We start from the raw sequence: 230,686 nt of genomic DNA on the forward strand, positions 1-230,686 counted from the left end.
GCCCAACGCAATTGAAAGCGAAATAATTCATCTAAAAAAACTTGTCGTAATTCTTCCATTGTATCTGCTTTTTCATATAACGCTTTTGGTTGTGGAGGAAAAGCTGGAACTTGAAACTTCATTTCCTTTTTCTTAAAAAAAGGGAAAACTCGTTTCTTTTTTTCTGGCAACCATTCTTCGAAATTTTCTTGTTCCTCTTTTTCTATTTGCCCATATTGGTGCTTTCTCCATTGCTCTTTTAAAGCTTCCCACCGGCGCGTTTTTAAGCGAATAAATTGACCTGGATACTGCAAAATATCATGTTCATATCTTGACACATAATCTTCTAGTTTAATAAGTTGCGCCAAATCATACACCTACCATTTCAATAATCTAAATTAATCATTGCTACCGTTGTATATTTCGGATGATTGTTGGGTTCTATTTTGTATACATGAACCCGTTTAACCATAAAAGTGATTGGTACATCAAGGTCTTGTTCTATTTTTAGATCGTGCGAGCGAAAAGACTGATTCCATTTTTTCGCAATCGTAATATGTGGCGTATAAGGACGAGTTTCTTTTTGCCCTAACGTTTGTTCTACTATTTTTTGTATCTCATCATAAAGCTGAACAATCGCCTTTTCTTTTTGTACGGTTACATACAAAACACGTGGCCTTTCTTTTTTTCCAAACGTATCAATTTCTGTTAAAGTTGCGGAGAACGAACGATTTTGTAAGTTATGAAGCCTTTCTATAAGAATGCCTAATACTTCTTTCTGGACCGCTCCTAAAAAAGAAAGGGTAATATGAAAATCATCTTTATACGTCCAGGTTTTATATATATTTTTTGGTACACATCCATTTGAAAAAGTATGTAATACCTCTTTAACTGATAAAGGAATTTCAATCCCAATAAAATAATGGGGTATTTGTTTCATGACACGTTACTCCTTTTAAAAGAACTTACTATTATTATCATCGTCATTATTCCTAAAAAAGTTAATAAAGCAAAAACGAAATACATTGTAAACATCGAAAAATATTCTAAAACAAATCCTCCTAGTAACGTACAAAAGAAAGCACCTAGGCCTGTGCTAATAGCGTAATAAACAGAAATGGCGGTAGATTGAATTTGTTTTGGCGTCTCTTTTCGAATAAAATATAAGGCACTCGGAATAGTCAAACCAGTTGCTACACCTTGCATAATAGTAGATATGTATACAATCAATAAAGGTGGCTCTATGATGTACAACATCCATCTACTCATCGCCACGATACTTGCAATCATAAATAATGGAATCGCTCCTACTTTATGCATCCATAACTCACTGTATTTCATAAATGGCGCTTCACTACTAGCTGCAAGAAAAAAAGCAGCTCCTACCCCTGTTAATGTCCCTCCTAGCAAATGAATATACATACCAAAGTAAAAATCATTCGCATAAATTGGGCCAAACACTAAAAAGCATGCAAGAAAAAAAAGAACAATTTTCTTATTGGAAAATAAATGTTTTATTTCTTTTAAAATATTCGACTGTACGGTAACCTTTTCTTCTTTCACCAATGCTACTAACACAATGGAAACAAACAGCATCGAGCAAAAACTATAAAAAATAAACGTGGAGGACAACATATCTGCTAATATTCCTGTCACTAACACACCGAACGCAAAACCTATCGCACCGTATAAACGAATAGAGCCATAATTATACGATAGTATCTCCATGTGCGTTAACGTTAAACTATCTGCAATTGGAATAATGGCCCCTTGAAATAAAGATAACCCAATGGTAAGACAAAAAATGAGCCAAAATTGTTCAGTCACGATATACCCTAAACTAAACAATCCCGTCATTGCCATCGTCAACATTAAAATAAATTTTGGTCGTTGAAAATAATCTGTCACCATTCCCCAAAAAGGTTGAGTTAACATCATTACAATTGGTCCTGTTGCCATTATAATTCCAATTTGTGAACCTGTTAAATGAACTTCTTTTTGTAAATATACACTAAGCAACGGAAACAAACTCCCAAACCCAAAAAATAAAACAAAAAAGAAGCTTTTTAATATCAAAATAAGTTGTTTTTTCTCCACCTGTCTACTCCTTCGTAAAAAAATACCGCTCTATTGAGAGCGGCTTATTTTGCTAATTCATATATTGCTTCGGCATAAATCGCAATTGCTTGAAGGAGATCATCGATATAGACATATTCATCCTTTTGATGGGCAACTTCATTTCGGCCTGGAAATAACGGACCAAATGCTACTCCCGCTTGTAATGCCCGAGCGTACGTCCCGCCCCCAATGGACAATAATGTTCCTTCCTGTCCCGTATGTTTTTCATACACACGTTTTAACGTTTGAATAAGCGGATGATCTTCTTTTACATAATGCGGCTTAGAATCTTCTTTTATGGTATAGGAAAAATGTTTTTTATCCGCTACTTTTTGTAACGTTTCGTGAATCGTATTACTTGTAGTGGTTACTGGATAACGTATGTTCATCCCAATCATCCCACCATCTTCATGACGAAACCGTAACACTCCGACATTGACCGTTAAGTCCCCAGATATTTCATCTTTCGTTTGGATATGTAGTTTTTCCCCGCGACTATCTTGAAAAAAGTACCTATCGATAAACGATAAAAAGTCATGCGCATGATGATCAAACAAAAAATCCTGTAAAAAATGGGCCAAATATAATCCAGCATTCACCCCATGATTTGGCTCCATGGCATGTGCTGATTTTCCCTTTACGAATAACGTAACTGTATCTTCCTCTAATTCTGCATGCCCACTGATTGGGTATTCTTTTAAAAAGGAGGAAAATGATTCAAATAATACAGCAACATGTTTTCCTGAAATCACGGCTGTCGCTTCATCAGGCACCATATTAAAGCGAGCTCCAGCAGAAAAGGATTGAAGTGTGTAGTCCTTTTGTTCTCTATCTGTTATTTGTTGTATCCAAACAACGTCGCTGATTCCTTTTTCTGCATGAATAATTGGAAAGTCCGCATCTGGTGCAAATCCCATTACTGGCATTTTTTCGTGTTTAAAATAATGGTCGACACAACGCCAGTTACTTTCTTCGTCACCCCCAATAATCATTCGTACTCGTTTGGACAAGGGGAGGTTAGAATCTTTCACTAATTTTAAGGCATAATATGCTGCCATTGTCGGACCTTTATCATCAATCGCACCACGAGCATATACTTTTCCGTTTATTACGGTAGGTGAAAATGGCGGATTCGTCCATCCTTCTCCTGGTGGAACAACATCAACATGACAGAGAATGCCAATAATATCTTCTCCTTCTCCATATTCAATATGAGAAGCATAACCATCTACATCTTTCGTTGTCATCCCATCTGATTCTGCTTTTTGCAACAAATAATCCATTGCTTGTTTTACATCTTTTCCAAATGGAGAACCAACTTGTTTTGTTTGTTCATCTAGCACACTTGGAATCGCCAAAAACTGTATCATATCATCTAAAAAAGGTCGTTTTATTTTTTCTACTTCTGCTTTCCAATCCATATAATCACTCCTTCTATTGTTATTATAATATAATGAAACCTTCTTAACATCTTGTAAAATTGTTAAGACAATTTAAAGATTTCAATAAATTCAAAGAATCTTTGGTGTTTTAAGACAAAATATTGTAAAATAGGAGTAACAAGAGAAAGGGGGAATCTCCTATGGACTTATCAGCCGCTATGCAACTTAATTTGCAATCGCTTCAACACACGGTCCAACTAAGTATGCTTAATAGAAGTATGGCTAATCAATCAACAGCTGCAACGATGATGTTGCAAGACTTATCACAAAATCAACCAACAAACGTAGCACCTCATCCAACTCTTGGTAACTCATTAGACATTCGAATTTAATCCGTCCAATTCTTCGTACTAATTTAATTTCTTTATTCACACTATTAATCCAAGTTAAGCATTGTATCGTTTTGAAGTGAAGCAGAGAGTAAAAATGATTATTAAGGAGTGGCTCTTTTGAAATCATCTACAAATCGGATGCTCACCAGAGTAAAATCGATTTACTTTTACATCTCGGAACATGGTACGGTTTCAACGAAAGAATTAGTTGATGAATTTGGAATTACACAACGAACAATCCAACGTGATTTAAATGTTTTAGTATATAATGATTTAGTCGAAAGTCCAAGCCGTGGCAAATGGATAATCACAGAGAAAAAAATTAAAAAAACATCGTAAAAGAAAGTCTAGGTACATTACCTAGACTTTTTTAACTGGCTTACTTCAATTTCCGTTAGCTCACGATATTCTCCTAATTTTAATCCTTCTTCTAACGTTAATGGCCCCATAGAAAGTCTTTTTAAATACGTCACTTTCATACCGATTGCTTCAAACATTCGCTTTACTTGATGAAATTTCCCTTCCGTAATGATTAATTCAATTTCTGAACACGCATCAGATTGCAAAATCGTTAACATTGCAGGTAATGTTTCATAACCATCTTCTAGTACAACTCCATTTTTAAACATCTCAATATGTTTTTCTGCTACTTGTCCTTGTATATGAGCATAATATGTTTTAGGTACTTTATATTTTGGAGACGTTAACTGATGGGTTAATTCGCCGTCATTCGTTAATAATAAAAGGCCTTCTGTATTTTTATCTAATCTTCCAACGGGATGAACGTCATAAATCTTGTCTTTCTCACGTAATAAATCAATGACTGTCGGATCGCGAAGGTCTTCAGTTGCGGATACATACCCTTGTGGTTTGTGAAGAAGAAAATAAACAAATCGTTTATAACATATTTTTTCATTTCCTAGTCGAATATCGTCAACTTCAGGGTTAACTTGCGCTTTCCCATCTTTTTGAACCATCCCATTCACAGTGACAATTCCTTTTTTGAGAAACTGTTTTACTTCTTTTCTTGAGCCAACTCCTTGATTAGAAAGTAACTTATCTATTCTCATTTATGAACAACCTCATTTCTTTTACAACTTATTACACTATTGCTATAATGCAAATAGGAGGCGGTATGACATGAAGAAAAAAGTCGGTCTTCTTGCAACGGCAAGAAAAAAACTTGAGCATCCAGCTCCTGTTATAAAATTTTACACAAGCCCTTTATTCGTCAAAACTTTAGAATATGCCCAAAAAAACTATGATTATTTTTACTTTTATAATGCCCCCAATGGTTTTTTACTTCCTAACCAAGTAATTGATCCAAAAGATATTTCTATTAAAACGTATTCTGCTAAGGAAAAACAAGAATGGGGAAAAAAGATTATTCATACATTACTAGAACATGAATCCCCCGAACAAACCATTATTTATTTACACGGTGGAAAAGTATTTCGAAAATATTTAGAACCTATTTTAGAACAATGCGGATATGAATATGTTGTTCCATTAGAAGGGTTAGGAATCGGGCAACAATTAATTTGGTATGAGAAACAATTACATTCATAGGCTCTTATCTATGACACATCCGCATAGCTTTTCATACGCTAGATAGTGAAATGTACCATGGATGCTTTTTCATACTATCTAAATAAAAACTAGTGTGAACAAAAAAAGCAACCATTATTACCCTATGCGGAGGAGATACTATGAATTTTTTTGACCTAAATGAACCGTTTTATAACGAAGAAGAAGCTCGGCAATATCCACCTATGTATCAACAACCACCAATGCAACCACCATATGGCTATCCGCCAACAACAGGACAGATGTATTCACATCAACAAATCGAGCGTGAACTTCAACGTCAAGGACGGCAAATTCAACAATTAAATGCCAGGGTCACTCGTTTAGAAAGAATGTTCACTCGTCAAACAGAAGATTTTGCGTAAAGTTTGCTACATGATTCTTCTTTTATTGTAACAAAACTATACGAATAAATTGATAAAAAATACCCAATGAATGAACATACGCCGTATCGTCATAATGAGATACGGCGTATGTTATGATGAATGACGTTTCGAAAAACGTTTAAACAGATTCGTTATTCGAGCAAAGATAGCAATTTTTTCCCCAAGTATTTTTTCTGCTAAGTGAGAACGATACACCAAATATACATACACCATCATGCCTACAGCGGCACCAAATAACGCTTTAAATGTTAAATGATCATATGTAGAACTAAAGGTACGATTAAATATCGATATCATTCCAATCACAACAGAGACCATGATTGCGGTAAATAATAATACTAAAAATGAACGCTTCAGTACTAGTCTTTTCGGGAAGTAAGCAAAACGTTGTAGGATGAATACATTCAATCCAATCGCAAAGGAATAACCGATAGCTGTTGCAAAAATAGAGCCTGTTGCTCCGAATAGTTTTAAAAATGGCACATTCAAGATTAGTTTGAACAACAACCCACCTGATAAACTAGCCATGACATATTTTTGTTTGTTAATGCCTTGAAGAAGTGCTGTTGAAACACTATAAAGGGCGAGTAAAATGGCAACAGGAGCATAATATTTCAACATTTCTCCGCCAATCACAACATCTGCTTTTCCAAATAATAAGCCATAAATTTCAGTAGATAAAGAAAAAATACCAAATGCCATTGGAACAGTTAAAAAGATAGTAATTTGTAATGATTGTGAAATGAGTTTTTGCAATTCCATTTGTTTTTTTCCAACAAATGCTTCTGTAATAACGGGAATAAGTGATAAAGACAACGCAGTTGCAAAAGAAACTGGAATCATCACAATCTTTTGGGAATACGTATTTAATGCTCCAAATGCAACTTCTGCATCTTGTAACGAATAGCCAACGTTCATTAACGTTCGGTTAAATGTAAACTGATCAATCAATTGGTAAAGTGGCATGGAAATCCCAACAAAAACAAATGGAATCGCATATGTAATTAATTCTTTATACATCGCTTTTAAAGAAATATCAGAAGAAACCGTTTGTTTTTTTATTTTTTGCTGCACCGTCGGACGATGTGATACGTAATATCCAATTAAAATAAACATACTAGCAATGGCGCCAAGAAAAGCAGCAAATGTAGCAAACCCTACTGCTGATTCAATCGTTCCATGCCATACATAAATAATTAAATAACTTCCTAGTAAAATGGAAACAATTCGAACAATCTGTTCAACGACTGTAGAAATAGCTGTCGGTTTCATCGTTTGAAACCCTTGGAAGTACCCGCGAATTAAACTCATTGGTGGAATAATGACTAACGCAACACTCACCATTTGCATCACAAACACAACATCGTCTATCGAACTTCCTGTTTTATCCCCTGAACCAATAACGTATGGTGCGATATATTTGGCGCCAAATAATAAGGAAAAACACGCGATGAAACCAGTGATTGTCATTACTACTAAACCAGAACGAAATAGCTTTTGACTCGTTTTAAAGTCCCCTAATTCATTATATTTCGCCACAAATTTTGACACACCGAGCGGAATTCCAATCGTGGAAAGACTGATTAAAATCATATACGGAATGTAAGCATATGAATATAATGCAGCGCCTTGTGCCCCGACTAAATAATTAAATGGTATAATATAAATCATTCCTAAAAATTTAGATAGGAACGTCGCTACTGTCATAATGACAGTACCTTTTATAAATTTTGAAGACATGTTGCTCCTCCTATACTCTTCAACTGAAGAGTTACAAAACTCTTTCTACTTATTATGACGTTTTCATATATGATTTCGTTTATCAAAGTTATCTACTTCTTGCCAACAATATTAGAATATTGAAGGAAGATTTATTAAATACGTAAATTCTATTTTAATCCTTTTTGAGATAAAAACCAAACATAAAATTCGTGTACAGACGAAAGAAAGCGAGGATATTAAATGTACGATTGTATCATCATTGGTGGTGGTCCTTCTGGGTTAATGGCTGCCATTAGTTGTGCTGAACAAAAAAATCGAGTATTGCTTATTGATAAAGGAAATAAATTAGGAAGAAAGTTAGCGATATCGGGTGGTGGGCGTTGTAATGTAACGAATCGAATGCCTGTTGAGGAGTTAATTAAAATGATTCCTGGAAATGGGCGCTTTTTATTTAGTGCCTTTTCTATTTTTAATAATGAAGATATTATTCGCTTTTTTGAATCGCTCGGGGTGAAGTTAAAAGAAGAAGATAACGGACGAATGTTCCCTGTTAGCAACGATGCGCAATCTGTTGTACAAGCATTGCTTAACAAGCTCCAAAAACTAGGAGTAGAAATAAAAACAAATGCACCCGTAGAAACGATTGAATACGATAAAACAACGGTCAAAGGCGTGTCTTTAAAAGATGGGACATTTTTAAAAACGAAAAATATCATTATAGCGGCAGGAGGGAAATCTGTTCCGTATACCGGTTCAGAAGGCGATGCATACCCTTGGGCGGAAAAAGCTGGTCATACGATTACAGAACTTTTCCCAACGGAAGTGCCGATTGTCTCGAACGAAACTTTTATTCAAAACAAAACATTACAAGGACTTTCTCTTCGCGATGTTTCTTTATCCGTCTTAAATAAAAAAGGAAAAACAATCATCCATCATCGAGGGGATATGATTTTCACTCACTTTGGTATATCTGGTCCAATCAGTTTACGTTGTAGCCAATTTGTCGTAAAAGAATTACGAAAAACCAACACCGTAACAACGGAAATTGATTTGCTTCCAGATCAAACAGAAGAATTAATACGCCAACATATTGGACAACTTAGCGAAAAAGAACCGAAAAAAGCAATTAAAAAGGCGTTAAAAGGCTGGCTACCTGAACGAATGTTATTGTTTTTATTAGAAAAAGCAGAGATAGATGCTCAGTTACCAATGAATCAATGTTCCAAACAACAAGTACAGCATCTTATACAACTAGCGAAACACTTTTCTTTTTCCGTACATGGCACACTTTCTATTGAAAAAGCATTTGTAACAGGTGGCGGTGTATCGACAAAAGAAATTAATCCTAAAACAATGGAGTCTAAAATAAAAAAAGGGTTATATTTTTGTGGAGAGGTACTAGATATTCACGGATACACCGGTGGATATAATATTACTGCAGCGCTTGTTACTGGAAGAGTAGCTGGAATGAGTGCAGGGGTAAAGAATATAATAGATTAAGCTGAATTCATGTCACCTTAGTTCAAAAGTGGATTCGTCATTTCACAAACAATTTTCATCATTAGTGTTTTCACCCTTCCCTACTGATGATTAGATACACTTATCTATCTTTTATTATAAAGTATGGGGGCTCAGTCGAGGTAAGAGAAAAGAAAAATAAGGAAGGCGGTGAAAAAGAGATGCTTTTTCACCTCTGGAATCAGATGACTAGCCTCCCACATTGTCCAAAAATTTGACATAGGTCCTGTTTCTAAACTCTTTGTTCTCTTATCTGATGTGAATCATGATCATTAGTTTCTAAAAAGTATGAAAAACCAACGTTATAATCTAATAAACAAAATCCCAAAACTTCATTTTCATTCTTATAAAAACACTTTTGGATTGAATTAAATTCGCTAATGTTTCATCCATAAAATTTTTCATTTGTTCATGTTGTTCTTTTGAGAGTTTGTTCGTACTAAAACGCGCTTGTTGATTTATTTTTATTACTTGATTAAACTTTTCGGCATACTCCTTAGAATACATTTGTTCAATATCTTCTATATACCTATAAATCGAACCGCCTTTTCTAGATAATCCTGCATAATGTAATAAAGAAAGCGTATAATCAAATATTTTTGGAATGGAAACTTTATAATTATCATCTTCAAAACTGTTTTTCAAACGTCTTAATTCCATTCTTCTTTTCACAATATATAGGATAAAAGCCAAGAAAAGTAGTACTAAAATGATTGAACTGCCCATAATAACTTTTTTCCATGCTGGCATTTTTTCTTTTGGTTGTTGATTAGAAGTAGCATTAGGATATTGTGTATCATCCGTTATTTGTTGTTTCCCCTGCGTACCATTTTTTTGTTGTTCATCTCGAAAATCCCCTTGAGAACCATCTTTTTGTCCACGTGCATATTCACTTTCTCCATCCGTTTCACCTTGTGATTGTCCTGGATAATTTGATAAATCTGTTTGCTCCATTACCTGGTAATAAGGTGGAGTAACTTCAATTGGGATCCATCCAATGTTGTCAATATATATTTCAGTCCATGCATGAGCGTTAGTTCCATTGATCGTAATTGGTTCAAATTTTTCCTTATTTTTAATGTCTTTTGGGGTAATGAGATAACCTTCTACATACCGAGAAGGAATACCTAAATAACGAAACATTAGCGTGGCAGTCGTTGCATAATGTGTAGCGTATCCTTCCCTACTTTCTTGTAAAAAATATTGAAAGAAATCTTTTTCTTTTGGAACAGATTCTATATCCACTTTATACTTTATATGTTGATTTAAAAATGTCTTTACTATATCTATCGCTTTTTCATATGGAAGATGTTTGTTATCTTCATTCGGCACAACATCGAAATATTGTTCTAACAGCAATCTTGTATCTTTAGGAATCTCGGTATACTTTTCATAGATAAATTCATTATAGTAACTTTCATTTTTTAAATATCTTTTGACTTCCTCCCTATCTTTATTTTTATATAATTGGCTAGCTAGAGCGGGATATCTTTTTACTAAATTATCATTTGATTGATAGTGATAGAGGCGATGACCAAAAAAATTAGTTGACTTTAATTGACTATCATCAAAAGATTTTATGTGTTCAAATTCATCTGTTTTTGAATTTAATTCATACGGTGCATAAATATATTGACTATTTGCATCAAGATTATGAATTGTTATTTTACTTGTTTTTAAATCATTAGAACCATTTAATTGATTCACAATACTTAACTGCTGTAAACCATAAAATTCAGACTTATGAAGCCAATAAAAAAGTCCATAAGAATCGTAATATGCAGCTGGATCTAAGTCTACCCAACGATCGCTAGTATATTTTGAACCAACAAATCCCCTTAAATAAAGAGAAGTAGGTTTTTCCATCACAACTTCTAACGCCTCTTTATCTGTTAACTTTAATTTTCCTAGTTTTTTAAAATCACCTTGTGTAAACGTATTTGTTTTATCTTTTTCATACCGAAAATCATAAATCTCATCTGATAAATACTGTTTAAATGAAACTATTTTTTTGTTTTTAGAATAATTAGAAGCTGGTTCAACTACATTTAAAAATAAAAAAGTAAGAAAAAACAAAAAAAACAAAATAACAGATGTAAATATTACAATATAATTTTTACTTTTTCCAATCAGCACATTTTCCTTTTGATAATAAACAAAAGAATAATTAACCATTAAAATACTACAAAAAAATATAGCTACATTATAGTAAATGGCTGGTGTGATTCCTGTAGACACTTGGAAAGTAAAGAAAGTGATAACAAAAAGCCATAATAATAAATTATTCTTACTTTTCACCATTAGAAAGCAAAATAGGGAAATAATAATTGAAAATACCGCCCAAAAGCTCGAGGTAGCTAGTGTATATAATTCTGGCTTAATCGTTACATCTAAAAGAGGAAAAAAATTACCTGTATGTGTACCAATCACCTTTATCATTTGATTAGTAGTAAGATTCAAGCCATTTATAATATAGGAATGAAAAACAACAACCAAAAAAATAATTAGTAAAAGAAATGAGAAAAAAACTTTTAACATTAATGTAGACTGTTCATAAAAAAAATGAAAAAAAAGCAAAAAAAGCAAACCTAAAATAACTGTAAAGATGGATACACTTTTTAATTCAAACATAGATAATAGACCTAAACTAATCGTTGTATAAGCAATTCCAGAAACAAAAAAATCACGTATTAGTTGCGACCATTTCCTTTGAATACTTGTTTCATCATGTTGAAAAGAAATTTCAATCTGCTCACTTTCAGCTGTTTGTTTCACTTCTATCCCCCCTCTCTCACTACCCAAGTCGGTGCAAACCTTCCTCTGAATATTCTGGTGATATAATAATCTGCTCGACTAGTCTGGAATGATATTTTTTTATTTGTTCATCTAGACATTGTAAAATCGTTATTTGAGATGTATGGTCTAAATATTTCTTCCATTGCATCTCTTGTTCTGGTGTAATATAAATTAAATGAGAATAAAGCATATTCCACTCCCTTTTTAAGTATAAGGAAAGACCACTTTCTGTATGTGCTCCTTTTTCTATTTGTAATAAATCATGTACTACATAAGAAAGATCATCGATTGAAGTTATTTCTTTTATTATCCATTCCCGCATTTTATTATCATACCAGCCGATGAAGTGGGTATAACTTGACTCTATTAAGGATTTTGAAACAGAAATAAACGCTTCCATCATACTATCTAATACTTTAGGTGAAAATTTTTTTTCTTTCATTAAAGTGGAAGTCTCTAGCAATAATAAAATAGATTGATCCGTTGTTTCACTCATTTCCTTTACGATAATCTCATCAAATTTACTCGTTAATTTCCAATGAATATGCTTAATCTCATCGCCTGGTTTATATTCTTTTATACTAAAAATATCGCTACTATCTTGCCCTTTCTGTGCTAAAGTCGATACATCAACATTACTTTTTCTCATTGTATGTTCAAAAAAACTAAAATTTTCGTCAAATTGATTCGGTAAAACGAGCATTTCGAATGAGGTATTCGGTTGGATACTAGTTTTAAAAATTCCCAAATAATCATAACAAATCACATTTTGTATACGAATGTTTAGTTTTCCACAGTATTTACTATTGAGGTTCCAATGGATCTTTTCTTTATTTTTTCCATTCACTGAAAAATAAAGTTCTTGATGCTTTTCTTCTCCTGTCCATACATTTTCCACAAACAATAAACATTTCATTTTAGCAATTGGTAAAACAGTTGTATTTATTGTTTCTAAAGAACACAAAGAATTAGTGTTTTTTTCTGTAACTTTGGGCCCTCGTATAGAAAACATTACTCCTTTTTTTATTCTCCTTATACTTATTCCTAAAAAAAGAAGTAAAAAAATCGTCGCTACTAAAAAATAAAGTGAAAAATAGGAATCAGAGATAATATAAAATAAAATAACAAATAATCCTACCAACACTCCTTTAATTTTTGAACGTAACATCTCTTATCCCCCCCCTCAACCATTTTTTTCATAAGATAACTAGTTCTTTATTTTTGTGCTATCTGGTGTTTTTATCCCTTCTAAAAGTTCTTTTAAGATTTTTGAAACATGATGATTCGCTACTTTCGATTTTTGCTCTAAAATAATCCGATGACTAACCGCATCAATAAATATTTCAATCACATCTTCTGGAATAACATAATCTCTTCCATTAACAAAAGCATGAGCCTTCGCTAATCTATTAATCGATAAAGCTCCACGCGGACTAATCCCTTGTAATATTAATTCATGATTTCTTGTAGCTTCTGTTAAATGTGTAATATATTCTAAAATTTCATCAGCAACAAACACTTGATTTACTGCATTTTGCATATTGATAAGTTCTTCTTTTGTTAAAACTGGTACAACGCTATCAAGTGGTTGTTTATCCTGACGATCCCGTAATATTTCCACCTGACTTTGAAAATCTGGATAACCCATTTGTAATTTCATCATAAAACGGTCAAGCTGTGATTGTGGTAAAAACTGAGTTCCGTATGAACCGAATGGATTTTGTGTTGCAATCACGATAAATGGCTTAGGTAACTCATATGTTATCCCATCAACCGTCACTTTACTTTCTTCCATTGCTTCTAATAATGCTGCTTGTGTACGACTTGTTGTTCGATTTATTTCATCAGCTAAAAGTAAATGACACATCACAGCCCCTTCTTTATAAACAAATGTTTCTTTTTGTTTATCATACATCGTAAAACCAATCACATCCGAGGCAACAACATCTGGTGTAAATTGAATTCTCTTAAAATCAAGTCCCAGTGCTTTACTAAATGTAAGTGCTAATGTAGTTTTTCCGACCCCTGGTATATCCTCGAGTAAAATATGACCTTTGGCTAAAATGGACATCCATACTTTTTTGATAACGTCATCTTTACCAACCATAACTTTTTCTATTTCTTCTATAACTGCTTGTGATTTTTTTCTCATCTTTATTTCCTCCATTTACATGTAAAATAACTTTACTTACAGACCATACTTCATTTTAATTCGCTCTAGTTTTTCACCAAAAGGCTTAATCGTTAGCAATAAAAAAATAATGTTAGACAACGCATAAATAATCATAAAAGGAAAAGAGGCAAGAATCGCTGCTACATAACGAGTAGCATTAAAAGTTCTATCCACTGCGAGTACGGTCCAAATATCCATCATTAACGAAAAAATAACACCTGCGAAAATCCCATACATAACTAACATCCATTTGGTTTTTTTCAATTTTGTTTGAACAGCTGGTAATCCGGCGATAAAACCAATCATTCCCCATGAAAACATTTGAAATGGGGTCCATGGTCCTTGTCCAAAATAGATATTTGAAATAATGGCGGATAATGCACCTACTAAAAATCCCGCTTCTGCTCCAAAATAAATGGCCGTAATAACTACAATCGCTGTCACAGGTTTAAAACCTGGGAGTGCAGTAAAAATAAAACGACCTATAACCGAAATAGCTACCATAATTGATAAAATGACAAGGTACCTTGTTTGACTATCTTTTTTTTCAAATGACAAAAATACTAGAATAAAAGCTAAAAATGCCATCATAATAGAAATCAAATTGTAATTTCTATCTTTAAAAACAACAATACCTGCCATTATAATAAGGGGAATAACTAAGAAAACAAAAAATATTCTCCACTTCTTATTACTCATCTTTTTTCTCTCCGTTTAACTTGCAAAGTTCTATGACGTGATCACAAGTAATGGCATCTTTATACATATGCCTAGAAAGACGATTCGCCGCTGTCGTATAAAAATTATTGTTTGAAAAAAATTCAATAGGTGGATCCATTGATATCACTTCTCCATCAAAAAACAACCCACAACGATTAGAAACTACCGCTGCAAATTCAACATCATGAGTGACTATAATGATTGTGACCCCTTGTTCTTTTAATACAAATAAAATATTTTGTAAATTTTTCTTAGAAAAAGCATCCATCCCCTTGGTCGGTTCATCTAACAAAAGTATTTTTGGTTTTAGTAATAAAACTTTACCTAAAGCAACTTTTTGTTGTTCTCCACCACTTAAATCATATGGATGTTTTTCGAGTAAGTGATTAATCGATAACATTTCCGCTGTTTCTTGAATACTTTTATTCATTTCTTTTTTTGTATATCCCATTACTTTGCTAATTTCTTCATAATCTTCTTTAACCGTTGATTTTAAAAATAGACTTTGTGGATCTTGCGGTAATAGTGCTAAATTATGCTTGTACAATTCTTTCCCTTTGTAACCTTTGATTTTTTTTCCTTTGATCAAGATATTTCCCTTATAGGCACGATTTTGGCCGGCCATTAAAGTTAATAATGTCGTTTTTCCTGAACCGTTCCCCCCTAGAATACTTACAACCTCTCCTTTTTCCACTTCAAGATTAGCTCCCATTATGACATCAGGTAAATCTCTTTCATAACGAAACCACACATTTTTAAATTGTAAAACTTTCTCATTCGAACTTTTCTGCTGATTAGAAAAAGGTTTATGTAACGTTTCGATATCCATTTTAAAATGTTTTTTTAAAAATTCACGACCATCTCGGATTGTTAATGGACTTTTACCTTCTAGTTGTAATGCATTAAAAATGCGCATCGCACTAGGAAGCGCTTTTAACATTTTGTGAGTTTCATTTATTTGTTTTAACCTTGTTCCTATATATTTTGGCTTTTCATTAGCAATGATAGCCCCATTTTCTATCACAATCACTCTATCTGATAATGAAAGCACTTCTTCTAAACGATGCTCAACTAAAATAATCGTAAGACCTAAGTCGCGATTTAATTTTTGTAATGTCGCGATAAAATCTGATGCTGCAATAGGATCTAACTGAGAAGTCGGTTCATCTAAAATTAATACTTGTGGTTGCATAACCATAATAGATGCCAAATTTAAAAGTTGCTTTTGCCCTCCAGATAACTCCGTTGTTTTTTTCCTAAACCATGAATGAATACCAAAAAAATTTGCTATTTCCCCTACCCTTCTTCTTATTACAGATGTGGGCACACCTATATTTTCTAATCCGAACGCTAATTCATGCCATACCTTATCTGTTACAATTTGATTTTCTGGATTTTGCATCACATAGCCAATTTCACTTGCTGATGTTCTCTCGTCTAGTTCTTCTATCTTTTTTCCTTTATAATAAATTTCACCTGTTTTGTTTCCGTGCGGTGTTAATTCTCTTTTTAATAATTTTAAAAGCGTTGTTTTTCCAGATCCTGATTCACCACAAATAACGACAAATTCTCCTTCTTGTATAGAAAAAGTTACATTTGTTATACTAGGTACTTTTTGTTGTGGATATGAAAAATTTAAATCTTCGACCTTAATAATTTCCACTTTATGTTCTCCTTTACTTCGATACCAAAAGGAATCACCATTAAAATAAAAGCAATCATATATTGCACAAAATCTTTTGTTGAAAAATGAAGGGAAGAGATTACTGGATAATAATTAAATTCAAATTGTTGTTGATAAAATCCAATGATTAGACTTAAAATGAGAAGACTAATAATCACTATCATCCATACATCCCTTTTATACCATTGAAACAACGAGAAATTTGTTCTTCCTTTTAACCCGTATCCCCTTGCTTTCATGGAATCTGCTTGATTGATAGCATTTTCAAATGACCAAGTTAAAATACTACTAAAAACTCGAAAACTACTGAATACTCGATCTGTTATGCTATTACTTGTATATAGACCTAATGTTTTTTGTACTTGATGTACTTTTTTTATTTGCCTTTTAAACATTGGAATAAATCGCAAAGACATCGAAATCACTAATGATAACTTTGGAATTGCTTTACCAAATAAATAAATAAATTTATCTGACGTCATTAATTCACTGTACGATTTACTCCAAAAAATAATAGATGTTAACATCGTTGCAATGAAAATACCATAAATAATTGCTTCTAATGTGACTGGGTTATCATTTAAAAAAAATAAAATGGTTTCTCCATTATGACTAAATATCGGATTAGTAATAGAAATCAAAATAAACACTAAACTATAAAAACCTATATCTTTTAAAATTACCTTTAATGGGTGCATCATTATGAAGAAAATAATACTTCCAAACAATGAAAAGACTAAAAGAATAGGATTCATTGTAAACATCGTCACAAAAATAACAGAAACATAATACAAAAATAAAATACTCGGATGAAACGTTGAAAAACTTTTCACTTCAATCACCTTTATTTTTCATAGAAAATTCATATCCTAAATCTCTTCCTAAATCACACGTATAATTAAATTCAATTACATCCCCATCTTTTAATTTATACTTACTCACCCCATAATCTGGATATTCCTCATTAACAGCATACATCCAACCACTTAGTGGACCGCAAGAAAATTCATATAAATGATTAATCCCTTGAATATAGACACTGCCATACGCATTCTGGTCTGCACCTTGAAATTCCATATGAATTTTATTGTGTCGTACCGTTCTTTGTAAAATATCAAAAACAGTATCACCTGGTCGTAACACGTATTCTGTTTGTTTTAAAATAACACCATCTTTTGGAACATATTTTTCTGACCTTAGTTCTTTAGATAATTGATCCCAGTTATCTAGAATAGTGTCACAATGAATGCTGATTGTTACTGTTTCTGAATCCTCTGTTATGTCATCAATATGAGTTAAATAATATTCATCAACTGATTGAATTTTTGTACCAGAAGCTAGTACTGCTATTAATAAAATGACAAAAGCTAGGGATAATAAATCTTTACGCACTGTTCTTCCTCCTAGTCACAATCTCTTTCATCTACTAATAGCATTTTTTGTTTCATTTTTTCTTTTTTACGTTTCCTTGCTCTTAAAATAATCGTAGTAATGATAACAAAAATAAGCATTATAATGACAATCGTAATAATTCTAGCTCGAATTAAATTATCAATTTGTGTTTTTGATTTTTTTATATCCTCATGCCCTAGTACTTTCTTTTGATCATAAGGACTTAATTGTTCAAAACGGGAAACAATATTTTCTACATTTTCTTTATCTTTAATGGAAAGTTCGCTAAAAGGATATAACTGATCTAAAATATCACGATTTAACAATTCAATCTCCGCTTTTATTCTTTCAATTTTTTCTTTTTTCATATTCAGTTCATCTAATGCATAAATATACTCATCTTTGTTTTTTGCAGTCTCTAATTTTTTTATTAACTTCACAACTTCTACATAATGTTCCGTCGTTACTTTATCTGGTATTTGCTTCACTTCATTTGCATCTTCTTCCGAGAAAACTAATTCCTCTATGATTACTTTTTGCTTATCAAAAATTGGTGTAATCGAGCCATTTCCATGTTTTGTTACTCCTATATTTTTGGCGATAGATTCGGAATTATTTTCAATCCCTAATTTTCCCATTGATTCTGCTAGTTTATAGTAATGAAAAACATAAGAACGTTCAGAAATAGGAATGTTTAAATATTTTTGAAACAATTCTTCTACCACTTCTTTATCTTTTTCTGTAATTGAATCAGGTAAAGATTCAATCGATTGTTCGAGTGACATAATTTCTTTTTTTAAATCTTGGTCCATTTCTTCTCTAAAATCGTATAACGTACGATAATTTCCATAATATCGTTTCAATGAAATGAGAGCATAAAGAACTTGTTCACTCGCCATCGAATTTGACTCATCTGGTAAAGATGTTGGATTATCCACATCATATTTTTCTGAATGAATAAAACCACCATCATTTTGATGATATTTTAAAATTCCATTAATTAAAGTATTCTCATTTTTAATAAAGCGTTCATCGTGTGCAGGGTCTATTCCAAGGCTTGTTAAAGCAACCAATACTTGCGCTGTGCTTTCCACATTTTTTGCTCCCCAACTCTCATAATCACCATCTTCTAATTGTAATTTTGATAGCACTGCCAATGATTCATCTATCACTTGTCTAACTTTTTTTGTTACCGTTTTCCCACTTACTTTTTGTTTATACGTATATATTTGCTCACTATTATAATAAGGAGCTAATGCCTGAATAGCCATTGCTGTTATGTCTGGGTCAGCTGTTTCAGCTTGAAATGAAAAGCCTCCATCATGCAATTGCAATTCCAATATTTTTTGAATAATATCATCGCGTGTATTGTAAGCATCTTTCGGTACTTCATATCGCATACTATCAAGCGTAATTAGTCCAAAAATCCAACCATTAATTCCTTGCTTACCTAAAGAATTTGTTTTTCCACGGTTATATGTTCCGTCCGCAATTAAATCAATCGAGTGACCTGATTCATCTCTCCCGATTTGAGTTGGATCCCCACCCATTGCTAAAATCGCTAATGATATCCTGTGCCATTCTGTAGACTTTGTTTTACTTAATTTATCTTTTGTTTTATAACGTTGACTAACGTTATCCCCGATAACCGCTAAATACGCTTCATAGTCATCGGGATAACCAATTCTACCAATGCCAATCGGATACCAATCCCCCGTTGTATCCCCAGCATTTTCTAAAAAACTGCTATTTAACAAAGGGTCTTTTTCTAAAGTACCTATGCTATCCTTTTTCCAGTTAATAATCATTCCGATATGGTCTACATAAACATCACTGTCTTGATTTGTCACTTTTTCTTTTTCTGATGTTTTAGCATAAATATTAGAGGATATTGTTGTCATAAAAAAAGAAACTATTAATAGAATGGAAATCAAAGTATAGATCTTTTTCAACTTTTTGTTTAACATCTTAACTTCCCCTTTAATTCAGTTTGATAATCACCATTCCTTTGCATAATCTGACCCAGGCATACCCCCACCAATATCAGCTCCATATGCTAATGTAAATCTAATTCTCACAACATCCCCGTCTTTAAAATAATAATCAGCAAAACCAACATTTGGGTAATTCCCATTCACGCTATACATCCATCCAGAACCATTTGAAAAATCAAATTCTCCAAGTGAATCTGTTAGATAATCCTCTGGTTCAAATCGATCCATATCTCTTTGTAATAATTCTGCTAAATCTGCTGGAATTATCGGATTTGTTACGATACCTGGTTTATAAATAGCCGACAAATAAAATGAGTTCTCATGTTTACCAGTATGTGTGTACTCAATACCGTATTCTTTAAATAATCTATCTAATACGTGAGAGGCTCTCTCACCTTGATATATTTCTACTTGAACTGGTGGAATAAGATAACCAAGACCGATTGTAGTTGCTTCTAGACTGATTGTTACTGTCCCTACACTACCGAATTCCTCCGCAACTTGACCAATAACAACAAGTTCATAAACTCCTTTATTACCTTCTTCATCAATTCCAGTAATAACAATGCTATTGTGTCCATTTTGGATATTTAGTTTAAAACTAATTTGACTAGAATCCTTCCAGCCAAATTGAACAGGATTTCCATTATTTGAAACAGAAATGATTCCATTTCCAGTTGTAAGAGATTTTCCTTTATAATCAAATGCTTTTACATGGAATGTTCGCTGAGAGTTTTTTATTACTTCTCCTTCTTTTATGTCAAATACAGTTATTGTAGGAGCATGTGCATTCTTATCTTTTTCCTTCTCTTGTTGCTCACCACTTTGAGGAACAACATAAGTAATTACATAGTTTTGAATTAAAGCTTCATCTTTGTATGTAGCTGTTAATTTGATATTATTTTCGCCTTCTTGAAGTGTTGTAGAATACTGTCCATCACTCTGTTCATCTAATGATTTCTCATTCACGCTTACAGATAAAGTAACAGCCTTTTCACCATTTTTAGCCACCGCATTAAAAGAAAATGCCTGGACATCTACTTGCTGATCTTTTAAATCCGTATCAATGATTAAATTATTTTTTTCTTTTTGATAAGTAATGAGATACGTTTTTTTTATTTTTTTATCTTTATGCGAAGCAGATATAGTAATTTTATTTTCGCCTTCTTTTAACTGAACAAAATACTGATGTTTACTGTCTTCTTTGATTTTTTTATTTTTTAAAAGAACATTGACTGGGAGTTCTTTCCCATCTTTTTCTGCCCAAGCAGTAAAGGTTAGTTCTGGCTTTTCAACTATATCCTTATCTTTCAAATCAGTTTGAATAACAATTTTTTCAACCTTTAAATAGACAGTATATGTCTTTGAAACAGTAAATATTTTACCTTTTTTATCTTGGTACGTTACTTTAACTGTAATAGTATTTTCGTCTTCATCAAGAATGACACTACCATCAAATTTTTGTTGTAGTGTTTTATTTAAATAAACATCTACCGACTTAACTTTATACTCATGTTTTTTTTGTTTAATTCTAAAAGAATATTCTTTTTTAGTGACGGTTTCTTTATTTTTTATTGTCGTTGTAAAAAAATCGTTTTGTTCTTTTTCTTTTTTCACAACATCTTCTGGATCAATAATTTCTACATACGGTGATTCTTTATTAATGAGCTCACTTTCACCATTTCCAGTTTGCCCCTGAGAATTCTCTTTTTCTTCGCTAGATTCGCCGTAACTAGCGTTGTTTTCTTCTTTTTCTTGGTTCGGTTTTATTTCTTCTTTCTCTTCCTGTTGTTTTTCTTCATCATTTTTCTTTTCTTCTTTCAATTGCTCTTTTTTTTCTGTTCTTTCTCCTTTTTCATTACTTGTACCATTGACTAAATGTTTATAACTACTTTCTAATGGAACTTGAGAACTATTTTGCGCGAATTCTTCCATTGGATTTTCTGGATTTAACATTTTTTGTTGTGTAAAAGCGTATCCAACATATGTTACAAAAAAGCTTAAAATCGCTAAAATAGTAAGTACTTTGAAAGATTTTTCGCGATTAAAGACTGTATGTTGAAGCATTTTTAAAAAAATCTTCATCACTGCTAAGCTCCTTCCCTATCTGTTTCCTGTATCCAACGAAATGAAATCAAAATCAATATTTAACATGTGTATAGTGCAAAATACAACATGCTTTATTTAATACAGAAAGAAAATGTATTACAATCATATTTCCTTATTCAAATACTCGTTTCATTTCTTCTTTTTTTCCTTCTTTTATTAATTTTCCTTGAAAAATAATTCGATTTTTTGTTGGAGTAGGAACATCACAAGTAATTAATGTTAATCCATTGTAATCATTTGATAAAATGGTTGTGTCTTTTTCATTAATAACAAAGTTTTTTTCAATCTGATACACATAAACTTTTTTTTGATCTTTGATATAAACTTTTTCTCCCTCTTTTAATTTCATAAGTGGTTGAAATAATAATCCTTCTTTTTTCATGTGATGACCTGTTAAAATAACATTTCCTTTATTAAATCCATAAAATTCATCATTTAACAGACCTGCCCCTTTTAATAAATTTGTATTTGTTGTTTCACGAAAAATAGGTAACTTTAATCCAACTGAAGGTATAGCAATTAATCCAATTCCTTCATTATTAACTTCTGTTAACCATGCCTTTAAAACGTCTCTCTCACTTACAAAATTAATTTCTCCAATATTTTTTGCTTGTTTTAAGCTCGTCGTCATATCATTCTGAATTTTTAAATTTTCATATGATTGTTGAGACATATCACTAATAAGATAATTCTTTACGGATGGACTGATAAGGAATAAAAATCCAACGATGATAAACAATAAAGGCAATATTTTATATTTCATGTTAATTACCGTCTCCTATTTATTCAAAGCAATAATTTTTTAATATAATATTTTTTCCTTATAAAATAGGACCTCCACTATTAATAAAACTAATTAGCAATGGAAGCCCTATTCAATACATTTTGAATTACTAAATTGCTTTACTTATGTTTAATTTAAAGTTTTAATTTTAACTTTTTTCTTATTAACAATAAAAATCCAATTAAGATGAAAGATATACCTACTATGAAAGAAACCACACTTTGATTTTCTCCAGTTTTAGGAATTTCAACATTATTATTTTTCACGCTATTCTTTTCAGATACTTTTTCTAATGTTTCTTGTTGTAATGTATCGGAAGTTGGATTACCATTTTCTAATTTATCTATTGACTCTTTTGATGATTCTTCTATTGGTTTATTTGACACACCTTGTGTTGATTCTTGTGTTTGATTTTGCATTTGTTCATTTGTTTGTTCTTGTGTTGGCTCATTATTTTCTGTTTTAGGGCTAGAAGACTCTTCTTTTTTATTAACGTTAGCTAATAGTATTTGTGTTGTACCATCTACTTGTTCGGCATCTATATCATAACTTTTATATAATGCTGTTTTTAATTCATAAGTTCCTTCAGGTATTGTATTGTTTAACTTCATTTCTATATTAATTTCTACATTTTCTTGAATAGATGCTTTTACTACAGTTTTTTCTTTCTCTATTTTATTTAGTGTGTCATTAGGTGAATTAATCACTTGTACATCATTTGTTTTCATTTCTTCATTATTTTCTGTTTTTACCTGATATGTTGCTTTAAATTGATCAATAATTTCTTTTTGATTTACTGCAATGTATTGACCACTCTTGCCATCAACCAGCTTAGCATTTAATTCTTTCCCCTCACTATCTGTAGCTCTAATAGACTCTATTTCAAAATTGTTAGGTAACTCTATACGAATCTCTGGATTAGTGAAAGACGAATAGTCTTTTTCTGAACTTAGTTGATAGATATAATTAAATTTTAAAATCCCTTCTTGTTGACTATCTGAAGGCACCGTTTCATTATCATTAGAATATTGTTCTAGTTCTTTTAATTTTGCTTCCAGTTGACTTAACTTTTCTGCATTTGCTACTAATTTTTGTTGTGATTCTGTTAACTGGTTGTATGCTACTCTCACTTCTTCTACCAATGCTTTGTCTTTTAATGTAAGATTAGATACTTCCGGTAAATCTGCAATTTTTTCTTCTGCTTTTTTTGCTACTGCTTCTTGTTCTAATTCTTTTATTCTTGCTTCTAGTTGGCTTAACTTTTCTTCATTTGCTACTAATTTTTGTTGTGATTCTGTTAACTGGTTGTATGCTACTCTCACTTCTTCTACCAATGCTTTGTCTTCCAATGTAAGATTAGATACTTCCGGTAAATCTGCAATTTTTTCTTCTACTTCTTTTAATGCTTTATCTACTACTTCTTGTTCTAATTCTTTTATTCTTGCTTCTAGTTGGCTTAACTTTTCTTCATTTGCTACTAATTTTTGTTGTGATTCTGTTAACTGGTTGTATGCTACTCTCACTTCTTCTACCAATGCTTTATTGCCTAATGTAAGATTAGATACTTCCGGTAAATCTGCAATTTTTTCTTCTGCTTTTTTTGCTGCTGCTTTATCTACTGCTTCTTGTTCTAATTCTTTTATTCTTGCTTCTAGTTGGCTTAGCTTTTCTTCATTTGCTACTAATTTTTGTTGTGATTCTGTTAACTGGTTGTATGCTACTCTCACTTCTTCTACCAATGCTTTATTGCCTAATGTAAGATTAGATACTTCCGGTAAATCTGCAATTTTCTCTTCTGCTTTTTTTGCTGCTGCTTTATCTACTGCTTCTTGTTCTAATTCTTTTATTCTTGCTTCTAGTTGGCTTAGCTTTTCTTCATTTGCTACTAATTTTTGTTGTGATTCTGTTAACTGGTTGTATGCTACTCTCACTTCTTCTACCAATGCTTTGTCTTTTAATGTAAGATTAGATACTTCCGGTAAATCTGCAATTTTTTCTTCTGCTTTTTTTGCTGCTGCTTTATCTACTGCTTCTTGTTCTAATTCTTTTATTCTTGCTTCTAGTTGGCTTAACTTTTCTTCATTTGCTACTAATTTTTGTTGTGATTCTGTTAACTGGTTGTATGCTACTCTCACTTCTTCTACCAATGCTTTATTGCCTAATGTAAGATTAGATACTTCCGGTAAATCTGCAATTTTTTCTTCTGCTTTTTTTGCTGCTGCTTTATCTACTGCTTCTTGTTCTAATTCTTTTATTCTTGCTTCTAGTTGGCTTAGCTTTTCTTCATTTGCTACTAATTTTTGTTGTGATTCTGTTAACTGGTTGTATGCTACTCTCACTTCTTCTACCAATGCTTTGTCTTTTAATGTAAGATTAGATACTTCCGGTAAATCTGCAATTTTTTCTTCTGCTTTTTTTGCTGCTGCTTTATCTACTGCTTCTTGTTCTAATTCTTTTATTCTTGCTTCTAGTTGGCTTAACTTTTCTTCATTTGCTACTAATTTTTGTTGTGATTCTGTTAACTGGTTGTATGCTACTCTCACTTCTTCTACCAATGCTTTATTGCCTAATGTAAGATTAGATACTTCCGGTAAATCTGCAATTTTTTCTTCTGCTTTTTTTGCTGCTGCTTTATCTACTGCTTCTTGTTCTAATTCTTTTATTCTTGCTTCTAGTTGGCTTAGCTTTTCTTCATTTGCTACTAATTTTTGTTGTGATTCTGTTAACTGGTTGTATGCTACTCTCACTTCTTCTACCAATGCTTTATCTTTTAATGTAAGATTAGATACTTCCGGTAAATCTGCAATTTTTTCTTCTGCTTTTTTTGCTGCTGCTTTATCTACTGCTTCTTGTTCTAATTCTTTTATTCTTGCTTCTAGTTGGCTTAGCTTTTCTGCATTTGCTACTAATTTTTGTTGTGATTCTGTTAACTGGTTGTATGCTACTCTCACTTCTTCTACCAATGCTTTGTCTTTTAATGTAAGATTAGATACTTCCGGTAAATCTGCAATTTTCTCTTCTGCTTTTTTTGCTACAACAATATTTTCTTCCTGATCTATTTTTTCAAGTGCCTCATCTATTTCGACTTGACTCGCATCTACAGTTTTAAGAACATTAATGGCATGATTATAAACTTTTTTTAAGTTATCATTTTTTAAATATTCATCTTTTTTATCACTGCTGTTAATTTGAGCTATTTTTTTAGTCAATGCATCTTTATTTACTTTGTCAAAAAAATTCGAACCCCAACCACCACCTATATCACTACCTAAGGCAATCGTATATTGGACACGCATTACATCTCCATCTTTAAGATAATAATCAGCAAATCCAACATTAGGAAAAATATTATTAACTGAATACATCCATCCTGACAATGAATTGAAATCAAATTCCCCTAGACCCCATTCAGGATCATAATTCCCTTCATCATAATTTCCTTCTAACTTTTCCTTTAATATATCTGGTATATTAGGTTCGGTTTTATACACAACATTTGTATCATCTAGCAAAGTAGCAAAATAAAAACTATTATCCAATTGTCCTGTTTTTCTGTAATCAAATCCATTTTTTTTAAGTATTTCATCTAATTCATGAGAAGCTCTCCTACCTTTAATAATATCCACTTCTACTGGTTCAATTATGTACCCTAACCCAATAGTAAAGGCATCTAAGCTAAAAATGAATGTTCCAATAACATCTCCATCTTTAGCTTCTTCCCGAGTTAACTTATATTTGTTCGTATACGTTTTACCCTGATTTTCTACAACAATTTCAACATTGTTTATTCCAATATTTAAATTTAATGTATAACTTGTCTTTTCTGTGTCATCCCAGTTAATATTAATTTTTTTACCATTATTTGTTACCTTAACATTGGAAGCACTTATCTTATTCCCATTACTATCATACGCCCATAAATCAAACGTTAATCGATCTGCTTTTGTAATATAATTATCTTCTAAATTGGTTCTAATTGAAGGATCTGAGCTAATATTTGTTGATTGAACATCATTAAATACATCTTCAGCATTTACCCTAAATGTTGTCATAGGTGAAAACATCAATAATGCTACCAACATTATGACAATATTTTTTTTTATTTTAGCAAACATTCTTTCATTCCTTTCATATTAAAAATTAGGAAGCGAATAAGCATTGATATTATTCGCTTCTATTATTCAATAAAAACTATCCTCTAATTTGATCTCTTTTTCTAATAAAGAACGTTAGTCCAAATACTAATAAGAGAATGCCTGCTACACGAATCGCTCCATTTTGGGATTCACCAGTTTTAGGAAGTTTTTTCTTATCTTGTTTATTTTTATCTTTCACTTGATTTGGATTTTTTCTATTTGTAGATTGTGCACTATTAATTTCAATATTTTTCTTTTTTATATTTTCTTGATTAGCTTTAGGTATTTCTTTTAGTGAATCTGATTTCTTCGTGCTTACTCGTTCATCATTTGTTGATTTTCCATTGTCATTTTTTTGCGTATTTTTTTCTAACTCATTTATTTTACTTTCTAAAGTTATTAGTTTATTTTTATTGGAAACTAATTTCTTTTGTTCTTCTGTCAAATTTTCGTATGCTTCTCTCGCTTTTTCTATTTGTACTTTTTGTTCTAGTTTTAGAGCAAACTCTTCTGGTAAATTCTTTATTATATCCTCAACTACGTTAGCTACTGATTTATCTATCTCTTGCTTCTCCAATTCTTTTAGTTTGTTTTCTAATTGAATTAATTTTTCTTGATTAGTGAGTGATTTCTTTTGTTCTTCTGTTAAATTATTAAATGCTTCTCTCGCTTTTTCTATTTGTACTTTTTGTTCTAATGTTAGAGCAAACTCTTCTGGTAAGTTCATTATCATTTCTTCTACTGATTTAGCGACCAATTGTTGTTCTAGTTGAATAAGTTGCTCTATATTCTTCACCAATTTTTGTTGTGAGTCGGATAAATTATTGTAATTTGTTCTTACTCTTGTTATTTCATTTTTAGCACCCATTGTTAAGTCATTTACATCAGGGAGCCCTTCAATCATATGGATTATATTTTGAGCAGCAGCTTCATCTTCTGATTTTTGTTCTAGTTCATTCATTTTTATATTGATTTCTTCAAACTTTGTCACTTTTTCTTTTGAAAGCAACTTTTGTTGTAGTTTGGTTAATGCATAATACATTTTCCTTAAATTTTCTACTTCTACTTTATGTTCTATTGTTAAAAGATTGATTTCAGGTATATTGTCAATCAATGTTCCTATTTTTTGTACTTTTTCTTGATCATCTTGCAATTGTAATGAAGCAATCCTTACTTCTAGTAATTGTAAATTTTCATAATTTAATACGTGTTTTTTCTGCGATTCCGTTAATAGGTCATATGCTACTCTTACCTTGTTTACTAACGTTTTATCTTGTAATGTTACACTTGACTCTTCTGGTAAATCGCGAATCATTTTTTCTACATCTTTTGCTACTGATTCATCAATAACCTGTTGTTCTAATTCTTTCACTTTGTTTTCTAATTGAATTAATGTTTCTATATTCGATACTAACTTTTGTTCTAGTTCTGTTAATTTCTCAAAAGCTTCTCTCGCTTCCTCTATTACTATTTTGTCTTGTAACATTACGATTGACTCTTCTGGTAAATCGGAAATCATCTTTTCTACCTTAGCTGAATTTTCACTATTTTTTTCTTGAATCAAAGCTATCATTCTTTTTTCGCGTTCAATTAAGTCTTCAATATTTTTTACCATTTTTTGCTGTTCTACCTGCAGTGCGTCATATGCTACTCTAGTTTTATTCACTTCTTCTTGATTGTCGATTGTTAACCTATCGACTTGTGGTAATGCATCAATCATTTTTTCAACTTTTAATGCCATTTCTTTATCATTTTCAACTGTATCAATCCATTTAGCATAAAAAGTTTTATTACCATAACTCCCACTTGGAATCATTTTTATTGGATTACCTTCAAAATTTGAATTATCATACCATCCTTTAAAAATGTAACCTTCATTTTTCATTTGTTCAGCTGTTGGTAATAAAATATCATTATCTTCGATTGTGTATGAAGTAGGTATCTTATCACCTATTACGTCCGCACCATTAGCTTCTAGGATGATTGTATATTGTATATTTTCATATTGTGCGTATAAAGCTATATTTTGTTCTGGCATTGATAATTTTTCAGAAGGATTATATACTGTCCCACTTCCATCCTTTTTAGTGTTCCAATTTTTGAACTTCTTACCTTTCACATCATTTCCACTAGTTATTTGTAATACTTGATAAGGAGCATAATATTCTTGTTTAACGTCTTCTTCAGAAATTCCTACAAACTCAACAGTAAATGTTTTAACTAGCATATTTAAATGTTCACCATTTATCATATCTGTCATATCATATAAGGTATTTTTTCCTTTTTTAAACCGATCGTATGCGATTAACCCATAAAGTGCTTGGTCAGTTGCCATGGCATTAACACCTGTCCCAGAACCACCACCACCATCATAGCCAGTTGTTACATGTTTAAAGCCGCCAACTTCTTGAGATGATCCACTACCATTAGCCCAAAATGTAATAAGAGCATCAATCATATTATTTGTCCAAACGCCATCTTGAATAGCTCCATTTTTTATAAAACTTACATTTTTACCAATAGAATTTAACTCTACTTTTTCTGAAAGAGGATCAATTCCTAAAGTAGTTAATGCAACTATCACTTGTACCGTACTTTCAGCATTAACGTTTCCAAAAGCGGCATAAGCACCATTTTCAGTTTGAATAAGCGATAAAACATAAATTGCTCTTTCAACAGCTTTAGCAAAATCCTCATAGGAAGTTGTTGCACCTGATTGCAAATATCTCTCTTTATCTAAATAAAAAGGTGCCAGTGCTTGTAGGGCCATTGCAGTAATGTCAGGATCAGGATTTTTTCCGAATAATGCCCATCCGCCTAACATACCACTTTTTTGCGTAATTTCTTTTTGTAAAATATAATCAATCATTTTTCCATATGTATTTACATCAGGGTTTTTAATATCTTTATAAAATTCATAGTTACCAGTATTCATCGCAATAATTTCCCAAATCGGACCATTTATTCCTTGACGATAAGAAAATTTGTGTGATTTTGACAATTTTTCTATAAAATCATACCCTGCTACATCAGTAATATCATAACCTAATGCTGAAAGAGCCAATATTAAACGAGACCATTCTGTTGATTTACTCCGATCTAGGTTTCCATTCTTTTCATTAACATATTGTTCTATACGTATAAGATAATCATCAAAATAATTTTCCGGAATATAATTAATATAATCATAACCAGCATACTTTCCACGTAATAAATCCATTACTGACCACTCACCAGCAATTGTTCCCATACTAGGCTCAGGTACAGTTTCTAAAATATATCTAGAAGAGGCATTAATATAAAACCCAACATCCGGTTGCTTGTCCTCCCAAAAACGGATTCCTAAATTTTTGTAACTTGTTTTTGGATCATACGCTTCTGCAAAAACAGTTTTTGGAATCATTGCTACCAATAGTGCCATAACTGAGATGGCAGATAACAAACGCACAAATAAGCTTTTTTTAATTTTCAATTTATTTCCCCTTTCTTTATTGAAAATAAAATATTACACAATCCTAAAATATAAATGGATGTTATGAATGACTTTTAATAAGACAATTTTGACTGAATATTCAAAAAATAATAACTATTTTTTGAATATTGATTGAGTATGGTTCCCTTTTTTGAAACAAAACCGCTTTTATTTCATTATGGAATAATCCTCTCCTTTTACTTATATATACTTCTTGTTGACTTTGAATAAGTAGATAAAATAAAAAAGCCTTAATTTCCTTTTCGGAAATTAAGGCAAAATCCACAAATTTATACTTGCACAAATAAAAAATATTCGTGTATAAACAAATTAGGATTACTATGCTTTACCTTTCCTCGGAAGGTCTCATAAAAGATTGTGGCATGTCTCCTGACTTATAGGTCATCGCATTTCTTTTCCCTTCCCAGTTTCCCAGTGGTTTGAAAAGAATACTACCTACTTACAGTGGCCGGACCGTTTAGGATTTACACCTAATTCCATTTTAATATTTAACAAAATTGTTAAATAACCAAAATCTGCTACTATTCATTTCTCAATGTAAGTAAAATTGTATCAAATTAATCATTATTTATCAATACAATATTATATTTCCTCTAATATTTATAAATTACCTAGTAACACCATACTATAAATTACTAAGTATATAAACCTCACCTATTAATTTTTTGACTTGGTAGATGAATGCATATACTTAATTTGCAACAATATTTACTAATTTTCCTGGAACAGCAATCACCTTACGGACTGTTTTTCCTTCGATAAATTCTTGTACTCGTTCATCCGATAGCGCTATTTTTTCTAGTTCTTCTTTTCCAGTATCCTTTGCAACTACTTTTTTCGTACGAACCTTCCCGTTTACTTGAATCACAATTTCGACTTCATCTGTCGTTAATTTGCTTTCGTCATATGTTGGCCAAGATGCATACGTAATCGATTCGGTATGTCCAAGTTTTTCCCATAATTCTTCCCCAATATGTGGTGCTACTGGTGAAAGCATTTGAACAAATCCCTCCATAATATCTTTTGGAAGCACTTCCTGTTTGTATGCATCGTTGATTAACACCATTAATTGTGAAATACCAACATTAAAACGTAAATGTTCATAGTCTTCGGTTACTTTTTTCACCGTTTGATGGTAAAGGCGTTCAAATTCCTCTGAGCCTTGCGTATCTTTTATTGCAGGATTTAATGTACCATCATCTTGTGCAAATAAACGCCATACGCGATCTAAGAAACGACGTGCACCATCTAACCCATTTGTACTCCAAGGAACCGACGCATCTAATGGACCCATAAACATTTCGTATAAACGAAGCGTGTCTGCACCATGCGATTCCACTACTGTATCTGGATTTACTACGTTGCCCCGTGACTTACTCATTTTTTCATTATTTTCTCCAAGAATCATTCCTTGGTTATATAAGCGTTGATATGGTTCTTTCGTTGGGACAACTCCTAAATCATATAAGAATTTGTGCCAGAAACGTGCATATAATAAGTGAAGAACCGCATGTTCTGCACCACCCATATACATATCAATTGGTAACCATTGTTTTAATTTTTCAGGGTCTGCTAATTGCTCTGAATTATGTGGGTCAATGTAGCGTAAGTGATACCAACAACTTCCCGCCCATTGTGGCATTGTATTTGTTTCACGACGACCTTTACGTCCGTTTTCATCGACTACATTTACCCAATCTTCTAAGTTTGCAAGTGGTGATTCCCCAGTTCCTGATGGTTTCACTTGATCTGTTTCTGGTAATAAAAGTGGTAATTCTTCTTCTTTTACTGATTCCGTTGTTCCATCTTCCCAATGGATAACTGGGATTGGTTCTCCCCAATAACGTTGACGACTAAACAACCAATCGCGTAAACGATACGTTACTTTCTTTTCGCCTTTTTTATTTTCTTCTAGCCATTGAATCATCGTTTTAATTGCTTTTTCTTTATCAAAGCCATCTAAAAAGTCAGAATTAATGTGTTTCCCTTCGCCAGTATAGGCTTCTTTTGAAATATCGCCACCTTGTACTACTTCGCGAATTTTCAATCCAAATTTTTGAGCGAATTCATAGTCACGATCGTCGTGTGCAGGTACTGCCATAATCGCACCGCTACCATAACTCATTAACACATAATCAGCAATCCAAATCGGCACTTTTTCCCCGTTTACAGGATTGACAGCATAACTACCAGTAAACACACCTGTTTTATCTTTTGCAAGGTCGGTACGTTCTAAATCACTTTTATGTTTTACTTGATCTAAATAAGTTTGTACTGCTTCTTTTTGTTCTGGTGTTGTAATTTTTTCTACTAATGGATGTTCAGGCGCTAATACAGAATACGTTACACCAAACAATGTATCTGGACGTGTCGTAAAGACTGTATATGTTTCGTCTGTTCCATCAATAGTAAAGATTACTTCTGCCCCTTCTGAACGACCAATCCAGTTTCGTTGCATTTCTTTAATATTTTCTGGCCAATCTAGTTCTTCTAAATCTTCTAATAGACGATCTGCATATTTTGTAATACGTAACACCCATTGACGCATCGGACGGCGTTCTACTGGATGATTTCCGCGTTCACTTTTCCCGTCAATTACTTCTTCATTCGCAAGAACAGTTCCTAATGCAGGACACCAGTTCACTGGCACCTCATCTACGTATGCTAATCCTTTTTCATATAACTTTAAGAAAATCCATTGTGTCCATTTATAATATTTAGGATCCGTAGTATTAATTTCACGGTCCCAGTCATAGGAGAAACCTAATGATTGAATTTGTTTACGGAATACTTTGATATTTTTTTCTGTAAATTCTGCAGGATCATTTCCTGTATCAATCGCGTATTGCTCAGCAGGAAGACCAAACGCATCCCATCCCATCGGATGAAGCACGTTATATCCTTGCATCCGTTTCATACGAGCCAAAATATCCGTTGCTGTATATCCTTCTGGATGTCCAACGTGTAAACCAGCTCCTGACGGATACGGGAACATATCTAATGCGTAGTAATTTGGTTTATTTTCATCTTCCGTCGTTTTAAACGTTTTGTTGTGTAGCCAATAATTTTGCCATTTCTTTTCAACTTCTTGATGATTAAAGCTCATCTACGTCACCTCTTTTATTTATATATAGTGAAAAAACACAAAAAAGCCCCTCATCCCGAAAAGGGACGAGAGACTTTGTTTCCCGTGGTACCACCCTAATTAGCATAAAAAAATCATGCTCACTTCCATCCTTAACGCGGAAAAACGGAGAACACTACTTGTTTTCGCATTCTCGTCTCTAAGGTGAGTTCATAAAGCCTAAATTATTAGCTTCCACCGACCGCTAACTCTCTGTAAATTAAGAATCTTTATTACTAATCCTTATCTTTGACATTTCTATAAACCTAATGCCTATTGTATGTACTAAATTTTGCCCTGTCAAGCTTAGTAGACGGTTCTTTTTTATTCGTGATAAAATAAAAAGTACTTGGTCGTCATTTAGATACTTTACTATTGGAAAATTTGTAAAGAAAGGAATGACGAAAGAAAGGAACTTATCATGCAGACACAAATGTACGGAGATAAACGTTATTACTCGTTAAATTATTATTTTAGAGAAACATTTGGAGAAAAAATTTTCAAAATTCCGCTAGATGGCGGATTTGATTGCCCTAATCGAGATGGAAAAGTTGCTTTTGGTGGATGTACGTTTTGTAGTGAACGAGGTTCAGGAGACTTTGCTGGAAATCGGACCGACCATTTAGTGAAACAATTTCAAGATATTCAACAAAAAATGCATCAAAAATGGAAAGAAGGAAAATACATCGGCTATTTCCAAGCATATTCCAATACGTATGCGCCTGTTGAAGAATTACGAGAAAAATTTGAAATGATGTTACAACAAAAAAATGTGATTGGCCTCTCCATCGCAACACGACCAGATTGTTTACCAAATGATGTCGTGGAATATTTAGCAGAATTGAATGAACGGACATATTTATGGGTGGAACTCGGCTTACAAACAGTACATGATCAAACGGGAGAACTGATTAATCGTGCTCACGATTATGCTTGTTATGTAGATGCCGTTAACCGGTTGCGCAAACATAATATCCGAATTTGTTCCCATATCATTAACGGTTTGCCACTTGAAACGTACGATATGATGATGAAAACGGCTCGCGAAGTGGCAAAATTAGATGTACAAGGCATTAAAATTCATTTGCTTCATTTATTAAAACATACACCAATGGTAAAACAATACGAAAATGGACTTGTTCAACTAATGGAGTTTGATGAATATGTAAACCTTGTTTGTGATCAATTAGAAATTCTTCCACCAAATATGGTCATTCATCGTTTAACTGGTGATGGACCCTCTCATTTAATGATTGGACCGATGTGGTCGCTTAATAAATGGGAAGTGTTAAATGCTATTGACGCAGAATTAAAACGACGCGATAGTTATCAAGGAAAGTATTACAAAGGATGAGGCAATATGATGTTAGAACAAGCAGTTCCCTTTTCCCATACATTATTACGAAAAGTTGTCACATCTGGTGATATCGTAGTGGATGCAACAGCAGGAAATGGGCATGATACGTTATTTCTTGCTGAGCTTGTTGGAAAAACAGGGCACGTTTATGCATTTGATATTCAAACACAAGCAATCGAACAAACGAAAAAGCGAATTGAAAAAGCAAACATCACAACTGACATAACGTATGTATTAGATAGCCATGCACATGTAGAACAATATGTAAAAGCAGAACATAAACAAAAAATTAGTGCAGCCATTTTTAATCTTGGCTATTTACCACGGTCTGATAAAACAAAAATTACAACGGCAACTTCTACTATTCCGGCAATGCAACAATTGTTAAAACATCTTCTTCCTGATGGATTAATCATTGTTGTTGTGTACAGTGGTCATGATGGCGGGAAAGAAGAAAAAGAAGCTGTATTAGCATTTGCAAAACAACTTCCGCAAGAAACATTTCAAGTATTACAATATGGATTTATTAACCAACGTAATACACCGCCATTTGTTATCGCCATCCAAAAAAGAAGCAGCTAAGGATTAGGATTGCCCTAGCTGCTTTCCTATTTTTCGAAACCATTTTCCATTCACGTAAAAAAAGGCTGCTTGTTCTCCCCCGTAACGAATGAGTGATTTTGCAAAAGGCTTCACCGTTTGTTGGGAAACTACTTTTGCATCTGACAAATAAATACCTAACAAACCACGAAGGATCATTTGATGAAAATCCGGGTTTGGTAACTGCTGGATACTCTCATCCGCTTCTGTAAAAAATGTTTGAAATCGTCGAAACATCACGTCGTTCGAATCATAGTAAAAACAAAAGTTTAAATCTCCACCAACACGATCTTCTTCTTGGTCAATTAAGTAATCTAATAAAATATGTATTCCTTGCATCCATGGAAAGTAGGCATCAATTATTTTTTTGGCCTCTTGTTTTGTAAATGTTTCTTGATTCCCGCTCGAAATTAAACAAAAAATACCTAACGTCGAACCGCTTGAGGCAGAAAACTCATACCACGTCATTGTCGGAAGTTGTTGTTCATACTGTTGAAACCATGTGGATAAGCGTGGTACACGTTCGTCTACTTTGACATGTTTATGCACTTGTAAATCCACATACACTTGTGCTAATTGATATAATTGTTCTTTTATCTGTTCATAATGTGGATGTTTTTCTAAAAAATGTTGACATTCTGACACGAGTGCATCTAAATATCCACCGTCATCTTGTTCTTCCCGATATTGATAATATGATTGATGCGAAGCACCAGGTGTTAACGAATCAATCATCGCTTCGTGTAACATTCGAAAATCAGTCGGATCTAATGATGTACTTCGATCACATAAATTATCTAGGTAGTCACTAATCGTTTGATAAGCAACAATAAAATCAATATTTTGTTCATATTTTTCAGGCGTTAACAAACTATAAATGGCGCCACCTTCACAATGGAATGTTTTCGTTGCAATGCTTGCTAGCGCTTGTTTTCTTAATTCTTGATTCGGAATTTTTAACGCTAGATGTCTCCACTTATTCAATCGTAAATGAACCGCAGGAATCACTTTTCGATACACATTCCACATAAGTGATACCGGCGTTGTTGGAACGACCATGTAAAAAAACCTCCTATTGTTGATGCATTTCTAAAAAATAGTGCGCATACTTAAATACTTCTTCTTTTTCCGGTTCGTTAAATACTTCATGATACAAACCAGGAAACTCTTTATACATTTTATCTTTTGATGGTAATTGATTAAACCATTGATAAACAGCTTGTCTATCCACAACTAAATCATTTCCCCCTTGTAAAATTAACAGCGGGATATTCGGAAATTGCAATACATGTTCCTGTGCTCGTTCAATCATGCGTAGTAATTCGCGAAACCAATGAACGGAAACAGACGATAAAATAAAAGGGTCTTTTTCATCTCTTCGAATTTGTTCATCGTTTCGTGTCGCAACCTCCTTACGAATCGACGTAGTTACTTGCAGCGTTGGTGTGAAAAAGTTTGCAATTTTTGCCCCGTAATTTATAAACTTATTCGGTACATTAGCAATTCCTAAACTAGGGGAAGAAAAAATGAGCCCATCAATATGTACGCGCTTTTGCATCATTAATTCAATGGCAACTAGCGCACCCATGCTATGTGCGACAATATAGGTTGGACGCTTTAACATGTGCGATGTTGCAATCCATTTTTCCACTTCTAACACATACTCCATAAATGTGTGAATATAACCACGGTGTGAAATGTTATATCCTTGGCCAGGTAAATCCCCAATCACGACATGGTAACCACTGTTAAGAAACTGCTCGATTAACCACCGATACCGTCCGTGATGCTCCCCTGCTCCATGGATGATGACGATTGTTCCTTTAGGATTTTTTGTTTCATGTATCCACATGTATATTCCCCTTCCTCGTTTCTCTTTACTTGTGATAAACTACAAATAATTATGAATATTGTTTCATCTATTTTAAAGGAGGGCATTCGTATGATTACATACCCGTTTAAAGACAAAAGTCCACAAATTGCAGAAAGTACGTATGTAGCAGATAATGTTGTCGTTACTGGTGACGTTATCATTGGTGATGAGTGCAGCATCTGGTACGGTACTGTCATTCGTGGTGACGTTGCACCAACTATTATTGGAGACCGCGTCAACATCCAAGACCAATCGATGTTACATCAAAGTCCAAATAACACCTTATTACTAGAAGATGATGTAACGGTTGGCCATCAATGTTTATTACATAGTTGTATCATCCGAAAAAATGCACTAATTGGGATGGGGTCCATCATCTTAGATGGTGCTGAAATTGGGGAAGGTGCATTTATAGGTGCTGGTAGCCTCGTTTCTCAAAGTAAAAAGATTCCCCCTAACACGTTAGCATTCGGACGCCCTGCGAAAGTTATTCGTCAATTAACAGAAGAAGATTTGCAGAACATGGCACGAATTCGACGTGAATATGTGGAAAAAGGGCAATATTATAAATCCATTCAAAAATAAAAAGGAAGCAACTACGGTTGTTTCCTTTTCTATTATAGGAAATATTCCGTTAAAAAGAAGAAATCCATTTTTCTTTACAATAAATTTAGAAAAAATCGCGCGTTTTTTTACACTTTCTTAACAACTTGGGGAATATAATAAGTAAATAAGCTACTAGACTGTGGGGGGGCGATTTATATGAAAACGATGATTGGTCGTTTGACAGAGTGGGATCAATCGATTTTCCGTTTATTTAATCAACATTTTCACAGACGATCTGTGTATATGTTATTAACTAAAATTACGCATATCGGTGGTGCGAGAATTACCATCGCTACCTTATTACTCTTACTGTTATTTGCACCAGATCCATATGCAACGTATGCAAAAGCTGCTGCGTTTGCATTATTTTTCAGTCACCTTCCTGTTCAAATCGGCAAACATTTATTCCGTAGAAATCGTCCTTATCTTACATTATCTGATACCTTTGTTGTTCATAATCCATTGAAAGATCATTCTTTTCCATCCGGACATTCGACCGCCATCTTTGCTGCAACGACACCGTTTATAATTGGAGAACCGATACTTATGGTTGTGCTTCTTCCATTGGCACTGCTCGTTGCATCATCCCGAATCTTTTTAGGACTTCATTATCCTAGTGATGTTCTCGTCGGAATTTTACTCGGTTCTATTACTGGAATAGTTTGTTCTTCTATTATGATAGGATAACAAAAGTCACTCCCATTCCAGAGTGACTTTTGTTATTATGCTTCTTCTTTTAAAATAGCTGCTTTATCTGTTTGTTCCCAAGGTGCATCAATATCCGTACGTCCGAAATGACCATATGCCGCTGTTTTTTGATAAAGTGGGCGACGAAGATCAAGCATTTTCATAATACCAGCTGGACGAAGGTCAAAATGTTTGCGAACTAGCTCTACTAAGCGTTCTTCAGAAACTTTTCCTGTTCCAAATGTATCTACTGCAATAGAGACCGGCTTTGCAACCCCAATTGCATATGCTAATTGTACTTCACATTTTTCTGCAAGTCCTGCAGCGACAATATTTTTTGCAACGTAACGAGCTGCGTATGCAGCAGAACGGTCTACTTTTGTTGGGTCTTTTCCTGAAAAAGCACCACCGCCGTGACGCGCATATCCACCATATGTGTCTACGATAATTTTTCTACCTGTTAATCCGGCATCTCCTTGTGGTCCTCCAATAACGAAACGACCAGTTGGATTAATAAAATATTTTGTATCATCATCAATAAAGTTCTGTGGAACAACTGGTGTAATGACATGATCGTGTAAATCTTTTTTAATTTGTTCTAATGTAACATCTGGTGCATGTTGTGTGGAAATAACAATCGTATCAATCCGAACTGGTTTTCCACTCTCATCGTATTCTACTGTTACTTGTGTTTTTCCATCGGGACGTAAGTAGTCTAATTCCCCATTTTTACGCACTTCACTTAAACGACGTGCTAATTTATGCGCCAAAGAAATAGGTAAAGGCATAAGTTCTGGCGTTTCATTACAAGCAAATCCAAACATTAATCCTTGGTCCCCAGCACCGATTGCTTCGATTTCTTCTTCTGTCATTTGACCTTCACGTGCTTCTAACGCTTCATTAACGCCTTGAGCAATATCTGGTGATTGTTCATCAATAGACGTTAACACTGCGCACGTATTCGCATCAAATCCGTATTTTGCTCGTGTATATCCAATATCACCAATTGTTTTACGAACAATTTTTGGGATGTCTACATACGTCGATGTAGTAATCTCACCTGTCACTAATACCAATCCAGTATTTACTACTGTTTCACAAGCAACACGAGCATGAGGATCGTCTTTTAAGATGGCATCTAAAATGGCATCTGATACTTGGTCACAAATTTTATCTGGATGACCTTCTGTTACAGATTCTGATGTGAATAAGCGACGTTCAACTTTTTTTGACATGAACGTACCTCCTTCGTAAACTAATAGATACGGTACTCGTCCCATTTATTTATGAGATGTAATGAAAGCCGTTTTATTTCTCCCTTATTTTCAGTTCTTTTCAAAAGAACATACGTGCAAATAACAAAAAAAACCTTTCCCACTTTAATTATTTAGGAAAAGGTTGACGTTTGGCTTTTCCTCTTATCGTTCAAAGCTATTGCTTCGCACCAGGTTTAGCACCTTTTCACCATGAAGGTGTTGGTTGCCGGGTATCATCGGGCCTGTTCCCTCTACCAACTCGGGATAAGAGTATCCGTTCGTTCAAATGATAACGAACAATCGGATTCCTGTCAACAAAATGACTGGAATATTTTCAAATATTGAAACAATGTTACATCAAATGTCTCCTCTCAGCATTATTCTGAAAATTCCGTATGATAAACGGTTCATTTTTTTGATTACATCTGTTATATTATAGTAAAATTCATTATTATGTTGTTTTATGAAGGCGACGTTTTACTGGTACTAAATATTGGATATTTTTTATTTTTGACAAAAGTGTGAAATAGTATAGACTAATTTTCTAAATATGTTATACTATTTTTCGAATTATGAGATTTCCATTATTTTTTACATGTAAAATTGACATCAATATCGATGCTGAATAGAAAATTGAAAAAGGATGGTTTTGCAAAAATGGGTACTGTTGAATATTCAAAGGATTTACTTGATCTTTTAGCTGGTAAGAATATGCTTAATAACTTATCTGTTCCACAACTGATGGAAAAAGCATTAGAACGTAACGAAGGAAAACTGTCTTCTACTGGCTCATTAGTTGTATCCACAGGTAAATATACGGGTCGTTCTCCTAAAGATAAATTTATCGTAGATGAACCTTCTGTAAAAGATAAAATTAACTGGGGTTCTGTAAACCAATCAATTTCACCTGAACACTTTGACCGTCTTTATAAAAAGGTGATTAATTACTTAAGTGAAAAAGAAGAAGTATTCGTATTTGATGGTTTTGCAGGAGCAGACCCAGAACATCGTTTACAAATTAAAGTAGTAAATGAATATGCTTGGCATAATCTTTTTTCTCACCAATTATTCATCCGACCAACTGCGGAAGAATTAAAAGAGCATCAAACACAATTTACCATTCTTTCTGCACCGAATTTAAAAGCTAATCCTGAAGTGGATGGTACAAATTCTGAAACATTTATCGTGATTTCATTTGAAAAACGTATTGTTTTAATTGGTGGTACAGAATATGCTGGAGAAATAAAAAAATCTATTTTTTCTATCATGAACTATTTATTGCCAGAAAATAACATTTTATCTATGCACTGTTCTGCAAACGTAGGAAAAGAAGGCGATGTTGCATTATTCTTCGGTCTTTCTGGTACAGGTAAAACAACACTTTCTGCAGATCCAAACCGTCCATTAATCGGGGATGACGAACATGGTTGGTCTCCAAATGGGGTATTTAACATTGAAGGTGGTTGTTACGCTAAAACGATCAACTTATCAGAAGAAAAAGAACCACAAATCTTTCATGCCATTTCTTTTGGTACAGTGTTAGAAAATGTTATTGTGAATGAAAATACCCGTATAGCTGATTATGATGATACATCATACACTGAAAATACACGTGCAGCTTACCCAATTCAAGCAATCGATAACATTGTAGAACCAAGTATTGCAGGTCATCCTAATACTATTATTTTCTTAACTGCTGATGCATTTGGTGTTTTACCTCCAATCAGCAAATTAACAAAAGAACAAGCAATGTACCATTTCTTAAGCGGATATACAAGTAAAGTGGCAGGTACAGAACGTGGCATTACAGAACCACAAGCTACATTCTCTACATGCTTCGGTGAACCATTCTTCCCACTTCCAGCTTCTCGTTACGCTGAAATGTTAGGGGAAAAAGTGGTAGAACACAATGCACAAGTATTCTTAGTAAACACTGGATGGAGCGGTGGTTCATACGGTGCTGGTAAACGTATGAACCTTGCTTACACTCGCGCAATGGTGCAAGCTGCTTTAACTGGGGAATTAAACTCTGTTGAAACAAAAACAGACGCTATATTCGGATTTGAAGTTCCACTTCATTGCCCTGGTGTACCAGATGAAGTTTTACAACCACGTGAAACATGGGCTGATAAAGAAGCATATGATAAAAAACAAGCAGAATTAGCACAAAAATTCCATGAAAACTTCAAACGTTTTGCTGACGCTTCTGACGACATCCGTAATGCAGGACCTAAATTAGTATAATATGTTAAAAAGACTGGCTCTACTTAGCCAGTCTTTTTTGTATTCTTTTAATTCTCCTACTGATAACTAGCTACCCTTATCCACCTGTTAGCAACTTCATATAAACAGCATGCCAAAAGATATCCACATCATGAACAAGGATTGTTTCTTACTTCTACTTTTTTCATCCACATAATTACCTTTTCCGTCACTTGTTTATTTAATGGCTGTGGAAAAAGGTGTCCTTCTCCTTCGTATTTCCAAAATTCCATATCCTTTTGGAGCGTACGTAAGTGTTGTGCTAATGTTACTGCATGTTCAATTCCTACATTTTCATCTTTTACTCCATGAATAATAAGGACAGATGCTTCTAACTTCGGCAGATATGAAAAAATAGTTCGCTGTTCATAACGTTCTGGATATTTATTAGGTGTTCCGCCAATGACCCGTTTCAACATTTTCCGTAAATCCACTCGTTCTTCATACGCTAACGTCATGTCTGACACTCCCCCCCACGTTACCACAGAACAAACAGTAGGAATGGTACAAGCCGTTAACATCGCCATTAACCCTCCCCTTGAAAAACCAAAAACATGAATATGTTTCCCATTTACATTCGGATGATTTTTTAACACTTCATATCCATGAATAGCATCCCAACGATCGTTACCTGCGAAATCTTCCCATCCTTCTCCACCATCGTTTCCACGATAAAATGGTGCAAACACGACAAATCCATAAGATGCTAATTGAACGATACGAGCTACACGCACCTTCCCAACATTTCGAATGCCACCACGTAAATATAATAATCCTGAATATACAGCTTGTTTTTTTGGTTCTACTAAATACCCTTTTACCCGTAATCCTTCACTCTCATAAGTCACTTTATATAAAAGCAAATCAGGGTGTGGACACGGATAACGAATTTTTGAAATAACCACGAAAGTCACACCTTTCTATGTCTAATCATATGTTAAAGGTAAGATGTAGGAAGGAGAGATAATCATGAAACGATGGTTGTTCTTTTTAGCTCTCTCGATAAGTTGCTTGTTTTTCCTAGCTTCTTGTTCTTGGAATCATCCACAGCCATTACGAGTAGCAGAAGTGACACGATCTGTCTTTTACGCTCCCCAATACGTGGCGTTAGAACAAGGATTTTTTGAAGAAGAAGGATTAACGGTAGAGTTAACGACAACTTGGGGTGGCGATAAAACGATGGCGACCCTACTTTCTAACGGCGCAGATATTGCCTTAGTTGGTTCAGAAACATCCATTTATGTGCATAACCAAGGTACAAAAGATCCTGTCATTAATTTTGCAAAATTAACCCAAACGGATGGTACATTTTTAGTTGCAAGAGAGCCACACTCATCTTTTTCTTTTGAAGAATTAAAAGGAAAAACGTTTCTAGGACAGCGCAAAGGCGGGATGCCTCAAATGGTTGGGGAATACGTACTAAAAAAACATCATATTCATCCGCAACATGACCTTGAATTAATTCAAAATATTGATTTTCAAAATATCGCGAATTCCTTTGCTTCTGGAACAGGTGATTACGTTCAACTTTTCGAACCACAAGCTAGTTTATTTGAACAAGAAGGGATTGGTTCTATCGTTGCTTCGTTTGGAAAAGAGGCAACACACATTCCTTACACCGTTTATATGGCAAAAGAAAGCTTTTTAACAGAAAACGAAGAAGACCTAATTAAATACACACGTGCTATTTATAAAGCTGAACGATGGGTATATACGCATTCCTCTGAAGAAGTAGCAACTGTCATCACTCCTTATTTTGATGATATTTCGTTTGAATTGTTAACCAAAAGTGTCGAACGTTATAAATCACAACAGTCGTATGCGGAAAACCCTATCTTAACACCATCTGAATGGAAAACATTACAATCTATTATGATAGAAGCAAAAGAATTAAAGCAACCAGTTCCTTATGAAACGTTAGTAAACACAGACATTGCCGAACAAGCAATGCACAAGTAAGGGAGGGCAATCTGTATGACCTTTCTTCACATCGATTCTATTGCCCATTCTTTTTTTTCTGAACAGGAACAAACGGATGTGTTAGCGAATATTTCCTTACACGTATCTAAAGGTTCATTCGTTTCTATTTTAGGGCCAAGTGGGTGCGGCAAATCAACCCTTCTTTCGATTATTTCTGGGATTCTTCCCCCACAAAAAGGTCGAATACGCATGATGAATCGTGAAATTACGAAACCATCGTTAGATATTGGCTATATGTTGCAACAAGATTATTTATTTCCCTGGAAATCTATTAAGGAAAACATTTTATTAGGTCTTACCATTCAAAAAAAACAACACACCTCCGATACAGAACGTACGTTTAAACTGCTTGAAGAAGTTGGACTGTCTAACATTAGTCATCGTTATCCAAATGAATTGTCTGGTGGTATGAGACAAAGAATTGCCTTTGTCCGAACATTAGCCACAAACCCTTCTTTACTTTTATTAGATGAACCTTTTTCTGCTCTTGATTTTTCTACAAAGTTAAAATTAGAACATTTAGTTTGGTCGATGCTAAAGCATTACAATAAAACAGCGATACTCGTCACGCATGATTTAGAAGAAGCAATTGCAATGAGTGATCACCTCGTTTTATTAAGTGAACGCCCTAGTGTAATCAAAAAAACATTACAGCCCCCTGCATCTATTATCCATCTTCCGCCATTAGAAGCCCGAAAACACCCTGATTTTCTCCCCTTTTTCACACGGCTCTGGAAGGAGATGAATATGGATGAACAAGTATGAACTATTTTTAAAACAACGCAAACGAGAAAAAAGAATGGTTTTATCTGTCCAATTTTTCATCTTGTTTTTTCTTCTCATTCTGTGGGAGTTTTGTTCTTCTATGTCTTGGATTGATCCCCTTATTTTTAGTAAACCCTCGACTATTGCTCAATTAATGACGGAAAAGGTAAAGGATGGCTCTCTCAGCCTTCATATTGGCGTCACATTATTGGAAACAGTCATCAGTTTTATCGTTGGCACTGGAGCTGGAATTCTCGCTAGTATCTTATTATGGTGGTCTCCCACTTCCGCTAAAGTGAGCGATCCTTATTTAGTTGTCTTAAACGCAATGCCAAAAGTGGCACTTGGTCCAATTTTAATCGTTATTTTTGGCCCGTCTTTTTTTAGTATTATCATTATGGGAGCGTTGTTATCCGTCATTATTACGACCATCGTCATCTATCGTGCATTTCAAGAAGTAGATGCTAACTATATAAAAGTAATGCAAACGTTCGGAGCGACAAAGTGGCAAATTTTTCAATACGTAATTTTCCCTGCTTCGAAAATGACCATTGTTTCTTCGTTAAAAGTAAACGTTGGATTAAGTTGGGTTGGTGTGATTGTTGGTGAATTTTTAGTAGCAAAAATGGGGCTCGGATATATGATCATTTATGGGTTCCAAGTATTCCATTTCACACTCGTTTGGCTAAGTATTGTTTGCATTGTGTTATTAGCAAGTGTGATGTATAAAGTCGTGCATTACTTAGAAACACGCGTATGAAATAACCCTCGTCTATCGGGACGAGGGTTATTTCATACTAATTGACGCTTTTTAATTTGACGAAGACTTTGTTTTAACACTTCATCTTTCATCATAAAACTAAATCGTGAATCATCTTCAATATTTGTTGGTAACTCTGTTAATAAAATCGGTCCATTCGTTTCATAATAGGTACGTTGCTTCGTTAATTTTTTGATTGTAGCAAAATAAATATTTTTAATAATAACTGCACCTTTTCCGTCCACTTTATATTGTCCTAAATACGTAAGCGAATCCACTACTCCCCCAGTTTCCTCCATCACTTCCCGTTTTGCTGCATCAATCGTTGTTTCATTTTTTTCCACTTTTCCTCCAGGAAACTCATATCCCCTTCTTTTATGCTTTGTTAACAACCATTGATTTTTATAACGGCAAATGACCCATACGTGTTTTGGAAAACGTGCAAACGGATGGTCTGTAAATGAAAGTAAGACCGTATTCTCGTAAAAATCATGAAATTGATATGTTTCTTCCATTTCAAAAACTCCATCTCATTGTATTTTTTTCCGTCACTATCTCTATTATAGTGAAAATCAACAAGAAATTCATCTTCACAACGTAGAAAAAAGAACATGCTTTGCATGTTCTTTTAAAAACCTTCTTTTTCTAAACGTATATACAACGAATGTAAGTCTTTCATTTCCACATCATCTACGGTTTTAAAACCACTTTCAATATCCGATATTTCACAACTTACAACTTCTTTAGCATATTGTTGACGAAATAAAACGTCTAACAACAGGGATTGTTCTTTTGTTGACAAAGGAATTGTTACTAATTTTTCCACTCTACATCATCCCTTCAAAAAATATGGTTATATTATTATTCAATATTTCGAAAGAAAAACCTTTATTTTAAAAAAGATTTAAAGTTTTCTCTTCTTTTAGACGATATAGATGTATAGGAGGTTGAAAAATTAGGGTATATAAAATTAAAAGTCTTTTCTTCCTACGGAGTTCTATCAGCATATTCAAACTACTTCAGATAGATCTTTTGATGTGTGTTCATAAGTTTTAAAAAAAACCTTCTTTTTTTGGTACGCTAAGATACATATCAATTCCTAATTCTATTCATTTTACATAGTAGTATTTTCATAAGAGAGAGAGGTTAGGGGAAATGGATAAATCCAGTTTAATCGGACTTATTTTAGGTTTTATTGCTGTATTTGTTGGGATGGTTTTAAAAGGGGCAAAAATCGCTGCATTAAATAATCCTGCTGCCTTTTTAATCATTATTGTTGGAACGATTGCTGCTGTTATGATTTCTTTTCCAATGAACGAACTAAAAAAGGTTCCTAAATTAATTAAAATTATTTTCAACGAACAAAAACTACCAAATATTTCAGGATTAATTCCTATTTTTTCTGAATGGGCGGTAATTGCTCGTAAAGAAGGATTACTTGCTTTAGAAAGTAAAACACAAGAAATTGAAGATCCATTCTTAAATCACGGAATGAAAATGGTCATTGATGGTCAACCTCCAGAAGTTGTTCGCGACTTATTAGAAGAAGAAGTCGATGCAATGGAAGACCGCCATGCTGTTGGTGCATCTATTTTCACATTAGCTGGAACGTATGCACCAACACTTGGGGTTTTAGGTGCCGTAGTCGGTTTAATCGCTGCGTTAGGAGATATGTCTGACATGGAAAAATTAGGACATGCTATTTCCGCTGCTTTTATCGCCACACTACTAGGGATCTTTACGGGTTACGTTTTATGGCATCCATTTGCAAATAAATTAAAACGAAAATCACAACAAGAAGCGTTAATAAAGCGAGTGATGATTGAAGGTATCCTTTCTATTCAAGAAGGAGCATCTCCTCGTGTGATTGAGGATAAACTTGCTACGTATGTGCCAGAAAGTGAACGTCAATTAGAAGATATGGCAGCTTCCGCAAAAGCAGGTGAGGCAGTAAATGGCTAGAAAAAAAAGAAAAAAACCTAGCGATCATATGGACGAATCATGGTTATTACCATATTCAGACTTATTGACGTTACTACTCGCACTATTTATCGTTTTATTCTCGATGAGTAATATTGATTCAAAAAAGTTTGCCGAATTTTCTAGTTCTTTTAATTCTGCTTTAAATGGCGGTACTGGAGTAATGGAAAATCCAAGCCCAGTAGAAGTAGAAAATCCAAAATCAATTGGAACAAAAGATGCTGGTACGAATGCGAAAAATAAAGAAGAGGCCGCAGCAGCAAAAAAAGCGGTAACAGAAAAACGAGAATTACAAAACATGCAAAGTCAAATTGACACTTATATTGAAGATCAACAGCTAAATCAAAGTTTACAAACAAATTTAACGGATGAAGGGCTACGAATTACTATTTTAGACCGTGCCTTATTTGATTCTGGAAGCGCTACTGTAAAGCCTGAATCGATTGATTTAGCTCGAGAATTAAGTGACTTGCTAGTTAGTGAACCACCGCGTAACATTACAGTTGCTGGCTTTACCGATAACGTTCCAATTGGTTCTGCTAATTTTGATTCTAACTGGGATTTAAGTGCGATGCGGGCGATTAACTTTATGAAAATTGTGTTAGAAAATCCGAGCTTAGATCCTTCTAACTTTAGCGCACAAGGATACGGAGAATATAAACCTGTTGCTTCTAATGATACACCAGAAGGCAAAGCACAAAACCGCCGGGTAGAAGTGCTGGTGCAACCAAATGTTGATTTAGAAGCCGCTAAAACGAAACAAGTAGAAAAAAAATAAGACTTGTCCCAAGGACAAGTCTTATTTTTTAAATGAAAATTCTATTTTATTCATTCCTTTATTATACATTAACATTGCATCAAACTGTTTCTCCCTTTTTTTTAATCCTTTTATTACATCTGTTTTCCCTTGTTGGCATAATTGTTTGACATGGGCTTGTGTGATTCTTTTTCCTAAAATCGTTTTCGATAATGTAAAGGAACATTTTGTTTTTGTATAGTCATTGCAACCATAAAAATTTCCTTTATCGACAATCTGTCCTTTTTGACATTTGGGACATACTCCGAGTTTTGTTGGTCCCCGTTTTTTTCGTCGCGTGCGTTTTCCTTCTATTTGTATGCCTTTAAAGTCCCACGTTTCTGCATGTTGTTTTGCATCATCAATAATTTTTGTCGTTAATTTTTTTGTTTGTTCCATAAAAGATGCTGGTGACGCCTTTCCTGCTCCAATTTCTTCTAAACGTAGTTCCCATTTTGCCGTCATTTCAGGAGAAGCAAGCACTTTTTCTCCAATCGCATCGACTAATACTTTCGCTTTATCCATTGCAAACACTAGGTTTTTTTGAACAAGAATATATTCCCTATCTTTTAACATCGTAATAATTCCTGCCCGTGTTGCTTCTGTCCCTAATCCTTCTGTTTTTATTAATACTTTTTCTAATTCTTCATTATCAATAAATTTTCCTGCCGTTTTCATTAACGTTATTAATTGTCCTTCTGTGTATCGTTTTGGTGGTTCTGTCTTTCCTTCTTTTACTGCAACAGCTGACACGTTTCCTGTTTCTCCTTCTTGGACATTCGGAAGCAAATCATCTTTTTCTTTCTCGTTTGGCATGATGACTTTTCGCCATCCTGCTTCAATCTGCTGCTTTCCTTTTGAAACAAATGTCGCTCGTCCATCGACTAGCGTTTGTATCGTCGTATAATCGACAATAGCATTCTGATAGTGAGTCGCAATAAGCCGTCGAACGACTAAATCATATATTTTTTCTTCATCAGGCGCTAAGCTTTTCGGGTCTACCACTTGTTCTGTCGGAATCACGGCATAGTGATCTGATACTTTCTTTTCATTCACAAATCGTTTATTGTATATAATATTTGGTTGTGGTACTGGAAACAAAGAGTTATATGTTTGATACTGCGCAAGTTTTTGCAAAATCGAAGGAAATTCTGCTGCTTCCCCTTTTGTCACATAGTTAGAATCAGAACGAGGATACGAAACAATTCCTCTTTGATATAACTTTTGTAATATATCTAATGTTTTTTTCGGTGGAAATTTGTATCGTTTATTCGCCGTTGCTTGTAAAGCAGATAAATTAAATAAAAGCGGTGGTTGGTACTCTTTTCGTTCTTTTTTTAACTCGGAAATACTTGCTTCTTTCCCCATACAAAACATCGCAATTTTTTTAGCTAACTCTTCTTTTTTTATTCTCGTTCCACCGTCTTTATGCCAAACGCCCTCGTATGTATGCTCCCCCATTTGGAATGTCGCTTTCACTTCCCAAAATGGTTCTGATTGAAAGTTTTCTATTTCTCGTTCTCGCTTTACAATAAGTGCTAACGTAGGCGTTTGCACACGCCCGACGGAAAAGACATCATTCATCCCTTTTTGTTTTAATAAAATCGTATAAATCCGTGATGCATTCATCCCAACAAGCCAATCGGCACATGCTCTCGTATAGGCTTCGTAATAAAGCGAGCGTGTCGCTTCCTCCGTTTTTAATGACTGAAAACCTTCTACAATCGCTTTTTTTGTTAAAGAGGAAATCCATAATCGCTTCATCGGTTTTCGAACGCCACTTAAATGAATAATATTTCGAACAATCAGTTCTCCTTCACGCCCAGCATCACCAGCATGAATAATCGACGTTACTTCTTTATCCCGTAATAAATTTTTTACCATTTGAAACTGTTTATACTTTCCTTTCGCAATCTCGTATTGAAATTGTTCCGGTATCATCGGTAACGTTTCTAATCGCCAAGCTTTCCATGTAGCATTATATTTTTCTGGATTTACTAATTGCGTCAAATGTCCAATTGCCCAAGTAACATACGCCCCGTCTGGAAATAGTTCATTCGGTACTATTTCTAAAAAACCATTTCGTTTTTTTACTTGAAAAGGAGAAGCCAACGTCCGACCTTGATCTGGCTTTTCCGCAATAATTAATACACGTCCCATCATTTCCACCTCGGCTTTTTATACCATAATCTTCTATATGTCATTTCCCGTAGCAGTTTTTACAAAAACAAAAAAAGCTAAATTCTCTTTCAACAAGATTCTTAGCTTTTTCGTATCGTGATTACTTTTTTCTATACACATGTTTTATCATATATCGATTAAAAACAAACGTTGCAAATGGAAATAGTGATGCACAAAAGCCAGTGAATAAAAAGCTAAATTTCCAATTATCTTTCATTGCTACTTCAATTAGCATTAACACATATAAAACGAAAAGCACTCCATGTGCCATTCCATTATATTTTACAAATACAGGCATACCAAAATTATATTTTAAAGGCATTGCAATAAATAACAACGTAAGAAATGAGATTCCTTCAATAATCGAAATAATTCGAAAACGACCAAACGATGTTGCTAACATTTTTTTCTCTCCATTCTTTGTTCAATCTCTAATTTAAAATTCATCCTCCACTTTCATTGGTGTTGTCGCACCTTCACATTTAGAAGTGGGGGACTTCGTTCGGAATATCATTTAAATTTTATCATGTTGCTTCTTTTGTTGCTACTTCTTTCCCTTGTTTTCGTTCAGAATAATACGAAAATGTTGTCCATACATATATCATTCATCCTTTGTTTATGTTAGATTAAAGATGGATAATATTTGAAGGGAGCAATTCATTCACGATGAAAAAAATAATTTGGCTAGTGATTTGTACGCTAGTATTCTCCATCATGGTAGGTTGTACGAATCAAGAAGAAAAACAAAAAGAATTAGAAAAAGAAAAACGTGCAAAAATGTCTCCAGAAGAAGTAATAGAACAAATGTATGAAGCAGCAAAAGCGGACGATTTTGATACATTTAAATCATATATGGATATAGAGCGAATGACCGTTATTACCGGACTTTATGAAAATAAATTAGATAAAAAGTTAAAAAAAGATATGAAAACACTTGCAAGCCATGCTTCCTCTGTTCATTCTTATAAAGACTTGTCCTTTACCAAACTAAACAAAAGTGATTTTGGACAAAGTCTTCTTGAGTCAAAACCAATCGGTCAAACGATGGTGATGCTAGAAGATCTTCCACTGATTGCAGAACATTACAAAGTGACGTCTGCTGAAGCAGGTTATACTGGATTTATCCCTTTTGTGAACGAATATGGAAATGACGTTATGAAAGAAGCTTTACAAAAAGAAGAATTTCAACAAGATACATTTCTTCAAATTGCTCTTCTTCGCATGAAAGAAGATGGTTCCTTTCAAAAAGCGATTGATACATTTTACACAGAAGAAGAATTACAAGCATATAGCGAAGCAAAAGCGGATTTATTAACTCAAATCGAACAACAAAAGCAACTACTAGTTAGCCAATATCAAGGAGAAAACAGCCTTGAAAGTTTAGGGAAAGATATATCCATATATTTAGAGAATTACATTTCTACTTTTGAAAAACCAGTGAAACATCCAACAGACGTTAATCCCCAACTTTTTTTAATCAGTAAAAAAGAAGAAGGTTATTTCATTTCTTCTTATGAATCAATTATTATTCGCTAAAACCAGTCGCTTCCGTTTTTAAAATACGGAAGCGACTTTTTTGTTCTCTTTTCTTTTTTATGTTATACTTTATATACAAACTAAAAAAACTATTTTTGTATTATGAGTTTTCTGATATAAAAATAAGCGTGGAGGATTGGTAATGAGAGCACGGATTATCGATGCATTCATTGAGGAAATTCAATATAAAGGGATAAAATGTACAATGGATGACGTCGCTAGCCGTTTAGGTATTAGCAAACGAACATTGTATCAACATTTTCCATCAAAAGCAGAACTATTAGATACAGTTGTCGAACAAACGTTAAAAGAAGCAGATGAAAAAACAGAACAAATTGTTCAAGATTCATCACTTTCACTACTAGAAAAAATACGTAGCGTGATGATGGTTTTACCTAATCACTATGAATTGTATGATTTACGTATTTTAGAACAAATGAAAAGACATTATCCGGAACAATGGAAAAAAATAAACGATAATCTACAAGATGATTGGGATGTCCTTCGTACCCTCATTGAACAAGGCATGAAAGAAAATCTTATCGTTACCAATAATGTTTCTCTCATTATGAAACTAATTATTGATGCGACTAATTCGACTCTCGATCAACGATTTTATTTAGAAAATAATATTAGCGTGGCAAAAGCATTAGAAGAGATTGTGAACATTTTATTGCACGGACTTGTCATACAAGAAAAAAACTAGGGGGAACAATGTTTGTTCTTTTCTTTTTATGAAAACTAAAAAAACAAAAAAAGTTTCAACCGTACTACTATCGTTCATAGATGGGGTTCTTAAAACTTGTTTAGGAGTGAAAATATGAGCGTCTTTAAACAACTAACGCGCCGACAACTTTCTCATTTGTTGGTCATTATCTTCGTTCTTTTCTTTGATATGGTGCTGTATAGTTTTATTATTCCGATGGTTCCATATTTAAAAGAAACATATACGTTAAATGCTTCGATGATGGGTATTTTATTTAGTATGTATGCCATCTCGCTTTTCTTAACCACCCCTTTTTTTGGTCGTTTAACCGACCGAGTAGGACGAAAATATACTATTTTAATTGGATTATTTAGTCTAACCATCTCCACTTTATTATTTGCTTTTTCCACGTCTATTTTCATGTTATTATTGGCTCGTTTTATTCAAGGTGCTGCAGCAGCTGCCTCTTGGACAGCAGCATTTGCTCTTTTAGCAGACCTTTTTCATAAAGAACAACGTGGTCCAGTCATGGGAATTGCGTTAACAGGTGTATCAACTGGTACATTACTAGGTGCTCCCATCAGTGGCTTTTTATTTGACCTAGGTGGTTATCAACTTCCATTCATTATTACAGCAAGTGGTCTATTCATCTTAAGTGTGGTAACTATTTTTATTCTAAAAGAACCAATTCGACAAAAGCAAGAAACTTCTACGAATATGCGGTCTTTATTAAAAAATAAAACAGTTGTTTTTATTTTAGCAATTATTCTTTTGGGCGAAACAACATTAGTATTATTAGAACCGTTATTACCTGCTTTTATTACTGAACGATTTCATACATCTTCTAGCGAAATTGGGTTAATTTTTGCCATTATCACTATTGGGTATGGAATGATGGCTCCTATATCTGGTGCTTTATCAAACCATCTTCATCCCCACATCGTGATGATTGGAAGTCTTATTATATTAGCTTTTCTTTTACCCTGGCTTGTTTTTACAACATCTCTTTGGCAAACCATGCTCGTTGGATTCCTTGTTGGCGCCATGATTGGGGCTGTTATTTCACCAACGATGACTTCTTTAGGAGAAGCAGTGGATGAGAATAATAATGAAAATTACGGAACAGCTTACGGTTTATCTAATATGGCGTTAGCTGTTGGAATGATGATTGGTCCAACTATTACAGGCGTATTAGCAGATATGTTTTCGATTCCGACAGTCATGATTGTCATTAGCATTAGTCTTTTTTTATCCTCTGTACTTTTAAGTATAGTGAATCCAAAAAAACAAATTTTAACGAAAATAGAAAGGAACTGATTTTTATGAAATCGGCCATACAACCGAAAACGACAAATATTCAATTGAAGGAGGTTACACGCAATAACTGGGAAGATATTGCCCTCCTCACTGTCGACGATGGCCAAAAAGAATTCATCGAATCCAATGCTTTTTCATTAGCACAATCTGTTTTTGAACCAAATTGGAGACCATTTGGAATTTACACAAACAATGAATTAATTGGATTTACGATGATTGGAAAAGAAGCAAAAACAGAACATATTTGGTTAGATCGTTTCATGCTGGATTATCATTACCAAGGAAAAGGATATGGGAAACGATCATTTTCCTTAATCTTACACTGGATATACGAAACATTTCATTGTAACGAAATATTTTTAAGTGTCCATTATAAAAATAACCATGCAAAAAAAATGTACGAACGATTTGGATTTCGCTTGACTGGAAAAATGGACGGACCAGAAATTATTATGGTAAAGGCATCTTAAGACTTTTAAAAAAGTAAGTAATAGTTGATGAAGGTATCGTGTATATTATGTAAATAAAAAGTAGAGAAGGGAAATGATTACATCCCTTCTCCATTTTATTTAGTTTCACTTCTTTTTATGAGGCAATATACTTTTTTCAATTCAGATACAATATTATTTTTCCTGTATACAAACTCAAAATTCATTTTTTATATCCACTCATATTTTTTAAAAATACTTGCGAGTCCATTTCTTGATTTAGCTTTATTTTTTTTGTAGTAATCGAATATTTAATTTGTCCATTGTCATCAAATGAACGAAAATCTAGTATAATTCCAGTGTTTTTTTCCACAATCATTTCAAAATTCCCCTTTAAATTATCCGATAATTTTTCACTAACAACCCCTGTAATTTTGTATGTTGGCAAACCTAAGTACTCAATCTCGCTTTCTATTTTCCAATCTTCGTAAAACATAAATAAAAAACTTAACTCAAAATTAATACTTTGACTTGCATACCCTATAAACTCAGCATCTTGTCTAGACAATTGACTCCCAGTTTCATTTAAATATCGTTTATTAGGCGGCATCTTTAAAAGTTTTTCATCCTTTTTTACTGGATGCCAACTAAATTCTTGATATGTTCCTTCGTTATCATCAAAGGTTATTTTTTTATTCTCATTATAAATAACTGTTTTTTCCTTTTGATTATTTTCCATAAAAGAAGAACGCCCTCTTTTATGCTCGCTATCAATATAATATGTAATTTTTTGTGTGGAATCTATTTCTACATCAACTACTTCATATTCTCCTTCAACCGTTTTAAAATAGTCAATAGAGTCAACTATTTTTTGATGAATTCTTTCTTGTTCAGGATATTTAGAGCTAGCTTTTACTGCTGTTTCAAATTGTTTAAATTCTTCATTTGTTTTATCATCTTCTTTTATTTCTTCTTGCTCCCAAAATGGGAATACTTTAAATAACAATAAAGCTATTAAAAAACATGTTAAAAGTATTTCCACGACATAACTTTTTCTTTTCACTATTTTTCACCTACCTTATAATTCCACAGCTTTCCCATATCTATTTCCTTGTTTCGCATGCTCCATTATCTGTTCTTGATAAAGTTCTTGACTAATGTATAAATATATTGGTTTCTTTTTGTTTTTTACTATATCTTGTTTAACATTGTAAATTAAAGTGAAAGTGTAGGTTTCATTTGGTTTGATCCGTTTTAATTTTTCCCCATCAAAATCACCTTCATTTGTTTCAAATTTATAGTTTCCAATCCCTAATGGAGATTCAATAAATCTTACGACATTGATTGGTTGGTAACTATTATTTTTTATATCCATTTTTATTGTGATAGGTACAAATTTCCCATCATACTCCTTTAATGGATTTCCGATCTGATGGGAAAGAACGGTAACTTCTAATTCATCACATATAACTTTCTCACCCTCTGTATAATATTCAATATTAAAATGTGTAGGTACATCTTTATTCACATCATACATACGATAAATAAAAAAAAATAAAAGTATACAAACAGATATTGTCACATATAAGGTTTTCCTTTTCATTCCTGATCCCCTCTAATCTGCTCATGGTTTATAATTTTTCCATTTTCAATGGTAAACATCTCATCTGATAATAATTTTAAATCCTCTTGACTATGACTTGCGATTAAAATCAATTTATTTTCTTTTTTCATTTGAAATAATAAATTTCTTACCATTTCTAATCCTTCTGTATCAAGCGCATTGGTAGGTTCATCTAAAATAATGAACTCTGGATTTTCCATTAAAGCTTGAGCAATCCCAAGTCGTTGCTTCATTCCTAATGAATATTTTTTGAATTTTCTTTTATCATCTGGATCTAATCCAACAGCTTTTAAACTCTCCCTAATTTGCGCTTCACTTACCACATGATTAATTTCTGCAATTAATTTAAGATTTTTTAATCCTGTTAAATCAGGTAAAAACCCAGGGTATTCAATTATTACACCGACACTTTCTGGAAACGAAATTTCCTTTCCTAATACTTGATTATCAATCATAATTTCCCCGTCCGTTGGATGAATTAGTCCACAAAGAGCCCTAAATAACATCGTTTTTCCTGAACCATTCCTACCTTTAAAACCATAAATTTTCCCTCTGTATAAAGTTAAATCAATATTTTGTAAAATAAATTGTCCTTTTATTTTTTTTGATAAATTTTTTACAATCACATACGGTTGATTATCCACTTCGTACACCTCAAATCATATCTCGTCTTTTAATAAATAAGTAACCTAAGTATCCAAAACCTACCATTCCAACTATGTTATAAATGAATGATTTCTGAATGGATAATGAAGATGTTCCATAAAAAATATCATGCTTTAATAGCATAGAATGAATGCCTGGTAACCATTGATAATCAATAAAGATAGATAAACAAACGATAATCAATGTTAATAATAAGGCATATTGTGAACTTATAAATATTGTAAACATCAAATGAATGAATCCTAGAACTATAGATGTTGTGCTATATAAACAAAATAAAAGAAAAAGAAACTGTAATCCATTTGTTTCTGCTAATAGTGCCCCCGTAAGCAATCCTTTAGAAATAGGTCCCCACTCTAACACTGGTTGTAAAAAAAACACTCCTAGAAGATACATGATTAAAAACATCAAACCATACATAATAAATACATTTATAATGATCCATAATAACTTTGCTAACCAATATTCTTGGATGCGCTTTGTCCTTGTTAAAATATAAATGGCATTTTCTTTTATATCATCACGTATAAAATCACCAATAATAAAAAGAATTAAAAAATGAATTAAAATCCATGTGATTGGTATATCTCCTATATCTTCAATAGCAGTTAAATACTCTGACGATTTAAAACTTTCTAAAAATAAATCAAGGACAGTACCGTTTTGATAAGAAAGAACCCATATATTTTTAAAAGATAAAGTCACAATCAAAAAGAAAAATACCCCATAGCGAGATTTATTTTTCATCCATCCATATAATAAATCTCGCCTTAAAATATCCATTACCAATCGCACATTAATCATCCACAGATACTCCTTAATTTAAAAAATCTCGTTTATTATAGGCTTTTTTTCCAATGTAATATAATAAAATAGTAATACTAAGTAAATATAATAGATTGAATAATATACCATTTATATTTTTCCAATGATTGATATCGAGTCTAATTACATGCATAAAGATAGAATTTTCTAAAAAAAATGCATCGATATAGCTGAATACGACTACAATAATAAAAATAAATATATTATTATGCATCATCGTTTTTAAACACATTGCTAGAAGTGCTATCATTATCAATGCTATAAATTTTATAAAAAACAAAGTAATCAGTATCTTTGGAGTCGTTAAACTCTTTGCATAATATAAAAAATATTGTTTTTCGTTTTCTCCCAAAAAATAATAAAACATACCGTCTTCACTGATCCATTTGTTCTCAAAACTTCCTAATAAAAGTCCTGCTAAAAAATAACCTCCAAAAACAATCAGTATTGTAAAAACGAAAGATAATAATACCATTATTCGGGACGTTTTATCCCAAATATCCATTCTTGATTGATGTTTTAAAATGAAAATAGAATTTTCTTTATAGTCCATTAAAAGCAAGGAAAGTACTACAAACATGGGAATTAAAACATATACAAACATATTGGTACTTGTAGTACCCGCTACTCCTTGCAAATGTGTTAGACAGTCCAACACTGAAAGCAGGGGTTCATCTGTATATGAATATAAGTTGATATACATAATAACAATTACTATCAACAAAGAAAGCAAAATTAAAAATTTCATTGGCTTTAATTCATGTATGTATCTTTTAAAAAACTTCATAACGTTTTCCTCCAAATAAAAAGGAAATCATAAGCAATACTAAGGTACTTATAGCTATCAGGAAAATTAAGTTCGTATAAGGAATGATATTAAAAAATAAAAATACAATAGGTGAAACATATTCTACTCCTATAGATGAAAATAAAATATCAAGAAACAAATAAATGATAAATGGAATAATCACAACAATGTATCGATTAAATATAAACAGACTAAAAAATAAAGAAATGACCGCAAAAATTCCTCCATAAATAAAACATATGAATATTTTTAAAGCTACATGTAGAAATGGATGACTATAAAATAATTCTGGCAAAAATCCATTGATTGGTATACTATAGCTTCCAAAAAAAATATTAGGTTCAATGATTGGTATAAAACATGCATATAAAACAAAATTAAAAAGTAAAGGTATCGAAACGACAAGACCACCAACAAGAAATGTTATGATAAATCTTATTAACAAATATTTTCCCTTACTATATCTCACTAAAATATTTTTAATAAAGCCACTTTTCATATCTTCTACATAAGTATCCCCATATGCAACTGACGCCAATAAGGGAAAAATAATCATAAAAATGGATATATAAACATCAAGATCATACAGAATCCACCAACTATATACGCCGTAAGGATAATCCAAAAAATCTTGTTTCGTCAAAAGAATAACATTATTAGTTAACACATCTAAACCTGCAATTAATATACCAATAGTTAAAACTACCACTGTAGATTTTCTTGTTAATGCTCTTTTCAATTCTAGTTTAAACACACGTGCAATCCTCCTTTTATTCTTTTGGAGTTTTTTCAATACAGGACAACATAATTTTTTCTAGTTCTTGTTTATTTAACACCTCATCAATAATGACTATTTGAAATGATTCCTCTCCATTTTTTTCTGGCACTATCATTTTCATCCCTTTAACGTTACTATCACTGTATTGTCCAAACGTAATTTCATTTCCTTTTAACGTATATTGCTCCTGGATATCAAATTTCCATTGTTCATATGGATTTTCTTTTCCAGATATCAATTCCGATTGGAAAATACGGTAACCAAACTCCCCATCATTCTCCTTATATTCCCATATAATCATTGGTTTCGGCTTTCCTAGCATTATTTCTGCTTCAATTATCTCTTTTTCTAATCGATATCCTTCTGAAATATAAGTAGGTCTTTGAACAGGAAAAGAAACTATTTTCCTCACTTCTTTAAGTGAATATGAAAAATTTTCATGCACTTTATCACTGTATGGGGTAAATTTTCTCCATACTTTTTCTAACTCTTTCTTTTCTTTTTCGTTTAATTTATCTCTATCAAATTCAACAATTTTACCATCTTCATAAACAGCCATTTTTTCAAAATATTTAAATTCTTTTTTTAATAATTCAACATAATTTGCAAACTCTTCTTCTGATAAATATTGCTCATACACTTCAAGTCCTTCATTAAATTCTCTATAATCTTTATCTGTAAATATCTTTAGTTCTTCTTTAGTACCAAAAATCGATTCAACAAGACTTGGTCCTGCAACCACACTTACTGGTAAAAGAATTGCAAAACAAATAACAATTGCTACAAAATGTCGTTTCATTCTCATTTTCTTATTTTTATTCCGAAAATAATTTCGATAAGAGTTTGCAATTAGACTATTTAATTCATCTGAAGGATGTATTTTTTCAGCCTCATCTTGAAGTTTTTGAGATAATCGCCGTTCAAAATCCATTAAACTTCACCTTCCTTTTCAACTTTGATTTGTACTATTTCTTTTCTTAATCTTTTTAAGCCATTATGTAATCTTGATTTAACGGTACCAACTGGTATGTTTAATATTCCGGAAATTTCCTCTAATGAAAACTCCTTAAAATAACGTAAAATAACCACTTCTCTCTGTTTATATGGCAACAATTGTAGTACTTCCATTAGTTCACTTTTTGTCTCTTTAGATAAAACAATTTCTTCAGTTACAACAAAACCTTCTTTAAAAAATAGCTTTGCTTTTTCGATAATTCGATTCTTCCTCCATGATTTTCTACGATGATTTTGTACTTGGTGCATAATTAAACCATTTAACCAAAAACGAAACGAACGTTCCTCATCAAAGTTTGATACCGATTTCCACATTTGGATATAAACTTCATGAACTACTTCATCAACATCTTTCTGATTTATTAGTAAAAATGAAACTGTTCTGTATACTTCTTGACTAGTTATTTTATAAATATAAGAAAAAGCTTCTTCGTCTCCTTCTTTCATTCTTCTAATCCAATGAGTTAATGCCATTCCTTCACCTCGATAAAAATCAAACTTCATGATTATATTCGCTCAATTAAAATAAAAGGTTCATTTTTTCATCAATAAAAATCATTATTACTACAATAAACCAAAAATAGGGACCGTCTCATCGATTCATTTTTCAGCTTAGAGACGGTCCCTCTTACTTGTTATAAAAGTTGATATATCAATGTTTCTTAATTCTAAAATTCCCCCTGCTTGTCCTTTTAAAACAGCTCTTATTTTTTAAAAAAAGTGTAATCGATTTTTTAATCGAATTGAATTTTCTATACATAAAGCAATTAAAATAGCCACAAGAAATCCACTTGATAATAAAGGTTGCATAAAAAACGGTAAAGATCCCCACATCGTTGGGTTCATCATCATGACTCCTACTCCACACATAATTGGAAAGGCGATGCGGTACACGACGGAAGTGGTAAGAGGTATTGTTTGCAATCCTTTTAGTCCCGTACCGAATAACTGTAAATAAGCCACAAATAAAACAGCATTTCCGATTGTCATTGGCATGCTTAATAAAAAGGCCGAAAAGCTCGGAATAAAGCCAATAAACATAAGCAACATTCCACCGATTAAAAATGGTTTTCGTTCGGTCATTTTTGTACTTTCTAAAAATCCAATAGAAGATGTAAACGGAGCAAAAGGGACAAGACCAAAAACTCCTGCTAACATCGTAAATCCACCGGTAATGATAAATGACATGCGATATCGTTTTTGCGCAACCGTCGTGCCATACAATTTTTCTGCTACTTCTATTGCGGCAAATGTATTAATTATATTTAATAATCCTGCAATCACAGTAACGATGACAATGCCCATAATCAAGGTAGGAGACCCTAATGGAAAGAAAACGGTTCCCCCTTCTAAGGAAATCCCCTCTTTCGTTTCTACTATTCGATAAAGCGTCCATCCAATCACTAATCCTATTAATAACGCAAAATTTTTAAGATTACCCATTCCTTTTGTATTTAACACTAAAATAAGCATAACGATAAATAAAGATAATAAGGCACTCCAAACAACGATATGCCCTTGGTTATTCGTTTCAAACATTCGTAAAAAAAATAACACACCAAGCTGAATACTTAACATTAATACATAAATATTTCGAACCATTGTCGTAAAAAATATGTGAAGCCATGTCGTTACGTTAAATATTCCTACCAACATCACTATTCCACCAACAATGATGACGCCTGTTGCTATACTTCCACCTACTTCTCGTAAATCAAAGCCCAGTGTGTGTAGGGTCGTTGCCATGCTAAGATAAAATCCCCACCAAAGTCCAGAATGTCCTTCCATTAAGGGGAATTGATGCCCAATCCATCCTTGTAAAACACTTGCAAGACCAGTCAAAATCAAAGAATATGTCATCATTGAAAAAATTGATTCTTGTGGCAACGAAAAAGCGACACCGATTGAAAGAGGAACGACAACGGTATTTGTAAAAATAAAAAAGAACCATTGTATACTTCCAAATGCTAGATACCATTTGTACCGCAAAGTTATCTCCTCCAACACCTACTGTCATTATTCTCTATTATTAGACATCGTTTTTATATTTCCTTCTTTTATCATATGATTACTTTATTTTTCAATAAAAAACATGCGGAGGAAGTATCCTCCGCATGTTCTTTATTGTTTTATCTCTTTTGGTTTTTCAGCTAAATCAGTCGCTTCTTTTAACGAGGCTACTAGTCCGGTTAAATCTTGAAGGTTAGATGGAATAATAAGTTTTGTTGCATTTCCATCGGCTACTTTCGCTAATGCTTCTAGACTTTGTAATGTTAAGTATCCTTTTTCAGGATCTGCTTCATTAATTAATCGAATCGCATCCGCATGTGCTTGTTGGACAATACGAATTGCTTCCGCTTCCCCTTCTGCTCTTCGAATGGCCGCTTCTCTATCTGCTTCTGCAGCAAGAATCATACTTTCCTTGTTCCCTTCTGCATCCAAAATAACACTTTCCTTATTCCCTTGTGCAATTAAAATTTGAGATGTTTTTCTACCTTCTGCTTGAAGAATTTCTTCCCGTTTTTCCCGCTCTGCTTTCATTTGTTTTTCCATTGCTTGAATAATTTGTTCTGGCGGGATAATATCTTTTAATTCCACACGATTAATTTTAATTCCCCATGGATTCGTCGCTTCATCCAAAACAGTGCGTAATTGTGTATTAATAGCATCACGACTTGTTAACGTTTGGTCTAATTCCATTGAACCGATAATATTACGTAATGTAGTTGCAGTTAAGTTTTCAATGGCCATTAACGGTCTTTCCACACCATATGTGTATAATTTAGGATCGGTAATTTGATAGTATACTACGGTGTTAATTTTCATCGTAACGTTATCACTAGTAATGACAGCTTGTGGTAAAAAATCTACTACTTGTTCTTTTAACGAAACTTTCGAAACAATTCGTTCAATAATCGGAATTTTAACATGTAATCCATTGCTCCACACTTGTTTAAATGAACCTAAGCGCTCAATCACATATGCCTGACTTTGAGGAACAATTCGAATGTTCCAAGCAAATAATAGTAAAATAGAAATTAAGACAATAATAAAAAAGAATAATCCTACTCCCATTGATTACGCCTCCTTCAATGTTTTCGTTCGTACATAAATAGTATTTCCTTCAATATGATCAATTATTACCCATTCTCCTACTGGAATCGTTTCTCCTCCTACGACTCTTGCATCGTAAACAACGCCATCTTTTTTTACTTCCCCGTCCCGATGTGGTGCAATTTCTTTTATTACTTCTACTTCCATGCCAACCCAAGCATCTATATTTGTTTTTTCCACTTTCTTTTGTAACACTTTTTTCGTAAACGGTTTTGTTACCAAAACTAGTATAAATGATACAACAATAAAGACGATCCACTGTACACTAATGGAATATCCTAAATATTCTACAATAAAAGCGACAATCGCTCCTATACTAAACCAAATAGAAATTAACGAGACAGTCATCAATTCAACGAGCAAAGAAAGAATAAAGATTCCTATCCACAGATACATATAAAACCTCCTCTCTTTATAATGAGTTATTCCCTGTTTTCCACAATAAGAACACCTTTATTAATAAATACGAAATAGAAGAAGAAATAGTTTCAACCAATTATTTACGTACCTTTTACCACCTTGTATTTGAAACCACGATATGTTTTTTTTCCTTAAGAAAATTGTGCTGTTGTTTATGAACTTATTATTATGGTATGCTTTTCTTACATCAATTTTTTTTGATATAAGGAAGGAGCAAGAAAAATTATGTACCAACCTTCTCTCTCTCTTACTGCTTGTCACCCTATTTTTAAAGCATTAGGTGACGAAAAACGGTTAGCTATTATTGATATCTTATCTCAAAAAGATAAGGTTTGTGTTTGTGAATTTATTCATTTATTTTCTTTATCACAATCTAAACTATCGTATCATCTGAAAATTTTATTAGATGCAAATTTAATTACAAAATCTCAACAAGGTACGTGGAATTATTATTCGCTTAATAAAGATGTATTAACGAGCGTCTTATCATCTAACCTGTTGAAAATGTAACTTTTCATTGACTTTATCAATCAATTTTTAATCCCTCATTAACGTGAAGCAAGATCCCCATTCAAAATAGGAAGGCGACACCTACAAACAGTTGTTGGGGAAACAGTGTATATAACTATGTGTAAGGGAAGATTTCTTTAAATTAGGGGGAAACAATGGATACTTTTTTAACCTTCAGTAAAACATTTTTAACACTTTTCATCGAACTGATTGGATTATTTATTTTTATTAGTTTTCTCGTAAGTTTTTTACAAAGAAAAGTAACGCCAGAAAAAATAGAACAAGTACTTCATCGTCCAAAACGGTGGCTAAGTTATGTATACGGAGCTTTATTTGGAGCATTAACGCCCTTTTGTTCTTGCTCTACCATTCCAATTTTAGCAGGACTTTTATCATCAAGGGCACCCTTTGGTCCATCTATTGCATATTTAATTGCTTCGCCGCTCCTTAATCCGGTTATCCTTATTTTGTTTATTAGTTTGATTGGAGTAAAATTTACAATCGTTTATTTTATTATGATGTTTTTCTTCGCCATTCTGACAGGATTCACTTGGGAAAAGCTAGGTTTTGAAAAAGAGGTAAAAAAAGTTCGAGTTCATCGTGGAGAAAAAGAAGAAAATACCGATCTTCCGAAATGGAAACTCGCTTTAGCTGATGCTTGGGGATTTTTTTATCCACTTTTACCATATATCTTACTAGGAGTCTTTATCGGGGCTGCTATTCATAACTTTATTCCGGAGAGTTTCATCATAAAATATGCTAGCGGGGAACATTGGTGGACAATTCCAATCGCTGCACTTATCGGGATTCCAATGTACATTCGTGTGGAAGCAATTATTCCTATTAGTAGTGCGCTTTTAACAAAAGGAATGGGAATTGGCTCTATTTTAGCTTTAATTGTTGGTGGTGCTGGTGCTAGTATTCCAGAAATGATTTTACTAAGTAAATTGTTCAAACGAAAACTTGTCTTCATTTTTATGGTTTCTGTTTTATTGATTGCCATTTTGAGCGGCCTTTTCGTGCAATACATGTTATAAGACTGTTAAAGGAGGTGACAAAATGGGTGAAAAAAAAGGATTAAAAGGTTTTTTCGGACAATTAAAACCAAAAAAAAAGGAATGCTGTTGTAACGTTGTCATCGAAGAAGTGAATGAAGAATCGAATAAATCCGAAGAAAAGAATAAAACTAAGTAAGTACAAAACCTATAGTTTTGAGAAACTATAGGTTTTATTTTGTCTTGACATCTGTATACTTTTCGTAAATATTTAAAAGAGTATGATTATGAAAATAAGGAGATGACTCATGTGACGAAAAAAATGGGGTCACAGCAACCGTTATCAACTAGGAAATTACTATCTATCGCCGGACTCGCTTGGTTGTTTGACGCAATGGATGTTGGGTTGTTATCATTTATTAACGCCGCATTAAAAGAAGATTGGAATTTAACACCAGAACAAATCGGATGGATTGGAAGTATTAATTCCATCGGGATGGCAGTCGGGGCATTTGCTTTCGGAGCAATGGCCGATAAAATCGGTCGTAAACATGTCTTTATCATTACATTATTACTCTTTTCATTAGCAAGTGGTTTTTCCGCTCTGAGTACAACGTTAGCAATCTTTTTAGTATTTCGCTTTTTAATTGGTGCTGGATTAGGTGGGGAGTTACCCGTTGCTTCTACTTATGTTAGTGAAAGTGTTCATCCAAAAAAACGTGGACAAGTTGTCGTACTTTTAGAAAGTTTCTGGGCATTAGGATGGATTGTGGCAGCGATTATTGCCTACTTTATTATTCCAACTTACGGCTGGCGGGTTGCTTTACTATTAACAGCGATTCCTGCTCTTTATGCTGTTGTCCTTCGATTAAAATTACCAGATACGATGCCAAAGCAACCAAAAACAGAAAAAATAAGCGTGTGGCAAAATGTAAAAAGTGTTTGGACAAAACCATATATCCAACGAACAACGATGTTATGGCTATTATGGTTTAGTGTTGTATTTTCCTACTATGGCATGTTTTTATGGCTTCCTTCTGTCATGGTGTTAAAAGGATTTGCGATGATTAAAAGTTTCCAATATGTCCTCATTATGACGCTTGCTCAACTACCAGGTTACTTTACTGCTGCTTGGTTTATTGAAAAATTCGGTCGTAAGTTTGTACTTGTAACATATTTGATTGGAACCGCAGTTAGTGCGTACTTTTTCGGAAATGCCGACACCTTAACGATGTTGATGACTTCTGGTATTTTGCTCTCCTTCTTTAACTTAGGTGCATGGGGTGCGATGTATGCTTACACACCTGAACAATATCCCGCACACATTCGCGGAACAGGTGCAGGAATGGCTGCTTCGTTCGGACGAATTGGCGGTATTTTCGGACCGCTCATGGTCGGTTATTTAGTAGCAGCAAACATGTCGATTGGATCGATTTTTAGTATTTTTGCTATTTCCATTTTTATCGGTGTTCTTGCTGTTTTATTCCTCGGAAAAGAAACAAAATATACAGGTTAACTAAAAAAGGCTATCTGCGGAAAGATAGCCTTTTGTTTTACCCAATCAATTCTTTGCGTACATTTTGAAATGCTTCATTTAACATACGAAGTCGCACTCGTTTAACCGCTTCATCCTCTACTTGTTCGATCAATAAACAAACAAGTTCATCTAATGAATACTGCAATGAAGCGCTTTTCGCATCAACAAAGCTATTCATCAAAATTTCGCGCAATTTACATTCAACTGTCATCACATCAACGCGTGTAGAATTGCGGCGAAAATCTTTGTGCATATGCATCGCCATACACCTCCTATACTCCGTAGGATTTTGGGTGTGTCGAGTTTGGCAGGTCTCCTGACTTGTGATCACTTCATTCATACTCCTTCCCATCACATAGTATGACAGTGGTTTTTTGTATGAATGATTACACTTACAGTGGCGGGACCGCGTCGGATTTGCACCGAACTTCCCTTTTAAAATTGTACGGTATGTACAATTACCAATCTCCACTTATCCAATTATGTTTAGTATATCACACAACATGTACTTCCTTGTGTATTTTTCTTTTTAAATTTTATACAAACTTTACAAATACTTAACCTTATACTTATATTTATTCCCTACAATGGATAAGGAAGTAATTGTTTAAAAGGCGGAAATATGGGAGGGATTGTGTATGAAAAAGAGCACACCATTTTTATTAAAAACGTTGCTCTCCATTGTTCTATTTTTTAGTCTTGCACCAGCATTGGTTGGCACAAATAACGCGAATGCCGAAGGTCCAACAGATCCGGTTCCTGAAATTTTCCCAGCAAATCCGAATGGAATGAATGTGTTGTTTGACAATTCACACGGTCAAACTGCTGGAGCTGCCGACTGGGTAATAGACGGGGCCTTTTCTGATTTTGCCAATGCCATTTCACAAGAAGGGTATTATGTAAAAGAACTGCGAAAAACAGTACCTTTTACATACGATGATTTAAAGGCATATGATGTATTTGTCATTCCTGAAGCAAATATTCCATTTAAAAAAACAGAACAAGATGCGATGCTTCAATTTGTTGAGAATGGCGGAAGTATCTTTTTTGTTTCCGATCATTACAATGCAGACCGGAATAAAAATCGCTGGGATTCTTCTGAAATAATGAATGGCTATCGAAGGGGAGCATTTGAAGATCCATCTAAAGGAATGAATACAGATGAGAAAATGTCGTTTGCAATGCAAGAATTAGAAAGCAAAGATTGGCTTTCCGAAAACTTTGGAATTAAGTTCCGTTACAATGCAATTGGAAATGTGAACGCTACACTGATTGCTCCCTCACAAGATACGTTTGGCATTACAGAAGGAGTTCAATCCGTCGCTATGCATGCAGGTTCTACATTAGCAATAACAGATTCATCTAAAGCAAAAGGAATTGTTTATGTACCAACTGGACTAACAAATGCAGATAAATGGAATTACTCAGTCGATCAAGGTGTATATTTCGGCGGGGGTATAGAAGAAGGACCGTATGCAGCCATTTCAAAATATGGAAAAGGAAAAGCAGCATTCATAGGTGATTCCTCACCCGTTGAAGATGCAACCCCAAAGTATGTACGAGAAGATACTGGTACTACCAAGAAAACATATGACGGCTTTAAAGAACAAGATGATGAAAAATTATTAGTGAACATAATCAATTGGCTAGCAAAAAAAGAAAACTATACCACTTTTGCAGAGACAGGTATTCCGCTCGATAATCCATCACCTCAACTAAAAATAGAAATACCAGCAAACTCTACAGAACCTCAAAAAGAACCATGGGCAGAACCTGAACCCGGTTATAAATGGTATGACTCCTTAACATTTAAAGCAGGTTCATACGGCTCAACAGTCACACAAGAGCAGAAACCCACTTACTCTTTTATTCACCAAGAAATACTACCAAACAGGCAAGAATTTAACATTAGATTACAAGTTCATAATCTTCTCCCAGGTCAAACAATTTCAGATTTAAGAATAGGTATTTATTTAGATGGTGGAACGCAAATTGCATCCTTCCAAAGAGAAGATGGAACATGGCCTACTTCCTACGGATACAGTGAACTATTTTCCGTAACCGCAGACTTATTTGGACAAGCAACAAAGGAATTAACCGTGCGGATAAAGCCAGGAACAGAGGGACAAGCAAATCTTCGTTTAAAACATAAAAAAACAAACATTCTGACCAATATAGTTACCATTGATAATGTAAATAGTGAACCGTTACCAGATGAAACACTAACTTTTCCTGAAACCATTTCCTTTTAGAAGCAAGAGAAGCACCAAAAGGGTCGTTAGTAACCATTGAAGGTGTCATCACATCACAACCAGGCTTATTTGGCGAAAAAGGTTTTTATATCCAAAATGAGACAGCAGGTATTTATGTTTTTCAACATGAGGACGGGTTTCATGTAGGTGATGTAGTAAAAATCACGGCACCTACTACCATATATAACAATGAAATAGAACTTACAGATATCATTTCACTTACTAAAACTGGGACAAAAGACCTTCTAGCACCTAAGGTTGTGAAAGAAGTGGATGAAAGCACTCTAGGACAATGAATAAAATTAGAAAATGTAACCATTGAAAATCTAGCTGAAATAGGAAACTTTTTTTAATTCGATGTAATCCATACGGATGGAATTAAAACGCGTGTGCGTGTGGATAGTCGAACAGTAATAATGGTCACGCAATTTCAAGAACAATTTAAAAGCGGAGATTCCATTCATATTTTTGGTATTGCCTCTTCATATAAAAACAACTTTCAACTTAAATTATTAACATTAGCGAATGGTGAAGCACAAGGATTAATATGAAATGATGGCACAGCTAAAAGTATTTCCTCTAGAGTTTCTTCTATTCAAGAGGAAAAAAGGAAAAAGTGCAACAGACAAAATTATCATCCTTACAAAAATATATAAAGAAGCATTCTGGAAAGAAAATCGCTGAGAAATATATATAATTATGGAATATAAGTAATTAAACAAATTATTGAAAGACCAAACTTCTATGAAAGAAAGTTTGGTCTTATTTTCAAAAAATACACTTTTCTCAGTTGTTATATAAACACAATTTTATATCATTTTTACAAAGTTTAATTATTTCATTACAATTTATTAACATTTTTTCAATATATATTTGTTAGAGTCATAGAAGAGTCATAAAAATTTTGTAGTGTAGGAGTTGGAGCTAATGATTAAAAAATTGTTAGGAGTCGGGATTTCGTTTGCCCTGGCTGCTAGTATGCTTGTCGGTTGCGGTAATTCAGAAGAAACAACTCAAAAGGCCAATGGCGAAACAAACAAGGCAGAAACTAGTTATGTACCGGAAGAATTAACAGTTCAATTCGTCCCTTCACAGAATGCGGATACACTGGAAGCGAAAGCAAAACCACTAGAAGAACTGTTAAGTAAAGAATTGGGTATCCCAGTAAAAGTAAGTGTATCAACAGACTATAATACAATTGTAGAAGCAATGGCTTCGAAAAAGGTGGATGTTGGATTTCTCCCTCCAACCGCATATGTACTAGCAAAGGAAAAAGGGGCAGCAGAAGTAATCCTTCAAGCACAACGTTTTGGAGTGAATGATGAAGATGGCACCCCTACAGAGGAATTAGTAGATTTCTATAAATCCATTTTTATTGTGAAAAAAGATTCTGGCATTGAAAAAATAGAAGATTTAAAAGGAAAGAAAATTGGTTATCAAAACGTTACCTCTTCCGCAGGATATGTTTGGCCAGCAGCTTCTTTAATGGAAAAAAGAATTGATCCGTTAAAAGATGTGGAACCAGTTACCCTAAAAGGGCATGACCAAGCGATTATTGCGCTTTTAAATGGGGAAATTGACGCTGCTGTAACATTCCAAGATGCACGTAATGTTGTAAAAGGTGACTATCCAAAAGTATTTGACGAAACAAAGATTATCGAATTCACTGAAAAAATTCCAAATGATACAATTTCCGTTCGTTCTGACATAGATGAAGAATGGTCGAAAAAAATTCAAGAAGCATTCATCGCGATTGGTAAAGACAAAAAAGGACAAGAGATTATCCGTGACATCTATTCTCATGAAGGATATGTGGAATCTGATGACAGCAAATTTGACATTGTCCGCGAATATGGAGAGAAAGTTCAAACAGAGTAGTGTTTTCTAGTCTTTCCTACTGTTGTGAATGAAAAAATGAAGATGACTGGGCACACGAAGATACTACTTCGGGTCTCAGTCATTTTCTTTCTCTCCTTCTAAAAAAATCTCTCTGTAGCGCGAGTTTTCAATCTACCTCCGCTATTTTTTAAGCACTCGTACGTATCCTTAACAAAAAATAAGAAAGTTGGTTCGCATATGATTGAATTTAAATATGTGTCAAAAATATATCCAAATGGAACGAAAGGGCTTCATGATGTGAATCTATCTATTAAAAAAGGAGAATTTGTCGTCATTGTTGGCCTTTCCGGTGCAGGTAAATCTACGTTGCTCCGCTCGATTAACCGTCTTCACGAAATAACATCCGGTGAAATTTTGATTGACGGAAAGTCTATTACAAAAGCAAAAGGAAAAGAATTATATCAAATTCGTCGAAATATAGGAATGATTTTTCAAAACTTTAATCTCGTTAAACGATCGACGGTCATCCGAAATGTTTTATCTGGTCGGGTCGGGTATCATTCCACCATCAAAATGATGTTAGGTATGTTCCCAAAACACGATAAAGAACTGGCAATGCGTGCGTTAGAACGTGTCAATATTTTAGATAAAGCATATGCAAGGGCCGATGAACTTTCAGGCGGTCAACAGCAGCGTGTCTCTATTGCACGTGCCCTTGCCCAAGAATCAAAAATTATTTTAGCGGATGAACCAGTCGCATCCCTCGATCCGCTCACAACAAAGCAAGTAATGGACGATTTAAAAAGAATTAATGAAGAACTAGGAATTACAATGGTTGTCAATCTCCATTTTATTGATTTAGCACGTACATACGCAACACGAATCATTGGGTTACGTGCAGGAGAAATTGTATTTGATGGGACCATAGAAGAAGCCACTGATGAGAAATTTGCAGAAATTTATGGAAGGGCGATTCAAAAGGATGAACTGCTTGAGGTGGTAAAATGAAACCATTCGAAATAAACGAACAGTCTACCTTACATTCTACTTCATCCAATAAATTAAAACATCTCTTTACATTCCTGCTCCTTTTACTTGTTTTATGGCTAAGTGGTAGGAAAGTAGATTTTTCATTAGCCATGCTCGTGACAGGATTACCAAATATGCTTGATCTTTTACGTGAAATGTTTCCACCCGATTGGAGTTATGTATCTAATATCACACAACCAATGTTAGAAACCATTCGAATGGCCATTCTAGGGACAACATTCGGAGCAATTATTGCCATTCCGATTGCTCTTTTTTCAGCAAGAAATGTATTTGAACATCCATTTATCACGATTCCTACTCGGTTTCTTTTAAATTTAATACGTACCATTCCTGATTTATTATTAGCTTCTATATTTGTTGCGGTTTTTGGAATTGGAGTACTTCCAGGTATTTTTGCTTTAACCGTATTTTCAATTGGAATTATCGCTAAATTAACCTTCGAAGCGATGGAATCAATTGATTCCGGACCATTAGAAGCGATGACAGCTGTTGGTGCAAATAAAATAAAATGGATTGTTTTTGGGGTGATTCCACAAGTATTGCCTCAATTTTTATCATTTGTTCTCTATACATTTGAAGTAAATGTTCGAGCCGCTGCCGTACTCGGGTTAGTAGGAGCAGGAGGCATTGGGCTTTATTACGAAAGAACACTTGGCTTTTTTGAATACGATAAAACAGCTACTATTATTATCTATACATTAGTGGTTGTGCTGATTATTGATACTATTAGTACAAAATTACGGGAGAAATTAATATGAGTGAAATGGCTATAACGAAAAAACAGAAACGTTATCGAAAATGGCTAGTCGCCTGTATCATCATCTTTATATATATTTGGGCATTTGCTGGGATGCCAAAAGTGGAGATAAACGATACATCCGGAGAAGTCGTTTCTTCCATTATTTCAGGACTGATTCATCCAGACTGGGACTATGTGTATGACCCAGGTGGCGAAGATTTACTACGTGGATTACTAGATACATTAGCAATCGCTATCCTCGGAACATTCATCTCGGCATTACTTTGTGTTCCATTTGCATTTTGGGCAGCATCTAATAGGAGTAAATGGAACGTCATTTCAGGAAGTGGAAAATTTGTACTTAGCTTTATTCGTGTTTTTCCTGAAATTATTATGGCACTTCTTTTCATTAAAGCGGTTGGACCTGGTTCATTTGCAGGGGTACTAGCTTTAGGGATTCACTCTATCGGAATGCTCGGTAAACTGATTTCAGAAGACATTGAACGTTTAGATTTCGGTCCTTCAGAAGCATTAATCGCTTCTGGTGCCAACCCTATTAAAACACTTTGGTTTGCTGTCTTACCACAAGTATTGCCAAGCTATCTTTCGTTCATTATTTATCGCTTTGAAATTAATATTCGTTCTGCTACTATTTTAGGGATTATTGGCGCTGGAGGAATTGGAACACCATTAATTTTTGCTCTTAGCGTACGTGATTGGGAGCGTGTCGGAGTCATTTTATTAGGCATTATTTTAATGGTTATCCTTACTGATTTTATTTCTGGGAAATTAAGAGAACGACTAACATAAATACAAAAACTAGTGTAGAAAAACAATTCGTTTTTCTACACTAGTTTTATTTTAAAGGCTCCTTACAAGACCATTCTTTTTTATTCTGCAACGTGGTGCACAGCACAGCGGTTTGGTCCGATTTCTAATTCTTGTTTTTCTTCCGCTGTAGCATCTTTTTGTCCACGGTTAATAGCTACGATGTCTTCAAAGTTTGGAGGTGTTTCACTAGAAGCACTCGCTGCTACGTAATCAACGAAGTCACTTTCTTCTTTTCCTTGCATGATTTCGTTTTTCTCACGAATTGTTCCTAATGTTTCCCCGATATATCCTTTTTCATTTACTTCATCCACAAAGCTTGCATAGTGAGCTGGAAGTACGATTACATCGTCCGCAATGTTTGCTACTTTTGTATACACTGTATTGTATAAATCTTTTGCCCATTCACGAACTTTTCCACCTAAGTCTGGACGACCTAACCCACTAACAAAGATTGTATCTCCTGAGAACAATAATTTATCATTTACAAAGAATGATACGCTTCCTGGTGTATGGCCTGGTGTTTTTACAGCTAATACTTGAAGTTTTACTTGCTCAAATTTAATTTCTTCATGGTCTTCTAAAGGCTCAAAGTTGATTACTGCACCTTCAGATTTCATTAAATAATAACGAGCGTTTGTTTTTTGTGCTAATTCGAATGCACCAGAAATATGGTCTGCATGTAAATGTGAGTCTACAATATGTGTGATTGTAACCCCTTCTTCTTTTGCTTTTTCTACATAAACATCCGCAAAACGAGCTGGGTCTACTACTAATGCTTCTTTTCCGGAAATAACCATGTATGATAGACAACCTTTACCTACACGGATAAATTGATATACTTTTACTTCGTCATCTTGGTATACGACAGCTGGATACAAATATTCACTCCAACCTTTCATACCACCTTCTAAATAGCGTGTAGATACACCTGCTTCATCTAACATTTCCGCTACCATTTGAGAAGATCCTTCTTTCGCACACACAACCACGATATCTTTATCTTTTGGTAATTTATCTAAAACTTCCTCTACGCCATCTAGTAAATCAAAGTATGGAATGTTTAAATAATCAATATTCGCACCTTCCACTTTCCAATCGTTAAAATCTGATTCATTACGTACGTCAAAAATGAAAAATTCCTTTTTATCTAAAATCCAATGGTTTAAATCTTTCGCTGAAATAATTTCTGCTGCCATTTGGTCATCACCTTTCTTTTTCTCTTTTTTATCATAATCCCCGTTTCCCTTGGGATGAAATAATCTTTATTTTACAAGTGCCATAATTTGATTTGGATCAAATCCAATCACCCATTGGCCATTAATTTCTGTTTGTGGTACACCTAAGTTTCCTGTTGATTTCATTACATAGTCGACCATATCAGGACGTTGTTGTAAGTTAATTTCTTCATATGCGATTTCTTGATCATTTAAGAAATTTTTTAACATGGTGCAATATGGACATGTAGATGTTGTATATACTTTTACCATTTTTATTCCCCCTTATAATAAGTCAATCCAAATTTTAATAGCCGTAGCAACAATTAAAGTTGCTAAAATCCATTGTAAAACTTTTGTATTTACTTTTTTACCAACGTTAGCTCCAATTGGCGCAGCGATTAAGCTTGCTACAATCATAATAACTGCTGGTAGCCACACAATTTGTCCTGTTGCGATTTTTCCTATTGTAGAACCAATAGAAGAAATAAACGTAATCGCAAGCGAAGAAGCTATCGTCATTCGTGTCGGAATTTTCAATACAACTAACATAATTGGCACTAATAAAAAGGCACCAGCTGCTCCAACAATTCCAGCTCCAAGCCCTACAATAAACGCAAGGATTGCTGCTAACCATTTGTTAAATGTTACTTGATCAAATGGAATGTCATCGATTTGTTTTTTCGGTATAAACATCATCACAGCTGCAATTGTTGCTAAAATACCGTACACGACATTAATCATATTTTCTTCTAAAAGACGAGAACCGTATCCACCGATAAAACTACCTAATAAAATTGCGGTACCCATATAAATAATTAATTTTTTATTTAAATATCCACCTTTACGATATGCCCATACACCACCAATTGTTGCGAAAAATACTTGGATGGCACTAATACCTGATACTTCATGGGCAGTAAATGCTGTAAATCCTAAAAGTGGTGGAATATACAACAACATCGGATATTTAATAATGGATCCTCCAATACCGACCATTCCTGAAATGAACGATCCAACAAATCCAATCATAAAGATTAGTACAATAAAGCCTATATCCATGTTTTCACCCCTTCTTCATACCTTATTGGGTATATTTATTTTGATAAAAAAACGGCGTAATCAATACCCCTACATGTATATTATTCTACTCATGTAAAATTGTCAACCATTAAATTTTATTTTTCATTTTCACGATTAGACTCTAATTTATCATCGTTATACACATAAGGAGTGTACGTTTATCGTTTCCGCTCCCCTCATTTCATATACAGTCTGAATAGATGACGGGGTATATTTTTACTAAAAAAAGTTGAAGCAACAAGAAGTTGACTTCAACTTTTACCATTAATCCATTACTAATCCGCGATCGACTACTAAGTTCTGACCAGTAACCGCACGAGCCCATGGGGAAGCAAAAAACAGAACCGCTTGCGCTAAGTCTTCCGGTGTCGTTACTTGTTGCATCGGTGTACTTTGACGAATCAATTCAAACACTTCATCCGTTGTGGCACGGCTTGCATCTGTCGTTTTTAATAATCCACCTGATACCATGTTCATCGTAATATTATGTGGACCTAAATCACGAGCCATGTTTCTTGTAAACCCAAGTAATGCTGCTTTTCCTGTTGTATACTCATGATATGGAACGACTGGATTTTGGAATAAATTTGTCCCAATGTTAATAATCCGACCAAATTTTTGTTCCTTCATTCCTGCTAATGCAGCCTTCGTTGTATTTAATGCAGCTTTTACGCTACCTTCAAATTGCCCTAAATATTGTTCCCATTCAATTTCTTCGGCATTTTTTTGATTAATTGGATCAAATTTAAAATTCACTAACGCATTATTTACTACCGTAGATACTGGTTGGTTAAAATAGTTTGCAGCTTTTTCAAACATTGTTTGTACGTCCTGTGGATGACGAACATCCGCTTGAATAGCAACAGCCTTTTCGCTACCAATTTCAGATGCTAGTTGTTCCGCTGCTTCTTGACTGCTGAAATAGTTGATAACGACTTTAGCCCCTTCTTCCGCAAATGCTTTCGTAATTTCTTTCCCTAACCCGCGTGCTCCGCCTGTCACTAATACTACTTGTTCTGTTAGTTTCATTTTTTTGCTCCTCCCACATCAAAAAAGACCACTTTCAACAAATGAAAGTGGTCTAATAATCTAATCAAGATGATTTACTTTACCACTTCCCTACGCTAGTATGACCTAGATCAGGTTCCAAGGGTCGGACATATCCTCTCAGCTACAAGCTCCCCTAGTGATTGCATGATGTTTTTCTTTTAGTATAGCACTTCTTACTCATAAAAAACAAAACGTTCACTTAATGTTAGCATATCCTCTAATGTTAATGACTCATCTTCAAAATCAATCGAATACACTAGTTCTTCTTCTACCCACGATAAATTACGAATTTGATCATCCATCATTTCCCCTTTTTTCCCTCTAACAGTCACCTCTTTTAATCCAAGGGACTCTTCTAATGCTTCTGTCTTTTCAAAAAAAGTCATCGTAAAATAAGGGGCATTATTTTTAAAATAGTAAATACTAATTTCTGTTATTTCTTCACCATCAAGTGTCATTTCAAACTTTTCTATTTTTTCCATTGATATGGAAGATTCATTCGGTAAATATAAAAAGGGATAACCAATTGCTTTCTTTGCTTCGGCTAACGTTACATCTTGATAAGACATCGTGTCTTCCATTTTTTTGAACACGACATCTTTTGGGACTTTTAAGACGAATAACTTTTCATTAAGCATTGGGGAATAATTAATCATTTTTACTTCATATTTGACATTTATATCTCCCATTGAAGCTTCCAGTTTTAAAGGCAACCATGTTTTTTGATCAATCCATAATTGTTGTTCTTGATACAACGTTCCTTCTTTTTTTGGTTCCGCCTTTATTTTATATGTTTGTCTTTTCGCTACTTTTTCTTCCCCTAATATGTTAATTTCATGTGTTTTTTGCAACGTAATTAACGTATCCATGGCACGCTGAGCAAAAAAAACATCGGACTCTTGCATGTAATCGACACCATCAATCGTTAACACTTCTTTATTTTTTACATCATAATAGTACGTTGTTTCTCCGTCAAAAATATAAATCGAATCTTTCTTTCCTTTTTGGTATACTTCCATTCGATTTTTATGCGTATCTTTTTCATACCACGACTTGATAGTATATTCTTCTTTTTTCTTCGGTTCTTTGGTGACCATCTCTACTTCCATATAATAAGAATGATGCTCTTTTTTTTCATCTAATCCTTTTTGAAACAAGTCTGCTGTTGTCACCTTGGAGTTCGAACAAGACATAAGTAAAAAGATCACCCATAAGCTTATAAATATTAGTATTTTTTTCAATTAGTCGTCACACTCCACTTGATTTTCTATCCAACAAGCAACAATTGTTCCTTCTTCATTATTAGAAAACATTTTAATTTTTCCGTGATGTTTGTCGACAATCATTTTCGCAATGCTTAATCCTAATCCAGAACTACGTGCATGTTGTTTCGTCCGCGCTTCATCTAACTGTACGAATGGCTTAAACATCATGTCTATTTTTTCTTTCGGTACTCCTTCCCCTTCATTTTGAACTAAAATTAATACGCCTCCTCGGCGCCATTCATTCAATTCATCATAAAAAGAAGGAAATACCCAATCTGGTAATGGACGTTTATCCGAAACGAAACAAAGTCCAATCTGCCCATTTTCTTTTAAATGTTGCATCGCATTCCCCATTAAATTATCGATCAGACGAATCATTTGTTTCGCATTCACCTTATATTCTCCACACACATCTATCGTGTAACAAAACGTACCCTGTTTTCGTTCTACACACTCTTCATACCCATCTGCTAACATCTCAAAAAACTCTTCACCGTCTACTTGTACTAACTCTACTTTATATTGCGAAGATTGAAGCAACGTATAAGTCGTTAAATCATCAATCATTTGTTTCATGTAATCAATTTTTTCAAAAATAATCTTCGCATACTCCCCGCGTTCTTTAGAAGAAAGTAAATGATAATCAAAAAATAATGATTCATTATAAGCTCGAATAGAAGTAAGTGGTGTCTTTAAATCATGCGAAAGAGAAGCAGTCATATATTCTTTTTCTCGTTGTTCTTTTTCTACTAGTTTACCTGCTTGGTCAATTTGTTCCCGCATTTTTGTAAAATGTTGAAACAATTCGCCAATTTCATCTTTTCGGTTGTATTGAACATTTGGAATTGGTTGTTTATTTGCAAATGCCGTCATTTGTTTCATTAATCCATTTAACGGACGATTTAATCGACGATGTAAAAAATATAAAACAGTGCTGAACATAATCAAGATAAATAAAACAAAAATAGAAACAACAAAAACAGTTCGATTTTGTACGCCTTTCAACCATTGTTCTCTCGCTACTGTCACTTCATAAATCCCGACAATTTGGTCTTGTTTTAAAACTGGTTTTTTAACCGAATAAGAATAATAACTAATCGTGTCTTTATACAAATCACGGTATAACTCTTCATAGTTTAAACGAGTAATTCCTGTCGTTAACCATTGATTTTTTGTCGAGGAGTAAACCTGTACTCCATCTGCACGATATAACGTAATTTTCATCTTTTCATCAGCTAATTTATCTATTTCTTTATAGCTTGTAGCAGGGTTTAATTTGTATAATTCCGGATTTTGTAACATGGGATCGATTTTGCTGATTTTATTACTGAGTGTTAAAAGATCTAAAAAACCTTGTTTTTCATCATAATGATTAATCATATAAAAAAGACCATATCCTGCTACAATCGGTAAGAAAATAACAAATAAATAGGAAAAAATAAGCCATGTTTTAATTTTCACGAAAGTCTCTCCCCGATAAACCGATACCCTGTCCCCCAAATAGTTTGAATAAACTTAGGTTTTTTACTATTTTCTTTTAGTTTTGTTCGCAAGCTTTTAACATGAACGGTAACCGTATTATTTCCCATTTCGTCTGTTTGTTGCCATACATGCTCATACAATTCTTGCTTTGAAAACACTTGTTGGGGATTTTTTGCTAATAAAAATAACAATGCTTTTTCTTTTTGGGTAAGTAAAATTTCTTCTTCCCCCATCCATACTTGCTTTGTCTTTGCATCGATTGCTAAACCGTGTTGAAAACGAACAATCGAATCGGTTACTTTTTTATTTGTATATCGTTCATACCGTCTAATTTGCGATTTGATTCGAGCTGCTAACTCTACTAAACTAAATGGCTTCGTTAAATAATCATCCGCCCCTATGTTTAATCCTTTTACCTTTGCTTCATCTTCTTGCCGTGCGCTCGCAATAATAATGGGTACATCGCTTGCAAGACGTATGTTTTTACAAAGTGTAAACCCATCCATTTTCGGCAACATTAAATCCACAATTATTAAATGATATTGCTCGTATTGAAAATCCTCCCATCCTTCAAGCCCGGTTGACGCCCATGTAACAATGTAACCTTGGCGCGATAAATGGTCTCGTATAATTCGAGCAATTTCTTGATCATCTTCTACTAATAAAATTTTCAATTCAGACATGTAACATCCTCCTCGTCTAGCTCTTATTATAAAAGGAAACAAGCAGAAACGAAAAATTTAATCCTTTTTTAACAGAAAAATGGCGTAGCAGTTCTTTTCGCTTTTATGTCGATTCATGATATACTAACGGTAAAATTAGAGGTGCCAACTGGCTGAAACAGGTGTTTCTGAACCTTTTGAACCTGATTCGAATCATACCGGCGGAGGAAAGTTTAAACAACTATTCCTACGCTTTTACAGAATAATTTAAAGGAGGGATGATGATGGAAGTATATATTAACGGACAATTAAAAACATTACCCGAGGAAGCAAAGACGATTCAAGATGTCGTTCGTCATTTTGATTTAGAACATAAACATGTCATCATTGAACATAATCAATCCATCATTCAAAAAGAAGCATACCCACTTACGACTTTATCTGATCGTGACGCTATTGAAATCGTCCACTTTGTCGGAGGTGGGTGAACCGTATGATAGAAGAACGGTATTCGAGACAAATACGCTTTACACAAATCGGAAAGTCTGGACAAAAAAAATTACAAAATAGTCACGTCCTTATTATTGGAGCAGGTGCACTCGGTTCTAGTTCTTCCGAAATGTTAGCACGTGCAGGCGTTGGTACGATTTCTATTTTAGACCGTGATTATGTGGATTGGAGTAATCTACAACGCCAAACGCTTTATACAGAAAAAGATGTCATCGAAACATTACCAAAAGCAATTGCTGCTAAACGTACGTTAGAAGCAATTAATTCACATATTACAGTGCATAGTTACGTCATCGATGCGACACCCGAAACAATCGAACCGCTTCTTTCTGACGTAGACATGATGTTAGACGCAACGGATAATTTTGAAACACGTTTTATGATTAACGATTTATCAATCAAATATAACATTCCATGGATTTACGGAGCTTGTGTCGGTAGTTACGGCATGACACACACCATTATTCCAGGAGAAACACCATGTTTATCTTGTTTAATGGAACAATTTTCTCCCGGTAATCAAACGGAAACATGTGATACAGTTGGTATTATTAGTCCCGCTGTTCATATCGTTACTGCACAACAAGTAACCGAAACATTAAAATATTTAGTCGGTGCAAAAGAAGCAATGCGCACTTCTGTTTTTTCGTTTAATGTGTGGAAAAATGAATATGTCAACATGAATGTAAAAAATTTAAAACGAACAGATTGTCCGACATGTGGAAAACATACATATCCTTATTTACAAATGAAACATTTAACGAAAACAGAAGCACTTTGTGGTAGAAATACAGTTCAAATTCGTCCACCACAAGCAATAGAACGAGATTTACCTGCCTTAGCGCAAATGTTTGAATCACTTCAGTACGACGTTCAAAAAAATCCGTTTTTAATTTCGGTAGAATTAGAAAAATATCGAATTGTTGCTTTTAAAGATGGCCGCGTGTTAATTCACGGAACGAACGATGTAGTAGAAGCAAAAACGGTCTATGCACATTATTTTGGATGATTACGGTTTTTGTTTGAAACAGGATACAATTTCTAAATCAACAAATACTAAAAGAAGCTAATCTCACAACGATTAGCTTCTTTTTCGTATAGACGTTTTTTTGTAATATGTTACACATTCTTTTTTTATGTTTTCAAATTTATCAAAATTCTTTACAATAAGAACTATACTATTATAATTATCGTTCTCATAAGGAGCCGATCAAATGAAATCATTCCATTTTCAAAATTTAACGATGTTAACAGATTTATATCAGTTAACGATGATGTACGGGTATTTTAAAGCCCATCCAGAAAAAATGAATGAAGAAGTTGTGTTTGATGTTTTTTTCCGCAAAAATCCTTTTCACAACGGTTATTCACTCGTTGCTGGGTTAGAACAAGCGATTGACTACATAAAAAATTTAAGTTTTAGCCATGATGACATTCAATATTTACGTCAAACTGGTTTTTTCGATGATGAAGACTTTTTTAAAGAACTTCGCAATTTACGATTTACGGGAGAAATCTATGCGATGCCTGAAGGAACAGTCGCATTTCCAAACGAACCAATTGTACGAGTAAAAACACGTATTTTTGAAGCACAATTAATGGAAACTGCTCTTTTAGCAATCGTCGGTTCACAAAGTTTAATCGCGACAAAAGCAAATCGAATTGTAAATGCAGCAAATGGACGTCCAGTCATGGAATTTGGTGCTCGTCGCGCCCAAGGGGCAGAAGCTGCCATTACTGGTGCACGCGCGGCCATTATCGGCGGTTGTTCTTCTACTTCTAACGTGTACGCTGCGAAACGGTATGACATTCCACCTGCTGGCACCCATGCCCACAGTTGGGTGATGAGCTTCCCTTCTGAATTAGAAGCATTTCGTGCGTATGCAAAATCTTATCCAGATAATTTAATTTTACTTGTGGATACATATGATGTATTAAAACAAGGAATACCGAATGCGATTAAAGTATTTGATGAGGTACATCAATGGCACGGAAAACCAAGAGCATTTGGCATTCGAATTGATAGTGGAGACATTACATATTTGACGAAAGAAGCACGGAAAATGCTTACAAACGCAGGATATCCAGATGCTAAAATTGTGATTTCGAACGATTTAGATGAATATGTCATCACCGATATTCAAAACCAAGGAGCAGAAGTGGATGCATACGGGGTAGGAACAAAATTAATCACTGCTTACGATCAACCAGCAATGGGTTGTGTTTATAAATTAGCTGCAAAAAAGGTAGAAGAGCAATGGGTACCAACATTAAAAAAATCAGAAAACGTCGAGAAAATAACGAATCCTGGGATTAAAAAAGTCATTCGTTTTTTCAATAAAGAAGATCATGAAGCGATTGTCGATTTAATTATGTTAGAAGAGGAAGAAATACCCGAACAACCATTTGAAGTTTTTGATCCCGTTCATACGTGGAAACGAAAAATAGTGGATAATGCTTTTTATGAAGAATTACTACAACCAATTTTCGCGAACGGCGAATGTGTCTATGAAACGCCGACCTTACAAAAAATTCAAGAAAACGTCAAACGAAATTTATCTCATTTTTCTTATACGCATACAAGATTAAATAATCCGCATGAATACCATGTTGATCTTTCTGAACGACTATGGAACGTCAAAATGAACCTTCTAAAAAATGCAACACAACCTAAATAACAAACGAAATACCACTCATTCTATTTTGAGTGGTATTTTTCTATTTTAAATCCATTATTATTATTTTAAAAAATAATAAAAATAATAACAGATAAAAATCGAAAAGAACCTTATTAAATCAACATTTATAATCAAATTTAAATATACCATAAAACTAATTTTATACTGTTTTAACTAATTTTTTTCTGTTTTAATTAATTTTTTTATAAAAATGTATTGGAAAATGAGAATAAAAAAAGTATAATAATATTAATTTCAGAATTTTTACATTTTAACAAGAAATAGTTCAGGTAAGGGGGGAGGGGCATCATGTAATCGTTATACTATTCATCATAGTAGTAAATTGTCGCTTCATCTTATTAAGGAGGGGTTTATTCATGTTAGCGGAAAAACAACAAGCTAAAAAATCGTTATTATTACCTTATCAAAAAATTGCGAAGTCGGAAGAATTTAAGCAACTAATGCAAGCGAAAAGGCGGTTTATTATTCCTTGGTCTATTTTCTTTTTTATTTTCTTTTTTACTTTGCCAATCATGGCTTCTTACACAAATGTACTAGACCGGCCAGCATTCGGTTCGATTACGTGGGCATGGGTTTTTGCATTTGCTGAATTTGTGATGACGTGGACACTTTGTACACTGTATTTACAAAAAGCTAAAAAATTCGATGCGATGAGTGAAAAAATTCTTGAAAAATACGGTGACTTAGGAGGGAATAAATCGTGAATACAACAGCTTTTATTCTTTTTTTATCGATTGTCGGCTTAACACTAGTCATTACGTATTTCGCTTCTAAAAAAACAAAGTCTGCTAGTGATTTTTATACAGCAGATGGTGGGTTAACAGGTTGGCAAAATGGACTGGCTATCGCTGGTGACTACATGTCTGCTGCTTCCTTCCTAGGGATTGCTGGAATGATTGCGTTAGCGGGATTTGATGGGTTCTTTTATAGTGTCGGGTATTTAGTTGCTTATTTAGTCGTTCTTTACATTGTGGCAGAGCCACTTCGTAATTTAGGACGTTTTACATTGGCAGACATGATTACCGCTCGTTTTGATAGCGGAAAAGTCCGCGGTGTTGCAGCACTCAATACGATTTCGATCTCCATTTTTTATATGATTGCGCAACTCGTTGGAGCGGGTGCACTCATTAAACTATTACTAGGAATTGAGTACTGGGTTTCTGTCTTAATCGTTGGAATTTTAATGACAGTGTATGTCGTATTCGGTGGTATGACTGCGACAAGTTGGGTACAAATTTCAAAGGCCGTTTTATTAATGGCAGGTACGTTTATTATTTCCCTTATTGTTTTTGCAAAATTTGATTTCAGTGTCTTTAAAATGTTTGAAACAGTAAAAACAGCTTCGCCACTTGGTGAAACGTTTTTAAACCCTGGAAACAAATTTAAAGATCCACTCGATACAATTTCATTAAACTTAGCACTCGTTTTAGGAACAGCTGGTTTACCGCATATTTTAATTCGATTCTTTACCGTAAAAGATGCACCAACAGCGCGTAAATCCGTTATTTATGCAACTTGGTTAATCGGAGCATTTTACATTATGACGATTTTCTTAGGTTTTGGTGCAATTGCTTTTGTTGGTCACGATAACATTATTGCAGCAAACGCAGCTGGAAATATGGCAGCACCGTTATTAGCTCAAGCAATTGGCGGAGACTTCTTATTTGCATTCGTATCAGCTGTAGCGTTTGCTACGATTTTAGCGGTAGTGGCAGGGCTTGTATTATCCGCAGCATCTGCTTTTGCTCATGATTTTTACAGTTCTATTTTGAAAAAAGGAAAAGCCACAGAACGCGAACAAGTAGTGGCGGCTCGAATCGCATCGATTGCGGTATCTGTTTTATCGATTATCCTTGCTTTATTTGCACAAAAATTAAATGTTGCATTCCTCGTTGCACTTGCATTTGCTGTGGCAGCAAGCGCAAATTTACCGATTATTTTATTCACAATTTTCTGGAAACGTTTTAACACAGGTGGAGCAGTAACAGGTATGTTGGTCGGATTAATTTCTTCGTTAGTACTTATTACTCTATCTCCATCTGTATGGAATCCAGAACCTGGTGTTGCGATTCTAACTGGAACGGCTATTTTCCCACTTGAAAACCCAGGAATTGTATCAATTCCATTAGGATTTTTAGGTGCAATCATTGGGACATTCGTATTCTCAACAAAACGTGATACAGAAAAGTATACGGAAATTGTTGTCAATGCTCATACTGGTTTAAAAGTGGCTCAAAACCAACAAGCGTAATGGTAACATGTGCGGATTCCCCTTCCCGCATGATTACGATTATTCCGTTCTCAAATTTCTTATTATTTACTCCTTTCTAACATATATACAGGCTGTCGATACCGACAGCCTCTTTTTTTACGATACTTTTTTAAAATATCTTTGAAAAAAAGTGATTAAATTTGAATGATAGCCGATAGGATGACATACGACGACGGGGCATGTTTCTGTTTGTTGTATGCGTTTTAGTCGGGTCATTAATCGTCCAGAGAATAGTAAGTATGGAATCAGCACAATTTGCGTATATCCTTGTTCTTTTGCCTGCTGGACAGTTTCTTCCACTGTGGGGGTACGAGCAGCTAAAAAGCACTCGGTTATCGGTAATTGCATCGCTTTAGCAATGCGATGTTTCATTTCTAAAAAATCATGATACGCTTCTTTATCCGTACTTCCCCTTCCAACGAGAAGATACGCTGTTTTTTCATTTTCTTGAATCGGCGCTTGTTTTATTCTTTCCACGATAATTTCTACTAATTCATGACAAACACCGAATGCTCCAGTATGTTCTATCGTCACAAATGGATACCGTTTTTTCATTTTTTCTATTATAATAGGAATATCTTTTTTTGCATGTCCTGCAGCAAATAATAATAACGGAAAAACATAAATCATCGTTGCACCTTTTTCAATCATTCGTTCAAACGCTTCTTCCATCGTCGGATGTTGAAACTCTAAAAATGCTATTTCTTGAATGGGAGTAGGAAATTGATTCATAAACTTCTGGACACAAGATGATGCTTCTTCTATTCCTTTTTTTACTCTCGTTCCGTGCACCACATAAAGAATCGCTTCCATCTACATCACCTCTAACGTCCGACGTGTCGTTTGTTCAAACCATTGTAGCTTCTCACGCAATCGCACGACTTCTCCAACAATAATTATCGTTGGATTTTGGAGATGATGTTCTTTTGCTTGTTGAGCGATTGTTTCTAATGTCCCGACGACTGTTTTTTGTTGAGAAATGGTTCCCCAATGAATAAGTGCTACTGGTGTGTCTTTCTTTTTTCCATTTTGCATCAACGTTTGACATATCGTCGAAAGATGCTTCATTCCCATGTAAATCGCTAATGTATCTACGCTAGTAGCGAGTTGTTTCCAATTATGGTCTTCTTGGTTTTCTTTTCGATGACCAGTCACAAAAGCAAATGAACCACTATACAAACGATGCGTAACTGGAATCCCAGCGTACGCAGCTGCTGCAATTCCGGAAGTAATTCCCGGTACTATTTCAAATGGAATGTTTTCATCCAAAAGTGCTTCTGCTTCTTCCCCACCACGTCCAAATACGAAAGGGTCTCCACCTTTTAAACGAACGACTATTTTCCCTTCCTTTGCATATTTAATGATCAATTGATGAATAGCCTCTTGGCTTAACGCATGCTTTCCTGGCCTTTTCCCACAATAAATACGCTCCGCCTGACATTTCGCCCCATCTAATAAAGCTGGATTTGCTAGACGATCATATAGTAAAACATCCGCTTTTTGAATACACTTCCATCCTTTCACCGTTATTAACTCTGGATCTCCTGGCCCTGCACCAACTAAATACACTTTTCCTCTCATACAAAATCCCCCTCACGTACCATTTTAAAAATGCCCCCTGATTACGAATCAAGGGGCTTGACATCCATCATTTTTCAATAACATAACCGACTCCACTGCGTACTGATTTCAACTCATGCATCGTTAAATCTTCTACTTGTGGAACGTTTAAAAAATGTTTTTCCAATTCAATATCAGCAAAATGAAAAGCTTCTTCTTCCGTATTTGCTGCAATAACAAGCACGACTTCCGTTCCATCTGCCACGGCTTCCAATCGATATAATTTCATCTCTGCATCCTCACAGTTCTACTTTTTCATCTGTCGATTCCAAAATATGCGAAAATGTTTCTTGTAAGTTATCAAAACCAACTCGTTGGACAAACGAATAAAACTCTTCGTTCGGTTGTTTTTGTTCTTTAAAAAAGTTAAGGAAGGCTAAGAGTACTGGGGCTAAGAAATAAGAAGGGATTTTCCCTGTTAACTTTTTGTTGTACTCTCCGCCGTTATTTAACGTTCCACCAACATATAATTCATACGCCTCAATTAAGTTTCGATCGGCATCTCTTAGTTTGACCCCTTGCAATCCAATATCAGCAATTTGCCGTTGTCCACATGAATTTGGGCAACCAATCATATGAATGCGTACTGGCACATCTACTTCTAGATGACGATCTAAATATTCTGCCACTCGTTTCATTCTTTCTTTCGTTTCTACAAGTGCTAAATTACAGTATTCAATCCCTGTACACGAAACAGAATAACCAATAAAACGGTTTGGTTTTAACGAAATACGTTCAAATAATGATTCTTGTTGTAAATCATCCAGATGTTCATTCGGAACATTCGGAATAATCACATTTTGTGAACTACACGTTCTAATTTCTCCATTCCCATACTTTTTCGCAATACGCGCTAACTCAAAGACTTCCTCAGATTGCAATCTCCCAACAGGAACATTAAACCCTAAATAAGATAAGCCTGGTTGTTTTTGTTCATGCACACCATAAAAATAACCGGCATTCCACTTTTTCACCGCACTTCTTCCTTTAGGTGGAAGCGAGCCAACTAATTCTACTAATTTTTCTTTAAACGTATCGACACCCCAATCGGCAATTAAAAATTTCAAACGAGAATGGTGCCGTTTTTGACGATATCCATAGTCGCGATAAATAGTCGTCATGCCAATTGCCACTTTTGTTGCTTCTTCTGGTTTTACAAATACATCTAATTCTTGTGCTAAAAATGGTCGCGCTGAAAGCCCTCCCCCTACTTTTACATGAAAGCCAACTTCTTCTTTTTCATCGATCACTTTTGTTGCTGGAATAAATGCAATACAATTAATTTCCGCATGTGCTGGATTATAAATATTGGCATTAATCGAAATTTTAAATTTTCGTGGTAAGTTCGAAAAATCTTCATTTCGTTGGAAAAATTGATAAATTTCTTGCACAACTTCTCTCGTATCAAAAAGTTCATCTTTATCAATTCCTGCTAATGGATTTCCGGTAATTGTCCGAGGAATATCCCCACATGCTCCCGCAGAAGATAACCCCACTTTTTGCAACCGCTGTAAAATATCTGGCACTTGCTCAATTGTTAACCAATGAAACTGAATAGCTTGACGCGTCGTAATATCAAACACTCCACGTCCGTAATCACGGGCAATGCTTGCTAATGTAACTAATTGTTCATTGGTAATAATCCCTGATGGAATGTTCACGCGCATCATGAAATAACCAGCTTCTTTTGGTTTTTGTAAATAAAGACCTGCCCATTTAAATAAATCCCACTCCTCTTTCGGAATAGAAGCAAACCCTTCTTTTGCATAGCGAGGGATATCTTCAAAAATTTTCAATCCATCTTTTTCTAACTTTTTTCTTTCTGTTTTATTTAACTCTGGATCATTCGCCCATTTTTTCACATATGCCATCGTAGATTCCCCCTTTATTTTTTGGAAATAAACTGTTTTTTTCCTAAATAGTGCAGTACTTTTTCGACACAACGTTCTACTGAATCTGTTGCTGTATGCAATGTGATTTCTGGTTGAAACGGTTCTTCATATGGAGAGTGAATGCCGGTAAAGTCTTTAATTTCTCCTGCCCTTGCTTTTTGATAAAGCCCTTTTACGTCTCTTTTTTCACATTCTTCAAGTGAACATTGGACATATACTTCAATAAATTCTGATGGATGAACTAAGTTTCTAACAATCTCTCTATCGGAACGAAATGGAGAAATAAATGCTGTTAAAGTGAATTGACCGCTATCAACAAATAATTTCGCAACTTCCCCAATTCGCCGAATATTTTCTTTCCGATCATCCTCACTAAAGCCAAGGTCTTTATTTAAACCATGGCGGATATTATCGCCATCTAACACATATGCACCAATTCCTTGACTGTATAAAGCACTAGATACCGCATTTGCAAGTGTTGATTTTCCTGCGCCTGAAAGACCAGTAAACCAAAGAATAGCACTTTTATGTCCATATAAACGATGACGATCTTCTTTTGTAATAGCCGCTTTATGCCACGTGATATTTGAACTCATTCCTTTTCACCCTTTCACTACTACTTCTTTTTGTTTCATTCCACGAATAAGCACTTCAATCACTTCTTTTCTACTAAATTCTGGTGGTGGAAATTCTCCATTTCTGAGCATTTCTCGTACTTTTGTTCCAGATAAAATAATTCTATCTTTTTGGTTATGTGGGCATGTTTTTTCAGAAGCCATTCCACGACACTTTTTGCAATAAAAACTATGTTCAAAAAAAAGCGGGAATATTTCTAATTCGTCCAATGTAAAATGCCTGAAAATCGTTTGTGCATCGTACGTACCGTAATAATCCCCTACTCCAGCATGGTCTCTTCCAACAATAAAATGGGTACATCCATAATTTTTCCGAACGAGCGCATGAAAAATAGCTTCTCTTGGTCCTGCATAACGCATAGCGGCAGGAAAAACTGCTAAAAAGACACGATCTTTCGGATAATATTGATTGATTAACACTTCGTAACTTTCCATTCGAACATCCGCTGGAATATCATCTGCTTTCGTTTCTCCTACTAATGGATTTAAAAACAAGCCATCTACTGTTTCTAATGCTGTTTTTTGAATATATTCATGAGCCCGGTGAACTGGATTTCTCGTTTGGAAACCGACAATTGTTTTCCAACCTAATGCTTTAAATTTTTCCCGCGTCTCTTTCGGATCTAGATAGTACGTAGAAAACTTTTTTTGCTCGATTCGATGAATAAGTGTAATCTCTCCCCCTACATACACGTCTCCACGGTCGTACATTTTTTTCACTCCCGGATGTTTTTCATCAGTCGTTCGATACACGTGAACTGCTTCTTTTTCTAAATCTGGTGTGTAGATGTCACGAACGTGAATCGTTCCATACACGATGCCATCTTTTTGTAACTTCACTTCTTCTCCAATTTGAAGTGTTGCTGCCACCTCTTTCGAAACTGGTAACGTAATTGGTAAGCTCCACACAACACCATCTTTTAATCTCATATGGAGAACAACAGATTCATAGTCTTCTTTCTTTAAAAAACCGGTTAGCGGGCTATACGCTCCTATTGCAATTAACTCTAAATCACTTAAAGAAGTAGCATCTAATTCAATTGCTTTTGTTAGATGCCGAACATCCTTTCCAATTTGTTCACGGTTAATTAAGACACCGCCATGCGCTTGTAAACTCATTCTTTTTCCTCCTTAAATTCCTCCACCTTGTTCATAGATAGAGCTTCTTTCTTTTCTCATTGTTTTCATCAAACTAATGGATCCTATCGTAGCAATACATACACCGCATAAAATAATGACTGTATAAAAATCAGTATCTAACCATCCTTTTACTAACGCATAGGCAATGACAGCTGATAACACAGGAGAAACAATCCAAACCTTTAACATCGTATGCACAATCCCTTTTTGCCACATAGAGAATCCCTGTTTAGCAACGCCTATACCTAATATTCCAGATGTGGTTACTTGTGTTAAAGGGACAGGTATTCCAAAAATAGATGCAATGACCACAAGCAATCCACCAGTGGTAGAAATCGCACTTCCTTGCAATAACGAAATGTCGGTGATTTTTTTCCCATTCGTCTCCATCACACGGCTTCCAAATAGAAAAGCACCAAATGCGACAAATAGTCCACCGTATAATGTTCCTTCAGCAATCGTTAATAAATTTGCCCCAACTAACGGTCCTACTGAATTAGCTACATTGTTCATCCCTGCTGAAAAAGCTTCAAAACAACCGGTTCCCACTAATATAATCATCCACATTTTTTCCCATTTCCCTTGAAAAAAAGTGGCATACTTTTTTTCTAAACGTAAAATACCTTTTCCAATTATGAAAGCAAAGAAAAAAGCGATAAAAGGGACAATAATCCAAAAACTAATAATCCAAATAATTTTCGTTGTATAAAGAGAGCGAAAAGCAATTCCAACACCAATGACAGAACCGACTGTTACTTCACTTGTCGATAACGGAATCCCTAAAAGATTGGCTAAAAACAGGGTCATAGTAGCAGCAAATAATACGATGACAACGACTTTTACTGAAAATGTTTGTGGTGGCACAATTCCTGATCCAATTGTTTTAACTACTTCTCCACCACCAAGCACTGCTCCTAAAAACACACAGACTCCGCAAATTAGAAGTGCAATCCGTTTTTTCGGAATAGCCCCTGCCCCGTATGCAATACCCATCGAAGCAGCAGCGCCACTCCCACCAATATTCATAGCAAAGAAAAAAGCGATGATAAACGCAAGAATAGTTAACATCATTCATCCCTTCTTTCTTTACGTCGCACTATGCAACCCGCATTCCGTTTTTTGAAAACCATTCCACCTGCCAGACCGTTCATCGTTTGGATTTGTTGCCTTTTGCGTACAAGGGAAACAACCGATACTTGGGTATCCTTGGTCATGAAGTGGATTATAATCTAACCGATGAAGCTGAATATATTTCCATATTTCTTCTTTTGTCCAACGGATTAATGGACAAACCTTTACATTTTTAAAGTTGTCATCTTTATTTAAAAACTGAACATGCTTTCTAGTTTCGGATTGCTCTCGTCTTAATCCCGAAATCCAAGCATTATATTTCATTAATGTTCGTTTTAACGGTTCCACCTTACGAAGTGTACAACAAACATTAGGCTCTTTTTCCCACAATGCATCTCCATATTTTTCTGCTTGTTCCTCTAACGTGACGGACGGTGTTAAAAAGTCAATTTGTACATCTGGATACCGTTCTTTTATTTTTTCAATCAATTCATACGTTTCTTTAAAATGAAGCGAGGTATCTAAAAACACTACTTTTGCGGTACAATTAATTTTTGAAATAAGGTCTAGAAGAACGATTCCTTCTGCTCCGAAACTACAAGCATATACAATCCCTTCTCCATATTGTTCATATGCCCATTTCAATCCATCGAGCGCATCGTTAAATGATTTATTTCGGGATAAAACGGCTGTTTCATCCCATGTTTCATACGTAAATCCCATATTTCTCCTCCCCTTTTTTTCCGAAAAAAAGACGATTTTAATAAAAGAATAACTTTTCTTTCATCAAAATCGCCTCTAGTATCTCTAGTCAGCAACATATGTTATCGAATTCGGACTTTTTCACTTTTTTCAATTTGGATCACCTTTCCGTCTTGTACAACAAGCGTAATCGTTCCAAACTTTAATGATGCTAGCATTTTTTCTACTGTTTGACACACTTCTGCATGATTGTCTTTCATCATTCGGTTAACTCCCCCTTACTTGTCATTGGAAGTTACCATTTTAGAGAGCAAACATTCTTATCTCTCAAAATGGACATCATTCTGCTGGAAGTAGCACCGTATTTTTCAACCGGTTGCTGGGGTTCCTCGGTCTAGGTCCCTCCTCCACTCTTGATAAGATATTTATTTCTTACTATTCTAATCAGAATTATGTAGAATGTCAATACTACTTTGTAAAATTAGTTTATTTTTTTGAAATGTGATTAGAATCACATTTTCCAAATCGGATACGCTATACACTAAAGATGTTATTCATTATCAATCGAAAGGAGCTTTCATCATGGCACAAACAAGTGAACTGTATGAACGTTTAGGAGGAAAAGAAGGAATCAAGAAGGTTGTTGATTTGTTTTATGATCGCGTACTAGCAGACGAAAGAGTAAACGATTATTTTAAAAATACCGATATGGAAAAACAACGCCGTCATCAAACGTTATTCATTACATTTGCGGTTGGAGGCCCTAACCAATACACTGGAGCATCTATGCAAAAAGCACATGAAGGCATGGGATTACAAGATATTCATTTTGACGCGATTGTAGAACACCTAGCATTCAGCCTACAACACTTCGGCGTACCTAAAGAAGACATCCAAACAATCGCCAACAAATTAGAACCAATGCGAAAAGAAATCGTAGAAAAATAAAAAAGTGGAGGGTGGCTCGCTCACCGACAGAGTAATAAGACGTGCAACGGAAGAGGCGCCTCTTTGCCTCTGGAGTTGAGCGGCTTATTACGGCAGTCGGTAGCCGCCCGGAACTGGATTATTAAAAAGTGGAGATGGGCTCGTTTAACGACGGAGCTATAAGGCGAAGACCGGAAGAGGCGTCTCTTTGCCTCTGAAATCGGGTGACTTAGTACGGCAGTCGGTAGCCCATCGCAACTAGATTATTCAAAAAGTAGAGGGCGCTTGATTAAGGGCGACTAGCATAAGATGAATTGCGGAATAAAATACTCTTTCCCCAAAAAGCAACTTTTCTTATGACGCGAGCCTACAGCACCATGTCGGAAAATTAACAACAGCGCCTTTGTTTGGAATAGGCGCTGTTGTTTTTATGTTTAATAATAAAGAAAGCTTCCATCGGTGAGGTTTTTGCACTTTTCCTACGGATGGCTAGATGCGCTTACTCAAGGTGTACGGGCAATTCTTAACTCTTTTCATTTTGAGCGCTTCTTAACGTTTTAAAGCGGGGTTCTTATTGCCCGTTAGCTGGGGGATGAAAAAGGTATAACTGATGATTCCTTACATCCATTCTTTTTTCTTTTTTTAATGTTGGAATGGCCCGTGTAACTGTTTCTCTTGAAATACCGACTAAGTCTGCTATTTCTTGATGGGTTGGCGCCGGGGAAATCATATAGCCATCTTGTACTTTTTTACCGATACGGCAAGCAATTGGCCAGATTACTTCGTAAATCCTGGTTGGTATATTTTTGTCTAAAGATTTCACTAAACGTTGTTGTAATTCTCGGATATGCTGGTCCATTAATTCTGCTAAACGCATCTGCAAAAATGGTATTTTATTACAAACTAATTGAAAGTCTTCTACTCGCATTACCCATACTACACTCGGTAATTGTGCTTGTGCTGTAGCGGGATAGGTGCCTTCTTTTGTTACCCCTACGTGAGGAAACATGTCATTTGAAACAAACAAATTCACAATTTGTTCTCTCCCACTTTTCTCTGTCCGAAATACTTTTACTAATCCTTCTATTAAAAAATAAACAAACGTACAAGGTTCTTGTTCGAAAAAAAGATACGTTCCTTTTTCAAATGTTTTTTCCACCAATAAAGGAGAAATCATGTCATATTGTTCTTTTGTACAAGAACAAAAGAAAGAAATTTGTTCCAATTGTTTTCGCTTTTCCATATTTCCAACCTCATTGTTTAACTTTTTCTTCTTAAAGCATACTAACGTTAGAAGAAAAAAGAAAGAGGCGATGTATAGATGACACAATGGTTTCACCATTTCTCCTTACTTCCTGTCACGATACGATTGCTCTTATTTATTTTTATGTTTTTATTCTCTTTCGGAACAATTATCCACTATATAGAACCAACAAATTATCCTTCCCTTTTTGATGGTGTTTGGTGGGCAATTATTACAATGGCTACGGTAGGATATGGTGACTTTACTCCCAAAACAACGGAAGGAAAAATAATCACCATGATTATGATTTTAACTGGAGGAGCTTTTATGGCGCATTACATGGCGACTATAGCTTCGATTGCTAGTCGAAAACAAAATGAACAAAAGAAAGGAAAAAAAGCATTGATGTTAAAAAATCATATCGTCTTTATTGGCTGGAACGAGCGAACAAAACTATTATGTCAATTTTTCAACAAAGACACCCTTCTTTTAATAGATGAGACCGTTCAAGTGCAACCAATATCTCTTCCTTCTTTTTATTTTTTAAAAGGTACACCCTATTTTGATGAGACATTACAAAAAGCAACTATTAAGCAAGCAAAGGCTGTTTTTATTACTGCCGATCAATATAAACCAGAAAAAGATGCGGACAATCAAACAATTTTAACGATTCTTGCGATTAGAGGTTTTTCTTCCACCCTCCCTATTTTTGCGGAAATATTAACAGCAGATCAACAGAACAATGCTATACGCGCTGGCGCTACTCAGATCCTATCTTCAAACGAAACTATTGCCTCGACATTTTCAGACTCTTTTTTACAATATACTAACAATGTAAATAGCATTTAACATAATTTAACATGATTTTTACAGAGAGAACACACTTTTTTAATATTAATGTTCTATGCTGTAAGCAGTTTGATTATAAAAATGGAGGTAATGAAATGACCAAACTTAACCGTCGTAAGTTTTTAACATATGTAGGAACAGGAGTTGCAGCCTTAACCGTTGCGTCATCAGGACTTTCTCCATTAACTGGCCAAGCATTTGCAAAACCATCAACAAGCACAACATCAGGAAAAAAAGGGGACGGACTGAAATTCAAGGCCATTGAACCTTCTAACAAAGACGAATTACTCCTTCCAAAAGGATATCGTTATGATGTAGTAGCAGCATATGGCGATAAAATTAACAAAAAAGGGGATACATTCGGTTTTAATAACGACTTAACCCTATATTTTCCGATTGATCAATCGAGCGATCACGGATTACTATGGGTGAATCACGAGTATTCTAGTGACCTTTTTGTAACAGGCGAAAAAAGTGGAGATACTTATTCCAAAGAACAAATTGAAAAAATGTTATACGTACAAGGTGGATCCATTATTGAAGTGAAAAAAGAAAAAGATACGTGGAAATTAATGCCCGATTCAACATATGCTCGTCGCGTGACTGGACTAACACCGATTACATTAACAGGACCTGCTGCAGGTTCTCCTGCTATTGGGAGTGCAAAAGAAGTACAAGGAACATTCGCCAACTGTTCAGGCGGAAAAACATTATGGGATACTGTTCTTTCTTGTGAAGAAAACTATGAATATACGAGCGAAGCAGCTTCTTTAAACGAAACACATTACGGTTGGGTCGTAGAAGTAGATCCTTTCGATGAAAAATTTACTGTTCGTAAACATACAGCACTCGGTCGTTTTCACCATGAGAACGCTGCGATGGGACTAACAAAGGATAAGCGAGTAGTTGTTTATATGGGCGATGATGTAAAAGATGCTTGTGTGTATAAATTCATTAGTAAAGGTAAATATAACAAAAAAGATGGCAATAAAAATGCCAAGTTATTAGAAGAAGGAACACTATATGCAGCAAACCTAGCAAAAGGAACATGGATTCCTTTAACAATCGAAGAATGGACAAAAAAAGTAGAAGAAGTAAAAGCAGAAGAAGAATGGGGAGAAGAACAACAAGCACTCGCTGATAAAATTCAATCTCTTGCTGATATTTTAGTCCATACACACGACGTTGCTGTATTTTTAGGTGCAACACCAACAGACCGCCCAGAAGATGTCGAAATCCATCCAGAAGATCAATCTATTTACATTGCCCATACAAATAATAGCGATCATGGAAATATTCATGGACATATTACACGTATTATTGAAACAGAAAATGATTTAGGTTCGTTAACATTTGATTTTGAAATTTTCACAGCTGGTGGTCGTCAAAGTGGCTTTAGCGCTCCGGATAACTTAACATTTGATAAAGACGGTAATTTATGGACGGTAACAGACATTTCCTCTTCCAAATTAAATAAAGATGCATTTAAATCATTTAAAAATAACGGTGTATTTGTTATTCCTACAGATGGTAAAGATAAAGGAGTTGCTTTCCAATTCGCCTCTGCACCCGTAGAAGCAGAATTAACAGGTCCTTTCTTTACATCAAACGAAAAAACATTATTTTTATCTGTACAACACCCTGGTGAAGAAACAAAAGATTTAAAAAAGCCAACAAGTATGTGGCCTCATCGAAAAGATGACACAATGCCACGGCCATCTGTTGTTGCTATTACAGGATTTTAAAAAGGAGAATGAATGATGCTTAGTAATCTTGGAATCCCTGGATTAATTTTAATTATTTTTTTAGCACTCATTATTTTTGGTCCAAGTAAATTACCAGAAATGGGGCGCGCAATCGGGACAACGTTAAAAGAATTTAAAAAATCAACACGCGAACTTGTCCATGATGATGATAAACAAAAAAGTGAACAATCTTCCAAATCATAATGTAAGTGCCTACACTCCATAGTGTAGGCTCTGATTTTTTGAACTTCTAGCATTAGGAGGGGATTATGTTGGATCGTGAATTAGACCTTATTGAACACTTGGAAGAAATGAGAAAACGATTAATTATAATCGGCTTACAGTTTTTATTTTTTTTCTTCGTTGCATTTATTTTTGTGAAAGATATTTATCAATTTTTCATCTTAGATTTAGATTATAAACTCATTATTTTAAGTCCTACCGATACGTTATGGATTTATTTTATGTTAGCCGCTGTAGTGGCCATTACGTGCTCGATTCCAGTGATACTCATGCAAATATGGTTATTTGTAAAACCAGCTTTATCAGAACAAGAAAGAAAAATGACGTTAGCTTACATACCCGCAATTTTCGGTTTATTTTTAGTGGGGATTTCGTTCGGTTATTTTGTCGTGTTTCCAATCGTATTACAGTTTTTAATGACGTTATCAGAAGATTTATTTGCCATGAACTTTACAACGATAAATTATTTTCGGTTTATGCTTCACATGACTTTACCTTTTGGTCTTTTATTTGAAATGCCGATTCTTATTTTATTTTTAACAGCACTAGGAATCATTAATCCGTATCGATTAAAAAAAGTACGAAAATACGCTTATTTCGTTTTGGTCATCATTTCGGTAATGATTACGCCACCTGACTTTATTTCGGATATTTTGGTCATCATTCCATTATTATTGTTGTACGAATTTAGTATCTACTTATCACAATGGGTATTTCGTAAAAAATTGAATGAAACAATGGAACTGAATCTTCCATAGAAAAAGCCCTCCTTGTCCACTAGGAGAGCTTTTTGTTTGCCATAACATCGAAATCATTTGTGTCTTCATGATTATTTTTTTTACTTCCTTTAAAACCAATCCATAATAAGGAAAAAAGTGAAACGATGATAATAATCATAATACCAACGCTACCTACTAACGTAAATGTCTGCTCAGACATTTTACCCCTCCTTGCTCGATCATTCTTTTTTTATTATAACGTGATTACTAAAAAAACGGTAACAATTAAACGGACAAGTATAATTTTATTGTTTTTTTCTCATGTTAAAAAGGTACGACGCTATAAAGGAGGGAACATTGTGAGTACACTTCAACGTATTGCATTATTTTTAGTCATTATTGGAGCGATTAACTGGGGACTTATTGGTTTTTTTAATTATGATTTAGTCGCTTCTTTATTCGGTGGCCAGGCCTCATTCGTTAGTCGAGTTATTTATGCGATTGTTGGAATTAGTGGATTAATTGTTATTTCACTTTTATTTAAACCACAAGAAGAATTTGTTGAAAGCCCTCAACCATAATGTACCTCACCCAATTCTTTTATCGCAACACGTAATCCACATATAAAAAGGTCAAATCCAATCGCCTCTTCTATTGGATCTTGACCTTTTTTCCTTATACATATTGACGTGTTTTTAATGGGGTTTCAAATTCCATTTTCTCTTCAATAAAAATTTGATGCCAGATCATAAAGATTAATACCGTCCAAATTTTACGGCTGTAGTCCCCTTTTCCTTGGCAGTGATCTTCTAATAATTGTAAGACATATTTTTTTTCTATATATTGGTCCACATTGCTTTCGTTTATAACTTGTTTCGTCCAGTCATAAATTTCATTTTTTAACCAGTGACGAACCGGAACGGGGAATCCTAGTTTTGGACGCATTAATGCTTCTTTTGGAATAATACCTTCCATCGCTTTTCGTAATGCATATTTCGTCGTTTCATTCGTTACTTTTAAATTTGGTGCTAATTTACTTGCAACTTGAAAGACATCCACATCTAAAAATGGAACCCGCAATTCTAATGAATTAGCCATCGTCATTTTATCTGCTTTTACTAAAATATCCCCACGTAACCATGTATGCATATCAATATATTGCATTTTTGTTACATCATCATAAGACGTTACTTGTTCGTATAACGGGTGAGTGATTTGGCGATAATCCACATCCGCTCGATAGGTTTGTAAAAAGGCTTGTTTTTCTTTTTCGGTAAACATTTTAGCATTTCCGATATAACGATCTTCTAATGGTGTCGTTCCACGTTCTAAAAAGCTTTTCCCTTTCATTCCTTCTGGCATTATGCGAGCGATTGCACGTAACATCGATTTTAAAAAGCTCGGTAACTTTTCAATAGGGCGTAAAGAATACGGCTCATGGTAAATACGATATCCACCAAATAATTCGTCTGAACCTTCCCCGGAGAGAACTACTTTTACGTGTTTTCTCGCCTCTTGCGCGACAAAATATAAAGGAACGAGCGCTGGATCTGCTACTGGGTCATCTAAATGCCAAACAATTTTAGGTAGCGTTTCTGTAAATTCTTTTGGTGTCACAATTTTATGAATGTTTTCTACTTCTAAAATGCGAGCTGTATCTTTTGCTAAATCAATTTCACTAAATCCTTCTCGTTCAAAACCAACTGTAAATGTTTTAATATCTGGATTAATTTCACGTGCTAATGCCACTACTGCAGTAGAATCAATACCACCTGATAAGAAAGATCCTACTGGCACATCGCTACGCATATGAATGTTCACAGAATGACGTAATACATCTTGGATTTCTTTGATTGCTTTTTGTAAATCACTTTGTATCGGCGCAAAACGCGGTTCAAAATAACGTTTTATTTCAAACGGTTGCCCTATTTTTTTCTTAATATAATGACCGGGGAGTAACTTGTTAATACTTTCTGACATCGTCATTGGTTCTGGTACGAATTGGTATGTTAAGTAATGTTGTAAACTTACGGGATCTACTTTGTCTTGTCCTTTTGCAAGTAAAATACTTTTCTTTTCGGAAGCAAAATACAATTTTCCGTTTTCTTCATAATAGAAAAACGGTTTGATACCAAATGGATCGCGCACCGCTAAAATTTCTTTTTCTTGTTTGTCCCAAATGACAAAACTAAACATCCCGCGCAATTGGTCTAACGCTTTTTCTCCTTTGTAACTATATAGAGCAATAATAGTTTCTGTATCCGAATCTGTTTGAAACGTTGCACCTAGTGCTTCTAATTCTTGACGAATTTCGATATAGTTGTACACTTCTCCATTAAAAATAATCCAATATCGTTCATTTTCATATGATAATGGTTGCGCACCAGCCTCAAGGTCAATAATACTTAAACGTCTGAAACCAAAACGAATATGTTCATCTGCAAAAAAACCAGAATCATCTGGACCACGATGGGTAATAATCGTTGCCATATCTTCTAATTGCTGTTGTTGTTCTTTATTTAAAATCACAGCTTGATCATCTATATATCCAATAAAACCACACATGTGTCTTCACCCTCCGTTACTATCTACAAGGTTTTAGCCTACTATAAAAATGCATCTTTTTCAATTGTACGCTATTTTATTTCGAAAGAAAACGGGGTTTTGTATCTCTTTTCCTAGAAAATCGCTTTATTCCTTTTTCTTTTTTCGTTATAATCATTGGGATAGAGAATTACATGAAGGACCTTCCTTCTCTTAGGGAGGTTTATTAAAGCAGGTGACTAGATATGCAACCAGAACAATGGACATCCAAACTTGGTTTTATTTTGGCGGCAGCCGGTTCAGCAATTGGGATTGGTGCCATATGGAAATTCCCATACATGACTGGCATGAATGGTGGAGGAATTTTCCTACTTTTATTTATCATTTTTACGTTATTAATCGGTGGCCCACTATTATTATCAGAATTTGTAATTGGCCGACATACACAAAAAGAAGCCATTTCTGCCTATCAATCCATTTCCCCAAAATGGGCTTTTATCGGGTATTTAGGAGTAGGCGCTTCTTTTTTACTTTTATCGTTTTATAGTGTGGTTGGCGGTTGGATTTTACTATATCTTCTAAAAGCGTTGACCGGAACACTAAGCAACTTATCAAACGCACAATACGAAGAAGTGTTTAATCAAATGATTACAAATCCAACCGAAGTATTGATTGCGCAATTTATCTTCATGCTATTTACGATTATTGTCGTGCAAGGCGGGATTGAAAAAGGGATTGAAAAAGCGAGTCGCATTATGATGCCAGCATTATTTATTTTATTTATCGTATTAGTGATTCGTTCGATTACATTAGACGGAGCAATGGAAGGAATTCGTTTTTTATTGCAACCTGATTTTTCAATGCTAACCCCAAAAACATTGTTACTAGCGATGGGACAAGCATTTTTTTCGTTAAGCGTCGGTGTTTCGGTAATGGTAACGTATAGTTCTTATTTAGCTAAAAATGAAAGCTTAGTAAAATCAACGAATTCCGTTATTTTTCTTAATATTTTCATCTCACTTTTAGCCGGACTTGCGATATTCCCAGCCGTTTTTGCTTTCGGGTTTGAACCAACCGCTGGACCAGGGTTAATTTTCATCGTCCTTCCAGCTGTTTTTAATCAAATGGCATTCGGACAACTATTTTTTATCATATTTTTAGTATTGCTCGTTTTTGCTACCTTAACGTCAGCCTTTAGTATGCTTGAAATTATCGTTGCATCTGTTTCCCGCAAATATCCAAACAAACGACGGAAACTAACGTTTATTTCTGGCATCCTTATTTTTATCGTTGGTATCCCATCAGCACTCGCATTTGGCGTGTTGCAGGATATGACGATTTTCGGAAAAAATATTTTTGATGCAGCAGACTTTTTAGTCAGTACGATTTTATTACCATTAGGCGCTTTATTTATTTCTATTTTTACTGGCTACATCATGCCAAAATCGCTATCAGAACAAGAAATTGCCATCGCTTCTCCATTAGGAGCAAAAATCTACCCACTCTGGCGATTTATCGTACGTTACATTGCACCCATAGCCATCACAATCATCTTTTTACAAAGCCTCGGACTAATTAAATAAAAAGCGCAGGGAGGCTCATTTAACGACTCCCAGAGCTGGATTATAAAAAGCAGAGGGCGCCACAAACTGAATGACACAAAAAAACAGCAGGAGAACAAATTATACTTGTTCTTCTGCTGTCTTTCTCTCTAACCGTTTTTCGATATAAACATCAAATGCTTCTTTTAATACTGCAAAAACTGGTGTTGCAATAAACATTCCTAATACCCCTAACGTTGCACCGCCGATGACGATTGCTAAAATGACCCAAAATGGACTAAGCCCTACTTTATCTCCTAAAATTTTTGGTCCTAAATAATAGCCATCAAATTGTTGAAGTAAGAAAATAAAAATCCCAACCCATAACGCATCTAATGGAGAATGGAACAACGTAATTAGAATAGCAGGTATCATCCCAATAAAAGGACCAAAATATGGAATCATATTCGTAATCCCTACGATAATACTAATAAGCAATGCATATGGAATATCTAAAATGAGTAACCCGATAAAACAAAGAATCCCAATAATCGTAGAATCAATAATTTTTCCTACTAAAAACTTAGAAAAAACCGCATCTAATCGTTTGAAAAAAACAAGTAAATAATCAGCCATGCTTTTCTTAAACATCGCTTGAATGATTTTAGCTGCCCCTGCTCCGAATTTTTCTTTGTCATACAGCATGTAAATCGCGATAATTAACCCTAATAAAAAGTTAAATAAAGCAGAAGTGATAGTGACGACTCCACTAATTGTTTTGTTTAAGACCACATCCACAAATGTCGTGGCCTTTTGAATCCATTCTTTCGAGTAATCTTCTAAGTACAACACGGCTTCGGAGTTTTGAAATTTTTCATTTTTAATAATAGATTCTGTTATCCAATCATTCATCTCATATACGTAACGAGGGGTATTCGATAATAAGGTCGTCGTACTATTCACCAGTCGTGGTCCAATAAACATGACAATAATAAATAAAAAACCGATCACCAATACGTACACAATGGTAATACTTATCACACGATTAATCGTTAGTTTTGCTTCAAGCACATTGATTAATGGTTTTAATAAGTAAGCGATTAAAAATGCGATTAAAAACGGCGTTAAAATAGCGGAAAAAGAAGATAATTTTTCAAATAAAAAGTCACTTTTATCCGCCAGTTTATATAATACAAAAACTAAAAAAATAAAAAACAAATAAAAGGTTGGTGTCCGATTTCTCAACGTCCCCTATCTCCTTATCTCCATCATTCTATATTTTTACACATTGATTTTGTTTCACATCCTCATCCGTTATTCGATGAAGTTGATTTAGAAATGCTATTTGGAAAGAGCCAATCCCGCGATGCCCTGCTTCTGCATACGCAAATTCCCCTGCAACAGCATATGTCACGAGCGCATTTTTTGTGCTTTCAAAATAATCTTTTGTATTTCCTACAAAAGCCGCAACAACCGCTCCCAATAAGCAACCAGTTCCCACTACTTGATTCATAAAAGGATGTCCATTCCGAATAATAGTGGTACGCGTCCCATCTGAAACAACATCTTCTGGCCCTGTCATCGCTACAATCGTATTATATTTTTGCGCTACTTTATTTGCTACTTGTTTTGGATGTGCAGAAGTAGATCCGTCCACCCCACGTACGTTTGCTGTACTTCCAGCTAACGTCGCAATTTCTCCACCATTGCCACGAATGACGGTTACGTTTATATTCGTTAATATAGATTCTGCCACTTTTTTTCGATACTCTGTCGCACCTACACCAACAGGGTCAAACACAACTGGTATCCCACATTCATTCGCACGTTTTCCAGCACGAAGCATTGCTTCTACTTGTTCATCTGTTGGCGTACCCATGTTGATTAGTAATGCTTGTGCTTGCTCCACCATGTCACTTGCCTCATGAACAGATGCTGTCATGACTGGAGAAGCACCAATGGCTAATAGACCATTTGCGGTAAAGTTCATGACCACTTGATTCGTTAAACAATGAACGAGCGGGTGGTTTTTACGTACAGAATCAATATTGTTCATCTTTTTTCTCCTTTTTTCTATTTTATGTATAAAATCATGATTTTCTGTTTACAATAATGATAAGTTTCCAACTATTCCCCTTTTGTAGGTAAAGCGATTTTATGATCGTTTTACCTCTTTTTATTTTAACACAATATATCCGTAGTATTTACTGTTTGTATAAAAAGATAATGCACCTTGCTTTCTTATTTTGTTCCCTAATGATGAAAAAAATCAACAGGAAGACAATTCCTGTTGATTTTTTATTAAAAAAAGAATTACTGATACTTACGTACGAATTCACCAATTCGTTTCATTGCTTCTTGTAATTGGTCAATTCCTGTAGCATAGCTACAACGGATGTGCCCTTCACCACTTTCTCCAAATACATGACCAGGTACAACGGCTACGTGTTGCTCCATTAATAATTTTTCAGCGAATTCTTCACTCGTTAATCCTGTTGGCGTAATATCAGGAAAAACATAAAACGCTCCCCCTGGTAAATGACATGGTAAACCAATTTCACGGAATGCTTTTACGATATAATTGCGGCGTTGATGATAACTTTTAATCATTTTATTCATATCATCTAAACCGTTACGTAATGCTTCAATAGCAGCAAATTGCGACATGGTAGGTGCACACATAATCGCATATTGATGAATTTTTAACATGGCTTGCATAATTTCTTTTGGTCCACAAACAAAGCCAAGACGCCATCCTGTCATTGCAAAAGCTTTAGAGAAACCATTCATTAAAATCGTACGTTCTTGCATCCCTTCAATATGAGCAAAACTTGTATATTCTTCGTCATACGATAATTCGGCATAAATCTCATCGCTGAAAACAAGTAAATTATGACGGATTGCAACGTCCGCTATTTTTTCTAAATCTTCTTTATTTAATACTGTTCCCGTCGGATTATTTGGGGAACAAATGATAATTCCTTTTGTCTTATCTGTAATGACTTCTTCTAATTGTTCTGGTTGAATTTTAAACTCATGTTCTGGTAATGCTTGAACGGTAATCGCTTTCCCACCTGCTACTTCTACTAACGGTGTGTACGAAACGAAACATGGCTCTACGACAATAATTTCATCCCCTGGATTAATCACTGCACGCAACGCAATATCTAATGCTTCTGACGCACCAACCGTTACAATGATTTCTTCTTTTGGATCATACGAAACAGAAAATCGTTTTTCCATGTAATTGGCGATTTCTTCGCGTAATTCTAAAAATCCTGCATTCGGTGAATAAGCGGTATATCCTTCTTCTAGCGATAAAATACTAGCTTCCCGAAAGTTCCACGGTGTGACAAAATCCGGTTCCCCTACCCCTAAAGAAATAACATCTTCCATTTGCGAAGCGAGGTCAAAAAAACGACGAATTCCAGAAGGCTTCATCGTCCGAGCGGTATCTGATAAAAATTGGTCAGGTGTAAATGGTTTTGTTGTCATCGTTATGGTTGCACCAAGATTCGGCGATCTTGTTCTCCTTCACCAAAAATCACACCGTCATGTTTATACTTTTTCAAAACAAAGTGTGTTGCTGTTGAAATAACGGACTCAATTGTTGATAATTTATCAGATACAAAACTTGCTACTTCAAGCATTGATTTTCCTTCTACTTCTACAGATAAATCATATGCCCCGCTCATTAAATACACCGCTTGCACTTGAGGAAAACGATAAATACGTTCTGCTACTTCTTCAAATCCAACACCACGTTTTGGTGTCACTTTTACGTCAATTAAAGCTGTGACAATATGTTCTTTTTTTACTTTTTGCCAATCAATTACGGCAGAATAACTCACGATAACTTTTTTCTTTTCTAATTCTTTTAAAATGGACTCTACTTCTTCCACTGAAAGGTCTACCATTTTTGCTAATGTATCAATGGAAATCCGACCATTTTTCTCGATAATCTCTAAGATTTGGACTTCTTGATTACCCATTCTAGAAACCCCTTCCTACTTCTATATAAAGAAATATTCCATCAGTATGTATGGATTACTGATGGGAAAATAAACGTATCCACCCTTTACTGACAGTGTAATTCCCATTTCATTGTTCGTACCTCATAAAAAGAGAATCCTACTGCCTAGTAATGAGAGATAACGTAACCATAACATCACAAGAAATGTGGATTACAGTACAGGTCGATTGTTCCAATTATCTCCCTTTAAGTTGTGATTATCCCTCTATATTTTTCGTGTATCTATGTTTTTTTTCGGCAATAACTTTTTCATTGTTTCGAAAGAGAAATAATTACCCATTATTATAGCAGAGATTTTTTAATTAGAACGAAATATCATTCATTTCTTTTAAAAATTATGAAAATTCATTTTGATGTAAAAGTATTTTCCATCAAATTAATGAATAAATAAAAGCAAACGTTGTTGTGAAATGTTTACTTGTTAGTGACCCTATTGTTTGATTGACACATGGTGCAAATAGGTATTCAAAACAGAAGTTCATCAACTAGAGAAAAAGAAACGGAATGGGCAAAAGATGTAGAAAATGCACATAAAATGAATTTCAAAAAATTTCTAGTTTACCTTTTGATTAAGTCATTGCAAACACAGGAATAAAAGTAGAACATTTTCTAGCTCAAAGTTAATGAGTAAAGCAGGCAACTTTATGCCTGCTTTACTTGTTCTTTTAGTTTCCTAAAATCTGTTGGAAATTCACATTCTACCGTCATTTGTTCTAGCGTAAATGGATGGGTAAACGTTAATTTTTTCGCATGAAGTGCTTGACGTGTAAACCGAAGCGGTGATTTCTTCCCGTATAACGGATCCCCGATTAATGGATGTCCAATGGATTGAAAGTGAACGCGAATTTGATGGGTTCTTCCTGTTTGTAAAATAGCCTTTACCATACTTGCCTTGCGATACGTTTCCACAACATCGTATTCTGTTATCGCTCGCGCTCCCTTTTTGGAAATGACGCGCCGATTTGGATGATGCCTATCTTTACCGATTGGTTGATCGATTATTCCTTTTTCTTTCTTCATTTTTCCATGAACCAGTGCATAATATTGCCGATGAATGAACCGAAGGCGCAATTGTTCATCTAGTAAACTTTGTGTAAATGGGTCTTTCGCAAATAGGACTAGACCCGTCGTATCTCTATCTAAACGATGAACGTGGCGAACTTTATGTCGTTGATTGGTTTTTTGATAATAAGCGGCGATTCCATTCGCTAACGTTTGACGCTCATTCGGTTCGTTTGGATGAACATCTAGTCCCGCTCCTTTGTTTACAACCAATAAAAAATCATCTTCATAACAAATCGAAAAATTTTTTATGTGTTCGTTTGATAAAACGTCGTTTTCTTCTTCTAGTAATAAGTGTAACTGTACACAATCATTCGTTGTCACCGTTTGCTGAATCGTTGCTTTTTTTCCATTTAACTTAATACCCTCTTCCCGAATGAGCATTTTTACGAGTTGCTTAGAAAGAGGCCATTCTTCTTTTACTAAATAATCTAATCGTTTTCCATTACATGAAGCTGGAACAGTAATTGTAAGCCATTCCCCTTCTATTTTCATATATTCTTTTTGAAAGAGTTGTGTCATTTTGCAATCCTTTCTTTACGTATAATAGCCAAAATCAATATTTTCTCTTATACTATAATAAAAATACAACCTAAACAAAAGAGGCGATTTTTTATGGTTATTTTAAAAACACAGCAAGAAATTGAAGGCATGCATGAAGCAGGTAAGCTCCTTGCCGAGTGCCATAAACAAATAGCAAAAATCATTAAACCAGGTATTACAACGTTACAAATTGATCAATTTGTAGAAAAATTTCTTGCAGAACATAATGCAACTCCAGAACAAAAAGGATATCACGGATTCCCGTTTGCAACGTGTGCTTCTGTGAATGAAGTTGTTTGTCACGGCTTTCCGAGCGATACACCATTAAAAACCGGGGATATCGTAACAATTGATATGGTGGTAAAATTGAATGGCTATTTAGCAGATTCTGCTTGGAGCTATGCAGTTGGAGAACTATCAGAAGAAGCACAAAAATTAATGGACGTAACAAAAAAAGCACTTTATTTAGGCATCGAGCAAGCAGTTGTTGGCAACCGTATCGGTGACATCGGTCATGCAATTCAAACGTATGCAGAGGGCGAAGGTTTTTCTGTTGTTCGCCAATTTATCGGACACGGCATTGGAGCAAACATGCATGAAGACCCTGAAGTACCTCACTTCGGAAAACCTGGTAAAGGGCTTCGTTTAAAAGAAGGTATGGTTATTACGATTGAACCGATGATTAATACTGGCACATTTGCTGTACGTGTCGAGTCAGATGGTTGGACAGCAAAAACTGCGGACGGTGGTCTTTCTTGCCAATATGAACATACACTTGCCATTACAAAAGATGGCCCACTCATTTTGACAGAACAAGATCCATCGTAAATTCCTATCATGTAAAAAAACCGGTTATCTAGCAAAAAGTAGATAACCGGTTTTCATTTTTATTGTAACAATTTCAAGATTATTTCTTGTTGTTGGTTTGCTTGTGCAAGTACAATAAGCGATACTTGATAAATCGGTTTGCATATGACGATAAGCCATCTAGTCACTTGGATGACAATTAATTCTTATGCCAACCACCCTTTTATATTTTTAAATAATGGGACACCTTATATAGTTGTCTTTTTTGTTTTTGCAATAATTGTAATGTTTCTTGTTTCAATTTCTTTACTTGCTTCACAAATTGAGCATATTCTATTTGTTCTAATTCTTCTAATTCACAGCCATGGCAAATTAAATCCACAATTTCATCACTAGCTTCTGCTTTTTTTAATTGAATAGCCATTTTTGGGTGAAATAACAATTCTTCTGCTTCTTTTAATGTAATGGAGCCATTTTCCAAACTGTTTAATAATCCAACAGCATAAATTCCGATGATTTTTTCCATATCCCCTGGTTCAAAAGCAATCTCAAACTTCATCTACATCCCCACTTTCTTCTCTCACATTCCATAACCCTTATACATATTTACGAACAACCCCTAATTTCGCTACCATTTTTATTACTTTTCTATCATTATATCAACTTTTTAGAAAATTCTCTTTTTATTCGCTTACAATCTAAAAGTTAACTTATAAAAAAATATAGTTGACATTAAAAATAAGATTGATTATTATTATGTTAACAATAATCAACTAGGAAGTGAACATATCGTGAAACAATCATTTAAAGCTATCGATATTACATTAATCGCTTTATTTGCTGCACTTATGGCAATAGGCGCGAATGTAACATCTTATATTACAGTAGGGGCTGTTCCGTTATCGCTGCAACCATTTTTCGCTGTGTTAGCAGGGGCATTATTAGGACGTAAACGCGGAGCAATTGCAATGATTATCTATCTTTTAATTGGACTTATCGGTGTTCCTGTTTTTGCACAATTTGACGCTGGAGTAAAAGCAATTATCGGACCTACTGGTGGATTTATTTTAGCGTTTCCTTTCGTAAGTTATTTCACCGGTTTAATTATTGAAAAAGGCAATTCTAACAAATTAATGACCTTTATGGTTGCTTCATTTGTAGGATTAATTATTACATATGTCATCGGTACAACACATTTATGGTTATCGTTAAATTATGTAATTGGAAAAGAAATGTCTTACACAGCTGCTTGGATTGGGATGGCATCATTTATTCCAAAAGACATTATTTTCACAATTTTAGCAGGTGTATTATCACCGCGAATTTACCGGGCAATGAATCACTCGAAAGCTATTAGCTTTTCTTAACACACCTAGCTTGCAGATGAAACATCTGCAAGCATTTTTTATATAACATAAGAAATATGGGGGGGCATCATGAAGAAAAATAGTAAAGTGTATGATTTAACGATTGTCAGTATGTTTGCTGCTTTAATGGCCATTGGGGCGAATATTACCTCTTGGCTACCTTTTTTACAAATCGGTGGAATTCCCATTACGTTACAAACCTTTTTTTGTTTATTAGCAGGATGTGTGTTAGGACGTCGTTTAGGAGCACTGTCAATGATTGTGTATGCTTGTCTCGGGTTAGTAGGTGTTCCTGTATTCGCTGGATTTAAAGGTGGAATTGGGGTTATTTTTAGTAGTACATTTGGATTTGTTTTATCGTTTATCGTTTGTGCGTATTTAGCAGGTGTTATTGTGGAAAAAGCAAAACAACCAACCTGGTTTACCTTTTTAATTGCTTGTATGGTTGGTGTTGTCATGAACTATGTCATCGGGACAAACTATATGTATGTTGCTTTAAAGTATTTTTACGAAGCTAGCGATGCAATTAGTTACGCCACTGCATGGAAAATTATGCTTGTCTATTTTCCCGTAGACTTTTTAACGTCTGTACTCGTTGTTTTATTTGCACCGAAATTATATAAAGTACTTCCTCATTCTTATGCTCCATCGCGAGCATAAAAAAGGGTGATGGACATTTTTTCATCCATCACCTTTTTTTTATAAAATCATTGCCGCAATCCAACCAAATACTAATAAAGGAATATTATAAAAGATAAATGTCGGAACAACGGTATCCCAAATATGGTTATGTTGTCCATCCACATTTAATCCGGATGTTGGTCCGAGAGTACTATCACTAGACGGGGACCCAGCATCACCAAGTGCTGCAGCTGTACCAACAAGAGATAAAATAGCCATTGGGCTAAATCCAAGTTCCATTGCTAATGGTACATAAATCGTCGCAATAATTGGCACGGTGGAAAAAGAAGAACCTATTCCTAGTGTGACAAATAAACCGACTAGTAACATTACTGCAGCTGCAATTGCTTTGCTTCCTTCCATCATCGAAGCGGCATTATTTACTAACGATTCTACATCGCCAGTTTCTTTTAACACTTCCGCAAATCCAGACGCAGATAACATGACAAATCCGATAAATGCCATCATTTTCATTCCATCTGTCAACACATTATCGTATTCTCGCCATTTAACTGCTCCACCTAAATAAATAACTAAAATCCCTACTAATGCACCGATAATCATATTTTTTGTATACAATTGCACAGCTAAAGCGCTCACAATTGCCATACATGCAAACAAAATACTTCTTCCTGTATACGTTCCTGTTTTTACTTCTACATTCGTTTCAAACTGATGATAAGTTCGTTCTTTTCGGTAAAAAAACCAAGATAATAAAAGCCCCATTACCATTCCTGCTACTGGAATAAGCATTGCTTTTGTAATCGACAAATCTGCTATATTTAATCCATTAGATTGAATATTATCTCGAACGATACCATGAAATATTTCACCAAATCCAGCTGGAAATAAAATATAAGGCATCGTTAAACCAAATGTAAGTGTCGTTGCAATCATTCGACGATCTAATTTTAATTCATTCATTAAAATTAACAATGGTGGTACTAAAATAGGGATAAAGGCAATATGAATCGGAATAATATTTTGTGACATACAAGCCATCAATAATAGCATCCCAATCAATAAACTTTTCATTGCTGCCGTTTGTGTATTGCCGTTTCCTTTATTAAAAAATGTTGTTGCTTTTTCCACTAATAAATCTGGCAACCCAGTTTTTGAAATCGCAACAGCAAAGGCACCTAACAATGCATAGCTCAGCGCCACCTGTGAACTACCACCAAGGCCTCCACTAAATATTTCGATTGTTTTTGCTAAAGACAATCCGCCTGTCAAGCCACCGATTAAAGCACCAATCACAATCGAAAGCACGACATTCATTCGCAATAAACTTAACATCAACATCACCAAAATGGCGATAATAACCGCATTCATCGTATAATCCTCCGCTTTCGTCTGCTAAATTATTAAACTGCTAACACGCTAAAATAAATTATCACGAAATAACAATGGTGTCAACATTTCGACGAAAATAACGCTAGAACCTGTTAGATCATTTCTAGAAAACCTTAAATAAAAAGACGCATCGCTCCCACTAGAGCAACACGTCTTATATCGTTGATTATTTTTTAAATTGTTCTGCTAATATAGCAAGTGTACGAACCATCGCACCAGTTGCACCTTTAGGACCTAAATCGCTTGCTTTCGATCCATATGCAGTACCAGCGATATCCAAGTGAATCCATGGTGTGTTTTCAATATGTGCACCGATAAATAATCCCGCTGTAATACTTCCAGCTAATCGCCCCGGAGAATTATTTAAATCTGCCATATCACTTGTTTTTAATAAATCATAATATGGCTCAAATGCTGGTAGTCTCCATACGTATTCTCCTGCATCCACAGCTGCTTCTAAAAACGTTTCAAAAAAGGTTTCATTGTTCGTAATCGCACCCGTTGCAACGTCTCCTAACGCAACCATTACAGCACCTGTTAACGTAGCAATATCGACAATATAATCCGCACCTAATTGTTTCGCATATGCCACGCCATCTGCTAAAATAAGGCGACCTTCCGCATCTGTATTTTTTACTTCAATTGTTTTTCCACTTAATGCAGTAATCACATCTCCTGGTTTTAACGCAGAACCGTTAATTAAGTTTTCTGTAGATGGAATAACCGCTAATACGTTCACGTCTGGTTTTAATTCCCCGATAATTTTCATCGCCCCTAAAACAGAAGCAGCACCGCCCATATCGCTTTTCATTTCTTCCATTCCTTTTGCAGGTTTTAAAGAAATACCACCCGCATCAAAGGTAATCCCTTTTCCGACAAAGCTTAATACGTCTTCCCATTTTTCTTTTCCGCGATATTTAAGAACAATCATTTTCGGTGGTTGATCGCTTCCCTGGTTTACTGCTAATATACCCCCCATGCCAAGTCGTTCCATGTCTTCTTTTTCAAGTACTTCATATTCCATTCCATACTGTTTCGCTAACTCAACTGCTTCTGCTGCTAAATCTGTTGGAGTTAATAAATTACCTGGACGATTTACTAAAGAACGAGTGAAGTTCGTTCCTTCTCCAAACGTATAGCCAACTTCTAGTCCTTCTTTTAACGCCACTTCTTCATTATTAAAAAATACAGATACATGACGAAGCATTGCGTCTGGACGATTTTCTTTTTGTTTATAATCAATTAGTTGATAACTAGCTAACGAACAAGCTTCCCCGAGAGCACGTGCTAAATCATACACCGATAGCTCTTCCACCATAAACGTATCAAATAATACCGTCATTTGTTCTAAGCGAGCACGATTCACTTGTTTTACTAGTGCTCCGAATGCGTCTCGTGCTTTCATAAACGTTAATTTTTCTCTTTTACCTAATCCAACAAAATATAGTCGTTTCGCGCCAATTTTATGAAAAGTATGTACGCTCGAAATTTCTTTGTATCCTTTTTTTATATCTCCGTCGCGCATTAAATCACGAATCGCTCCATCTAAAGCATCATCAATTTCTTTGATCACTCCTTTTAATGGCTTTGATTCATTAAATAATCCGATAATGAGTGCCTCTGTTTCCTCTTTTAGTTGATAGTTAGATTGAATAGTAAACATTTTTATTCCTCCTTTTATGCTCTATTTCATCATACTCCTTCTATTTAAGGATTGGAAATCATCTGATATTGTTCAATTAAAGCATCTAATCGTTCTTTTTCTGTTAAAATCTCTTCATTTTTCTTCACCCTAATTGCACTACACGTTTGTTGAATTAATACCCCTCTTTGATTGATTAATTCTTTTAACTCTTTCCGCACCGCTTCATCAAGCAACCCTTTCTCATTCATGTAATCAATAGCATCGTATAATCGAGCTAACTCATTAGATGCGACAAATTGATACCATTCTTCTTTTTGTTGAAAAAGCCGTTGTTGTTCTATCACTTCTTGATCTGAAGGACCATGAAGATAGTTTTCATCCATCACAGAAGGTTTATGTTTTTCTAATAAGGTCAATAATTCATCAGATTCATGAATAGAAATATACAACCCATTCCCTTTTTTTGCTATCTTTTTTAATTGTTTTTCGTTCGCTTCATCTGGATGAATCCCGAACACATAGAAATGATGTTGAAAGGAATCAAAATGTTTTGCTACTTTTAATGGATCTTTTCCACACGAATCAGTGCCACTACTTAAAAGATAAATATAGTTTTTACTGTCCGTTTCTTTTTCAAGCATTCGTTTAGAAGATAATAATGCGTTTGATAATGGTGCTTCTTTTCCTGTTTCTAATGTAGAAAGTGCTGCATTGATTTGTTGTTCATCATATCGTTGTAATGGATAAATAAAAGAAACATTTTCACATGCAGATGATGATTGCGTATCTTGGTTATGGCCGAACATTTGAATCGCTATTTGAGCATCTTCTGGTAATTGTCTTGCAAAATGTGTAATGGATTGTTGCATAAACCGGATATTTTGTTCATTCGAAACAAATGATTCCATCGTTTCACTCATATCGACAATAAATAAAACATTTAATTGTTTTTCTTTTTTTCCTTCTTTGGAAAACTCATCGATTGTTTGAAAGGTAGGAAGCAAGTCTTGTTTATATGATGGTTGGAATTGATCAATTTGTTCGGATAAATATGCATAATCAGCCCCTACATTGTAAAGAAGCATTTTATACCACCATTCGGCATCTGCTTTTGTTTCTTTTTTATTTGCGAAATAACGAATTTTCTTTTTTAGTTCTGGGAGAATCTTTTTTTCATATTGGGTATAATATTGTTCCAATGATTCTATTTCCGTATCAGGTAGATGTTTATTTAATAACACACCTTGTTTCGATGCTAAAAGTTCTGTTGATGTCGTCGGAATCTTCATTTGTTCCATTTTTTCCTTTTCCTCCATCGAAACGGAGCATCCAGAAAGCGCAACACTACTCCATACGAGTAAAACTGAAAAAAGGACGATTACAAATTTTTTCATTCTTCTCCACCTTTATCACTCAGTAAAAGTTCCAAAAACGGGAGCTTTGGAAGTTTTTTCACTTGTTCAAACGAAACCATCTCTATTTCTTTCGGTATCACGTGTAGGCATTCATCTATAAAAACAATAACTTCCTCGATATTTACTCCCCAATAAGAAGGACGATAGGATTGAAGATAATGTTTCGCTGTTTTCATCATTTCACGTGCCCCTTTTATATTTCCATACCCATAATGATAAAGTGCAACACTCATTTGTAAGAGACCTTTAATAAATAAATTTTCTCTATCTGATAACCAAATTTCTTCTAATAAATCATGACAGGTATAATAATCTTCTTCGTGAAAAGCAACAAAAAACTGATAATATTCGAGAGGATACGTCATTTTCATCTCTCCTTCGAGTTACAATCAAGGATTTTTTTTATCATGAGCGAATACATACTAGGTAAGAAGAAAAGGAGGAATAAAACATGCGCTTAGTGTCTATTTGTCCAAGTAATACGGAATTATTAGGGTACTTAGATTTAATTCCAAACTTAGTGGGGGTGGATAATGATTCTACGTGGCCAGCAACTATTCAAAACATCCCGAAAGTTGGCCTTGATTTACAAATTGATATACAAAAAATAAAGTCTCTACAACCAGATCTCGTTTTAGCATCATTAAGTGTTCCGGGAATGGAAAAAAACATAGAGCATTTAAAAAAAGAAAACATTCCGTACATTGTTTTAAATCCCTCTTCTCTAGATGATATTGCCAACGATTTACAAACGGTTGCCGACCTAACCAATAAAAAAGAAAAAGCAACCGAAATTCTTTCACGCTACCATGCCTTTATCCATCATTATAAAGAACTTGCACAAACAGTTGAAGTGAAACGATCCGTATATTTTGAGTGGTGGCCTAAGCCGGTGTTTACCCCTGGAGGAACGAACTGGCTAACGGAAATAAGTGAATTGTGCGGAGCAACGAATATTTTTTCAGGCAAACCGATTCCAAGTGTTCAAACCGATTTTTCAGAAGTAGTTCGCTTAAACCCCGACATGATGTTTATGGTATGGGTTGGGGTAGAAGAACAAAAAATGAACGTACAACATTTTAAAAAACGTGAAGAAAGCCACTTACTGACAGCAGTAAAGCAGAATCATTTATATTCATTGGAAGAATCTTTATTTTGTCGTCCGTCTCCACGTTTATTAGTAGGCATGAAAAAATTAGCTTCCCTTATTCACCCAACGATTTTCCCGAAAGATGATGGTATCGATCCCCTTCTTTAGCAATCGGTTTGTTTATATACAAAAAAGAACGCTATCTATCCATAGCGTTCTTTTCCCTAAACAGATAAGGAAGATTGCTCATTTAATAATTGAATTTCTTCTTCGGTAATCTTCCCATCTCCTCTTTTTACAATAAAAATATCCACTTCTTTTTTCCCCCATTCATTGTATACATCTTGTACTTTTTCAAAATATAAATCAATCCGACTACCTTTAATTTTCGAACCAGTGTCTGCCACAACCCCATATCCGTAACCAGGTACATATAAAATCGTACCAATCGGAAAAATAGTAGGGTCTGCTGCTATCGTAGAATAAAGGTCTCTTCTCACTTTTACACCAGAATACGTAATCCCATAAGCAGGATGTGCACTTGTTTTTCCTGTAGATTCAATTCCCGCTGTGTATCCTGTTGCTAAAACTGTCTGCCGCTCTAAGGAGGATAATTGACGAGTATTGTGCATAACTGTTTGCACCGTTTTTGAAATTTCGGTTGCTTCCCATTTTGTCGCAACTGCTCGTTCTGGAATGATACTTGTACTAATCATGATGACGAAAAACATGACAATCCATTGTTTTTGTCTCCATATTTTCATTCTTTTACACCTCTTTCTCCCATAGCATGGACGAGAGAAAGGCGAATTATACAAAAAAAAGAGAGGATTTTTCCCCCTCTAAAACATTTGATATCCTTTTTTGCGTAACGTTTTAATCGTCACACCGGCTAAAACCGAACCAACAAAACCGGTCGTTAAGATGACGATATCTGCCCCCCCAAGCTTCGTAAAGCCATTTAAAATAGCAGAAACAGAAAACTTCGTATCTAACATTTTATAAACAATCATGAAAACAACGATTGGATAAATCAGTGCCATTAACCACGTGACACGCAAAATCATATTTAACAAAAAGCCAATTCCAAAAAATAAAACGAAAAACAATAACATCGAAATAATAAGCATAGGAATACTCATCGTATTATTTTCCCCCCTCAAATGTAGTATTTCTTTTTGGCGCTAAAATTTTATAATCGGTATAACCGAACACTTGGTCAATCGCAAGTGGATGAACGTGTAAAGCGGGCGAAATTGCTTCTTGAAGAAAAAACAAAACAATTTGACTTGTCTGCGGGTGTTGGATTAACTCTTCTCTCGAAATAAATTGTGCATCGAACAGTTCTTTTTCTTCTGGCTGCAAAAATCCTCCGATTGGACGCATATAAAATAAAACCATATTATCGCTAATCGTATGGTTAATCACACCAGTACGAATTCCTGCAAATTCCATTACTTCTGCGTGGATGCCTGTTTCTTCAAACACTTCTCTTTTCACCGCATCCTCCATCGTTTCACCCTCATCAACAAACCCTGCAGGAAATGACCATTTCCCTTTTAATCCGCTATATTTCTTTTTTACTACTAAATACTTTCCCTCTATCTCAACAATTCCTGCCACAGCAATCCAAACGTTTTCTCTCTTTTTCATCGGACCCTCCCCCTAACAAAACAAAAAGAGCAAAAGGTGTAATACCCCTTGCCCTTTATTTTATCAAAGGTTCACAAAAAATTAAAACATGTTTAATTTCCCTTTTTTAAGTACTAATTTCATCCCACCAAGTAAGAATAAATAACGGTTATCAATGACCTTTTTCCAGAATGCAGCTTGTCCGCCAAACACTTTCTTGTCACCGATTATTCCGATTCCATCTTTATCACCAAGAGATGCTACAGTACCTTTTGGTTGGTATTTAAATTCTTCTAAATCTGTTTTATCTTGGATTAATTTTTTCACATTGCGGGCACAAACGTACGCTTCTTGGATTGCAGCTTGTGCAGTCGGTGGATAAGGACGTCCATTTTCTTCGTTCATAATTAACGCACAATCCCCTACTACAAACACATCGTCATATCCTGGTGCACGTAAATCTTTACGTACCGGGCAACGACCGCGATTTACTTCAAATCCAGATTCCCCAACGATAGAGTTTCCTTGTACCCCACCAGTCCAGATAACCGTACGCGCTTTAATTTCTTCGATTTCTTCTCCTTTTGCAATTTTTACGCCTTCAGGAGAACATTCTTTCATAAAAGTACCTGTTTTAAGCTCGACACCATGACGCTCAAAGAAGTTCGTCGCATATTGTACTAATTCTGGGTCAAAGCCAGGCATGACAGTTGGTGCACCTTCTACGCTAATAATACGCACTTTTTCACGAGGAATATCGTATTCCTTACATAATTCTGGTACACGGTTCACAAATTCACCTAAAAATTCTACACCAGAGAATCCTGCACCACCAACAACAAATGTTAATACATCCTCTTTCGGCTCAGGTAAATTGTTGTATTGCGCAAACATAAGCTCAATATGTTGACGAATTTCTCGGACAGCATCTACATTGACAATTCCAAATGCGTGTTCCTTTAAGCCAGGAATACCGAATGTAGCAGATTCAAATCCTAATCCAATAACAAGAATGTCATAATCAATTTCCCCGTTATTTTCAAGAACTACTTTTTTCTCATCTTTTTTAATTGTGTTGACTGTATCTTGAAGGAACTTCACTTTATTTTTATCAATTACATCGTCGATTAAAATACGTGTTTGATCATGATGTAATGTTCCAGCTGCTGGTTCATGCAACCATGTTGATTGATAATGATAGTTGTGTTTGTTCACAAGAATAACTTCTGCTTCGTTTGAACTAATTAATTTTTGCAAACGAACAGTAGTCATGATACCACCGTAACCCGCTCCTAAAATTACAACTGTTGGTCTACTCAACCCCATCACTTCCACCTTTATTATTTTTTGTTCCATTCAAGGAACTCGTTCATATTGTGACCCATTTTCAAAAAACATGACAAAAAAGTATGTTCACTCTTTCACATAGTATGCCACAAAAATGTCATAATCATTATGTATATCATTTTATGCTTTTTTCTTATGGTTTTCAATCTTTTTTTATAAATTCTGATAATTTCCCACGATATTGTCAAGATTTTTACGATTATTTATAAATGTAGAAGGGTATTATGAATTAAAATAGAAGTGTCTAATGTAGGATGATTGATGGTTAAGGAGGAAATTTTTATGAAAGCAGTTCAAGAATTATACGATATTACAGTTATCGGTGGAGGACCTGTAGGAATTTTCGCAACTTTTTATAGTGGTATGCGACAAGCTAAAGTAAAGATTATCGAAAGTTTACCACAACTCGGGGGACAACTTTCTGCATTATATCCAGAAAAATACATTTATGATGTTGCTGGTTTTCCGAAAGTAAAAGCCCAAGATTTAATCAACAATTTAAAAGAACAAGCTATGCAATTTAATCCAACTGTTGTCTTAAAACAATCTGTGGAAAAAGTAGAAAAACTAGAAGACGGAACATTTCAAATCTCAACAAACGAAGAAGTCCATCATTCTAAAACGATTATTATTACAGCAGGGATTGGTGCTTTTCAACCTCGTCGTTTAGACCTTCCAAATGCAATGCAATACGAAGAAACTAATTTACATTATTTTGTGAACAACTTACATATATTTGAAGGTAAAAAAGTAGCCATTCTTGGTGGTGGTGACTCTGCCGTTGACTGGGCACTTATGCTAGAGCCAATCGCGAAAGAAGTAACCATTATTCATCGTCGCAACAAATTTCGTGCACATGAAGCGAGTGTACAAAATTTAATTCATTCAAACGTTCGAGTTAAAACCCCATATCAACCAGTTGAATTGATTGGCAATGATGAAAAAGTAGAAAAATTAGTCATCCAAAATGATGAAAGTGAAAAAGAAACGATCGAAATTGATGACTTAATCGTGAATTTTGGATTCGTATCAACACTTGGACCAATCAAAGAATGGGGACTTGAAATTGAGAAAAATGCAATCGTTGTAAATTCTAAAATGGAAACGAGCGTTCCTGGTATTTATGCTGCTGGTGACATTTGTACGTATGATGGAAAAGTAAAACTAATTGCTGCTGGATTCGGTGAAGCACCAACAGCCGTGAACAACGCGAAAGCATACATGGACCCAAATGCAAAAGCACAACCACTTCATAGTTCGAGTTTATTTGACCAAAAATAATTTTTTAGCTGTCGTTATGTGCGACAGCTTTTTTTAATATAAAAGGTAAAAAAATAAAGTATTTGCTCACGCTATCTAAAAAATGCATGAGAAAATACTTTATCATTTGGAGTTATTATTTTTTAACCTAGAGTCATGTATTTAGCTTAAAACAACTATTGAATATCCATTCTAATTTAGCACTCGCTTGGTGTACCGCTGTTATCTGCTGTTTTAAAGCTAGATCCACATCCACATGTAGAAATTGCATTCGGATTATCGATGGTAAACCCGCCGCCCATTTCATTTTCTTGGAAATCAATGATGACACCTTCAAGAATTGGCGCACTTTGAGGATCCACTACAATTTGAACACCATGTTGTTCAAATTGTAAATCATCTTCTAATACCTCATCGTCAAAACCCATTCCATATGATAAACCGCTACATCCGCCACCACGAACACCAATTCGCAAACGAAGTCCTGGCTCATTATGCTCTTCTAACATTTCTTGCACACGTTTCGCTGCACTTTCTGTTAAAGTAATCATTTGTTCTCCTCCTTTTACGTCAAGAAATTCACTTTCCTTGTATCTTGTCGCTACCTTAAAGTATTTGCGTAAAGCTGTTTTCACAAAGATACTTCTTTCATTATACTCTATCGTGTATTTATTCGTCATCTAATCAAGCTAAAACATGTAGTATTTTTAATAATTTATTATGTAAACGGTCTAATTTTTTACTATATTCTAAAACGACAGGATGGTTCATGCCTAAATGCATTGCTTCTTTAATCATTTGACAGCGAATCTGTTCCATTTCTAATTCACATTGCTCGATTAACTTTTCGCTTGATGACTTTTGACACATAATCCCCCTCCTTGCCATTTCCATTAATCGACTTAATTTTACCTTTTTTTATCACAGATTACAAATAATTTATCATCTTTTCATAGTGAAAAGATGATTTAGCAATAAATAACGTTCTTCAGTTGCCACAGTTCTTATTAAAATTTATAATGAGAGAAGCATTTTCTGATTATGGAAAGGAGCCAATTTAATGAATACAGACATCCACAATCCACTTGCTCCCATTCGTCAAAAAGTTGAAAATAATGAACGTCTAACATTTGAAGACGGCATTACTTTAATGGAATCAAATGACTTATTATCGATTGGCCAAATGGCAGATATCGTTCGTAAACGTAAAAATGGGGATAACGTTTATTTTATCCAAAATACACATTTAAATTACACAAATGTTTGTTATTTAAGTTGTAAATTATGTGCATTTGGTTTAAAACCAGATGATCCAAAGTCTTACTCTTTATCTCTCGAACAATTAGAAGAAAAATTTAATGGCATGCAAGGAAAAGGTTTTACTGAATTACACATTGTTGGTGGTGTTAATCCTAAATTACCGTTTGAATACTATGAAACAATGATTCGTTTAGCAAAAAAATATAATCCAGATATTCACGTTCAGGCGTTTACAGCAGTAGAAATTGATTATATTGCTCGCGTTGCCAAACTTTCTGTAGAAGAAACGATTCATCGTTTACACGCTGCTGGTCTTGGTTCTATTTTAGGGGGCGGCGCAGAAGTATTTGATCCTGAAATTCGAAAAATTATTTCAGGTCATAAAACAACAGCAAAACAATGGTTTGACATTCATCGTATTACACATAAGTTAGGCATGAAATCAAATGCATCAATTATTTATGGTCATATTGAAAAGCCAAAACATGTCATCGATCATTTAATTCAGTTACGCGAATTACAAGATGAAACGGGTGGTTTCAATGCCTTTTTTGGATTCGGTTTTCAACCAGAAAATACAGAATTAGCAAAAGAGTACAACCTTACAGGAGATACAACTGGTTGGTATGATTTAAAAATGTTAGCAGTAGCACGATTAATGTTAGACAACTTTGATCACATCCGCGCTTTTTGGATGATTACTGGTCAAAAATTAGCACAAGTATCGCTAGCTTTTGGTGTCGATGATTTAGATGGAACAGTCATGGAAGAGCAAATTGTGCACGCTGCAGGAAATGAATCTGTTCACATGGTGCCAAAACAAGGTTTTATCGATATGATCAAAGAAGCAGGGCGTATTCCAGTAGAACGAGATACTCTTTATCATGTCATCCGCACGTACTAAGAAAACTAGGGGGCTTTACAGACATGGACATTTTAACACAAGATAAAACGTTACATGCCATTGCTGAAAAAGTAAAAAATCATGAACGTTTAACAATAGAAGATGGCTTATATTTATATGAAACAGAAGATTTACTGACAGTTGCTCAATTAGCAAACTACGTCAATAACGAAAAAAACGGAAAAAACGTATATTTCATTCAAAATATGTACATCAATCCTACCAATGTATGTGAAGCTAATTGTTCTTTTTGTGGATTTAAACGTAAACCTGGAGAAGAAGGCGCATACACGATGAATGCCGAACAACTTCTTCACTATGTACAGGAACGTTGGAACGACAACATTCGTGAATTTCATATCGTTGGGGGACATAACAACGAAGTACCTTTTGATTATTATTTAGATACGATTCGTACGTTAAAAAAACATTATCCACATGTTACAATTAAAGCGTATACAGGAGCGGAAATTGAGTTCTTCTCTCGTCTTGCAGGTATTTCAATGGAAGATGTGTTAAAAGAACTAATAAAAGCAGGACTTGATACGATGCCTGGTGGTGGAGCAGAAATTTTAACCGAACGGTACCGCGAAAAAATGTCACCAGAAAAGGCGTCTACCGATCAATGGTTAGAAGCACATCAAATCGCCCATTCCCTTGGATTAAAAACACATGCAACGATGCTTTACGGTTTGATTGAAACGAAAGAAGAACGTCTTATTCATATGGACCGTGTTCGTCGTTTACAAGATGAAACAAATGGTTTTATGGTGTTTATTCCACTTGCAGTACAACCGAAAAGTATTAATGCCAGCTTAAAACGGAGAACGAGTGCATTTGATGATCTTCGTACAATTGCGATTAGCCGCTTAATACTTGATAATTTCCAACATATAAAAGCATACTGGATTAATATCGGGGTACAATTAACGCAAATGGCCTTAACGTTCGGTTCTAGCGATATTCACGGTACACTTGTAGAAGAGCGCATTTCCCATGCGGTTGGCGCTTTAACTAGCCAAGGTATTACTCGCGACGAATTGATTTACTTAATCAAAACAGCCAATCGTGTACCAGTAGAACGAGATACATTTTATAATGTCATTAAAACATATTAACGAAAAGACCTGACAAGTAGTCAGGTCTTTTACTATACAAAGGTAAGGAAATGCTCTATACTATACATAATATAATATTCGACTAAATCTATCTTCGGGGCAGGGTGTAATTCCCGACCGGCGGTTATAGTCCGCGAGCCTTTTTGGCAGGAACTGGTGAAATTCCAGTACCGACAGTATAGTCTGGATGGGAGAAGATGCGGTGTACATATGTAGCTTAAAGACACACTGTTTTTAAGTTTATTCTGTAACGACATTTTCTCCCTATAGTGAATTATCGCTATAGGGATTTCTTGTTTTTACGCAGTCGTACGCCATCTAAACAACGAAGTAGATTGGTCATAAAAAGGAGTGTATTTTTTATGAATAACCAATCAACCAAATTGAAACGACTTATTACCGTTTCTATCTTTAGTGCCATTTCTTATTTATTAATGCTACTAGATTTTCCGTTCCCAGGCTTTCCGCCATTTTTAAAAATCGATTTTAGCGAAGTGCCAGCTTTACTTATAACCATTATTTTCGGTCCTATTGCTGGAATTTCTGTAGAAGCATTTAAAAATATCTTGCATTATATTTTTCAAACACCACCAACAGGCATTCCAATTGATGAATTAGCAAACTTCATCGCTGGTGTATGTTTCATTTTACCGACTGCTTTTATCTTTCAAAAATTACGTACACAAAAAGGGCTTACAATCGGATTAATTTTAGGTGTAATCCTGATGACACTTACAATGAGTGTGTTAAATTATGTTGCTATCTTCCCTGCTTATGCATATTTTATGGGAATGGAATTACCAAATAACATGTTCCAATTCATTGCAACCGCTATTGCACCATTTAACCTTGTAAAAGGACTCATTATTACTGCTGTATTTTTATTGTTATACGGTAGACTGAAACAAACCATTCAAAAACAAATATAAAAATCAAACCGCTTGTCCTATTTTTAGAACAAGCGGTTTTTCTTATACACTCTCTCGCTTTGCAAAGGGAGTGGTTATAGCCAATTAAAACATCGGATTTTCTTCTAAAAATTGATATACATTTTTTACTAATTCTTCTGGTGTTTCTGCACTGACTACTTCTCCATTTACGAGGCAAAATAAATGTTGTGAACATTTGCCACAGTGACTTAAGCAGCCGTATTCAATCACATCTAAATCGACATCACGTTCTAATTCAGCACGAGCTTTTTGTGCACCATTTGCTAAATTCGTTATGCAAAACTCAATAATTGGATTCATCTTTCACCTTTCCTTTCTTCATGTCCATTATATCGTATTTTTCTTTTTCGCTTAAGAAATTCATACTAGTTTATAATAGGAAATAACAATTATTAAAACAGTTGTTTTCATAAACGTTATTCGTTATACTAAATGTGTACGTTTTCATTCAAAAATTTGTCACATAAAGAACAAATTTTACAAGTTATTCACAATCCTAATAAACACCACATTATTTGATACGGACAAGTTTTGATAAAGTGATTCTTCTTCAATCATACATAAGGTTATGAGCTACTGCTGAAGGAGATGAACTTATGCCACATTTACGAGCAGTAGAACCTTTACCAAGCGAAAAAGGTTTTTCCGCCCGTTAATGAGGGGTAAAAGTGCACAATTAAAGGGGACATGTACTCATGAGTAAACTAGTCATCTTAGGTGGTGGTTACGGAGGATTACGGATTATTCAAGGGTTACTTGGAGCAAGTGACTTACCGAAAGACCTTGAAATTACATTAATTGACCGTGTTCCGTACCACTGTATGAAAACAGAATTTTATGCTTTAGCCGCTGGAACTGTACCCGATCAGCACATTCGTGTACCTTTTCCAACGCATCCTCAATTAACCTTTAAATTCGGAACAGTTGAAAAGGTGGAATTAAAAGACAAACAGGTAGTGATGGAAGATGGGGAAAACCTTCCATATGATGATTTAATTATCGCTCTTGGCTGTGAAGATAAGTATCACGGTGTTCCAGGAGCAGATGAATACACATTAAGTATTCAAAGCGTCAATCGTTCACGTAAAACATACCGCACACTTCTTGCATTAGGTCCAAATCAAACAGTTGGAATTGTTGGTGCTGGTTTAAGTGGCGTTGAACTTGCCAGCGAACTTCGGGAAAGTCGACCAGACTTAAACATTATTTTACTTGACCGCGGAGAAATTATTTTATCTAGTTTTCCACGTCGTCTTAGCGAATATATCCAATCTTGGTTTGTTAAAAATGGTGTAAAAGTGATTAACAACGCTAATATTACAAAAGTCGAAGAACATATGCTATACAACGACGGTGAACCAATTCCTTGTGATGAAATTGTTTGGACAGCTGGTGTACAAGCAAATAAAGTCGTTCGGAATTTAGACGTTGAACACGACAATTCTGGTCGCGCAAAATTAACGGAGTATCACCATTTACCAGAATATGAAAATGTGTATGTCGTTGGAGATTGCGCTAGTCTTCCTCATCCACCAACGGCTCAATTAGCAGAAGTACAAGGTGACCAAATCGTTTCTGTACTTTTGAAAAAATGGCACAATGAAGCGTTAACGCCACTACCGGAAATTAAACTAAAGGGTGTATTAGGCTCTTTAGGGAAAAAATCAGGATTTGGCTTAATGGGTAATACCGCTTTAACAGGGCGTGTACCACGTCTGTTAAAATCAGGGGTATTATGGATGTACAAACGTCATAGTGGATAAAACGATAGAGACTTTCTCTATCGTTTTTTCTATTTGCTCCATACCTGATCTAGATAATCAAAAATCAATTTTAATCGTGGATTCCCTTCTGAAATAATTTCATCATTTATCACAATAACAGGAACAATCATTTGCTCCTCGATAATTTGTTGAGCAAAAGCATCTTTTGGATGAATGGGATGATTGACATTCACATATTCTAAAACGAATGGAACTGTTTCTTGATACTTTCTTTTCAACGCAGCTTCTAGCCATTCAAACGTATCTTTAGAAGACGGAGCATGCGCACAAGTAGAGCAAGCAATTTGTGCTCCATATACAATTATGTGAATCGCTTTTTGATTCATTTGTCATCACCTTTTCTTATTATACAAAAAATTTTGTCAATTCGGAATTATATTTATTATATTCAAACGTTGTTAATAGCATTTTTTATAAAAACCATTTATAATGTTGTATAAAAAGGAGTGTGTTCATAATGGAAATAAAAGAACAAGTACAAGAAGTATTAGAAAAATTACGTCCGTTTTTACTTCGTGATGGTGGGGATGTTGAATTAGTGGATATCGAGGACGGTATCGTTCGCGTACGTTTGATGGGAGCTTGTGGTAGTTGCCCAAGTTCAACAATTACGTTAAAAGCAGGAATCGAACGTGCTTTATTAGAGGAAGTTCCTGGAGTAAAAGAAGTAGAACAAGTATTTTAATGATAACATGTAAGCTCTTATTGTTTAAATAAGGCTTCTTTATACAGAAAAGGTTACACTTTTATCGTGTAACCTTTTTTCATTCTGTGTATTCTTTTTAAGCCGATACAGTATGATTTTTTAATACAACGACACCTTTTTCATCAACTTGTAATGGATGTGCCTTATAAGTTGAAAAAGTATCCTCCACTTTTTTGCTTACTTCATGGCTCATTCCTTTTGGAACAAAAACAAGAAGCGTCGGTCCCGCTCCACTTAATGTCATTGCAAATGCTCCTTGTTCTTTTACAAAAGAACGAATTTCTGTAAAGTATGGCAAAAAGGTTTGCCGATATGGTTCATGGAACACATCTTCTTCCATCATTTTTCCGGCCAATTCATAGTTTTCTTGCATAAGCGCCATAAGGAGGACATTGCTCACTGCACTACCACGAATCGCAGTTGCATAAGGAAGTTCATTCGGTAACACTCCACGTGCTTCTTCTGTTTTTAATTCAAAGTCAGGAATTAAAGCGATTAGTTCAAAAGATGGTACGCTTGCCTGTAAAACGAACGTTTCTTCTTCACTATGCACCCCAACTACTAATCCACCGTAAAGAGACGCAGCAACATTATCTGGATGTCCTTCTAGTAAACAAGAAAAACGTAACTTTTCTTCTACTGTCATCACATCGCCGAGCAATTGATTTGCAAGTTCAATCGCAGCAATAATAGCAGAAGCACTACTTCCTAAACCTCGTGCTAACGGAATTTCACTATGCACAACTACACGGCATGGAGACAATTCTTTTCCGTAGTGTTTCGCAATTTTATCTGCCACTTGGTACATCATATTTTCTTTACCAGTTGAAACACCTTTTAGCATATCTGATGTTGATTCGAAATACCATGTATCATTAGGATAAACGTCAAGCGTTAAATATTTACTCACTGCTAACCCGATAGAATCAAAGCCAGGGCCAAGATTGGCACTTGATCCTGGAACAATGATGGTAAACATTTTACTTTCCACTATTTTGCACTCCCTAAAATGTGTTCCATAAATGCTTGCTCATCGTTTGGTAAAACAGTTGGTTTTACTTCTACTGTATCCATTGCTGTGTCTGGATCTTTTAATCCATTTCCAGTAAGAACACATACGATTTTACTTCCTTTTTTAATTTCACCAGATGCTACTTGTTTCATCACACCTGCAATCGATGCAGCTGATGCTGGTTCACAGAAGACACCTTCTTCACGAGCAACTAAACGATATGCTTCTAAAATTTCTTCATCCGTTACAAAATCAATTTTACCATTTGATTCTTTTGCAGCATTTACTGCTTTATCCCAGCTTGCTGGATTTCCGATACGAATAGCTGTTGCAACTGTTTCTGGATTTGGAATAGCTTCCCCGCGTACAATTGCCGCTGCACCTTCAGCTTCAAAACCACGCATTTCAGGAAGACCTGTTCCTTTTTTCTCATTATATTCTTTAAAGCCTTTCCAGTACGCTGTAATGTTTCCTGCATTCCCAACTGGAATTGCTAAAATATCTGGTGCTTGCCCTAATTGATCACATACTTCAAATGCTGCTGTTTTTTGCCCTTCGATACGATATGGGTTTACAGAGTTAACAAGTTTTAAATCTGATTTTTCACTAATCGAACGAACGATGTCTAACGCATTGTCGAAGTTTCCTTGAATTTCATAAATTTCTGCACCGTACATAACCGCTTGGGCTAATTTTCCTAATGCGATTTTTCCTTCTGGAATCACGATAATCGTACGTAATCCAGCACGAGAACCGTATGCTGCTGCAGCTGCAGAAGTGTTTCCAGTAGATGCACATACAATTGCTTGTGCTCCTTCTTCTTTTGCTTTGGCAACCGCCATCACCATTCCACGGTCTTTAAAAGAACCTGTTGGGTTTAATCCTTCATATTTTGCATATAATTCAACACCAAGGCGTTCTGATAGTTTTTCAAGCGGAATAAGTGGTGTATTCCCTTCTTGAAGTGATAACATAGGTGTGTTTTCATTTACGGGTAAAAATTCTTTATATTGGTGTAGTAAACCTTTCCAAAGCATTACTTTTCCTCTCCTTCAACACGATAGCTACTAACAACTGTATCTACAACATCCAATTTTTGTAGTTGTTTTACAATCGTATCATAGTCTTTTTTATTTGTATGATGCGTAACGATAATAAGTTCAGCAAGACCTTCTCCACGATCTTTACAAGGAAGTTGTAGAATCTTCTCAAGACTCGCTTTGTATTCGGCAAAAACAGAAGTAATTTGTGCCAGTACGCCGGATTGATCTTTTACTTGTAAACGAAGAAAATATTTCGAACGAATTTCTTCTGGACTTTTTAAGTTTTTCTCGAATTGTTCAAAGACATACCCTTTTCCACTTACACCGAGACGCATATTTTTTAATACGGTTACTAAGTCTGAAACGATAGATGTTGCTGTCGGAAGCTGTCCTGCTCCTGGTCCATAAAACATCGTTTCCCCTACTGCCTTTCCGTATACATACACAGCGTTATACTCATCATTTACACTTGCTAATGGATGATTGTGTGGTAACAGTGTCGGCTGTACACTAACAGCCACCTTCCCATTTGTTTCTTCCGCCATTCCAATTAATTTCATCGTATATCCCAATTTATGGCTGTATTGAATATCTTCTAATGTTACGTTTGAAATTCCACATACATCCACATCATCTAAATCAATAGACATCGAAAAGCCAAGACGAGCTAAAATAGCCATTTTTCTTGCGGCATCTAATCCTTCTACATCGCTCGTTGGATCTGCTTCTGCATATCCTAAATCTTGCGCTTCTTTTAATACAGCATCATACGAAGCACTCTCTTTCGTCATTTTCGTTAAAATGAAATTTGTCGTTCCATTCACAATCCCCATCATTTTCGTAATCCGATCACTAGACAATCCGTCCACTAATGTACGAATAATTGGAATACCACCAGCAACGGAAGCTTCATAATATAAATCGCATCCATTATCTGCTGCTACTTTTAATAATTCTGGTCCATAAACAGCCATTAAATCTTTATTCGCAGTCACAATGTGCTTTTTATTTTTTAATGCGGTTAACAACCATTGACGTGTTTGTTCTACTCCACCCATTACTTCAATCACAACATCGATATCGTCGTTTTCGATAATATCCTCGACACGATCTGTTAATTGTGCTTCATCAAAATTAACATCGCGTTTTTTTGCTAAATCACGAACTAAAACTTTTCCTACTTTTACTGGACAACCAATTTGATGTTGTAGCTTCTTTTGGTGTTTTTCAATAATTTTCACAACACCGCTTCCGACTGTTCCTAATCCAAGTAGTCCAACTGTGATTGTATCTTTCACTCTATTCACTCTCCTGTACACTATTAAAATACAACTGTTCTCTATTAATGGACATTATAGTAAAGAAACGTGGCAATGACAACCCTTTTTCATCGAAAATCACTAGCTGTACTACTACCTATTTTAATGCTACACACGTTCTTTTAACATCTGTATAATTTTTTCATACAATTCTGTTGGATGTTCCGCAACGACGCGTGTTTCCTCCACAATTGCATGATATTTTTCACTACAAATGTGACAATTCCCAATACAAGAAAATGTGGCCACTTCTGCTTCTTTTTCAAGCTTCTTCATCACAGCATCGGAACCATTCAGACGATTAATCATACAACATTCAATGGTTGTCATTTTCGTCACCTCGTTTGACCCATATTTACTGCAGTTCCCATATTAAATTATTTAATATTTTACCATATTCAAAGATTTCAGACACTATATCGTCCAAAACTTTTCGTGAATATTTCTTCCATTATTATTTCCCCATATGCAACCTTTCTATTTTTTTGCCGAACTTCCATCCTCTAGCCATGAAATTGTCGGAATACTAGAAGGGTATGTTTGCTTCATCGACTGATATACTTGTCGCAACGCTCGTTCTATCATTGGAATTTTTTGTTCATATTGTTTCAGGACGTACTGCATGTATTTTTTTTGTTCATTTGTCTTTATTGTTGCCCATCTTTCTACTATATTTAACAACGTTTTCGGATAAAGTAACCGTCCGAGAAATAAACGATACGCTCCTTCAAATAAATCCGTTTCCTCAGCATATTCATGAAAAAATGTTAAAGTTTCCGTAACATTCCCTTCTTCTATCATAAAACGAACATACTCCGCTACATCCCGAATAGGATGATCAATAAAAAGTTGATGATTAAAAAAAGCATACGCATCTTTATCTCGCCATAGCGACTCTGGAAACGAGTCAAAACAAACGGTTCCTTCCATTAATAAATATTCCCGCTCGTACCGTTCTACTTCCCCTATTAATTGTATCGATTGGTCAAGCAAGCCGTACGTATATAAAAATAAGGCATGTTTCGTTTCATCCTTTATTTCTTTTTCCCATTCTTTGCATTGTTGATACCTCTCTTCAAATAACAGATGCCACATGCCAAGTTGTTCTTGTTGTAAATGTTGTTGCGCATAAATCATGCCTGCTTGATGAAACCGTATAAGACAATTAGCATCAAACGTGCGTTTCATCGGAACAACCTGAAATAATAACCACTGCTGGTCGTTAAACGAAGCTAATTGAATAGACTTTTCCGTCGGTACGATTGTTGCTACCGGTTCTCCCAACCGTTGAAGAACGCTTGCAATGTCACTTGACGTTCTCACATCGTCTTCTTTCATCGTCGTTTGCATCCATACATACAATTGCTCGTTATGATAAAAATAATAATTATTTTCATGCATGAAAACCTGCTCAATTGGTAAATCATATAACTGTTGTATCGTTCGAATCATTTCTCTCACCCCTTCCCATACATATGTCGTTTCTAGTGATTTATGAAAGGATGATGATAATGAGTACGCCATTATATGAGGCAGCAATACAAGCGTTAAAAAAAAGAGAAGTGACACTTGATCATATTGCCGATTTAGTTCTTTTTCTTCAAAAAAAGTATTATCCAAATTTAACGAAACAGGAATGCCAGCATAATATTTGTCGCGTCTTAAATAAAAGAGAAGTGCAAAATACCATTTTAACTGCCGTAGAGCTGGATATATTAGCGGAAAATAAACAGTTAACAGAACCACTCCAGACAATTGTCTATTCAGATGATGGATTATACGGTGTAGATGAAACATTAGCTTTATCGATTATCCACATTTATGGATCCATTGGATTTACAAATTTCGGTCATTTAGATAAAGAAAAGCCAGGTATTCTATCGCACTTAAATGCCCATAAAAACGGATCTTGTCATACGTTTTTAGATGATGTTGTTGGGGCCATTGCTGCTGCGGCTGCAAGCCGTTTAGCACATAGTATTGCTGAAAAAAAAGAAGGCTAGAAGATCTATACAATCTTCTAGCCTTGCTCTTACTTTTTCTCTATTTTTTCTGCAAACACAATCAACCGCTCTTTAGAAGAATGCGCGGGATGACATGTAATCAACGTGACTGTTGACTTTCCATCTACAGGTTCTAACACTTCTACTGCATCTGGTTTTACAATTTGTTTGTCATACACACGATATTCGTATTTTCCATCCGCTGTTTCAATAAAAAATGTGTCTTTTTCCTCTATTTCGTCTAAACGATTGAAAAATTCACCGAATGTATACGACCGATGACCAGCGATGGCGAAATTCTCTCCCTTTTTCCCTAATCGTCCAGATTCCGGGAAATGCCCTACCGCATAACGTAAATCTTCTGTAGAAGTTCCTTCGACAATTGGTACGTTTAAATCAATTTGATCCATACGCAACATCCCAACGGCCAATTGCGATGTTGCTTGGCCTGTATGCTCCAAATTAGTTGTACCATCTTGTTCGTTCAACTCATCAAAAGATACATTTTGATAGGAGGCGATTAATTGTTGTTGCTTATAGTATGTGAAACCCTTGATTGCCAAAACAGTTATAAGAAGCAAGACCCCGCTAATAATAAAAAGATTAGCTACTTTTTTCAACATGAACACTTCCTTTTACAAAGTAGTAAATAAAGCGTCCCTTATTTACTACTTATCCAAGGGTGCGTTATTTACATATTGAAACGAACTTTTCTTCTTAAAGCAAAGCCTACTGCTAAAAGTGCAAGTGCTAAAACTACTAATACAGTTTGGTTCATAAATGAACCTGTTTTTGGAAGTTCTGTTGCACTTTTTGTTTCCTTTTCTACTGTTGGCACAACAGATGCTTCAGTTACTTGTGGTTTTGTGTCTGGTTTTGCTACTACTGGTTTCACTGAATTATCTGCAGGAGTCACAGTACCATTGTTGTCATCGCAAACACAATCATTGTTATTGTTACCTGGTACATTTGTGTCGTCACCTGGTTTGTTTGTGTCATCACCTGGTTTGTTTGTGTCATCACCTGGTTTGTTTGTGTCATCACCTGGTTTGTTTGTGTCGTCACCTGGTTTGTTTGTGTCATCACCTGGTTTGTTTGTGTCGTCACCTGGTTTGTTTGTGTCGTCACCTGGTTTGTTTGTGTCGTCACCTGGTTTGTTTGTGTCGTCACCTGGTTTGTTTGTGTCGTCACCTGGTTTGTTTGTGTCTGTTTTAGTAACTTTTAAGTCTTCTAAAACACCTGCATGAACATCCCCTAAAATTGGAGTGTCTTTTGTATCAAGAATTACTAATCCTGAATGCTCTACAACAATACCATCTTTTTCAAGAGTACTTTTTTCACCTACACCTGCATGCGCATCACCAATTGGTGTATTTTTTAAATCTACTAATACAATACCAGATTGGTCGAATTTATATTCTGGTGTTTCTGTTTTACTTTTTTCAAGTACACCTACGTGTGCATCACCGATTAAAGATTCTTGAAGATCTACCCCTACTACTCCTGCACGTTCTTTAGAAGTTGTTGCTGTTTTTTCTGATTGACTTCCAAGTACAGATACATCTGTGTTTTTTGCAAGGATAGAATCTTTAATTTGTAAATTTACAACGTCTTTCCGTTTATATTGGCGATCTGCATCGTTTGATTCACGGTCTTCAAGTACTCCTAAGTGAACTGTTCCAAGCACTGGTAACCCTAAATCTAGACCAAGTAAAGCATTTTTCTTTTCAGTCGTTACTACTTGAGTAGGTTGACTTGGTGCTGGTTGTGTTGGTTGTTGAATTTCTGTTTGTTTTGCTTGTTCGTACGCTTTTTCAACAGTTGGTGGAATAATTGGATCTGGAATATTAGATTCTACTTGAGTTGTTTCTGTCACTTGTACTGCTTCTGCTTGTGTAGTTTGTACAACTTGTGCTGATTCAGCAACAGGTTGTGCGACTGCTTTTGTTTCTTCTACTGTTTGTACTACGACTTGTGGTGCTTCTTCTACTGTAGTAGTTGCAACATCCTCTACCATTACTGCTTGTTCAGCTAATACGTTTACTGGTTCTGCTACCTTTTCAAGTTCTGCAGCATCTGCATGGTGTGTTGCAAAGAAAATTGCTGATGCTGTTCCTAACGTTACGACTAAATTTCTCATGGTTCTAGATACATTCTTGATATTCATGTTATCTCTCCTCTTCTAATTTTAAATTAAACTGCGTAGAAGAGGAGTTTTTGGGGTGGTTGTCCTAACGGTTCTTCGATCCATTGCCCCTTTAAGTAAACCACTTGCGTGACAATTAACGATCCTTCATAAAGGATGTTAGATAGATAACTACTATTCACTATTCCAAAAATTGTATTGCTGTTTCCATTATGTCCATTTGCTGTTTGATTCGTTTCTCCGTTTGGAGTATTAGAACGATAATTTGTTACAGCTACAGGTTCGGTTGGTTCATTTGCATTTTCATAGGAAACAGAGTATTTTTCGCGATCCAATGGAACAATATATGTTGGTTGTTCAATCACTTCTGTTAACATTTCTTGATTTTCTATTGAAGCTTTCGCTGGTAGTGCAACTTCTTGATTTTCTGTTGAAGCTTTCGCTGGTAGTGCAACTTCTTGATTTTCTATTGAAACTTTCACAGGTAGTGCAACTATTGGTTCTTCAACAACAATAGTAGTTGCTATTTTTTCTGCTTCTTTTTCTATTTTAGGCATGATTGGCTTCATATCATGATGATGTGTTGCAGAATCCTCATCTTTATTCATTGGTTGTTCTACATATACTGGTTTTTGACTATTATCTATACCACTACTTGGTGGTGTGCTAGAATCTTCAGAAGGATATGTATTTGATGAATCATTCGAATTAGATGGAGGATTAGTAATTACAGGATTTTCCGGTTTTATAACAGGTACAGTTGGATCTGTTGCTTCTTTAATTTGTTCTGTAATTGTTTCTGCTACACCTGTTACTGTTTGAACCGTATCTTTTACAAGATCAACAGTTAATTTTGTTGTGTCTGTGACGGTATCTGCTACTAAATAAACGACATCATTCACCAAGTCCGTTGTTAAATTGCCCACATCATTTACAGTTTCCACTACTAAATGTTCAACGCTACCGAGTAATCCGCCGACCACACCGCGAAGAAGGTCTTCGGTTATATCTTTAGCACTTGGAGGAGGCGTATTTGTTAACGTTGCATTTGCTTTTGCAGTAATTGCTTCTCGAGTCACTTCTACTACTGCTTTTACAGGTTCTACCACAACGTTTACAACGTTTTCTACAAGATGAACAACTGTTTGAACGGTATTTTCAACAACATGAACAACTGTTTGACCTATGTTTGTTACTGCTTCTTGCAATAAAGTGCCTGTATTTGTACCTAGGTCTCCAAAAAGTTTACCTAATCCGGTTCCAATCGATGATAAAATAGGTAGTTTTTCTTTTGTTGTTTCTTCTACTATCACTTCTTCTTGTTCGTCAGCTTCTAGTAAAATAGGTAATTCTTCTTCTACTGTTTCAAGTAAAGCTTCTTCTCCATTTTCTACAGCTGTCGTTTGTTCTTCCGTTGGTTGCTCTTCTAAAAGAACCTCATCGATTGTTTCATCCGGTTTATTTTCTTCCTGTAAGACTGCTTCTGTCTCATCATTTAGACGATTTCCTTCTACTCCTTCTAATTCGTCAACTGAAAGATTGTCGGCTTCTTCGTCTAAAATAATCTCATCATCACTTGAATTTTCTTCCTTAACAGAAGGTAGTTCGATTGATTCTATTGCTGTTTCCATTTCGTTCACTAATTCACTTGTCTGTTCGTCTATGTTTTCAACCACAAATGGAACTTCCGATTCTGTCACTTGATTCACATTTTTGTCGTTCTTCACCAATGGCGCTACTAATGATTCGAGCAATCCTTTAGATTGAACGGTTGTTTCTTCTACCTTTTGAACATCTTCCGTTAACTGTTCTTTGGCATAGGTGGCAGTTGGTAGAGCAAGTAACGTTCCGATTGTTAAAACAAGTAGACGTAGTCCTTTCAACATTCCACCTCCTTTCCTCTATGAAATTACCTCTATCTTAAGATACATTCCTTCCTTTTAACATCCACATTTTTGAGTAATTTGGATAAATTCACACAACTGGACATTCCATTATATCATGATACCAATTTATAGCACTTTTTACTCAAAAGTCATAGTAAATCCATACTTTTTTCTATATAAGGATAAAATCATTAGTGATAAATAAGAAAAAAGTCCTAAAAAGGACTTTTTCAAAAATGGGATAAAGGAATTTGTTTTATAAAAGATTTTGTAAGTTTTCTGCATAATAAGTAGGCTTTTTATCAACGTGTGCTAAATCACCTAATTGTGACACTCCTGTGAACACGAGCAATGTATCTACATCGGAGTGGATTCCAGCTAAAATGTCGGTATGATAATTGTCACCAATCATTAATACATCTTCTTTCGACAATTGTAGTCGTTGAAGCGATTGGGTAATAATTTCGGGTTGTGGTTTGCCAATAAAGGTCGGTTGAACACTAGTTGCTGTTGTTAAAACAGAAGTTAACGAGCCGTTTCCTGGTAATAATCCCCGTTCGGTTGGAATCGCTACATCTTGATTTGTGGATAAAAAAGTAGCTCCTTTTCGGATGTGCAAACAAGCTTGTGCCAATTTTTCATACGTAATCTTTCGATCAATTCCTACTACGACAACATCAGCTTGCTCCGTTTCTTGCTCAATAACTGGAATAAACATATCTTTTAATGCTTGAAATAATCCTTGTTCTCCAATGACATACACTTTTTTACCCAAATGTTCACGAGATAAATAAGAAGCAGTAGCTAAACTAGATGTCATCACGTGATTCGCAGTCGTGTTAATGCCCATTTTTGTTAATTTTTCCGCCACTTGTGCTGGTGTTTTAGAAGAATTATTCGTTACAAATAAATATGGGATATCTTTTTTGTTTAATTTTGCAATGAACGGTTTAGCTGATTCAATTACTTCATTACCACGGTATACCGTTCCATCTAAATCAATTAAATATCCTTTGTATCGTTTCATCATATCCTCCTTAAAAAACGTATTTTTCAAAGAAAAAAACCGCAACGTAAGGCGGTTTTATGCTTTCACAACATATTCACAACATGAGTCACCATCTGATAGACGACTTTTGCATACAACTTTGTCTGTTTCTAACACTTCGCGATATAGTTTCATTTCACAACTACACGCTTCTTTATACTTTTTCGCAACTTTCGAGATAGGACAGTTATATTGACGAATATGGAACGTACCATCTTGTTTTTTTTCAACTTCTGCCATATATCCATTTTCATCTTGCATTGCAACTAATGCTTCGATTTTTTCTTCTTCTGAATCTAGACGGCGTAACTGTTTTTTATATAAATCTACGAGTCCTTGTTGCCGTCGTTCAAATAATTCTCGAACAACATCTCGACTCATTAACTCTTCTAATTCTTCAAGTAAAGTAAGTGAAAGTTGATCATATTGACGTGGAAATAACTCTTGTCCTTCTTCTGTTAAAAAATACACGTGTAGCGGTCGCCCCATTGCTTGACGAGTCAATGTTGTCTCGACCAGCCCATCTTTTTCTAATGCATTTAAATGACGTCTTACTGCCATTTCCGTAATTCCTAAATGTTCAGCCAATTGTGTCACAGTCATTTCATCATACCGCTTTAATAATTGTAAAATTTCATCACGTGTGGAATGTGATTTTCCCATAGTACTCACCGTCCTATTTTTATTATAAAGCAGGACGTACCTTCTCGGCAAACTTTCTCAACGAAAATGTATAAAAACTATATACATAGTAAAAACAAAGACTTTTTTACTCTGGCATAAAGGCCGATACAGGACCTAATTCATTTTCTAAATACGTACGAACACACATAGGAAATTGTTCGATTGCTTGGATATTTTCTTTTACAGTTTGCTCAATATCACTTGGATTTAACGTTGTATATTCTTGTAACAATACTTTACGTAATCCAATCACTTGTTTTAATTGAATTGTCATTTCTTTTGTAATAACCGTTTCATCATCTAATATGTCGATAATGTCCTCATAACTTCCTGGGTCACGCATAATAAACCCATCAATCATTGCATTTCCAACATCAATCATTGATTCAATCATCATATGAGCAATGCGTTCTAAAGCAAAGTTCTCCATCACACTTTCAAACAAATCTTGTTCGTTAAAAGCCTTCGTTAAACGTTCTAAATATGTAAGTTCTTTTTCGATTTTGCTACGATCTACAAAATACATTTACATACACCCTTTCCATTGTCTTTGATTGCACAAAATTCCCTATAATGATAATATCAAATGCGAGCATAAAATGAAAAAGTTTCACACAAAAGAAAGGATGATTCGATGGCACTAGAAGACCATTTTCTATATGATACGAGAGAAAAATCAGAATCACGCTTTGTTTGTTTTTTAACAGAAAACCGTCGTTTTGATTTGGGAATTGTTCACACAGAACATTTTGAAGGGAAATACCTTGTTCTTGATATCCAATCTAATCGTTATGCAATTATCGGACCAGATGATTTGAAAGAACCAGGTTATCTTGAACACGTCTTCCAATTATCTGAAGAAGATAGCGATGATTTACGCCATTTTCTAGAACAATTATTTTAACGAATAACCCTCCGCCTAGTCCACCATACTATGGGCTAAGGAGGTTTTTTTTATGCCAGATAAAGAAAAAGATAAAGAGACGTTTAGTCATACTGATTTATCCAATGTAGAAACAATGCATAACTTTTTCATTCCAGAAGATTTACCTGAAGGACCATACGGATCTCCGCACAATAATAAATTAGGAAAACGGACACCTTGGAAACCAGGTCAACGTCCATATAGCGCCTTCAACTATGAATTCAAAAGCTTACACCAAGACTTACCAAGACAATACCCAGGAGCTCACCCTACACATGATGACCCAAATAAAAACGAAGAACCGCCCTACACCACAAAATAAAAAAGCAGAGGGCGATCGGGCAGGGGCTAAGTGTAGGAAACTTCCTACACAGTAAAGGAAAAATCCAAGTAGCTATGATTCACTACTTGGATTTTCTTTTGGTTTTACTACTTTTTTTAGCACAAAGTACGAACAGCCGAAATTACAATACTCCAACAAATATTCCTGTAATGCACCAATTTTCGTATCGTATGTAGAACGAGCATTTCGATCGTCATAAAAACCACGTAAGCGAAGTTGACTATATCCCCAATCCCCTACGATAAAATCATATTTATTTAAAATTTCACTATAACGGTCTAAAAACACTTCTTCGTTATAGCCACCTTTTACATCTTCGACTAATTCATAAAATTGATTACCTATTTGGATCAATGCAATCACCTCATCTTATCCTTCATTTTACCATATGGAAACAAAAACGAAAATATAGAAATATTGAATGTGCATCACTACCAGGGAGTAAAAAGTGGCTCATTGGTCTTTTTTTCATCACATAGAACAAAGGGAGTCAGCCATACTATTCATTGAACAAACATCAGGAAGTGAGAAAAAATGAAACGTATTTTTATTTGTATTATTCTCTTTTATTGTTGTTTTTCTTCCCTACAAGTTGCAGCTGCACAACCAGAAATATACGAACAACGATTATCCTTGTATAAAAAATATGAAAACATCTCCCTTATTCCTTGGTACTACCTTGCAGCCATCGATCAATATGAACGAAATATTCATCCAACTTGCGCCAAACAATGGCCCGTCATTAGTATTTGTATGGACGAACGAACGTGGGTTGGTCCATTAAATCCTAATGAAAAAGATGAACATCCATTATCTATTTCCTTTTTTAATGGTATTGGCGTAGATGGAAATGGGGATGGAAAAGCAAGTATCCAAGATGATGAAGATCGTTTATATAGTCTTGTTGTGTCGTTATCTGATCATTCTCATGATATTGATAAAGCCATTTGGAATCGATATAAACGAGATAAAGCGGTTCATTTAATTCGAATGTTCGCCAAAATTTATAAAGATGTTGGACATGTCGAACTAACAGAACGAACTTTTCCGCTCCCTTTAACAGCTAATTATAGCTATCGAAGTACATGGGGAGACCGGCGTGGTTTTGGTGGGCTCCGGATTCATGAAGGAACAGATATTTTCGCCAATTACGGAGTTCCGATTCAATCTACGACATATGGAATTGTGGAAATGAAAGGATGGAATCGTTACGGAGGTTGGCGAATCGGTATTAGAGATACGAATCAAATTTACCATTATTACGCCCACCTGCAAGGTTTTGAAAAAGGAATAAAAACAGGTGATGTCGTCAAACCAGGACAAATCATCGGATATGTTGGAAGCTCTGGTTACGGTCCACCTGGAACACAAGGAAAATTTCCACCACACCTCCATTATGGAATGTATAAAGATAACGGGAAAAGAGAATGGTCTTTCGATCCTTACCCTTCTTTACGAACATATGAACAAATGGAACGAAAAAAACGAACCAATTCGACATAACCAATTGGTTCGTTTTTTTATCTAGTAACGGATGGGTAACTGAACAAGCCCTCCGCTTTTTTAATCCAGCTACAGGCGCTAAGAGCTCGAGTCATACGTCATCTTGCTCCATGAGGAAAACCCGCCTCATTCCACAAGCTGTCTTATGCTTGTCGCTCCTGAACAAGCGCCTTCCGATTTTTTTAATCCAGCTACAGGCGCTAGGAGCTCGAGTCATACGTCATCTTGCTCCATGAGGAAAACCCGCCTCATTCCACAAGCTGTCTTATGCTTGTCGCTCCTGAACAAGCGCCTTCCGATTTTTTATTTTTGTTTTGTGACTCGGACTGCATGGACGACGCTTGCAACTAGGCCACCCCAAATAATAACCATCCCGACAATCATCATAACGACTGCACTTGTATTCATGAGTACGCCCCTTTCCGTTCTTTTATTATCCATCTAGACGTTTTTCTTTTTCCATTTTGTAAAGGATAATAAAATACCTAACAAAATAGTTCCAATTACGACATACACACCATAATAAAGTAAGAATGACCATTCATAGCTGCCGTACGGCTCTTTCACATTTACTGCAATATTATCGTATGTCATATAGCCTAAAACAATTGGTGTTATAACACTTAACATGATAATCCACCAAGAACCTAACTGGATATCACTAACGGCATTGGCATGATCTTGATATGCTTTTAATTTACGTAAAATCCAAGCGATGACTACTACTTCTATAAGTCCTGAGACAGCGACACCAAATGTATTAATGAAGTAGTCGATGGCGTCTAAGAAATATAGACCACCTTTCGTTGCATAAATAATCGATGCTAAAGCAGATAATCCACCACCTACAGTAACCGCCACTTTACGTGACACGTTAAATTTATCTTGAATAGCTGCGATGTATGTTTCTAAAATCGATATTAAAGATGTAATTCCTGCTAATACTAAAGAACCGAAAAATAAAAATCCAAATAATTCATTGAAAGCAGGGAATTGATTAATAATTTCTGGGAAAACAACGAATGCAAGCCCAACACCACTAGATACTACTTCTTCTACTGGTTTTCCTGATTGAACTGCCATAAACCCTAAAGCACTAAATACTCCAATACCTGCTAATAGTTCAAACCCTGAGTTTGCAAATCCAGTAATAAACGCATTGTTTGTTACGTCCGATTTTTTTGGTAAGTAACTAGAATACGTAATCATAATCGCAAAAGCAATAGATAAACTAAAGAAAATTTGTCCGTATGCTGCAATCCACACTTTCCCATCTTTAATTGTAGACCAATCTGGCGTAAAAAAGGCATTTAATCCTTCCATCGCACCATCTAATGATAAAGAACGGATAACAATTAATAAGAACATAAATACTAAAAGCGGAATAAAGATCCGACTTGCTAATTCAATTCCTTTTTTAACCCCTTTAAATAAAATGCCTAATACAACACCCCAAATAACGAGAAGCGGAATGAACACATTTGGAACAATTCCTCCGAATTCTCCAGGTGTATCACCAATTTTTAAATATTTTTCAAATAAAAATGCTTCTGTGTTCGAACCCCATGATAAATCAATCGCATAAAATGCATACATTGATGCCCAAGCAATAATCACGGCATAATACGTTGAAATAACAAAGGCAATTAGTACTTGCCACCATCCGAGCCATTCTAATTTCGGATTAATTTTCCAAAATGTTAGCGGCGATGAGCCACGATATTTTTGTCCTAATGTAAACTCTAAAATTAATAATGGAATACCAGCTGTAAGTAATGCGAATAAATATGGTACGAAAAAGGCCCCTCCTCCATTTTCATAAGCAACAGCAGGAAAGCGCCAAATATTTCCGAGCCCAACGGCTGAACCAACTGCTGCTAAAATAAAACCAGCCCTTGTTCCCCACTGTTCTCTTTGTTCCATTACGAACACCCCCTTTTTTGTTTTTTCTGAAAATTAAGTTTAAAAGTATGATTCAAAATAGTCTGATTATTGTGATGCTAGTATAATTTTAACCTATTAAAATGTCAAACTCATTTTTCTGGAAAATTTCAATAATGAGGAAAAGAAGCGACATTTCTATTTGTCGCTTCTCTCTTCTATATTATATTATGTTGTCTTTTTCTCCGTATATTAATAACAAAAACGAATAAAACAAATAAAAGAAAGGCAGTTAAAAAGCCAAATAAATTACTTTCTGTAAAACCAAATACGATATAGCCAATCGCACTAAATAATGCGGCAATGAGTGCATAAGGGAGTTGAGTAATAATATGGTCCATATAATCACACCCTGCCCCGGTAGATGATAGGACAGCCGTATCAGAAATTGGTGTACAATGGTCACCGAATACGGTACCACTAATCGATGCAGCCATAATTGGTAATAACAACGTAACGTCTGTTTGCATCGCAATTTCCCCAGCAATTGGTAACATAATACCAAAAGTTCCCCAAGACGTTCCAGTTGAAAAAGCCATAAGTGCTCCAACTATAAATAATAAAAATGGTAAATAAGCAACATCAATATGTTGGTTTACAAGACCAGCAAAGTATTCTCCTGTTTTTAATGTCGAAATGACGTCCATAATCATCCAGGATAATAATAAAATATAAATAGGAGGTAACATTGATTTGGTTCCGACCCATAATCCTTTTTTATATAAAGAAGTGCTTAAACGGTGACGGAAATATAAAATAGTACTTAATACTAATGCCACTAACCCGCCGATAAATAATGAAAATCCAACATCTGTATTTTCAAGCATCGCCATAAACGTTACAGGACCTTCTGTATTTTTCACTCCTGTATAGCCAATTAACGCAAACGTACTAAAAATCAATACTAAAATTGGTAATAATAAATCCATCACTCGGCCATGTTCGTTTTCCGGAAGCTGCTTGTCTGCATGAACAACACTTCCTCGTTTCGCTGGATTTGTCACATCCCCTTGTTGTAACGCTCTTTCTTCATGCTTTTTCATCGGACCGATATTTAAATTAAACATCGCAGCTGCAAGTAACATGAAAATCGCTAAAATTACATAATAATTCATTGGAATCATTTGTAGAAAGGCAGTCATTGGCGCAACGTCCGTAATATTTAACGAAACAAAAACGCCCCCGATTAACGTAATAATATAAGCACCCCAACTAGAAATTGGACTTACCGCACACACTGGCGCACTCGTGGAATCAATATAATAGGCCAGTTTCACACGTGATACTTTAAACCGATCTGTAACCGGACGGCTAATACTACCTACTGCTAACGCATTAAAATAATCATCAATAAAAATAATGATTCCTAATACGATAGGTAATAATTGGGCTCCAATGCGTGACTTTACTTTTTTAATTGCCCATTCTCCAAATGCTTTACTTCCCCCTGAAACCGAAATAACTGCCGTCATCATCCCTAAAAAGAATAAAAAAGATAAAATATAAATATTTCCTAAATTCCACCCGTCTTCTGTATAAATAATGCCAAGTGCAATATTTCCTAAATAACGAAGTGCTTCTGCCACTTTAAAATCACTGGCCATAAAAGCACCGACTACGATCCCAATGCCAAGTGATAGTAGTACACGTTTTGTAATGACAATCATTACAATGGCTAATAACGGTGGTATGGTTGAATAAATAGTTCCTTCCATAAAAAAAACCCCCTTTACTATTAATCATTGGGGATTCACTACTAATAAATAAAAAAAGCGATGATCGAAATAACGATCATCACCTAATGTTTAAGTAATGGATGTTATCTCCATCACGACTAGTAGCGCCCCATTATAAAATGAAATACATCATTTTATAATGACAGTGTTGTACTTATTCAATACAACCCCAGCATATACACATCGACTAGTGTACATACTTCGGCAACATCCCCTTTTTATAATCGTCATCGGTGTCACCCTCTGATTATATACTCATGAACATTGCGCCTCTATCCCGTCGATTGGATAAAGAAATCTTTCATCAGAGAGATGTTACAATTCTCTACTGATCATGACCTATATTTATTTAATACACTTTTTAAGGAATGAATAATATTATAATAGCAAAGCTTTTTTATTTTATCAATATGACTATTTCTCCTCTTTCGGCGGAGGCACCGATGGTCTTGAAAAATCACTAGAACCGCCAGAATGATAATATTGCGGTACTTCCCCTTGCACGTACTGTGTAGCAATAACAATATTTGATGATACTTCACTTGTTTTTGAAGCAAAAGGAATAATTACCTTCACTTTCACTGTAATATTAATAGAAAGTTCGATTAGTGCGTTGTTGATTCCGACTTCTTTTATCGTTTTATTCATTTCAGATTGAGCATCCCCAATCATCGTAAAATGAACTGGGATTTTTGGACCTAAATTTGCTAGCAATACATTATTCGTCGCTTGCCCGAGTGGAATCATATGGACAATTCCTGGTTGTTTTTGCTTATTTTTATCTACTTCAATTTTAATCCCATCAATAGAGCCGAGATCATCCATTTCCCCGTCCTCAATTTTTTGCAAATAATTTTGCACTCTTGTTGTTGCTTTTGACAATACTTTATTTGAAATAACAGGATCAAATCCAATCGATGTTATTTTTCCGTCTGCACTTTTTTCAATCATCACTAGTTCTGACATCTCTTCTTCATCAATGATTCGTTTTGTAATGGCATCATTAATCGCATGTCCTGCAATACGTTCCGTTTCATTTTCCGCAATCGTTAATAAAGTAGGACGAATCGCATTTTCGATATATACCATCGATTGCCACGTAATGAGAACAAAAAGAAGGATCGCCGTGACAAACACATACCGAAAAGGGAGTGGCGTCCGTCTCCTTTTGCGCTTATTTTTCCAAATGATTCTCCGCCGTCTCCACAAAAAAAATCCCTCCCTTATCACTTATATATGTGATAAGGGAGGGATTTAGACTGTTTTTACAGCTTGCGTAAGTGACGATCCCATTCAAAGTTTGGCAATGTTGTTTCCACTTCTTCAAATGTATCGCGAAGCAATGCCGCTACATCACGAATTTCATCTTGTGCATATTCTTCACTACGAAGTGTGATAAAATGCGATAATCCATAATAATTGGCAAAGAAATCAACTCGGCGCATCGTCGCATTCAAAACAACATAAGGAGCAACACCTGTTAAATTTGCTTGCACTAACTTTTCATACAATTGAACACTTTTTTCGTATTGTGCCGTTATAATTTCCTTGATTTTTTGCGCTTCTTTCATTTCTTGTTTTGTAACAACGATTTCTGGTAGTAACCAACCGAAAGACACGTTTGGTAAATAGAAACGGAAATCAAAAGCACGATGACGAAGTAATTGATGATGACATCCTTCTGAACAATGAAGCGTCACAAATTGTCCAAAGCTTCGGTACGTTTGTGGCATTTCTGAAAAACGATTCATCTTTTCAAAAGAGCCAGACGGCAGTTGTTCCATTCCTGCTTCAAAACGAGGACCAATTGTTTCCACTGATACCCGTTCATACGAATGGCCAGCTTGTACTTCTTTCACTTCTTCGTAACGTGTTTTCACATAAGTTTTTAAAAAGCTTGTTGCTTCTGTATGACTAATAAGCGATGGTAATACTTCGGTTGCATGATCACGAATTTTTTTCGCAATCATTACCGCTTCTTCATTGTACCCTTCATGTGATAAAAGTTCACTAATACAATCGCTAATCGCACGTGCATTTCCAGTAATCGCAACATTGGATTTTGTCGCTAACGGTAAAATGTTCCGAGCATTTTCATACGCTAATTTTTCGATTGCTCCATCGGATAGTTCCGGATGTGCTGCTCTTAATAATGGAATAAATAAAGGAACAAGTTCTTCATATAACACGAAACATTCTTTTAAAAAGCTGTCCACTTCTTCCTTTAATTCCAGATGCTCATCTAATTCACTAGGCAATACATAATCTTGTGGTTTTTGATAACGCAATGAAAACTCCGTAAAGGACAACCACTTAGAAGCTTGTGTCGTTTCTAATAATTCTGTAAACCATCTAGAAACACCTTCAATACAAAGCTGTGCAAAAGCGTGTTCTTTAATACTAGAGTGCCCGTAATCTACTCCCCACTTTTTCATAAAACCGCCCGCATGTGCATTCGACTTTTTAAACATCTGAATCATATCGATATCCGGAAGAGCTAACATATCTTCTGCAATTAAATCTTCTAAATTATCGCGAAAGCTTTTGGGACTACGACTAACTTTTGCAAAAACAGTCCCTACTACTTCTGTTGGGACGTTTTTTATTGCATAAACTTGATCGGTTACCGACGTTACATAATTTTCTATTTTACTCACAATCATCTCTCCTATTTCCTATATTTCACACGATTGAATCATAACGGAAAGTTCTTTTGAAAGATCCAAATTATACGGTTCTTTCACTTCTTTTCCATATTCTTCTAGAATCCGAACGATTGGCCGTTCACTCATTTTTTTATAAATCCGAGAAACAATTCCCATCCGTCCATCATTTAATTGTACAGGAACACCAATCGGATACATCGCAACTGTGTTTTTAAATACTTCTACAAACTTCGTTTCAAATTGTGTCCCGCACCCTGCATATAAAATTTCTAATGCTTCATGGGGCAACATTGCTTTTCGGTAACTTCGATTTGTCGTCACCGCATCGAATACATCACAAATGGCGATAATTTTCGCAAAATCGTGAATTTCGCCTCCTTTTAATTGACGAGGATACCCAGTTCCGTCCAGTCGTTCATGATGTTGAAACGCACAATGAGCAACCGTAAAAGGAATCGTATAAACACCCCTTAATAACTCATATCCTCTTGTTGAATGTTTTTTTATTTCATCAAATTCTTCTTTTGTTAGCCTACCTGGTTTCCCTAAAATTTCTATCGATGTACCGATTTTTCCTATATCATGTAACAAAGCACCAAGCCCAATCATCTCTACTTCTCTTTTTAGAAAATTCAACTCATTCGCCACCGCCAATGCATAAATCGTCACATTTAACGAATGACGAAATAAATAATCATCATGTGCATGAATATTCGTTAATAAAGAAATCGCTTCTTTGTTATTTTGAAGATCATCAAAAAGCGTACGAACTGTTTCTAATAACGTAAAACTAATCCGCTCTACTGGTAACACTTTTTTTACTGTTTTTTTTTGATTGATTTGGACGAATATATCTTTAATTTTCGTATATGCTGCATGATACGTTTCGGTTGAAATTCCTTCTTTTAGTTTGATACCTTCCGTTCGTTTATCTTCAATATAAACAAACGGTATCTTTAATAATTTTAACTTTTCAATTAAAGGAGCATTTAACATCATTCCCGATTGAATTAATGCTCTTCCCGTTTTATCTACTACTGCTTTGTGTAAGACCATTCCTACTTTTAGTGCATCAATGTTTATTAATCTCATAGTAACTAACGCTCCTACTACTTTATCTAAATTTTTGATAACGATTACTAAAAGTCCATCATTCTGTCCTTGCTCGAACTTATTTATTAATAAAAAAACATCGATAAAAAATAAAATTTTATTATCTACTTGTTTTTAATTTCCACGTTAATACATCACGGATGAATTCAGGAAGATAATATGTTTTTTCTTTTGCTACACTCATTTCTGGAAATAATGGTCCAAATGTAAACATGTCTAACGTAGCCACAACATACTCTTTAAAAGGTTGAATAGGTTTCCCGTTTATTCTAATAGTGGTCACATGGTTTAATCCATCTGCCCCCCAAGTAGTAGTGACCTCGATACCATAAAACGCCATCATCCCCATAATCCGTCCCCGAAATCCAAGTCCCCGAACTTTTAATTTTTGCATATCAGCACTAAAAGAAGCCATAATAATTTCTTTTAATTTATCTCCTCGTAACGTCACTTTACACGGATTAATAGGATGTGGACAAATGGCATGGATGTGATTATACGTGACCGGTCCTTTCGGTAATCCGTGTAACAACACCCCTGCATTTAACATACTTACTTCTGCGTCACACCATGTTGCTAATCCTTCTGCTAATAAATCAGCTAGTTCAGACGATTCAAACCACGAATGAAAAATAGGTTGATCAAGTGTCGTCACAACAGCAGCAAGTTTTTTCTTTGCTTCTTCTTCTAATTGATCAAGCAGTTTTGTAGCTTCTTCATCAGCAGGAAGGAAATCAATTGAAATAGCCCCTGCTTCTTTTTTCAATACCTTTTTTGTCGTATCATCAAAGACTAGTTTTACTTGACCGACAAAGTGACCGTAACGACCAACTTGCGCAATTAATGTATCCTTTACAAGCTTTCCTTGTTTTAATAAATGATGAGTATGACCACCTAAAATAACGTCAATGCCATCCACGTGTTCAGCTATCCATTCATCACTAGAAAGCCCTAAATGAGATAAAACAAGCACGACATCTGCTTGTGCTCTCACTTTCTCGACTAACTGTTGAATGATTGTATAAGGGTCCTCGACATGCCAACCAATTTGTTTATAAAACAATTCATACGGAAACGTAAAACCTATCATACCTATTTTTAAGCCATTTTGAAGGGTTTTGATTTGATACGGTTGAAGCCATTTCGGATACGTACCATCTTGTTCTTTTAAATTCGCAACAAGAACAGAAAAATCAGCTCCTTCATATAAGTCATCCAACTCTTGTTTCGAAAACGTAATGCCTTCGTTATTCCCAATTGTTACAGCATCTACCTGTAACGCATTTAACAACTGAACATTTGCTTTTCCAGCCGTTCCTTCTGTAAGAAGAGCCGAACGATCTGCATGGTCTCCAAGATCGACATACACACTTTCTTCTTGGCGTAATTGATGCGATAATCTCATCCGCTTCATAAATGTAACAATTTTTCCCCACTGCTCAAAATGACTGTGCAAATCATTCGTATGATAAATAAAACACTCTTTCTGCGACACGGACGCCCCCCCTCTCTTACAATCCTTCGATGATTAAACGAATTCCAATCAAAATTAACACCATTCTAAGTGCTGTCACCACTTGATTTGCTTTCATTTTTGCATTCAAATAAGACCCGATTTTTGCCCCGTACCATGCTCCTGGTACTAAAGCAAACGTATATAACCATTCTACATTACCTAATGCTATATGAGAAAGAGAACCGGTTAAACTTGATAAAAAAATTAAAAACATGCTAGTTGCCACAGCAACATGAGGTGGAAATGAAAATAACACAAGCATTACTGGCATCATTAATGCACCGCCGCCGATTCCAAATAAACTAGAAATCGTTCCGACTAAAAACGAAATGACAATCGCGACTCCTGGTCGGTAACCATATGTATGTGTTTTTCCAAATTCATCAATTACGGTTTTCTGAATACCACCTGTGGAATGAAGTGGTTTTAATTTATGCCGAATCATTAACAAAAAAGAAATAGCAATCATCACAATCCCAAAATAAATAGTAAATTGATCTTGATTCATGCCTTTATTTAAATAAGACCCAAAAATCGCCCCTGGGCCACTACCGAGGAAAAAAAGAATCGCACTTTGATAATCTGTTGTTTTTCGTTTCATGTTTGCAATGGTAGAAGATAAACCAGTAAATACAATGACGATAAGACTCGTCCCAACAGCTAATTGTGGAGTCATATGTGGAATAATATCAAGCTTCCCTAAAAAGAGAAGAACAGGCACGATAATAATTCCACCGCCTAAGCCAATTAAGCTTCCAAAAATTCCTGCACAAAGCCCAACTATTAATAGTATGATCCAAATCACATTTTTTCCAACTCTCTTTTACGTCTTTTTTTCTTTTATTCTACCAAAACATTTGCCATATTTGGGTACTAAAATAAGCCAAGCTGCTTCGGATGCAATCCAACGTACTCTATTTCCAACAATTCAATCAATCGTTTTGCATTATCAGCAGCATCCAATCCTGAATTGTTATTAAAGACTATACAAACAATTTTTGCTTGTTTATGTAACTCCCTAATATAGTCCGCCCACTCTCGTAATTCTTCTTCATTATATCGATACAAAAACCGAACTTTCCGCCATTCCTCTCCACTCCGATTTCCACGAATCCACCCCGCCTTATTTCGTCCGTGCATCCGAACGTAACAAAGTTCTTCGTTTGTAACTTCTAACACCATTGGAACCGAACCTTCCCCTATTTGTGGTTCATCACAAATCGTATACACAAATCCTAATTGATGTAAAAATTGAATTGTTTGCTCTTTGAAAGCTGGTGAAAACCATGATTGATGTCGAAATTCAATAGCAACCGGAATATCCCCCATCATCTGTTTCGTATAACGTAATAAATTAACCGACTTTCTCTCACAACGGAACCACGGTGGATACTGAAACAACACCGCTTTTAACTTTCCTGCCTGCAACATCGGTTGAATTGATGCTTTAAATGCTCCGAACATCCCTTCTTTCGAATCAAACGGAATCTCAGAACGCAAATGTCCCGTCATTCCTTGATACGCTTTCACTACAAAACGAAAAATATCCGGCGTCTCCCGAACCCATTTTTCATACGTTGATTCCCGCTGAATCGCATAAAAACTAGAATCCACCTCTACAAAAGGAAAATGACTGCTATATGCTTGCAACAATTCATGCTGTCGTACATGTCCATCATATAAAGAAGGATGGTCTCCCCAACCTGTTACACCGATATAAATCATTTCACTCACTCCTTACGAAAAAGCGAACCCTTCATTTATACAGTCGCTTTTTTTATTAACCATATCACCCTTCCATTATTTCATCATCTGAACGAATTTACCGATACCTTTTTTTGATTTTTTCGTTTTCTCATCAAAAAATGAACATTAATCAGGGCTGTCAATGGATGATTTACTTCATCTAACAAAGTTATCTCTACATAAAATGTTGGGAGGACTGATTCTTTATAATGAATTCGATTTTGATTGAACTATTGCTTTAATTATTTCATCGTCTTTAGCGATAAATTGTCTATACCATTTTCAAAAAAATGGATTATCTTATGCCATCCTATTTCTTGTACTTTCACCAACTGAATAATAAGCACAATATACCACCGAAATCATCACCATCGCTGAAAGTACATGAATTACTGTGAGAGAATTCTCATTACTAGAAGATGCTGCTACAAGTAGTATCTTTTTTTGTACAAAGAACACGAACTACGATTTGATAGTCTAATACTAGGTACAAGATAAAAAAGACAAAAAATAACCCGTCACAAACATTGTTGCGACGAGCTTTTTGAGAATTATCCAATTGAACCTTCCATCTCGAACTTGATTAGACGGTTCATTTCAACTGCATATTCCATTGGTAGTTCTTTTGTAAATGGTTCGATGAAGCCCATGACGATCATTTCTGTTGCTTCTTGTTCTGTTAATCCGCGGCTCATTAAATAGAATAATTTTTCTTCTGATACTTTTGAAACCGTTGCTTCGTGTTCTAATACAATGTTGTCGTTAAAGATTTCATTGTATGGAATAGTATCAGATGTAGATTGATTGTCTAAAATGAGTGTATCACATTTAATGTTTGATTTAGAGCCATCTGATTTGCGTCCAAATTGGCAAAGTCCACGGTATGTTACTTTCCCGCCGTCTTTTGCGATTGATTTAGACACGATAGTAGAAGAACAGTTTGGCGCTAAGTGTACTACTTTTGCACCAGCATCTTGGTGTTGACCTTTACCAGCAATAGCAATGGATAAAATGGTCCCTTTTGCTCCTTCACCTTTCATGAATACAGCTGGATATTTCATCGTTAATTTAGATCCGATGTTTCCATCAATCCATTCCATTGTTGCGTTTTCTTCTGCAACGGCACGTTTTGTTACTAAGTTGTAAATGTTTGGTGCCCAGTTTTGGATAGTTGTGTAACGAGCGTATCCATCTTTTTTCACGATAATTTCAACAACAGCACTGTGCAGTGAGTTTGTTGAGTAAACAGGTGCTGTACAGCCTTCTACGTAATGAACGTGACTTCCTTCATCTGCAATAATTAATGTACGTTCGAATTGTCCCATATTTTCTGAGTTAATACGGAAGTATGCTTGAAGTGGTGTTTCACATTTTACGCCTTTTGGTACGTAGATGAATGATCCACCAGACCAAACTGCTGAGTTAAGTGCTGCGAATTTATTATCTGTTGGTGGAATGACTGTACCGAAATATTGTTTAAAAATGTCTTCATGTTCACGTAATGCACTATCTGTATCCGTGAAAATAACTCCTAGTTCTTCTAGGTCTTCTTGCATGTTGTGATAGACAACTTCTGATTCATATTGTGCAGAAACACCAGCTAAATATTTTTGCTCTGCTTCCGGAATTCCTAATTTATCAAATGTTGCCTTAATTTCTGGTGGCACTTCGTCCCATGAACGTTCTGTTTGTTCAGAAGGTTTTACGTAATACGTAATGTCATCAAAATTAAGTTCTGAAAGGTCACCGCCCCATTGAGGCATTGGCATATTGTAAAAATGTTCTAATGATTTCAAACGGAATTCAAGCATCCATTCAGGTTCATTTTTCATTTTTGAAATTTCTTCTACTACTTTTTTTGTTAATCCGCGTTCTGTACGGAAAATTGAAACGTCTTTATCTCTAAAGCCGTATTTATATTCACCGATTTCTGGCATTTTTTTCGCCATATCGTAATCCCTCCTTAGGTAGGAAAATCACTTTTCTTCACAATGACTATGTCCACATTCTGCCTTTTCATTACCTTCGTTGATCGCTTTTTCTAGCGCTTTCCAAGCTAAGGTAGCACATTTAATCCGCGCTGGAAATTTAGAAACACCTTGTAGTGCTTCAATATCTTCTAATGTAAACTCATCTGGGTCTACATCTTTCCCTTGCATCATATCAGAAAATAACGTTGCCATATGAAGTGCTTGTTCTACCGAACATCCTTTCACTGCTTCTGTCATCATCGATGCAGAACTCATACTAATGGAACAGCCGTCACCGCTAAATCTAGCTTCTTTGATCACGCCATCTTCTACTTTCATTTGAAGTTGGATTCGGTCACCACAAGTTGGGTTGTTCATATTAATCGTTAACGTTTCATCTTCAAAGCTACCTTTGTTTCGAGGATTTTTATAATGATCCATGATCACCCGACGGTATAGTTGATCTAACTGATTAAAAGACATCGCCGAAATACTCCTTTGTTTGAATTAGACTTTTCACGAGTGTGTCGATTTCGTCTTCTGTATTGTATAAATAAAAACTTGCACGAGCAGTGGAAGATGCGTTTAACCATTTCATTAATGGTTGTGCACAGTGATGCCCTGCACGAATCGCTATTCCTTGTTGGTCTAACACAGTTGCAACGTCATGCGGATGAACGCCTTCAAGGTTAAACGTTACGAGACCACCTCTGTCTTGCGGTCCGTAAATTGTCATACCCGGCACTTCTTTCATTCTTTCTAATGCATATTGTGCTAATTGTTTTTCATGCTTTTCGATTTCATCCATTCCGATTTCTTCAAGAAAATCAATCGCTGCACCTAAACCAATTGCACCTGCAATGGTTGGCGTACCACCTTCGAACTTCCAAGGAAGCTCTTTCCACGTAGAATCGTATAAGTCTACAAAATCAATCATTTCGCCACCAAATTCAATTGGCTCCATTTTTTCAAGCAATGCACGTTTTCCGTACAATACACCAATTCCAGTTGGTCCACACATTTTATGACCGCTTAGTGCGTAAAAATCACAATCTAAATCTTGAACGTCCACTTTCATATGTGGCGTACTTTGTGCACCGTCTACGACGATAATCGCACCTTTTTCATGCGCAATTTTCGCCACTTCTTTGATCGGGTTAATCGTACCAAGTACATTAGATACCATTGTCATTGCGACGATTTTTGTGTTTTCATTAATCGTTTGACGTACGTCTTCTAATGAAATTGTGCCGTCTTCTTGAAGTGGTAAGTAGATTAAGTTTGCACCAGTCACTTTGGCTACTTGTTGCCAAGGAATTAAGTTGGAATGGTGTTCCATATACGTAATGACGATTTCATCGCCTTCTTTTACTACATTACGTGCATATCCATGTGCGACAAAGTTTAAAGAAGTTGTCGTACCACGAGTAAAAATAACTTCTGCTGTTTCTTTTGCATGAATAAAGTTTTTTACTTTTTCACGTGCACCTTCATAAGCATCTGTTGCTAACGTTCCAAGTGTATGCACACCACGGTGAACATTAGAATTGTATTCACGATAATATTTATCTAACGCTTCAATTACTGTCACTGGTTTTTGTGAAGTTGCTGCGCTATCTAAATATACTAAACGCTGATCATTCACATTTTGATCTAAAATGGGAAAGTATTGACGAATTTCTTTCACATTCATTAGCGAACTTTCCTTTCTATTACGTCAACAAGGCGATTTTTTACTCCTTCAATAGGTAGTTCACTTACTACTGGATTTAAGAATCCATGAATAATTAATCGTTCTGCCTCTTGGCGTTTAATCCCGCGACTCATTAAATAATATAACTGCAACTCATCTACACGCCCAACACTCGCAGCATGCCCTGCCATTACATCATCTTCATCGATTAAAAGAATTGGGTTTGCATCTCCACGTGCTTTTTCACTTAACATTAACACACGTTCTGTTTGTTCCCCATTTGATTTAGAAGCACCATGTTCGATTTTCGTAATTCCGTTAAAAATCGCACTTGCTTCATCCTTCATTACACCGTGGGAGGTCATATTACTTTCTGATCCTTTTCCGATGTGGTATACACGAGAAACAAAGTTTTGTTTTTGGCTTCCACGACCGACTGCTACTGTTTTTGTATCTGCAAAAGAAGAATCTCCTTCTAGATATGTTGTATTATCAGAGATCGTATTTCCATCGTTCATTTGACCAAGAGCCCAGTAAATATGAGCATCTCGTTTTGCAACACCACGACGATTTACGTATGTCACCATCTCTTTTGCAAACTCATCCACCGATGCGTAAACGATTTTTGCATTTTCTTGTGCAATTGCTTCTACTACGATATTCGCTGTTGATTTTACTTGTTCAGTTGCAATGTAGTTTTCTACGATGTTTACAGAACTAGATGTTTCCGCTACTACTAATACATGGTTCATGAAACCGTAATTTTCGTCATCAATGTAGGAAACCACTTGTAATGGCACGTCAATTTCTACATTTTTCGGAACATATAAAAATGTACCTGCATTCATTAATGCTTCATGAAGTGCTGTAAGACGGTGTTCATCCGCTTTTACTGCTTCTGTCATGTAATATTTTTTAACAAGGTCTTCGTGATTCGTTACAGCTGTTTGAATGTCTGTAAAAATAACTCCTTGTTCTTCTAACTCATTGGATAATTTCGAATATACAAGATGACCGTTATGGTGAACAAGTACATTAGAAGCACCGTGTTCATCATCCAATAATGCATCTAATTCTTTTGGTAAATCTTCACGTGTTACATTATTTTTCACTTCAGATGTATGATTAAATTGGGTAAAATTCCATTTATCAATTTTCGTTTTTTCTGGTTTTAACATTGGAACCGTTTCAGCTAAACCTAATGCTTTTACTCGTCTTTCCACCATCCAAGCCGGTTCTTGTCGTTTGGATGCAAATTGACGAATATACGCTTCATCAAATTGTAATTTCTCTTCCACTGCCATTTTCATCACTCCTTACCGCTTACGCTTCTTCGTTCGCAACTTCATCCACAAACCCGAGCTCTTCTTTTACCCAATCGTATCCTTGCGCTTCTAATTTTTCTGCTAATTCCGGACCACCAGATTTTACGATTCGTCCGTTCATCATTACGTGAACATAATCTGGTTTAATGTAGTTTAATAAACGTTGGTAGTGGGTTATCATAATACAGCCAAAGTTTTCACTACGCATTTCGTTTACACCCTTAGATACTACTTTCAATGCGTCGATATCTAGACCAGAGTCAATTTCGTCTAAAATAGCAAATTTCGGTTCAATCATCATTAATTGAAGAATTTCATTCCGTTTTTTCTCCCCACCTGAGAATCCTTCATTTAAATAACGATGAGCAAATGATTCATCCATTTCAAGAAGGTCCATGCGTTTGTCCATTTGACGGATAAATTTCATTAAAGAAATTTCTTCTCCTTCTTCACGACGTGCGTTAATAGCAGAACGTAAGAAGTCTGAATTTGTTACGCCACTTACTTCACTTGGATATTGCATCGCTAAAAATAAACCTGCACGAGCGCGTTCGTCTACTTCCATTTCTAACACGTCTTCTCCATCTAATGTGATAGAACCACTTGTTACTTCGTATTTAGGATGTCCCATAATCGCTGAAGAAAGCGTTGATTTCCCTGTACCATTTGGACCCATAATCGCGTGCACTTCTCCGCCTTTTACTTCAAGGTTTAATCCTTTAATGATTTCTTTCCCTTCAATAGAAACATGAAGATCCTTAACAACTAAATGTGATGACATAAACATTACCTCCAATGTATTTCAAATGATACCTTACCTGCATAATTTTAAAAAATTTATTCTCAATTCATTCTCAATACCATTTTATAATATAACAGTAGGATAAGCAACCTTAAACATTATAATGATACTTTTTAAATAAAAATATTTAAAAAGTACTCCCACCAACGGTTAGAAGTACTTTTTACATGTTCGATTGTATTGTTTGAAAAAGAATTCTTCGAAAAAAGATTAGAACGTTAAAATGTTTCCATCACTACCCTTTTTAGTTTACCTTATTTTCACTTTGATATCCTATCTTTTCACTCATTTATATAGAAAGAAAACGTACATATTTTTTTAGAAATAAAAAAAGACTAGCAAAAGTGCTAGCCTTTTTATTCCTAAGCGTGCAATGTCATTGCGTCTGCTACAACTTGTTTACTTTCGTAGTAATGTTTTTCTCGTGTTTTCTCCACTTGAATAACGTTGTCTAATGAGCGTGCATATTCCTCATAACCCATTCCGTGTGCTTGATGCATCGCTTTTTCCATACTCTCGGTATAATGTAATTTAAATTTTCGAATATGGTATCCATCCCTTCTGAATTTGTCTATTTCATCATAACACGAACAGATACCACAACAAAAACAGCTTCACTATCCTTCAGAACTCCTCTCATCCTCTAGGAGTGAAAAATTTTAAAACGAACGCGCTCATCGTTACAATTGCATGGATTTTTACGTGCATTGTCGCTTTTTTGCAGTTAAGAAGCGATTCGTCACATTTCTGTAACAAAAAAAGTTCGTTCCTTACTGAAAAGGAATGAACTTTTCCATCTACTTATTTATTTACTGGTACAACCGCACCATTATATTTTTCAATAATCCAATCTTGGATTTCTTTGGAATGAAGTACTTCCATTAATTTTTGAATACGTTCATCGTCTGTATCACCTTTACGCACTGCTACGATGTTTACATATGGAGAATTTTCATCTTCAATTTCAATCGCATCTTTCATTGGGTTTAATCCAGCATCTAATGCAAAGTTTGAATTAATAATGACTAAATCACCTTCATTGTTTTCATACACTTTTGGTAATAATTCTGGGTTTATATCATATTTAAATGTTAAATTTTTCGGGTTTTTCGCAATATCTTCAAACGTTGCATCGATTGTTTTCCCTTTTTTCAAAGTAATTAATCCCTTTTCTTGTAGTAATAACAATACACGACCATGGTCTGCAACAGAGTTACTTAAAATAACCGTTGCTCCGTCTTTTACATCTTCAAGCTTTTTGTATTCTTTAGAATAAATACCGATTGGTTCGATATGAACGCCACCTGCATCTTCAAATTCATAACCATGTTCTTTTATTTTTTTTTCGAAAAACGGTTTATGTTGATAGAAGTTTGCGTCTAATTCTTTTTGTGCTAATGCTTTATTCGGTAAGACGTATTCTTGGAATGTTTCAATTTCTAATTCAATGCCTTCTTTTTCTAATAACGGTTTAGCTTGTTCTAAAATTTCCGCATGCGGTACGTTTGTTGCTCCCACGACCAATTTATTTTTATCTTCTTTTGCATTTCCTGAACATGCCGCTAAAACAAACGTTAACACTGCAATTGATAATAATGAAAGTATTTTTTTCATTTTCCTATCCTCCTTGGTTATCGTTTATCAATACGATTAGTGATGAAGTCACCGATCGCTTGAAAGATAAATACAATAATTAAAATAAGAATCGTACTAACGACTGTCACGTCCATATGATTACGCTGGAATCCTTCCATAAAGGCTAAGTTTCCTAAACCACCTGCTCCAATCACACCAGCCATTGCCGTGTATCCAACAAGTGCGATAGCCGTTACCGTAATTCCGGAAACAAGTGCTGGCATTGCTTCTGGAAGCAATACTTTAAAAATAATTTGACCATTCGATGCTCCCATCGACTGCGCAGCTTCGATTACTCCTTTGTTAATTTCACGCAATGCAATTTCCACCATTCTTGCGTAAAATGGAGCCGCTCCTAAAATTAACGCTGGTAGTGCCGCGTTTGCTCCGAGCATCGTTTTTAAAATAGCAGTCGTGATCGGTAATAATAAAATAATTAAAATGATAAACGGAATAGACCGAAACACATTGACAAATGCAGAAACAATTCCGTTTATCACACGATTTCCCCACATGTTCCCTTTGGCTGTTAAATAAAGTAATAGTCCTAATATAATACCGAAAAAGAACGTCGCAATGACGGAAATAAACGTCATATACAATGTTTCACCTGTCGCTTGCCACATTTTCTCCCAGACCATATCAGTGAAGTTCGGTAACAATTTAGTTAACATTGTTCACCACCTCCACTTCTACTTGATGATTTTGCAAAAATTGAACTGCTTGTTGGACGATTTCTTTTTGACCATCCATTTGTACGTAAAGACTACCGTATGCACCTGTTTGTGTGCGGGCAATTTCTCCTTGTAAAATGTTTACACTTATATCAAACTGACGAATTAAATCATTCATGATTGGTTGTTCGACAGCATTTCCTAAAAATAATAGTTTGTAAATATATTGATTTGGATATTTTATTTGCAGTTCATCTATCGTCATTTTTTGTTCGTCACTTTGTACTTCTTGATTAACAAAATCTTTGGTAATAGCTTGTTCTGGATGTTGAAAAACATCTAACACGTTGCCAACTTCGACAATTTTACCAGCTTGCATCACTGCAACACGATGACAAATTTTTCGAATAACGTGCATTTCATGTGTAATTAATACAATCGTAATGCCGAAACGTTTGTTAATATCAACAAGTAAATCTAAAATGTCATCTGTCGTTTTCGGGTCTAATGCACTTGTCGCTTCGTCACATAACAGTACTTTCGGTTGGTTTGCTAATGCACGAGCAATACCTACCCGTTGTTTTTGTCCACCAGATAGTTGAGAAGGGTACGCATGTTCTCGACCTTTTAATCCTACTAGTTCAATAAGCTCTAATGCTCGTTTCTCTCTTTCTTCTGCTTTTACTCCTGCGATTTCTAATGGAAATTCAATATTTTCTTTTACCGTCCGTGACCAAAGTAAATTAAAATGTTGAAAAATCATCCCGATTTCTTGCCGTGCTTTGCGCAACTCACCGCCACTCAATTTTGCCATATTTTTTCCTGCTACAACAACCGATCCACTCGTTGGTTTCTCTAGCATATTTAACATCCGAATAAGGGTACTTTTTCCTGCACCACTATATCCAATGATGCCAAAAATTTCACCTTTCGAAATTTCTAAGTTAATGTCATCTACTGCATGAATCGTATTTGTTTTTGTAGCAAAGATTTTTTTGATCCCCTCAAGTTTGATCATGCTTATTCACATCCTTGCTTAAATAATATTCTTCCCAATAGTTCTATTATAAGAAAAGCCTTTCTGCTCGGAAAGACAGAAAGGCTATTTTAAACAATACTAACCTTATCTTTCAAAGCTATAAGCCTTGCAGGAATTGGCACCTTGTCAAAATGATATTTGCCGGTTGCCGGGTTTCATAGGGCCAGTCCCTCCACCTCTCACGATAAGCGATATGATGTTGTTAAAGAACATGAGAAAAATTTTAGCACGATAACTTTAGGGTGTCAATCTTAAGCGCGACTTTTCAATCCTGTTGCTTTTTCAATTGCTTGTTCTAAATCATTCACAATGTCATCAATATTTTCAATTCCGACAGATAAACGAATTAAATCGTCTTTTACACCAGCTTCTTTTAATTCTTCATCGGATAATTGCGAATGCGTTGTGCTTGCTGGGTGAATAATTAAACTTTTCACATCCCCAACGTTGGCAACGTGTGACCATAAGTTCACATTATTAATGACTTCACGTCCAGCCGCACGCCCACCTTTAATACCAAATACAACGACAGAACCTGCACCCTTTGGTAAATATTTTTTCGCTAATTCATAAGAAGGATGATCCTCACTGCCAGGATACAATACCCAACTTACAGCTGGATGATTTTTTAAATATTCTACTAGTTTTTGTGCATTAGCAACATGTTCTTTCATCCGAACGTGTAATGTTTCTGCACCTAATGATAATAAAAACGCATTGAACGGACTTAACGCTGCACCTGTATCCCGTAGTAATTGTACGCGAATTTTTGTTACAAATGCTGGTGCGCCTAAATCTGCAAATACTACTCCGTTATAGCTTGAGTCTGGCTCTGTAAAACCTGGGAATTTATCAGAATGCCAATCGAATGTTCCACCATCGACAATCACACCACCCATTGCTGTTCCGTTCCCACCAATCCATTTTGTTGCAGAGTGAACAACAATGTCTGCACCGAATTCAATTGGGCGACATAAATACGGAGAAGCAAATGTGTTATCAATAATTAACGGAATACCTGCTGCATGTGCAATAGCTGCCACTGCTTCAATATCTAATACGTTTAAGCTTGGGTTCCCAACTGTTTCTGCATAAATTGCTTTCGTTTTTGGTGTAATCGCTGCCTTGATTGCTTCTAAATCAGTTGGATCTACAAATGTTGTATTTACTCCATACTTCGGTAATGTATGTTGGAATAAATTAAACGTTCCACCGTATACATTAGCAGATGACACAATTTCATCGCCTGCACCTGCAATATTTAAAATGGCATATGTAATCGCTGCACTACCACTTGCAACAGCTAAAGCTGCGACGCCACCTTCCATTGCTGCAATTCTTTCTTCAAAAGCACTTGTTGTCGGATTCATTAATCGAGTATAAATATTTCCTGGTTCTGCTAATGAAAATAAATTAGCAGCATGGTCGGCACTATTAAAAAGATACGCATTGGTTAAATAAATTGGGAGTGCATGTGCGTTTGTTCCTTCGTTTTTCGGCAGTCCTGCGTGTACACCTAATGTTTCTAATTGATACTCACTTGTGTCTTTTGTCATTATTCGTCTCCTCCTTGGGGATTATACCGACATCTTATACGCTTATCTAGAAGAAGTAACTATTCAAAAAAGCCCTCTCTTGTTGAGAAGAGAAGGCTTTATCATCACTCTTCTCATCTACCAGAACATCGATTGTTCTGCAGGATTTAGCACCGTGTTTCACACAACCGGTTGCCGGGCTTCATAGGGCCAGTCCCTCCGCCGCTCTTGATAAGAACTATGGAATTGTCAGTATTTTTTGATTTATTTTGATTAATTGAAATATTATCACCACTATTCTGATAAGTCAACCCTTTTTTTCGTTTTATTTGCACGTTCTAAAATAAACGAAATCTTTTTTGTTAATGCGGTTGTTTCCCCTTTTGCAAGAGATACTTCAAAAGATTTTGGACCACTAAAAGAAGCAATTGTATAAATAAATGTTTTTCCGTGTCGATCAATTACGCGTTGAATCTCGTTTGATTCCAGATAAAAGAACGGATACGCTTGTTTCGCATAACCGATAAACACCCCGTCGTCATAGACGATAATATCCAAATCTTCATACGTTTTCCCTTTATCAGTTAAAATGTAATTAATTTTGCCTTCCCATATTTTCATCTCTTTATTCGAATCTAATACAACGACATCTTCTAACTGTTCATTTTTCGTATCTTTCTTAAACGTTTGCCAAGTGACAATCGTTAAAAATGAAACAAAAATAAATCCCATCGCATAAATTACGAGATTTCCCATTGGTCGATTCCTCATTTCATGTCCTATCCCTATTTTCTACCTATCTACTTTCTCATTTTAACGAAAGCAAAATATTTTCTCAATCTTTAGCTTTATCAAAAAAGTGGAGAGGGACTCGTTCAACGACGGAACTAGAAGGTGAAGAACGGAAGAAGCACTTTTTTGCTTCTGTAGGGGTTTGAATTCTAGCGGAAGTCGTTAGCTCCTTGTAGCTAGATTATCAAAAAAAACGGAGGTCTCTCGATTTTGTCAGTTTGATCCCTCATTTAACTATTTGCAGGCCTACCTTAACATTTTGAAGTAGGGGCTTTACCCGTTAATGTGGGATAAAAAATACTCCCTTTCTTCTTTTGTTAGAAAGAAAAAAGAGAGTATCCCGATCCTATACATTGCTATTCTATATTGGTTGTGACAAATTGATTGTTAGACCGTAAAGAATCTTTTAAGGACTGAGTCGAACGTAGCAAATTTTGATTCTTCTTGCTGTCGTCTTGTTGGGATTTCCCGAGCATTATCGGGGAATATTTTTCACTTTCCAAAAATACAACATATTTCCCAGGTGATAATCCTTCCATAAAAGCTTCTTTTCGTTTCTCTTTTTGCAAAGAATGAATGGTAAACATCATATTTTTTTCTCGCTCATCAATCATTTGTAATTTTTCTCGTAGCAACGGCTCTTGCTCTTGTCTCGTCATTGTTGTGGCAATTAACAAATTTGATTGATCCGTTGTATATTGTGAAAATTGCGCCGATAAATCATCTAATGTTGGTTGATTCGGTAACATTCGAATAACTTCACTACCAATTTGGTCGTACGCATGCAACGTGACGACATTCCAGTTTTCATCGACTCCTACTTCTACACTTCCCGGTCCAAAAAAATTGACATACGCGACGATAGGATTGAATTCCGGCGCATCCGTTTCTTCGATAAGAGTCAAAATGAAAAATAGAAAAAGAAACGGAAAAAGCACGTAATGTATTTTATATTGAGGTTCGCTCGGCCTAATTAGCATTTCTTCTCCGACAATTGGATAATGTTTTTTTGCTAGTTTTATTTTTTGAATCGTTCCATCTTTCGTTAAAATAATCGCATTTCTTTTTTTAACTTCAACGACAATTCCACGCTGCACCTAGCTACCTCCTTCATTTCATTCGATATACGATTGCAAAGCTGTAAATTTCCCTAAGTATATTAAAGCAACCGCTATTATATACTTTCGATTACGTTCAATCGTTTTACGACTACAGGAGACCTTTGTTAATAAAGCTTTTATTGGAAGTTGTTTTTTTTCTTGTAAATAATTCGAAAATTCTTCGTTTTCAACAATAATTCTTGCAATTTCTTTTGCATTTTCACGCGCATCTATATGTTTTGGACATTGTTTACTTAGTACATCAAACGTAATGTTATATTCTTTTAAAAGTTCACGAAACTCATTAATTTCGCTAACTCGATTTTCAATTTGTAAATGTTGACGATAATGATCTAATGCTACTTGTTGCTCTAAATAACTTTCTTCCATACGTTGTTCATTATCATCTTCTTGGACAAAAAAGAATAAACGTTTTTGTCGTTGTTCGCGTCGTATGTAATCAATGACACGTCTTCTAATGACCATGTTGGAAAAAGATAAAAATTTACTTCCTTGGTGCGGATTATATTGATCAATCGCTTCGTTTAATGCGCATAATCCAACACTATATTCATCCATCGATTCATCAATATATTGGTTGCACACTTTAGACGTTACTTTTTTAACAAATGGTTGGTACTCCGATAATATTTCGTTTCGTAATGATTCGTTTCCTTGTTGAATCAACAATACTTTATCTTCTAATTCTAACGTTGTATCTATTACTTTTTCTCTTGAATTCATCATTTTTTTCTTCCACCTCATCTAATTAACAGACTCATTGGTAAGAGTTCTGTATCTGTCCATATGTCAGTTATAACATGAACTATGCCCTTGTTCTTATACAGTTTCATGACAAATCGTTTATTCGAATTGTAATTGTAATATTCAAGGATTTTTCTTCCAAAAGGACATATTACTATTATACGCTGGACTATTACCTAATAGACGTTTTTTTATAGAATAAGGTTTCAAAAAACAAGAAATGTTCTTACTTTGTCACAAATTTTCCAACATACTCGTACATGTGTGGAACGGAATGAAAAGCATACACTTTATCTTCTATCTTGCCATTGTTCCATCGTAACAAACACGGAACACTCTCCACTTGCCACTCTTCCATATGTTCTGGGAAATAATTTGCATTAATCTTTCTTATTTTTAACTGCGGCATCAATTCTTCGACCACTTCCATGATTTTTTGTGCGACTTGACACGTTCCACAAAATGGAGTGGATATATACAAAAAGACTTGTTCTTGTTCGGTAAATGCCGACAATTGTTCTTCTGTTAAATCGTGAATAATAAAATCCTCCTATTCCTTCACCATAAAGTGAGCTTCTTTTAATAGTTTTCGTATTTCATCTGTCGATGTCATCGCAACTTCTTTATATATGTTAGGCACTTCTAAAATCGTCGCGTTAGGCAATTCACGAATCAGTTGTTTTCTTAATTGGTCCCCGGAATAATCATTATCTACTAAAATATAGACATCTAAACTTTCTATTTCCTCGACCAACTCTTGTAAATATTCTCTACCAATCGTTCCGTACGTGCACCGAATATCTACTGGCTCTAAAAGCACTTTTTCCACTTTTTGTTTATCTGTTTTTCCTTCGACAATAATAACTTTTTCGATTAGATTCATGTACTCGCCTCCAACAAAAAGAGCAGCTCGACGTACACTGCTCTTTGTTACGACTTATTTTTTATTCATCGCCTTTAATAAATGCTTCATATTGTTCAGCTGTTAATAATGCATCTAGTTCTGTTAAATTATCTGCTTTGATTTCAATCATCCAACCATTTTCGTATGGAGATTCATTCACTAATTCTGGTGCGTCTTCTAATTCTTCATTTACCGCTACAATTTTCCCGCCGACAGGAGCATATAATTCAGAAACTGTTTTCACAGACTCTACACTTCCAAATGATTCATTAGGGGCAATTATTTCATCTGTTTCTGGTAAATCGACAAATACAATATCCCCTAATTCTGATTGCGCAAATTCAGTAATACCAACGATTACTTTGCCATCTTCTACTTTTACCCATTCATGTTCTTTTGAATAACGTAGATTGTTTGGAATACTCATCATGCATCCTCCTTTATTTAATCCATTATTAACGGGATCGTTTCCCGCTAATAAAGGTTCCTTACGATTGTGTTGTCCACATTTCTTCAAACATCTCTTCTTTAAAACCAACTGTTACTTTTTCTCCATCTGTCACAATCGGTCGTTTTAATAACATACCGTCTGATGCTAAAATATCGAGTAGTTCTTCTTCAGATGCTGTTTTTACTTTATCTTTTAATCCTAGTTCACGATACTTTTGACCGCTTGTGTTAAAAAACTTTTTTAATTCTAATCCGCTTTTTTCATATAATGATTGTATAGTGTCGCGTGAAGGTGTCTCCTCCACAATATGTATCGGGGTAACGTCAATGTTGTGGTCTTCAAACCACTTTTTCGCTTTTCTACATGTCCCACATTTAGGGTACCAATAAAATGTTAACGCCATTTCCTTCACTCCTTTTTTGTTACCATTATTTTAGCATAGCTGGGAATAAAAAAATAGAAAATGAAAAAGAGACCGGCACAAAAAGAACATTCTTTTGTACCAGTCTACTTTTTCGTTAAAGGGGTAAATGACTGTTTATGTGAAATCCTTCTATTAGATAGAAGAATTACACCACAAAGGATTCGTTTTCTAAAATAACCTTGGCAATTTGGCGTTTTTTTGCTACAAGATTTACTGGTTCGCGCCTTGTTAAACGACGTAAAGCAGCTACCATCATCCGGAGCATATCGCCTTGTTCTGTTGCTACTAACACTTTTTTCGCATTTGCTTCGATTCGAACCATCGCTTCTTCTACGAAAACTTCTGTATACCATTGTTTCATGTCTGATGGATATTTTTCTGTTCGTATAAGTGCTGATTCCATCGCATAAAGATCGCTAACGATGTCTGCGATGCTTGCTAATAATTCTTGTTCACCTGTCAATTTTTTCTCGTATTTTTGTACGGCAATGCCGGCGGCTAATAAAAAGATTTTTTTCGCATGTTTCACTAGTTGTTTTTCCTTAGCAAGCAGAGCCTCTCCAACTTCTTCTGGAACAAACATCATTAATTCTTCTTGTAAGGCTGTCGCTTTTTCAATTAATGGTAATTCACCTTTCATCGCCTTTCTGAGGAGCGTGCTCGGTACGAGTAAACGATTGATTTCATTCGTTCCTTCGAAAATACGGTTAATCCGTGAATCACGATACATCGCTTCTACTTCATACTCTTGCATAAAACCATATCCACCGTGAATTTGCACTGCTTCATCAACGGCGCGATCTAATGCTTCTGAAGCAAAGAATTTATTAAGCGAACATTCTAATGCATATTCTCCAATTGCTTGTGCATTCACAAGTCCATTTTCTTTTTCCTCATCAGATAACGATTGTAAATTGCGATCAATTAATCCGACCGTACGATAAACGGAACTTTCAACAGCGTACGCATCGATTGCCATATTAGCGATTTTTTCTTGGATTAACGTAAAATTCGCAAGCGATGTTTTAAACTGTTTTCGTTCATTCGCGTATTTACTAGAAAGTTCAATCGAGCGTTTCACTCCACCGATACATCCAACCGCTAATTTGTAACGGCCGATATTTAAAATGTTAAATGCAATCAAATGCCCTTTTCCAATTTCTCCAAGCACCTTTTCTTTCGGTACCATCGCATCTTGTAAAATTAATGTCCGAGTAGAGGAACCTTTAATTCCCATTTTCCTTTCTTCTGGACCTGTTGATACGCCTGGATAATCACGCTCTACAATGAATGCTGTAAAATGTTCGCCATTTACTTTTGCATAAACGACAAACACATCAGCAAAAGCGGAGTTTGTAATCCACTGTTTTTCTCCATTTAAAACATAATGTGTCCCTGCCTCATTTAAAACAGCCGTCGTTTTTGCCCCTAATGCATCCGACCCTGATCCAGGTTCTGTTAAGGCATAAGCAGCTATTTTTTCACCAATAGCAAGTTGCGGTAAATATGTTTCTTTTTGTTCTTTCGTACCAAAAAAGACAATTGGTAATGTTCCGATTCCTGTATGTGCCCCGTGTGTGACTGAAAAAGAACGAGCGCGCGAAAATTTTTCCGCAATCACTGCTGAACTAATTTTATCTAATCCGAATCCGCCATACTCTTCTGGAACGTCGGCACCTAAAAGACCAAGCTCTCCCGCTTCTTGCAGTAAACGTTTAGAAATGTCAAATTGGTGTTCTTCGATTTTCTCTATTTCTGGTACAACCTTATTTACAACAAATTGCTCCGTTGTTTTCGCAATCATGTCATGCTCTTCTGTAAATTCTTCCGGTGTAAATACCATATCTTTCGAAACATCTTCTAACACAAAGCTTCCACCGATTACTTTTTCTCCCATTCCTTTTGTCATCGTTTATGCCTCCTTTATATCCGTTCCTTTTTTCTCTCTATAACCCTTGATTCATTATTACAGTAACAATTCAAACACACCGCAAGCGCCCATTCCCCCGCCGATACACATTGTGACAATACCAAATTGCGATTGTCTCCTTTTCATTTCATGAATGAGTGACACAGTTAATTTTGTTCCTGTACATCCTAATGGATGACCAAGCGCAATTGCCCCACCGTTTACATTTAATTTTTCTTCCTCTAACTGTAATGCCCGCATAATTTGTACAGACTGAGAAGCAAATGCTTCATTTAATTCAATTAAGTCGATATCTTCTAATTGCAGACTTGCTAATTGAAGTGCCTTTGGGATTGCTTCTACTGGTCCAATCCCCATTATTTCTGGGCGCACCCCCGCAACAGCAAAAGAACGTAACTTCGCAAGAGGCTTTAATCCTTCAGCTTCCGCTACTTCCCGGTCCATTACTAACACACTCGCTGCACCGTCGCTCATTTGACTAGCGTTTCCAGCCGTTACACTTCCTTGTATGTGAAAGGCTGGGCGCAATTTTTGCAATCCTTCGACTGTTGTATCCGGTCGTACCCCTTCGTCTGTCGTTACTTCTATATTTTTTTCGCCATTTGGTGTATATAGTGTAACTGGAACAGGCACAATTTCTTCTTTAAACTTTCCTTCTGCTAGTGCTTTTGCTGCTTTTTGATGACTCCACACTGCAAACTCGTCTTGTGCTTGCCTTGACACTTGGAATTCACGCGCTACTTGTTCTGCTGTATTTCCCATCGTCATATAATATTCTGGCATTTCTTCCATAATACGCACGTTCGGACGAATGACATGCCCTCCCATCGGCACCATCGTCATGGACTCTGCACCGCCGGCAATAATCGTTTTAGCTGCTCCCGATTGAATTCGGTACGTCGCATCAACGATGGATTGTAATCCGGAAGAACAATAACGATTGATGGTAATCGCAGGTGTCGTATATGGCAATCCGCTTAAAGCAACGATATTTCGCGCCATATTCATTCCTTGTTCTGCTTCTGGCATCGCACAACCGATAATGACGTCATCAATTGGTCCGTCGTAGTTATTTGCTCGTTTTAATGTTTCTTTTACTGTAATTGCTGCTAAGTCATCTGGCCTGACTGATGCAAACGATCCTTTTTTTGCTTTTCCAACAGGTGTTCTACTTCCTGATACAATAACTGCTTCACGCATATAGATTCCCTCCTTTAATTACGTAACGGTTTGCCTTTCATTAACATATGTCGCATTCTTTCTTGCGTTTTTCTTTCGCCAATTAAACTTAAAAACGCTTCGCGCTCAAGGTCTAACAAATATTGCTCTGACACTTTCGTTCCCGCTGCAACTTTTCCACCGCTCAGGACATACGCTAATTTTCCTGCAATTTTTGCATCGTGTTCAGAAATAAAGCCACTTTGGAGCATTGTTTCTACGCCAAGCAATAACTTCCCGTAACCAGCAGCACCAGCGACAGGAACTTCTTGCTCGATTCTTGGTTTAAATCCTTGTTCTGATAAATACAGTACTTCTTGTTTCGCATCGTAAATAACATGATCTGGATTATAGCTAATCGAATCGGTTACTGTTAAATAGCCTAGATCTCTCGCTTCATCTGCAGATGTCGACACTTTTGCCATCGCAATCGTTTCAAATGCTTTTTGTGTAATATTTTCTAATGGAACGGCCACTTCTTTTGGCATGCGTTCTAATTCGCGCATGTACAATTCTTTATTGCCACCACCGCCTGGAATAAGCCCTACTCCCACTTCAACTAATCCCATATACGTTTCACTAGCAGCCTGCATTTTCGTTGCCGGTAAGCAAACTTCACATCCGCCACCTAACGCCATTTGAAACGGTGCAGCAACAACCGGTACTTCTGCATATTTTATACGCATCATTGCCTCTTGGAATTGACGAACGACTAATTCTAATTCAAAAAAGTTATCATCTTCTGCTTCCATTAATAACAATGCTAAATTCGCGCCAACGCAAAAGTTTTTTGCTTGGTTCCCAATCACTAATCCGCGGTAATTTTTCTCCACTTCGTCTAAAGTAGATTGAATCATGGATGTAATATCTAACCCAATGGCATTATTTTTTGAGTGAAATTCTAACAATGCTATATCGTCTCCGATATCGATTAACGATGCACCATTATTTTTTTGTAAGACGCCTACTGATTTTTTAATCAAAGCTAACGAAATTTCTTTTTCATTTGTTTTGATTAATTTATATGCACCTTGGTCATAATAGGAAGGAATCCCACTTTCCTCTTGATAAAATTGTGTGTACCCTTTTTCGAGCATTTCTTCTACCCAATTTGGAATGCTCGTCCCTTCTTTTTTCATTTTTTCAACCGACGATGCAAGACCGATAATATCCCAAATTTCAAACGGTCCATAATTCCAACCGAATCCCCACTTCATCGCTTGATCAATGGCTAAAATATTGTCAGCAATCTCTTCTATTTTTTCAGCGGCATAAAGCAACGTTGCTTTTAACACATTCCAAATAAATTGCCCTTCCCGCCCTGTACTATATGCGAGTGTTTTTATTTTTTGTTTCGTAGGTAACATTTTTAACGGTTGGAAGACGGAAGCATCGACTTTATTTCTTGCCTCATATTCCAACGTACTAGGATTTAATTGAAAAATTTCTTTTCCTTCTTTCACAAAGAAACCTTTTTTCGTTTTCGCTCCTAAGTAGCCTTTTTCAACCATCTTGTTCATATAATCTGGAACGGTAAATAATGCACGCTCCTCACCTTCTACTTGATCTTTCACATTATTGGCAACATGAATAAACGTATCCAAACCAACAACGTCTAACGTACGGAAAGTAGCACTTTTTGGTCTACCGATTAGCGGTCCTGTTAACGCATCAACCTCACTAAACGTCAACTCACTTTTCTCCATTTCTTTGACAGTCGCTAACAATCCGTATGTGCCAATCCGATTACCAATAAAATTAGGTGTATCTTTTGCTACGACAACCCCTTTTCCAAGTACATTTTCTGCAAATTGTTTCATGTATGTTAACACTTCTTGTTTTGTATCTTTTGTTGGAATTAGTTCTAACAATTTTAAATAGCGCGGTGGATTAAAAAAATGCGTCCCTAAAAAGTGCGCTTTAAAATCATTGGAACGACCTTCTGCCATTTTTTCAATCGAAATACCGGATGTATTAGAACTAACAAATGTTCCTTTCGTCCGTACACGGTCAATATGTTCAAATACACGTTTTTTTACACCTAAACGTTCTACGACTACTTCAATAATCCAATCTACTTCTTTTAACAGGTCAAAATGATCATCAAAATTTCCTGGTGTTATGAAATGAATGTTGTCTTGTTTCATCAAAGGTGCTGGCTTTTGTTTCGTTAACTTTTGTAACGCTGTCGTAGCAAAACGATTGCGTACTTGTGCATCTGCTAACGTCAGTCCTTTTGCTTCCTCTTCTTTCGTTAATGATGTTGGAACAATGTCTAGAAGAAGGGTTTTTATTCCTACATTAGCTAAATGTGCTGCAATACCAGAACCCATTACGCCGGATCCTAGCACAGCGACTTTACGAATTGCTTTCATCGCATTAGCTCCTCTCTATCCTCTTTGAATGAATATTCATTCATTTTTAATAAAAAAGAAAAATTGGAATTATTCCAACTAAAAAACGTCCTAACCATAATATAAAGTATTTTTAGTTTTTTTACAACTGTTTTTATAATAAATTTTCTGAAAATTCCAAATGAATTTTAAATGCATATCTTTTGATGATTCGTACAGGCTAAACATGAAGTATTTATTCCACCTATTCGGGATGAATTCCTTTATTTTTTTAAAATTTTATGGCCATAGAAAGGAGCATTTGAAATGTTACAACAACAAGCGAATCAAACGGTTTATCCAGAACCACCTGTTGTCGTTTCAACAAAAGACCACTTGTATTTACAAGATATGTTAAGTTGGAATTTAAATGCGATGAAAAAAGCTCATTTTTTCGCTAATCAATGTCAAGATGCTGAAATTAAACAGGCAATTGAAAGAAGTTGTCTCATGCACAAACGCCATTATCAAATGTTATTAAATCATTTACAATCTAACCAAATGGTTAGCGGAAAGCAAGGTGGATTTTAATGAATAATATTCGTAATCCAGAATTACAAGTCCCAAACACACCGCAAATGAACGATCGTGATTTTATTACTGACATGTTATCCACAGAAAAATATATGACAACATCTTATTCTTATGCTGTACACGAAGCGAGCCATACAAAGTTATACCAAGATATATTATCCATTTATACTGAAACACAAGAATGCCAACGAGACTTATACAACGTTATGTTTAAAAAAGGATTTTACAGCATCACACCTGAACAACCACAAACACTCCAACAAACTCAAACACAATTCACCACATACATGAACCAACAATTCCCACAACACACCACACATTAAAAGAAAAGCGAAGGGCGCTTGGTTAGGGGCGACAAGCATAAGATAGATGGTAGAATGAGGCGTTCTTCCTCATGGAGCCATATAACTTATGACTCGAGCCCCTAGCGCCCGAAGCTGGACAATATCGAAAAGCGGAGGGGGGCTTGCTTAACGACGGAGCTATAAGGCGAAGGGCGCAAGAGGCGCTCTTTGCCTCTGGAGCACTTTGACTTATAGCGGAAGTCGTTAGCTCCCCGAAGCTAGACATCCAAAAGCGTAGGGCGCTTGATTACCGATGAAGGAATAAGGTACTCAACAGAAGAAGTTTTTTACTTTGGAGTTAAGGTACTTATACGAAAAGTTGGTAGCGTCCAAAATGAATAAAAAAAGCAAGGAAAAACAATTGTTTTTCCTTGCTTTTTTGTTACATACCTTTTTCTAAACGCGCAATGCGATCTTCTAGTGGTGGGTGAGTAGAGAATAAACGAAGCATTTTTGCTCCCCCGCCACTAATTTTAAATGCTGCTACTTGTTTATCACTTGTATCTACTAACTCCACTGTTTGCTGTAAAGAACGTAATGCATGTACCATTTTATTGCGTCCTGCTAATTGCGCACCACCTGCATCTGCATGAAACTCACGATGACGGGAATGTGCAAAGACAACAAGACTTCCTAAAATAGAGAATAAAATATCTAAGACAATCATCGTTACAAATTGCACAATCCAAGCAATATCTTCACGTACGAATTGAGATACAGCATATGCTAATAAACGAGATAAGAACACAACAAATGTATTGATGATACCTTGTAATAACGTCATCGTTACCATGTCACCATTCACGATATGTGCTACCTCATGTGCTAATACTCCCTCTACAGCATCATCATCCATTTTTTGTAAAAGTCCACTTGAAACAGCGACTAATGATTTATTTTTAGAAGGACCTGTCGCAAATGCGTTTACTTCTGGTGAATCATAAATTCCTACTTCAGGCATTACTTTCATGCCTGCTTTTTCACATAAACGATATACCATTTGCACTAAATGACGTTCTTCCGCTGTTAATGTTGCATCATTTGGGTTTAATACTCGTACACCCATTAATTGTTTAGCAGACCAACGTGAAATTAATAAAGAAATAATGGCACCTGTGAAACCAACAATAAAACTAAATACTAAAAGCGCCGTATAATTAATGCCACTTTCTGTTACGTACTGTCTTACACCGAGTACGCTTGTGATGATTCCAATCGTTAAAACGACTAGAATGTTTGTTAAAAGAAATAAGCTAATACGTTTAAACATCATTTCACCTCTTCAAGCTTTTGTATAATTCTACGCTTCTTATAAAACATCATACCAACTTCTGATATATCTTCCAACATCGATTTATTCGAGATAGCCCCAAACACTATGCCTGCAATAGGTACTGCTTGAAATAATTTTTTTAATCCAAACGATTCTACATAGCTTGCTGTTATTTCTCGCCATCCTTGAATTTGAGAAACAGTATTCGCCTTTTTTTCTTGCTCTAATTCTTGTAAGATGGCTTTTTTTCCAACAACATCACTAGAAGCAAACTGTAAACATTTCATCATAAAAATGCGTTCTTCTTTTCCATTTGGATTAAATCCATAGCAGATAGCCATTTCTTGCAACACTTTTAATGATTGTCCTAATACGGCTGGGATGTCTATTGCTAACGTAAACATGCCACCGATTCCCGTCGTTGCACCTTGTACGAATGCAATATTGCTCGCCTGCTTCCGCAATGTTTCCGCGCTCTGATCCATTTCTTCTAAAGAAAGACGTTGAATCTCTTCATAAGAAGAGACACCTAACGTTTTAAACATACGTTGTTCCTTTACAAGGTACTTCCCGCCTGTTTGCAAAAAATGAGCAACTTCATCGATTAATGTCCCGACTTTTTCGTGAATGATTTTAGGCGTGATTTTGTCTAATAACTTAAATGGTAAACGTACAATTGCATTCCATATCCAAATTCCTTGTTGTGCTTTTTCCCATTTTCTGATTTCTTTCAATGCCTTTTGGAGTTGCTGTTCTGTTTCTACCATTTGTTTTTCACATCCTCTTTAGAAGTCATCGTCTGTTTCAAAGATATCAAAAGAATCGTCTAATTCTTCTATAAAATCATCTTCTCGTTGCATATCTTCAAAATAACTATCTGTTTCTTCTACATATCCTTCGCCTAAATACCCTTCATCATACGAGACCGATGTTAGCAGTGATTCCGTCTGTTCTTCCCATTCTGGCTGCTCCAATATTTCAGAAAGCACTACCCCTCCAATCAAACCAGCCACCATTCCACCGATAGCTCCCTTTAATGGATAGTTATTTTTTGTTTTTATTTCATTCATTCGGAACGCTCGGTGCGTATAAGCAGTCGAATGGTCAATCATTTCATTCATCACTTGACTTAATCCTGATTTAATATCACGTTTTTCTGTTAAAATGCTTGGTGTTAATGATAACTCTTGCCGTAATACCGTATGTTTTGGCATATACTGATACGGGACTACTTCAAGCAACAATTGAATTCCTTTCTCTTCTACCGCCACAATGAACATAACTTTTTTAATTTGCCCATTAAATCCATTTGCATTAGTTGGTGAAAATTCAAATTTTTGTGCAATCCCGTCAAACGACCGAGAATCGTATGTTTCTTTAAATCCTAGTTCTTGTAACGCCATGAATACTTTCTCTAACGCTTCTGTCGGTGCAATAATGACACGGTCGTGATCTTGATGGTCGGCTGCTTGGACAATTTTTAAATTTGTCTGGAAATAATAAGACACGGTTCGACTGGAAATCATCAAATCATGTGGTAAATCAAAGGAAATTGGGAATTCTTTTCGTTCTTCTTCATAAATAATAAAAGATTCAGTTACTGGAAACGTATACACCGATTTTGTAAACGCTTTATCTTTTATGCGTAAATCCATCATCATATCAATCGTAATACCATCGATGGTTTGCTCGACAGTCCCGCCTTGCACGATTAATGTTCCTGTTAGTTTTTCTCCAATGGAATATTGTGCGCGATCTAAGATTAAATCGACACGCGCTCCCCCTATCCCTAGCTTGGACATTATTCGTTTAAACAAACCATTCCCCTCCCCTTACACATCCTGCTATTATGTTGTACGAACAAAAGAAAGAAAAGTTTCACAAATCGATTATTTTTAAAAAATAATCGCAAACTACTACTTCAGTATACCTTTTTGGCTAAAAAGAAGAAAATAATACAATACTAACGAAAAGAAAGGAGGAGAGGAAAATGAATGTATTACGAGCAAAAGAAATTTCTCAAAGCGCGACAATTGTCGACGTGACGTATAACGGAACGCTTATTATGATTCAAGATATAAATGAAGCGACTGAAATGGCTAGAGTGTATAATCGAACGAATCGAGAACAAGAAATGACCGTTCCGGTAGCACAATTAATGGAACAGTAAAAAGAGACTGGGACATAACTAGCTTCAAACAATACAAAAAGTGAAATTGAGCTCACTCCATTTCACTTTTTGCTATTTTTTTATATGAATCTTTATATCTTTTAGTTGATGGCCGTGAATTTCTGCATATTCACGACCATTAATGCGAGGCCCATTTCATTTTCAACCTTTCATTTTCCTCGGACAGAAAATCGAGTGAAACGCAAATTAGCCTTCAATAATCAAAAAAATGGTTCTATATCAATCTTACGTTGACGATAGAGGGCACCGGTTTTTTCTTCTGAAAGCTTCGCTCTCACATATTCTTTTTGCCGTTCCCATTTTTCATTCACCATTAATTTTCGATTATTTCCTTCTTTTGCTTTTGCACAAGATGAACGAAGTAGGCAGCCTGAACAGCCTTCACATTCATACACTTTAAACTCACGAGAGAAACCTAACTTATCCGTTCGCATAGAACGATATTTAAATACAAGTTGTTGTTTGTGTGGACAAGTATACACATCCTTTTCTTGATCATATTCCCAGTTAGATGTATGGAACTTGTTTTGTTTGTACTTCTTCTCCTTTTTCTTTATATACATATTATAAGTAATGAAAGGTTCTCGTTTACGATTCGACAGGATATTATTATAATTTTGTTCACTACCGTATCCAGCATCTGCGACGATATGCTTTGGTAATTTGAAATAATGTTGTTCAATTTTATCTAAAAATAGAATTAATGTACGTGTCTATTGGGTTCGAAAAAATACTGTAGGCAAGCGCGTACTAACCTTCTGTCGCGACTCGGACATTATAGCCAGCCTTTCATTGACCATTTTTCATATAGTCATCTTTCATTCGTATAAACGTCGCATCATGATTCATCTTAGAATAACTATTATGCGCACCAAAAATTTCAAAGTCCTTCTCCTATTTCTGTTTACGTACGATGTAATCAGCCAATTGTTTGCGAGCTTGTTTTGGAAACTTTCGTTCCTTTCTTAGCTTTTTTCGTTCTGTTACATCTAACGATGCGTCTATTTTTTGATCATATTCAGAAATAACCTCGTCCACTTTTTGAACCACTTGAGCGAGTTCTTCTGTTGATAATTCTTTTTCACTTTCGCGCTCGATTTCTGGCATAATTTCTTTTTCAAGAAGTTCATCGTATAACTGGTTCGACTTTTCGATTAAACTGTTGTAATATTTTTCAATAGATTTCTTCCAAACGAATGTAAATTTATTCGCATTCGCTTCAATCTTTGTGTCATCAATAAAAATCGCTTCTTGTTCCATCAATTTTTCTTGTACCAGCTGGCAGCGAAATTGAACGAAACACTGGCGAATTAATTCTTTTACTTCAGGATGAACACGAAAACGGTTGATGGTGCGATAGCTTGGTTCATAACCATGAACTAGCCACATCATACGAAGAATATCTTTTAAAAGTGCTTCTATTTTACGCCCTGAAAAAACAGATTGCGTATAGGCACATAAGATAATTTTTAACCTCATGCGTGGATGATAAGCAGGACAACCCGTATTTCAAAGAAATGGTTCGATTGCTTCTTTCGGAATACTTTCGGATGTGGAAGGCAATATCATTATTTTGAAGTTTTACTTCTACATTTAAAGGAAAAATTAATTAATTCATGTTATAATCTTTAAACATAAGGACACTTCTTTCTGTTTGAATTTTGTCTGGTAACTTAATTTTATCAGAAGGTGTCCTTTTTTTGATGAAAAAATAAAGCCAGTGAAATTTTTACTCACCGTAAAATTTCACTGGCTTTTTCAGTTCAGAGGAGGGTTTTGTCCCAGCCTCTTTCTTTTCTCATGCTTCTCTTGTGAGTTTCCTTTTTAATGCTTGTTTTGACACAATATATTGCACAACTTCTCCTGTTCCGATGTGCTCTTTTTCATTCACAACATCAACGCGTGTCACAATTTTACGATCCGATACGCTCGTCACAACTCCGGTTACCGTTACGCGAGAACCTTCTGGACTGGATGCAAGATGTCGAACAGATACTGCTCCACCAACCCCTTCTTCCTCTTCTTCTAAATATGGTTCAAGCAATAGCCGTGAAATCCATTCCATATGATATACCATCGCTACGGTTGAATAAGTCGGATGAATTAACCGCCCCCCAAATGAAGCAAACATTTCTTTCGTAATCGTATGAACAAATTGTTTTTTATTCCCTACTTGTAATCCTTCTTTCATTGTTTCATCCTCTCTTCGTGCTTGATCGAACGATGCATGTTATCAATTGTGCCCCATGCTTCTATCATCATCGCACGAAGCAAGGAATCAACGGTTGGGAGGTCGGTAATATACCCAGCAATTTGCCCTCCGTTCATATGTCCTTCTGTTTCGTTTCCTTCCATCGCTCCTAGCCAGTGATGCCGTTCATCGGTTAATTGTTGAAATTGTTCCAAGGAAACAGTTGTTTCTGCTTCTTTTAATGTTTGTGCATACACCGTTTTTAATAATCGACGGTGTAATCCGAGCGAACGACCAACGATTGTTGTGCCAGTATCATTAGCCTGTAAGATGTGTTGTTTATATATTTCGTGGACGTCCGCATCTTTTGTGGCAATAAACCGCGTCCCCATTTGTACCCCTGCTGCACCAAGTGCCCAGACAGCCGCCAACCCTTTTCCATCCGCAATCCCACCGGCCGCAATAACTGGAATCGAAACAGCTTGAACAACTTGCGGAATTAATGTGAACGTTGTTGTTTCCTGTTGTGAATTAATCCCTGCTGCTTCATATCCTTCCGCTACAATGATATCTGCTCCTGCTTGTTCCGCTTTTTTCGCTTGTTGTACCGTTGCAACGACACATATTACTTTTGTGCCAAGCGCTTGAAACACTGGAATGAAGGGGCGAGGATTCCCTGCAGATAACGATACGACCGGAACACGATGTTTTTTTACTACTTCTACTACTTCCGATAAATACGGCTGAACATTAATCGGAATGTTGATGCAATATGGCTTATCGGTCATTCGTTTCGTATCGATAATGAGCTGTTCTACTTTTTCTGCTGTCATCGTTCCCGCTCCAATCGTTCCTAGACCACCAGCATTCGAAATAGCAGCTGCTAACTTAGCATGGCTAACATTCCCCATCCCACCTTGAATAATCGGATACGAAATATGCAAAAGATTCGTAACATTTTTCAATACGTTCACTTCCTTTTCATGATATAATGGTAAAAAATTGTTAAAGGAGGCCTTCGTGTGATTTATGAATTTAATCATAAACGACCACAAATAGCATCTACGGCTTTTCTTGCACCAGGCGCACGAATTATCGGTGACGTCACTATCGAGGAAGGAGCGAGCATTTGGTTTAATGCGGTATTACGCGGAGATGAAGCACCAATAAAAGTCGGGAAATTTTGTAATATTCAAGACAATTCTACTTGTCACTTATATGATGCGTATCCTTTACTCTTAGAAGATGAAGTTTCTATTGGACATAACGTGATTTTACATGGATGTACGATTAAGAAAGGTTCATTGATTGGAATGGGGTCCATTATTATGGATGGAGTGGAAATTGGTGAACAATGTTTAATTGGTGCTAATACCTTTTTACCGTCTAATAAAAAAATTCCGCCCCGTTCACTCGTAATGGGAAATCCAGGGAAAGTCATCCGTCCTTTAACAGACAAAGACATCCAACTCATTCAACTGACGATTGATACGTATAAACAAAAAGCAATCGATTATAAAGAAACGTGTAAAAAAGTACAATAATGATTTTACCCATCCCCCATCTATTATCGATGGGGGATTGTTTCCTATTCATCTGTTTTAGAAAAAGGGTGCATCGATAAATCAACTGTGCTTTCATTTTTAGGGTTTCCTTCATAAAAGACTGATTCAAAAAAACGCTGTGCCGGTTGGGCTAATTCTTTATAATAACTCGTAAATAATTGAGCTGCAGAATCTCCTAGCCATTCATCTGGTAATAGTTCTTCTGGTAATCCAGGGTCACTAAATAAAAATTTTCGATATTCATGTACTAAAATCGCTCGTTCTACAAAACATTCCCCGTCGGTCATTTCACCTTTTTGGATTTTCGTTCGGTCAATAATGTACTTTTCACTGTATCGTTTAATAAACTCATTATATTTTTCATTGATTGCTTGAATGTCCCAACACGATTCGATTAACTCTTTTTGTTCTTTTGGCCCGTGATAGTTAGACAGAAATAAATGAACATACGCTGTAATCTCATATTTTTCGATTAAATTGTATACTTGTTTTTCAAGTGGATTAGGGGAAATCCATAAGCTATTCGATAACGAGCCAAATCCACTCCAGACAAGTTCTTTCCGAAATTCATCGCGAACGTGGCGAATTTCTTCTGGAATGGAATAAGAAATCATCCGCCATTTTCCGTCCCAATGATGTGGATGAAATTTAAAAATTCGTCCAGCCGCTTCTTCCAATCGTTCTTTCCCTTTATCTGTCATTTGATAATAACTCCGATTTCCGCGCCGAATGGATTGTACCCATCCTTGTTTATTCATTCTCGAGATAGCTGCTCGAACCGATTGCTCATTATGGCCAAATGCTTCTAATAATGTAATTAGGCTTCCTGTCCAAATCTCTCCCCCGTAATGGCGAATAAAGTCACCGTATAACGTAAAAATCATCGACCGTGTATTCATAGAAGTTTTCACTTAACATCATCCTTCATTATTCTTTTACTTTCCATTATAATGAAGCCACTCTTATCCTTTCAATATCGTTATGTTCCTTGAAAGTTTGGTCGACGTTTTTCTTGAAATGCTCGCAATGCTTCGATACGGTCGTTTGTTGGAATAATCATTTCATACGCTTTCTTTTCTATTTCCATTCCGGTGTACATATCCGTATTCATCCCTTCCCGAATGGCAAACTTTGCTTCTGCTACTGCACATGGTCCATTTTGCAACAATTGCTCTACATACGTATCCACCGCTGCATGTAATTGCTCAAAAGGAACGACGTGATGGACAAGTCCGATTTGCCGTGCTTCATCTGCAGAAATTCGTTTGGCTAATAAAATCATTTCCATTGCTTTTCCGTACCCAATCAATCGTGGCAACCGTTGCGTTCCACCCGCACCAGGGATAATGGCCCAGCGTACTTCGGTTAAACCCAACGTCGCGTGTGCAGCTGCGATTCGAAAATCACAAGCAAGCGCCCATTCTAACCCACCACCTAAAGCGTGTCCATTGATTGCAGCAATCGTCACCATCGGAAGCTTTTCCATACTCGTAAATAACTCCCGAATAGCCTTTACATTACGACGTACTTCGGTTTCAGTTAAATGACGTCGTTCTTTTAAATCTGCACCAGCAGAAAAAGCCTTTTCTCCTGCTCCTATAAAAACAACTACCCGGATATCTCGGTCTGTGTGCAACTCCTCGACGATTTGTTGCATCTGAACTAATGCATCATAGTTCAAACAATTAAGCGCTTCTTCTCTACAAAGCGTAACCGTTGCTACATGACGATCAATCGTTTTTGTAACCAACATTTCTTACCCTCCTTTACTCCACACGCTCTACAATAGTCGCAATCCCTTGCCCAACGCCGATACACATCGTCGCGAGTCCTAATCGGTCTTTTTTTCGGTTCATCTGATGGATTAGCGTCGTTAACATTCTCGCTCCACTAGCACCAAGCGGATGACCAAGTGCAATTGCCCCACCATTGACATTGACTTTTTCTATATCTACGTTTAATTCTCGAATACATTGAATCGATTGCGAAGCAAATGCTTCATTTATTTCTACTACATCGATATCTCCGATTCCAAGGCGAGCACGCTCTAACGCTTTTTTGGTCGCATAAATAGGACCAAGCCCCATCATACGAGGAACTAACCCACAAACGGCGGATGTGACATATTTTACAAGTGGACGAACGCCATATTCTTTTGCTTTTTCGCGACTCATTAATAAAAGAGCAGAAGCACCATCATTTACGCCAGAAGCATTACCTGCTGTAACCGTACCATTTTCAAAAATAGGACGGAGCTTTGATAGCTTTTCCATCGTAGTATCAACGCGAGGATGTTCATCTTGCTTGAAAATATGTTCTACTCCTGTTCGATCCGTCCACGATACTGGAACAATTTCATCGTGAAAATAACCATTTTCCATCGCTCGTTTCGTTTTTTGTTGGCTCCAATAGGCAAATTTATCTTGTTCTTCGCGTGAAATGTCGAATTCCTGTGCGACATTTTCGGCTGTTTGTGGCATCGAATCTACCCCGAAGGTTGCTTGTAAACGCGGGTTGACAAACCGCCAACCAATCGTCGTATCAAACATGTTCACATCCCCGCGCGGAAAGGCTACGTCTGGTTTTGCCATCACAAAAGGAGCACGGGTCATACTTTCTGTTCCACCAGCAATGACGACATCTGCTTCTCCGGTCATAATCGACCGAGCTGCATAGTTCACGGCATCTAGTCCAGAACCACATAAACGATTAATTGTTGTTCCAGCTACGTGAATTGGAAGACCTGCTAGCAAAACAGCCATACGCGCGACATTTCGATTATCTTCTCCTGCTTGATTTGCGTTTCCGAGCACTACTTCTTCCACTTCTGCTACGGGTACGTTTGGATTTCTTTCGATTAAAGCAGCAATCACCATCGCTGCTAAATCATCCGGACGGATATGACGAAGCGCTCCGTTATAACGACCAATCGGTGTTCTCACCGCGTCCACAATCACTACTTCTTTCACTTCTTTCACTTTCTTCACTTCCTTTGTCCAAATTCGTCATATTCGTAAACACCTTTTCCAGTCTTTTTCCCGAGCCTTCCTGCTTTGACATACTTGATTAAAAGAGGGGCGGGGCGATATTTTTCGCCTAATGTTTCATACAAATAGTTCAAGTTATTTAACCGGACATCTAATCCGACTAAATCGACCAGTTCAAATGGTCCCATCGGATAATTTAATCCAAGTTTTATCGCTGTATCAATTTCTTCTGGAGTTCCGACTCCTTCTTGCAACATACAAAACGCTTCATTTCCGACAAGCGCACTCATTCGGCTCGTTACAAACCCAGGAAATTCATTTACGACAACCGTTTCTTTTCCCATTTTCTTTGCTACTTGTTCGATGACAGCAGTTGTATCATCGCTCGTCTCTAAGCCACGAATCATTTCTACTAACTTCATTTTATGAACAGGATTAAAAAAATGCATCGCAATCACGCGGTCTGGTCGACTAGTAAAAGAAGCGATTTCCGTTGGGCTCATCGTCGAAGTATTCGTAGCAACATAACAAGTTGGTTTAGCATACCGGTCTATTTGTTCAAACACCGATTTTTTTAATGCCATTTTTTCTGGCACCGCTTCAATGACAACATCCGCTTCGCTTATCCCTTGTTCTATGCTAGATGCAACATGGAGACGGTTTTTCGCTTCCGATGCTTGTTCTTCTTGTAAAAATCCTTTTTGTACCGATTGTTCCATTAACGAGCGAATATTTTGTTCCGCACGCTTTACTACTTCGTTCGAAACATCAACCATAATCGTTTGAAAACCACCGATTGCACTTACGTATGCAATTCCTTGCCCCATGACACCAGTACCAATGACAGCAATCGTTTGAATCATCCTCCCACCCCTTTTAACAGAAAATTTAGACAATACTAGACGCTTGCCTAGTATTGTCTGGAGTCTTTTTTATACACCTAATGGATTTAATGGACGCGCTCCGTAATACGATAAAATACTTTTATCTTCTGTATATAAATCAAGCGTTTCTACACAAAGTTCCCGACCAAATCCTGATTGTTTATAGCCACCAAACGGCGTTCCCGGAAAGGCAGAAAACGGACAGTTTACCATGACAATCCCTGCTTCGATTTGGTTAGCGACACGTGTGGCGCGCGCTTGGTCTGTTGTCCAAATCGCAGAACCTAACCCATACTGTGTATCGTTTGCTAGCTGAATGGCTTCTTTTTCTGTTTTAAACGGCATCACCACAACGACTGGACCAAAAATTTCTTCCTGGACGACTTTCATATCGTGGGTCACATTTGTAATAATAGTCGGTGCATACCAATGCCCTTTTTCAAATCCTTCGATCTTCACTTCACATCCACCCGTTACAATCGTCGCACCTTCTTCTTTCGCAGATTGCACGTACGCATCAATCGTTTCTAATTGGCTCCGGCTAATGATAGAACCTACTTGTGTCGTTTGGTCCATCGGATTTCCTAACCGTAACTGTTTTGTTCGTTCAACAAATTTTTCCATAAATGCATCGTAAATGTCTTCTTGGACATATAATCGCGAACGAGCTTCACAAGATTGACCCGTATTATAAAAAATCCCGAACAGTGAACCGTTTACCGCACTCTCGATATCCGCATCTTGAAAGACGATATTCGGAGATTTTCCGCCAAGCTCTAACGTTACTCGTTTTAATGTACTTGATGCTTTTTGCATAATATTTTTTCCAATTTCCGTTGATCCAGTAAAGGCTACCTTATTTACCTGTTCATGTTCCACTAAATAATCGCCTACCGTTGCACCAGCACCTGTTACAATATTGACAACGCCATTCGGTACGCCTGCTTCCTGACAAATTTCCGTTAATACAATCGCTGTTAATGGTGTTAAACTTGCAGGCTTTAAGACAATGGAACAACCAGCAGCAATGGCTGGTGCTACTTTCCATGCAGCCATCATGAGCGGATAATTCCACGGAATGATTTGAGCACAAACGCCAACCGGTTCTTTTCTCGTATAGTTCAAAAAGGCACCTGGCACGTTATTCACCTGACCGCGATGGCCGACAATCGCTCCTGCGTAAAATTCAAAATCTTCAATTGCTTGCATGACTTGCCCTTGTGCTGTTGTCAGCGATTTTCCTGTGTTTAACACTTCTAGTTCGACTAACTCATGAAAACGTTTTCGCATAATCGCCGCCATTTTATTGATAATCCGAGAACGTTTATTAACTGGAAAATGACGCCATTTTCCATGATCAAACGCTTCTCTTGCTGCTTGTACAGCTTTTTCTGCATCTTCCTTCGTTGCTTTCGGTACCGTTGCTATCACTTCATTGGTCGCAGGATTGTAAATAGCCATCGTCTCTCCATTACTACTAACTACACGCACACCATTGATCACCATTTCATATTCTTTCCGAATGACACCTTTCACTTCGAACGTTTCCTTTGTTTGAACCGACATTTCCTTCACTCCTCTTATTTTCCTTTATAATTAGGGATTCGTTTTTGTAAAAATGCCTGTACTCCTTCGTGATGGTCTTCCGTACCACCGGCAATCGATTGTAACTCCGCTTCTAATTCTAATATCTCTTGTAAATGGTGATGAAAGCTTTCGTTCAGATAACGCTTCATCAGACCAATAGCTTTCGTTGGACTAGCCGCAAGTTTTGTTACAAATGTTTCGACGTCTTCTATCGTTTCGTCTGTGATGATTTTCGTTACAATAGAAAAACGTTCTGCTTCTTTAGCTGACATTTTTTCTCCTAAACTCATCCATTCAAACGCTTTCGCCGTACCAATCATCCGCGGTAAAAAATAAAACGCACCGCTATCTGGCACTAATCCAACATTGACAAACGATTGAATAAACGTTGCCCGTTCATGAACGAGACGATAATCACACGCTAACGCTACACTCATCCCAGCTCCAGCCGCTACCCCATTCACGTAAGCGACCACCGGTTTTTCGATCGTTTGAATTTTTTCTATCATCGGGTTGTAATACATGCGTAAAATGTCTCCGTGCTTCATCGTTTCATCTACATCCGCTAAATCTTGCCCCGAACAAAATGCTCGACCTTCCCCAGTAATGAGCACTGCGCGAATATTATCTTGTTTTTCTGCTATTTTTAAAGCTTGTAGCATTTCTTCATTCATTTGTCGGGTAAACGCATTTAACGTGTCGGGACGATGTAACGTAATCCATGCTACCCCTTGTTTTTCTTCCCAGCGAATCGTTTCAAATAATTGCTTCATCGTCATTACCTACCTTTAAATAGTGGCTTTCTTTTTTCGATAAATGCTTGCATGCCTTCTTTTTGATCTTGGGAACTAAATAATAAATAAAAGTTTTTTCGTTCCAAAGCTAGCCCTTCATCTAGAGGATAATCGAGCGCTGTTTGCACCGCTTCTTTTATAAACCGTAACGAGAGCGGCGGTTTTGTAGCTAACGTGTTCGCAAATCGTAATACTTCGGCGGCTAACGCTTCTTTCGGATAAACGTGATTAATCACCCCGTAGTCACACGCTTCTTTTGCCGTCATCTGTTCCCCTAAACAAAGCCACTCCATCGCTTTTACTTTTCCAAGTGCTTTCGTTAACCGCTGCGTCCCGCCTGCTCCTGGCATAATTCCAATATTCACTTCTGGAAATCCGAAGTGAGCATCATCTGAAGCAAATATAAAGTCACACGTTAACGCTAATTCGAATCCGCCACCTAAGGCGTATCCCTTTACAGCCGCGATGATTGGCTTTTTCACTCGTCTCATTTCATCCCATACAGCAAATTGATTGAGAAGATCTAATGTAATCGGGTCTTGGTGAGCCATTTCATGAATATCTGCCCCGGCAGCAAACGCACGGTCATTTCCTTGTAACACAATCACTCGCACTTCTTCGCTAGCTTCTGCTACTTTTATTGCCTCCACGATTTCTCCAACCATTTGGACATTTAAAGCATTGTACACGTCTGGTCGATGTAACGTAATCATGGCGATTGCAGGTGCTGGATACGATACAAGTATGTGTTCATACGTGTTACTCATCTTCACTTTTCCCAAATAAAAGGGTAACAATCGAACCAGCAAATGCTTGGGCATCCTTTCCAGATGCTTTTGCTTCTTCTGATTTCATCGCCTTTTTAAATGTTTCTTTGTCTTCGTAAATCATTTCACACATCATGTAATATTCACTTTCACCGAATGGAGTACCGGTAATTCTCGTTACGTTCATTTCTTTTAAACCTGGAATTTTAGCGGTTAATGGAGCGTGGACATTAAAATAATGCTCATCAAATTTCTCTTTATTTTCAGGATGTTTATACAATGCAATTACTTTTATCATGTTTCATCGTCCCTTTCTTTTCATTTATGATTTGTTACTGGTAAAAACATCGGCTTCATTGCCTCAAACGGATTTTTACAGGTGGAACAATACAAAATACTCCGGCATGCGGTTGGACCAAATAGATTATCTACCGTTGTATGAACAGAACCACAGTATGGACATTCTACTTGATCGAGATGTTTCGGTGGTGGTGCGATGCCATAGGCCTTTAAATGCTCGATTGCACTAGGTTGAATTCGTTCGGTAGTCCATGGTTGGTCCGTTATAAATGTCACTTCAATCGTTTTCATCGGCATATGTTGATGTAGTTCGTTTTCAACATTTTGTTTAATAATGTCTAATGCTGGACATCCGAGAAAAGTTGGAATTAACAAAATGCATACCTTTTTATCCGTAATGCACACGTCATGAACCATCCCAAATTCCACAATGTTGACCGTTGGAATTTCAGGGTCTGCGACAGATGCAAGCCACTTTAATACGGTCTCTTTCGTCAGCATCCTCTTTCCCCCTTTACCATTGTGCGACAGGGTTTGTGTTGTACACTTCTGATAATGTGGCTAATGCTTCCGATAATTGTTCGGTATGTTCCCCGTTTCGCCCATTACCAGATATGGAACCAGGTGAATCTTCTCTTGTATAATGAACCTTTTGAAAAACATCGGATAATCGACGTAACGTTTCGGTTCGTAACGTTTCATGCGAGTCGATCAGGCGCTCTTTTTCCATGTCTCTCCCATATTTTCCTAACGTCATGAGTCCATCATACTCAGGCCAAACGAGATCAAGCGCTTGAATCATTCGCTCTCTTGCATCTTCTGTACTAAGCATCAATTGGGTAAACCATGTTTCCCAATGCTTCACGTGATAAAATTGTTCCGATAATATTTTTTGGGATAATGTTTGTAACGGTTGGTAGGAAGAAGTTGTTATACTTTCTAGACGAACTTGTTTATGCATCTCATAAAGATAATGACGAACAACAGCAAATGCCCAATCATATTGAGGATTTTTAAGATAATGACCTGGACCATTGGCAAGTTCCACTAAAATAGCATTCCGTCTGTCTTTTTCTGTGCGGCTGTGTGCGAGGGCATCTGGTGTTCCACCCCCTAATTCACTGACATGTTGGTAGTACATCGAGGCATGACCCATTGTATTTTGATTAATAGAGGAAAAGGCAACATCTTCTTCAATATGTGGGGTAAGGCCAAGCCATTCAGAACCACGAAAAGCAATCATAAAATCGTCATCCGCTAATTGAAACAACAACTCCTTTAGTAAAAACTCATTGCTCAAGTTTTTTCACCCCTTTTGCCCAGGATAAAATTTCTTGGTCATCAAACATTTTTTGATTGTATGCACGCCATTTTTTTCGCAAATATCCATACCCTTTCGCAGTTCGGTATTCTTTATTATCAAGACGCGATACCATTTTTCTTTCTTCTTCTGTTAAATGACGAATACAATCTCTCGGGACAATCCAAATGTCCACTACTTGTTCTCTACGCATAAAATTTTCTTGCGCCATTATTAAGGCCATTTCTTCATTCGGTGCTAACAAACTAAATTGATAATACATTGGTGCGACATCTGTTTTTCGACTGAACACTTCAAATACCCGATAAAAACCTTTTTCGCTCGTTTCCACCATTTTCCCTCCTTTTAAATTGCCACAGTCGGACGACTAGCTAACGCTTCTCGCACCCACCGATTGCGTTCATATGAATCTTGGCGTAATGTTAAACGCTCTTTTGATTTTGGACCGTTATTCGAAATAATTTCTTTAAAACGGTTCCAATCTGGTTGTTTGTACACCCATCGTCCGAGTGTTTCATCGTAATGTAATGTGGAATCTGGAATGGTTAATCCAATGGAATAAATGCGCGGAACGTATTTCGTTAAAAATGCTTGGCGTAACTCTTCGTTTGTATTTTTGCGGATACGATATTGAATCGTAATATCTTGTTTGGAAGAACCCGTCGTTTCTTTTGATTCAGGGCCAAAAAACATTAACAATGCTTCCCACCAACGATTTAACGCATCTTGTATTAATTCTTTTTGTGCTGGTGTTCCTTCTGCTAGTGCCATAATAACGGCTTCTCCGTGCTGAGCATGAAAAACTTCTTCTGCACAAATTCGTTGCAATGCTCGTTGATACGGACCGTAAGAAGCATCTAACATATTCGTTTGGGTAATAATAGCAGCACCGTCTACTAACCAACCAATCAGTCCTGCATCTCCCCATGAATGCGTTTTCATATGAAACACATTATGAAACTTTAAATCTCCCTTAAATAAATCTTGCATCACATGCTCCCGCGTTCTTCCTAACGGGGCCATTAAATCTTCTGCTACACGTAACAACAATTGTCCGTGTCCCATTTCATCTTGGACTTTGGCCATAATAGCTAACTTTCTTCGTAACGACGGAGCTTTTGGTACCCATTCTTTTTCAGGTAAAGCACCCATTATTTCACTGATTCCATGCATAGAAATCAATTTTATTAATGCCACTCGATATTCTTCGGGCATCCAATCGGTTGCTTCAATTTTTTCTCCCTGTTCGATTCTTCTTTTAAACTGGTCCATTTTCTCTCGTTCTGTTACGTCTTGACGACCTAACATACCGAACCACCACCCTTATATAACATTTTGTTAACGCTATTATAAAATGGCGTCATATAAATTTCAATACAATTTCATAAATTTTCTAAATATTTTGTTAAATTAACATTCTCGTTTTTGGCAAAGCTTGCTACATCAAGGTTATTTTCTATTAAACAAAAAATATTTATTTAAAATAGCATTTTCTACATTAAAATAGCATTTTATTAATATGTAAAAAAGAGATGATTTATGCTAACTTTATATTATTTGAATTTTCGAAAAATTATTGACAATTATTAGCGGTTTCTTTACTCTTTATATAACGGTGTTTCATAAATCGTAAAAATATCGTCATTTTCAAGGAGGGGGAACGTTTGTATAATCCAGAGATAGAGATGATGAGTGTAGAAGCGAAACAGTTTATTCAATTAAAACGTCTACAAGAAACAGTGGAAAGAGTATATGAAAAGGTTCCATTTTATCGTAAGCGGTTTCAAGAACATCACGTAACACCTAATGGTATTCGTAGTTTAGATGATATTCAAAGGCTTCCTTTTACAGAAAAATCGGATTTACGAGATAATTATCCTTTTCATCTTTTTGCCGTACCACGAGAAGAAGTCGTCCGTATTCATGGATCAAGTGGGACAAGTGGAAAGCCAACGGTCGTAGGCTATACAAAAAAAGATATTGAAAATTGGTCTACCATTGTCGCGCGTGCGATTACAATCGCTGGTGGAAGAAAAGGAGATATTTTTCATAATGCTTATGGGTACGGCCTATTTACTGGCGGGCTAGGTTTACACTTCGGTGCAGAACAATTAGGCGTTGCCGTCGTCCCAATATCTGGTGGCAATACAGACCGACAAATTACCGTTATTGAAGATTTTAAACCTCGAGGTATTTGCGGGACACCATCGTATATTTTAAATATTGCCGAACATATGCGAGAAGCGGGAATCGATCCAAAGAAAACAAGTTTGGAATATGGAATCTTTGGGGCAGAACCATGGTCAGAAGAAATGCGAAAAACATTAGAAGAAACGTTCCAAATTAAAGCACTCGATATTTATGGATTAAGCGAAGTGATGGGGCCAGGTATTTCGATAGAATGTCATGAAGCGCAAGATGGCTTGCACGTTGCCGATGATCACTTTTTCATAGAAGTAATCAACCCGAAAACACTTGAACCTGTCGCAGAAGGGGAAGACGGAGAACTTGTTTTTACAAGTTTAACAAAGGAAGCACTCCCGATTATTCGTTATCGTACAGGTGATATTGCGTCCATTACGACAGAACGCTGTATTTGTGGACGAACTTCTACTCGCATGTCCCGTGTAAAAGGACGAATTGACGATATGTTAATTATTCGTGGCGTCAATGTATTTCCTACAGAGATTGAACGTTGCCTACTCCAAATAGACGAACTCGTGCCTCATTATCAAATCCATCTTTCAAAAAAAGGCGTACTAGATCATCTTGAGTTACATGTTGAAATGAACCAAGACATCTATCGCAATCTCTCCAACGATTTAAACCATCCAACCGTCCAAGGACTTCGCAAAAAAATTCAACATGAATTAAAAAACACATGTTTAGTATCGATGAATGTCGTCGTTCAAAAACCAAAAGCAATTCCACGTTCAGAAGGAAAAGCAATTCGACTTATCGACCATCGAATGTAACATGCTACACTTTTTTTGCATAAGAAAAGTCCACCTTTTAGGCGGACTTTTCTACGATGTTTAAATTAATAAAGAAAATAATGTCGGATCGTTATTAATTTCTACGTAATTCGGTGATTTTTTCTTCAATCGTTCGATTAATGGTGCATAATCTTCTTTATATTTTAATTCTACCCCTACTAACGCTGGTCCATTATCTTTGTTATGTTTTTTTGTATATTCAAAACGAGTGATGTCATCGTTTGGACCAAGTACCTCGGTTAAAAATTCACGAAGTGCTCCAGCACGTTGCGGGAAACTCACTAAGAAATAATGTTTTAATCCTTCATAAATTAAAGAACGCTCTTTAATTTCTTGCATGCGGCTAATATCATTATTCCCGCCACTCACAATACAAACAGCTGTTTTGCCTTTTAGTTTATCTTGATAAAAATCAAGAGCAGAAATTGCTAATGCACCAGCAGGCTCGGCTACAATAGCATTTTCATTATATAAATTCAAGATAGTCGTACAGACTTTTCCTTCTGGTACAACTACGATATCATCAACTACGTCTTGACAAATTTCATATGTTCTTTGCCCTACTTGTTGTACAGCAGCACCATCTACAAATTTATCAATTTTAGATAACAAGACTGGATGTTTTTCTTTTAATGCCCGTTTCATTGAAGGTGCTCCTTCTGGCTCTACTCCGATGATTTTTGTATTCGGGCTAATGCTTTTAATATAACTTCCTACACCGCTCGCAAGACCACCGCCACCGATTGCCATAAACACATAGTCTACCGGCTCTTTCACTTCATCCATAATTTCCAGTCCAACCGTTCCTTGTCCAGCAATTACTTTTACATCGTCAAACGGATGTACAAACGTCATCCCCTGTTCGGTACAGTACGTCATTGCTTCATTAAAGGAATCATCAAACGTATCTCCTGTTAAAATAACTTCAATCGCATCTGCACCAAACATTTTAACTTGGGAAACTTTTTGTCTCGGAGTCGTTGCTGGCATAAAGATTTTTCCTTGTACTCCTAACGCTTGACAAGAAAAGGCTACCCCTTGTGCATGGTTTCCGGCACTAGCACAAACCACCCCTTTATCTAAATCTTCTTTCGGTAAATTCCGAATCATATTATAAGCACCGCGCAGTTTAAACGAACGAACTACTTGTAAATCTTCTCTTTTTAAATAAACATTACCGCCATATCGGTTAGATAAAATTTTATTTAATTGTAAAGGTGTTTTTGTCGCTACCCCTTTTAATGTATGGTGTGCTAAAATAACGTCTTCTACCGAAACACGTGTTTTTGTTTCTTCCATGTCTATATCCTCCTTGTGCTATTTCTCCATAAAAAAACTCCCGCCAAGACACATATGTGCCCAGACGAGAGTGGTTTCGCGTTACCACTGAGCTTCTCTATTCCCTCACGAAAATAGACTCAGGAAGTCTCTATCAAGACTCCGACCTGTTAACGAAGGCCAATCGTCGTTTTCTACTATACGTTCAAAAACAAAGCTCCAAGGTGATTTTCAATGAAAAATTCACGACCATCCTTTCAGCCTATGGGACAGATCTCTGACGTTTTTTTATTCATCTACTCTTCCTTTTCAAAGCATTTTGTTCAAATATTTAAAAAACTTTATTAATTAAGAAAATTATATTCAATTTCCCCCTTTGTTGTCAATGCTTGAACTATCACGTAAACGATTACATTTTTATTTTTTTATAAAAAGTGAACGTTTTGTCACAAAAAACAGTCTGTATCTTACATTACCTTCTTTTTGAAAACAAAATGAAAGGTAATTTTTATAGAAAAGTAAAATAGGGTATTTTATTAGAAACAAACACAGAAGGGGAGATGGGATTGGAACGTTTACAACCTATTCGTTCTCAAGAGCGAATTGAAATTATTGATATTTTCCGTGGCTTTTCATTATTTGGTATTTTACTGGCAAACATGCTTTGGTTTATGTATCCCGTGTATTTACAATCATACTTCGGTTCACCTAATGAATTTACTGCCTCCTGGACAACGCTCGATCATATTTTAAAAACGGTCGTATCGATGTTTATTGATGGAAAATTCATTACACTTTTTTCTATGTTGTTTGGTTTTGGCATGATTATCATGTATGAACGTGCTTCCTTCCGACATCAATCATTCGTACCATTTTACTTACGACGATTATTCCTTTTACTTATTTTCGGATTGATTCATGGTTATTTTATTTGGTTTGGTGATATTTTAGCAGATTATGCGGTCATTGGATTGTTTTTACTCCTTTTTCATCGCTTAAAAGGAACAACATTACTCGTTATTTCGTATGTGTTATTTGGACTGTATTTTTCCTTTTCTGTTCTTATTCAACTAGGAATGTATTTTTTAAACGAACCACTTATCATCCCAGAAAAAGAATTCACAGCCATCCATTCCACCATTGCCGTTCACCAACAAGGATCATTCGTGGAGTTGATGAAGGCGAACGTTGCGGAACGTCATTATTACTTCGGCTCCGGTGGTCTTGGATATCTAATGCATCTTCTAACGTTGCTACCATTTTCAGCAGCCTTCTTTTTCGGGGCTGGGGTAGCGAAGAAAAAGTGGATTCAGCAATTTAAAGAAAAACAAAAAGGATTTAAAGTAGTTGGTATCATCACACTGCTGACAGGAGCATTCTTTTCTTGGATTATTCCATTGGTTACGCCAGAAACACCATTTAACCTTTTACAATATGCGAGTGCTCCTTTGTTAACGATTGCCTATTGCGTGTTTTTACTATTTTTATTTGAACACGGAAATGCCCTTCACGTCTTAGCAGCACCAGGACGAATGGCATTAACAAATTACATTTTTCAATCGATTCTCTTTACTTTTTTATATGGACCTTTTGCATTTGGTGTTTACGGGAAAATTAGCTATTCTCTCGCATTATTATTTGGTGTTATTTTCTTTATCATACAAGTAATCGCCAGCAACTGGTGGTTGAATCGTTTTCGTTTTGGTCCATTAGAGTGGATGTGGCGATCCTTAACCTATATGAAAAAACAACCGTTTAAAAAATAAAACAACTTTTTAGCAGTCGAGGATATTTCTTCGACTGTTTTTTCACGTTTGTCTTGTGCACCAAAGATAGTTTGCATAATTCCTACTTTATTGATAGTGTTAATGATAGATTGGAGGCATGCAAAGATGAAGAAAAAACCATCTTTACTCCCTACTCATAGTGGTTCCTTTCCGAAGCGCATTTTGTTATTTATAAGTGGGTTGTTTATTTTATCTTTTGGTATTGTGTTAATGATTCAAGCACAATTAGGAGTTAATCCATGGGATGTTTTACATATCGGTCTCAGTAATCGAACAGGTCTATCCATTGGAGTATGGGTACAACTTGTTGGGGTGACCATTATTATATTAACAAGCATACTTGCAAAACAATGGCCACAGATTGGGATGATTATAAACATTTTATGTATTGGCTTTTTTATCAATATCTTGTTACAACTAAACATTATTCCTACTGTGCAACACTTTCTCTTACAACTGATTGTCTTGTTAGTAGGAATTATGTGTATGGGTTTTGGCATTGGCATGTATGTAGCAAGCAACCTTGGACCAGGACCACGAGATTGGCTCACCCTTGTTTTAGTCAAAAAAACGGGTTGGTCAATTGCAAAAATCCGTACCATAATAGAAGGAACCGCCCTCATCCTTGGTTGGATTTCAGGCGGTCCTATTTTTATCGGAACCTTTCTTTCCGTCTTTTTAATCGGTCCGTTTATGCAACTATCCTTGCAATTTTGGCTTAAACAGCTTCTTCCTCCTCCTCCACAACAACCTTATCAGAAACAAACTCTAAACTAACAATTGGTTTTAATCGTAAGACAAGATGACAATCTTCAAAACCATCCAAGTAGAAATGTAAAGCTTGTTGCATTTCTACTTCTCCTTCTTCTAATGCTTCTTCTTCTTCCATATCTATTTTGTCAACATTCATATCTGCAAATAACGCTCTAGTTGCTCCATTATTCGTCAGATGAATTGTTAGTTCTTGTTCATTAAAAGTAAGAATACAAGCATGACTTAAATCAAGTACCTCCCAATCATTTGGATGTGCAATGTTAACATCATATCCATCCACTTTCTCCAACAGAACTATATTATAAAATCCATCTGCATCAATCGGTGCTTCCACTCCAAAAAAATCATTTAATACTTGTTTCACATCGACCATTACTTCCGCCCCCTTACTTTTAAAAAAGCTTACACTAATTTAATACCCTCTTCTCACAAAAAATATAGAAAAATTCTGACAAAATTATTAACAAATTAAAAAAGCGGAGGGCGATTGCCTAGTGGCGACAAGCATAAGGCAGCTTGCGGAATGAGGCGATCTTTCCTCATGGAGCAAGATGACTTATGACTCGAGCCCCTATCGCCCGCAGCTAGATTATCACAAAAAGCGGAGGGCGATTGCACAGCGACAGAAGAATAAGGCATAAAAAAAGTCCACTCTATTAGTGGACTTAAACAAATAAAAATCCTATATAAACAATAAGTAAAAGAATGTTACCACCGAATCCAATTAACCCTAAATAATAAAGCCATCCTTTTTTCTCTTTAAAAGCAAAAGCGTAAAGCCCTGCGATAATCCCATAAATAGCGACAATCCAACTTAAAAATTCAGGCGGTTCAAAAATAGTAAAAATGGCTCCTGCAACGAAAATAAGGAAGGATGATACGATGTACATTATGTAAAGACCTGTTTTATGTTCCATCTAACGAAATTCTCCTTTATCAATCATTATTTGATTTTTATTGTATCACATTCCCAAAAGAGCCGTGAGTTCTAAATTATGTTGTTTCGACATACAATGGTAAAATAAAGATACATGAATTTAATGAAATAATGGAGGATTAACATGACAAACTTAAAAAAGTACGCTGAACTAGTCGTTCGGTTAGGAGTTAACATTCAAAAAGACCAAACATTACATATTAACGCACCACTTGAAGCAGCGGAATTTGTTCGCGCAGTTACCACTCGAGCTTATAAAGCAGGCGCAAAACATGTGTACGTTAACTATATAGACGAAGAATTAGCACGCATCAAATTTGAAGAAGCACCGGACGAAGCATTTTTAGAATTTCCTTCATGGAAAGTGCAAGGCTTTGAACAAATGGTGGAAGAAGGAGCAGCCTTTTTATCGATTCATGCAGAAAATCCAGAACTATTAAAAGGAATCGATCCAACACGCATTGCTGCTGCACAAAAAACAAAAGGACAAGCGATGAAAAAATTTAGTGAAGCCATCCAAACGGATACCGTTAGTTGGTGTGTTGTTTCTGTTCCAACAAAAGCTTGGGCAAAACACGTTTTCCCAAATGTTAGCGAAGAAGAACAAGTAGATTGTTTATGGGAAGCTATTTATCAAACTTTACGCGTAGAACAAGATGACATCGTAAAAGCTTGGCAAAACCATGCCGACACTTTAGATCAAAAAGCATCCTATTTAAATAAGAAAAAATATAAAACAATTCATTATCGTGCACCTGGAACAGACTTGAAAGTGGACTTACACGAAAGGCACCAATGGTTAAGTGCGGGCAGTACAGATAAACGTGGTGTCACATTTATTGCAAACTTACCATCAGAAGAAGTGTTTACAACACCACTTAAAACGGGTGCGAATGGCTACGTTACAAGTACAAAACCGTTAAACTATGGTGGAACATTAATTGAAAACTTTACATTAACATTTGAAAATGGAAAAATTGTCGATGCAAAAGCAGAAAAAGGGCTTGAAACATTACAACGTTTAATCGAAACAGATGAAGGTTCGCATTTTCTAGGGGAAATCGCCCTCGTTCCACACGACTCTCCCATCTCAAATGCAAATCTTATTTTCTTCAACACGCTATTCGATGAAAACGCATCAAACCATTTAGCTATTGGAAGTGCGTATGCTACTTGTCTAGAAGACGGTCAAAACATGAACCGAGAAGAACTTGATGCCCACGGAGCAAACGACAGCCTTATCCATGTAGACTTCATGATTGGATCAAGGGAAATGGATATCGATGGAATCACACACGACGGCAAAATAGAACCAATCTTCCGCAAAGGAAACTGGGCATTCTAGAAAAAGCGGAATGGGTTCGATCAGCGAAGACGCGCGATGGAAGAGGCGCCTCTGAATCGGGTGACTTATTACGACAGTCGCTAGCCCATCGGAGCTGGCCTATTAAAAAGTAAAAAAACACCGCTTATCTTCAAAAATAAGCGGTGTTTTTTTATTTTTCTACAAATACGGAAATTTGATGGACGTTGTTCACTTTTACGATAGAATCACCAGCACCAAGACGAATGGTTCCATGGGCACCTTGTTCGGTTGTTTCAATTGTTTCCCACGTTGCATCTCCATTTAATTCTTCTGAATATAAGGATGCATCAATCACTCCTTGTTGATGTCTAGCATGTATGGTTAAAAAATTTGCTGCCTCTATACTCCATTGATTAGTCGGTTCATTGAACGCTATTTCTAAATCATTATTTTCACTGTTCACGGTTACTGGAACATTTGCAGGAAGCAAAGCAATGATAGTAGATTCGTTTTGCTCACGATAAAAAGGATGTGTAGGTAGCTCATTGATATGAACAAAAAGCGTGGTACCTGCTTTTTTCATTTTTACATAATCATTTTTTTCTAATGACTGAACAAATGATGATTTATTAATCGTTTGGGCAGACCCAAAAATCGATATATTTTTTTCTGCCGTTGTTTCGATTTTCACTCGTTCATTCGTATATAGAACGATACGTTCTATTCCTTCTACCGATTCCTCATAAGCTTTTAAATGTACCACATCTCGTTGTCCGCTAACGACAGCCTTCACCTCTTGAATAATTCCTGTTTGTGTAAGGCTAAATAAGAGAAGTCCGAAAAAAGCAAAACAACCTACGATAAATAAACTAAACAAATCGTATGAAAAAGAAGTGCCTTCTTTTTTCTTTCGATACAAAAATAATAGAATCTCGCCACCTAACAAAATAAAAATAAGTGGCCACCAAAGAGCCAGTAATAAAAAGCTCTCCTCTCCTTTGAAAATGGAAAAAATCCCTGCAACCCCCATAGCGATTAATACAATTCCAAACGTCCACGTTCCAACACGATATGTTTTCATTCTTTTTCCCCCGTTCTTTTTCCAGCTAATAAATACACACCAATCCCCACTAAAATGATTGATCCGATAGCTGTCTGAACGTAATGTTCATATTGATAAAATTTCTCCATATAGTGGTCTGGAAGAAACAGATTGCTATTTTGGAACAAGACATAAAAACCGATCAAAATAAATCCTATCCCTATCCACTTTTTTTGATGAATAAATTGTTTAAACACCGGTTCATCTATAAGGATGCCTTCTTTGTATTCACTATACTTTTGCAACGAATCAAAAAAACTAAAGAACCAAATTAATGGAATCGATAAAAATAAAATTGATACATTTAAAAAATCAACAATAAAAATGGCCCCGAAAAAAAGTAATAACAATTGAAAGCCTCGTTGTTGTAAACCTAAATACATTTGGCTTAAACCAGGAATAAGAGACAAAATAATCGAAAAAAATTTGTTTTTTTCTTGCGAATAAGCCTGTTCCAAATCAGAAAATATCGAAGCATCCATTAATTCCTCCCCACGTTCTTTTTTTGCAAGTTGTTGGTTAATATCGTACACCGCGTACATCCAAAAGATTGGAAGCAACATTAAAAACACTAAAAAGCTACCGTTATTTAACCAAATAGCGATAAAAATATTTAACGCACTAAATCCAAAAGCAGCGATTAATAGTGTCAATCCACGATAGGTTAATCCTAATTGAAAATGACCAAGTCCAGGAATAAAAGACAAAATGATAGAATAAAATCGTTCTTCTCGCATGCTTTTATCCGTTTCTGATGGAATACTTTCCCTTTCTAAATGACTATATGTCACCATTGTATCAATAAAACTAATCAACCAAACAACACCAAATAATAATACACACACAACCATTAACGGAACAATACCAAGTATACCGGTTCCTACTGCTCCAATAATCAACATACATTCAAACAAAATATACAGAAAAAATTTACTCCGTTTTTCCAAATACAAATGACCGAATCCAGGAATGAACGCGAGTAAAATTGCAATAACTGGACTTTTTTTCATCTTATTTCCCTCCTTTTAGCGATAATAAAACTTCTTTCATCTCGTCTACTACTTCTAATGCAATTGGTTCGTTATTGTTTATTTTTTGTTCTACCGTTGAAAAAGTAGAAACGACACTTTCAAATAAGCCACTCGTTAAAAATACAAGCGTAATCGAAGCAGCGATGATATAATGTTTCATCGTCTGTTTTTTCTCTCGTTTTCGATATACTTTTTCAAATGATTGTGAAATGCCATTTACATCTTGAAGAACAGAGGTAACGAGTGCATCTGGACAATCATCAATTTCTACGTGTACATCTTGTTCCACTATTTCTAGGTACTCCTGTAAACAGGCATCACATAAAAATAGGTGTTCTTCCATTTGCTTCATTTCATCTGGAACAGTCTCTCCTTTTACATAACGACGAATGTCTTCTTTCGAAATATGCATCACCATTCCTCCTTCTTCCAATATTTTCGTAACCATGACCGTGCACGGTATAATTTCATTTCCACATTCTTTTTTTCTACGTTTCTTTTTTTAGCAATTTCCTCGTATGATAACCCTTTTAAGTAAAAATCAATGACGTAAAACCGGTAGTCAGACGGAAGTTTTCGTAAAGTCGCTAAAATAAATTGTCTTTTTTCTTCCGTTAACACTTGTTTCTCTACCGTTTCTTCTGATGCAAGAAAAGTAATCACCGCATCATCTCTCGTTAATGAATCTTGCACTCTCACAAGCTTTCGTTTGTAATCAATTGCTTCATGAACGGCTATTTTCGCTGACCATGCTTTAAACTCATCTCCATGAAAAGTGTCAATGGACTGTAAAATTTTAACAAACACTTCTTGCAGCACGTCTTCTGTATCTAAAGGATGCTTGATGATTGAATAAACGATAGAGTAATAATAACGATACGATTGTTTCATCCAAACAGCGATAGCATGTTCATCTTTTTCTTTTAATTGTGCAACAGTTCGTTTATCAATCATAGCTCCCCTCCTTTGTTCCTCACTATCATAAACGAAATAAAAAAGAAAAACCCTACACTTTTTTTAAAAAAATTTTTAGACAACAAAAAAAAGCTAATGATGTTTATCAATAGCTTCTCAATTCTCGAAAGTAAATAGCCCACCAATAACCTAATAAGATGAATTTGACGCATCTATTTCGTATAGAAAGTTTTATCATAAAAAAATAGTTCTCATCAAAAAACGGATAAGAACTATTTTTTAACTCCATAAAATTGAATTACATGAGAAGTTCCTTCATGTAATATTCCTTCTTTTCGTACGACTTCCCCTAAAAAGAAATGTTTGATATTCCAATCTTTAAAAACGGTCAAAAATTCTTCTGGTTCATATAACATCCGAATATCTCTTGGTCCACCTGTTTGATAGTTTAATTGTTCGGTCGAATATACTTCACAAATAAACGTACCACCTTTTTTTACTGCTTTCTCAATCTGTTTCAATGTTTGATGGCGCAATGATTTGTCGAAATGACCAAACACGCAAATGATATGATCCCACTTGTCTTCTTTCCAAGGTGCTTCATTCAAATCCACACAAACAGTTTGAATATCAACATTTTGTTCAGCAGCCAATTGTTTTGTTTTTTTTAAGCCTTCTTGAGAATAATCCCACGTTGTGACGTTGTGTCCTAATGTCGCCAAATAGACAGCGTTGCGTCCTTCCCCTTCTGCAATCGCTAACACATCTCCCCTCGCTAAAATAGCGCCTACCTTTTGAATAAACACATTTGGCTCTTTTCCATACACATATTCTTCTTGATTAAACCGTTCATCCCAATGCACTTTTGTCATCATTTCACCCCTTTTGTACTCCTTAACTATTGCTACCATTTTCCTATTTATCATGTTATAGTATATGTATTGTCCTCTTTTATATAAAGAGGAGAAGATGGCCAAACTCTTTGACATTTTTCATCCACTTAAAAATAAGTATGTTCTCTCTATCATCAATTTTATGAACAATACCTATGTCATCTAGGCCATCTTCTTTTTTTTACTTATTGAATTGGGCCCTTCGTAATAGCTGTTAATTTTTCGTTCACATTAAACATTTTGGATCGAATTCCACTAATTCCAAACGATTGTAATCGTTTTGTATGCATTTTTACATATTTTTTTGCTGATTCCTCATCTTCGAAATAATAAACTCCACCTGCTTCTTTCGTTTCTGCATTTTCTGTCCATATTTTCCAAATGAGACCTGGTTCTTTTTCAATACTTTCTGCTAATTCTTTATAAGCAGTAGACATTTCTTCTCCGAATGGACCATCTGCTGGAAAATCAATTTGTACTAATTTTTTTGTCATAAAAAATACCTCCTTGCGTATTATTTTATTATACATGACTACATCTTTACTTTGAAACATTACGCTCATTTTTATCCAAAATAATCTGAATAAAAGAAAATAGAGAAAAGGTATCATCGATGTAATTCATTATAGGCAAAGCTTATTTTTCAATTGAACCTTATACATTGTATAATTTTTCTACGGAATCTTACAACTGATGGGTGATTTATTTTACATAAATTGGAATAACCTCGTCTTCTGGATGTTTTTTTCAACCATTGTTCACCATAAACTTTAGATTTTCGTCCACGCATTTTAAGGGATTTTTTCCTTTTTAGTGACCTTCACACGTTCTCTTCCTCAAATTCAGTCACACAAAAGGAAATATTGTCTTTTTTTAGAAGTCATTAGTTAATAGAAAATAAAAGGAGTCCATTGCATCCAATCCACTTATGGTAGCAATCATTCTCGAATAAGAAATTTGATCGAAGCGAATTAAAAAACAGTCATACCGAAAGACAGGATCAAATTTAAAGTAGTTTCAAAATGATGGATAGGTTCGTTCTATCTCCTATAATTCCTGCATATCATGTTGTATAATAAGCATTAGGTAGCTCCACGGTCTGTACAAGTGTTGTGCTATGAATTTTCATTAAACAGTACTTGGGGTAGTGCTTTTATTTTTTATATTTTGAAAACATTGACCCCAAAGGCTCTAAATTATACGATTAATGCAATGCTAGTGAAAAAGGGATGCACACAAAATTCTTGACACCACCTATGAAAAAAATTGTTCAATTCATTAAAATACATCTATTCATTATTGGATAGGGTAAAAAACTCTATATCGAATCCATTTTTCTCCCAAAACTTTAAAGCTAATTTGTTATCTATATCAACATGAACATGAATCAAAGAGATATTTTGTTGATCAAGCCATTTTATTACGTTATCTACTAATTTTTTAGCAAGTTTCTTTCCTCTATACTCTGGTGCTACATAAACTTCATCTAATTGACCAGATAATTCTCCACTAACTAAATCTTTTTTTACGGAAGCAATACTATAACCAATAATCTGCTGATGTTCATTCATCGCCACCACAACCATCCCATATTTTGATGTAATGTATTCTTTTAATTGCTCATGTATAGCCTCTCTATCACTTTCATCTAACTCACAATCTGCAGTTTCAATAGCATTTATATTCCACAATTCTACCATTTCTCTCATCCATTCTTGATTAATAACATCATTGTTAAGTTGTTCGATATACGTTTTCATTTTTACTTTCTCCTTTTATTAGTTTTTGTGAATATATTTTAATAAACCCTTTATAATGAGGTGCCGATTCATTTTTTTGATAAATGAAAGACTTTTCTTTCAATCTTCTTTTATCATATTTAGATAAATAAAGATTCCTTTTCCTTTTGGATGTTCAGGCATTTTCATATTGTCAATAACAGCTTCATCCATTGCTTTCAAAATAATTTTGGCTTCTTCTGTCGATTATTTAGGAGACTTACTATATCAACTAAATCTAACCATATCAGTTTCTTCTGCTTATTCTTCAGAACAATTTCTTGCCTCCATCATTAAATTAAATTTTGCTTGTTCTTTAATATCTCCCAATAGCTTCTTTCCTAGATTATCTACTGCATCAACAATCAAATTGATTTTTCTTAAATCAATAACTCCTTTTTATATTTTACTTTCGACTGGTAATGGATCCTCATCAGCGTATTTTTTGGCAGTACGCCAATTGATCCCTAATGTTTTAGAAATTTTATTAATAGATAAAGATTTTTCATTTCTCATTAATTTGATACAATTGAATTCAGACTTTGCTAGCATTCCTTTCTACCTCCACTTATTTGATTCGTCAACCAATACAGTAGAGAAAATTTAGGGGGGCTTGCAAGGCTTTTTTTTGAAATTCTTAGTGCATTGTTATGTATTTTTTCATGTCATAACTCTGTACTTTTATTTTGCACTATACAATTGGACACAATTTACAAAATGGTGTGACTAAAATAATTTCGATTCGCTCCCAGCTGTTTCAGAAACGATTGCTTATTTTATTACATACCTTGGCCAGTCGAATAAAACATCGACTATTAAACGAAAAGTGATTGCCATTTCTCAGCGACATGAAACCGCAGGATATAAGAGTCCAATCAAAACGGCCTTAGTCCGAGGGGTACGGGAGGGTTTACAACGATCTATTGGGCTCAAAGAAGAAAGAAAAGATGACTCGTGACTGGATGAGTTGCGTCAATTGTTGGCTCGTATTGAAGAAGAACGTCTTATCAATCATCGCGACCGTCCCCTCCTGGTCATCGGATGGTCTAGAGCCCTCCGCCGGAGTGAATTAGTCGGATTGGATGTCGAACATGTTTAATTTATCAATGATGGGTTAATAGCAAACTTATATCGGAATAAAACGGATCAAAAGGGAGAAGAGCAACAGGTTGCGTTGCCTTTTGGAAATAATCCGAAAACATGTCCTGTTCGTCTCATGGAGTATTGATTATCTGTATCGGGGATAACAGACGAATACATTTTTCGAAGAATTGACCGACACGGCAACATGTTGGGGCGTTTAACGGTACACTCTGTAGGATTAATTGTTAAGAAACATTGTGAGCATGTGGGGTTGGATCCAACACGATACGGTGCTCATGGTCTCCATAGTGAGTTTTGTTCGACCGCCGCCAAAGCAGGAAAAGCAGAGCATCAAATTATGAAACAAACCAGGCACAAGCAATCCGATTCTTTGCAGAAATACATTAAAAAAGAAAACTTGTTTGATGATAATGCCACTAGCGGGATCACTTATGAAGGATAATAATTCTATGTAAACTTCTTCTAATACTAACCTGTAGAATCTTGCTCCCCCATGGATCCTATTATAAGAATTGTTAAGTTTTCACACTATTTTCGCTTAGTGATACTAGTATCACTAAGCGAAAATGAGTAAACAAAAAATAGTTAAAACACCTACAATCTAAATATATCAATGATTGTTGGTGTTTTCTCTTTAGCTCTTCGTCCCACTTAATTAAAACCAAGCACTATGAAAGTGACACCAGCTCCCAAAAATGCAATAGGAATTGTTCGGGGAAATTCTTCAGAATCAATGAAGAAATATATTGCTAAGATGATAAAGATAAACCCGATAATTTTCATTAACTCGTACCTTTCTATGGCAAAGTTTAGTTTTTATTTTGAAACTCAAAATAATACTCAGCTTAGGATGATGCTTGGAATAAACCACTTTCATTCCAATAGCGGTATTCATAATAATATTTCTGATAATATGGTATAATCTTCTTATGCAAAATGAAAGATTAAAAGAGGGGAATGAAATAAATGCTTAAAATTGCATTAAATTTGGTATTCCCTCGAAAAAATGGCTAGTTATAATTGTTGGTTCAATTGCTTTAATGTTAGCTGGAACTATATCAATATTTTATGTATCTGAAATCATTAAGTCTAATTTAAAAGAAGCCGTTTATCAAGATTTTGGAGAACATACTGGTGTCTTACTTGGGATAAAAGGTTTGAAAAAAGATATTGACAACAGAGTAGATGCACTAGGAGAATATTCACTATATGATATCATATTATCTAAAAATAACAAAAAAAGAAAATATTGTTTTAATATTCCACACACAGCTAATAACATAATAATCGTTGCTGGTAACCCTAAAATGACCCTGATCGTGAAGGTTTGAATTTACTTGACCATTTCTCCTTGAACCATTAACCAAAATATACTGAGTAGACTGATTAACGGCAATGCAGCAATAATTCCCCCGTATAAAGGGAATCTTTTAGCTAATTCCGTTACAAAAACAATAATCAGAGCAGAAGTAAAAAAACTTGACCCAAACCATCATTTTGCCACCCTACTCAACAAACGAAACGCTTGTAAGACTATCTTTTTTTCCTGTTCACTCAGTTTGTTCAAAGCTGCTTGTAATTTTTCTTCATCTAATTCTGGATTTTTCTTCACTACCTGCAATCCATCTTCCGTTAACTTTATATATACTTTTCTTTGATCTTCATCTGCACGTTGTTTTATAACCCCTCCATTATGAACTAATTTCTTCACATGCTCTGAAGCCGTGTTATGAGAAATATTTAATGCTTCTGACAGATACCGAACAGTCACAGTTTCTTCCTTCTGAATAATTTGCAAAATTCGAATGCTTTGATGGGAAATCATCTGTTCATGTTTCGAATGAAGTATAGTAATAAATATCCGTAAAATACGTATTAAGATCCATGTTATCCCGCTCATTTATATTGTATATATCGATATAAATAAAGGCTTTTTCTCCGGCATTTTTCTTTCCATTTACTACTCTTACATTAAGTTGACATGAAATTTCTAGCATATTGTAGTAGAGAAACTATCATAAATATGAGCATATTCTTTCCACACCTTCGCTTTGGCAGGGCTGGGGTACTTTTATTATTGTACAAAACAATCGTCTTCATGTCGTTTAGCAAGACGGACAAGTGCATCATAAAAGAGTAAAAGTCTCACTTCTTGTTTTTGTAAATTATACACTCCCACATAACGAAAGAAACTTTCTCAAAAGAGAGACAGTTTTTAAATGATTTAGTTTATACTTTCTTTCTGCAATGTCTCCGTAAATAAATGCTCTAATGGTTCTATATTCGTAACAGATTGAATCATGGCATTTAGTTAGGTATTCTCTGTCTCTTCAAAATCCATGTAGTTCCCATACATACCCTTTTGATAATGCATAGTAATTTAGGAAAATCCGAATGGTGCGACCGTTTCCTTCACGGAAAGGATGTAACATATTGAGTTCTGATTTAAAGAGTCCCATTTATTTTCGGCATTTAATTTTTTGTAAAGATCTTGTGCATAAGCATCCATAAATAAAGATTGGCAAAAACGTGTAGATCCTTTCATTAGTTGAACACCACGAAATTGACCAGAAAATGCATAAATATCCTAAAAAGGATGTTTGTGTAAATTATTGAAATCTTCTAGTTGAAAGTTATTAATTTTATATTCATTTTGTTCCATTTGACCGGCACGATAAGAAAAAACAAAAGACTCAGCTTTTTCAAGGCTTTTAAAATCTGTAATTCCTAGTAAATTACTTTTTAAGAGGTAATCATCCTTTAGGGGCTCATTGTACTTGCTCATGTTTCAAAGCTTCCTTAATAATGTTTGGTGTGAGAGCTTTATGTGTATTCAAAAGTTCAATGACCTTTTTTTGAAGGGCTGGTGATAAAGATAGGTTTTCTAAATGCAAATTTTTCAGCACTCGATTAAATTCAGATGAGTTTAAATAAATTTTTTTCATAAAAAACACCACCTCTTCAAATGTTAAAAAAAAGCCGTATCTCCTTTGAGAACGGCTTTTAAACTGAATCAAATATAAGAAGTGTTGAATAACTACACTGTTCTGATTAAAAATACCACCAAAAATATGTATTTGGTGGAGACGGTGGGAGTCGAACCCACGTCCAAAAGTATCGGCACTTAAGCGTCTACGAGTGTAGTTGATGTATTTAAAGGGTTCGCTTTATCATCGGCCCATCAACTGGCGCCAGTTAAAGCTAGTCTGGTTGTTCTCTTTCGCTACCTTCAGACGGCAGATAAACGACGTATCCCGCTTAAGTGAGTCCCGTACCGTACCACACGGGCGATGGACGGGGAGACCGCTAGCTAGCTTACGCTGCTAAAGCGAAGTTTTGTTCTTGTTTGCCAGTTATTTTGGCGTTGGCATTATTTACGAGATTGCCGACTCGACTCGCAACCTAAGCTCGACCTACCCCTGTCGAATCCGTAACGTCCCCGTTACAAGAAAGTAGATATTACTTAGTGTATTGATATTATAGCATATTCCTTGTAAAATGCAAGGAATATTACATTTTTTGTTGGTCGCGGAAGGCGCGTTCGATTTCGCGTTTAGCTGCTTTTTTCTTTAAGTCTTCTCGTTTGTCGTATTTCTTTTTCCCACGTCCGACACCTAGCAATAGTTTTGCATACCCATTTTTCAAATAAATCTTTAAAGGGACAAGGGTGTATCCTTGTTCTTTCGTAAATCCGATTAATTGATCAATTTGCTTTTTATGAAGCAATAATTTTCGTGTGCGCAGTGGATCGTGGTTGTACCGATTCCCTTGTTCGTATGGGCTAATGTGCATGTTATGGACAAATACTTCGCCGTTTTGTACGCGTGCGAAAGAATCCTTAATGTTCACGCGTCCAGCGCGAATCGATTTGATTTCTGTGCCTTGTAATACCATACCAGCTTCAAATGTTTCTTCAATAAAATAATCATGATTTGCTTTTCTATTTTGCGCAACGACTTTTCCAGTACCTTTTGGCATTTCCAAAACTCCCCCCTACCAGACGACCCCTCTCCAATATGTGGAGAGGAGTTTGTTACTTTTTACGTTTTTTCTTTTTTGCAACACCATCATAAAATGGTCTTTTCTTTTTATTTCTTGGGCGTTCTCTCCGTTTCCCGCCTTCAATGACTTTTGGTCGATCTTGACGTGGACGTTTTTTCGCTCCTTTCATCCCGACTATTTCAAAGTCAACAGAATGTTCTTCTTTATTTACTTGTACGACGCGAACTTGGATTTCATCCCCGATGCGGAACACATTTCCTGTTCGTGAACCAATCATTGCTAAATGGCGTTCATCAAAATGATAATAATCATCCGTTAAATAACTGACGTGGACGAGTCCTTCTACTGTATTCGGCAATTCTACGAACATTCCGAAGTTTGTGACGCTACTAATAATGCCGTCAAACTCTTGTCCAATTTTATCTTCCATAAACTCTGCCTTTTTCATATCGTCTACTTCCCGCTCCGCATCTACTGCTCGGCGTTCACGTTCGGATGTTTGACGGGCAATGTCGTCTAATTGCTCTGAAAAATGCAGTTGTGATTGCTCGTCCATTTTTCCTTCAAATAAATACGTACGAATTAAGCGGTGGACGATTAAATCTGGATAACGACGAATCGGTGAAGTAAAGTGTGTGTAAAAATCAGTCGATAACCCGAAGTGTCCTAAACAATTTGGATCATATTTTGCTTGTTGCATCGACCGTAATAAGACGGTACTAATGACGGTTTCTTCTGGTGTATCTTTTACTTCATCGAGCAATTGTTGTAACGCTCGTGGATGAACAGTGTTGGCTGTTCCGCGAACGACATAACCAAAGTTCGTAATAAATTCAAAGAAGTGTTCGAGTTTTTCCACTTTTGGATCTTCGTGAATTCGATATAAAAACGGCACTTTTAACCAGTGGAAATGTTCAGCAATCGTTTCGTTCGCTGCAAGCATAAACTCTTCGATAATTTGTTCAGCAATCGTCCGGTCACGAAGCATGATATCCAGCGGATTTCCTTCTTCATCAACTAACACTTTTGCTTCTTTAAAATCAAAGTCAATTGCTCCACGATTCATTCGTTTAGAGCGTAATAAAAGTGCTAATTCTTTCATTCGTAAAAACATCGGAACGAGTTCACGATATTTTTCTTGTACGTCATCATCTTCATCTTCGACAATAAGTCGCACATCGTGATACGTCATTCGTTCTGTCGTCTGAATCACACTTGGAAAAATTTCATGACGAACGACTTCCCCTTTTGCGTTAATCTCCATTTCACACGAGATGGCAAGGCGCGGCACTTTCGGATTCAAACTACAAATGCCGTTAGATAATCGATGCGGAATCATCGGAATAACTCGGTCTACTAAATAAACACTTGTCCCGCGTTCATATGCTTCTACATCAATCGGTGAGTTTTCCGTCACATAATGGCTAACATCGGCAATATGCACACCTAAATGGTAGTTCCCGTTTTCTAAACGGCGCACACAAACTGCGTCATCTAAATCTTTCGCATCTGCTCCGTCAATTGTAACAATCGTTTCGTGACGTAAATCGCGACGACCGAGCATGTCGGCCTCTGCTACTTCTTCTGGAATACTATTCGCATGTTCTAACACATCTTCCGGGAACGCTTGCGGCAACCCGTATTTATAAATAACGGATAAAATATCGATACCAGGGTCATTTTTGTGTCCCAAAATTTCCACAACTTCCCCTTCCGCACTCATTCGTCCTTCTGGATACTTAGTAATTTTTACAACGACTTTATGACCATCGACTGCACCTAACGTGTTTCCTTTTGGAATAAAAATATCGTTTGGAATTCGTTTATCATCCGCTACCACAAATCCAAAATGTTTACTATCCATAAACGTTCCGACGACTTCCTTTACACCACGTTCAATAATCCGAATAACCGTTCCTTCAGGTCTATTCCCTTTTGATGTCGGGCTAAGCCGTACAATAACGGTGTCTCCGTGCATCGCGGAATGTAATTCATTTCCTGGAATAAATACATCATTTATCCCTTGTTCATCTGGTAATAAAAAGGCAAATCCACGAGCGTGGCCGCTAATTTTCCCACGAATTAAATTCATTTTTTCCGGAATACCGTACCGATTCGTCCGCGTCCGCACGACGTAACCTTCGTGTTCTAAATGATTTAATGTTTTAATTAATAACTTAAACTGTTCCGCATCTTCCATGTCAAATGCTTCTACTAGCTCGTCTACCGTTAATGGCTTGTATGCTTCTTCTTGCATAAATTCAAGCAGTCTTTCTGCCAATTGTTCTGGCATGAACATTCCTCCTAATTCCATTCTAGTTCATTTAAAAAATGTAGTATATCTACATGTAACTGATTTTTTGCTGGGCTTAATGTTAAAGCGTGTGTACCGTTTTCGTAATAATGAATGTTCTTTTGATAAGAAGACACTTCGCGATAAATAATGGCTGCACTTTTTTCATCAATCACCGGATCAACGGATGCTTGCGCGACAAAAATCGGTGCATACACGAAATCTAATTGTTTCCTCACTTCTTGAAACAATTCATCATGTGCAGCAAAAAAAGAACGTTTCGTTCGTTTTATTTCTTCTATTTTTCGAGCAATTTCTTCTTCTGTCCTTTTTTGCGTTTTTTCATATTGACGGACGTACGATAAAAAAGGCTTCATTCGTTCCTCAGGTGTTTTTTCGATCATTGGTGCACACATTGTAATAATACCCGCTATAGGTACAGTGTAACCGAGTTTAAGCGAAAATACCCCTCCAAGTGATAGTCCTGCTACTGCTATTTTAGCATAGCCAAGCTGTTTTACGTGTTCGTACGCCGATAACACACTTTTCCACCACATGTATGGATTCGTTTGTAGCACATCGTCTGGTGTTTGACCGTGTCCAGGATAAATGGGTGCGTGAGACGTATAGCCGTTTTTTTGTAAAAAACGACCGAGCATTCGCACATCTGCACTATGCCCTGTAAAACCGTGTAGAAGTAAAACCGCCCGTTCCCCCGCTTCAAATGTAAATGGCTGTGGACGCATTGTTTTCATCATACACACTCCCTTTCAAACCGTTCATATAGGTAAAAAAAAGCAGCAAGAAACCTTGCCGCTTTTTACAGAAAGTATGCAACTAAAAAAGCTACGATAAAAAATAGAGTAGCTAAAACCGCTGTAATCCGCTGCATAACAGCTTCAATACCACGTGCTTTTTGCTTTCCAAATAATTGCTCCGCGCCGCCTGTAATTGCTCCTGAAAGCCCCGCACTACGACCTTGTTGTAATAAAATAATCACAATAAGTAAAATCGAAATCACAATTAAAAAAACCGTTCCTGCTGTGGCCACATCCACACCTCCACGCAACGTAATCATTACTATTAATGTAACATAAGTAAATTATCGCTGACAACTTTTATTTTCATCTTTCTAACACGATAGGATAGATAAGCAATTTTTTAAGAAAAGATACACATCTATGATGAAAATATTTTCCCCATTACTAAAAAATGATACATGTTAGCGAATAAATGGAGTTTGTTCATTTGCTAATGCGTCTTTTAACCATGCTGGATGCATTGGTAATAACGCCTTAGGCAACTCATGTACATCAAAAAATTTCAATTCCAGCGACTCTTCCATATTACACGTAAGCTCTCCTCCGACAATCTTTACTAAAAAACATAACGTAATAAAGTGAACCATTTTTCCATTTGGATAATGAAAAATTTGTGAGGCTGGTTCCGAATACACACCAATTAGTCGCTCAATTTCAACGTGTAAGTTCGTTTCTTCTAACACTTCACGAACCGCTGCTTCCTGTACCGTTTCTCCTGGTTCTACATGTCCTGAAGGAATACCCCAGAGTGCGACATCACGTCGTTTTTGTAGTAAAATGTGTTTCTCCTCATCAAATATAATCATTGCAACACCCGGATGAATCGTTAATGATTCGTTCATCTTCTACCTCTCCTTTTTACAAAAAAATAAGGCCTGAGAAGAAAAGTTTGGGTGCATATGAAATACACCAAACCTTTCCCCTCGGACCTTTTGTGTCAATAGGTGCCTCTTGAATCGTTCAAGAGATGTAGCCCTCGGTCACAGACCCTCGTTAGAAGCGGAACCCTAGCTACAGTTTTCCAGTTTCGTTACAATCATCTTACCATATTTGTTTGAAATGTACCATGTATTAAGCTTTTAATAGTTTTGTGTTTAATCGAAACAAGACTTGGATTACTTTTAGTTGCATGGCAACAAACGGAATAAGAATAATGAAATGATACACGCTAAATTGTGGTACGATATTTGTTTTGATTAATCCCCAACCAACAAAGAACATACCTAAAACGAAAAACGCTACGCCAGGACAAATTAATGCATAACTACCAGCACTTTTCATCGATTCATCTAACTGTGGTAATATTTCTTAATATGTTGAACCCAACAAGGCCAAAAATAATTTGTAACGATACAAAACTACCTAACACAAAGTACATTAAAAATGGGGATAGTTGTATATATAGGAAGATATGACTAATTCCTGAATACATCCGTACGAACGTAATTCCTAGTAATGTGATAATCGGAATCATAATCCAAAGACTTGGACCTGCTTCTTTTGAAATCCCAACATCTAACATCGCACGAACACCAGAATTACTTTTACAGGACCTAATAAATATTCAGAATAATAATATTGACAGCATCGATACTAATAGTTTTAAATACGATATATACCCATAAAGGTATATAATTTTTAAAAAGGGTGAGTGACGCTTGAAAAAACTATATCGACTTCCGGCAAAATTTCTATTGCTTAGTGTACCATTTACGTTAATTCTCGGATTTATCGTTGGATCCATTTGGGATACAAGCTTTTTGAAATCTACCATTTTATTTGCGACCATTATTATGATTTACGCCACGATGGTTGGGTTAAATGTAAAAGAACTAACTTCTTTTAAAGACTCTAAAGTACTTGTCTATTCCATTCTTATTAACTTTGCCATTATTCCGCTCATAGCGTATGGACTTGGACAATTATTATTAAAAGATTATCCACTTATGTTTGCTGGGCTTGCATTATCTGCCTTATTACCGACAAGTGGCATGACTATTTCCTGGACGATGCTTCAAAAAGGAAATTTGGCGTTAGCGGTACAATTAACGATTTTTGGGTTAATTTTAGGTTCTTTGTTAACACCTTGGTATTTACTTGCGATGGTTGGGAAATATGTGGATATTAATATTTGGGAAACGATGAAAACGATTTTACTTGTCGTATTCGTCCCATTGATTTTAGGACAAATTACGTTCAAGCTATTGCTTAAAAAATATACGATGGAACAATTTAAAAAACAAATCAAACCAAACTTCGGACCTCTTAGTATTTGGGCGATGTTATACGTTGTGTTTGTAAGCATTAGTATGAAAGCAATGATGATTGTGGAAAACTTACAACTGATTGTACTTGCGATTATCGTGTTGCTACTTTTTTACGGAATCAACTATGTTGTCAGTACGTTCACTGCTGTGAAATGGTTAAACCGGGGAGATGGCATTGCGTTAGTAAATGGAACGGTTTTACGAAATTTATCGATTGCGATCGGGCTTGCTGCTACTTCGTTCGGTGCGGAAGCTGCTTTAATCGTAACGATAGCGTTTATCGTCCAACAACAAACCATTGCTTATTATTCACGGATTTCTAAAAAACGTTGGTTTAAAGAACCTGTGCAACAAAAATAAGACGCTCTCTTTGAGAATGTCTTATTTTCGTTTACACGTATTAATTCCTAACGGTTTATAAAGCGGACAAAAGCCGACAAGTGCTGTAAAAAGCATCACGAATCCTAATAGGCTAATCCACTTAATACCACCGTCTAGTACAAATAAAAATGAAATAAGGACAATTCCTACAATTAGACGGATGATACGATCTGCTCCACCAACATTTTTCTCCATATGTCTTCACCTCTTTTTATATGTATCATACAAAAAAAGAAACCGTGTTGTCTGTGATTAAGTCACATTACGAACGCTGTCTTAATTGTTCTCGATTCATCACTTCAATCACATCGGGACTAACTACTTCACGAGCGGTCCCAAGTTCTACTGCTAGTTCTTCTTGGGTAATCGAAATGATCGTTGTTTGCGGAGAGGTATGTGCATACAAATAATCCGCTATTCGCTCGTCCACTCGTTGAAAGACAATTTCTTCAATTACTGTCATCACCGTCAGCAATCGTTTCGAAATTAATTGATACGCAAATTGTTGAAAACTTGGGTATAAAAGCTTCCATTTTATAAAGGATTGGATGGGGGCAACGAACATGTGGGTATCTTCTTCGGCAACGGCAAATGCCGGATATGGTTGCTCTCCTAAAACACTCGTTACCATCAACACACAAGACTTCCCTTTTCGGACTCGATATAACGTTGATTCCCTCCCTGCTCATTCATTTTATACACACGAATACTACCTAAAAGCACAAGCGGAACAAACGGAATCGCATCCCCTTCCAAAAAAACAATTGTTCCAGCTGTTACTTTTTGAACAGATGGATTTACCCTGTCCCATTCCTCTTCCGTTATTTCACGCCAAAAAGGAAACACATCTCCCCACTCACGTCTACTCACCAAACAACCCCCTCTCCACAACATCTTACCATGCAAAAACAAAAAACGGTGATGAGCTCGGTCTGGGGAAAATAAAAAAACTTCTTTAAACAGGTAAACTGTCTAAAGAAGTTTTTGTTGTATTATTTTTTTAAGTTATAGAAAGCTTCTACACCTGGGTAGTTGCTAACTGTTAACTCGTCTTCAATTCGAAGTAATTGGTTATATTTTGCTACGCGGTCTGTACGAGATGGTGCACCTGTTTTGATTTGACCAGCGTTTGTTGCTACCGCGATGTCAGCAATTGTGCTGTCTTCGGTTTCACCAGAGCGGTGAGAGATAACAGCTGTGTAACCAGCGCGTTTTGCCATTTCAATCGCTTCGAATGTTTCTGTTAATGTACCGATTTGGTTCACTTTTACAAGAATTGCGTTTCCTACATTCCGTGCAATTCCTTCTGATAATTTTTTCGTATTTGTGACGAATAAGTCGTCGCCAACGAGTTGTACTTTGTCGCCAAGTGCAGCGGTTAATTTTTCCCAACCTTCCCAATCGTTTTCGTCTAAACCGTCTTCGATTGAAACAATTGGGTATTTGCTTGTTAATTCTTCATAAAACGCAATCATTTCTTCCGATGTTTTTTCTACACCTTCACCAGCAAGTACGTATTTACCATCTTTGTAAAGTTCAGAAGACGCTACGTCTAACGCCAACTTCACTTCTTCTCCTGGTTTGTAACCTGCTGCTTCGATTGCTTCGATAATTGTTTGAAGTGCTTCTTCGTTCGAACTTAAGTTGGGTGCGAATCCACCTTCGTCCCCTACTGCAGTGTTAAGGCCTTTTGCTTGAAGTACTTTACGTAAGCTATGGAAAATTTCTGCACCCATACGTAATGCTTCTTTAAAATCAGCTGCGCCAACTGGCATTACCATAAATTCTTGGATATCCACATTATTATCAGCGTGTGCACCGCCGTTTAAGATATTCATCATTGGTACCGGTAATGTTTTTGCATTAAATCCACCTAGGTAAGTGTATAAAGGTAAGCCTAAAGAATCAGCAGCCGCGCGCGCCACAGCCATTGAAACGCCTAAGATAGCGTTTGCTCCTAATTTACCTTTGTTGTCTGTTCCATCAAGTTCTAATAATAAGTAATCAATACCTACTTGATCTGTTGCATCTAATCCTACTAATTCAGGTGCAATCACTTCATTTACGTGATCTACTGCTTTTGTTACACCTTTGCCTAAATAACGATCTTTGTCGCCGTCACGTAATTCTACTGCTTCGTATTCACCAGTAGAGGCACCGCTTGGCACTAAAGCACGACCGAAACCTGATTCTGTGTAAACTTCCACTTCCACTGTTGGATTACCACGTGAATCAAGCACTTCGCGAGCATAAACATCAATAATCGCTGTCATGTTTGTTCTCTCCTTTTTTTCATCATTTGTTGGTCTTTTTTTTGCGTTGATGAAGAAAATTACTTGTTAATAAGCGTTTGACCGGTCATTTCTTTCGGTTGTTCGACTTCTAATAGTTCTAGCATCGTAGGAATTAAATCCCCTAAAATACCGCCTTCACGAAGTTCTAATCCTTTTTTTGTTACGATAAGCGGAACTGGGTTTACCGTATGAGCTGTCATCGGATTTCCTTCTAACGTCACTACTTCATCCGCGTTGCCATGGTCTGCTGTAATTAACGCAGTCCCTCCCTTTTCTAATAGGGCACGGACGACTTTGCCGAGACACTCATCTACCGCTTCAATTGCCTTTTTCGTTGGTTCAAGCATTCCGGAATGCCCAACCATATCTGGATTAGCAAAGTTTAAAATAATCGTATCGTATTTTTCTGCTTCGATTTCTTTTACTAATGCTTCTGTTACTTCGTATGCGCTCATTTCAGGTTTTAAGTCATACGTTGCTACTTTCGGAGAATCGATTAAGATCCGGTCTTCTCCTGGAAATGTTTCTTCGCGTCCACCGCTAAAGAAAAATGTCACATGTGGGTACTTTTCCGTTTCGGCAATTCTAAGCTGTTTTAATCCGTGACGAGAAACGACGTCCCCAAAAGTATTATCTAAGTTTATTTTAGGAAATGCAATAGTCCCATCCACAGTTTCACTATATGGCATCATACAAACGAAATAAGTGGCCTTTGGAAACCCTTCCCCGCGGTTGATTTCTTCAAACGTTTCATTCGTAAAAACACGTGATAATTGGATTGCACGGTCTGGACGGAAGTTAAAGAAAATCATCGCATCGTTATCTTCTACTTTTCCAACAGGTGTGCCGTCTTCTTTTACGATAACACTTGGAATGACAAATTCGTCGTATACTTCTTTGCTATAAGAATCGTCTACTAATGTAAGTGGATCTTGATATGCTGGGCCTTCTCCGTATGTCATTGCACGGTAACATTTTTCTACACGGTCCCAACGACGATCGCGGTCCATCGCGTAATAACGTCCAGATACCGTAGCTAATTCCCCAACGCCGATTTCTGCCATTTTATCTTCTAGTTCTTGAAGATATTGTTTCGCTGTTGTCGGACCTACGTCACGTCCATCTAAAAACGCATGAACATAGACGCGTTCTACTTGTTGTTCTTTTGCCATTTCTAGTAAAGCGTATAAATGACTATTATGACTATGAATACCGCCGTCTGATAATAATCCTAATAAATGCAAAGCAGATTGATGTTTTTTCGCATAATCCATCGCTTTTTTAAATTCTTCATTTTCAAAGAAATCACGTTCGCGAATAGAAAGATTAATTCTGGTTAAACTTTGATATACAATACGACCTGCTCCAATATTCAAATGACCAACTTCTGAATTTCCCATTTGTCCTTCTGGTAATCCTACTGCTTCTCCGCAAGCAGTTAATGTGGTATGAGGAAACTCATTCCAATATTGATCGAAATTTGGCTTGTGTGCATGCGCTACAGCATTTCCTTTTGTTTCGTTTCGCAAACCAAATCCATCTAGAATAATTAACGCAACTGGTCCTTTTTTTGTCATTTTTTAATCGCTCCTAACATTGTCACAAAAGACTGCACATCTAAACTTGCGCCACCAATTAATGCTCCATCGATATGTTCTTCGTTCATTAGCGATTCAATATTAGATGGGTTGACACTACCACCATATTGAATTCGAATGGCTCCGCTCGTTTCTTTGTCATACAATTTTTCAATTTCTTCTCGAATTTGTCCACAAACTTCATTTGCATCAGCGCTAGAAGGGGTTTTCCCTGTTCCGATTGCCCAAATTGGTTCATAGGCAATAACCGCTTGTTTTGCTTGTTCTTTTTCCACATTGGCAAATGCTAATTCTACTTGTTTTTGGACTTTTACTTTTGTCGCATTCACTTCTCGTTCGCTTAGTGTTTCACCGACACAAACAATTGGTGTAATGTGATGTTTAAACGCGGCTTGCATCTTTTTATTTACAGTATAATCCGTTTCGTGAAAAAGTTCTCTTCGTTCGGAATGACCGATAATACAATATTTTACACCTAAATCTTCTAACATAACAGGACTAATTTCCCCGGTAAATGCTCCGCTTTGTTCGAAGTGCATCGTTTGCGCACCAATTTCAAGTGCCGATGATTGCGCTGCATCAAGCATTGCAGGAATAAACAAAGCCGGTGCACAAATGACTGTATCCACAATGTCACGACTTGGAAGTTGTGTTTTCATGTCATTGACAAATTGAACAGCTTCTTGTAATGTTTTATGCATTTTCCAGTTTGCTGCAAGAATTGGTTTTCTCAATTTTTTTCTCCTTCCATGATCAAATTATCGATCGTTTAATACGACAACACCTGGAAGTTCTTTCCCTTCCATAAACTCTAACGAAGCACCGCCACCAGTAGAAATGTGATCCATTTGATTTGCTACGTTAAATTTCTGCGCAGCTGCTGCAGAATCACCACCACCGATAACAGTATATGTTTCTTTAGAACTTGCTAACGCTTCCGCTACTTGTTTTGTTCCGTTTGCAAAAGCATCCATTTCAAATACACCCATCGGTCCGTTCCAAATGACTAATTTAGATTGGTTGACGACATTTTTATATGCTTCAATTGTTTTTGGCCCAATATCTAACGCCATATAGTCGTTTGGAATTTCGTTAATATCACAAACTACTGTTTTCGCATCATTTTTAAACTCATCTGCACATACCAAATCAACGGGAAGTAAAAAGTTTACATTGTTTTGTTTCGCTTTTGCGATTAATTGTTTGGCTACTTCTAATTTATCTTCTTCGCAAAGTGATTTACCAACAGAATGACCTAATGCATAAACAAACGTATTCGCCATGCCCCCACCGACGATTAGATTGTCTACTTTTGTTAATAAATTTTCGATAACATCAATCTTATCTTTTACTTTTGCCCCACCGATAATAGCAGTAAACGGGCGTTTTGGATTCAGTAAAGCACCATCTAATATTTCTAGTTCTTTTTCCATCAAGCATCCTGCAACGGCTGGTATGTATGATGCCACTCCTGCTGTTGTTGCATGTGCTCGGTGTGCTGTTCCAAATGCGTCATTTACATAAATATCTGCTAATTGAGATAATGCTTGTGCAAATGCTGGATCATTTTTTTCTTCGCCAGGATAAAAGCGTACGTTTTCAAGTAATAGCACATCGCCATCTTGCATGTTTGCAATCGCTTTCTCTACTTCTTCTCCAACTGCCTCGTCTGTTTTGATTACATCCTGTTGAAGCAGTTCACCTAAACGTTTTGCCACTGGATCTAGACGTAGTTCTTCCACAACTTGACCTTTTGGACGTCCTAAGTGCGTCGCTAAAATAACTTTCGCACCTTTTTTTATTAAGTATTGAATCGTTGGTAATGACGCTTCAATACGAGTATCATCTGTAATGACCCCATTTTCTAAAGGAACGTTAAAATCTACGCGACATAACACGCGCTTTCCTTTTACATCAATATCGCATACACACTTCTTGTTCATGAAACAAGTCCTCCTAAACTCGATTTCTTTATTGTTTGAAAGGAGAATTCGAACCGTTTATTGGTTATCTTTTCTGACCTCTCTGCTTCGTAAAATAAAAAGACAAAATTCTTCATATATTTTATAAATAGTTAGCAATTGTATCAAGGGAAAATGCAGAAAAAAGGGAAGAATTATGAGTTTCCCCCCTTTTTCCCGATTCTATTATATACCTTTTTGCCCTAGATAGTCGACTAAATCTAACAAACGATTGGAATAGCCTATTTCATTATCGTACCAAGCGACAATTTTTATCATATTTCCGTCCATCACCATCGTGCTTAACGCATCAATGGTGGCAGATTCTTTTGTCCCGATATAATCAGAAGACACGAGTGGTCGTTCACTATATCCTAAAATCCCTTTCAATTCTCCTTCAGACGCAGTTTGGAACAGATGATTTATTTCTTCTACCGTCGTTTCTTTTTCGACTTCTACCACGATATCCGAAAGAGATACATTAGCAGTCGGAACACGAATCGCAAGACCAGTTAATTTTCCTTTTAACTCCGGTAACACTTTTCCGACCGCTTTTGCAGCACCTGTTGTGGTTGGAATGATATTTTCCGCAGCAGCTCTTGCACGTCTCAGATCTTTATGCGGAAAGTCAAGCACTCGTTGATCATTCGTATACGAGTGAACCGTCGTCATTAAGCCGCGACAAATGGAAAACGTTTCATGTACTTTTTTTAAAAAAGGTGCTAAACAATTCGTCGTACAAGAAGCGTTAGAAAGAATCATATGTTTAGTTGGGTCATACGTCTCCTCGTTTACTCCCATCACAATCGTCACATCTTCGTCTTTTGCCGGAGCGGAAATAATCACTTTTTTCGCTCCGGCTTTAATATGTTGAAAAGCAGATTCGCGGTCAGTAAATTTGCCAGTTGATTCAATGACCACATCAACCTCCAACGCTTTCCAAGGCAATTTTTTTGGTTCTTTTTCATGATAAAAAGGAATGACATGCTGTGCTATTTTTAACTCTCCTTCTTTATATGCCACTTCTTTTTCATACGTGCGATGAATCGTGTCGTATTGTAATAAATGTGCCAACACCGCTCCATCCGACACATCATTCACCGCCACAACTTCCAAAAATGACTGATCCATCGCTTCTCGCAAAACAAGACGACCAATACGACCTAAACCATTAATAGCAACTCTCACCTTACCCATACAAAACCTACCTTTCATAACAAAAAAGTGGAGGGCGATTGGGTATAAGCGACTAGCATAAGACAGCTTGCGGAATGAGGCGATCTTTCCTCATGGAGCAAGATGACTTATGACTCGAGCCTATAGCGCCCGCAACTGGATTCATAAGAAGTGAAGCACTCTCTACTATAAGAAAAATCCCATTATGAAGTATTCCTCACTAAGCAGAAAATCACTCTATTCATAATGCAGAAAAACTTTCCATCCTAAATAAAAAAGACTTACTCTAAAAAGTAAGTCTTACATTTGTTGATTAAGACATTCTCGTAAGCGTTGTTCTAAATCAACGGTTGATACAATCCCATATGCAATTTCTTTGCCACATGCTTCAATGACTGGAATAACTAATTGATATTTTTCATGTAAATCGTCATCTTTTTCAATATTAATTAATTGAACATCTAGCGGTAACTTTCGGCTTAAAAAATCAAGCACCTGTATCGCGTCTTCGCAAAGTCCACATTTTTCTCTCATATAAACGTTTACTACTAGCATGTAAGCAGCCCCTTTTTTCTTGTCTACCCGTGACAAAAGATGTATTACTTTTATTTTATCGTTTGGGAGACAGAGCGCAACGGTTATTTTTTGTTATTGCAAAAGTTTCATCATTATATTATAATATTCTTTGTCATATGCGCTCGTAGCTCAGCTGGATAGAGCAATGGTTTCCGGTACCATGTGTCGGGGGTTCGAATCCCTCCGAGCGCGCTAATAAGAAAAGACGAGTAGATACAGCTCGTCTTTTTTTATGCCTTATTTTATTTTTACTTTTCGTAACACATCGTTTAATTCAGATACTATGCAAAACAATATTTTCTTTGCTCTTTCATCTAGTTCTTGATTATCAATAAGGTTGGAAAATCTTGTTCCCTTTTTTCTCATATTATATGTTTCAAAATGTAAATCCACCCAATCCTCATAATTCTCAAAGAATTCTATTAGTTGTTCTTCCGAAAATTGTTTTAAAATAAATTTTATGTGTTCTTCACTATCTTTCCAATTTGAGAGCCACTCAGCAAATTGATATTCTGGTACTTGATTCATCTCATATTCAAAATAATGTTTGTATATTGTATAAATCGTTACTGGCCACGATGCTTTTTTTCCTTCTTTTAAAAAAGCTAAAAACACTTTTTTATTTCTTTTTTGTGAAAATGGAAGAAAAAATTTTCTCATCATCTTTCGATCCCCTTTCCCTTCAATAATCATCCAACTATACTATTATTTTATAAATACATCCACTTACTTGTCATTTAAATTACCAATTTCAGTTATAAAGTAATATGAAAAAGTAATTAAATGTATAAAAATAAGGTAATCTATACGATATGTAACTAATTATAAAAATAATGAATTACTGCATTTCAAAATAAAATATGGTAATAAAAATACAAAAATGTAGTATATTATTCCAAAAAGGGGAAACAAAAATAAGGGCGAATATAGTTAATATGAAAATAAGGTTTTTTATTTGACCTATCTTGACCTTTTTTGTATCATAAAATTAAACGATTCACCTTTAATCAAGGAGGAGAAAAAGTATGAATTTAATTCCTACAGTTATTGAACAAACTAATCGTGGGGAACGTGCGTATGATATTTATTCACGTCTTTTAAAAGATCGTATTATTTTACTTGGTAGCGCTATTGATGATAATGTAGCAAACTCTATCGTAGCTCAGCTTCTTTTCTTAGCAGCAGAAGACCCTGATAAAGATATTTCGCTATACATTAATAGCCCTGGTGGTTCGATCACATCAGGTATGGCTATTTACGATACCATGCAATTTATTAAACCAAAAGTTTCTACTATTTGTATCGGTATGGCAGCATCTATGGGTGCATTTTTACTTGCTGCTGGGGAAAAAGGAAAACGCTTTGCCCTTCCAAACAGCGAAATCATGATCCATCAGCCACTTGGTGGAACACAAGGTCAAGCAAGTGATATTGCGATTCATGCAAAACGTATTATTGAAATGAAAGAAAAATTAAACAACATTTTAGCAGAACGCACAGGTCAACCATTAGAAGTCATCGAACGTGACACAGATCGTGATAACTTTATGTCTGCTTACAAAGCAAAAGAATACGGTTTAATCGATGATGTGTTTGAACCAACAAAAAAATAATGGTCGTAATAAAAAAAGTTATCGAGAACATTCTCGATAACTTTTTTTATTCTTTTTCAACGAAAGCAACTAACGAGTTAAGTGCTGTCTCTTCGTCTGGTCCATCTACCTCTAGTATAACGTCCACTCCTGGACCAACAGCTAAACTCATGATCCCCATAATACTTTTTGCATTTACTTTTTTGTTATCTTTCTCTAAATAAATATCCGAACTAAAACGATTTGCTTCTTGCACAAATTGTGCAGCAATTCGGGCTTGAAGACCTGTTTTCAATTTTACGGTAACCGTTTTTTGTAACACGGTATCTCCTCCTCATTTATTTGGAATTCACATACTCACCACTACGAACTTTGTTTGCAATCTCATCAATTTTTCTTAAACGATGATTAATACCGGATTTACTAATGGTTTCTCCCTCAACCATTTCACCTAATTCTTTTAATGTTACATCTTTATGTTTCATACGTAATTCGGCGATTTCTCGTAATTTATCAGGTAATGCATCTAAACCAATTGTTTTTTCAATATAACGAATATTTTCTACCTGACGAATAGAAGCACCGATTGTTTTGTTTAAATTAGCCGTTTCGCAATTCACTAGTCGGTTCACTGAATTACGCATATCTTTTACGATACGGACGTCTTCAAACCGTAATAATGCTTGATGTGCACCGATGATATTTAAAAATTCAGTGATTTTTTCGCCCTCTTTTAAATAAGTGATAAATCCTTTTTTTCTTTCTAGTGTTTTCACATTTAAATCAAACGTATTCATTAGATCGCATAACGCTTGATTATGTTCTTCATACAGCGAAAAAATTTCTAGATGATACGATGATGTTTGTGGATTGTTAACAGATCCACCTGCAAGAAATGCGCCACGTAAATAAGAACGCTTACAACAAGTTTTTGCCGTAAATTCACTAGGAATTGCCCGGTTAAAACGATAATCACTCGTCATGATTTGCAAACTCGTTATCATCATTTTAGCATCTTTTGTGACCCGAACGATATAAACATTATTTTTTTTCAAGCGCATTTTTTTCCGAACGATAACATCCACATGCACTTGTGGATATAATCGCTTAATTAAGGAATAGATTCTTCGTGCAATCGCGGCATTTTCAGTCGAGACATTTAAAGATGCTTTTTCACTGGATAAAGAAATGACACCATTCATCCGAATTAATGCGGCAAGCTCTGATTTTGCGCAACAATCATCAACTTCAAGCATTGTAAGTTCTTTTTTCGTATCTGAAGCAAATGACATATGCCCCCCCACCCTTCTATTCTTTTTCTCTTATTGTATTTACGAGTAAGCGGGAAATTTTTTTCGCATCGTGACGAATAAACGGCTCGTCAAATTTTACAAAATGATCATGAATCACAACAGGAGCATACTGTTGCAAGTGCTCGAGATCACATACTACAGGAACCGCTCCTTTTTCTGTATAACGACGTAATACATTCATTGGAATGTCTGCATCATTGACGACAATCATATCTAATAATTGATTGCAATCAATGTGTTTTAATAATGCTTTCACATGGTCACTAGCCGTAAAGTTCGTCGTTTCCCCGTACTGCGTCATGACATTGCAAATATACACTTTTTTCCCTGGTGCGTGACAAACCGCTTCTTGAATCTCTGGTACGAGTAAATTGGGGATAATACTCGTATATAAACTACCTGGTCCCATGATAATTAAATCTGCTTCTAAAATGGCTTCTACGCTTTCAGGCAATGCTTTTACATCTGGTGTATTTAAAAAAACATAATCAATTTCTTTTTTGGCTAATGGAATTTTAGATTCCCCTTGTACAATGGTACCATCTTTCATTTTAGCACTTAAAATGACACCTTGGTTCGCAGATGGTAATACTCGCCCACGTATATTTAACACGCGACTAATTTCTTTAATCCCTGAAACAAAATCACCTGTAATCGACGTCATCGCAGCAAGCAATAAATTTCCTAACGAATGACCAGAAATGCCATTTCCATGTAAAAATCGGTGCTGAAACACTTTTTCAATTAAAGGCTCTCCTTCCGACAAAGCAACGAGCACATTTCGAACGTCACCTGGTGGAGGAATGTCTAATTCATCCCTTAAAATCCCTGAACTACCGCCGTCGTCCGCCACTGTCACTACTGCTGTAATATCAACACGAAACTTTTTTAGCGCTCGAAGTAAAACAGATAACCCTGTTCCACCCCCGATGACAACGACTTTCGGTATCATCTGATCCATATCTATGTCGTCTTCCTTCCTTTTTCAATATCTCTATGGGCAACGTGCGTAGAATATTCGCTAGCATAATAATGCGTTAAATATTCTGCGATAGTCACAGAACGGTGTTTTCCCCCTGTGCACCCAATAGCGATAACAAGTTGACTTTTCCCTTCCCGTTTATATTGTGGAAGCATAAAATTAAGCAAATCTAATAATTTTTCAATAAACTGTTGCGTTTCTGACCATTTTAACACATATGAAGATACTTCTTCTTGCAGCCCTGTTTTCGGACGAAGGTGATTGACATAATGTGGATTAGGTAAAAACCGCACATCAAATACTAAATCTGCATCGATTGGTAACCCATATTTAAATCCGAAGCTCATCACTTGAACCGTAAATGTTGGTTGATTTTCTTTTGAATATACGTGAATAATTCGTTCACGTAATTGACGTGGGGTTAAGTCGGTTGTATCAATAATTCGTTGGGATCTTCCTTTTAAATCTTCTAACATTTCCCGTTCTTTTTGAATACCTTTTAACGGAGATCCCGTTTTAGCAAGAGGATGAGAGCGTCTCGTTTCTTTGTAACGACGAACGAGCGCTGGATTTTTTGCATCTAAAAATAAAATTTCAATTTTAAATTGGTCGGTTACTTCAGGATTATCAATCATTTCTATTAGTGCATCAAAAAACTCTCGACCACGTAAATCCATTCCTAACGCCACTTTATTCATTTTTCCGTCAGATTCTCCAACAAGCTCGATAAATTTAGGTAAAAGTGTCGGTGGCAAATTATCTACACAAAAAAATCCTAAATCTTCAAAACTTTGAATAGCAACGGTTTTTCCGGCGCCACTCATCCCTGTAATAATAACTAATTGATATTCTTTCTGTGCATTTGCCTCCATGTATTTTCCTTTCCTCCTTAGGACGGTTGAATCCGATATGACAATAATTCAAAATCTGGGGTGTACGTAAACAAACCGTAAATGGTCCCTTTTCCTTTCACCATATAATCAATAATATGATAGTCACCTGGTGCCATTTCCAATGCAGCGATAGCATCTTTATGATGCCAAGCTAACGTGCCTTCCTCGCATACTGACACGTTTTCTCCTTCAAATTCCGTTGCAAAAAAGGTAAACATCATCCACTCTGACATAATCTCGGTTCCTTCTTTTATTTGAATAGTAAAAATCCCTTTTAACGTTGGGTTACTTAAATATATGCCAGTTTCTTCTCGATACTCCCGAATGACGCTTTCTTTTACAGTTTCACCGCTCTCCATTTTTCCACCTGGAGCAACCCACCAATCGCGTCTCGGTTTTTGTAGTAATAATAGTTGATCATCTTTTAATAACACACAATTTGTTACGCGTTGCATATGCTCACCTCTTCTACTCTACACAACCACGATTTCACCTATAATCTGTATTTAAGTTTCAGTATACTATGATTACCTTGTCTACTCAATCAAAACCGCCATTTCTAGCGCTCTACACAAAAAAAGAACCAGAACAAAACATCATCATATGTTTCATTCCGGCCTTCTATAATCTATATCACAAATAGGGGGTCGCTTACTCTTCTTTATCATACGACTTTTTTGTTAGATTTATGTTACAAAAACATTAAGAAAAGATGTCTTTTTTATGAAGCAATCTTTACAAAAATACCCCTTATCCACAGGTTTAAAACCCTGCGCTACTTGTCGTTCTTTTATTTTACGCCAAGCTCTTCTTTTAAGTTTTCAATGTAACTTTGTGCTGCTTGTGCTGCAATACTTCCATCACCAGTAGCTGTTACGATTTGACGAAGTTCTTTTTCACGAATGTCACCAGCTGCATAAATTCCAGGTACTTTCGTTTCCATTTGTTCGTTTGTTTCGATATATCCATTTTCATTTACTATTCCAAGATTTTTCGCAAAATCAGAAAGTGGATTCATGCCAATGTAAATAAATACACCGTCTGCATTAAATTCTGTTTCTTCACCTGTTTGTGTGTTTGTTAATGTTAAAGAACCAACTTTTCCGTCTTTTTCATTAATACTTTTTACTGTTTGGTTCCACATAAAGTCAATTTTTTCATTTGCAAATGCACGATCTTGAATAATTTTTTGCGCACGTAATTGATCACGACGGTGAATAATCGTTACTTTTGATGCAAAGCGTGTTAAATAAATTCCTTCTTCTACTGCAGAATCACCACCACCGATAACTGCTAGTTCTTTTCCTTTAAAGAAGGCACCATCACATACAGCACAATAAGACACGCCACGACCTGCTAATTCTTTTTCACCAGGAGCACCTAATTTACGATATTGGGCACCCGTTGCGATAATAACTGTACGGCCTTTGTATTCTGTATCGCCACATACGACTGTTTTATATTCTTTGCCGTCTTTTAAATCCGTAATGTCTCCATATGCATATTCTGCACCGAATTTTTTCGCATGTTCAAACATTTTATTTGAAAGTTCTGGACCTAAAATAGATTCAAATCCAGGATAGTTTTCTACTTCTTCTGTATTTGCCATTTGACCACCAGGTACACCACGTTCAATCATTAATGTATCTAAGTTTGCACGTGATGCATACACCGCTGCTGTCATTCCAGCAGGACCTGCTCCTGCGATAATTACGTCATAAATTTTTTCTTCTGACACTAGTATCCACTCCTTCACATTGTCAAACTATTATCTTTATCGTATTCAAATCAAGGATAAAAGTAAAATTATATGCTCATGGGGGTATATATCCCCCCTACTTATTTTGCCATTACTTTAACACGTCCCGTACAATGTGCACATATTTTTGCACTGTAGATACGGAAATCATATATTTCGTGGCAATTTCCTTCTGGGTAATCGGATAAGTCATTTTATCTTTTTGCCAAACATAATCAAAAGCTGCCGTCATTCCTACAAACGAATGGGAAAGATTTTGCTGTTCACACTTTTTAACGAACACAAGCCCTTCTTTTAATAATTGCCTATACGCTTCTTTTGATAATGTACCCCATTTATAGTTTAAATAATGAAGAAAATCGTAAATCATTGAAGCATCATGCCGACATTCAAACACATTATGCAATACCGAAACTTCTTCACCTATTTGGATGACCACATCTTTGTATGGTTGCAAATGAAACATCATAATCGCCGCTACATGTGTCATTAACGGGGTGGCTGTTTCTTTTACACAAAATTGTTTCAATGCTTCATATGTTTCTTCCGTTCCTTCTTGCTCGATTAACAAAAGACCAGCTAGTTGTTTTACTTCATCCATTTCACCTAATAAATGATATACAGCAATTTTGTAAAACACGTACGGAACATTATCTTTATTTAAAATAAGCTTGTACAGTTGTTCCTGTTGCAACGGCATGTCCATTAAAATCGAAAAAACATACGACATCCGATCAATCGGAATATTCATCGGATCAATCACTACTTCTTTACCCGATTTCCCTTGAAATGCAACATCATACCAAAATTGAAACGACGGATAGTGATGGTAGCCTTTATTGGATAATTTTCGTAACCATTCATACCCCCGCTCATATTCCCCTAATAAAATAAGGGTAATCCCTACCTTTAACTGACCGCTTTCATCTATCGGATAAATATTTTGTAACAACTGACGATATTCCGCTAGCCGTTTTTTATCCCCAACAAAACGATAATAAATCGAAAGAGAACAAAGTAAATGAATACTTCCTGGACTTTTTTCTAATGCTCCCTGAATGACTTCGAAACACCTTTTTTCATTTCCTAAATATAAATAAATAAGCGCTAAATGATTGTATGCTTGATGAAAATCAGGATATTTTTGAATCATCTTTTTTAAACTAGCTTTTGCTAAATAAATGTTTCCGCTCTCTAACAGTTGAAAAATTCG

Annotated in this window: 240 protein-coding genes, 1 tRNA gene, 1 other RNA gene, 1 pseudogene, 9 riboswitches and 2 other annotated features (2 of these 254 cut by a window edge); of the genes and pseudogenes, 68 read left to right on the forward strand and 175 right to left on the reverse strand. The window is 35.7% G+C overall.

Annotated elements, in window-relative coordinates:
* The 4 genes in view from BN1372_RS10580 to pepV are tightly spaced (at most 44 nt apart) and all read right to left on the reverse strand, a layout consistent with a single transcriptional unit that may run on beyond the window.
* Positions 1–347: the beginning of a nuclease-related domain-containing protein gene (locus BN1372_RS10580; RefSeq protein ID WP_062199282.1), read on the reverse strand. Its footprint begins 562 nt before the window's first position; only the first 347 of its 909 coding nucleotides appear in the window; it begins with the start codon at positions 345–347; its stop codon lies beyond the left edge, outside the window.
* 17 nt (positions 348–364) lie between these two features.
* Positions 365–919: an RNA 2',3'-cyclic phosphodiesterase gene (thpR, locus tag BN1372_RS10585; RefSeq protein WP_062199284.1), complete on the reverse strand. Its 555-nt coding sequence runs from the start codon at positions 917–919 to the stop codon at positions 365–367.
* Positions 916–2,076 carry an MFS transporter gene (locus tag BN1372_RS10590; protein WP_074018180.1) on the reverse strand — a complete coding sequence of 387 codons (1,161 nt, stop codon included), beginning with the start codon at positions 2,074–2,076 and terminating at the stop codon, positions 916–918. The genes thpR and BN1372_RS10590 overlap by 4 nt, the downstream gene beginning before the upstream one ends.
* Before the next feature lie 44 nt (positions 2,077–2,120).
* Positions 2,121–3,518: a dipeptidase PepV gene (gene pepV / locus BN1372_RS10595; protein ID WP_062199286.1), complete on the reverse strand. Its 1,398-nt coding sequence runs from the start codon at positions 3,516–3,518 to the stop codon at positions 2,121–2,123.
* Between the two features lie 161 nt (positions 3,519–3,679).
* Here pepV and BN1372_RS10600 point away from each other — a divergent pair, with 161 nt between their 5' ends.
* Both BN1372_RS10600 and BN1372_RS10605 read left to right on the forward strand, forming a co-directional pair.
* Complete coding sequence (locus BN1372_RS10600; RefSeq protein WP_062199288.1) at positions 3,680–3,871, forward strand: putative motility protein; 192 nt, start codon at positions 3,680–3,682, stop codon at positions 3,869–3,871.
* A gap of 117 nt (positions 3,872–3,988) precedes the next feature.
* Positions 3,989–4,210 (forward strand): DeoR family transcriptional regulator, encoded by a 222-nt coding sequence (locus tag BN1372_RS10605; protein ID WP_062199290.1) that lies wholly within the window; start codon positions 3,989–3,991, stop codon positions 4,208–4,210.
* 17 nt (positions 4,211–4,227) lie between these two features.
* On the opposite strand, the gene BN1372_RS10610 is transcribed toward BN1372_RS10605, so the two are convergent.
* Complete coding sequence (locus BN1372_RS10610) at positions 4,228–4,941, reverse strand: pseudouridine synthase (RefSeq protein WP_062199292.1); 714 nt, start codon at positions 4,939–4,941, stop codon at positions 4,228–4,230.
* A 70-nt stretch (positions 4,942–5,011) separates the two neighbouring features.
* Between BN1372_RS10610 and BN1372_RS10615 the strand changes: the two genes are divergently transcribed.
* Complete coding sequence (locus BN1372_RS10615; RefSeq protein ID WP_062199294.1) at positions 5,012–5,440, forward strand: DUF6884 domain-containing protein; 429 nt, start codon at positions 5,012–5,014, stop codon at positions 5,438–5,440.
* Between the two features lie 140 nt (positions 5,441–5,580).
* Entirely contained in the window at positions 5,581–5,823 is a 243-nt protein-coding gene (locus BN1372_RS10620; RefSeq protein WP_062199295.1) for a hypothetical protein, read from the forward strand.
* A 111-nt stretch (positions 5,824–5,934) separates the two neighbouring features.
* On the opposite strand, the gene BN1372_RS10625 is transcribed toward BN1372_RS10620, so the two are convergent.
* On the reverse strand, positions 5,935–7,584 hold the full coding sequence (locus tag BN1372_RS10625; RefSeq protein ID WP_062199297.1) for a putative polysaccharide biosynthesis protein: 1,650 nt from the start codon (positions 7,582–7,584) through the stop codon (positions 5,935–5,937).
* Positions 7,585–7,806: 222 nt separating this feature from the next.
* On the opposite strand from BN1372_RS10625, the gene BN1372_RS10630 reads away from it, so the two are divergent.
* Positions 7,807–9,066, forward strand: coding sequence for a BaiN/RdsA family NAD(P)/FAD-dependent oxidoreductase (locus BN1372_RS10630; RefSeq protein ID WP_062199299.1), 1,260 nt, complete (start codon positions 7,807–7,809; stop codon positions 9,064–9,066).
* Positions 9,067–9,393: 327 nt separating this feature from the next.
* Here BN1372_RS10630 and BN1372_RS10635 read toward each other — a convergent pair whose 3' ends face one another.
* From BN1372_RS10635 to leuS, 13 genes are all read right to left on the reverse strand, one after another.
* On the reverse strand, positions 9,394–11,859 hold the full coding sequence (locus tag BN1372_RS10635; RefSeq protein WP_062199301.1) for a transglutaminase-like domain-containing protein: 2,466 nt from the start codon (positions 11,857–11,859) through the stop codon (positions 9,394–9,396).
* Between the two features lie 19 nt (positions 11,860–11,878).
* Positions 11,879–13,048, reverse strand: coding sequence for a DUF58 domain-containing protein (locus BN1372_RS10640; protein ID WP_062199303.1), 1,170 nt, complete (start codon positions 13,046–13,048; stop codon positions 11,879–11,881).
* A gap of 39 nt (positions 13,049–13,087) precedes the next feature.
* On the reverse strand, positions 13,088–14,032 hold the full coding sequence (locus BN1372_RS10645) for an AAA family ATPase (protein ID WP_147515371.1): 945 nt from the start codon (positions 14,030–14,032) through the stop codon (positions 13,088–13,090).
* A 36-nt stretch (positions 14,033–14,068) separates the two neighbouring features.
* On the reverse strand, positions 14,069–14,752 hold the full coding sequence (locus BN1372_RS10650) for an ECF transporter S component (protein ID WP_062199307.1): 684 nt from the start codon (positions 14,750–14,752) through the stop codon (positions 14,069–14,071).
* Positions 14,745–16,436, reverse strand: a complete 1,692-nt coding sequence (locus tag BN1372_RS10655) for an ABC transporter ATP-binding protein (RefSeq protein ID WP_062199309.1) — start codon at positions 16,434–16,436, stop codon at positions 14,745–14,747. The genes BN1372_RS10650 and BN1372_RS10655 overlap by 8 nt, the downstream gene beginning before the upstream one ends.
* The gene (locus BN1372_RS10660) at positions 16,409–17,290 is read right to left on the reverse strand and encodes an energy-coupling factor transporter transmembrane component T (RefSeq protein WP_062199312.1); all 882 of its coding nucleotides are present in this window, start codon (positions 17,288–17,290) and stop codon (positions 16,409–16,411) included. The genes BN1372_RS10655 and BN1372_RS10660 overlap by 28 nt, the downstream gene beginning before the upstream one ends.
* A 1-nt stretch (position 17,291) precedes the next feature.
* A complete protein-coding gene (locus BN1372_RS10665; protein WP_062199314.1) occupies positions 17,292–17,849 on the reverse strand; it encodes a DUF4430 domain-containing protein in 558 nt (185 codons plus the stop codon).
* An 11-nt stretch (positions 17,850–17,860) separates the two neighbouring features.
* A complete protein-coding gene (locus BN1372_RS10670) occupies positions 17,861–19,816 on the reverse strand; it encodes a hypothetical protein (protein ID WP_062199316.1) in 1,956 nt (651 codons plus the stop codon).
* Positions 19,817–19,846: 30 nt separating this feature from the next.
* The gene (locus BN1372_RS10675; protein ID WP_062199319.1) at positions 19,847–21,928 is read right to left on the reverse strand and encodes a DUF4430 domain-containing protein; all 2,082 of its coding nucleotides are present in this window, start codon (positions 21,926–21,928) and stop codon (positions 19,847–19,849) included.
* Positions 21,929–22,064: 136 nt separating this feature from the next.
* A complete protein-coding gene (locus BN1372_RS10680; RefSeq protein WP_062199321.1) occupies positions 22,065–22,715 on the reverse strand; it encodes a class A sortase in 651 nt (216 codons plus the stop codon).
* A gap of 155 nt (positions 22,716–22,870) precedes the next feature.
* Positions 22,871–26,788 (reverse strand): DUF4430 domain-containing protein, encoded by a 3,918-nt coding sequence (locus BN1372_RS10685; RefSeq protein WP_147515372.1) that lies wholly within the window; start codon positions 26,786–26,788, stop codon positions 22,871–22,873.
* Positions 26,789–26,927: 139 nt separating this feature from the next.
* Positions 26,928–30,344: an InlB B-repeat-containing protein gene (locus BN1372_RS10690; RefSeq protein ID WP_062199325.1), complete on the reverse strand. Its 3,417-nt coding sequence runs from the start codon at positions 30,342–30,344 to the stop codon at positions 26,928–26,930.
* A 363-nt stretch (positions 30,345–30,707) separates the two neighbouring features.
* Positions 30,708–30,893, reverse strand: a riboswitch (cobalamin riboswitch).
* A gap of 163 nt (positions 30,894–31,056) precedes the next feature.
* Positions 31,057–33,471 (reverse strand): leucine--tRNA ligase, encoded by a 2,415-nt coding sequence (gene leuS / locus BN1372_RS10695; protein WP_062199327.1) that lies wholly within the window; start codon positions 33,469–33,471, stop codon positions 31,057–31,059.
* 58 nt (positions 33,472–33,529) lie between these two features.
* Positions 33,530–33,748, reverse strand: a binding site (T-box leader).
* A gap of 162 nt (positions 33,749–33,910) precedes the next feature.
* On the opposite strand from leuS, the gene BN1372_RS10700 reads away from it, so the two are divergent.
* On the forward strand, positions 33,911–34,843 hold the full coding sequence (locus BN1372_RS10700; RefSeq protein ID WP_062199329.1) for a tRNA modification radical SAM protein MnmL/YtqA: 933 nt from the start codon (positions 33,911–33,913) through the stop codon (positions 34,841–34,843).
* 6 nt (positions 34,844–34,849) lie between these two features.
* Positions 34,850–35,428, forward strand: coding sequence for a tRNA 5-(aminomethyl)-2-thiouridylate-methyltransferase MnmM (locus BN1372_RS10705; protein WP_062199331.1), 579 nt, complete (start codon positions 34,850–34,852; stop codon positions 35,426–35,428).
* Between the two features lie 3 nt (positions 35,429–35,431).
* On the opposite strand, the gene BN1372_RS10710 is transcribed toward BN1372_RS10705, so the two are convergent.
* The gene (locus BN1372_RS10710) at positions 35,432–36,505 is read right to left on the reverse strand and encodes a tetraprenyl-beta-curcumene synthase family protein (RefSeq protein ID WP_062199333.1); all 1,074 of its coding nucleotides are present in this window, start codon (positions 36,503–36,505) and stop codon (positions 35,432–35,434) included.
* A gap of 13 nt (positions 36,506–36,518) precedes the next feature.
* Positions 36,519–37,298, reverse strand: coding sequence for an alpha/beta hydrolase (locus BN1372_RS10715; RefSeq protein WP_062199335.1), 780 nt, complete (start codon positions 37,296–37,298; stop codon positions 36,519–36,521).
* Between the two features lie 93 nt (positions 37,299–37,391).
* Between BN1372_RS10715 and BN1372_RS10720 the strand changes: the two genes are divergently transcribed.
* Positions 37,392–37,904 (forward strand): gamma carbonic anhydrase, encoded by a 513-nt coding sequence (locus BN1372_RS10720; RefSeq protein ID WP_062201297.1) that lies wholly within the window; start codon positions 37,392–37,394, stop codon positions 37,902–37,904.
* A 177-nt stretch (positions 37,905–38,081) separates the two neighbouring features.
* Positions 38,082–38,612: a phosphatase PAP2 family protein gene (locus tag BN1372_RS10725; protein WP_062199336.1), complete on the forward strand. Its 531-nt coding sequence runs from the start codon at positions 38,082–38,084 to the stop codon at positions 38,610–38,612.
* A 35-nt stretch (positions 38,613–38,647) separates the two neighbouring features.
* Here BN1372_RS10725 and metK read toward each other — a convergent pair whose 3' ends face one another.
* Positions 38,648–39,847, reverse strand: coding sequence for a methionine adenosyltransferase (metK, locus tag BN1372_RS10730; protein ID WP_062199338.1), 1,200 nt, complete (start codon positions 39,845–39,847; stop codon positions 38,648–38,650).
* 180 nt (positions 39,848–40,027) lie between these two features.
* Positions 40,028–40,139: riboswitch (SAM riboswitch) on the reverse strand.
* A gap of 386 nt (positions 40,140–40,525) precedes the next feature.
* Between metK and pckA the strand changes: the two genes are divergently transcribed.
* Positions 40,526–42,112, forward strand: a complete 1,587-nt coding sequence (gene pckA / locus BN1372_RS10735) for a phosphoenolpyruvate carboxykinase (ATP) (protein ID WP_062199340.1) — start codon at positions 40,526–40,528, stop codon at positions 42,110–42,112.
* Between the two features lie 128 nt (positions 42,113–42,240).
* Here pckA and BN1372_RS10740 read toward each other — a convergent pair whose 3' ends face one another.
* Entirely contained in the window at positions 42,241–43,035 is a 795-nt protein-coding gene (locus BN1372_RS10740) for an alpha/beta hydrolase family protein (RefSeq protein WP_325062687.1), read from the reverse strand.
* A 64-nt stretch (positions 43,036–43,099) separates the two neighbouring features.
* Between BN1372_RS10740 and BN1372_RS10745 the strand changes: the two genes are divergently transcribed.
* The 3 genes from BN1372_RS10745 to BN1372_RS10755 are packed head-to-tail and all read left to right on the forward strand — an operon-like array spanning position 43,100 to position 45,635.
* Positions 43,100–44,089: an ABC transporter substrate-binding protein gene (locus BN1372_RS10745; RefSeq protein WP_062199343.1), complete on the forward strand. Its 990-nt coding sequence runs from the start codon at positions 43,100–43,102 to the stop codon at positions 44,087–44,089.
* A gap of 15 nt (positions 44,090–44,104) precedes the next feature.
* Positions 44,105–44,875, forward strand: a complete 771-nt coding sequence (locus BN1372_RS10750) for an ABC transporter ATP-binding protein (protein ID WP_062199345.1) — start codon at positions 44,105–44,107, stop codon at positions 44,873–44,875.
* Positions 44,862–45,635, forward strand: coding sequence for an ABC transporter permease (locus BN1372_RS10755; RefSeq protein WP_062199347.1), 774 nt, complete (start codon positions 44,862–44,864; stop codon positions 45,633–45,635). The genes BN1372_RS10750 and BN1372_RS10755 overlap by 14 nt, the downstream gene beginning before the upstream one ends.
* A 32-nt stretch (positions 45,636–45,667) precedes the next feature.
* Here BN1372_RS10755 and ytkD read toward each other — a convergent pair whose 3' ends face one another.
* Both ytkD and abbA read right to left on the reverse strand, forming a co-directional pair.
* The gene (gene ytkD / locus BN1372_RS10760) at positions 45,668–46,150 is read right to left on the reverse strand and encodes an RNA deprotection pyrophosphohydrolase (protein WP_062199349.1); all 483 of its coding nucleotides are present in this window, start codon (positions 46,148–46,150) and stop codon (positions 45,668–45,670) included.
* Between the two features lie 113 nt (positions 46,151–46,263).
* Positions 46,264–46,461, reverse strand: a complete 198-nt coding sequence (abbA, locus tag BN1372_RS10765; protein ID WP_062199351.1) for an antirepressor AbbA — start codon at positions 46,459–46,461, stop codon at positions 46,264–46,266.
* Between the two features lie 329 nt (positions 46,462–46,790).
* Here abbA and motA point away from each other — a divergent pair, with 329 nt between their 5' ends.
* A complete protein-coding gene (gene motA, locus BN1372_RS10770; protein WP_062199353.1) occupies positions 46,791–47,597 on the forward strand; it encodes a flagellar motor stator protein MotA in 807 nt (268 codons plus the stop codon).
* Positions 47,590–48,393 carry a flagellar motor protein MotB gene (gene motB, locus BN1372_RS10775; protein WP_062199355.1) on the forward strand — a complete coding sequence of 268 codons (804 nt, stop codon included), beginning with the start codon at positions 47,590–47,592 and terminating at the stop codon, positions 48,391–48,393. Before motA ends, motB begins: the two co-directional genes overlap by 8 nt.
* Positions 48,394–48,414: 21 nt before the next feature.
* Here the strand turns inward: motB and BN1372_RS10780 are convergent, their stop codons facing one another.
* Positions 48,415–50,571: a DNA topoisomerase III gene (locus BN1372_RS10780; protein WP_062199356.1), complete on the reverse strand. Its 2,157-nt coding sequence runs from the start codon at positions 50,569–50,571 to the stop codon at positions 48,415–48,417.
* Between the two features lie 121 nt (positions 50,572–50,692).
* On the reverse strand, positions 50,693–50,995 hold the full coding sequence (locus tag BN1372_RS10785) for a DUF3817 domain-containing protein (RefSeq protein ID WP_062199358.1): 303 nt from the start codon (positions 50,993–50,995) through the stop codon (positions 50,693–50,695).
* Positions 50,996–51,258: 263 nt separating this feature from the next.
* On the opposite strand from BN1372_RS10785, the gene BN1372_RS10790 reads away from it, so the two are divergent.
* The 4 genes from BN1372_RS10790 (at position 51,259) to BN1372_RS10805 (ending at position 54,621) form a co-directional block, all read left to right on the forward strand.
* Entirely contained in the window at positions 51,259–52,128 is an 870-nt protein-coding gene (locus BN1372_RS10790; protein WP_062199360.1) for a hypothetical protein, read from the forward strand.
* A gap of 142 nt (positions 52,129–52,270) precedes the next feature.
* On the forward strand, positions 52,271–52,834 hold the full coding sequence (locus tag BN1372_RS10795; RefSeq protein ID WP_062199362.1) for a TetR/AcrR family transcriptional regulator: 564 nt from the start codon (positions 52,271–52,273) through the stop codon (positions 52,832–52,834).
* 114 nt (positions 52,835–52,948) lie between these two features.
* Positions 52,949–54,151, forward strand: a complete 1,203-nt coding sequence (locus BN1372_RS10800; protein WP_062199364.1) for an MFS transporter — start codon at positions 52,949–52,951, stop codon at positions 54,149–54,151.
* A gap of 5 nt (positions 54,152–54,156) precedes the next feature.
* A complete protein-coding gene (locus BN1372_RS10805; protein ID WP_062199367.1) occupies positions 54,157–54,621 on the forward strand; it encodes a GNAT family N-acetyltransferase in 465 nt (154 codons plus the stop codon).
* Between the two features lie 181 nt (positions 54,622–54,802).
* On the opposite strand, the gene BN1372_RS10810 is transcribed toward BN1372_RS10805, so the two are convergent.
* The 11 genes from BN1372_RS10810 to BN1372_RS10860 form a co-directional block, all read right to left on the reverse strand.
* Entirely contained in the window at positions 54,803–55,642 is an 840-nt protein-coding gene (locus BN1372_RS10810; protein ID WP_062199369.1) for a hypothetical protein, read from the reverse strand.
* Positions 55,643–55,657: 15 nt separating this feature from the next.
* Positions 55,658–56,182, reverse strand: coding sequence for a hypothetical protein (locus BN1372_RS10815; RefSeq protein WP_062199371.1), 525 nt, complete (start codon positions 56,180–56,182; stop codon positions 55,658–55,660).
* Positions 56,179–56,847, reverse strand: coding sequence for an ATP-binding cassette domain-containing protein (locus tag BN1372_RS10820; protein ID WP_062199374.1), 669 nt, complete (start codon positions 56,845–56,847; stop codon positions 56,179–56,181). The genes BN1372_RS10815 and BN1372_RS10820 overlap by 4 nt, the downstream gene beginning before the upstream one ends.
* Before the next feature lie 10 nt (positions 56,848–56,857).
* Positions 56,858–57,673: a hypothetical protein gene (locus BN1372_RS10825; protein WP_062199376.1), complete on the reverse strand. Its 816-nt coding sequence runs from the start codon at positions 57,671–57,673 to the stop codon at positions 56,858–56,860.
* Positions 57,674–57,686: 13 nt separating this feature from the next.
* Positions 57,687–58,481, reverse strand: coding sequence for a hypothetical protein (locus BN1372_RS10830; RefSeq protein WP_062199378.1), 795 nt, complete (start codon positions 58,479–58,481; stop codon positions 57,687–57,689).
* Entirely contained in the window at positions 58,468–59,256 is a 789-nt protein-coding gene (locus BN1372_RS10835) for a membrane-spanning protein (protein ID WP_062199379.1), read from the reverse strand. Before BN1372_RS10835 ends, BN1372_RS10830 begins: the two co-directional genes overlap by 14 nt.
* 16 nt (positions 59,257–59,272) lie before the next feature.
* Positions 59,273–60,211 carry a hypothetical protein gene (locus BN1372_RS10840; RefSeq protein WP_062199381.1) on the reverse strand — a complete coding sequence of 313 codons (939 nt, stop codon included), beginning with the start codon at positions 60,209–60,211 and terminating at the stop codon, positions 59,273–59,275.
* Positions 60,211–60,768: a sigma-70 family RNA polymerase sigma factor gene (locus BN1372_RS10845; RefSeq protein ID WP_147515373.1), complete on the reverse strand. Its 558-nt coding sequence runs from the start codon at positions 60,766–60,768 to the stop codon at positions 60,211–60,213. Before BN1372_RS10845 ends, BN1372_RS10840 begins: the two co-directional genes overlap by 1 nt.
* 237 nt (positions 60,769–61,005) lie before the next feature.
* Positions 61,006–62,283 carry a uracil/xanthine transporter gene (locus BN1372_RS10850; protein ID WP_062199385.1) on the reverse strand — a complete coding sequence of 426 codons (1,278 nt, stop codon included), beginning with the start codon at positions 62,281–62,283 and terminating at the stop codon, positions 61,006–61,008.
* Positions 62,284–62,415: 132 nt separating this feature from the next.
* Complete coding sequence (locus BN1372_RS10855) at positions 62,416–63,369, reverse strand: SPFH domain-containing protein (protein ID WP_062199387.1); 954 nt, start codon at positions 63,367–63,369, stop codon at positions 62,416–62,418.
* A 3-nt stretch (positions 63,370–63,372) separates the two neighbouring features.
* Positions 63,373–63,804 carry an NfeD family protein gene (locus tag BN1372_RS10860; protein ID WP_062199389.1) on the reverse strand — a complete coding sequence of 144 codons (432 nt, stop codon included), beginning with the start codon at positions 63,802–63,804 and terminating at the stop codon, positions 63,373–63,375.
* A 249-nt stretch (positions 63,805–64,053) separates the two neighbouring features.
* Here BN1372_RS10860 and BN1372_RS10865 point away from each other — a divergent pair, with 249 nt between their 5' ends.
* From BN1372_RS10865 to BN1372_RS10875, 4 genes are all read left to right on the forward strand, one after another.
* A complete protein-coding gene (locus BN1372_RS10865) occupies positions 64,054–64,338 on the forward strand; it encodes an ArsR/SmtB family transcription factor (protein WP_062199391.1) in 285 nt (94 codons plus the stop codon).
* 155 nt (positions 64,339–64,493) lie between these two features.
* Positions 64,494–65,375: a permease gene (locus BN1372_RS10870; RefSeq protein WP_062199393.1), complete on the forward strand. Its 882-nt coding sequence runs from the start codon at positions 64,494–64,496 to the stop codon at positions 65,373–65,375.
* Between the two features lie 22 nt (positions 65,376–65,397).
* Entirely contained in the window at positions 65,398–65,532 is a 135-nt protein-coding gene (locus tag BN1372_RS15700) for a hypothetical protein (RefSeq protein WP_267902261.1), read from the forward strand.
* Positions 65,533–65,655: 123 nt separating this feature from the next.
* Positions 65,656–66,849 carry an MFS transporter gene (locus BN1372_RS10875; protein WP_062201300.1) on the forward strand — a complete coding sequence of 398 codons (1,194 nt, stop codon included), beginning with the start codon at positions 65,656–65,658 and terminating at the stop codon, positions 66,847–66,849.
* A 37-nt stretch (positions 66,850–66,886) separates the two neighbouring features.
* On the opposite strand, the gene BN1372_RS10880 is transcribed toward BN1372_RS10875, so the two are convergent.
* Positions 66,887–67,129 carry a hypothetical protein gene (locus BN1372_RS10880; RefSeq protein ID WP_062199395.1) on the reverse strand — a complete coding sequence of 81 codons (243 nt, stop codon included), beginning with the start codon at positions 67,127–67,129 and terminating at the stop codon, positions 66,887–66,889.
* Positions 67,130–67,159: 30 nt separating this feature from the next.
* Positions 67,160–67,351: riboswitch (cobalamin riboswitch) on the reverse strand.
* A gap of 157 nt (positions 67,352–67,508) precedes the next feature.
* Here BN1372_RS10880 and BN1372_RS10885 point away from each other — a divergent pair.
* From BN1372_RS10885 to phnE (BN1372_RS10905), 6 genes are all read left to right on the forward strand, one after another.
* Positions 67,509–69,122 carry a hypothetical protein gene (locus BN1372_RS10885; RefSeq protein WP_062199397.1) on the forward strand — a complete coding sequence of 538 codons (1,614 nt, stop codon included), beginning with the start codon at positions 67,509–67,511 and terminating at the stop codon, positions 69,120–69,122.
* 389 nt (positions 69,123–69,511) lie between these two features.
* Positions 69,512–69,673, forward strand: coding sequence for a hypothetical protein (locus tag BN1372_RS15250; RefSeq protein ID WP_154662986.1), 162 nt, complete (start codon positions 69,512–69,514; stop codon positions 69,671–69,673).
* A 376-nt stretch (positions 69,674–70,049) separates the two neighbouring features.
* Positions 70,050–71,000 (forward strand): phosphate/phosphite/phosphonate ABC transporter substrate-binding protein, encoded by a 951-nt coding sequence (locus BN1372_RS10890; RefSeq protein ID WP_062199399.1) that lies wholly within the window; start codon positions 70,050–70,052, stop codon positions 70,998–71,000.
* A gap of 198 nt (positions 71,001–71,198) precedes the next feature.
* Positions 71,199–71,969 carry a phosphonate ABC transporter ATP-binding protein gene (phnC, locus tag BN1372_RS10895; protein WP_062199401.1) on the forward strand — a complete coding sequence of 257 codons (771 nt, stop codon included), beginning with the start codon at positions 71,199–71,201 and terminating at the stop codon, positions 71,967–71,969.
* Positions 71,966–72,769 carry a phosphonate ABC transporter, permease protein PhnE gene (gene phnE, locus BN1372_RS10900; RefSeq protein ID WP_062199403.1) on the forward strand — a complete coding sequence of 268 codons (804 nt, stop codon included), beginning with the start codon at positions 71,966–71,968 and terminating at the stop codon, positions 72,767–72,769. The genes phnC and phnE (BN1372_RS10900) overlap by 4 nt, the downstream gene beginning before the upstream one ends.
* A complete protein-coding gene (gene phnE, locus BN1372_RS10905; RefSeq protein WP_062199405.1) occupies positions 72,766–73,560 on the forward strand; it encodes a phosphonate ABC transporter, permease protein PhnE in 795 nt (264 codons plus the stop codon). The genes phnE (BN1372_RS10900) and phnE (BN1372_RS10905) overlap by 4 nt, the downstream gene beginning before the upstream one ends.
* A gap of 80 nt (positions 73,561–73,640) precedes the next feature.
* Here the strand turns inward: phnE (BN1372_RS10905) and BN1372_RS10910 are convergent, their stop codons facing one another.
* The 7 genes from BN1372_RS10910 to BN1372_RS10940 all read right to left on the reverse strand — a co-directional run bounded on the left by BN1372_RS10910 (position 73,641) and on the right by BN1372_RS10940 (position 80,358).
* Positions 73,641–74,777 carry an MBL fold metallo-hydrolase gene (locus tag BN1372_RS10910; protein ID WP_062199408.1) on the reverse strand — a complete coding sequence of 379 codons (1,137 nt, stop codon included), beginning with the start codon at positions 74,775–74,777 and terminating at the stop codon, positions 73,641–73,643.
* 66 nt (positions 74,778–74,843) lie between these two features.
* Positions 74,844–75,074, reverse strand: a complete 231-nt coding sequence (locus BN1372_RS10915) for a glutaredoxin family protein (RefSeq protein ID WP_062199410.1) — start codon at positions 75,072–75,074, stop codon at positions 74,844–74,846.
* A gap of 6 nt (positions 75,075–75,080) precedes the next feature.
* Complete coding sequence (locus tag BN1372_RS10920; protein WP_062199411.1) at positions 75,081–75,857, reverse strand: sulfite exporter TauE/SafE family protein; 777 nt, start codon at positions 75,855–75,857, stop codon at positions 75,081–75,083.
* Positions 75,858–76,142: 285 nt separating this feature from the next.
* Positions 76,143–76,907: a 3-oxoacyl-ACP reductase gene (locus BN1372_RS10925; RefSeq protein ID WP_062199413.1), complete on the reverse strand. Its 765-nt coding sequence runs from the start codon at positions 76,905–76,907 to the stop codon at positions 76,143–76,145.
* Between the two features lie 70 nt (positions 76,908–76,977).
* A riboswitch (TPP riboswitch) is annotated at positions 76,978–77,073 on the reverse strand.
* A gap of 28 nt (positions 77,074–77,101) precedes the next feature.
* A complete protein-coding gene (locus BN1372_RS10930) occupies positions 77,102–78,121 on the reverse strand; it encodes a LolA family protein (RefSeq protein WP_082419026.1) in 1,020 nt (339 codons plus the stop codon).
* A 48-nt stretch (positions 78,122–78,169) separates the two neighbouring features.
* Entirely contained in the window at positions 78,170–79,654 is a 1,485-nt protein-coding gene (locus BN1372_RS10935) for a HAMP domain-containing sensor histidine kinase (protein WP_062199417.1), read from the reverse strand.
* Positions 79,651–80,358, reverse strand: a complete 708-nt coding sequence (locus BN1372_RS10940) for a response regulator transcription factor (RefSeq protein ID WP_062199419.1) — start codon at positions 80,356–80,358, stop codon at positions 79,651–79,653. Before BN1372_RS10940 ends, BN1372_RS10935 begins: the two co-directional genes overlap by 4 nt.
* 263 nt (positions 80,359–80,621) lie before the next feature.
* Between BN1372_RS10940 and thiS the strand changes: the two genes are divergently transcribed.
* The 5 genes from thiS (at position 80,622) to BN1372_RS10965 (ending at position 85,797) form a co-directional block, all read left to right on the forward strand.
* Positions 80,622–80,825 (forward strand): sulfur carrier protein ThiS, encoded by a 204-nt coding sequence (thiS, locus tag BN1372_RS10945; protein WP_062199421.1) that lies wholly within the window; start codon positions 80,622–80,624, stop codon positions 80,823–80,825.
* Between the two features lie 8 nt (positions 80,826–80,833).
* The gene (locus tag BN1372_RS10950; RefSeq protein ID WP_062201302.1) at positions 80,834–81,856 is read left to right on the forward strand and encodes a ThiF family adenylyltransferase; all 1,023 of its coding nucleotides are present in this window, start codon (positions 80,834–80,836) and stop codon (positions 81,854–81,856) included.
* A gap of 205 nt (positions 81,857–82,061) precedes the next feature.
* On the forward strand, positions 82,062–83,525 hold the full coding sequence (locus tag BN1372_RS10955; RefSeq protein WP_062199423.1) for a nicotinate phosphoribosyltransferase: 1,464 nt from the start codon (positions 82,062–82,064) through the stop codon (positions 83,523–83,525).
* A 377-nt stretch (positions 83,526–83,902) separates the two neighbouring features.
* On the forward strand, positions 83,903–84,250 hold the full coding sequence (locus BN1372_RS10960) for a DUF485 domain-containing protein (RefSeq protein WP_062199425.1): 348 nt from the start codon (positions 83,903–83,905) through the stop codon (positions 84,248–84,250).
* Positions 84,247–85,797, forward strand: a complete 1,551-nt coding sequence (locus BN1372_RS10965; RefSeq protein ID WP_062199427.1) for a solute symporter family protein — start codon at positions 84,247–84,249, stop codon at positions 85,795–85,797. The genes BN1372_RS10960 and BN1372_RS10965 overlap by 4 nt, the downstream gene beginning before the upstream one ends.
* A gap of 117 nt (positions 85,798–85,914) precedes the next feature.
* Here BN1372_RS10965 and BN1372_RS10970 read toward each other — a convergent pair whose 3' ends face one another.
* The 9 genes from BN1372_RS10970 to BN1372_RS14720 form a co-directional block, all read right to left on the reverse strand.
* A complete protein-coding gene (locus BN1372_RS10970) occupies positions 85,915–86,631 on the reverse strand; it encodes a sirohydrochlorin chelatase (protein WP_062199428.1) in 717 nt (238 codons plus the stop codon).
* The gene (cobA, locus tag BN1372_RS10975; RefSeq protein ID WP_062199430.1) at positions 86,632–87,399 is read right to left on the reverse strand and encodes a uroporphyrinogen-III C-methyltransferase; all 768 of its coding nucleotides are present in this window, start codon (positions 87,397–87,399) and stop codon (positions 86,632–86,634) included.
* Positions 87,400–87,466: 67 nt separating this feature from the next.
* Positions 87,467–87,667 carry a DUF3906 family protein gene (locus BN1372_RS10980; protein ID WP_062199432.1) on the reverse strand — a complete coding sequence of 67 codons (201 nt, stop codon included), beginning with the start codon at positions 87,665–87,667 and terminating at the stop codon, positions 87,467–87,469.
* Positions 87,668–87,677: 10 nt separating this feature from the next.
* Positions 87,678–89,309: a nitrite/sulfite reductase gene (locus tag BN1372_RS10985; RefSeq protein ID WP_062199434.1), complete on the reverse strand. Its 1,632-nt coding sequence runs from the start codon at positions 89,307–89,309 to the stop codon at positions 87,678–87,680.
* A 14-nt stretch (positions 89,310–89,323) separates the two neighbouring features.
* Positions 89,324–89,926, reverse strand: a complete 603-nt coding sequence (cysC, locus tag BN1372_RS10990) for an adenylyl-sulfate kinase (RefSeq protein ID WP_062199436.1) — start codon at positions 89,924–89,926, stop codon at positions 89,324–89,326.
* Between the two features lie 6 nt (positions 89,927–89,932).
* Positions 89,933–91,084 carry a sulfate adenylyltransferase gene (sat, locus tag BN1372_RS10995; protein WP_062199438.1) on the reverse strand — a complete coding sequence of 384 codons (1,152 nt, stop codon included), beginning with the start codon at positions 91,082–91,084 and terminating at the stop codon, positions 89,933–89,935.
* Positions 91,085–91,096: 12 nt separating this feature from the next.
* Positions 91,097–92,173 carry an inorganic phosphate transporter gene (locus BN1372_RS11000; protein WP_062199440.1) on the reverse strand — a complete coding sequence of 359 codons (1,077 nt, stop codon included), beginning with the start codon at positions 92,171–92,173 and terminating at the stop codon, positions 91,097–91,099.
* An 18-nt stretch (positions 92,174–92,191) separates the two neighbouring features.
* On the reverse strand, positions 92,192–92,899 hold the full coding sequence (locus BN1372_RS11005; RefSeq protein WP_062199442.1) for a phosphoadenylyl-sulfate reductase: 708 nt from the start codon (positions 92,897–92,899) through the stop codon (positions 92,192–92,194).
* A gap of 101 nt (positions 92,900–93,000) precedes the next feature.
* The gene (locus tag BN1372_RS14720; RefSeq protein WP_074018181.1) at positions 93,001–93,141 is read right to left on the reverse strand and encodes a YezD family protein; all 141 of its coding nucleotides are present in this window, start codon (positions 93,139–93,141) and stop codon (positions 93,001–93,003) included.
* A 54-nt stretch (positions 93,142–93,195) separates the two neighbouring features.
* Positions 93,196–93,301: riboswitch (SAM riboswitch) on the reverse strand.
* A 159-nt stretch (positions 93,302–93,460) separates the two neighbouring features.
* Between BN1372_RS14720 and BN1372_RS11010 the strand changes: the two genes are divergently transcribed.
* Positions 93,461–93,826, forward strand: coding sequence for a group I truncated hemoglobin (locus BN1372_RS11010; protein WP_062199444.1), 366 nt, complete (start codon positions 93,461–93,463; stop codon positions 93,824–93,826).
* A 550-nt stretch (positions 93,827–94,376) separates the two neighbouring features.
* Here BN1372_RS11010 and BN1372_RS11015 read toward each other — a convergent pair.
* The gene (locus tag BN1372_RS11015; RefSeq protein WP_062199446.1) at positions 94,377–95,048 is read right to left on the reverse strand and encodes a Crp/Fnr family transcriptional regulator; all 672 of its coding nucleotides are present in this window, start codon (positions 95,046–95,048) and stop codon (positions 94,377–94,379) included.
* A gap of 78 nt (positions 95,049–95,126) precedes the next feature.
* Here BN1372_RS11015 and BN1372_RS11020 point away from each other — a divergent pair, with 78 nt between their 5' ends.
* The 4 genes from BN1372_RS11020 to tatC all read left to right on the forward strand — a co-directional run bounded on the left by BN1372_RS11020 (position 95,127) and on the right by tatC (position 98,643).
* Positions 95,127–95,897 (forward strand): potassium channel family protein, encoded by a 771-nt coding sequence (locus BN1372_RS11020; protein ID WP_062199449.1) that lies wholly within the window; start codon positions 95,127–95,129, stop codon positions 95,895–95,897.
* A 95-nt stretch (positions 95,898–95,992) separates the two neighbouring features.
* Positions 95,993–97,642 (forward strand): PhoX family protein, encoded by a 1,650-nt coding sequence (locus BN1372_RS11025; RefSeq protein WP_062199451.1) that lies wholly within the window; start codon positions 95,993–95,995, stop codon positions 97,640–97,642.
* A 15-nt stretch (positions 97,643–97,657) separates the two neighbouring features.
* Entirely contained in the window at positions 97,658–97,846 is a 189-nt protein-coding gene (gene tatA / locus BN1372_RS11030; protein ID WP_062199453.1) for a twin-arginine translocase TatA/TatE family subunit, read from the forward strand.
* A 65-nt stretch (positions 97,847–97,911) separates the two neighbouring features.
* Positions 97,912–98,643: a twin-arginine translocase subunit TatC gene (tatC, locus tag BN1372_RS11035; RefSeq protein WP_062199460.1), complete on the forward strand. Its 732-nt coding sequence runs from the start codon at positions 97,912–97,914 to the stop codon at positions 98,641–98,643.
* 19 nt (positions 98,644–98,662) lie between these two features.
* Here tatC and BN1372_RS15255 read toward each other — a convergent pair whose 3' ends face one another.
* On the reverse strand, positions 98,663–98,824 hold the full coding sequence (locus BN1372_RS15255) for a hypothetical protein (RefSeq protein ID WP_154662987.1): 162 nt from the start codon (positions 98,822–98,824) through the stop codon (positions 98,663–98,665).
* Between the two features lie 139 nt (positions 98,825–98,963).
* Between BN1372_RS15255 and BN1372_RS11040 the strand changes: the two genes are divergently transcribed.
* A complete protein-coding gene (locus BN1372_RS11040; protein ID WP_062199465.1) occupies positions 98,964–99,185 on the forward strand; it encodes a DUF378 domain-containing protein in 222 nt (73 codons plus the stop codon).
* Between the two features lie 94 nt (positions 99,186–99,279).
* Here the strand turns inward: BN1372_RS11040 and asnB are convergent, their stop codons facing one another.
* Positions 99,280–101,169, reverse strand: coding sequence for an asparagine synthase (glutamine-hydrolyzing) (gene asnB, locus BN1372_RS11045; protein ID WP_062199466.1), 1,890 nt, complete (start codon positions 101,167–101,169; stop codon positions 99,280–99,282).
* 224 nt (positions 101,170–101,393) lie between these two features.
* Here asnB and BN1372_RS11050 point away from each other — a divergent pair, with 224 nt between their 5' ends.
* Positions 101,394–102,731, forward strand: coding sequence for a sodium-dependent transporter (locus tag BN1372_RS11050; protein ID WP_062199467.1), 1,338 nt, complete (start codon positions 101,394–101,396; stop codon positions 102,729–102,731).
* 99 nt (positions 102,732–102,830) lie between these two features.
* On the opposite strand, the gene BN1372_RS11055 is transcribed toward BN1372_RS11050, so the two are convergent.
* The 5 genes from BN1372_RS11055 to BN1372_RS11075 form a co-directional block, all read right to left on the reverse strand.
* Positions 102,831–103,934 carry an AI-2E family transporter gene (locus BN1372_RS11055; RefSeq protein ID WP_062199468.1) on the reverse strand — a complete coding sequence of 368 codons (1,104 nt, stop codon included), beginning with the start codon at positions 103,932–103,934 and terminating at the stop codon, positions 102,831–102,833.
* Between the two features lie 28 nt (positions 103,935–103,962).
* Positions 103,963–104,745: a hydroxyethylthiazole kinase gene (gene thiM, locus BN1372_RS11060; protein ID WP_062199469.1), complete on the reverse strand. Its 783-nt coding sequence runs from the start codon at positions 104,743–104,745 to the stop codon at positions 103,963–103,965.
* Positions 104,746–105,002: 257 nt separating this feature from the next.
* Positions 105,003–106,184, reverse strand: a complete 1,182-nt coding sequence (locus tag BN1372_RS11065) for an aminotransferase (RefSeq protein WP_062199470.1) — start codon at positions 106,182–106,184, stop codon at positions 105,003–105,005.
* A gap of 2 nt (positions 106,185–106,186) precedes the next feature.
* Complete coding sequence (locus BN1372_RS11070) at positions 106,187–106,681, reverse strand: Lrp/AsnC family transcriptional regulator (protein WP_062199471.1); 495 nt, start codon at positions 106,679–106,681, stop codon at positions 106,187–106,189.
* A gap of 683 nt (positions 106,682–107,364) precedes the next feature.
* On the reverse strand, positions 107,365–108,306 hold the full coding sequence (locus BN1372_RS11075; RefSeq protein WP_062199472.1) for an RluA family pseudouridine synthase: 942 nt from the start codon (positions 108,304–108,306) through the stop codon (positions 107,365–107,367).
* Positions 108,307–108,399: 93 nt separating this feature from the next.
* Between BN1372_RS11075 and map the strand changes: the two genes are divergently transcribed.
* Positions 108,400–109,155, forward strand: coding sequence for a type I methionyl aminopeptidase (map, locus tag BN1372_RS11080; RefSeq protein WP_062199473.1), 756 nt, complete (start codon positions 108,400–108,402; stop codon positions 109,153–109,155).
* A gap of 202 nt (positions 109,156–109,357) precedes the next feature.
* On the opposite strand, the gene BN1372_RS11085 is transcribed toward map, so the two are convergent.
* A complete protein-coding gene (locus tag BN1372_RS11085; RefSeq protein WP_062199474.1) occupies positions 109,358–109,693 on the reverse strand; it encodes a DUF3969 family protein in 336 nt (111 codons plus the stop codon).
* Positions 109,694–109,925: 232 nt separating this feature from the next.
* Here BN1372_RS11085 and BN1372_RS11090 point away from each other — a divergent pair, with 232 nt between their 5' ends.
* Together BN1372_RS11090 and BN1372_RS11095 are read left to right on the forward strand one after the other, a co-directional pair.
* The gene (locus tag BN1372_RS11090; protein ID WP_230198819.1) at positions 109,926–110,501 is read left to right on the forward strand and encodes a biotin transporter BioY; all 576 of its coding nucleotides are present in this window, start codon (positions 109,926–109,928) and stop codon (positions 110,499–110,501) included.
* A gap of 69 nt (positions 110,502–110,570) precedes the next feature.
* Complete coding sequence (locus tag BN1372_RS11095; RefSeq protein WP_062199475.1) at positions 110,571–111,161, forward strand: biotin transporter BioY; 591 nt, start codon at positions 110,571–110,573, stop codon at positions 111,159–111,161.
* Between the two features lie 39 nt (positions 111,162–111,200).
* On the opposite strand, the gene BN1372_RS11100 is transcribed toward BN1372_RS11095, so the two are convergent.
* From BN1372_RS11100 to BN1372_RS11115, 4 genes are all read right to left on the reverse strand, one after another.
* Positions 111,201–112,514 carry a Na+/H+ antiporter family protein gene (locus BN1372_RS11100; RefSeq protein ID WP_062199476.1) on the reverse strand — a complete coding sequence of 438 codons (1,314 nt, stop codon included), beginning with the start codon at positions 112,512–112,514 and terminating at the stop codon, positions 111,201–111,203.
* A gap of 187 nt (positions 112,515–112,701) precedes the next feature.
* Entirely contained in the window at positions 112,702–114,198 is a 1,497-nt protein-coding gene (locus BN1372_RS11105) for a leucyl aminopeptidase (RefSeq protein ID WP_062199477.1), read from the reverse strand.
* Between the two features lie 44 nt (positions 114,199–114,242).
* Positions 114,243–115,574, reverse strand: coding sequence for a vWA domain-containing protein (locus BN1372_RS11110; RefSeq protein WP_062199478.1), 1,332 nt, complete (start codon positions 115,572–115,574; stop codon positions 114,243–114,245).
* Positions 115,571–115,960: a DUF309 domain-containing protein gene (locus BN1372_RS11115; RefSeq protein ID WP_407656462.1), complete on the reverse strand. Its 390-nt coding sequence runs from the start codon at positions 115,958–115,960 to the stop codon at positions 115,571–115,573. The genes BN1372_RS11110 and BN1372_RS11115 overlap by 4 nt, the downstream gene beginning before the upstream one ends.
* Positions 115,961–116,046: 86 nt before the next feature.
* Here BN1372_RS11115 and BN1372_RS11120 point away from each other — a divergent pair, with 86 nt between their 5' ends.
* Complete coding sequence (locus BN1372_RS11120) at positions 116,047–116,853, forward strand: ABC transporter substrate-binding protein (RefSeq protein ID WP_062199480.1); 807 nt, start codon at positions 116,047–116,049, stop codon at positions 116,851–116,853.
* A 56-nt stretch (positions 116,854–116,909) separates the two neighbouring features.
* Here BN1372_RS11120 and BN1372_RS11125 read toward each other — a convergent pair whose 3' ends face one another.
* The 4 genes from BN1372_RS11125 to BN1372_RS11140 all read right to left on the reverse strand — a co-directional run bounded on the left by BN1372_RS11125 (position 116,910) and on the right by BN1372_RS11140 (position 119,673).
* Positions 116,910–117,449, reverse strand: a complete 540-nt coding sequence (locus BN1372_RS11125; protein ID WP_082419028.1) for a 3D domain-containing protein — start codon at positions 117,447–117,449, stop codon at positions 116,910–116,912.
* A 78-nt stretch (positions 117,450–117,527) separates the two neighbouring features.
* Positions 117,528–117,827 (reverse strand): YuiB family protein, encoded by a 300-nt coding sequence (locus BN1372_RS11130; RefSeq protein WP_062199481.1) that lies wholly within the window; start codon positions 117,825–117,827, stop codon positions 117,528–117,530.
* A gap of 4 nt (positions 117,828–117,831) precedes the next feature.
* Positions 117,832–118,338: an NUDIX domain-containing protein gene (locus BN1372_RS11135; protein ID WP_062199482.1), complete on the reverse strand. Its 507-nt coding sequence runs from the start codon at positions 118,336–118,338 to the stop codon at positions 117,832–117,834.
* An 81-nt stretch (positions 118,339–118,419) separates the two neighbouring features.
* The gene (locus BN1372_RS11140; RefSeq protein WP_230198820.1) at positions 118,420–119,673 is read right to left on the reverse strand and encodes an NAD(P)/FAD-dependent oxidoreductase; all 1,254 of its coding nucleotides are present in this window, start codon (positions 119,671–119,673) and stop codon (positions 118,420–118,422) included.
* A 273-nt stretch (positions 119,674–119,946) separates the two neighbouring features.
* Between BN1372_RS11140 and BN1372_RS11145 the strand changes: the two genes are divergently transcribed.
* A complete protein-coding gene (locus tag BN1372_RS11145) occupies positions 119,947–120,945 on the forward strand; it encodes an NAD(P)/FAD-dependent oxidoreductase (protein ID WP_062199484.1) in 999 nt (332 codons plus the stop codon).
* A gap of 176 nt (positions 120,946–121,121) precedes the next feature.
* On the opposite strand, the gene erpA is transcribed toward BN1372_RS11145, so the two are convergent.
* Both erpA and BN1372_RS15260 read right to left on the reverse strand, forming a co-directional pair.
* Entirely contained in the window at positions 121,122–121,475 is a 354-nt protein-coding gene (gene erpA / locus BN1372_RS11150; protein WP_062201310.1) for an iron-sulfur cluster insertion protein ErpA, read from the reverse strand.
* 133 nt (positions 121,476–121,608) lie between these two features.
* Positions 121,609–121,794, reverse strand: coding sequence for an aspartyl-phosphate phosphatase Spo0E family protein (locus tag BN1372_RS15260; RefSeq protein ID WP_062199486.1), 186 nt, complete (start codon positions 121,792–121,794; stop codon positions 121,609–121,611).
* Between the two features lie 190 nt (positions 121,795–121,984).
* Between BN1372_RS15260 and mqnE (BN1372_RS11160) the strand changes: the two genes are divergently transcribed.
* The 3 genes from mqnE (BN1372_RS11160) (at position 121,985) to BN1372_RS11170 (ending at position 125,135) form a co-directional block, all read left to right on the forward strand.
* Positions 121,985–123,088 carry an aminofutalosine synthase MqnE gene (gene mqnE, locus BN1372_RS11160; protein ID WP_062199488.1) on the forward strand — a complete coding sequence of 368 codons (1,104 nt, stop codon included), beginning with the start codon at positions 121,985–121,987 and terminating at the stop codon, positions 123,086–123,088.
* 23 nt (positions 123,089–123,111) lie between these two features.
* Complete coding sequence (gene mqnE, locus BN1372_RS11165; protein ID WP_062199490.1) at positions 123,112–124,206, forward strand: aminofutalosine synthase MqnE; 1,095 nt, start codon at positions 123,112–123,114, stop codon at positions 124,204–124,206.
* A gap of 86 nt (positions 124,207–124,292) precedes the next feature.
* Positions 124,293–124,409: riboswitch (FMN riboswitch) on the forward strand.
* Between the two features lie 159 nt (positions 124,410–124,568).
* Complete coding sequence (locus BN1372_RS11170; protein ID WP_062199493.1) at positions 124,569–125,135, forward strand: ECF transporter S component; 567 nt, start codon at positions 124,569–124,571, stop codon at positions 125,133–125,135.
* An 84-nt stretch (positions 125,136–125,219) separates the two neighbouring features.
* Here the strand turns inward: BN1372_RS11170 and BN1372_RS11175 are convergent, their stop codons facing one another.
* Positions 125,220–125,456, reverse strand: a complete 237-nt coding sequence (locus tag BN1372_RS11175; RefSeq protein ID WP_062199497.1) for a YuzB family protein — start codon at positions 125,454–125,456, stop codon at positions 125,220–125,222.
* 395 nt (positions 125,457–125,851) lie between these two features.
* Here BN1372_RS11175 and BN1372_RS11180 point away from each other — a divergent pair, with 395 nt between their 5' ends.
* The gene (locus BN1372_RS11180) at positions 125,852–126,919 is read left to right on the forward strand and encodes an NAD(P)/FAD-dependent oxidoreductase (protein ID WP_062199499.1); all 1,068 of its coding nucleotides are present in this window, start codon (positions 125,852–125,854) and stop codon (positions 126,917–126,919) included.
* Positions 126,920–126,948: 29 nt separating this feature from the next.
* Here the strand turns inward: BN1372_RS11180 and BN1372_RS11185 are convergent, their stop codons facing one another.
* Positions 126,949–127,266: a DUF1462 family protein gene (locus BN1372_RS11185; protein ID WP_062199501.1), complete on the reverse strand. Its 318-nt coding sequence runs from the start codon at positions 127,264–127,266 to the stop codon at positions 126,949–126,951.
* 131 nt (positions 127,267–127,397) lie between these two features.
* On the opposite strand from BN1372_RS11185, the gene BN1372_RS11190 reads away from it, so the two are divergent.
* Positions 127,398–127,625 carry a NifU family protein gene (locus BN1372_RS11190; RefSeq protein WP_062199502.1) on the forward strand — a complete coding sequence of 76 codons (228 nt, stop codon included), beginning with the start codon at positions 127,398–127,400 and terminating at the stop codon, positions 127,623–127,625.
* A 97-nt stretch (positions 127,626–127,722) separates the two neighbouring features.
* Here the strand turns inward: BN1372_RS11190 and thrB are convergent, their stop codons facing one another.
* From thrB to BN1372_RS11215, 5 genes are all read right to left on the reverse strand, one after another.
* Positions 127,723–128,637 carry a homoserine kinase gene (gene thrB, locus BN1372_RS11195; RefSeq protein ID WP_230198821.1) on the reverse strand — a complete coding sequence of 305 codons (915 nt, stop codon included), beginning with the start codon at positions 128,635–128,637 and terminating at the stop codon, positions 127,723–127,725.
* Complete coding sequence (gene thrC, locus BN1372_RS11200; RefSeq protein ID WP_062199504.1) at positions 128,637–129,695, reverse strand: threonine synthase; 1,059 nt, start codon at positions 129,693–129,695, stop codon at positions 128,637–128,639. Before thrC ends, thrB begins: the two co-directional genes overlap by 1 nt.
* Positions 129,695–130,999 carry a homoserine dehydrogenase gene (locus BN1372_RS11205; protein WP_062199506.1) on the reverse strand — a complete coding sequence of 435 codons (1,305 nt, stop codon included), beginning with the start codon at positions 130,997–130,999 and terminating at the stop codon, positions 129,695–129,697. Before BN1372_RS11205 ends, thrC begins: the two co-directional genes overlap by 1 nt.
* 129 nt (positions 131,000–131,128) lie before the next feature.
* A complete protein-coding gene (locus BN1372_RS11210) occupies positions 131,129–131,350 on the reverse strand; it encodes a DUF1450 domain-containing protein (RefSeq protein WP_062199508.1) in 222 nt (73 codons plus the stop codon).
* A gap of 147 nt (positions 131,351–131,497) precedes the next feature.
* Positions 131,498–132,472 carry a hypothetical protein gene (locus tag BN1372_RS11215; RefSeq protein WP_062199510.1) on the reverse strand — a complete coding sequence of 325 codons (975 nt, stop codon included), beginning with the start codon at positions 132,470–132,472 and terminating at the stop codon, positions 131,498–131,500.
* Between the two features lie 53 nt (positions 132,473–132,525).
* Here BN1372_RS11215 and BN1372_RS11220 point away from each other — a divergent pair, with 53 nt between their 5' ends.
* A complete protein-coding gene (locus tag BN1372_RS11220) occupies positions 132,526–133,023 on the forward strand; it encodes a phosphatidylglycerophosphatase A family protein (protein ID WP_062199512.1) in 498 nt (165 codons plus the stop codon).
* A gap of 29 nt (positions 133,024–133,052) precedes the next feature.
* On the opposite strand, the gene BN1372_RS11225 is transcribed toward BN1372_RS11220, so the two are convergent.
* The 6 genes from BN1372_RS11225 to hepT all read right to left on the reverse strand — a co-directional run bounded on the left by BN1372_RS11225 (position 133,053) and on the right by hepT (position 139,313).
* Entirely contained in the window at positions 133,053–133,646 is a 594-nt protein-coding gene (locus BN1372_RS11225; protein ID WP_062199513.1) for a class D sortase, read from the reverse strand.
* Positions 133,647–133,714: 68 nt separating this feature from the next.
* Entirely contained in the window at positions 133,715–135,190 is a 1,476-nt protein-coding gene (locus BN1372_RS11230; RefSeq protein ID WP_062199514.1) for an LPXTG cell wall anchor domain-containing protein, read from the reverse strand.
* Between the two features lie 26 nt (positions 135,191–135,216).
* On the reverse strand, positions 135,217–137,055 hold the full coding sequence (locus BN1372_RS11235) for a hypothetical protein (RefSeq protein ID WP_062199515.1): 1,839 nt from the start codon (positions 137,053–137,055) through the stop codon (positions 135,217–135,219).
* A 256-nt stretch (positions 137,056–137,311) separates the two neighbouring features.
* Complete coding sequence (locus tag BN1372_RS11240; RefSeq protein ID WP_062199517.1) at positions 137,312–138,082, reverse strand: TIGR01457 family HAD-type hydrolase; 771 nt, start codon at positions 138,080–138,082, stop codon at positions 137,312–137,314.
* Between the two features lie 57 nt (positions 138,083–138,139).
* Positions 138,140–138,766, reverse strand: a complete 627-nt coding sequence (locus BN1372_RS11245; protein WP_062199519.1) for a helix-turn-helix transcriptional regulator — start codon at positions 138,764–138,766, stop codon at positions 138,140–138,142.
* 106 nt (positions 138,767–138,872) lie between these two features.
* On the reverse strand, positions 138,873–139,313 hold the full coding sequence (gene hepT, locus BN1372_RS11250; RefSeq protein WP_062199521.1) for a type VII toxin-antitoxin system HepT family RNase toxin: 441 nt from the start codon (positions 139,311–139,313) through the stop codon (positions 138,873–138,875).
* 108 nt (positions 139,314–139,421) lie between these two features.
* Between hepT and BN1372_RS11255 the strand changes: the two genes are divergently transcribed.
* Together BN1372_RS11255 and BN1372_RS11260 are read left to right on the forward strand one after the other, a co-directional pair.
* Entirely contained in the window at positions 139,422–139,691 is a 270-nt protein-coding gene (locus tag BN1372_RS11255) for a DUF3055 domain-containing protein (RefSeq protein ID WP_062199523.1), read from the forward strand.
* Between the two features lie 52 nt (positions 139,692–139,743).
* Entirely contained in the window at positions 139,744–140,034 is a 291-nt protein-coding gene (locus BN1372_RS11260) for a hypothetical protein (protein WP_062199525.1), read from the forward strand.
* Between the two features lie 72 nt (positions 140,035–140,106).
* On the opposite strand, the gene BN1372_RS11265 is transcribed toward BN1372_RS11260, so the two are convergent.
* The gene (locus BN1372_RS11265) at positions 140,107–140,409 is read right to left on the reverse strand and encodes a YutD family protein (RefSeq protein WP_062201315.1); all 303 of its coding nucleotides are present in this window, start codon (positions 140,407–140,409) and stop codon (positions 140,107–140,109) included.
* Between the two features lie 180 nt (positions 140,410–140,589).
* Between BN1372_RS11265 and BN1372_RS11270 the strand changes: the two genes are divergently transcribed.
* The gene (locus BN1372_RS11270; protein WP_062199527.1) at positions 140,590–141,558 is read left to right on the forward strand and encodes a M23 family metallopeptidase; all 969 of its coding nucleotides are present in this window, start codon (positions 140,590–140,592) and stop codon (positions 141,556–141,558) included.
* Positions 141,559–141,861: 303 nt separating this feature from the next.
* On the opposite strand, the gene BN1372_RS14725 is transcribed toward BN1372_RS11270, so the two are convergent.
* The 29 genes from BN1372_RS14725 to BN1372_RS11405 all read right to left on the reverse strand — a co-directional run bounded on the left by BN1372_RS14725 (position 141,862) and on the right by BN1372_RS11405 (position 172,908).
* Positions 141,862–141,966: a methionine/alanine import family NSS transporter small subunit gene (locus BN1372_RS14725; RefSeq protein WP_074018183.1), complete on the reverse strand. Its 105-nt coding sequence runs from the start codon at positions 141,964–141,966 to the stop codon at positions 141,862–141,864.
* A 33-nt stretch (positions 141,967–141,999) separates the two neighbouring features.
* Positions 142,000–143,481 carry a sodium-dependent transporter gene (locus BN1372_RS11275; RefSeq protein WP_062199529.1) on the reverse strand — a complete coding sequence of 494 codons (1,482 nt, stop codon included), beginning with the start codon at positions 143,479–143,481 and terminating at the stop codon, positions 142,000–142,002.
* A gap of 176 nt (positions 143,482–143,657) precedes the next feature.
* A complete protein-coding gene (locus BN1372_RS11280; RefSeq protein ID WP_062199532.1) occupies positions 143,658–145,214 on the reverse strand; it encodes a Na+/H+ antiporter NhaC family protein in 1,557 nt (518 codons plus the stop codon).
* A gap of 115 nt (positions 145,215–145,329) precedes the next feature.
* Positions 145,330–145,518: riboswitch (Lysine riboswitch) on the reverse strand.
* 131 nt (positions 145,519–145,649) lie between these two features.
* Positions 145,650–146,444: a sporulation protein YunB gene (yunB, locus tag BN1372_RS11285; protein WP_187118410.1), complete on the reverse strand. Its 795-nt coding sequence runs from the start codon at positions 146,442–146,444 to the stop codon at positions 145,650–145,652.
* Between the two features lie 56 nt (positions 146,445–146,500).
* Positions 146,501–147,892: an FAD-dependent thymidylate synthase gene (locus tag BN1372_RS11290; protein ID WP_062199536.1), complete on the reverse strand. Its 1,392-nt coding sequence runs from the start codon at positions 147,890–147,892 to the stop codon at positions 146,501–146,503.
* An 18-nt stretch (positions 147,893–147,910) separates the two neighbouring features.
* Entirely contained in the window at positions 147,911–148,993 is a 1,083-nt protein-coding gene (locus tag BN1372_RS11295) for an HD-GYP domain-containing protein (protein ID WP_062199544.1), read from the reverse strand.
* A 121-nt stretch (positions 148,994–149,114) separates the two neighbouring features.
* Positions 149,115–150,509 carry a bifunctional metallophosphatase/5'-nucleotidase gene (locus BN1372_RS11300; RefSeq protein ID WP_062199546.1) on the reverse strand — a complete coding sequence of 465 codons (1,395 nt, stop codon included), beginning with the start codon at positions 150,507–150,509 and terminating at the stop codon, positions 149,115–149,117.
* Between the two features lie 16 nt (positions 150,510–150,525).
* On the reverse strand, positions 150,526–151,335 hold the full coding sequence (locus BN1372_RS11305; RefSeq protein ID WP_062199548.1) for a sulfite exporter TauE/SafE family protein: 810 nt from the start codon (positions 151,333–151,335) through the stop codon (positions 150,526–150,528).
* 68 nt (positions 151,336–151,403) lie between these two features.
* Positions 151,404–152,255: a DUF72 domain-containing protein gene (locus BN1372_RS11310; RefSeq protein ID WP_062199550.1), complete on the reverse strand. Its 852-nt coding sequence runs from the start codon at positions 152,253–152,255 to the stop codon at positions 151,404–151,406.
* A gap of 572 nt (positions 152,256–152,827) precedes the next feature.
* On the reverse strand, positions 152,828–154,225 hold the full coding sequence (gene sufB, locus BN1372_RS11315; RefSeq protein ID WP_062199551.1) for a Fe-S cluster assembly protein SufB: 1,398 nt from the start codon (positions 154,223–154,225) through the stop codon (positions 152,828–152,830).
* A gap of 27 nt (positions 154,226–154,252) precedes the next feature.
* On the reverse strand, positions 154,253–154,729 hold the full coding sequence (gene sufU / locus BN1372_RS11320) for a Fe-S cluster assembly sulfur transfer protein SufU (RefSeq protein WP_062199553.1): 477 nt from the start codon (positions 154,727–154,729) through the stop codon (positions 154,253–154,255).
* Positions 154,719–155,939: a cysteine desulfurase gene (locus BN1372_RS11325; protein ID WP_062199556.1), complete on the reverse strand. Its 1,221-nt coding sequence runs from the start codon at positions 155,937–155,939 to the stop codon at positions 154,719–154,721. Before BN1372_RS11325 ends, sufU begins: the two co-directional genes overlap by 11 nt.
* Entirely contained in the window at positions 155,939–157,243 is a 1,305-nt protein-coding gene (gene sufD, locus BN1372_RS11330) for a Fe-S cluster assembly protein SufD (protein ID WP_062199558.1), read from the reverse strand. The genes BN1372_RS11325 and sufD overlap by 1 nt, the downstream gene beginning before the upstream one ends.
* Positions 157,244–157,262: 19 nt before the next feature.
* Positions 157,263–158,045, reverse strand: coding sequence for a Fe-S cluster assembly ATPase SufC (gene sufC / locus BN1372_RS11335; protein ID WP_062199560.1), 783 nt, complete (start codon positions 158,043–158,045; stop codon positions 157,263–157,265).
* A 383-nt stretch (positions 158,046–158,428) separates the two neighbouring features.
* Entirely contained in the window at positions 158,429–158,578 is a 150-nt protein-coding gene (locus tag BN1372_RS15385; protein WP_187118411.1) for a YuzK family famiily protein, read from the reverse strand.
* A 289-nt stretch (positions 158,579–158,867) separates the two neighbouring features.
* Positions 158,868–159,680 carry a MetQ/NlpA family ABC transporter substrate-binding protein gene (locus BN1372_RS11340; RefSeq protein ID WP_062199562.1) on the reverse strand — a complete coding sequence of 271 codons (813 nt, stop codon included), beginning with the start codon at positions 159,678–159,680 and terminating at the stop codon, positions 158,868–158,870.
* A 17-nt stretch (positions 159,681–159,697) separates the two neighbouring features.
* Positions 159,698–160,375, reverse strand: a complete 678-nt coding sequence (locus BN1372_RS11345; protein ID WP_062199564.1) for a methionine ABC transporter permease — start codon at positions 160,373–160,375, stop codon at positions 159,698–159,700.
* A complete protein-coding gene (locus BN1372_RS11350) occupies positions 160,365–161,393 on the reverse strand; it encodes a methionine ABC transporter ATP-binding protein (protein ID WP_062199566.1) in 1,029 nt (342 codons plus the stop codon). The genes BN1372_RS11345 and BN1372_RS11350 overlap by 11 nt, the downstream gene beginning before the upstream one ends.
* A 102-nt stretch (positions 161,394–161,495) precedes the next feature.
* Positions 161,496–161,605, reverse strand: a riboswitch (SAM riboswitch).
* Between the two features lie 60 nt (positions 161,606–161,665).
* Positions 161,666–162,970 (reverse strand): O-acetylhomoserine aminocarboxypropyltransferase/cysteine synthase family protein, encoded by a 1,305-nt coding sequence (locus BN1372_RS11355; RefSeq protein ID WP_062199568.1) that lies wholly within the window; start codon positions 162,968–162,970, stop codon positions 161,666–161,668.
* Positions 162,971–163,080: 110 nt separating this feature from the next.
* Positions 163,081–163,187: riboswitch (SAM riboswitch) on the reverse strand.
* A gap of 56 nt (positions 163,188–163,243) precedes the next feature.
* Positions 163,244–163,705 (reverse strand): hypothetical protein, encoded by a 462-nt coding sequence (locus BN1372_RS11360; RefSeq protein WP_062199570.1) that lies wholly within the window; start codon positions 163,703–163,705, stop codon positions 163,244–163,246.
* Positions 163,706–164,097: 392 nt separating this feature from the next.
* Positions 164,098–164,838, reverse strand: coding sequence for an anti-sigma factor domain-containing protein (locus tag BN1372_RS11365; protein WP_062199572.1), 741 nt, complete (start codon positions 164,836–164,838; stop codon positions 164,098–164,100).
* Positions 164,839–164,856: 18 nt separating this feature from the next.
* Positions 164,857–165,588: an RNA polymerase sigma-I factor gene (gene sigI, locus BN1372_RS11370; RefSeq protein ID WP_147515375.1), complete on the reverse strand. Its 732-nt coding sequence runs from the start codon at positions 165,586–165,588 to the stop codon at positions 164,857–164,859.
* A gap of 244 nt (positions 165,589–165,832) precedes the next feature.
* Positions 165,833–166,120, reverse strand: coding sequence for a thioredoxin family protein (locus BN1372_RS11375; RefSeq protein WP_062199573.1), 288 nt, complete (start codon positions 166,118–166,120; stop codon positions 165,833–165,835).
* A 36-nt stretch (positions 166,121–166,156) separates the two neighbouring features.
* Complete coding sequence (locus tag BN1372_RS11380) at positions 166,157–166,489, reverse strand: toprim domain-containing protein (protein ID WP_062199575.1); 333 nt, start codon at positions 166,487–166,489, stop codon at positions 166,157–166,159.
* A 61-nt stretch (positions 166,490–166,550) separates the two neighbouring features.
* Positions 166,551–166,937, reverse strand: a complete 387-nt coding sequence (gene gcvH, locus BN1372_RS11385) for a glycine cleavage system protein GcvH (RefSeq protein WP_062199577.1) — start codon at positions 166,935–166,937, stop codon at positions 166,551–166,553.
* A 61-nt stretch (positions 166,938–166,998) separates the two neighbouring features.
* The gene (locus tag BN1372_RS11390; RefSeq protein ID WP_062199579.1) at positions 166,999–167,364 is read right to left on the reverse strand and encodes an arsenate reductase family protein; all 366 of its coding nucleotides are present in this window, start codon (positions 167,362–167,364) and stop codon (positions 166,999–167,001) included.
* Positions 167,365–167,530: 166 nt separating this feature from the next.
* Entirely contained in the window at positions 167,531–169,294 is a 1,764-nt protein-coding gene (locus BN1372_RS11395) for an acyl-CoA dehydrogenase family protein (RefSeq protein WP_062199581.1), read from the reverse strand.
* A gap of 57 nt (positions 169,295–169,351) precedes the next feature.
* A complete protein-coding gene (locus BN1372_RS11400; protein ID WP_062199583.1) occupies positions 169,352–170,515 on the reverse strand; it encodes an acetyl-CoA C-acetyltransferase in 1,164 nt (387 codons plus the stop codon).
* 14 nt (positions 170,516–170,529) lie between these two features.
* The gene (locus tag BN1372_RS11405) at positions 170,530–172,908 is read right to left on the reverse strand and encodes a 3-hydroxyacyl-CoA dehydrogenase/enoyl-CoA hydratase family protein (RefSeq protein ID WP_062199585.1); all 2,379 of its coding nucleotides are present in this window, start codon (positions 172,906–172,908) and stop codon (positions 170,530–170,532) included.
* Between the two features lie 285 nt (positions 172,909–173,193).
* On the opposite strand from BN1372_RS11405, the gene BN1372_RS11410 reads away from it, so the two are divergent.
* Together BN1372_RS11410 and BN1372_RS11415 are read left to right on the forward strand one after the other, a co-directional pair.
* The gene (locus BN1372_RS11410) at positions 173,194–173,457 is read left to right on the forward strand and encodes a hypothetical protein (RefSeq protein ID WP_062199587.1); all 264 of its coding nucleotides are present in this window, start codon (positions 173,194–173,196) and stop codon (positions 173,455–173,457) included.
* Positions 173,457–173,783, forward strand: coding sequence for a spore coat protein (locus BN1372_RS11415; protein WP_062199589.1), 327 nt, complete (start codon positions 173,457–173,459; stop codon positions 173,781–173,783). Before BN1372_RS11410 ends, BN1372_RS11415 begins: the two co-directional genes overlap by 1 nt.
* 403 nt (positions 173,784–174,186) lie before the next feature.
* Here the strand turns inward: BN1372_RS11415 and htpX are convergent, their stop codons facing one another.
* From htpX to BN1372_RS11430, 3 genes are read right to left on the reverse strand one after another with little or no spacing between them, the layout of a single operon-like run.
* Entirely contained in the window at positions 174,187–175,074 is an 888-nt protein-coding gene (htpX, locus tag BN1372_RS11420; protein ID WP_062199591.1) for a protease HtpX, read from the reverse strand.
* Positions 175,074–175,844, reverse strand: a complete 771-nt coding sequence (locus tag BN1372_RS11425; protein ID WP_062199593.1) for an EcsC family protein — start codon at positions 175,842–175,844, stop codon at positions 175,074–175,076. The genes htpX and BN1372_RS11425 overlap by 1 nt, the downstream gene beginning before the upstream one ends.
* An 18-nt stretch (positions 175,845–175,862) precedes the next feature.
* Positions 175,863–176,894, reverse strand: a complete 1,032-nt coding sequence (locus BN1372_RS11430) for a sporulation protein (RefSeq protein ID WP_062199595.1) — start codon at positions 176,892–176,894, stop codon at positions 175,863–175,865.
* Between the two features lie 173 nt (positions 176,895–177,067).
* On the opposite strand from BN1372_RS11430, the gene BN1372_RS11435 reads away from it, so the two are divergent.
* Positions 177,068–177,247, forward strand: coding sequence for an H-type small acid-soluble spore protein (locus BN1372_RS11435; protein ID WP_062199597.1), 180 nt, complete (start codon positions 177,068–177,070; stop codon positions 177,245–177,247).
* Between the two features lie 110 nt (positions 177,248–177,357).
* Here the strand turns inward: BN1372_RS11435 and BN1372_RS11440 are convergent.
* The 3 genes and pseudogenes from BN1372_RS11440 to BN1372_RS11450 all read right to left on the reverse strand — a co-directional run.
* A pseudogene (locus BN1372_RS11440) lies at positions 177,358–178,874 on the reverse strand (IS1182 family transposase); the annotation flags it as partial.
* 192 nt (positions 178,875–179,066) lie between these two features.
* Entirely contained in the window at positions 179,067–179,459 is a 393-nt protein-coding gene (locus BN1372_RS11445; protein ID WP_062199599.1) for a thioesterase family protein, read from the reverse strand.
* Positions 179,456–180,502, reverse strand: coding sequence for an NAD(P)H-dependent flavin oxidoreductase (locus tag BN1372_RS11450; RefSeq protein WP_082419032.1), 1,047 nt, complete (start codon positions 180,500–180,502; stop codon positions 179,456–179,458). The genes BN1372_RS11445 and BN1372_RS11450 overlap by 4 nt, the downstream gene beginning before the upstream one ends.
* Between BN1372_RS11450 and BN1372_RS11455 the strand changes: the two genes are divergently transcribed.
* Positions 180,482–181,003 (forward strand): gamma carbonic anhydrase family protein, encoded by a 522-nt coding sequence (locus tag BN1372_RS11455; RefSeq protein WP_062199601.1) that lies wholly within the window; start codon positions 180,482–180,484, stop codon positions 181,001–181,003. The two genes, BN1372_RS11450 and BN1372_RS11455, sit on opposite strands and share 21 nt — an antisense overlap.
* Before the next feature lie 44 nt (positions 181,004–181,047).
* Here BN1372_RS11455 and paaX read toward each other — a convergent pair whose 3' ends face one another.
* From paaX to paaA, 12 genes are all read right to left on the reverse strand, one after another.
* The gene (gene paaX, locus BN1372_RS11460; RefSeq protein WP_062201322.1) at positions 181,048–181,923 is read right to left on the reverse strand and encodes a phenylacetic acid degradation operon negative regulatory protein PaaX; all 876 of its coding nucleotides are present in this window, start codon (positions 181,921–181,923) and stop codon (positions 181,048–181,050) included.
* Positions 181,924–182,003: 80 nt separating this feature from the next.
* On the reverse strand, positions 182,004–182,777 hold the full coding sequence (locus BN1372_RS11465; RefSeq protein WP_062199603.1) for an enoyl-CoA hydratase-related protein: 774 nt from the start codon (positions 182,775–182,777) through the stop codon (positions 182,004–182,006).
* 13 nt (positions 182,778–182,790) lie between these two features.
* On the reverse strand, positions 182,791–183,993 hold the full coding sequence (locus BN1372_RS11470; RefSeq protein ID WP_062201325.1) for an acetyl-CoA C-acyltransferase: 1,203 nt from the start codon (positions 183,991–183,993) through the stop codon (positions 182,791–182,793).
* A gap of 14 nt (positions 183,994–184,007) precedes the next feature.
* A complete protein-coding gene (locus BN1372_RS11475) occupies positions 184,008–184,874 on the reverse strand; it encodes a 3-hydroxyacyl-CoA dehydrogenase (protein ID WP_062199605.1) in 867 nt (288 codons plus the stop codon).
* A 69-nt stretch (positions 184,875–184,943) separates the two neighbouring features.
* A complete protein-coding gene (locus tag BN1372_RS11480; protein ID WP_062199606.1) occupies positions 184,944–186,461 on the reverse strand; it encodes an aldehyde dehydrogenase family protein in 1,518 nt (505 codons plus the stop codon).
* Between the two features lie 14 nt (positions 186,462–186,475).
* Entirely contained in the window at positions 186,476–187,255 is a 780-nt protein-coding gene (locus tag BN1372_RS11485; protein ID WP_062201328.1) for an enoyl-CoA hydratase-related protein, read from the reverse strand.
* Between the two features lie 5 nt (positions 187,256–187,260).
* Positions 187,261–188,043, reverse strand: a complete 783-nt coding sequence (locus BN1372_RS11490; protein WP_062199608.1) for an enoyl-CoA hydratase/isomerase family protein — start codon at positions 188,041–188,043, stop codon at positions 187,261–187,263.
* The gene (locus BN1372_RS11495) at positions 188,036–188,341 is read right to left on the reverse strand and encodes an EthD family reductase (protein WP_062199610.1); all 306 of its coding nucleotides are present in this window, start codon (positions 188,339–188,341) and stop codon (positions 188,036–188,038) included. Before BN1372_RS11495 ends, BN1372_RS11490 begins: the two co-directional genes overlap by 8 nt.
* A 20-nt stretch (positions 188,342–188,361) precedes the next feature.
* On the reverse strand, positions 188,362–188,844 hold the full coding sequence (paaD, locus tag BN1372_RS11500) for a 1,2-phenylacetyl-CoA epoxidase subunit PaaD (RefSeq protein WP_062199612.1): 483 nt from the start codon (positions 188,842–188,844) through the stop codon (positions 188,362–188,364).
* 13 nt (positions 188,845–188,857) lie between these two features.
* Positions 188,858–189,643 (reverse strand): 1,2-phenylacetyl-CoA epoxidase subunit PaaC, encoded by a 786-nt coding sequence (gene paaC, locus BN1372_RS11505; protein WP_062199614.1) that lies wholly within the window; start codon positions 189,641–189,643, stop codon positions 188,858–188,860.
* Complete coding sequence (gene paaB, locus BN1372_RS11510; protein WP_230198822.1) at positions 189,633–189,995, reverse strand: 1,2-phenylacetyl-CoA epoxidase subunit PaaB; 363 nt, start codon at positions 189,993–189,995, stop codon at positions 189,633–189,635. Before paaB ends, paaC begins: the two co-directional genes overlap by 11 nt.
* A gap of 14 nt (positions 189,996–190,009) precedes the next feature.
* Positions 190,010–190,972 (reverse strand): 1,2-phenylacetyl-CoA epoxidase subunit PaaA, encoded by a 963-nt coding sequence (gene paaA, locus BN1372_RS11515; RefSeq protein WP_062199618.1) that lies wholly within the window; start codon positions 190,970–190,972, stop codon positions 190,010–190,012.
* A gap of 377 nt (positions 190,973–191,349) precedes the next feature.
* Between paaA and paaK the strand changes: the two genes are divergently transcribed.
* The gene (paaK, locus tag BN1372_RS11520) at positions 191,350–192,639 is read left to right on the forward strand and encodes a phenylacetate--CoA ligase PaaK (RefSeq protein WP_062201331.1); all 1,290 of its coding nucleotides are present in this window, start codon (positions 191,350–191,352) and stop codon (positions 192,637–192,639) included.
* Positions 192,640–192,699: 60 nt separating this feature from the next.
* Here the strand turns inward: paaK and ilvA are convergent, their stop codons facing one another.
* Positions 192,700–193,959, reverse strand: a complete 1,260-nt coding sequence (gene ilvA, locus BN1372_RS11525; protein ID WP_062199620.1) for a threonine ammonia-lyase IlvA — start codon at positions 193,957–193,959, stop codon at positions 192,700–192,702.
* A 57-nt stretch (positions 193,960–194,016) separates the two neighbouring features.
* Positions 194,017–194,260: a binding site (T-box leader), on the reverse strand.
* 244 nt (positions 194,261–194,504) lie between these two features.
* Between ilvA and BN1372_RS11530 the strand changes: the two genes are divergently transcribed.
* Both BN1372_RS11530 and BN1372_RS11535 read left to right on the forward strand, forming a co-directional pair.
* Positions 194,505–195,704: a DUF418 domain-containing protein gene (locus BN1372_RS11530; protein WP_062199623.1), complete on the forward strand. Its 1,200-nt coding sequence runs from the start codon at positions 194,505–194,507 to the stop codon at positions 195,702–195,704.
* Between the two features lie 126 nt (positions 195,705–195,830).
* The gene (locus tag BN1372_RS11535; RefSeq protein ID WP_062199625.1) at positions 195,831–196,502 is read left to right on the forward strand and encodes a YczE/YyaS/YitT family protein; all 672 of its coding nucleotides are present in this window, start codon (positions 195,831–195,833) and stop codon (positions 196,500–196,502) included.
* Here BN1372_RS11535 and BN1372_RS11540 read toward each other — a convergent pair.
* Together BN1372_RS11540 and BN1372_RS11545 are read right to left on the reverse strand one after the other, a co-directional pair.
* Positions 196,444–196,872, reverse strand: coding sequence for a hypothetical protein (locus BN1372_RS11540; RefSeq protein ID WP_062199626.1), 429 nt, complete (start codon positions 196,870–196,872; stop codon positions 196,444–196,446). The two genes, BN1372_RS11535 and BN1372_RS11540, sit on opposite strands and share 59 nt — an antisense overlap.
* A gap of 292 nt (positions 196,873–197,164) precedes the next feature.
* On the reverse strand, positions 197,165–197,416 hold the full coding sequence (locus tag BN1372_RS11545; RefSeq protein WP_062199627.1) for a hypothetical protein: 252 nt from the start codon (positions 197,414–197,416) through the stop codon (positions 197,165–197,167).
* Between the two features lie 144 nt (positions 197,417–197,560).
* Between BN1372_RS11545 and BN1372_RS11550 the strand changes: the two genes are divergently transcribed.
* Positions 197,561–198,781: an aminopeptidase gene (locus BN1372_RS11550; protein WP_062199628.1), complete on the forward strand. Its 1,221-nt coding sequence runs from the start codon at positions 197,561–197,563 to the stop codon at positions 198,779–198,781.
* A 151-nt stretch (positions 198,782–198,932) separates the two neighbouring features.
* Here the strand turns inward: BN1372_RS11550 and BN1372_RS11555 are convergent, their stop codons facing one another.
* The 8 genes from BN1372_RS11555 to BN1372_RS15265 form a co-directional block, all read right to left on the reverse strand.
* Positions 198,933–199,823 carry a hypothetical protein gene (locus BN1372_RS11555; protein ID WP_062199629.1) on the reverse strand — a complete coding sequence of 297 codons (891 nt, stop codon included), beginning with the start codon at positions 199,821–199,823 and terminating at the stop codon, positions 198,933–198,935.
* The gene (locus tag BN1372_RS11560; RefSeq protein WP_062199630.1) at positions 199,820–200,854 is read right to left on the reverse strand and encodes a hypothetical protein; all 1,035 of its coding nucleotides are present in this window, start codon (positions 200,852–200,854) and stop codon (positions 199,820–199,822) included. Before BN1372_RS11560 ends, BN1372_RS11555 begins: the two co-directional genes overlap by 4 nt.
* Before the next feature lies 1 nt (position 200,855).
* A complete protein-coding gene (locus tag BN1372_RS11565) occupies positions 200,856–201,287 on the reverse strand; it encodes an anti-sigma factor (protein ID WP_062199632.1) in 432 nt (143 codons plus the stop codon).
* Positions 201,287–201,829, reverse strand: coding sequence for an RNA polymerase sigma factor (locus tag BN1372_RS11570; protein WP_062199633.1), 543 nt, complete (start codon positions 201,827–201,829; stop codon positions 201,287–201,289). Before BN1372_RS11570 ends, BN1372_RS11565 begins: the two co-directional genes overlap by 1 nt.
* 233 nt (positions 201,830–202,062) lie before the next feature.
* Entirely contained in the window at positions 202,063–202,662 is a 600-nt protein-coding gene (locus tag BN1372_RS11575) for a class I SAM-dependent methyltransferase (protein WP_407656463.1), read from the reverse strand.
* Between the two features lie 206 nt (positions 202,663–202,868).
* A complete protein-coding gene (locus tag BN1372_RS11580) occupies positions 202,869–203,177 on the reverse strand; it encodes a monooxygenase (RefSeq protein ID WP_062199637.1) in 309 nt (102 codons plus the stop codon).
* A 795-nt stretch (positions 203,178–203,972) separates the two neighbouring features.
* Positions 203,973–204,443 (reverse strand): GNAT family N-acetyltransferase, encoded by a 471-nt coding sequence (locus BN1372_RS11585; protein WP_062199639.1) that lies wholly within the window; start codon positions 204,441–204,443, stop codon positions 203,973–203,975.
* Between the two features lie 417 nt (positions 204,444–204,860).
* On the reverse strand, positions 204,861–205,013 hold the full coding sequence (locus tag BN1372_RS15265; RefSeq protein ID WP_154662988.1) for a hypothetical protein: 153 nt from the start codon (positions 205,011–205,013) through the stop codon (positions 204,861–204,863).
* Between the two features lie 802 nt (positions 205,014–205,815).
* Between BN1372_RS15265 and BN1372_RS11590 the strand changes: the two genes are divergently transcribed.
* Both BN1372_RS11590 and BN1372_RS15270 read left to right on the forward strand, forming a co-directional pair.
* Positions 205,816–206,007 (forward strand): site-specific integrase, encoded by a 192-nt coding sequence (locus BN1372_RS11590; protein WP_147515376.1) that lies wholly within the window; start codon positions 205,816–205,818, stop codon positions 206,005–206,007.
* Positions 206,008–206,605: 598 nt separating this feature from the next.
* Positions 206,606–206,896, forward strand: a complete 291-nt coding sequence (locus BN1372_RS15270; protein ID WP_062199643.1) for a hypothetical protein — start codon at positions 206,606–206,608, stop codon at positions 206,894–206,896.
* A 161-nt stretch (positions 206,897–207,057) separates the two neighbouring features.
* Here BN1372_RS15270 and BN1372_RS11600 read toward each other — a convergent pair whose 3' ends face one another.
* From BN1372_RS11600 to BN1372_RS11650, 12 genes are all read right to left on the reverse strand, one after another.
* Positions 207,058–207,465, reverse strand: coding sequence for a MarR family winged helix-turn-helix transcriptional regulator (locus BN1372_RS11600; RefSeq protein WP_407656464.1), 408 nt, complete (start codon positions 207,463–207,465; stop codon positions 207,058–207,060).
* A 430-nt stretch (positions 207,466–207,895) separates the two neighbouring features.
* Positions 207,896–208,024, reverse strand: coding sequence for a Fic family protein (locus tag BN1372_RS15890; protein WP_082419034.1), 129 nt, complete (start codon positions 208,022–208,024; stop codon positions 207,896–207,898).
* A 128-nt stretch (positions 208,025–208,152) separates the two neighbouring features.
* Positions 208,153–208,350, reverse strand: coding sequence for a hypothetical protein (locus tag BN1372_RS11605; RefSeq protein ID WP_062199645.1), 198 nt, complete (start codon positions 208,348–208,350; stop codon positions 208,153–208,155).
* Positions 208,334–208,510 (reverse strand): hypothetical protein, encoded by a 177-nt coding sequence (locus tag BN1372_RS11610; RefSeq protein ID WP_062199647.1) that lies wholly within the window; start codon positions 208,508–208,510, stop codon positions 208,334–208,336. The genes BN1372_RS11605 and BN1372_RS11610 overlap by 17 nt, the downstream gene beginning before the upstream one ends.
* Before the next feature lie 133 nt (positions 208,511–208,643).
* Positions 208,644–209,006: a transfer-messenger RNA gene (gene ssrA / locus BN1372_RS11615) on the reverse strand.
* Between the two features lie 69 nt (positions 209,007–209,075).
* The gene (gene smpB / locus BN1372_RS11620; RefSeq protein ID WP_062199649.1) at positions 209,076–209,543 is read right to left on the reverse strand and encodes an SsrA-binding protein SmpB; all 468 of its coding nucleotides are present in this window, start codon (positions 209,541–209,543) and stop codon (positions 209,076–209,078) included.
* A gap of 55 nt (positions 209,544–209,598) precedes the next feature.
* On the reverse strand, positions 209,599–211,860 hold the full coding sequence (gene rnr, locus BN1372_RS11625) for a ribonuclease R (protein WP_062199652.1): 2,262 nt from the start codon (positions 211,858–211,860) through the stop codon (positions 209,599–209,601).
* Between the two features lie 11 nt (positions 211,861–211,871).
* The gene (locus tag BN1372_RS11630) at positions 211,872–212,618 is read right to left on the reverse strand and encodes an alpha/beta hydrolase (protein WP_062199654.1); all 747 of its coding nucleotides are present in this window, start codon (positions 212,616–212,618) and stop codon (positions 211,872–211,874) included.
* A 62-nt stretch (positions 212,619–212,680) separates the two neighbouring features.
* A complete protein-coding gene (gene secG, locus BN1372_RS11635) occupies positions 212,681–212,911 on the reverse strand; it encodes a preprotein translocase subunit SecG (protein ID WP_230198824.1) in 231 nt (76 codons plus the stop codon).
* Positions 212,912–213,082: 171 nt separating this feature from the next.
* Positions 213,083–213,523 carry an NUDIX domain-containing protein gene (locus BN1372_RS11640; RefSeq protein ID WP_062199658.1) on the reverse strand — a complete coding sequence of 147 codons (441 nt, stop codon included), beginning with the start codon at positions 213,521–213,523 and terminating at the stop codon, positions 213,083–213,085.
* 229 nt (positions 213,524–213,752) lie between these two features.
* The gene (locus BN1372_RS11645) at positions 213,753–213,962 is read right to left on the reverse strand and encodes a hypothetical protein (protein ID WP_062199660.1); all 210 of its coding nucleotides are present in this window, start codon (positions 213,960–213,962) and stop codon (positions 213,753–213,755) included.
* 4 nt (positions 213,963–213,966) lie between these two features.
* Positions 213,967–214,203, reverse strand: coding sequence for a hypothetical protein (locus tag BN1372_RS11650; RefSeq protein WP_062199662.1), 237 nt, complete (start codon positions 214,201–214,203; stop codon positions 213,967–213,969).
* Positions 214,204–214,339: 136 nt separating this feature from the next.
* Between BN1372_RS11650 and BN1372_RS11655 the strand changes: the two genes are divergently transcribed.
* Positions 214,340–215,308, forward strand: coding sequence for an arsenic resistance protein (locus BN1372_RS11655; RefSeq protein ID WP_062199664.1), 969 nt, complete (start codon positions 214,340–214,342; stop codon positions 215,306–215,308).
* 21 nt (positions 215,309–215,329) lie between these two features.
* Here BN1372_RS11655 and BN1372_RS11660 read toward each other — a convergent pair whose 3' ends face one another.
* The 9 genes from BN1372_RS11660 to BN1372_RS11700 form a co-directional block, all read right to left on the reverse strand.
* A complete protein-coding gene (locus tag BN1372_RS11660; protein ID WP_062199665.1) occupies positions 215,330–215,524 on the reverse strand; it encodes a YgaP family membrane protein in 195 nt (64 codons plus the stop codon).
* Positions 215,525–215,591: 67 nt separating this feature from the next.
* Complete coding sequence (locus BN1372_RS11665; protein ID WP_147515378.1) at positions 215,592–215,966, reverse strand: Crp/Fnr family transcriptional regulator; 375 nt, start codon at positions 215,964–215,966, stop codon at positions 215,592–215,594.
* A complete protein-coding gene (locus tag BN1372_RS11670; RefSeq protein WP_062199669.1) occupies positions 215,960–216,199 on the reverse strand; it encodes a cyclic nucleotide-binding domain-containing protein in 240 nt (79 codons plus the stop codon). Before BN1372_RS11670 ends, BN1372_RS11665 begins: the two co-directional genes overlap by 7 nt.
* Positions 216,200–216,321: 122 nt before the next feature.
* A complete protein-coding gene (eno, locus tag BN1372_RS11675; RefSeq protein WP_062199671.1) occupies positions 216,322–217,602 on the reverse strand; it encodes a phosphopyruvate hydratase in 1,281 nt (426 codons plus the stop codon).
* Positions 217,603–217,661: 59 nt separating this feature from the next.
* Positions 217,662–219,200, reverse strand: coding sequence for a 2,3-bisphosphoglycerate-independent phosphoglycerate mutase (gene gpmI / locus BN1372_RS11680; RefSeq protein WP_062199673.1), 1,539 nt, complete (start codon positions 219,198–219,200; stop codon positions 217,662–217,664).
* Positions 219,197–219,955, reverse strand: coding sequence for a triose-phosphate isomerase (gene tpiA, locus BN1372_RS11685; protein ID WP_062199675.1), 759 nt, complete (start codon positions 219,953–219,955; stop codon positions 219,197–219,199). The genes gpmI and tpiA overlap by 4 nt, the downstream gene beginning before the upstream one ends.
* A 24-nt stretch (positions 219,956–219,979) precedes the next feature.
* A complete protein-coding gene (locus tag BN1372_RS11690; protein WP_062199677.1) occupies positions 219,980–221,164 on the reverse strand; it encodes a phosphoglycerate kinase in 1,185 nt (394 codons plus the stop codon).
* 204 nt (positions 221,165–221,368) lie between these two features.
* Positions 221,369–222,379 carry a type I glyceraldehyde-3-phosphate dehydrogenase gene (gene gap, locus BN1372_RS11695; RefSeq protein WP_062199679.1) on the reverse strand — a complete coding sequence of 337 codons (1,011 nt, stop codon included), beginning with the start codon at positions 222,377–222,379 and terminating at the stop codon, positions 221,369–221,371.
* A 279-nt stretch (positions 222,380–222,658) separates the two neighbouring features.
* Positions 222,659–222,913: a glutaredoxin family protein gene (locus tag BN1372_RS11700; RefSeq protein WP_062199681.1), complete on the reverse strand. Its 255-nt coding sequence runs from the start codon at positions 222,911–222,913 to the stop codon at positions 222,659–222,661.
* A gap of 139 nt (positions 222,914–223,052) precedes the next feature.
* Here BN1372_RS11700 and BN1372_RS11705 point away from each other — a divergent pair.
* A tRNA-Arg gene (locus tag BN1372_RS11705) sits at positions 223,053–223,126 on the forward strand.
* Positions 223,127–223,171: 45 nt separating this feature from the next.
* On the opposite strand, the gene BN1372_RS11710 is transcribed toward BN1372_RS11705, so the two are convergent.
* Positions 223,172–223,597 (reverse strand): hypothetical protein, encoded by a 426-nt coding sequence (locus BN1372_RS11710; RefSeq protein ID WP_147515379.1) that lies wholly within the window; start codon positions 223,595–223,597, stop codon positions 223,172–223,174.
* 362 nt (positions 223,598–223,959) lie between these two features.
* Here BN1372_RS11710 and clpP point away from each other — a divergent pair, with 362 nt between their 5' ends.
* Positions 223,960–224,547 (forward strand): ATP-dependent Clp endopeptidase proteolytic subunit ClpP, encoded by a 588-nt coding sequence (gene clpP, locus BN1372_RS11715; protein ID WP_062199685.1) that lies wholly within the window; start codon positions 223,960–223,962, stop codon positions 224,545–224,547.
* A 46-nt stretch (positions 224,548–224,593) separates the two neighbouring features.
* On the opposite strand, the gene BN1372_RS11720 is transcribed toward clpP, so the two are convergent.
* The 7 genes from BN1372_RS11720 to BN1372_RS11750 form a co-directional block, all read right to left on the reverse strand.
* Positions 224,594–224,848 (reverse strand): HPr family phosphocarrier protein, encoded by a 255-nt coding sequence (locus BN1372_RS11720; RefSeq protein ID WP_062199687.1) that lies wholly within the window; start codon positions 224,846–224,848, stop codon positions 224,594–224,596.
* Positions 224,849–224,864: 16 nt separating this feature from the next.
* Positions 224,865–225,818 (reverse strand): DNA-binding protein WhiA, encoded by a 954-nt coding sequence (whiA, locus tag BN1372_RS11725; protein WP_062199689.1) that lies wholly within the window; start codon positions 225,816–225,818, stop codon positions 224,865–224,867.
* 16 nt (positions 225,819–225,834) lie between these two features.
* Positions 225,835–226,800, reverse strand: a complete 966-nt coding sequence (locus BN1372_RS11730) for a gluconeogenesis factor YvcK family protein (RefSeq protein ID WP_062199690.1) — start codon at positions 226,798–226,800, stop codon at positions 225,835–225,837.
* Positions 226,801–226,802: 2 nt separating this feature from the next.
* On the reverse strand, positions 226,803–227,693 hold the full coding sequence (gene rapZ, locus BN1372_RS11735; protein ID WP_062199692.1) for an RNase adapter RapZ: 891 nt from the start codon (positions 227,691–227,693) through the stop codon (positions 226,803–226,805).
* A gap of 17 nt (positions 227,694–227,710) precedes the next feature.
* Positions 227,711–228,169 (reverse strand): NUDIX hydrolase, encoded by a 459-nt coding sequence (locus BN1372_RS11740; RefSeq protein WP_062199694.1) that lies wholly within the window; start codon positions 228,167–228,169, stop codon positions 227,711–227,713.
* 335 nt (positions 228,170–228,504) lie between these two features.
* A complete protein-coding gene (gene trxB / locus BN1372_RS11745) occupies positions 228,505–229,452 on the reverse strand; it encodes a thioredoxin-disulfide reductase (protein WP_062199696.1) in 948 nt (315 codons plus the stop codon).
* A 112-nt stretch (positions 229,453–229,564) separates the two neighbouring features.
* On the reverse strand, positions 229,565–230,686 hold the 3' portion of the coding sequence (locus BN1372_RS11750; RefSeq protein ID WP_062199698.1) for a tetratricopeptide repeat protein. Its footprint extends 471 nt past the window's final position; the window shows 1,122 of its 1,593 coding nt (coding positions 472–1,593); its start codon lies off the right edge, out of view — the gene reads right to left on this strand; it ends in the stop codon at positions 229,565–229,567.

The organism is Massilibacterium senegalense (assembly GCF_001375675.1).
GTDB lineage: Bacteria > Bacillota > Bacilli > Bacillales > Massilibacteriaceae > Massilibacterium > Massilibacterium senegalense.

What these genes read in the sequence shown, in the direction of transcription:
- thpR (WP_062199284.1), bottom strand. Translation starts at nt 919, where the DNA reads ATGAAACAAATACCCCATTATTTTATTGGGATTGAAATTCCTTTATCA.
- pepV (WP_062199286.1), bottom strand. Translation starts at nt 3,518, where the DNA reads ATGGATTGGAAAGCAGAAGTAGAAAAAATAAAACGACCTTTTTTAGAT.
- BN1372_RS10600 (WP_062199288.1), top strand. Translation starts at nt 3,680, where the DNA reads ATGGACTTATCAGCCGCTATGCAACTTAATTTGCAATCGCTTCAACAC.
- BN1372_RS10610 (WP_062199292.1), bottom strand. Translation starts at nt 4,941, where the DNA reads ATGAGAATAGATAAGTTACTTTCTAATCAAGGAGTTGGCTCAAGAAAA.
- BN1372_RS10615 (WP_062199294.1), top strand. Translation starts at nt 5,012, where the DNA reads ATGAAGAAAAAAGTCGGTCTTCTTGCAACGGCAAGAAAAAAACTTGAG.
- BN1372_RS10620 (WP_062199295.1), top strand. Translation starts at nt 5,581, where the DNA reads ATGAATTTTTTTGACCTAAATGAACCGTTTTATAACGAAGAAGAAGCT.
- BN1372_RS10625 (WP_062199297.1), bottom strand. Translation starts at nt 7,584, where the DNA reads ATGTCTTCAAAATTTATAAAAGGTACTGTCATTATGACAGTAGCGACG.
- BN1372_RS10630 (WP_062199299.1), top strand. Translation starts at nt 7,807, where the DNA reads ATGTACGATTGTATCATCATTGGTGGTGGTCCTTCTGGGTTAATGGCT.
- BN1372_RS10640 (WP_062199303.1), bottom strand. Translation starts at nt 13,048, where the DNA reads ATGTTACGTTCAAAAATTAAAGGAGTGTTGGTAGGATTATTTGTTATT.
- BN1372_RS10645 (WP_147515371.1), bottom strand. Translation starts at nt 14,032, where the DNA reads ATGAGAAAAAAATCACAAGCAGTTATAGAAGAAATAGAAAAAGTTATG.
- BN1372_RS10650 (WP_062199307.1), bottom strand. Translation starts at nt 14,752, where the DNA reads ATGAGTAATAAGAAGTGGAGAATATTTTTTGTTTTCTTAGTTATTCCC.
- BN1372_RS10670 (WP_062199316.1), bottom strand. Translation starts at nt 19,816, where the DNA reads ATGTTAAACAAAAAGTTGAAAAAGATCTATACTTTGATTTCCATTCTA.
- BN1372_RS10675 (WP_062199319.1), bottom strand. Translation starts at nt 21,928, where the DNA reads ATGAAGATTTTTTTAAAAATGCTTCAACATACAGTCTTTAATCGCGAA.
- BN1372_RS10680 (WP_062199321.1), bottom strand. Translation starts at nt 22,715, where the DNA reads ATGAAATATAAAATATTGCCTTTATTGTTTATCATCGTTGGATTTTTA.
- BN1372_RS10685 (WP_147515372.1), bottom strand. Translation starts at nt 26,788, where the DNA reads ATGACAACATTTAGGGTAAATGCTGAAGATGTATTTAATGATGTTCAA.
- leuS (WP_062199327.1), bottom strand. Translation starts at nt 33,471, where the DNA reads ATGAGCTTTAATCATCAAGAAGTTGAAAAGAAATGGCAAAATTATTGG.
- BN1372_RS10700 (WP_062199329.1), top strand. Translation starts at nt 33,911, where the DNA reads ATGCAGACACAAATGTACGGAGATAAACGTTATTACTCGTTAAATTAT.
- BN1372_RS10705 (WP_062199331.1), top strand. Translation starts at nt 34,850, where the DNA reads ATGATGTTAGAACAAGCAGTTCCCTTTTCCCATACATTATTACGAAAA.
- BN1372_RS10710 (WP_062199333.1), bottom strand. Translation starts at nt 36,505, where the DNA reads ATGGTCGTTCCAACAACGCCGGTATCACTTATGTGGAATGTGTATCGA.
- BN1372_RS10715 (WP_062199335.1), bottom strand. Translation starts at nt 37,298, where the DNA reads ATGTGGATACATGAAACAAAAAATCCTAAAGGAACAATCGTCATCATC.
- BN1372_RS10725 (WP_062199336.1), top strand. Translation starts at nt 38,082, where the DNA reads ATGAAAACGATGATTGGTCGTTTGACAGAGTGGGATCAATCGATTTTC.
- metK (WP_062199338.1), bottom strand. Translation starts at nt 39,847, where the DNA reads ATGTCAAAAAAAGTTGAACGTCGCTTATTCACATCAGAATCTGTAACA.
- pckA (WP_062199340.1), top strand. Translation starts at nt 40,526, where the DNA reads ATGGGTACTGTTGAATATTCAAAGGATTTACTTGATCTTTTAGCTGGT.
- BN1372_RS10745 (WP_062199343.1), top strand. Translation starts at nt 43,100, where the DNA reads ATGAAACGATGGTTGTTCTTTTTAGCTCTCTCGATAAGTTGCTTGTTT.
- BN1372_RS10750 (WP_062199345.1), top strand. Translation starts at nt 44,105, where the DNA reads ATGACCTTTCTTCACATCGATTCTATTGCCCATTCTTTTTTTTCTGAA.
- BN1372_RS10755 (WP_062199347.1), top strand. Translation starts at nt 44,862, where the DNA reads ATGAACAAGTATGAACTATTTTTAAAACAACGCAAACGAGAAAAAAGA.
- ytkD (WP_062199349.1), bottom strand. Translation starts at nt 46,150, where the DNA reads ATGGAAGAAACATATCAATTTCATGATTTTTACGAGAATACGGTCTTA.
- motA (WP_062199353.1), top strand. Translation starts at nt 46,791, where the DNA reads ATGGATAAATCCAGTTTAATCGGACTTATTTTAGGTTTTATTGCTGTA.
- motB (WP_062199355.1), top strand. Translation starts at nt 47,590, where the DNA reads ATGGCTAGAAAAAAAAGAAAAAAACCTAGCGATCATATGGACGAATCA.
- BN1372_RS10780 (WP_062199356.1), bottom strand. Translation starts at nt 50,571, where the DNA reads ATGGGACGTGTATTAATTATTGCGGAAAAGCCAGATCAAGGTCGGACG.
- BN1372_RS10785 (WP_062199358.1), bottom strand. Translation starts at nt 50,995, where the DNA reads ATGTTAGCAACATCGTTTGGTCGTTTTCGAATTATTTCGATTATTGAA.
- BN1372_RS10790 (WP_062199360.1), top strand. Translation starts at nt 51,259, where the DNA reads ATGAAAAAAATAATTTGGCTAGTGATTTGTACGCTAGTATTCTCCATC.
- BN1372_RS10795 (WP_062199362.1), top strand. Translation starts at nt 52,271, where the DNA reads ATGAGAGCACGGATTATCGATGCATTCATTGAGGAAATTCAATATAAA.
- BN1372_RS10800 (WP_062199364.1), top strand. Translation starts at nt 52,949, where the DNA reads ATGAGCGTCTTTAAACAACTAACGCGCCGACAACTTTCTCATTTGTTG.
- BN1372_RS10805 (WP_062199367.1), top strand. Translation starts at nt 54,157, where the DNA reads ATGAAATCGGCCATACAACCGAAAACGACAAATATTCAATTGAAGGAG.
- BN1372_RS10815 (WP_062199371.1), bottom strand. Translation starts at nt 56,182, where the DNA reads ATGAAAAGGAAAACCTTATATGTGACAATATCTGTTTGTATACTTTTA.
- BN1372_RS10825 (WP_062199376.1), bottom strand. Translation starts at nt 57,673, where the DNA reads ATGATTAATGTGCGATTGGTAATGGATATTTTAAGGCGAGATTTATTA.
- BN1372_RS10830 (WP_062199378.1), bottom strand. Translation starts at nt 58,481, where the DNA reads ATGAAGTTTTTTAAAAGATACATACATGAATTAAAGCCAATGAAATTT.
- BN1372_RS10840 (WP_062199381.1), bottom strand. Translation starts at nt 60,211, where the DNA reads ATGGATTTTGAACGGCGATTATCTCAAAAACTTCAAGATGAGGCTGAA.
- BN1372_RS10845 (WP_147515373.1), bottom strand. Translation starts at nt 60,768, where the DNA reads ATGGCATTAACTCATTGGATTAGAAGAATGAAAGAAGGAGACGAAGAA.
- BN1372_RS10855 (WP_062199387.1), bottom strand. Translation starts at nt 63,369, where the DNA reads ATGGGAGTAGGATTATTCTTTTTTATTATTGTCTTAATTTCTATTTTA.
- BN1372_RS10860 (WP_062199389.1), bottom strand. Translation starts at nt 63,804, where the DNA reads ATGTATCTGTGGATAGGAATCTTTATTCTTTCTTTGCTCGTTGAATTG.
- BN1372_RS10865 (WP_062199391.1), top strand. Translation starts at nt 64,054, where the DNA reads ATGTACCAACCTTCTCTCTCTCTTACTGCTTGTCACCCTATTTTTAAA.
- BN1372_RS10870 (WP_062199393.1), top strand. Translation starts at nt 64,494, where the DNA reads ATGGATACTTTTTTAACCTTCAGTAAAACATTTTTAACACTTTTCATC.
- BN1372_RS15700 (WP_267902261.1), top strand. Translation starts at nt 65,398, where the DNA reads ATGGGTGAAAAAAAAGGATTAAAAGGTTTTTTCGGACAATTAAAACCA.
- BN1372_RS10875 (WP_062201300.1), top strand. Translation starts at nt 65,656, where the DNA reads ATGGGGTCACAGCAACCGTTATCAACTAGGAAATTACTATCTATCGCC.
- BN1372_RS10880 (WP_062199395.1), bottom strand. Translation starts at nt 67,129, where the DNA reads ATGCATATGCACAAAGATTTTCGCCGCAATTCTACACGCGTTGATGTG.
- BN1372_RS10885 (WP_062199397.1), top strand. Translation starts at nt 67,509, where the DNA reads ATGAAAAAGAGCACACCATTTTTATTAAAAACGTTGCTCTCCATTGTT.
- BN1372_RS10890 (WP_062199399.1), top strand. Translation starts at nt 70,050, where the DNA reads ATGATTAAAAAATTGTTAGGAGTCGGGATTTCGTTTGCCCTGGCTGCT.
- phnC (WP_062199401.1), top strand. Translation starts at nt 71,199, where the DNA reads ATGATTGAATTTAAATATGTGTCAAAAATATATCCAAATGGAACGAAA.
- phnE (WP_062199403.1), top strand. Translation starts at nt 71,966, where the DNA reads ATGAAACCATTCGAAATAAACGAACAGTCTACCTTACATTCTACTTCA.
- phnE (WP_062199405.1), top strand. Translation starts at nt 72,766, where the DNA reads ATGAGTGAAATGGCTATAACGAAAAAACAGAAACGTTATCGAAAATGG.
- BN1372_RS10910 (WP_062199408.1), bottom strand. Translation starts at nt 74,777, where the DNA reads ATGGCAGCAGAAATTATTTCAGCGAAAGATTTAAACCATTGGATTTTA.
- BN1372_RS10920 (WP_062199411.1), bottom strand. Translation starts at nt 75,857, where the DNA reads ATGGATATAGGCTTTATTGTACTAATCTTTATGATTGGATTTGTTGGA.
- BN1372_RS10925 (WP_062199413.1), bottom strand. Translation starts at nt 76,907, where the DNA reads ATGAAACTAACAGAACAAGTAGTATTAGTGACAGGCGGAGCACGCGGG.
- BN1372_RS10930 (WP_082419026.1), bottom strand. Translation starts at nt 78,121, where the DNA reads ATGTCTTGTTCGAACTCCAAGGTGACAACAGCAGACTTGTTTCAAAAA.
- BN1372_RS10940 (WP_062199419.1), bottom strand. Translation starts at nt 80,358, where the DNA reads ATGTCTGAATTGAAAATTTTATTAGTAGAAGATGATCAAGAAATTGCT.
- thiS (WP_062199421.1), top strand. Translation starts at nt 80,622, where the DNA reads ATGGAAGTATATATTAACGGACAATTAAAAACATTACCCGAGGAAGCA.
- BN1372_RS10955 (WP_062199423.1), top strand. Translation starts at nt 82,062, where the DNA reads ATGAAATCATTCCATTTTCAAAATTTAACGATGTTAACAGATTTATAT.
- BN1372_RS10960 (WP_062199425.1), top strand. Translation starts at nt 83,903, where the DNA reads ATGTTAGCGGAAAAACAACAAGCTAAAAAATCGTTATTATTACCTTAT.
- BN1372_RS10970 (WP_062199428.1), bottom strand. Translation starts at nt 86,631, where the DNA reads ATGGAAGCGATTCTTTATGTGGTGCACGGAACGAGAGTAAAAAAAGGA.
- cobA (WP_062199430.1), bottom strand. Translation starts at nt 87,399, where the DNA reads ATGAGAGGAAAAGTGTATTTAGTTGGTGCAGGGCCAGGAGATCCAGAG.
- BN1372_RS10980 (WP_062199432.1), bottom strand. Translation starts at nt 87,667, where the DNA reads ATGAAATTATATCGATTGGAAGCCGTGGCAGATGGAACGGAAGTCGTG.
- BN1372_RS10985 (WP_062199434.1), bottom strand. Translation starts at nt 89,309, where the DNA reads ATGGCATATGTGAAAAAATGGGCGAATGATCCAGAGTTAAATAAAACA.
- cysC (WP_062199436.1), bottom strand. Translation starts at nt 89,926, where the DNA reads ATGAGTTCAAATATCACGTGGCATAAAGCGGCTATTACAAAAGAAGAT.
- sat (WP_062199438.1), bottom strand. Translation starts at nt 91,084, where the DNA reads ATGAGTTTACAAGCGCATGGCGGTGTCTTAATTAACCGTGAACAAATT.
- BN1372_RS11000 (WP_062199440.1), bottom strand. Translation starts at nt 92,173, where the DNA reads ATGTTAACTATTCTTGCGTTTATCATCGCTTTTTTCTTTGCTATGAAT.
- BN1372_RS11005 (WP_062199442.1), bottom strand. Translation starts at nt 92,899, where the DNA reads ATGGGATTTACGTATGAAACATGGGATGAAACAGCCGTTTTATCCCGA.
- BN1372_RS14720 (WP_074018181.1), bottom strand. Translation starts at nt 93,141, where the DNA reads ATGATGAAAGACAATCATGCAGAAGTGTGTCAAACAGTAGAAAAAATG.
- BN1372_RS11010 (WP_062199444.1), top strand. Translation starts at nt 93,461, where the DNA reads ATGGCACAAACAAGTGAACTGTATGAACGTTTAGGAGGAAAAGAAGGA.
- BN1372_RS11015 (WP_062199446.1), bottom strand. Translation starts at nt 95,048, where the DNA reads ATGGAAAAGCGAAAACAATTGGAACAAATTTCTTTCTTTTGTTCTTGT.
- BN1372_RS11020 (WP_062199449.1), top strand. Translation starts at nt 95,127, where the DNA reads ATGACACAATGGTTTCACCATTTCTCCTTACTTCCTGTCACGATACGA.
- BN1372_RS11025 (WP_062199451.1), top strand. Translation starts at nt 95,993, where the DNA reads ATGACCAAACTTAACCGTCGTAAGTTTTTAACATATGTAGGAACAGGA.
- tatA (WP_062199453.1), top strand. Translation starts at nt 97,658, where the DNA reads ATGCTTAGTAATCTTGGAATCCCTGGATTAATTTTAATTATTTTTTTA.
- tatC (WP_062199460.1), top strand. Translation starts at nt 97,912, where the DNA reads ATGTTGGATCGTGAATTAGACCTTATTGAACACTTGGAAGAAATGAGA.
- BN1372_RS15255 (WP_154662987.1), bottom strand. Translation starts at nt 98,824, where the DNA reads ATGTCTGAGCAGACATTTACGTTAGTAGGTAGCGTTGGTATTATGATT.
- asnB (WP_062199466.1), bottom strand. Translation starts at nt 101,169, where the DNA reads ATGTGTGGTTTTATTGGATATATAGATGATCAAGCTGTGATTTTAAAT.
- BN1372_RS11050 (WP_062199467.1), top strand. Translation starts at nt 101,394, where the DNA reads ATGCAACCAGAACAATGGACATCCAAACTTGGTTTTATTTTGGCGGCA.
- thiM (WP_062199469.1), bottom strand. Translation starts at nt 104,745, where the DNA reads ATGAACAATATTGATTCTGTACGTAAAAACCACCCGCTCGTTCATTGT.
- BN1372_RS11065 (WP_062199470.1), bottom strand. Translation starts at nt 106,184, where the DNA reads ATGACAACAAAACCATTTACACCTGACCAATTTTTATCAGATACCGCT.
- BN1372_RS11070 (WP_062199471.1), bottom strand. Translation starts at nt 106,681, where the DNA reads ATGGGTAATCAAGAAGTCCAAATCTTAGAGATTATCGAGAAAAATGGT.
- BN1372_RS11075 (WP_062199472.1), bottom strand. Translation starts at nt 108,306, where the DNA reads ATGACACAACTCTTTCAAAAAGAATATATGAAAATAGAAGGGGAATGG.
- map (WP_062199473.1), top strand. Translation starts at nt 108,400, where the DNA reads ATGGTTATTTTAAAAACACAGCAAGAAATTGAAGGCATGCATGAAGCA.
- BN1372_RS11085 (WP_062199474.1), bottom strand. Translation starts at nt 109,693, where the DNA reads ATGAAGTTTGAGATTGCTTTTGAACCAGGGGATATGGAAAAAATCATC.
- BN1372_RS11095 (WP_062199475.1), top strand. Translation starts at nt 110,571, where the DNA reads ATGAAGAAAAATAGTAAAGTGTATGATTTAACGATTGTCAGTATGTTT.
- BN1372_RS11100 (WP_062199476.1), bottom strand. Translation starts at nt 112,514, where the DNA reads ATGAATGCGGTTATTATCGCCATTTTGGTGATGTTGATGTTAAGTTTA.
- BN1372_RS11105 (WP_062199477.1), bottom strand. Translation starts at nt 114,198, where the DNA reads ATGTTTACTATTCAATCTAACTATCAACTAAAAGAGGAAACAGAGGCA.
- BN1372_RS11110 (WP_062199478.1), bottom strand. Translation starts at nt 115,574, where the DNA reads ATGAAAAAATTTGTAATCGTCCTTTTTTCAGTTTTACTCGTATGGAGT.
- BN1372_RS11115 (WP_407656462.1), bottom strand. Translation starts at nt 115,960, where the DNA reads ATGACGTATCCTCTCGAATATTATCAGTTTTTTGTTGCTTTTCACGAA.
- BN1372_RS11120 (WP_062199480.1), top strand. Translation starts at nt 116,047, where the DNA reads ATGCGCTTAGTGTCTATTTGTCCAAGTAATACGGAATTATTAGGGTAC.
- BN1372_RS11125 (WP_082419028.1), bottom strand. Translation starts at nt 117,449, where the DNA reads ATGAAAATATGGAGACAAAAACAATGGATTGTCATGTTTTTCGTCATC.
- BN1372_RS11130 (WP_062199481.1), bottom strand. Translation starts at nt 117,827, where the DNA reads ATGAGTATTCCTATGCTTATTATTTCGATGTTATTGTTTTTCGTTTTA.
- BN1372_RS11135 (WP_062199482.1), bottom strand. Translation starts at nt 118,338, where the DNA reads ATGAAAAAGAGAGAAAACGTTTGGATTGCTGTGGCAGGAATTGTTGAG.
- BN1372_RS11140 (WP_230198820.1), bottom strand. Translation starts at nt 119,673, where the DNA reads ATGGAACAAAAAATAATAAAGGTGGAAGTGATGGGGTTGAGTAGACCA.
- BN1372_RS11145 (WP_062199484.1), top strand. Translation starts at nt 119,947, where the DNA reads ATGAAAGCAGTTCAAGAATTATACGATATTACAGTTATCGGTGGAGGA.
- erpA (WP_062201310.1), bottom strand. Translation starts at nt 121,475, where the DNA reads ATGATTACTTTAACAGAAAGTGCAGCGAAACGTGTGCAAGAAATGTTA.
- BN1372_RS15260 (WP_062199486.1), bottom strand. Translation starts at nt 121,794, where the DNA reads ATGTGTCAAAAGTCATCAAGCGAAAAGTTAATCGAGCAATGTGAATTA.
- mqnE (WP_062199488.1), top strand. Translation starts at nt 121,985, where the DNA reads ATGAATACAGACATCCACAATCCACTTGCTCCCATTCGTCAAAAAGTT.
- mqnE (WP_062199490.1), top strand. Translation starts at nt 123,112, where the DNA reads ATGGACATTTTAACACAAGATAAAACGTTACATGCCATTGCTGAAAAA.
- BN1372_RS11170 (WP_062199493.1), top strand. Translation starts at nt 124,569, where the DNA reads ATGAATAACCAATCAACCAAATTGAAACGACTTATTACCGTTTCTATC.
- BN1372_RS11175 (WP_062199497.1), bottom strand. Translation starts at nt 125,456, where the DNA reads ATGAATCCAATTATTGAGTTTTGCATAACGAATTTAGCAAATGGTGCA.
- BN1372_RS11180 (WP_062199499.1), top strand. Translation starts at nt 125,852, where the DNA reads ATGAGTAAACTAGTCATCTTAGGTGGTGGTTACGGAGGATTACGGATT.
- BN1372_RS11185 (WP_062199501.1), bottom strand. Translation starts at nt 127,266, where the DNA reads ATGAATCAAAAAGCGATTCACATAATTGTATATGGAGCACAAATTGCT.
- BN1372_RS11190 (WP_062199502.1), top strand. Translation starts at nt 127,398, where the DNA reads ATGGAAATAAAAGAACAAGTACAAGAAGTATTAGAAAAATTACGTCCG.
- thrC (WP_062199504.1), bottom strand. Translation starts at nt 129,695, where the DNA reads ATGCTTTGGAAAGGTTTACTACACCAATATAAAGAATTTTTACCCGTA.
- BN1372_RS11210 (WP_062199508.1), bottom strand. Translation starts at nt 131,350, where the DNA reads ATGACAACCATTGAATGTTGTATGATTAATCGTCTGAATGGTTCCGAT.
- BN1372_RS11215 (WP_062199510.1), bottom strand. Translation starts at nt 132,472, where the DNA reads ATGATTCGAACGATACAACAGTTATATGATTTACCAATTGAGCAGGTT.
- BN1372_RS11220 (WP_062199512.1), top strand. Translation starts at nt 132,526, where the DNA reads ATGATAATGAGTACGCCATTATATGAGGCAGCAATACAAGCGTTAAAA.
- BN1372_RS11225 (WP_062199513.1), bottom strand. Translation starts at nt 133,646, where the DNA reads ATGTTGAAAAAAGTAGCTAATCTTTTTATTATTAGCGGGGTCTTGCTT.
- BN1372_RS11230 (WP_062199514.1), bottom strand. Translation starts at nt 135,190, where the DNA reads ATGAATATCAAGAATGTATCTAGAACCATGAGAAATTTAGTCGTAACG.
- BN1372_RS11235 (WP_062199515.1), bottom strand. Translation starts at nt 137,055, where the DNA reads ATGTTGAAAGGACTACGTCTACTTGTTTTAACAATCGGAACGTTACTT.
- BN1372_RS11240 (WP_062199517.1), bottom strand. Translation starts at nt 138,082, where the DNA reads ATGAAACGATACAAAGGATATTTAATTGATTTAGATGGAACGGTATAC.
- BN1372_RS11245 (WP_062199519.1), bottom strand. Translation starts at nt 138,766, where the DNA reads ATGGGAAAATCACATTCCACACGTGATGAAATTTTACAATTATTAAAG.
- hepT (WP_062199521.1), bottom strand. Translation starts at nt 139,313, where the DNA reads ATGTATTTTGTAGATCGTAGCAAAATCGAAAAAGAACTTACATATTTA.
- BN1372_RS11255 (WP_062199523.1), top strand. Translation starts at nt 139,422, where the DNA reads ATGGCACTAGAAGACCATTTTCTATATGATACGAGAGAAAAATCAGAA.
- BN1372_RS11260 (WP_062199525.1), top strand. Translation starts at nt 139,744, where the DNA reads ATGCCAGATAAAGAAAAAGATAAAGAGACGTTTAGTCATACTGATTTA.
- BN1372_RS11270 (WP_062199527.1), top strand. Translation starts at nt 140,590, where the DNA reads ATGAAACGTATTTTTATTTGTATTATTCTCTTTTATTGTTGTTTTTCT.
- BN1372_RS14725 (WP_074018183.1), bottom strand. Translation starts at nt 141,966, where the DNA reads ATGAATACAAGTGCAGTCGTTATGATGATTGTCGGGATGGTTATTATT.
- BN1372_RS11275 (WP_062199529.1), bottom strand. Translation starts at nt 143,481, where the DNA reads ATGGAACAAAGAGAACAGTGGGGAACAAGGGCTGGTTTTATTTTAGCA.
- BN1372_RS11280 (WP_062199532.1), bottom strand. Translation starts at nt 145,214, where the DNA reads ATGGAAGGAACTATTTATTCAACCATACCACCGTTATTAGCCATTGTA.
- BN1372_RS11295 (WP_062199544.1), bottom strand. Translation starts at nt 148,993, where the DNA reads ATGAGATTAATAAACATTGATGCACTAAAAGTAGGAATGGTCTTACAC.
- BN1372_RS11310 (WP_062199550.1), bottom strand. Translation starts at nt 152,255, where the DNA reads ATGATTTATATCGGTGTAACAGGTTGGGGAGACCATCCTTCTTTATAT.
- sufB (WP_062199551.1), bottom strand. Translation starts at nt 154,225, where the DNA reads ATGGCGAAAAAAATGCCAGAAATCGGTGAATATAAATACGGCTTTAGA.
- sufU (WP_062199553.1), bottom strand. Translation starts at nt 154,729, where the DNA reads ATGTCTTTTAATCAGTTAGATCAACTATACCGTCGGGTGATCATGGAT.
- BN1372_RS11325 (WP_062199556.1), bottom strand. Translation starts at nt 155,939, where the DNA reads ATGAATGTGAAAGAAATTCGTCAATACTTTCCCATTTTAGATCAAAAT.
- sufD (WP_062199558.1), bottom strand. Translation starts at nt 157,243, where the DNA reads ATGGCAGTGGAAGAGAAATTACAATTTGATGAAGCGTATATTCGTCAA.
- sufC (WP_062199560.1), bottom strand. Translation starts at nt 158,045, where the DNA reads ATGTCATCACATTTAGTTGTTAAGGATCTTCATGTTTCTATTGAAGGG.
- BN1372_RS15385 (WP_187118411.1), bottom strand. Translation starts at nt 158,578, where the DNA reads ATGGAAAAAGCGATGCATCAAGCACACGGAATGGGTTATGAGGAATAT.
- BN1372_RS11340 (WP_062199562.1), bottom strand. Translation starts at nt 159,680, where the DNA reads ATGAAAAAAATACTTTCATTATTATCAATTGCAGTGTTAACGTTTGTT.
- BN1372_RS11345 (WP_062199564.1), bottom strand. Translation starts at nt 160,375, where the DNA reads ATGTTAACTAAATTGTTACCGAACTTCACTGATATGGTCTGGGAGAAA.
- BN1372_RS11350 (WP_062199566.1), bottom strand. Translation starts at nt 161,393, where the DNA reads ATGATCAAACTTGAGGGGATCAAAAAAATCTTTGCTACAAAAACAAAT.
- BN1372_RS11355 (WP_062199568.1), bottom strand. Translation starts at nt 162,970, where the DNA reads ATGACAAAAGACACAAGTGAGTATCAATTAGAAACATTAGGTGTACAC.
- BN1372_RS11360 (WP_062199570.1), bottom strand. Translation starts at nt 163,705, where the DNA reads ATGGGAAATCTCGTAATTTATGCGATGGGATTTATTTTTGTTTCATTT.
- sigI (WP_147515375.1), bottom strand. Translation starts at nt 165,588, where the DNA reads ATGATGAATTCAAGAGAAAAAGTAATAGATACAACGTTAGAATTAGAA.
- BN1372_RS11380 (WP_062199575.1), bottom strand. Translation starts at nt 166,489, where the DNA reads ATGAATCTAATCGAAAAAGTTATTATTGTCGAAGGAAAAACAGATAAA.
- gcvH (WP_062199577.1), bottom strand. Translation starts at nt 166,937, where the DNA reads ATGAGTATTCCAAACAATCTACGTTATTCAAAAGAACATGAATGGGTA.
- BN1372_RS11390 (WP_062199579.1), bottom strand. Translation starts at nt 167,364, where the DNA reads ATGGCGTTAACATTTTATTGGTACCCTAAATGTGGGACATGTAGAAAA.
- BN1372_RS11395 (WP_062199581.1), bottom strand. Translation starts at nt 169,294, where the DNA reads ATGACAAAAGGAATGGGAGAAAAAGTAATCGGTGGAAGCTTTGTGTTA.
- BN1372_RS11400 (WP_062199583.1), bottom strand. Translation starts at nt 170,515, where the DNA reads ATGCGTGAAGCAGTTATTGTATCAGGAAGTAGAACACCTGTTGGAAAA.
- BN1372_RS11405 (WP_062199585.1), bottom strand. Translation starts at nt 172,908, where the DNA reads ATGAAAGCAATTCGTAAAGTCGCTGTGCTAGGATCCGGCGTAATGGGT.
- BN1372_RS11410 (WP_062199587.1), top strand. Translation starts at nt 173,194, where the DNA reads ATGTTACAACAACAAGCGAATCAAACGGTTTATCCAGAACCACCTGTT.
- BN1372_RS11415 (WP_062199589.1), top strand. Translation starts at nt 173,457, where the DNA reads ATGAATAATATTCGTAATCCAGAATTACAAGTCCCAAACACACCGCAA.
- htpX (WP_062199591.1), bottom strand. Translation starts at nt 175,074, where the DNA reads ATGTTTAAACGTATTAGCTTATTTCTTTTAACAAACATTCTAGTCGTT.
- BN1372_RS11425 (WP_062199593.1), bottom strand. Translation starts at nt 175,844, where the DNA reads ATGGTAGAAACAGAACAGCAACTCCAAAAGGCATTGAAAGAAATCAGA.
- BN1372_RS11435 (WP_062199597.1), top strand. Translation starts at nt 177,068, where the DNA reads ATGAATGTATTACGAGCAAAAGAAATTTCTCAAAGCGCGACAATTGTC.
- BN1372_RS11445 (WP_062199599.1), bottom strand. Translation starts at nt 179,459, where the DNA reads ATGAAAGAAGGATTACAAGTAGGGAATAAAAAACAATTTGTTCATACG.
- BN1372_RS11450 (WP_082419032.1), bottom strand. Translation starts at nt 180,502, where the DNA reads ATGATTAAATTCATAAATCACACGAAGGCCTCCTTTAACAATTTTTTA.
- paaX (WP_062201322.1), bottom strand. Translation starts at nt 181,923, where the DNA reads ATGAATACACGGTCGATGATTTTTACGTTATACGGTGACTTTATTCGC.
- BN1372_RS11465 (WP_062199603.1), bottom strand. Translation starts at nt 182,777, where the DNA reads ATGTTGGTTACAAAAACGATTGATCGTCATGTAGCAACGGTTACGCTT.
- BN1372_RS11475 (WP_062199605.1), bottom strand. Translation starts at nt 184,874, where the DNA reads ATGATTCAAACGATTGCTGTCATTGGTACTGGTGTCATGGGGCAAGGA.
- BN1372_RS11480 (WP_062199606.1), bottom strand. Translation starts at nt 186,461, where the DNA reads ATGTCGGTTCAAACAAAGGAAACGTTCGAAGTGAAAGGTGTCATTCGG.
- BN1372_RS11485 (WP_062201328.1), bottom strand. Translation starts at nt 187,255, where the DNA reads ATGAAGCAATTATTTGAAACGATTCGCTGGGAAGAAAAACAAGGGGTA.
- BN1372_RS11490 (WP_062199608.1), bottom strand. Translation starts at nt 188,043, where the DNA reads ATGAGTAACACGTATGAACACATACTTGTATCGTATCCAGCACCTGCA.
- BN1372_RS11495 (WP_062199610.1), bottom strand. Translation starts at nt 188,341, where the DNA reads ATGATAAAAGTAATTGCATTGTATAAACATCCTGAAAATAAAGAGAAA.
- paaD (WP_062199612.1), bottom strand. Translation starts at nt 188,844, where the DNA reads ATGCTGACGAAAGAGACCGTATTAAAGTGGCTTGCATCTGTCGCAGAC.
- paaA (WP_062199618.1), bottom strand. Translation starts at nt 190,972, where the DNA reads ATGTTAGGTCGTCAAGACGTAACAGAACGAGAGAAAATGGACCAGTTT.
- paaK (WP_062201331.1), top strand. Translation starts at nt 191,350, where the DNA reads ATGATGAGTGTAGAAGCGAAACAGTTTATTCAATTAAAACGTCTACAA.
- ilvA (WP_062199620.1), bottom strand. Translation starts at nt 193,959, where the DNA reads ATGGAAGAAACAAAAACACGTGTTTCGGTAGAAGACGTTATTTTAGCA.
- BN1372_RS11535 (WP_062199625.1), top strand. Translation starts at nt 195,831, where the DNA reads ATGAAGAAAAAACCATCTTTACTCCCTACTCATAGTGGTTCCTTTCCG.
- BN1372_RS11540 (WP_062199626.1), bottom strand. Translation starts at nt 196,872, where the DNA reads ATGGTCGATGTGAAACAAGTATTAAATGATTTTTTTGGAGTGGAAGCA.
- BN1372_RS11545 (WP_062199627.1), bottom strand. Translation starts at nt 197,416, where the DNA reads ATGGAACATAAAACAGGTCTTTACATAATGTACATCGTATCATCCTTC.
- BN1372_RS11550 (WP_062199628.1), top strand. Translation starts at nt 197,561, where the DNA reads ATGACAAACTTAAAAAAGTACGCTGAACTAGTCGTTCGGTTAGGAGTT.
- BN1372_RS11555 (WP_062199629.1), bottom strand. Translation starts at nt 199,823, where the DNA reads ATGAAAACATATCGTGTTGGAACGTGGACGTTTGGAATTGTATTAATC.
- BN1372_RS11560 (WP_062199630.1), bottom strand. Translation starts at nt 200,854, where the DNA reads ATGAAAAAAAGTCCAGTTATTGCAATTTTACTCGCGTTCATTCCTGGA.
- BN1372_RS11565 (WP_062199632.1), bottom strand. Translation starts at nt 201,287, where the DNA reads ATGCATATTTCGAAAGAAGACATTCGTCGTTATGTAAAAGGAGAGACT.
- BN1372_RS11570 (WP_062199633.1), bottom strand. Translation starts at nt 201,829, where the DNA reads ATGATTGATAAACGAACTGTTGCACAATTAAAAGAAAAAGATGAACAT.
- BN1372_RS11575 (WP_407656463.1), bottom strand. Translation starts at nt 202,662, where the DNA reads ATGACAAAAGTGCATTGGGATGAACGGTTTAATCAAGAAGAATATGTG.
- BN1372_RS11580 (WP_062199637.1), bottom strand. Translation starts at nt 203,177, where the DNA reads ATGACAAAAAAATTAGTACAAATTGATTTTCCAGCAGATGGTCCATTC.
- BN1372_RS11585 (WP_062199639.1), bottom strand. Translation starts at nt 204,443, where the DNA reads ATGAAAACGTATATCGAACAACTTAACAATGATGTTATTAATCAAGAA.
- BN1372_RS15265 (WP_154662988.1), bottom strand. Translation starts at nt 205,013, where the DNA reads ATGCTAGCAAAGTCTGAATTCAATTGTATCAAATTAATGAGAAATGAA.
- BN1372_RS15270 (WP_062199643.1), top strand. Translation starts at nt 206,606, where the DNA reads ATGTTAGCTGGAACTATATCAATATTTTATGTATCTGAAATCATTAAG.
- BN1372_RS11600 (WP_407656464.1), bottom strand. Translation starts at nt 207,465, where the DNA reads ATGAGCGGGATAACATGGATCTTAATACGTATTTTACGGATATTTATT.
- BN1372_RS15890 (WP_082419034.1), bottom strand. Translation starts at nt 208,024, where the DNA reads ATGGGACTCTTTAAATCAGAACTCAATATGTTACATCCTTTCCGTGAA.
- BN1372_RS11605 (WP_062199645.1), bottom strand. Translation starts at nt 208,350, where the DNA reads ATGAGCAAGTACAATGAGCCCCTAAAGGATGATTACCTCTTAAAAAGT.
- BN1372_RS11610 (WP_062199647.1), bottom strand. Translation starts at nt 208,510, where the DNA reads ATGAAAAAAATTTATTTAAACTCATCTGAATTTAATCGAGTGCTGAAA.
- smpB (WP_062199649.1), bottom strand. Translation starts at nt 209,543, where the DNA reads ATGCCAAAAGGTACTGGAAAAGTCGTTGCGCAAAATAGAAAAGCAAAT.
- rnr (WP_062199652.1), bottom strand. Translation starts at nt 211,860, where the DNA reads ATGCCAGAACAATTGGCAGAAAGACTGCTTGAATTTATGCAAGAAGAA.
- BN1372_RS11630 (WP_062199654.1), bottom strand. Translation starts at nt 212,618, where the DNA reads ATGATGAAAACAATGCGTCCACAGCCATTTACATTTGAAGCGGGGGAA.
- BN1372_RS11640 (WP_062199658.1), bottom strand. Translation starts at nt 213,523, where the DNA reads ATGAACGAATCATTAACGATTCATCCGGGTGTTGCAATGATTATATTT.
- BN1372_RS11645 (WP_062199660.1), bottom strand. Translation starts at nt 213,962, where the DNA reads ATGAAAAGTGCTGGTAGTTATGCATTAATTTGTCCTGGCGTAGCGTTT.
- BN1372_RS11650 (WP_062199662.1), bottom strand. Translation starts at nt 214,203, where the DNA reads ATGTTAGATGTTGGGATTTCAAAAGAAGCAGGTCCAAGTCTTTGGATT.
- BN1372_RS11660 (WP_062199665.1), bottom strand. Translation starts at nt 215,524, where the DNA reads ATGGAGAAAAATGTTGGTGGAGCAGATCGTATCATCCGTCTAATTGTA.
- eno (WP_062199671.1), bottom strand. Translation starts at nt 217,602, where the DNA reads ATGACAGCGATTATTGATGTTTATGCTCGCGAAGTGCTTGATTCACGT.
- gpmI (WP_062199673.1), bottom strand. Translation starts at nt 219,200, where the DNA reads ATGACAAAAAAAGGACCAGTTGCGTTAATTATTCTAGATGGATTTGGT.
- BN1372_RS11690 (WP_062199677.1), bottom strand. Translation starts at nt 221,164, where the DNA reads ATGAACAAGAAGTGTGTATGCGATATTGATGTAAAAGGAAAGCGCGTG.
- gap (WP_062199679.1), bottom strand. Translation starts at nt 222,379, where the DNA reads ATGGGTAAGGTGAGAGTTGCTATTAATGGTTTAGGTCGTATTGGTCGT.
- BN1372_RS11700 (WP_062199681.1), bottom strand. Translation starts at nt 222,913, where the DNA reads ATGCTAGTAGTAAACGTTTATATGAGAGAAAAATGTGGACTTTGCGAA.
- BN1372_RS11710 (WP_147515379.1), bottom strand. Translation starts at nt 223,597, where the DNA reads ATGATGAGAAAATTTTTTCTTCCATTTTCACAAAAAAGAAATAAAAAA.
- clpP (WP_062199685.1), top strand. Translation starts at nt 223,960, where the DNA reads ATGAATTTAATTCCTACAGTTATTGAACAAACTAATCGTGGGGAACGT.
- whiA (WP_062199689.1), bottom strand. Translation starts at nt 225,818, where the DNA reads ATGTCATTTGCTTCAGATACGAAAAAAGAACTTACAATGCTTGAAGTT.
- BN1372_RS11730 (WP_062199690.1), bottom strand. Translation starts at nt 226,800, where the DNA reads ATGGATCAGATGATACCGAAAGTCGTTGTCATCGGGGGTGGAACAGGG.
- rapZ (WP_062199692.1), bottom strand. Translation starts at nt 227,693, where the DNA reads ATGGAGGCAAATGCACAGAAAGAATATCAATTAGTTATTATTACAGGG.
- BN1372_RS11740 (WP_062199694.1), bottom strand. Translation starts at nt 228,169, where the DNA reads ATGCAACGCGTAACAAATTGTGTGTTATTAAAAGATGATCAACTATTA.